General features: G+C 62.1%; 200 protein-coding genes and 3 pseudogenes (2 of these 203 only partly in view). 92 read left to right on the top strand and 111 right to left on the bottom strand.

All coding sequences use genetic code 11. The annotated features are described in order from the left end of the window. Window positions 1-6,472, top strand: partial view of a DUF4082 domain-containing protein gene (locus tag ACU8HS_RS25925; protein WP_447016005.1) — the 3' portion only. The gene continues 566 nt to the left of window position 1, outside the view; only the last 6,472 of its 7,038 coding nucleotides appear in the window; its start codon lies off the left edge, out of view; it ends in the stop codon at window positions 6,470-6,472. Window positions 6,473-6,525: 53 nt separating this feature from the next. After that, window positions 6,526-7,749, top strand: a complete 1,224-nt coding sequence (locus ACU8HS_RS25930; protein ID WP_447016465.1) for a GTP-binding protein — start codon at window positions 6,526-6,528, stop codon at window positions 7,747-7,749. Window positions 7,750-7,824: 75 nt separating this feature from the next. On the opposite strand, the gene ACU8HS_RS25935 is transcribed toward ACU8HS_RS25930, so the two are convergent. From ACU8HS_RS25935 to ACU8HS_RS25955, 5 genes are all read right to left on the bottom strand, one after another. Further along, on the bottom strand, window positions 7,825-9,006 hold the full coding sequence (locus ACU8HS_RS25935) for a M20 aminoacylase family protein (RefSeq protein WP_447016006.1): 1,182 nt from the start codon (window positions 9,004-9,006) through the stop codon (window positions 7,825-7,827). Between the two features lie 86 nt (window positions 9,007-9,092). After that, window positions 9,093-9,872: an amino acid ABC transporter ATP-binding protein gene (locus tag ACU8HS_RS25940; protein WP_112705128.1), complete on the bottom strand. Its 780-nt coding sequence runs from the start codon at window positions 9,870-9,872 to the stop codon at window positions 9,093-9,095. Next, a complete protein-coding gene (locus tag ACU8HS_RS25945; RefSeq protein ID WP_112757596.1) occupies window positions 9,869-10,810 on the bottom strand; it encodes an amino acid ABC transporter permease in 942 nt (313 codons plus the stop codon). The genes ACU8HS_RS25940 and ACU8HS_RS25945 overlap by 4 nt, the downstream gene beginning before the upstream one ends. Continuing rightward, window positions 10,807-11,697 carry an ABC transporter substrate-binding protein gene (locus tag ACU8HS_RS25950; protein WP_112569810.1) on the bottom strand — a complete coding sequence of 297 codons (891 nt, stop codon included), beginning with the start codon at window positions 11,695-11,697 and terminating at the stop codon, window positions 10,807-10,809. The genes ACU8HS_RS25945 and ACU8HS_RS25950 overlap by 4 nt, the downstream gene beginning before the upstream one ends. A 46-nt stretch (window positions 11,698-11,743) precedes the next feature. Beyond that, complete coding sequence (locus tag ACU8HS_RS25955) at window positions 11,744-12,715, bottom strand: nitrate ABC transporter substrate-binding protein (protein ID WP_112754991.1); 972 nt, start codon at window positions 12,713-12,715, stop codon at window positions 11,744-11,746. 100 nt (window positions 12,716-12,815) lie between these two features. Here ACU8HS_RS25955 and ACU8HS_RS25960 point away from each other — a divergent pair, with 100 nt between their 5' ends. Next, a complete protein-coding gene (locus ACU8HS_RS25960; protein WP_447016007.1) occupies window positions 12,816-14,144 on the top strand; it encodes an aminotransferase-like domain-containing protein in 1,329 nt (442 codons plus the stop codon). 70 nt (window positions 14,145-14,214) lie between these two features. Here the strand turns inward: ACU8HS_RS25960 and ACU8HS_RS25965 are convergent, their stop codons facing one another. The 6 genes from ACU8HS_RS25965 to ACU8HS_RS25990 form a co-directional block, all read right to left on the bottom strand. Further along, a complete protein-coding gene (locus tag ACU8HS_RS25965) occupies window positions 14,215-14,466 on the bottom strand; it encodes a hypothetical protein (RefSeq protein WP_112705130.1) in 252 nt (83 codons plus the stop codon). 93 nt (window positions 14,467-14,559) lie between these two features. Then, window positions 14,560-15,279 carry a TfuA-like protein gene (locus ACU8HS_RS25970; RefSeq protein WP_447016008.1) on the bottom strand — a complete coding sequence of 240 codons (720 nt, stop codon included), beginning with the start codon at window positions 15,277-15,279 and terminating at the stop codon, window positions 14,560-14,562. Beyond that, the gene (locus ACU8HS_RS25975) at window positions 15,276-16,469 is read right to left on the bottom strand and encodes a YcaO-like family protein (protein WP_447016466.1); all 1,194 of its coding nucleotides are present in this window, start codon (window positions 16,467-16,469) and stop codon (window positions 15,276-15,278) included. The genes ACU8HS_RS25970 and ACU8HS_RS25975 overlap by 4 nt, the downstream gene beginning before the upstream one ends. 12 nt (window positions 16,470-16,481) lie before the next feature. Beyond that, window positions 16,482-16,700, bottom strand: coding sequence for a hypothetical protein (locus tag ACU8HS_RS25980; protein WP_112569926.1), 219 nt, complete (start codon window positions 16,698-16,700; stop codon window positions 16,482-16,484). Window positions 16,701-16,711: 11 nt separating this feature from the next. Further along, window positions 16,712-18,553: a peptide antibiotic resistance protein gene (locus tag ACU8HS_RS25985; protein ID WP_113414385.1), complete on the bottom strand. Its 1,842-nt coding sequence runs from the start codon at window positions 18,551-18,553 to the stop codon at window positions 16,712-16,714. 8 nt (window positions 18,554-18,561) lie between these two features. Then, window positions 18,562-18,996, bottom strand: a complete 435-nt coding sequence (locus ACU8HS_RS25990) for a helix-turn-helix domain-containing protein (RefSeq protein WP_112754925.1) — start codon at window positions 18,994-18,996, stop codon at window positions 18,562-18,564. A gap of 341 nt (window positions 18,997-19,337) precedes the next feature. Between ACU8HS_RS25990 and ACU8HS_RS25995 the strand changes: the two genes are divergently transcribed. The 4 genes from ACU8HS_RS25995 to ACU8HS_RS26010 all read left to right on the top strand — a co-directional run bounded on the left by ACU8HS_RS25995 (window position 19,338) and on the right by ACU8HS_RS26010 (window position 24,315). Next, window positions 19,338-20,024, top strand: coding sequence for a dimethylsulfonioproprionate lyase family protein (locus ACU8HS_RS25995; protein ID WP_447016009.1), 687 nt, complete (start codon window positions 19,338-19,340; stop codon window positions 20,022-20,024). Between the two features lie 208 nt (window positions 20,025-20,232). Further along, entirely contained in the window at window positions 20,233-21,516 is a 1,284-nt protein-coding gene (locus tag ACU8HS_RS26000; RefSeq protein WP_447016010.1) for a cystathionine gamma-synthase family protein, read from the top strand. Window positions 21,517-21,664: 148 nt separating this feature from the next. Then, window positions 21,665-21,952 carry a DUF2934 domain-containing protein gene (locus tag ACU8HS_RS26005; RefSeq protein ID WP_112569838.1) on the top strand — a complete coding sequence of 96 codons (288 nt, stop codon included), beginning with the start codon at window positions 21,665-21,667 and terminating at the stop codon, window positions 21,950-21,952. Window positions 21,953-22,146: 194 nt separating this feature from the next. After that, the gene (locus tag ACU8HS_RS26010; RefSeq protein WP_447016011.1) at window positions 22,147-24,315 is read left to right on the top strand and encodes a methyl-accepting chemotaxis protein; all 2,169 of its coding nucleotides are present in this window, start codon (window positions 22,147-22,149) and stop codon (window positions 24,313-24,315) included. A 109-nt stretch (window positions 24,316-24,424) separates the two neighbouring features. On the opposite strand, the gene ACU8HS_RS26015 is transcribed toward ACU8HS_RS26010, so the two are convergent. Further along, complete coding sequence (locus ACU8HS_RS26015; protein WP_447016012.1) at window positions 24,425-25,153, bottom strand: cyclic nucleotide-binding domain-containing protein; 729 nt, start codon at window positions 25,151-25,153, stop codon at window positions 24,425-24,427. Window positions 25,154-25,393: 240 nt separating this feature from the next. On the opposite strand from ACU8HS_RS26015, the gene ACU8HS_RS26020 reads away from it, so the two are divergent. Genes ACU8HS_RS26020 through mog form a run of 11 tightly spaced genes read left to right on the top strand, consistent with a single transcriptional unit; the run spans window position 25,394 to window position 38,998 of the window. Beyond that, a complete protein-coding gene (locus tag ACU8HS_RS26020; protein ID WP_447016013.1) occupies window positions 25,394-28,144 on the top strand; it encodes a nitrate/nitrite transporter in 2,751 nt (916 codons plus the stop codon). A 15-nt stretch (window positions 28,145-28,159) separates the two neighbouring features. Continuing rightward, complete coding sequence (locus ACU8HS_RS26025) at window positions 28,160-31,903, top strand: nitrate reductase subunit alpha (protein WP_447016014.1); 3,744 nt, start codon at window positions 28,160-28,162, stop codon at window positions 31,901-31,903. Beyond that, window positions 31,900-33,426, top strand: a complete 1,527-nt coding sequence (gene narH, locus ACU8HS_RS26030; RefSeq protein WP_447016015.1) for a nitrate reductase subunit beta — start codon at window positions 31,900-31,902, stop codon at window positions 33,424-33,426. Before ACU8HS_RS26025 ends, narH begins: the two co-directional genes overlap by 4 nt. Next, on the top strand, window positions 33,426-34,136 hold the full coding sequence (gene narJ / locus ACU8HS_RS26035) for a nitrate reductase molybdenum cofactor assembly chaperone (protein ID WP_447016016.1): 711 nt from the start codon (window positions 33,426-33,428) through the stop codon (window positions 34,134-34,136). Before narH ends, narJ begins: the two co-directional genes overlap by 1 nt. Window positions 34,137-34,149: 13 nt before the next feature. Further along, window positions 34,150-34,881, top strand: coding sequence for a respiratory nitrate reductase subunit gamma (narI, locus tag ACU8HS_RS26040; RefSeq protein ID WP_112757570.1), 732 nt, complete (start codon window positions 34,150-34,152; stop codon window positions 34,879-34,881). A gap of 5 nt (window positions 34,882-34,886) precedes the next feature. Further along, on the top strand, window positions 34,887-35,777 hold the full coding sequence (locus ACU8HS_RS26045; protein ID WP_447016017.1) for a peptidylprolyl isomerase: 891 nt from the start codon (window positions 34,887-34,889) through the stop codon (window positions 35,775-35,777). A 9-nt stretch (window positions 35,778-35,786) separates the two neighbouring features. Continuing rightward, entirely contained in the window at window positions 35,787-36,071 is a 285-nt protein-coding gene (locus tag ACU8HS_RS26050; RefSeq protein ID WP_112569854.1) for a hypothetical protein, read from the top strand. 2 nt (window positions 36,072-36,073) lie between these two features. Further along, window positions 36,074-37,333 (top strand): molybdopterin molybdotransferase MoeA, encoded by a 1,260-nt coding sequence (locus tag ACU8HS_RS26055; RefSeq protein WP_447016467.1) that lies wholly within the window; start codon window positions 36,074-36,076, stop codon window positions 37,331-37,333. Beyond that, window positions 37,321-37,950: a DUF2478 domain-containing protein gene (locus ACU8HS_RS26060; protein WP_447016018.1), complete on the top strand. Its 630-nt coding sequence runs from the start codon at window positions 37,321-37,323 to the stop codon at window positions 37,948-37,950. Before ACU8HS_RS26055 ends, ACU8HS_RS26060 begins: the two co-directional genes overlap by 13 nt. A gap of 7 nt (window positions 37,951-37,957) precedes the next feature. After that, window positions 37,958-38,434, top strand: coding sequence for a hypothetical protein (locus ACU8HS_RS26065; protein WP_377311903.1), 477 nt, complete (start codon window positions 37,958-37,960; stop codon window positions 38,432-38,434). 42 nt (window positions 38,435-38,476) lie between these two features. Further along, window positions 38,477-38,998 carry a molybdopterin adenylyltransferase gene (gene mog, locus ACU8HS_RS26070; RefSeq protein WP_112705144.1) on the top strand — a complete coding sequence of 174 codons (522 nt, stop codon included), beginning with the start codon at window positions 38,477-38,479 and terminating at the stop codon, window positions 38,996-38,998. Between the two features lie 71 nt (window positions 38,999-39,069). Here mog and ACU8HS_RS26075 read toward each other — a convergent pair whose 3' ends face one another. The 18 genes and pseudogenes from ACU8HS_RS26075 to ACU8HS_RS26160 form a co-directional block, all read right to left on the bottom strand. Then, a complete protein-coding gene (locus ACU8HS_RS26075) occupies window positions 39,070-39,387 on the bottom strand; it encodes a hypothetical protein (protein WP_162719001.1) in 318 nt (105 codons plus the stop codon). Window positions 39,388-39,671: 284 nt separating this feature from the next. Continuing rightward, the gene (locus tag ACU8HS_RS26080; protein WP_447016019.1) at window positions 39,672-40,922 is read right to left on the bottom strand and encodes a Na+/H+ antiporter NhaA; all 1,251 of its coding nucleotides are present in this window, start codon (window positions 40,920-40,922) and stop codon (window positions 39,672-39,674) included. 79 nt (window positions 40,923-41,001) lie between these two features. After that, window positions 41,002-42,117, bottom strand: coding sequence for a TRAP transporter substrate-binding protein (locus tag ACU8HS_RS26085; RefSeq protein WP_112569866.1), 1,116 nt, complete (start codon window positions 42,115-42,117; stop codon window positions 41,002-41,004). A 59-nt stretch (window positions 42,118-42,176) separates the two neighbouring features. Further along, complete coding sequence (locus tag ACU8HS_RS26090; RefSeq protein WP_112569868.1) at window positions 42,177-43,757, bottom strand: TRAP transporter large permease subunit; 1,581 nt, start codon at window positions 43,755-43,757, stop codon at window positions 42,177-42,179. A 16-nt stretch (window positions 43,758-43,773) separates the two neighbouring features. Continuing rightward, window positions 43,774-44,322, bottom strand: a complete 549-nt coding sequence (locus ACU8HS_RS26095) for a TRAP transporter small permease subunit (protein WP_112569870.1) — start codon at window positions 44,320-44,322, stop codon at window positions 43,774-43,776. A 118-nt stretch (window positions 44,323-44,440) separates the two neighbouring features. Then, window positions 44,441-45,088, bottom strand: coding sequence for a two-component system response regulator MctR (locus tag ACU8HS_RS26100; RefSeq protein ID WP_112569872.1), 648 nt, complete (start codon window positions 45,086-45,088; stop codon window positions 44,441-44,443). Then, a complete protein-coding gene (gene mctS / locus ACU8HS_RS26105; protein WP_447016020.1) occupies window positions 45,085-46,470 on the bottom strand; it encodes a two-component system sensor histidine kinase MctS in 1,386 nt (461 codons plus the stop codon). The genes ACU8HS_RS26100 and mctS overlap by 4 nt, the downstream gene beginning before the upstream one ends. Before the next feature lie 130 nt (window positions 46,471-46,600). Continuing rightward, on the bottom strand, window positions 46,601-47,377 hold the full coding sequence (locus tag ACU8HS_RS26110) for a MetQ/NlpA family ABC transporter substrate-binding protein (RefSeq protein ID WP_112757551.1): 777 nt from the start codon (window positions 47,375-47,377) through the stop codon (window positions 46,601-46,603). Window positions 47,378-47,420: 43 nt separating this feature from the next. Beyond that, window positions 47,421-48,089, bottom strand: coding sequence for a methionine ABC transporter permease (locus tag ACU8HS_RS26115; protein WP_112569878.1), 669 nt, complete (start codon window positions 48,087-48,089; stop codon window positions 47,421-47,423). After that, the gene (locus ACU8HS_RS26120) at window positions 48,079-49,110 is read right to left on the bottom strand and encodes a methionine ABC transporter ATP-binding protein (RefSeq protein WP_112754995.1); all 1,032 of its coding nucleotides are present in this window, start codon (window positions 49,108-49,110) and stop codon (window positions 48,079-48,081) included. The genes ACU8HS_RS26115 and ACU8HS_RS26120 overlap by 11 nt, the downstream gene beginning before the upstream one ends. Before the next feature lie 284 nt (window positions 49,111-49,394). Then, on the bottom strand, window positions 49,395-50,207 hold the full coding sequence (locus tag ACU8HS_RS26125) for an ABC transporter ATP-binding protein (protein WP_447016021.1): 813 nt from the start codon (window positions 50,205-50,207) through the stop codon (window positions 49,395-49,397). Then, on the bottom strand, window positions 50,204-51,193 hold the full coding sequence (locus tag ACU8HS_RS26130; protein ID WP_112705151.1) for an ABC transporter ATP-binding protein: 990 nt from the start codon (window positions 51,191-51,193) through the stop codon (window positions 50,204-50,206). Before ACU8HS_RS26130 ends, ACU8HS_RS26125 begins: the two co-directional genes overlap by 4 nt. Before the next feature lie 2 nt (window positions 51,194-51,195). Continuing rightward, complete coding sequence (locus ACU8HS_RS26135; RefSeq protein ID WP_112705152.1) at window positions 51,196-52,053, bottom strand: ABC transporter permease; 858 nt, start codon at window positions 52,051-52,053, stop codon at window positions 51,196-51,198. 3 nt (window positions 52,054-52,056) lie between these two features. Further along, window positions 52,057-53,061 carry an ABC transporter permease gene (locus ACU8HS_RS26140; RefSeq protein WP_112754997.1) on the bottom strand — a complete coding sequence of 335 codons (1,005 nt, stop codon included), beginning with the start codon at window positions 53,059-53,061 and terminating at the stop codon, window positions 52,057-52,059. A gap of 106 nt (window positions 53,062-53,167) precedes the next feature. Next, window positions 53,168-55,069: an ABC transporter substrate-binding protein gene (locus ACU8HS_RS26145; RefSeq protein WP_112754958.1), complete on the bottom strand. Its 1,902-nt coding sequence runs from the start codon at window positions 55,067-55,069 to the stop codon at window positions 53,168-53,170. 193 nt (window positions 55,070-55,262) lie between these two features. Further along, window positions 55,263-56,772 (bottom strand): annotated as a pseudogene (gene arfA, locus ACU8HS_RS26150) (arabinosylfuranosidase ArfA). A gap of 206 nt (window positions 56,773-56,978) precedes the next feature. Further along, window positions 56,979-57,902, bottom strand: a complete 924-nt coding sequence (locus tag ACU8HS_RS26155; RefSeq protein WP_112569890.1) for an ArsR/SmtB family transcription factor — start codon at window positions 57,900-57,902, stop codon at window positions 56,979-56,981. Between the two features lie 173 nt (window positions 57,903-58,075). Further along, a complete protein-coding gene (locus tag ACU8HS_RS26160; RefSeq protein WP_447016468.1) occupies window positions 58,076-59,014 on the bottom strand; it encodes a LacI family DNA-binding transcriptional regulator in 939 nt (312 codons plus the stop codon). A 210-nt stretch (window positions 59,015-59,224) separates the two neighbouring features. Here ACU8HS_RS26160 and ltnD point away from each other — a divergent pair, with 210 nt between their 5' ends. The 7 genes from ltnD to ACU8HS_RS26195 all read left to right on the top strand — a co-directional run bounded on the left by ltnD (window position 59,225) and on the right by ACU8HS_RS26195 (window position 66,705). Next, window positions 59,225-60,151, top strand: a complete 927-nt coding sequence (gene ltnD / locus ACU8HS_RS26165) for an L-threonate dehydrogenase (RefSeq protein WP_447016022.1) — start codon at window positions 59,225-59,227, stop codon at window positions 60,149-60,151. A gap of 269 nt (window positions 60,152-60,420) precedes the next feature. Next, the gene (gene denD, locus ACU8HS_RS26170) at window positions 60,421-61,407 is read left to right on the top strand and encodes a D-erythronate dehydrogenase (protein ID WP_112754966.1); all 987 of its coding nucleotides are present in this window, start codon (window positions 60,421-60,423) and stop codon (window positions 61,405-61,407) included. Next, a complete protein-coding gene (locus ACU8HS_RS26175; protein WP_447016023.1) occupies window positions 61,404-62,177 on the top strand; it encodes an SDR family oxidoreductase in 774 nt (257 codons plus the stop codon). The genes denD and ACU8HS_RS26175 overlap by 4 nt, the downstream gene beginning before the upstream one ends. 77 nt (window positions 62,178-62,254) lie before the next feature. Then, window positions 62,255-63,322 (top strand): ABC transporter ATP-binding protein, encoded by a 1,068-nt coding sequence (locus tag ACU8HS_RS26180; RefSeq protein WP_447016024.1) that lies wholly within the window; start codon window positions 62,255-62,257, stop codon window positions 63,320-63,322. Between the two features lie 152 nt (window positions 63,323-63,474). Then, window positions 63,475-64,779: an ABC transporter substrate-binding protein gene (locus tag ACU8HS_RS26185; RefSeq protein WP_112569902.1), complete on the top strand. Its 1,305-nt coding sequence runs from the start codon at window positions 63,475-63,477 to the stop codon at window positions 64,777-64,779. A gap of 82 nt (window positions 64,780-64,861) precedes the next feature. Next, the gene (locus ACU8HS_RS26190) at window positions 64,862-65,794 is read left to right on the top strand and encodes a carbohydrate ABC transporter permease (RefSeq protein ID WP_112754971.1); all 933 of its coding nucleotides are present in this window, start codon (window positions 64,862-64,864) and stop codon (window positions 65,792-65,794) included. A gap of 11 nt (window positions 65,795-65,805) precedes the next feature. Then, entirely contained in the window at window positions 65,806-66,705 is a 900-nt protein-coding gene (locus ACU8HS_RS26195; protein WP_112705160.1) for a carbohydrate ABC transporter permease, read from the top strand. Between the two features lie 28 nt (window positions 66,706-66,733). Here the strand turns inward: ACU8HS_RS26195 and ACU8HS_RS26200 are convergent, their stop codons facing one another. Further along, window positions 66,734-67,456 (bottom strand): ribonuclease activity regulator RraA, encoded by a 723-nt coding sequence (locus tag ACU8HS_RS26200; RefSeq protein WP_447016025.1) that lies wholly within the window; start codon window positions 67,454-67,456, stop codon window positions 66,734-66,736. A 17-nt stretch (window positions 67,457-67,473) separates the two neighbouring features. Further along, window positions 67,474-69,210, bottom strand: a complete 1,737-nt coding sequence (araD, locus tag ACU8HS_RS26205; protein WP_447016026.1) for an L-arabinonate dehydratase — start codon at window positions 69,208-69,210, stop codon at window positions 67,474-67,476. A gap of 156 nt (window positions 69,211-69,366) precedes the next feature. Between araD and ACU8HS_RS26210 the strand changes: the two genes are divergently transcribed. Then, entirely contained in the window at window positions 69,367-70,059 is a 693-nt protein-coding gene (locus tag ACU8HS_RS26210; protein WP_112705162.1) for a GntR family transcriptional regulator, read from the top strand. Here the strand turns inward: ACU8HS_RS26210 and ACU8HS_RS26215 are convergent. The 3 genes and pseudogenes from ACU8HS_RS26215 to ACU8HS_RS26225 all read right to left on the bottom strand — a co-directional run bounded on the left by ACU8HS_RS26215 (window position 70,056) and on the right by ACU8HS_RS26225 (window position 72,255). After that, window positions 70,056-70,400: an SMP-30/gluconolactonase/LRE family protein gene (locus ACU8HS_RS26215; RefSeq protein ID WP_447016027.1), complete on the bottom strand. Its 345-nt coding sequence runs from the start codon at window positions 70,398-70,400 to the stop codon at window positions 70,056-70,058. The genes ACU8HS_RS26210 and ACU8HS_RS26215 overlap by 4 nt on opposite strands. A 35-nt stretch (window positions 70,401-70,435) precedes the next feature. Further along, a pseudogene (locus ACU8HS_RS26220) lies at window positions 70,436-70,891 on the bottom strand (SMP-30/gluconolactonase/LRE family protein); the annotation flags it as partial. Beyond that, window positions 70,888-72,255 carry an MFS transporter gene (locus ACU8HS_RS26225; protein ID WP_377311923.1) on the bottom strand — a complete coding sequence of 456 codons (1,368 nt, stop codon included), beginning with the start codon at window positions 72,253-72,255 and terminating at the stop codon, window positions 70,888-70,890. The pseudogene ACU8HS_RS26220 and the gene ACU8HS_RS26225, both read right to left, overlap by 4 nt. Before the next feature lie 488 nt (window positions 72,256-72,743). On the opposite strand from ACU8HS_RS26225, the gene ACU8HS_RS26230 reads away from it, so the two are divergent. After that, window positions 72,744-74,828: a carboxy terminal-processing peptidase gene (locus ACU8HS_RS26230; RefSeq protein ID WP_447016028.1), complete on the top strand. Its 2,085-nt coding sequence runs from the start codon at window positions 72,744-72,746 to the stop codon at window positions 74,826-74,828. A 24-nt stretch (window positions 74,829-74,852) separates the two neighbouring features. Here the strand turns inward: ACU8HS_RS26230 and uxuA are convergent, their stop codons facing one another. The 5 genes from uxuA to ACU8HS_RS26255 are packed head-to-tail and all read right to left on the bottom strand — an operon-like array spanning window position 74,853 to window position 80,588. Continuing rightward, window positions 74,853-76,076, bottom strand: a complete 1,224-nt coding sequence (uxuA, locus tag ACU8HS_RS26235) for a mannonate dehydratase (protein WP_447016029.1) — start codon at window positions 76,074-76,076, stop codon at window positions 74,853-74,855. Window positions 76,077-76,117: 41 nt separating this feature from the next. Continuing rightward, the gene (locus ACU8HS_RS26240; protein WP_112569918.1) at window positions 76,118-77,197 is read right to left on the bottom strand and encodes a sn-glycerol-3-phosphate ABC transporter ATP-binding protein UgpC; all 1,080 of its coding nucleotides are present in this window, start codon (window positions 77,195-77,197) and stop codon (window positions 76,118-76,120) included. 9 nt (window positions 77,198-77,206) lie between these two features. After that, a complete protein-coding gene (locus ACU8HS_RS26245) occupies window positions 77,207-78,295 on the bottom strand; it encodes a carbohydrate ABC transporter permease (protein ID WP_112569920.1) in 1,089 nt (362 codons plus the stop codon). Further along, complete coding sequence (locus ACU8HS_RS26250) at window positions 78,288-79,286, bottom strand: carbohydrate ABC transporter permease (RefSeq protein WP_447016030.1); 999 nt, start codon at window positions 79,284-79,286, stop codon at window positions 78,288-78,290. The genes ACU8HS_RS26245 and ACU8HS_RS26250 overlap by 8 nt, the downstream gene beginning before the upstream one ends. 21 nt (window positions 79,287-79,307) lie before the next feature. Beyond that, on the bottom strand, window positions 79,308-80,588 hold the full coding sequence (locus tag ACU8HS_RS26255; protein ID WP_377311928.1) for an ABC transporter substrate-binding protein: 1,281 nt from the start codon (window positions 80,586-80,588) through the stop codon (window positions 79,308-79,310). A 253-nt stretch (window positions 80,589-80,841) separates the two neighbouring features. On the opposite strand from ACU8HS_RS26255, the gene ACU8HS_RS26260 reads away from it, so the two are divergent. The 4 genes from ACU8HS_RS26260 to ACU8HS_RS26275 all read left to right on the top strand — a co-directional run bounded on the left by ACU8HS_RS26260 (window position 80,842) and on the right by ACU8HS_RS26275 (window position 84,192). After that, on the top strand, window positions 80,842-81,852 hold the full coding sequence (locus ACU8HS_RS26260) for a Gfo/Idh/MocA family protein (protein WP_447016031.1): 1,011 nt from the start codon (window positions 80,842-80,844) through the stop codon (window positions 81,850-81,852). A gap of 12 nt (window positions 81,853-81,864) precedes the next feature. Next, window positions 81,865-82,959, top strand: coding sequence for a Gfo/Idh/MocA family protein (locus ACU8HS_RS26265; protein ID WP_113413847.1), 1,095 nt, complete (start codon window positions 81,865-81,867; stop codon window positions 82,957-82,959). Window positions 82,960-83,020: 61 nt separating this feature from the next. Next, window positions 83,021-83,791, top strand: coding sequence for a FadR/GntR family transcriptional regulator (locus ACU8HS_RS26270; RefSeq protein ID WP_112704390.1), 771 nt, complete (start codon window positions 83,021-83,023; stop codon window positions 83,789-83,791). A 2-nt stretch (window positions 83,792-83,793) separates the two neighbouring features. After that, window positions 83,794-84,192, top strand: a complete 399-nt coding sequence (locus ACU8HS_RS26275; RefSeq protein WP_112569068.1) for a VOC family protein — start codon at window positions 83,794-83,796, stop codon at window positions 84,190-84,192. Between the two features lie 83 nt (window positions 84,193-84,275). Here ACU8HS_RS26275 and ACU8HS_RS26280 read toward each other — a convergent pair whose 3' ends face one another. From ACU8HS_RS26280 to ACU8HS_RS26310, 7 genes are all read right to left on the bottom strand, one after another. After that, the gene (locus tag ACU8HS_RS26280; protein WP_112704391.1) at window positions 84,276-84,569 is read right to left on the bottom strand and encodes a GCG_CRPN prefix-to-repeats domain-containing protein; all 294 of its coding nucleotides are present in this window, start codon (window positions 84,567-84,569) and stop codon (window positions 84,276-84,278) included. Window positions 84,570-84,730: 161 nt separating this feature from the next. Further along, complete coding sequence (locus tag ACU8HS_RS26285) at window positions 84,731-86,848, bottom strand: TonB-dependent receptor (protein ID WP_162758043.1); 2,118 nt, start codon at window positions 86,846-86,848, stop codon at window positions 84,731-84,733. 114 nt (window positions 86,849-86,962) lie between these two features. Continuing rightward, the gene (locus tag ACU8HS_RS26290) at window positions 86,963-87,325 is read right to left on the bottom strand and encodes a hypothetical protein (RefSeq protein ID WP_447016032.1); all 363 of its coding nucleotides are present in this window, start codon (window positions 87,323-87,325) and stop codon (window positions 86,963-86,965) included. Between the two features lie 27 nt (window positions 87,326-87,352). Then, window positions 87,353-88,027 (bottom strand): SDR family oxidoreductase, encoded by a 675-nt coding sequence (locus tag ACU8HS_RS26295; protein ID WP_447016033.1) that lies wholly within the window; start codon window positions 88,025-88,027, stop codon window positions 87,353-87,355. Window position 88,028: 1 nt separating this feature from the next. Further along, on the bottom strand, window positions 88,029-88,562 hold the full coding sequence (hutX, locus tag ACU8HS_RS26300; protein WP_112754236.1) for a heme utilization cystosolic carrier protein HutX: 534 nt from the start codon (window positions 88,560-88,562) through the stop codon (window positions 88,029-88,031). Window positions 88,563-88,593: 31 nt separating this feature from the next. After that, on the bottom strand, window positions 88,594-89,949 hold the full coding sequence (gene hutW, locus ACU8HS_RS26305) for a heme anaerobic degradation radical SAM methyltransferase ChuW/HutW (RefSeq protein ID WP_447016034.1): 1,356 nt from the start codon (window positions 89,947-89,949) through the stop codon (window positions 88,594-88,596). Window positions 89,950-90,157: 208 nt separating this feature from the next. After that, window positions 90,158-90,367: a hypothetical protein gene (locus ACU8HS_RS26310; protein ID WP_112569150.1), complete on the bottom strand. Its 210-nt coding sequence runs from the start codon at window positions 90,365-90,367 to the stop codon at window positions 90,158-90,160. Between the two features lie 282 nt (window positions 90,368-90,649). Between ACU8HS_RS26310 and ACU8HS_RS26315 the strand changes: the two genes are divergently transcribed. The 3 genes from ACU8HS_RS26315 to flgD all read left to right on the top strand — a co-directional run bounded on the left by ACU8HS_RS26315 (window position 90,650) and on the right by flgD (window position 95,414). After that, the gene (locus ACU8HS_RS26315; RefSeq protein ID WP_447016035.1) at window positions 90,650-92,185 is read left to right on the top strand and encodes a sensor histidine kinase; all 1,536 of its coding nucleotides are present in this window, start codon (window positions 90,650-90,652) and stop codon (window positions 92,183-92,185) included. A gap of 370 nt (window positions 92,186-92,555) precedes the next feature. Next, window positions 92,556-94,538 (top strand): ATP-binding protein, encoded by a 1,983-nt coding sequence (locus tag ACU8HS_RS26320; protein ID WP_447016036.1) that lies wholly within the window; start codon window positions 92,556-92,558, stop codon window positions 94,536-94,538. A 441-nt stretch (window positions 94,539-94,979) separates the two neighbouring features. Further along, a complete protein-coding gene (gene flgD, locus ACU8HS_RS26325) occupies window positions 94,980-95,414 on the top strand; it encodes a flagellar hook assembly protein FlgD (RefSeq protein WP_112569087.1) in 435 nt (144 codons plus the stop codon). 68 nt (window positions 95,415-95,482) lie between these two features. Here flgD and ACU8HS_RS26330 read toward each other — a convergent pair whose 3' ends face one another. From ACU8HS_RS26330 to ACU8HS_RS26350, 5 genes are all read right to left on the bottom strand, one after another. Next, window positions 95,483-95,986 carry a GNAT family N-acetyltransferase gene (locus tag ACU8HS_RS26330; RefSeq protein WP_112569089.1) on the bottom strand — a complete coding sequence of 168 codons (504 nt, stop codon included), beginning with the start codon at window positions 95,984-95,986 and terminating at the stop codon, window positions 95,483-95,485. A 14-nt stretch (window positions 95,987-96,000) separates the two neighbouring features. Further along, on the bottom strand, window positions 96,001-96,879 hold the full coding sequence (locus ACU8HS_RS26335) for a carbohydrate ABC transporter permease (protein WP_447016037.1): 879 nt from the start codon (window positions 96,877-96,879) through the stop codon (window positions 96,001-96,003). A 4-nt stretch (window positions 96,880-96,883) separates the two neighbouring features. Continuing rightward, window positions 96,884-97,774 (bottom strand): carbohydrate ABC transporter permease, encoded by an 891-nt coding sequence (locus ACU8HS_RS26340; protein ID WP_447016038.1) that lies wholly within the window; start codon window positions 97,772-97,774, stop codon window positions 96,884-96,886. Further along, a complete protein-coding gene (locus tag ACU8HS_RS26345) occupies window positions 97,771-98,865 on the bottom strand; it encodes an ABC transporter ATP-binding protein (protein ID WP_113413857.1) in 1,095 nt (364 codons plus the stop codon). The genes ACU8HS_RS26340 and ACU8HS_RS26345 overlap by 4 nt, the downstream gene beginning before the upstream one ends. A gap of 109 nt (window positions 98,866-98,974) precedes the next feature. Next, complete coding sequence (locus ACU8HS_RS26350; protein ID WP_112569096.1) at window positions 98,975-100,231, bottom strand: ABC transporter substrate-binding protein; 1,257 nt, start codon at window positions 100,229-100,231, stop codon at window positions 98,975-98,977. A 165-nt stretch (window positions 100,232-100,396) separates the two neighbouring features. On the opposite strand from ACU8HS_RS26350, the gene ACU8HS_RS26355 reads away from it, so the two are divergent. After that, window positions 100,397-101,188 (top strand): GntR family transcriptional regulator, encoded by a 792-nt coding sequence (locus ACU8HS_RS26355; protein WP_447016039.1) that lies wholly within the window; start codon window positions 100,397-100,399, stop codon window positions 101,186-101,188. Between the two features lie 61 nt (window positions 101,189-101,249). Here the strand turns inward: ACU8HS_RS26355 and ACU8HS_RS26360 are convergent, their stop codons facing one another. From ACU8HS_RS26360 to ACU8HS_RS26380, 5 genes are all read right to left on the bottom strand, one after another. Beyond that, window positions 101,250-102,464 (bottom strand): MFS transporter, encoded by a 1,215-nt coding sequence (locus ACU8HS_RS26360; protein ID WP_447016469.1) that lies wholly within the window; start codon window positions 102,462-102,464, stop codon window positions 101,250-101,252. A 201-nt stretch (window positions 102,465-102,665) separates the two neighbouring features. Next, the gene (locus ACU8HS_RS26365; RefSeq protein WP_113413859.1) at window positions 102,666-104,582 is read right to left on the bottom strand and encodes a beta-N-acetylhexosaminidase; all 1,917 of its coding nucleotides are present in this window, start codon (window positions 104,580-104,582) and stop codon (window positions 102,666-102,668) included. Between the two features lie 28 nt (window positions 104,583-104,610). Further along, window positions 104,611-105,387, bottom strand: coding sequence for an SDR family oxidoreductase (locus ACU8HS_RS26370; RefSeq protein WP_113413860.1), 777 nt, complete (start codon window positions 105,385-105,387; stop codon window positions 104,611-104,613). A 19-nt stretch (window positions 105,388-105,406) separates the two neighbouring features. Continuing rightward, complete coding sequence (locus tag ACU8HS_RS26375; protein ID WP_112569104.1) at window positions 105,407-106,273, bottom strand: MurR/RpiR family transcriptional regulator; 867 nt, start codon at window positions 106,271-106,273, stop codon at window positions 105,407-105,409. A gap of 25 nt (window positions 106,274-106,298) precedes the next feature. Beyond that, entirely contained in the window at window positions 106,299-106,685 is a 387-nt protein-coding gene (locus tag ACU8HS_RS26380) for a RidA family protein (protein ID WP_113413861.1), read from the bottom strand. Window positions 106,686-106,795: 110 nt separating this feature from the next. Between ACU8HS_RS26380 and ACU8HS_RS26385 the strand changes: the two genes are divergently transcribed. The 3 genes from ACU8HS_RS26385 to ACU8HS_RS26395 are packed head-to-tail and all read left to right on the top strand — an operon-like array spanning window position 106,796 to window position 109,889. Continuing rightward, entirely contained in the window at window positions 106,796-107,281 is a 486-nt protein-coding gene (locus ACU8HS_RS26385; protein ID WP_112704405.1) for a hypothetical protein, read from the top strand. 30 nt (window positions 107,282-107,311) lie between these two features. Then, window positions 107,312-108,787: a M81 family metallopeptidase gene (locus ACU8HS_RS26390; RefSeq protein WP_113413862.1), complete on the top strand. Its 1,476-nt coding sequence runs from the start codon at window positions 107,312-107,314 to the stop codon at window positions 108,785-108,787. A 1-nt stretch (window position 108,788) separates the two neighbouring features. Beyond that, the gene (locus ACU8HS_RS26395) at window positions 108,789-109,889 is read left to right on the top strand and encodes a D-TA family PLP-dependent enzyme (RefSeq protein ID WP_113413877.1); all 1,101 of its coding nucleotides are present in this window, start codon (window positions 108,789-108,791) and stop codon (window positions 109,887-109,889) included. A 22-nt stretch (window positions 109,890-109,911) separates the two neighbouring features. On the opposite strand, the gene ACU8HS_RS26400 is transcribed toward ACU8HS_RS26395, so the two are convergent. The 7 genes from ACU8HS_RS26400 to ACU8HS_RS26430 all read right to left on the bottom strand — a co-directional run bounded on the left by ACU8HS_RS26400 (window position 109,912) and on the right by ACU8HS_RS26430 (window position 117,186). Continuing rightward, complete coding sequence (locus tag ACU8HS_RS26400) at window positions 109,912-111,045, bottom strand: sn-glycerol-3-phosphate ABC transporter ATP-binding protein UgpC (RefSeq protein ID WP_113413863.1); 1,134 nt, start codon at window positions 111,043-111,045, stop codon at window positions 109,912-109,914. 85 nt (window positions 111,046-111,130) lie between these two features. Next, the gene (locus ACU8HS_RS26405; protein WP_112754217.1) at window positions 111,131-112,336 is read right to left on the bottom strand and encodes an extracellular solute-binding protein; all 1,206 of its coding nucleotides are present in this window, start codon (window positions 112,334-112,336) and stop codon (window positions 111,131-111,133) included. 76 nt (window positions 112,337-112,412) lie between these two features. Continuing rightward, window positions 112,413-113,270: a carbohydrate ABC transporter permease gene (locus tag ACU8HS_RS26410; RefSeq protein WP_112569118.1), complete on the bottom strand. Its 858-nt coding sequence runs from the start codon at window positions 113,268-113,270 to the stop codon at window positions 112,413-112,415. Next, window positions 113,267-114,151: a carbohydrate ABC transporter permease gene (locus tag ACU8HS_RS26415; RefSeq protein WP_112569120.1), complete on the bottom strand. Its 885-nt coding sequence runs from the start codon at window positions 114,149-114,151 to the stop codon at window positions 113,267-113,269. The genes ACU8HS_RS26410 and ACU8HS_RS26415 overlap by 4 nt, the downstream gene beginning before the upstream one ends. 13 nt (window positions 114,152-114,164) lie before the next feature. Next, complete coding sequence (locus ACU8HS_RS26420; protein WP_113413864.1) at window positions 114,165-115,322, bottom strand: Gfo/Idh/MocA family protein; 1,158 nt, start codon at window positions 115,320-115,322, stop codon at window positions 114,165-114,167. Window positions 115,323-115,634: 312 nt separating this feature from the next. Then, on the bottom strand, window positions 115,635-115,940 hold the full coding sequence (locus ACU8HS_RS26425; protein WP_112569124.1) for a hypothetical protein: 306 nt from the start codon (window positions 115,938-115,940) through the stop codon (window positions 115,635-115,637). A gap of 217 nt (window positions 115,941-116,157) precedes the next feature. Continuing rightward, the gene (locus ACU8HS_RS26430; protein ID WP_112704408.1) at window positions 116,158-117,186 is read right to left on the bottom strand and encodes a zinc transporter ZntB; all 1,029 of its coding nucleotides are present in this window, start codon (window positions 117,184-117,186) and stop codon (window positions 116,158-116,160) included. Between the two features lie 443 nt (window positions 117,187-117,629). Here ACU8HS_RS26430 and ACU8HS_RS26435 point away from each other — a divergent pair, with 443 nt between their 5' ends. The 3 genes from ACU8HS_RS26435 to panB all read left to right on the top strand — a co-directional run bounded on the left by ACU8HS_RS26435 (window position 117,630) and on the right by panB (window position 120,142). Further along, complete coding sequence (locus ACU8HS_RS26435; protein ID WP_113413865.1) at window positions 117,630-118,223, top strand: transglutaminase-like cysteine peptidase; 594 nt, start codon at window positions 117,630-117,632, stop codon at window positions 118,221-118,223. Window positions 118,224-118,448: 225 nt separating this feature from the next. Then, on the top strand, window positions 118,449-119,324 hold the full coding sequence (panC, locus tag ACU8HS_RS26440; protein ID WP_447016040.1) for a pantoate--beta-alanine ligase: 876 nt from the start codon (window positions 118,449-118,451) through the stop codon (window positions 119,322-119,324). Beyond that, window positions 119,321-120,142, top strand: a complete 822-nt coding sequence (gene panB, locus ACU8HS_RS26445; protein ID WP_447016041.1) for a 3-methyl-2-oxobutanoate hydroxymethyltransferase — start codon at window positions 119,321-119,323, stop codon at window positions 120,140-120,142. The genes panC and panB overlap by 4 nt, the downstream gene beginning before the upstream one ends. A gap of 52 nt (window positions 120,143-120,194) precedes the next feature. On the opposite strand, the gene pglB is transcribed toward panB, so the two are convergent. Continuing rightward, the gene (pglB, locus tag ACU8HS_RS26450) at window positions 120,195-121,496 is read right to left on the bottom strand and encodes a polygalacturonase PglB (RefSeq protein ID WP_113413866.1); all 1,302 of its coding nucleotides are present in this window, start codon (window positions 121,494-121,496) and stop codon (window positions 120,195-120,197) included. Window positions 121,497-121,729: 233 nt separating this feature from the next. Between pglB and ACU8HS_RS26455 the strand changes: the two genes are divergently transcribed. The 3 genes from ACU8HS_RS26455 to ACU8HS_RS26465 are packed head-to-tail and all read left to right on the top strand — an operon-like array spanning window position 121,730 to window position 124,712. Next, complete coding sequence (locus tag ACU8HS_RS26455) at window positions 121,730-122,947, top strand: ABC transporter substrate-binding protein (RefSeq protein WP_447016042.1); 1,218 nt, start codon at window positions 121,730-121,732, stop codon at window positions 122,945-122,947. Then, on the top strand, window positions 122,944-123,897 hold the full coding sequence (locus ACU8HS_RS26460) for a carbohydrate ABC transporter permease (protein ID WP_112569138.1): 954 nt from the start codon (window positions 122,944-122,946) through the stop codon (window positions 123,895-123,897). The genes ACU8HS_RS26455 and ACU8HS_RS26460 overlap by 4 nt, the downstream gene beginning before the upstream one ends. Beyond that, entirely contained in the window at window positions 123,894-124,712 is an 819-nt protein-coding gene (locus tag ACU8HS_RS26465) for a carbohydrate ABC transporter permease (RefSeq protein ID WP_447016043.1), read from the top strand. The genes ACU8HS_RS26460 and ACU8HS_RS26465 overlap by 4 nt, the downstream gene beginning before the upstream one ends. 91 nt (window positions 124,713-124,803) lie before the next feature. Here ACU8HS_RS26465 and ACU8HS_RS26470 read toward each other — a convergent pair whose 3' ends face one another. Together ACU8HS_RS26470 and ACU8HS_RS26475 are read right to left on the bottom strand one after the other, a co-directional pair. Continuing rightward, entirely contained in the window at window positions 124,804-126,546 is a 1,743-nt protein-coding gene (locus tag ACU8HS_RS26470; RefSeq protein ID WP_447016044.1) for a glycogen debranching protein, read from the bottom strand. Between the two features lie 16 nt (window positions 126,547-126,562). Then, on the bottom strand, window positions 126,563-127,534 hold the full coding sequence (locus ACU8HS_RS26475; protein ID WP_447016045.1) for an ROK family protein: 972 nt from the start codon (window positions 127,532-127,534) through the stop codon (window positions 126,563-126,565). Between the two features lie 161 nt (window positions 127,535-127,695). Between ACU8HS_RS26475 and ACU8HS_RS26480 the strand changes: the two genes are divergently transcribed. The 7 genes from ACU8HS_RS26480 (at window position 127,696) to ACU8HS_RS26510 (ending at window position 135,434) form a co-directional block, all read left to right on the top strand. Then, a complete protein-coding gene (locus ACU8HS_RS26480) occupies window positions 127,696-128,895 on the top strand; it encodes an ROK family transcriptional regulator (RefSeq protein WP_112569156.1) in 1,200 nt (399 codons plus the stop codon). Window positions 128,896-129,100: 205 nt separating this feature from the next. Further along, window positions 129,101-130,234: an ABC transporter ATP-binding protein gene (locus ACU8HS_RS26485; protein WP_447016046.1), complete on the top strand. Its 1,134-nt coding sequence runs from the start codon at window positions 129,101-129,103 to the stop codon at window positions 130,232-130,234. 347 nt (window positions 130,235-130,581) lie between these two features. Further along, complete coding sequence (locus ACU8HS_RS26490) at window positions 130,582-131,784, top strand: MFS transporter (RefSeq protein ID WP_112569146.1); 1,203 nt, start codon at window positions 130,582-130,584, stop codon at window positions 131,782-131,784. 212 nt (window positions 131,785-131,996) lie between these two features. After that, the gene (msuE, locus tag ACU8HS_RS26495) at window positions 131,997-132,557 is read left to right on the top strand and encodes an FMN reductase (protein ID WP_112704417.1); all 561 of its coding nucleotides are present in this window, start codon (window positions 131,997-131,999) and stop codon (window positions 132,555-132,557) included. 240 nt (window positions 132,558-132,797) lie between these two features. Continuing rightward, on the top strand, window positions 132,798-133,634 hold the full coding sequence (locus tag ACU8HS_RS26500) for a MetQ/NlpA family lipoprotein (RefSeq protein WP_447016047.1): 837 nt from the start codon (window positions 132,798-132,800) through the stop codon (window positions 133,632-133,634). A gap of 83 nt (window positions 133,635-133,717) precedes the next feature. Beyond that, complete coding sequence (locus ACU8HS_RS26505; protein ID WP_447016048.1) at window positions 133,718-134,800, top strand: methionine ABC transporter ATP-binding protein; 1,083 nt, start codon at window positions 133,718-133,720, stop codon at window positions 134,798-134,800. Then, the gene (locus ACU8HS_RS26510) at window positions 134,781-135,434 is read left to right on the top strand and encodes a methionine ABC transporter permease (protein WP_112704419.1); all 654 of its coding nucleotides are present in this window, start codon (window positions 134,781-134,783) and stop codon (window positions 135,432-135,434) included. Before ACU8HS_RS26505 ends, ACU8HS_RS26510 begins: the two co-directional genes overlap by 20 nt. 3 nt (window positions 135,435-135,437) lie before the next feature. On the opposite strand, the gene ACU8HS_RS26515 is transcribed toward ACU8HS_RS26510, so the two are convergent. Beyond that, window positions 135,438-136,793: an LLM class flavin-dependent oxidoreductase gene (locus ACU8HS_RS26515; protein WP_447016049.1), complete on the bottom strand. Its 1,356-nt coding sequence runs from the start codon at window positions 136,791-136,793 to the stop codon at window positions 135,438-135,440. A gap of 205 nt (window positions 136,794-136,998) precedes the next feature. Between ACU8HS_RS26515 and tauA the strand changes: the two genes are divergently transcribed. From tauA to scpA, 4 genes are all read left to right on the top strand, one after another. Further along, entirely contained in the window at window positions 136,999-138,003 is a 1,005-nt protein-coding gene (tauA, locus tag ACU8HS_RS26520; RefSeq protein ID WP_447016050.1) for a taurine ABC transporter substrate-binding protein, read from the top strand. 62 nt (window positions 138,004-138,065) lie between these two features. Beyond that, on the top strand, window positions 138,066-138,860 hold the full coding sequence (locus ACU8HS_RS26525; RefSeq protein ID WP_447016051.1) for a taurine ABC transporter ATP-binding protein: 795 nt from the start codon (window positions 138,066-138,068) through the stop codon (window positions 138,858-138,860). Next, entirely contained in the window at window positions 138,857-139,687 is an 831-nt protein-coding gene (locus ACU8HS_RS26530; protein WP_113413874.1) for an ABC transporter permease subunit, read from the top strand. The genes ACU8HS_RS26525 and ACU8HS_RS26530 overlap by 4 nt, the downstream gene beginning before the upstream one ends. 100 nt (window positions 139,688-139,787) lie before the next feature. Then, complete coding sequence (gene scpA / locus ACU8HS_RS26535; protein ID WP_447016052.1) at window positions 139,788-141,923, top strand: methylmalonyl-CoA mutase; 2,136 nt, start codon at window positions 139,788-139,790, stop codon at window positions 141,921-141,923. A 1-nt stretch (window position 141,924) separates the two neighbouring features. Here the strand turns inward: scpA and ACU8HS_RS26540 are convergent, their stop codons facing one another. Beyond that, window positions 141,925-143,085 (bottom strand): fumarylacetoacetate hydrolase family protein, encoded by a 1,161-nt coding sequence (locus ACU8HS_RS26540; RefSeq protein ID WP_112704425.1) that lies wholly within the window; start codon window positions 143,083-143,085, stop codon window positions 141,925-141,927. Between the two features lie 368 nt (window positions 143,086-143,453). Here ACU8HS_RS26540 and ACU8HS_RS26545 point away from each other — a divergent pair, with 368 nt between their 5' ends. Beyond that, window positions 143,454-144,497, top strand: coding sequence for a Gfo/Idh/MocA family protein (locus ACU8HS_RS26545; RefSeq protein ID WP_447016053.1), 1,044 nt, complete (start codon window positions 143,454-143,456; stop codon window positions 144,495-144,497). A gap of 11 nt (window positions 144,498-144,508) precedes the next feature. Continuing rightward, complete coding sequence (locus ACU8HS_RS26550; protein ID WP_447016054.1) at window positions 144,509-144,919, top strand: VOC family protein; 411 nt, start codon at window positions 144,509-144,511, stop codon at window positions 144,917-144,919. Window positions 144,920-144,980: 61 nt separating this feature from the next. On the opposite strand, the gene cydX is transcribed toward ACU8HS_RS26550, so the two are convergent. The 6 genes from cydX to ACU8HS_RS26580 all read right to left on the bottom strand — a co-directional run bounded on the left by cydX (window position 144,981) and on the right by ACU8HS_RS26580 (window position 151,909). Continuing rightward, on the bottom strand, window positions 144,981-145,103 hold the full coding sequence (gene cydX / locus ACU8HS_RS26555) for a cytochrome bd-I oxidase subunit CydX (RefSeq protein ID WP_112572495.1): 123 nt from the start codon (window positions 145,101-145,103) through the stop codon (window positions 144,981-144,983). Window positions 145,104-145,115: 12 nt separating this feature from the next. Further along, window positions 145,116-146,270, bottom strand: coding sequence for a cytochrome d ubiquinol oxidase subunit II (gene cydB / locus ACU8HS_RS26560; RefSeq protein WP_113412255.1), 1,155 nt, complete (start codon window positions 146,268-146,270; stop codon window positions 145,116-145,118). A gap of 6 nt (window positions 146,271-146,276) precedes the next feature. After that, a complete protein-coding gene (locus tag ACU8HS_RS26565; protein WP_377312286.1) occupies window positions 146,277-147,857 on the bottom strand; it encodes a cytochrome ubiquinol oxidase subunit I in 1,581 nt (526 codons plus the stop codon). Window positions 147,858-147,934: 77 nt separating this feature from the next. Beyond that, window positions 147,935-149,626 (bottom strand): amino acid ABC transporter ATP-binding/permease protein, encoded by a 1,692-nt coding sequence (locus ACU8HS_RS26570; RefSeq protein ID WP_447016055.1) that lies wholly within the window; start codon window positions 149,624-149,626, stop codon window positions 147,935-147,937. Continuing rightward, complete coding sequence (cydD, locus tag ACU8HS_RS26575; RefSeq protein ID WP_447016056.1) at window positions 149,623-151,329, bottom strand: thiol reductant ABC exporter subunit CydD; 1,707 nt, start codon at window positions 151,327-151,329, stop codon at window positions 149,623-149,625. Before cydD ends, ACU8HS_RS26570 begins: the two co-directional genes overlap by 4 nt. 4 nt (window positions 151,330-151,333) lie before the next feature. Beyond that, a complete protein-coding gene (locus ACU8HS_RS26580) occupies window positions 151,334-151,909 on the bottom strand; it encodes a GbsR/MarR family transcriptional regulator (RefSeq protein WP_112756057.1) in 576 nt (191 codons plus the stop codon). A 581-nt stretch (window positions 151,910-152,490) separates the two neighbouring features. On the opposite strand from ACU8HS_RS26580, the gene ACU8HS_RS26585 reads away from it, so the two are divergent. Further along, the gene (locus ACU8HS_RS26585) at window positions 152,491-153,522 is read left to right on the top strand and encodes a hydroxyacid dehydrogenase (protein WP_447016057.1); all 1,032 of its coding nucleotides are present in this window, start codon (window positions 152,491-152,493) and stop codon (window positions 153,520-153,522) included. Here the strand turns inward: ACU8HS_RS26585 and ACU8HS_RS26590 are convergent. Together ACU8HS_RS26590 and ACU8HS_RS26595 are read right to left on the bottom strand one after the other, a co-directional pair. Continuing rightward, window positions 153,519-154,529 carry a Tim44 domain-containing protein gene (locus ACU8HS_RS26590; RefSeq protein WP_447016058.1) on the bottom strand — a complete coding sequence of 337 codons (1,011 nt, stop codon included), beginning with the start codon at window positions 154,527-154,529 and terminating at the stop codon, window positions 153,519-153,521. The two genes, ACU8HS_RS26585 and ACU8HS_RS26590, sit on opposite strands and share 4 nt — an antisense overlap. A gap of 81 nt (window positions 154,530-154,610) precedes the next feature. Continuing rightward, complete coding sequence (locus ACU8HS_RS26595) at window positions 154,611-155,069, bottom strand: YbaK/EbsC family protein (protein ID WP_112572476.1); 459 nt, start codon at window positions 155,067-155,069, stop codon at window positions 154,611-154,613. A gap of 235 nt (window positions 155,070-155,304) precedes the next feature. On the opposite strand from ACU8HS_RS26595, the gene ACU8HS_RS26600 reads away from it, so the two are divergent. The 6 genes from ACU8HS_RS26600 (at window position 155,305) to ACU8HS_RS26625 (ending at window position 160,921) form a co-directional block, all read left to right on the top strand. Then, window positions 155,305-156,306, top strand: a complete 1,002-nt coding sequence (locus tag ACU8HS_RS26600) for a LacI family DNA-binding transcriptional regulator (RefSeq protein WP_112704438.1) — start codon at window positions 155,305-155,307, stop codon at window positions 156,304-156,306. 162 nt (window positions 156,307-156,468) lie between these two features. Then, entirely contained in the window at window positions 156,469-157,503 is a 1,035-nt protein-coding gene (locus tag ACU8HS_RS26605; protein WP_447016059.1) for a sterol desaturase family protein, read from the top strand. Continuing rightward, window positions 157,500-157,811 (top strand): MocE family 2Fe-2S type ferredoxin, encoded by a 312-nt coding sequence (locus tag ACU8HS_RS26610; RefSeq protein WP_447016060.1) that lies wholly within the window; start codon window positions 157,500-157,502, stop codon window positions 157,809-157,811. The genes ACU8HS_RS26605 and ACU8HS_RS26610 overlap by 4 nt, the downstream gene beginning before the upstream one ends. Before the next feature lie 72 nt (window positions 157,812-157,883). After that, complete coding sequence (locus ACU8HS_RS26615) at window positions 157,884-158,828, top strand: substrate-binding domain-containing protein (RefSeq protein WP_112757635.1); 945 nt, start codon at window positions 157,884-157,886, stop codon at window positions 158,826-158,828. A gap of 60 nt (window positions 158,829-158,888) precedes the next feature. After that, complete coding sequence (locus ACU8HS_RS26620) at window positions 158,889-160,094, top strand: NAD(P)/FAD-dependent oxidoreductase (RefSeq protein ID WP_447016061.1); 1,206 nt, start codon at window positions 158,889-158,891, stop codon at window positions 160,092-160,094. Beyond that, window positions 160,091-160,921, top strand: a complete 831-nt coding sequence (locus ACU8HS_RS26625) for a sugar phosphate isomerase/epimerase (protein WP_162757982.1) — start codon at window positions 160,091-160,093, stop codon at window positions 160,919-160,921. Before ACU8HS_RS26620 ends, ACU8HS_RS26625 begins: the two co-directional genes overlap by 4 nt. A gap of 91 nt (window positions 160,922-161,012) precedes the next feature. On the opposite strand, the gene ACU8HS_RS26630 is transcribed toward ACU8HS_RS26625, so the two are convergent. Then, complete coding sequence (locus ACU8HS_RS26630; RefSeq protein ID WP_162757981.1) at window positions 161,013-161,195, bottom strand: hypothetical protein; 183 nt, start codon at window positions 161,193-161,195, stop codon at window positions 161,013-161,015. 219 nt (window positions 161,196-161,414) lie between these two features. On the opposite strand from ACU8HS_RS26630, the gene ACU8HS_RS26635 reads away from it, so the two are divergent. From ACU8HS_RS26635 to ACU8HS_RS26670, 8 genes are all read left to right on the top strand, one after another. Further along, complete coding sequence (locus ACU8HS_RS26635; RefSeq protein ID WP_162757980.1) at window positions 161,415-161,609, top strand: hypothetical protein; 195 nt, start codon at window positions 161,415-161,417, stop codon at window positions 161,607-161,609. A gap of 156 nt (window positions 161,610-161,765) precedes the next feature. Then, window positions 161,766-163,112 carry an extracellular solute-binding protein gene (locus ACU8HS_RS26640; RefSeq protein WP_112572458.1) on the top strand — a complete coding sequence of 449 codons (1,347 nt, stop codon included), beginning with the start codon at window positions 161,766-161,768 and terminating at the stop codon, window positions 163,110-163,112. A 69-nt stretch (window positions 163,113-163,181) separates the two neighbouring features. Continuing rightward, on the top strand, window positions 163,182-164,483 hold the full coding sequence (locus ACU8HS_RS26645) for a carbohydrate ABC transporter permease (RefSeq protein WP_112572456.1): 1,302 nt from the start codon (window positions 163,182-163,184) through the stop codon (window positions 164,481-164,483). Window positions 164,484-164,485: 2 nt separating this feature from the next. Further along, window positions 164,486-165,328 (top strand): carbohydrate ABC transporter permease, encoded by an 843-nt coding sequence (locus ACU8HS_RS26650; protein ID WP_112756075.1) that lies wholly within the window; start codon window positions 164,486-164,488, stop codon window positions 165,326-165,328. Further along, complete coding sequence (locus ACU8HS_RS26655) at window positions 165,328-166,377, top strand: ABC transporter ATP-binding protein (RefSeq protein WP_112572452.1); 1,050 nt, start codon at window positions 165,328-165,330, stop codon at window positions 166,375-166,377. The genes ACU8HS_RS26650 and ACU8HS_RS26655 overlap by 1 nt, the downstream gene beginning before the upstream one ends. 3 nt (window positions 166,378-166,380) lie before the next feature. Then, window positions 166,381-167,148 carry a glycerophosphodiester phosphodiesterase gene (locus tag ACU8HS_RS26660; protein ID WP_447016062.1) on the top strand — a complete coding sequence of 256 codons (768 nt, stop codon included), beginning with the start codon at window positions 166,381-166,383 and terminating at the stop codon, window positions 167,146-167,148. Then, window positions 167,138-168,145 (top strand): LacI family DNA-binding transcriptional regulator, encoded by a 1,008-nt coding sequence (locus ACU8HS_RS26665; protein ID WP_112572448.1) that lies wholly within the window; start codon window positions 167,138-167,140, stop codon window positions 168,143-168,145. The genes ACU8HS_RS26660 and ACU8HS_RS26665 overlap by 11 nt, the downstream gene beginning before the upstream one ends. Continuing rightward, window positions 168,145-168,960 carry an inositol monophosphatase family protein gene (locus ACU8HS_RS26670; RefSeq protein ID WP_447016063.1) on the top strand — a complete coding sequence of 272 codons (816 nt, stop codon included), beginning with the start codon at window positions 168,145-168,147 and terminating at the stop codon, window positions 168,958-168,960. The genes ACU8HS_RS26665 and ACU8HS_RS26670 overlap by 1 nt, the downstream gene beginning before the upstream one ends. On the opposite strand, the gene ACU8HS_RS26675 is transcribed toward ACU8HS_RS26670, so the two are convergent. Further along, on the bottom strand, window positions 168,961-169,815 hold the full coding sequence (locus ACU8HS_RS26675; RefSeq protein WP_447016064.1) for a glycerophosphodiester phosphodiesterase: 855 nt from the start codon (window positions 169,813-169,815) through the stop codon (window positions 168,961-168,963). Window positions 169,816-170,071: 256 nt separating this feature from the next. On the opposite strand from ACU8HS_RS26675, the gene ACU8HS_RS26680 reads away from it, so the two are divergent. Further along, complete coding sequence (locus tag ACU8HS_RS26680) at window positions 170,072-170,239, top strand: hypothetical protein (RefSeq protein ID WP_162702933.1); 168 nt, start codon at window positions 170,072-170,074, stop codon at window positions 170,237-170,239. Between the two features lie 4 nt (window positions 170,240-170,243). On the opposite strand, the gene ACU8HS_RS26685 is transcribed toward ACU8HS_RS26680, so the two are convergent. From ACU8HS_RS26685 to ACU8HS_RS26745, 13 genes are all read right to left on the bottom strand, one after another. Further along, a complete protein-coding gene (locus ACU8HS_RS26685) occupies window positions 170,244-171,335 on the bottom strand; it encodes a pyridoxal-phosphate-dependent aminotransferase family protein (protein ID WP_447016065.1) in 1,092 nt (363 codons plus the stop codon). A gap of 11 nt (window positions 171,336-171,346) precedes the next feature. Then, a complete protein-coding gene (locus tag ACU8HS_RS26690; RefSeq protein WP_447016066.1) occupies window positions 171,347-172,126 on the bottom strand; it encodes an ABC transporter ATP-binding protein in 780 nt (259 codons plus the stop codon). Then, a complete protein-coding gene (locus ACU8HS_RS26695) occupies window positions 172,123-172,908 on the bottom strand; it encodes an ABC transporter ATP-binding protein (RefSeq protein ID WP_447016067.1) in 786 nt (261 codons plus the stop codon). Before ACU8HS_RS26695 ends, ACU8HS_RS26690 begins: the two co-directional genes overlap by 4 nt. Next, window positions 172,905-173,732 (bottom strand): ABC transporter permease, encoded by an 828-nt coding sequence (locus ACU8HS_RS26700; protein ID WP_112572438.1) that lies wholly within the window; start codon window positions 173,730-173,732, stop codon window positions 172,905-172,907. The genes ACU8HS_RS26695 and ACU8HS_RS26700 overlap by 4 nt, the downstream gene beginning before the upstream one ends. Next, on the bottom strand, window positions 173,729-174,718 hold the full coding sequence (locus tag ACU8HS_RS26705) for an ABC transporter permease (RefSeq protein WP_447016068.1): 990 nt from the start codon (window positions 174,716-174,718) through the stop codon (window positions 173,729-173,731). The genes ACU8HS_RS26700 and ACU8HS_RS26705 overlap by 4 nt, the downstream gene beginning before the upstream one ends. A 40-nt stretch (window positions 174,719-174,758) precedes the next feature. After that, window positions 174,759-176,369 (bottom strand): ABC transporter substrate-binding protein, encoded by a 1,611-nt coding sequence (locus ACU8HS_RS26710; protein ID WP_447016069.1) that lies wholly within the window; start codon window positions 176,367-176,369, stop codon window positions 174,759-174,761. 123 nt (window positions 176,370-176,492) lie between these two features. Next, complete coding sequence (locus ACU8HS_RS26715) at window positions 176,493-177,893, bottom strand: LLM class flavin-dependent oxidoreductase (protein WP_112572432.1); 1,401 nt, start codon at window positions 177,891-177,893, stop codon at window positions 176,493-176,495. Window positions 177,894-177,926: 33 nt separating this feature from the next. Further along, window positions 177,927-178,904 (bottom strand): ABC transporter permease, encoded by a 978-nt coding sequence (locus tag ACU8HS_RS26720; RefSeq protein WP_112757618.1) that lies wholly within the window; start codon window positions 178,902-178,904, stop codon window positions 177,927-177,929. A 1-nt stretch (window position 178,905) separates the two neighbouring features. Next, window positions 178,906-179,925, bottom strand: a complete 1,020-nt coding sequence (locus tag ACU8HS_RS26725) for an ABC transporter permease (protein WP_447016070.1) — start codon at window positions 179,923-179,925, stop codon at window positions 178,906-178,908. After that, window positions 179,915-181,465, bottom strand: coding sequence for a sugar ABC transporter ATP-binding protein (locus ACU8HS_RS26730; RefSeq protein ID WP_112757616.1), 1,551 nt, complete (start codon window positions 181,463-181,465; stop codon window positions 179,915-179,917). Before ACU8HS_RS26730 ends, ACU8HS_RS26725 begins: the two co-directional genes overlap by 11 nt. Window positions 181,466-181,525: 60 nt before the next feature. Beyond that, window positions 181,526-182,533 (bottom strand): sugar ABC transporter substrate-binding protein, encoded by a 1,008-nt coding sequence (locus tag ACU8HS_RS26735; protein ID WP_112757614.1) that lies wholly within the window; start codon window positions 182,531-182,533, stop codon window positions 181,526-181,528. Between the two features lie 115 nt (window positions 182,534-182,648). Further along, window positions 182,649-183,707: an ABC transporter permease gene (locus ACU8HS_RS26740; protein ID WP_112757612.1), complete on the bottom strand. Its 1,059-nt coding sequence runs from the start codon at window positions 183,705-183,707 to the stop codon at window positions 182,649-182,651. Then, entirely contained in the window at window positions 183,704-185,188 is a 1,485-nt protein-coding gene (locus ACU8HS_RS26745) for a sugar ABC transporter ATP-binding protein (protein WP_112572420.1), read from the bottom strand. The genes ACU8HS_RS26740 and ACU8HS_RS26745 overlap by 4 nt, the downstream gene beginning before the upstream one ends. A 234-nt stretch (window positions 185,189-185,422) precedes the next feature. On the opposite strand from ACU8HS_RS26745, the gene ACU8HS_RS26750 reads away from it, so the two are divergent. After that, the gene (locus tag ACU8HS_RS26750) at window positions 185,423-186,469 is read left to right on the top strand and encodes a substrate-binding domain-containing protein (RefSeq protein WP_112757610.1); all 1,047 of its coding nucleotides are present in this window, start codon (window positions 185,423-185,425) and stop codon (window positions 186,467-186,469) included. Between the two features lie 76 nt (window positions 186,470-186,545). Continuing rightward, window positions 186,546-187,754, top strand: a complete 1,209-nt coding sequence (locus ACU8HS_RS26755) for an acyl-CoA dehydrogenase family protein (protein ID WP_447016071.1) — start codon at window positions 186,546-186,548, stop codon at window positions 187,752-187,754. A gap of 73 nt (window positions 187,755-187,827) precedes the next feature. Here the strand turns inward: ACU8HS_RS26755 and ACU8HS_RS26760 are convergent, their stop codons facing one another. Beyond that, a complete protein-coding gene (locus ACU8HS_RS26760; protein WP_447016072.1) occupies window positions 187,828-189,045 on the bottom strand; it encodes an SfnB family sulfur acquisition oxidoreductase in 1,218 nt (405 codons plus the stop codon). Window positions 189,046-189,355: 310 nt separating this feature from the next. Here ACU8HS_RS26760 and ACU8HS_RS26765 point away from each other — a divergent pair, with 310 nt between their 5' ends. Next, entirely contained in the window at window positions 189,356-190,684 is a 1,329-nt protein-coding gene (locus ACU8HS_RS26765) for an LLM class flavin-dependent oxidoreductase (RefSeq protein ID WP_447016073.1), read from the top strand. On the opposite strand, the gene ACU8HS_RS26770 is transcribed toward ACU8HS_RS26765, so the two are convergent. After that, on the bottom strand, window positions 190,681-191,499 hold the full coding sequence (locus ACU8HS_RS26770) for a class I SAM-dependent methyltransferase (RefSeq protein ID WP_447016074.1): 819 nt from the start codon (window positions 191,497-191,499) through the stop codon (window positions 190,681-190,683). The genes ACU8HS_RS26765 and ACU8HS_RS26770 overlap by 4 nt on opposite strands. Before the next feature lie 132 nt (window positions 191,500-191,631). Between ACU8HS_RS26770 and ACU8HS_RS26775 the strand changes: the two genes are divergently transcribed. Then, complete coding sequence (locus tag ACU8HS_RS26775; protein WP_112757603.1) at window positions 191,632-192,549, top strand: LysR family transcriptional regulator; 918 nt, start codon at window positions 191,632-191,634, stop codon at window positions 192,547-192,549. On the opposite strand, the gene ACU8HS_RS26780 is transcribed toward ACU8HS_RS26775, so the two are convergent. The 5 genes from ACU8HS_RS26780 to ACU8HS_RS26800 form a co-directional block, all read right to left on the bottom strand. Next, on the bottom strand, window positions 192,536-192,865 hold the full coding sequence (locus ACU8HS_RS26780) for a DUF6665 family protein (RefSeq protein WP_447016075.1): 330 nt from the start codon (window positions 192,863-192,865) through the stop codon (window positions 192,536-192,538). The two genes, ACU8HS_RS26775 and ACU8HS_RS26780, sit on opposite strands and share 14 nt — an antisense overlap. A gap of 19 nt (window positions 192,866-192,884) precedes the next feature. After that, window positions 192,885-193,037, bottom strand: coding sequence for a hypothetical protein (locus ACU8HS_RS26785; RefSeq protein ID WP_447016076.1), 153 nt, complete (start codon window positions 193,035-193,037; stop codon window positions 192,885-192,887). A 135-nt stretch (window positions 193,038-193,172) separates the two neighbouring features. Continuing rightward, entirely contained in the window at window positions 193,173-193,814 is a 642-nt protein-coding gene (locus tag ACU8HS_RS26790) for a ThuA domain-containing protein (protein WP_112572404.1), read from the bottom strand. 18 nt (window positions 193,815-193,832) lie between these two features. Further along, a complete protein-coding gene (locus tag ACU8HS_RS26795; protein WP_112757601.1) occupies window positions 193,833-194,936 on the bottom strand; it encodes a Gfo/Idh/MocA family protein in 1,104 nt (367 codons plus the stop codon). A gap of 31 nt (window positions 194,937-194,967) precedes the next feature. After that, window positions 194,968-196,167: an ROK family protein gene (locus tag ACU8HS_RS26800; RefSeq protein ID WP_112572400.1), complete on the bottom strand. Its 1,200-nt coding sequence runs from the start codon at window positions 196,165-196,167 to the stop codon at window positions 194,968-194,970. A gap of 262 nt (window positions 196,168-196,429) precedes the next feature. On the opposite strand from ACU8HS_RS26800, the gene ACU8HS_RS26805 reads away from it, so the two are divergent. From ACU8HS_RS26805 to ACU8HS_RS26820, 4 genes are all read left to right on the top strand, one after another. After that, window positions 196,430-197,698 (top strand): extracellular solute-binding protein, encoded by a 1,269-nt coding sequence (locus ACU8HS_RS26805; protein ID WP_447016470.1) that lies wholly within the window; start codon window positions 196,430-196,432, stop codon window positions 197,696-197,698. 99 nt (window positions 197,699-197,797) lie between these two features. Then, window positions 197,798-198,721, top strand: a complete 924-nt coding sequence (locus ACU8HS_RS26810; protein ID WP_112572503.1) for a carbohydrate ABC transporter permease — start codon at window positions 197,798-197,800, stop codon at window positions 198,719-198,721. Window positions 198,722-198,800: 79 nt separating this feature from the next. Further along, a complete protein-coding gene (locus ACU8HS_RS26815) occupies window positions 198,801-199,598 on the top strand; it encodes a carbohydrate ABC transporter permease (protein ID WP_447016471.1) in 798 nt (265 codons plus the stop codon). A 22-nt stretch (window positions 199,599-199,620) separates the two neighbouring features. Further along, window positions 199,621-200,694: an ABC transporter ATP-binding protein gene (locus ACU8HS_RS26820; protein ID WP_112704469.1), complete on the top strand. Its 1,074-nt coding sequence runs from the start codon at window positions 199,621-199,623 to the stop codon at window positions 200,692-200,694. 101 nt (window positions 200,695-200,795) lie between these two features. Here ACU8HS_RS26820 and ACU8HS_RS26825 read toward each other — a convergent pair whose 3' ends face one another. Then, window positions 200,796-202,130, bottom strand: a complete 1,335-nt coding sequence (locus ACU8HS_RS26825) for a dicarboxylate/amino acid:cation symporter (RefSeq protein ID WP_112572394.1) — start codon at window positions 202,128-202,130, stop codon at window positions 200,796-200,798. Between the two features lie 207 nt (window positions 202,131-202,337). Here ACU8HS_RS26825 and ACU8HS_RS26830 point away from each other — a divergent pair, with 207 nt between their 5' ends. The 9 genes and pseudogenes from ACU8HS_RS26830 (at window position 202,338) to ACU8HS_RS26870 (ending at window position 215,575) form a co-directional block, all read left to right on the top strand. After that, window positions 202,338-204,215: a sensor histidine kinase gene (locus ACU8HS_RS26830; RefSeq protein WP_447016077.1), complete on the top strand. Its 1,878-nt coding sequence runs from the start codon at window positions 202,338-202,340 to the stop codon at window positions 204,213-204,215. Continuing rightward, window positions 204,212-205,585 (top strand): sigma-54-dependent transcriptional regulator, encoded by a 1,374-nt coding sequence (locus tag ACU8HS_RS26835; RefSeq protein ID WP_447016078.1) that lies wholly within the window; start codon window positions 204,212-204,214, stop codon window positions 205,583-205,585. The genes ACU8HS_RS26830 and ACU8HS_RS26835 overlap by 4 nt, the downstream gene beginning before the upstream one ends. A gap of 554 nt (window positions 205,586-206,139) precedes the next feature. Continuing rightward, complete coding sequence (locus ACU8HS_RS26840) at window positions 206,140-208,083, top strand: PrkA family serine protein kinase (RefSeq protein WP_112572388.1); 1,944 nt, start codon at window positions 206,140-206,142, stop codon at window positions 208,081-208,083. Window positions 208,084-208,120: 37 nt separating this feature from the next. Further along, a complete protein-coding gene (locus ACU8HS_RS26845; protein WP_447016079.1) occupies window positions 208,121-209,398 on the top strand; it encodes a YeaH/YhbH family protein in 1,278 nt (425 codons plus the stop codon). Next, complete coding sequence (locus ACU8HS_RS26850; protein WP_112572383.1) at window positions 209,395-210,960, top strand: SpoVR family protein; 1,566 nt, start codon at window positions 209,395-209,397, stop codon at window positions 210,958-210,960. The genes ACU8HS_RS26845 and ACU8HS_RS26850 overlap by 4 nt, the downstream gene beginning before the upstream one ends. 121 nt (window positions 210,961-211,081) lie before the next feature. Continuing rightward, the gene (locus ACU8HS_RS26855; protein ID WP_112572381.1) at window positions 211,082-211,513 is read left to right on the top strand and encodes a hypothetical protein; all 432 of its coding nucleotides are present in this window, start codon (window positions 211,082-211,084) and stop codon (window positions 211,511-211,513) included. A gap of 85 nt (window positions 211,514-211,598) precedes the next feature. Further along, window positions 211,599-212,705 (top strand): annotated as a pseudogene (locus ACU8HS_RS26860) (LLM class flavin-dependent oxidoreductase); the annotation flags it as partial. 24 nt (window positions 212,706-212,729) lie between these two features. Continuing rightward, window positions 212,730-214,559, top strand: coding sequence for a TRAP transporter large permease (locus ACU8HS_RS26865; RefSeq protein WP_447016080.1), 1,830 nt, complete (start codon window positions 212,730-212,732; stop codon window positions 214,557-214,559). 17 nt (window positions 214,560-214,576) lie between these two features. Beyond that, window positions 214,577-215,575, top strand: coding sequence for a TRAP transporter substrate-binding protein (locus tag ACU8HS_RS26870; protein WP_447016081.1), 999 nt, complete (start codon window positions 214,577-214,579; stop codon window positions 215,573-215,575). A 74-nt stretch (window positions 215,576-215,649) separates the two neighbouring features. Here ACU8HS_RS26870 and ACU8HS_RS26875 read toward each other — a convergent pair whose 3' ends face one another. From ACU8HS_RS26875 to ACU8HS_RS26910, 8 genes are read right to left on the bottom strand one after another with little or no spacing between them, the layout of a single operon-like run. Further along, window positions 215,650-216,003 carry a cupin domain-containing protein gene (locus tag ACU8HS_RS26875; protein WP_112572375.1) on the bottom strand — a complete coding sequence of 118 codons (354 nt, stop codon included), beginning with the start codon at window positions 216,001-216,003 and terminating at the stop codon, window positions 215,650-215,652. Next, window positions 215,996-216,664, bottom strand: coding sequence for a cysteine hydrolase (locus ACU8HS_RS26880; RefSeq protein ID WP_112572372.1), 669 nt, complete (start codon window positions 216,662-216,664; stop codon window positions 215,996-215,998). The genes ACU8HS_RS26875 and ACU8HS_RS26880 overlap by 8 nt, the downstream gene beginning before the upstream one ends. Then, window positions 216,664-218,214, bottom strand: coding sequence for an ABC transporter ATP-binding protein (locus tag ACU8HS_RS26885; protein ID WP_112572370.1), 1,551 nt, complete (start codon window positions 218,212-218,214; stop codon window positions 216,664-216,666). The genes ACU8HS_RS26880 and ACU8HS_RS26885 overlap by 1 nt, the downstream gene beginning before the upstream one ends. After that, complete coding sequence (biuH, locus tag ACU8HS_RS26890) at window positions 218,211-218,912, bottom strand: biuret amidohydrolase (RefSeq protein WP_112572368.1); 702 nt, start codon at window positions 218,910-218,912, stop codon at window positions 218,211-218,213. The genes ACU8HS_RS26885 and biuH overlap by 4 nt, the downstream gene beginning before the upstream one ends. Before the next feature lie 11 nt (window positions 218,913-218,923). Then, the gene (locus tag ACU8HS_RS26895) at window positions 218,924-219,940 is read right to left on the bottom strand and encodes a formamidase (RefSeq protein ID WP_112572366.1); all 1,017 of its coding nucleotides are present in this window, start codon (window positions 219,938-219,940) and stop codon (window positions 218,924-218,926) included. 19 nt (window positions 219,941-219,959) lie between these two features. Continuing rightward, window positions 219,960-220,886 (bottom strand): ABC transporter permease, encoded by a 927-nt coding sequence (locus ACU8HS_RS26900; protein WP_112572364.1) that lies wholly within the window; start codon window positions 220,884-220,886, stop codon window positions 219,960-219,962. Continuing rightward, window positions 220,886-222,016 carry an ABC transporter permease gene (locus ACU8HS_RS26905; protein WP_447016082.1) on the bottom strand — a complete coding sequence of 377 codons (1,131 nt, stop codon included), beginning with the start codon at window positions 222,014-222,016 and terminating at the stop codon, window positions 220,886-220,888. The genes ACU8HS_RS26900 and ACU8HS_RS26905 overlap by 1 nt, the downstream gene beginning before the upstream one ends. A gap of 20 nt (window positions 222,017-222,036) precedes the next feature. Continuing rightward, entirely contained in the window at window positions 222,037-223,164 is a 1,128-nt protein-coding gene (locus ACU8HS_RS26910; protein WP_447016083.1) for a BMP family ABC transporter substrate-binding protein, read from the bottom strand. Window positions 223,165-223,554: 390 nt separating this feature from the next. On the opposite strand from ACU8HS_RS26910, the gene ACU8HS_RS26915 reads away from it, so the two are divergent. Together ACU8HS_RS26915 and ACU8HS_RS26920 are read left to right on the top strand one after the other, a co-directional pair. After that, the gene (locus ACU8HS_RS26915; RefSeq protein ID WP_447016472.1) at window positions 223,555-224,178 is read left to right on the top strand and encodes a GntR family transcriptional regulator; all 624 of its coding nucleotides are present in this window, start codon (window positions 223,555-223,557) and stop codon (window positions 224,176-224,178) included. Between the two features lie 161 nt (window positions 224,179-224,339). Then, on the top strand, window positions 224,340-224,714 hold the full coding sequence (locus tag ACU8HS_RS26920; RefSeq protein WP_447016084.1) for a DoxX family protein: 375 nt from the start codon (window positions 224,340-224,342) through the stop codon (window positions 224,712-224,714). A 389-nt stretch (window positions 224,715-225,103) separates the two neighbouring features. On the opposite strand, the gene ACU8HS_RS26925 is transcribed toward ACU8HS_RS26920, so the two are convergent. From ACU8HS_RS26925 to ACU8HS_RS26935, 3 genes are all read right to left on the bottom strand, one after another. Continuing rightward, window positions 225,104-226,165, bottom strand: a complete 1,062-nt coding sequence (locus ACU8HS_RS26925; protein ID WP_447016085.1) for a porin — start codon at window positions 226,163-226,165, stop codon at window positions 225,104-225,106. A 498-nt stretch (window positions 226,166-226,663) separates the two neighbouring features. Further along, entirely contained in the window at window positions 226,664-228,343 is a 1,680-nt protein-coding gene (locus tag ACU8HS_RS26930) for an ABC transporter ATP-binding protein (protein ID WP_447016086.1), read from the bottom strand. Beyond that, window positions 228,340-229,142: the 3' portion of an acetamidase/formamidase family protein gene (locus tag ACU8HS_RS26935; RefSeq protein ID WP_447016087.1), read on the bottom strand. 142 nt of this gene lie beyond the right edge of the window; 803 of the gene's 945 nt are visible here — the last part of the coding sequence; its start codon lies beyond the right edge, outside the window; it ends in the stop codon at window positions 228,340-228,342. The genes ACU8HS_RS26930 and ACU8HS_RS26935 overlap by 4 nt, the downstream gene beginning before the upstream one ends.

Raw genomic sequence — 229,142 nt, forward strand, 5'->3', positions numbered from 1 at the left:
CGGCAAGGTGGTCATTCTCGAATCGAGCCCGTCGGCAGAGGCTGCTGCACAGCACACCGGACCGAATGCGTTGGCGTTCGGCATGCCTTTTGGCGTCTGCGGGTGCGGCTACTTTACGTCCCCCACACGGATTCTCGATTGGGCGCATGGCGGCGCCCTGCTCCAGCAGGACGGCCAGTTGCCGGGGACGAGGCTGACCGAAGGGCCGGACTATGTGGCAACGATCAAGCGGGCCATCGGCGCGTCGGTCAGCGACCCGCTGCTCGATCGCGACCTGTCCCCGCTTTCGGGATGGCGTGGCACCGCGACGTGGACGGGTTCGGCGAACGTGAACGGATCGCTGCCCGCCGGCGGAGAGATGGGAACGGCAACCGGCACGAAGGGCGTCGGCATCCTGTCCGGCTCGGTCACCGCGCCGCCGGTCACGCAGCGGTCGCTGACGACACAGAACCTGGCCGCCGCAGCGGCGGCCACCAACGCGATCGTGCTGGAAAACCAGAAGCAGGGCAATCCGGAGAGCGAGTGGGGCATCGATGGCGCCGGCAGCTCCAACATCGAGGGGTTTGCGACCGATATCAGCGTCGATAACGGCAAGACGATCAGCTTCAAGATCGATACGGATTCCACCAATTACCGGATCGATATCTACCGGCTCGGTTATTACGGCGGCATGGGCGCGCGCAAGGTGGCGACCCTGCAGCATACCGGATTGCAGAACCAGCCCAATCCGTTGCGCAATGCCACGACCGGAACGGTCGATGCCGGCAACTGGGCCGTCTCGGCCTCGTGGACCGTGCCTGAGGATGCCGTTTCAGGTGTCTATATCGCCAAGCTCGTGCGGCAGGACGGCACGTTCGGCGAAAACCATATTCCGTTCATCGTGCGCGACGACGACAGTCACAGCGACATCGTCTTCCAGACCGCGGACCAGACATGGCAGGCCTATAATGGCTGGGGCGGCGCGAACTTCTATGGCGGCAACGGTCCGGCGACGGGGCAGGGCGCCGGCCGCGCCTATGCGGTGAGCTACAACAGGCCGATTGCAACCCGGGGCGGGGTCGGCACCTTTGCCGGCCCGCAGGACTATCTGTTCGGCGCCGAATATGCCGGCATCTACTGGCTGGAACAGAACGGCTACGACGTCTCCTACCTGTCGGGTGTCGATGTCGATCGTTATGGCAGCCTGCTGCTCAATCACAAAACCTATATCGATGCCGGGCACGACGAATACTGGTCGGGACAGCAGCGCACCAATGTCGAGGCTGCGCGCGATGCCGGCGTCAACCTGATGTTCTGGAGCGGCAACGAGGTCTATTGGCGTACCCGCTGGGGCAATGCCTACAGCAGCGACGGTACGCCCTACCGCACCCTTATCTCCTACAAGGAGACATGGTCGCCCGGCGCCAGCATCGACCCTTCGAACGAATGGACGGGCACGTTCCGCGACCCGCGCCTCAGCCCGCCGGCCGTCGGCGGCGGAAACCCGGAAAACTCGCTGACCGGGCAGCTGTTCAAGGTCGACGATGTCGGCGACAATCTCAGCGCGATCACGGTCGGATATGACGACGCCAACCTGCGTTTCTGGCGCAATACCAGCGTTGCCAATCTTCAGCCGGGCCAGACGGCGACGCTCACCAGGAACTATCTTGGCTACGAATGGGACGAAGCCGTCGACAACGGGTTTGACCCGGCGGGCCTCGTGAAGCTGTCGTCGACGACGCTTCCGGTCAGCACCTACCTGCTCGATTACGGAAACACGACCGGCAACGCGACCGCAACCCACAATCTGACGCTTTATCGCGCGCCGAGCGGTGCGCTCGTGTTCGGCGCCGGTACCGTCTATTGGACATGGGGCCTAAGCGACAATCACGACAATCAGGCGACCCCGACCGATCCCCGCGTGCAGCAGGCGATGGTCAATCTGCTGGCCGACATGGGCATTCAGCCCGGCACGCTGCAATCCGGCCTCGTCGCTGCAACCGGCTCCACGGATCACGTCGCACCGACGTCGATCATCACGGCGCCGTCGACGGCAACCGTTGGCTCCAGTGTCACGATCACCGGCACGGCGGCCGACACGGGCGGCGGCGTCATTGCCGGCGTCGAAGTCTCGACCGACAACGGGGCAAGCTGGCATCCGGCAACGGGTGACGAGAACTGGACTTATACCTGGTCGCCGCAAGTCGCGGGCAGTTACACGATCCTGTCGCGCGCGGTCGACGACAGCATCAACCTTGAATCACCTTCGGCAGGACGCACTGTCACCGTAACCGGAGCAAGCTTTGCCTCCCTCTTCGGCGCGGCGACGCCGGCGGTCGTCAACACCGACGATACGTCACCTGTCGAACTCGGTGTCCGCTTCCAGACGTCGGTGGCAGGGACCGTCACCGGTATTCGGTTTTACAAGGGCAGTCAGGATACCGGCACGCATACCGGCTCGCTGTGGTCGAGCACGGGTACGCGGATCGCGACCCTCACCTTCACGAACGAGACCGCCAGCGGCTGGCAGACCGCCTATTTCTCCAGCCCGGTGAGCCTGACGCCCGGGCAGACCTACACGGCGTCCTACCATACGGACAGCGGCCACTACTCGACGACCGCCAACTATTTCGTCTCCAATGTCACGAGCGGTCCGCTGACGGCGCCGGCCAATGGCAACGGCGTATACGCCTATGGCAGTGCCAGTCTGTTTCCGACGAGCACTTTCGAATCGACGAACTACTGGGTCGATGTGATGTTCACGACGCCGAGTTCGAACACGACACCGACGGCGGTTGCCGATGCGGGTGACGCGACGGAGAAGGGCGGGGTGGCCAACGGTTCGGGCGGCGTGGTCGCGAGCGGCAACGTCCTGACCAACGACACCGATGCGGATGCCGGCGACACCAAGACGGTGACGGCAGTCCGCTTCGGTTCGACATCAGGCACGCTCGGCACGGCACTGAACGGCACCTATGGCAGTCTCGTGCTCAACGCATCGGGTGCCTACACCTATGCCGTCAACGAGAGCAATGCCGCCGTTCAGGCACTGCGCCAGTCGACCAACACGCTGAGCGACGTCTTCAGCTACACGATGCGTGACACTGCCGGTGCCACGGCCACGGCCAATATCACCATTACCATCCACGGCGCCAACGATGCGCCGGTGCTGGCCGTGCAGACCGGCACGCAGAATGCCACCACCAGTTCCGCCTTCTCCTTCGTGCTGCCGAGCACGACCTTCACCGATGTCGACAGCAGCGAGACGCTGACCTACACGGCAACGTCCGCCGATGGCACGGCGCTGCCTGCCTGGCTGAGCTTCAATGCCACGACGCGGACGTTCTCCGGCACGCCGACGACATCGGGCACCTATGGCGTCAGGGTAGCGGCAACCGACCTTGGTGGCCTGTCGGCCAGCGAGACCTTCAATATCGCCGTATCGACACCCGGCAATGCGACACCGACGGCGGTTGCCGATGCGGGTGACGCGACGGAGAAGGGCGGGGTGGCCAACGGTTCGGGCGGCGTGGTCGCGAGCGGCAACGTCCTGACCAACGACACCGATGCGGATGCCGGCGACACCAAGACGGTGACGGCAGTCCGCTTCGGTTCGACATCAGGCACGCTCGGCACGGCACTGAACGGCACCTATGGCAGTCTCGTGCTGAACGCATCGGGTGCCTACACCTATGCCGTCAACGAGAGCAATGCCGCCGTCCAGGCACTGCGCCAATCGACCAACACGCTGAGCGAGGTCTTCAGCTACACGATGCGTGACACTGCCGGCGCCACGGCCACGGCCAATATCACCATCACCATCCACGGCGCCAACGATGCGCCGGTGCTGGCCGTGCAGACCGGCACGCAGAATGCCACCACCGGCTCCGCCTTCTCCTTCGTGCTGCCGAGCACGACCTTCACTGATGTCGACAGCAGCGAGACGCTGACCTACACGGCAACGTCCGCCGACGGCACGGCGCTGCCTGCCTGGCTGAGCTTCAATGCCACGACGCGGACGTTCTCCGGCACGCCGACGACATCGGGCACCTATGGCGTCAGGGTAACGGCGACCGATCTTGGCGGCCTCTCGGCCAGCGAGACTTTCAACGTTGCGGTATCGACGGCACCTGCGACCTACAGCCTGTTTTCCGCCTCCAGCACGCCGGCCCAGACGAACCTCAACGACGGTCAGCAGCTTGAGGTCGGGGTCAAGTTCCAGTCGAACGTCGCCGGCGAAATCACCGGCATCAAGTTCTACCGCAGCGCCAACGACAACGGGCAGAACGTCGTCGACCTGTGGACCACCACGGGCACCAAGCTTGCAAGCGCCACCTTCACCAATACCACGGCGAGCGGCTGGCAGACGGTGAACTTCGCAACGCCCGTCGCGATCGCCGCCAACACCAACTATATCGCCTCCTACCACACCACCGGTGCATACGTGGCGACCAACAATTTCTTCACGACAACCATCACCAATGGCCCGCTGACCGCCCAGTCAAGCGCTGTCGCTGGCGGCAACGGCGTTTACCGTTATGGCGGGTCGGCCACGACAGGCATTTTCCCGAACGCCACCTATAACGCCGCCAATTATTGGGCCGATGTGGTCTTCCGCCCCTCGAGCACGAGCAACACGACACCGACGGCGGTTGCCGATGCGGGTGACGCGACGGAGAAGGGCGGGGTGGCCAACGGTTCGGGCGGCGTGGTCGCGAGCGGCAACGTCCTGACCAACGACACCGATGCGGATGCCGGCGACACCAAGACGGTGACGGCAGTCCGCTTCGGTTCGACATCAGGCACGCTCGGCACGGCACTGAACGGCACCTATGGCAGTCTCGTGCTCAACGCATCGGGTGCCTACACCTATGCCGTCAACGAGAGCAATGCCGCCGTTCAGGCACTGCGCCAGTCGACCAACACGCTGAGCGACGTCTTCAGCTACACGATGCGTGACACTGCCGGTGCCACGGCCACGGCCAATATCACCATTACCATCCACGGCGCCAACGATGCGCCGGTGCTGGCCGTGCAGACCGGCACGCAGAATGCCACCACCAGTTCCGCCTTCTCCTTCGTGCTGCCGAGCACGACCTTCACCGATGTCGACAGCAGCGAGACGCTGACCTACACGGCAACGTCCGCCGATGGCACGGCGCTGCCTGCCTGGCTGAGCTTCAATGCCACGACGCGGACGTTCTCCGGCACGCCGACGACATCGGGCACCTATGGCGTCAGGGTAGCGGCAACCGACCTTGGTGGCCTGTCGGCCAGCGAGACCTTCAATATCGCCGTATCGACACCCGGCAATGCGACACCGACGGCGGTTGCCGATGCGGGTGACGCGACGGAGAAGGGCGGGGTGGCCAACGGTTCGGGCGGCGTGGTCGCGAGCGGCAACGTCCTGACCAACGACACCGATGCGGATGCCGGCGACACCAAGACGGTGACGGCAGTCCGCTTCGGTTCGACATCAGGCACGCTCGGCACGGCACTGAACGGCACCTATGGCAGTCTCGTGCTCAACGCATCGGGTGCCTACACCTATGCCGTCAACGAGAGCAATGCCGCCGTTCAGGCACTGCGCCAGTCGACCAACACGCTGAGCGACGTCTTCAGCTACACGATGCGTGACACTGCCGGTGCCACGGCCACGGCCAATATCACCATTACCATCCACGGCGCCAACGATGCGCCGGTGCTGGCCGTGCAGACCGGCACGCAGAATGCCACCACCAGTTCCGCCTTCTCCTTCGTGCTGCCGAGCACGACCTTCACCGATGTCGACAGCAGCGAGACGCTGACCTACACGGCAACGTCCGCCGACGGCACGGCGCTGCCTGCCTGGCTGAGCTTCAATGCCACGACGCGGACGTTCTCCGGCACGCCGACGACATCGGGCACCTATGGCGTCAGGGTAACGGCGACCGATCTTGGCGGCCTCTCGGCCAGCGAGACTTTCAACGTTGCGGTATCGACGGCACCTGCGACCTACAGCCTGTTTTCCGCCTCCAGCACGCCGGCCCAGACGAACCTCAACGACGGTCAGCAGCTTGAGGTCGGGGTCAAGTTCCAGTCGAACGTCGCCGGCGAAATCACCGGCATCAAGTTCTACCGCAGCGCCAACGACAACGGGCAGAACGTCGTCGACCTGTGGACCACCACGGGCACCAAGCTTGCAAGCGCCACCTTCACCAATACGACGGCGAGCGGCTGGCAGACGGTGAACTTCGCAACGCCCGTCGCGATCGCCGCCAACACCAACTATATCGCCTCCTACCACACCACCGGTGCATACGTGGCGACGGACGGCTTCTTCAACAATGCTGTGACGAACGGTCCGCTGACCGCCCAGTCAAGCGCTGTCGCCGGCGGTAACGGCGTTTACGCCTATGGCGGATCCGCCACCACGGGGCTCTTCCCGAACAACACCTACGATTCAGCGAATTACTACGCCGATGTGGTCTTCCGCCCGCAACTTGCCGCGTGAGACATCGCAAGGAGGTTACGAACGGGATTCGAATGAAGGCTCATATGACGCAAATGCCGACCGCTCCGAGCGCCCGCATTCAAGGCATGCCGACAACAGCAATCGAGCGGCTTCCCGTTACCGTGCTCGCCGGCTTTCTCGGCGCCGGCAAGACGACGCTTCTCAGCCATATCCTGAACAATCGTGAGGGTCTGCGAGTCGCCGTCATCGTCAACGACATGAGCGAAGTGAACATCGATGCGGACCTCATTCGAGACAGTGGCTGCAACCTCTCCCATACGACGGAGGCCCTGGTCGAGCTCAGCAATGGCTGCATATGCTGCACCCTGCGCAACGACCTGCTGACGGAAGTGCGGCGACTGGCCGAAGAAGGACGATACGACTATCTGCTGATTGAAGGCACCGGGATTGCCGAGCCGCGACCGATCGCGGCAACCTTTTCCTTTCGCGACGAAAACGGCATTTCGCTTTCCGATTTTGCCAGGCTCGACACGATGGTCACGGTCGTCGACGCTGCGAACCTGTTGGCCGACTACAGCAGCGCCGACCTGCTTGCCGACCGCGGCCTGCAGCGCGACGGTGAGGACCGGCGCACGCTCATAGACCTGCTGGTCGACCAGATCGAGTTCGCCGATGTCGTCGTGATCAACAAGATCTCGGACGTGAGCGAAGAGGTCCGCGCGGAGATCCGCAGGACAGTTGCGTCGCTCAATCCGGATGCGCGTCAGGTGGAGACGGATCTCGGCAAGGTTCCCCTGGCAGCCCTCCTCGATACCGGCCTTTTCGATGAAGAAAAGGCCGCCGCGCATCCCTTGTGGCACAAGGAATTGTACAGTCCGGGCGAGCATGTTCCGGAGACGGAAGAATACGGGGTATCGAGCTTCGTCTACCGCACGAGGCGCCCCTTCGACCCGAAGCGGTTTCGCGCATTTCTGGACGAGCCCTGGCCGGGAGTGCTGCGCGCCAAGGGGCATTTCTGGCTCGCCACGCGCCCGCGTCATGTGGGTCTGATGTCGGCGGCCGGGGCGCAACGACGCTGCGAACCCATGGGGCTCTGGTGGGCGGCCGTTCCGCGGCAGGATTGGCCGAACCATCAGCAATTTCATCAACAGCTGCAGAGCCGGTGGCACAGCGCCTGGGGCGACCGCCGGCAGGAGCTGGTGTTCATCGGGGTCGGCATGGACGAGACGGGTGTTCGCACCGCCTTGGACGGTTGCCTCGCCAGCGCGGATCCGCGCGACTGGGCGGATCTCGAAGATCCGTTTCCGGCTTGGTAGTTCAGGGGCAGTGCTGCGATATCTGCACTGCGCCCGCACGGACGCAGGCGGTCATGGCCTGCTGCCCGGCCGGGCTCAGCCGTCGAGATAGCGTTCGGTCAAGCGTGCCCACATAGCCGCACCCACCGTCAGGGATTTGTCGGCAAAGTCGTATTTGGCGCTGTGCAGGATCGCGGATTCCACACCATTGCCAAGCCGCAGGAAGCTGCCGGGCTTGTGCTCGAGGAAATGCGAGAAATCCTCACTGCCGGGAATGAGGTTGCAGAGGGCTACATTGCCCGAACCGACAAGCTCTTCCGCGACAGTGCGGGCGAATTCGGTCTCCGCTTCCGAATTGACGACCACGGGGTGCCCCCGCGTGTATTCGATTTCCGCGGTTGCACCGTAACCTTCGGCAATCGTCTCAGTGAGCTTGCGGATCCTGACCTCCAGCGTGTCACGCACCTTCGGATCGAAGGAGCGGATGCTGAGCAGCAGTTTCGCGCTTTCGGGGATGACGTTTGCGGCCTCGCCGGCATGGATCGCGCCGACCGTCACGACGGCGGTCTGTGTCGGATCGATGCTGCGCGAGACGACCGATTGCAGGCTGACGACGAGGTTGCAGGCAATGACCACCGGATCGACGGTCAGATGCGGCCGCGAGGCGTGGCCGCCCTTGCCCTTGATGACGATCTCGGCGCTGTCGGCAGCCGCCATCAGCGGGCCTGATCGCATCAGCCAGGTTCCCTCGGGCGCGCCGGGGTGGTTGTGCAGGCCGAAGATGACGTCGAAGGGAAAGCGCTCGAACAGGCCGTCTGCGATCATTGCCGGGGCGCCGCTCAGGGCGCCGGCCTCCTCGGCCGGCTGGAAAATCAGATTGACGGTGCCGTTGAAGCGGCGCGTGCGCGCCAGATATTCGGCCGCGCCGAGAAGGATTGTCGTGTGGCCGTCATGTCCGCAGGCATGCATCTTGCCGGCAACCGTGCTGGCATAGGGGCGACCGGTTTCTTCGGTGATCGGTAGCGCATCCATGTCGGCGCGGATGGCGATGCTCTTCGTTCCGGCACCGACCGTCATGCGCGCAACCACGCCATGGCCGCCGACATTGCGGGTCACGTCATAACCCCAGGATTCGAGCTTGTCGGCAACGAAACGCGCGGTTTCGGCCTCCTCGAAGGAGAGCTCGGGATGGGCATGGAGATGCCGGCGGATGGCCGTCAATTCGGCTTCCATCGGTTCAAAATCGGAGAGGCGGGCAAAATCATTGTCGAGGGACATGGCAGTTCCAGTTTCATGGGGCGCGGTATCGCCTGCCGGCTGACGTTGAAGCCAGCCTGCAGGGCAAGGCAGGAGGAGCCGCCGCGCTAGATGAAGCGCGACAGGAAGCTTCTGGTGCGGGGGTGCTGCGGGTTTCCGATCACGTCTTCCGGCTTGCCCTGTTCCACGACCTTGCCGCCATCCATGAAGACGACGCGGTCGGCCGCCTCCCGGGCGAAGCCGATCTCATGGGTGACGACGATCATCGTCAGGCCCTGGTTTGCGAGATCCCGCATTGTGGCGAGAACCTCGCCGACCAGTTCGGGGTCGAGCGCGGAGGTCGGCTCGTCGAAGAGCATCAGTTTCGGCTTGATGGCCAGCGCGCGGGCGATCGCCACGCGCTGCTGCTGGCCGCCGGAAAGCTGGCGCGGATAGCTGTCGGCCTTGGCCGAAAGCCCCACCCGGTCGAGGAGCCTCAGCGCATTTTCGGTGGCGACCTTGCGGCTCTCGCCGTGGATGCCGACCGGCGCCTCGATAATGTTCTGCAGCGCCGTCATATGCGGGTAGAGATTGAATTGCTGGAACACCATGCCGATCTTGCGGCGCTGCAGGGCGATCGCATGGTTCGACAGCTGCAGCAGCCGGTCCTTGTGCAGGCGGTAGCCGATCTGTTCGCCATCCACCTCGATCGAACCCCGGTTGATGGATTCGAGGTGGTTGATGCAGCGCAGGAACGTCGACTTGCCGGAACCGGACGGGCCAAGGACGACGACGACCTCGCCGGGCGCGACATCGAGATCGATCCCCTTCAGCACTTCCAGATCCGCGAAGGATTTGTGGACGTTGCGTGCCCTGACGAGCGGCTCGACGGTGGAGATCTCGTTCATGCGCCTGCCTCCGTTGCCTGTGCCATGACGGCCGCTTCCTTTACGGGTCTGGCGGCACCGGTACGGCGATCGCTGCGGCTGTAATAGCGCTCGATATAGGCCTGGCCGACATTCAGGACCGATGTGATCAGCAGATACCAGAGAACGGCGACGAGCAGCATCGGCACGATTTCGAAAGTGCGGTTGTAGATCGACTGCACCGAATAAAGGAGATCGGCCATGGCGATGACGCTGACGAGCGAGGTTGCCTTGATCATGCTGATCAGCTGGTTGCCGGTCGGCGGAACGATCGAGCGCATGGCTTGCGGAATGATGATGCGGCGAAGCGCGCGGATGCGCGTCATGCCGAAGGCTTCGGCCGTTTCGAATTGACCCTTGTCTACCGAAAGCAACCCGCCGCGGATGATTTCCGCCATATAGGCGGATTCGTTAAGGGCGAGCCCCGCAATCGCGGCCGTCATCGGGCTGATCACCGAATTGGTATCCCAGCTCATGAAGGTTGGGCCGAAGGGAATGCCGATCGACAGGGTCGGAAACAATGTCGAGAGATTGTACCAGAAGATCAGCTGCACCAGCAGCGGGGTTCCGCGGAAGAACCAGATGAACAGGGAGGCGAGCGAACTTGCCAGCCGGTCCCGGGACATTCGCGCGACGGCCAGAACGAGGCCGAGCGCGATGCCGATGGCCATCGCCACCACAGTCAGGCCGAGCGAGACGTAGAGGCCTTTGACGACGGTCGGGTCGAAGAAATATCGGGCGACGACCGGCCAGCCGAAATTCTCGTTATTTGCAACCGACCAGGCCCAGTAGGCGGCGATTGCAAGCGTGACCACCCAGGCCGTCACGCGGCCCTTGGGAAAGGGCTTGTGGGCATGGGCCACATCCCGGCTTCTCGCATCGCCGGAGGGCGATGCGAGCATTTGCGTCTGTGTGCTCATTTCGGAAGCGTCCCACCGAGGTTGATGCCTGGCTCCTTGATCATGTTGTTCTCAAGGCCCCACTTCTTCATGATCGCGGCATAGGCGCCATTGTCCATCAGCACCTTGATCGCATCGCGCAGGACCGGGCCGAGCGGCGAGCCCTTTGCGACAACCGCGCCCTGATAGAGGTTCTCGAAGCCGTTCTTCTGTCCGACGCCGGTCAGTTCCAGCTGGCCGTTGGCCTGCGACACGAAATAGGTGAGCGGCGCCTGGGAGGAGAAGAAGGCATCCGACCGCTTGGAGCGAACGGCAAGGATCGAACTCGGCTGGTCGGTAAAGGACTGCACCTCGATCGCGGCCTTGCCATCGGTCTTGCATTTTTCGGCCTGCACCTGGATGACCTTTTCGGCCGAGCCGCCGGCCATGACGGCGATGCGGTTGCCGCAGGCGGTATCGAGCGAGGTGATACCCTTCGGATTGCCCTTCTGCACCGAGAAAACCACGAATTCCTGCACCCAGTCGACGAAGTCGTTGGATTCTTCACGGCTCTTGAAATCGCCGACGGGGCCGAAGGCAAACTGGTAACGGCCCGAATTGACGCCGGCGAGCAGTGCCGGCAGGCCGCCGACCGTTTCATGTTCGATCTTGACGCCGAGAATCTGGCCGAGCGCGTCGGTCAGGTCGGCGCTGGCGCCGGTCATTTCGGTACCCGTGACGATTTCATAGGGCGGAAACGAGCCGTTGTTGACCGAGATCATCTTGCCGGACGTGCGGATCGCTTCGGGCAGCTGCGCATGAAGCGCGTCGTTGACCGAGAGCTTGGGCAGGGCTGCATCTTCAGCGAAGGCCGTTCCCGAGATCACTACGCTCGTCAGAGCAAGGCATGCAATTTTCCTGATCGACATTATTCATTCCCCTGTTTGGTTCGAATTTATGCGTTCCGTCTTGCGCTCACCCGATGCGGCTACCGTCCACATCGAAGGAGAATAGGTCTTCCGGGGTCATCAGCCGCGGCAGGATGCCCTGGATGTGAAGTTCGTTGGCGAAGTCGGCGATCATCTTGCGGTTGACCGCAAAACCGCTGGCGTCCCAGCCGACCGGAAGCTCGGCCGCAGACTTCAAAAGCTCGTCCATCATGAAGGGCGAGGTGTCGGCATATTTGCGGCGCTTGCTCAACCACATCCGCTGCGATTCATCGATCAGCTTGCTGAGCTCTTCGATCACCCACGGGTTCTGCGCGACGATGCCCGCTTTGATGCCGATCAGATGCATGCCTGGAACATAGCCCACATCATCGAAATATCGACGCTCGGCACGTCTGAAATCGGAAACGACCTGCCGGAACGGCGATCCGCCGCCGAAATAGCCGTCGGGCATGAAAGGCGTGAAGATCGCATCGAGGAAGCCTTCCTTGAGCAGGTCGACCATGGGGCGCTCGCCGGGTGCGGCTTCGATGCGGCCGGGCCGGCCGAACCCGTCAAGGCGATCGACGATCGGATGGGCTTCCGTCAGGCGGCCCGCATACCACAGGGCATCTTCGACGCCGACGCCCTCGCGGCGCAGCGCCGCTCTTGTCCAGGTGTTTCCGGAGTCGCGCCATCCGGTGACGCCGATGCGCTTTCCGGCGAGCTGGCCGAGTTCCGTGACGGGGCTGTCCTTGCGGGTGATGATGCAGCGATGGCGGAAGCCGCGCATGATGAAGTTCGGAATGCCGACAATGCTCTTGTCGCCATCGATGCAAAGCTGCGTATAGCGGCTGAAGGACATCTCCGCGACGTCGTAGTCTTCGCTTTTGCCGAGATGCGAGAGCAAGGTGCCGACGCGGTCGACCTTGATGTCAAGCTTGGGGGAGGAGACGTCGCCGAGGACCAGGGGCGTCATGTAGTCCCAGTCACGAAGGGCAAGTCGCAGGCTAAGGGGCATCGGCATTCACTCGCAATGATCTTGTTTTCGGAACAATTAAATGTTCAAATTTTTCCGATCAAATGTTATTACGTTATTGAACATTAAAAATGGCGATTAAATGAGCGATACTGTCGATGCAGCCTGGTTTGCCCAAAAATTGACCGATCGGACAATTCGGGGAATTGCGATCGAAACCAGCGCCCTGATCCGGGCCGGGGCGCTTCCCGTCGGAACGAAGCTGCCGCCGATCCGCGATCTCGCCTTTGCGCTCGGCATAAGCCCGGCGACGATCTCGGAGGCCTGGAGCGAGCTGAGGCGCCAGAAGATCATTACCGGCAGGGGGCGCAACGGCACCTGGGTGAGCGGTGACCGTTTCGTGGCCAAGCCCGAACGGCTCGGCAGTGCCGGCCATTATGGAGCCGGCGTTCTAGACCTGAGCGCGGCTGTGCCGGATATCAGGCTTTTACCCAAGCTTGCGCAAGCCATGGCTTACGGAGCGTCGGCGGAAAATCTCAACAGTTACGAGCGAAGCCGTATCCTTCCGGAACTCGAAGAGGTTGTCAGAAAGACCTGGCCATACGAACCGGAGGCATTTCTGGCGACGAACGGGGGCTATAACGCCGTCTACACGCTCATCCAGGCGCTCGTCATGCCCGGTGCGTCCGTCGCGATCGAGGATCCGACCGCCATGCGGCTTCTTGACATTCTCGAAGACCGCGGCGTGCGCATCCTTCCTGTCCAGTGCGATCGGGAAGGGCCGCTGCCTGCCTCGCTCGAAGCCGCCATGAAGCTGCGACCCGTCGCCTTCATTTTCCAGCCGCGGCTTCATTCGGTGACGGGTCAGAGCGTCAGCAGCGCGCGACTGCAGCGGCTTGGAGACATTCTCGACGGTACGGACACCTTGATCGTCGAAGATGACGGCGTCGCCGACATTTCCACGGCCCCGCGCCATTCGCTCGGCAGCCGCTTTGCCGACCGGACAATTCACATTCTTTCCTATTCAAAGACGCATGGTCCGGATCTGAGACTTGCCGTGCTCTCAAGCTCGCGGGCGATCGTCGAACAGATACAGTCTTATCGCAGCTTCAGCGCCGGCTGGACAAGCCGCATCCTGCAGGCTGCGACCGCATGGCTTCTGCGCGACCCCGTGACACAAGACACCCTGCAACATTCCCGTGACATCTACTGCCGGCGTCGAGCCGATCTGGTCGATGCCCTGCGGGAGCGTGGCATGGAAGTGGAGCACGGCGGCGGTTTGTGCGCCTGGGTTCCGGTCGTATCCGAACCCTTTGCGATGGTCACGCTGGCGGCAAGAGGCATCGCGGTTCACCCCGGCGCCAAGTTCTCCATCCTTCCCAGCGCGCATCTTCGCGTCGCGACCGCCATACTGTCCGGCAGGGTAAACGACGTGGCCGACTCGATCGCACTCGCTGCCGGCCCCGTCTAGCCTGTGAGACCGCTGCAGCTGTCCCGAGGGCGCCGGCCTGTCTCAAAACACCGCGAGCTGCGGGATACGGTCAGTGCAGCTCGATATTTATGTCCGCCAGCAGCGGCTCCAGACCAGGAAGATCTTCGTCCGTGGCCCTGCGAAGCTCCCGTGTGACCGCCGTCAACGCCAGATCAAGAGACTGGGCGCCCAGGTCGATCTTCAAATCTTCCGCGACCGCCTTTGCGTAGGTAATCATCCGAGCCAGAGCCATCAGCTCTTCAAGATTGTCCGTGGCCGCTGCCGATGCGTACTGGCGCTTTCCCGACCCTATGACCGACATATCGACTCTCCAAATTGTGCGGATAAGCATAAGGACAGTTCAGTACTAAAGTGCGTGAAAAACGCGTGAAACACCTTATAGGTGTAAAGGTGCCTAAGCCTTTGAGCGGGCCAGTTGTTCTGACCAGAGCGTGGTTTCTCTGAACTCCCAATGGCGGTTTGTCGGCTTGCGCCGATCGTCCGCGTCGCCAACGGCATCGAGAAGCGCCAGGGCGTCGATCCGTTTCTGATCGATGGCGTGCGTCTTCAACATGTTCAGCCAGTATTGCCTTTGCGATTCCGGTATTGCGGCACATGCGTGCACGATGAGAGACCAGCTTCTCTTCTTGAAGAAGAGGCCTGCGGCGGTTTGTTCGAGGGCCAGGCGAAGGGTTTTGTCGAAGAGCTGCAGCCTTTCCATCTCGTCCAGCGTGCTTCTTACATTGACCATCGGCACGGTCAGCGGCCTGCCGCCCATTTCGATTGGTTCGTGCAGAAGCGCTACGTCGGCGTCGTTGTCGATGGCCCCGCTGACATAGTCGTTGAAAATCCGTCCGACGCCGATCATTCCGAAAGCGCGACATTCGGCGGCGCGCAGGGCGCCCATGCTGGCGGCGCCGAAGACCGTGACATTAAGGGAGAGAGCGAAGAGAATTTCCTTGTGCCAGACCGGCGCGGTATTTTCGAACCCGCCATCGACCAGGCCTATGACGTCGGCGCCATCTTCGACCGCCCTCAAAACATCTCCCTGGACAGCCGGCGGCCGCAGAACGATGCCTGCCCTGGCGTGGCTTGCCGCGTCGGGCAAGCTCGGGCCGATGAAGACGACCTTCACGCGCTTATCGCTCTGGCAAGGGCACGCTTGCCGAAACGGTGGAGCCTGTTGCCTTCCGGGTTCTCAAGATCGGGTATGAATATCTTCACCACCGCAAACGGCAGGTTTGCAGGTGTCAGGGGGAGGGCAATCACCGAGCCGATTCCGCTGCTGCGAAGCCTCGCCAGCAGTTCCCGCAAAAGGACGGATATGTTGCCGGCCGGCCTTGCGACCGCGGCCGTAGATACGGAAGCGGGGGCGGCAAGAAAGGCGTGGCGGGTCTGTGCAGGAAGAGGTGTCGTGAACAATTCGGGCCAGACATCGTCGCGGGCGCCGCCAATATAGGTCAATCTCGACTGCAGCGCTTCCGTCACGGCGCGGATTGCCGCCCGCACGCCCCAGGGATGGGCGCCGCTTCCTCCCGTGACCTCAACGAACCGGAGCGGCACTTTGCCGGTGACGGCTGATGGGGCGACGAGTGCGGTATAGCAGGGGATGGCAATATCGCTCGTGATATCGAAGAGCTTCAAGACGAGCCCGGCAGCCTCGATCCTGCCAACAAGGCCGGAGAGCGCGGTATCGGAAAAACTTCTCGGATCGACGCAGCATGCATGGCGCTTGTCATCGCCGACGATCTGCCACAGGACATGGGCATCGCGCTCGATCCGTTCCAGGATGCCATGAAACATTGCCTCCTCGAGCGTATTGCCCGAGGCGAGCCCGTCCGACGACATCCAGAACCGGTTCCGCCGCGTCCGGTCGAGGAGGGCGGCATCCCGCGGAACGTGGATCGGCCGGTCGCAAAGCAACTCGGTTGCCAGGCTCCAGACCAGGACCTCGTCTTCGCTCAAAACTCGCTCGCCGCTTGCGACCAGACAATCGAGCGGTTCGGCATGGTCGCCCTGGCGCCGCAGCTCTCGTGCCGACGAAACCGTGGTGACGGTGACGGGTTCGCCCGCCACGGCGCGTTCCAGGGCTTCCATCGCCGCCGAGGCCTTGGCGTCGATATCTTCCAATCCCTTGCCCTGCGCAATGACCAGGGACCGGGAGTTCGGCGTGAAGGCGCACCAGACCGGAAGACCGACACAATCGAGATCGGTCTGTCGTGACAGGCGCGTGATGCCCATGGCCTCCAGATAGGGAGCGACACGGGACAATGTGTCCCGCGGCGCAATCGTCCGGTCGGAATAAGGATCGGGATGACCGCTCAGCGGCGCGCGCCTTCAGCCGTCCACGTGACCGGAGAAGACAGTCTGCGCCGACGAAACGGCGACAGCGAAATCGACATTCTTGATCAATGTGCCGCCGCCTTCTCGCTGCTTGACGGCTGCCGCCAGATCGCCGCTGGCAGGCACCTGCAGCGGCGTCACGGTCCCCGCGCCGATATCCACCAGCCAAAGCCCCTTGTCGCCCGACACACCCAATACAACCACTTTCGCCATAAAATCCTCCTTCAGCTTTTTGAAAATCCGGCCTTGAAAAGACCGTCCCGGTAAAGCTCTTTCTGCCACTGCTCTTTGAATGGCACCAAGGCGAGCCATTTCTCGACTTCGAAAGCGGGATTGAGAAGCTCGGCGCGCTGCCGATAGAACTGTGCCCGTTTTCGGTCGCCGATCATTGCGCAGCTGGCGGCTGCGATGCGATAGGCCGGTGCCTTGTCTTTCATCCGATCGACATAGGCGAGCGCCTCTTCGTAACGTTCGAGGAAGTAGCTCGCCCCGGCCGCGCACCAGAGGTAGGCGTCGGGTGCGATCGGATTGAGCGAGATCGCCTTCCTGATTTTCTCCAGCGCATCCTGGGGCCGCGACGCATGGACCAGCGTGTCGGCATGGCTGTAGATCACATCGGCATAGTGCGGGCTGAGGCTTTCGGCGAGGTCGAGAGCTGCAACGCTGTCGTCGACGGCGCCCTGGTAGAGCTTTGTCACGCCCAGTTCCCGATGCCCGGCCGCCGATTCCGAATCTCTCTCTATCGCCCGCAGCGCCTGATCTTCCGCGAGCTGCAGCAGGTCGGGATCGCCCTGCGCAGTCAGCAGCCACTCGCTGGTAAACGTCCGCGACAGGCCCGTGAACGCAGGCGCATAGTCCGGAGAGAAATGCAGGGCGCGCTTGAAGGACTTGCGCGCACGCCGGATGTCCGGCAAGCTCAGCTTGGTAAGCAGGCCGGCACCGACGAGATAGGAATGGTAGGCTTGAGGCTCCGCCTCGTTGCGAAGGCGAATGCTTTCGTTCCGCTTCAATTGCCCCGAAACGGCGTCCGCAAGTCTCTGCGCGATCAATCGTCTCTGCGTCGGCAGGGTTTCGACCGCCATGTCGAACCGGGCGGCCCACAAAATCTCGTCGGTCGGGAAATAGATGAGTTGCGCATAGAGCCCCTCTCCGGAAAGCCGCGTGTCCAGGAGGTAGGAAATGGAATGTCGCTGAACGACGGTCGCCTTGTCGGAATCGCGGCGGATCTGCTCGGCCGTATGGGGTGCGACAACGGATATGTTGCGCAGGGCGCAGAGCTCGATCGTGACATCCTCGATAAGGGCGTCGGCAATTGCAGCCTCTCGTGTCAGGGCCGCGGCGCCAGGGGGCAGCAGCACAAGGCGTGGCGCTGCTGTCGCAGTTATGGTTTGCGGCGGGCCGGCGTCTTGCCGCTCGATGACGCGACTGCCCGCCATTTCCACGGCTCTCGCCATCGGCGGCTGGCGTTGCGAATGATCTTCTGCCGTGCCGCGCAGGATCGAGCGAATCTGTTCGTCACCCGGAAAGGCTTCGAGAAGCTGAAGCCCCGAGCGGCGCAGAAGGCGGCGCTGTTCGTCATCGCGAATATGGTCCGCAGCCCTGACAAAGACGTCTCGAAGGGTGAGAAGATGCAGCTGCCGTTCGCGCTCGATCCAAGCATCGATTGCCCTGGTCGATGCACTGAGACCGGGAATGAAGCCGCGTTGCACAAGGTCGCTGATGGCCGCCAGCTGAGCCACCGGCTCGTCTTCCTTCCGCAATAGGTCGAGATCGACCGAAATGGCATTCCGGTTCAGGGTGACGAAAGGTGGCCCGAAGTCCAATATCTGTTCGTCGGATGTCGCCGGCGTTTCGCGAATGCGCGAAATCAGCTTGCGCAAATTGAGATCGGCAAGATGATCTCCCGTTTCGTTCCAGAGGAACCGCGCAAGCTCCTGCCGGCTGCGCTGCTGATCCGGCGACGAATGCAGATAGGCGAGCATCACCAGAGCCTTGACCGGATAGCGGATCGCCACGCCCAGGCCGTCTGTCAGTCGCAATTCGCCAAAGGTCTGGAGGTGAAGCACGAAAGCCCTCAGGCGCCGGTTTCGGGATGGATGATGTCGTCGATATCGGGATGTGTGTTTCTGGCCAGGCTCTTGGCAAGGGCGACGAGCTTCTGGCGGATCGTCGGGCTCTCGATTGCCATGAAGGCGCGATTGAGGGCCTGAGCATCCTTCGATGCCAAAAACGCATTCAGATCGTCCCTGCCATTGCCGACAAGGTTGTAGTCGCTCGGTTCGGTGTCGTTTTCGAAGAAGAACTGTACCGGTACGCCCAATGTCTCGGCGATCGTCTGCAGCCGGCCCGCACCGATGCGGTTCGTGCCCTTCTCATATTTCTGGATCTGCTGAAAGGTGACGCCGATCCGTTCGGCAAGTCCAACCTGCGATATGCGCAGCAGCTTGCGGCGTGCCCGCACTCTGCCGCCGACATAGGCATCGATCGAAGTGGGCGACTTGGCCTTCATGGCTGGAACCTCCGGTCAGGGCATAATCATTGCGAGGTTTGAGTCAAAATGCAACCGAAAGTAATATAATAATTTCCGTGATAGGCGCTGCGGCGCCAGTAACATTTCGCTGATATCCAGCTTTTCTGTATCGGAATCATTCGGTTGACCGTTCCGGAATGAGGCGGGAGAAGAAAAGGACCGGGCTTGAACCCTGCTAGATCTGGAGAAATTCTTGAAGGCCGATGCGATGACGGCGAGGCTCCCCTTCGGATTGCCGATTGCGGCGCGGCGACAGATCGATCAGAGTCCTTGCCGGATCCGGGCGGGGCGCTGTAGGGAAGGTCTGCACGGAGAGCGTCATGCGCAGGACAATCAAACGAGAAGCAGATCTACTCATCACGGATGAGAAAGAGCCGGTGAAACGCAGGCTGCGCGAACGGGGCGCGGCCGAACGCCCGGTCGAACTCGACAATTTTCTGAATTTGCTGGCCCGCGCGATGCTGCATCCATCGGCTTCGACGATGGCGAGTTTTGTCGCGGGCAAAGTCTTTCAAAAGCTTGAGCGCACGGGAACGCTGCGCGACAAGCAGCCCCACGATACCGGAATCCCCTCCGGCCTCGAGGCCGCTCTTCAAAATGCAATCGCCGCCCGAGATATTTATGCCGAGGTTGCGCAGAGCGTTCGGCGCCTCGCCGGATCGCTCGTATGGATCAGGGGCAGAAGCGGGCCATTTGCCAGCCTGAATTTTGAGAAGGCCCACGCCCACAGCGTGATTGTCGGCCCGGGCGGCCTTGAAGACCGGGCCGATATCCGGGTCGGCCTCACATATATGGAACCCTACAGCCGGTTTCCCGACCATGTGCAGCGGTTTTCCCGCGCCTTCCTGCTCTTGTCCCCCTGCGAGCTTTCAATTGCCGGAGCGAGCTGGATTTCGACCGGAATCGGCGGCGTCTTTGCTGCCGAAGCGGGACAGTCATTCGCCATGCGTTGCACCACCACCCCGCTTCTTGCGGTCTGGTGTCACGTTGAGGAGACCGGAAGATAAACGGCAGGATGCTGACACCTTCCGTCGTGGGGTACCTTCAGTGATGCCGGCAGGTGCGCCGTATCGCAACAGGTGATCGCAGCCGTCAATCCGGCAAATTTTCGTAGCCAGCTGCCAAGGGGTGTTTCTCTGTGGCTGCAGCGCTCCAGATATTAGCGAGGCGCAGGCACGTCGATGCCGGCAGGCCGCCAATCGAGGGAGACGTTCCATGACTGCACCGCATCCTCCAAGAACCCATATCGGCAATCATCCCCTGCATCCGGAAACCCAGATGCTGAACTATGGTTACGACCCGGAACTCTCCGAAGGCGCCGTCAAGCCGCCGGTCTTCCTGACGTCCACGTTCGTTTTCAACTCCGCCGAAGACGGCCGCGATTTCTTCGACTACGTCTCTGGCCGGAAAGAGCCGCCGGAGGGCAAGGGAGCAGGCCTCGTCTATTCGCGCTTCAATCATCCGAACAGCGAGATCGTCGAGGACCGCCTGGCGGTCTACGAGCGGGCCGAGAGCGGCGCGGTGTTTTCGTCGGGAATGTCGGCCATCGCGACGGTCCTGCTCGCCTTCGTGCGTCCGGGAGATGCCATCCTCCACTCGCAGCCGCTTTATGGCGGGACGGAAACGTTGCTTGCGAAGACCTTCCTCAATTTTGGCGTTTCCGCCGTCGGTTTCGCCGATGGCGTCAGCGAGGCCTCGGCAGGGGCCGCAGCCGAGGAGGCAATGGTGAAGGGTCGCGTTTCGGTCATCCTCATCGAGACGCCGGCAAACCCAACGAACAGCCTTGTCGATGTCGCGATGATCCGACGTGTTGCCGATGCGATCGGTCAGAGGCAGGGACACACGCCCATTGTCGCCTGCGACAACACATTGCTCGGCCCGGTCTTCCAGCGTCCGATCGAACATGGCGCAGATATCTCTCTCTATTCCCTCACCAAATATGTCGGCGGCCATTCGGATCTGATTGCCGGCGCGGCGCTCGGCAGCCGGGCGCTCATCAGACAGGTGAAGGCGCTTCGCGGCGCCATCGGCACGCAGCTCGACCCGCATTCGTGCTGGATGCTCGGGCGTTCGCTCGAAACGCTGCAGATCCGCATGGAGCGGGCCGACAGCAATGCCAGGGCGGTTGCGGACTTCCTTACGCAGCATCCCAAGGTCGAGACGATCCATTACCTGCCTTACAGCGATCCCGGCTCTGCCGTCGGCAGGACCTTTGCGGCCCAGTGCAGCGGCGCCGGTTCGACATTCTCTTTCGATATCCAGGGCGGCCAGCCAGCCTCGTTCCGGTTTCTGAACGCGCTGAAAATCTTCAAGCTTGCCGTCAGCCTCGGCGGAACGGAATCGCTGGCATCGCATCCGGCAACCATGACGCATTCGGGCGTGCCGGCCGAGGTGCGTCAGCGCATCGGCGTCCTCGATGCGACGATCAGGTTATCGATCGGCATCGAACATCCAGACGACCTGATCGCCGATCTCACGCTGGCGCTCGATGCGGCGTAAGCCTCGCAAATTCGAGCCCTATCGGCCGCATCGGCGGCGGGGATAGCGTTTCCGCCCGCTGGCGGCCAGAAATGCGTGCGCAGCCATTGTCCTCGGCGCGCTACGCGCCATGTGATTGCTCTTGGCAACAGCTTCACAGGAGGGACAGATGGCATCGAACGAGGATCGCATCAGGCAGCGTGCCTACGAAATCTGGGAGCGGGAAGGCCGGCCCCACGGTGAGGACCTGAAACATTGGCTGCAGGCGTTTCAGGAAATCGTCGCTAGCGTAGAGACGGATGGCCAGGCTGCCAGGAAACCTCGCTCCGCAAAGGCAGCGGGCGCTCCGGCAAAGCCGAAAAGTGCAGCGAAGGCGAAGGGCGGTGCCCAAAGCGTTCCGACGACATCCCCGCCACCAAAGCCGGCCAAGACAACCGGGAGCGTGACGCGACACTGAACCGAGCGGGATGTCGGGTTATCGGCGGCGAAGAGGCGGCAATCGAACGGTTGGCGAGAGGTCGCGGGACCTGAAAGTCCAGTCCTGTTTGCGGTGCAGCAAAGACGAGGGACACGCGGGCTCGTAGGGCAGGGCGGCCGAAAATGAATTGCGGTATCTCGGCATGAGGCCGGCCTCATGCGGAGCTATCGTTCATGCGTTTGTCTGACGTCGCGATTACAAAGAGAATTCTGCTCTCCGTCTGCCTTCCGCTGCTCGTCGTGGCTGGTCTTTCCTATGACAGGCTCGACGGAAGCCTGCGCGCCTACCAGGAAGCCAGGACCCTGGTCAGCGTCACCGAGCAGGTTTCGGACATTGCCAATGCCATTCATCAGCTGCAGACCGAGCGTGGGCAGTCCGCGACCCTGCTTGGCCGGGGTGTTCCGGACAAAGCGGGTCAGCTCAGGAATACGCGGCTGGAGGCAGACCGGCTGGTATCGGCCGCGCTGCAGGCGTGGCCCGCAAGCCGGAAGCTTCAATCCGGTGTCGGACCGGAGGAATTGTCGGCACTGACCGCGTTTCGCAGGCAGGTCGATGAAGGCGCTGTGACATCGGATGAGAGCAGTCTGTTCTACACGCACCTCATCGGCCGTTTCCTTGCCATGTCTCATGCGCTGGCCTCTCCGGCCACGGCGAGCGGAATGATGTCGCAGATTGCCGGCTACAACCAACTTTCTCTCGCAAAGGAATTTGCCGGCCAGGAACGGGCTCTCGGCAATGCGACGATTTCCTCGGGCCATATGGATGCCGGGAAAATCCTGAAGCTTTCCTCGCTCTACGGCGCACAGGCCGTGCTGCTCGATGAATTCAGGCAGATCCATCCCGCGCTTGCGCAGGAGATCGACGCCGTCTCTCCCGACAGGCCGTCGGCGCTTGCAACGATGCGCCAAAACCTGATCAGCGGCGGGGCGAGCATCGATCTCAGCGGCTGGGATGCGGCGCAATGGCATAAGGCCGCGTCCGAGCGCATCGATGCCATGCATGTCATGGAAGGCAAGGTACTCTCCTCCCTGCGGGCAGATGCCGAAGGCCGGGAGCGGCTGCAATTGCGAGCCCTGGTGATCATCGGTCTGGTATTGGGCCTAGCGACCGGCCTCGCCTTGTTCCTGTCGATCTCCATCGGGCTTGGCGTCGCGCGTCCGCTGAAGCAGCTCACCGGGGCGGTTGAGCGGCTGGCCGATGGGCAGGCGGACGAGGCCGCGGTCGCCATCACCAGCAAGGATGAGATCGGCACGCTGGCGCAGGCCGTCCGTCACGCCACCGAGGCGGCAAGAAGCCGGGCCGTTTTCGAGCACGAGCAGGAAATGCTTCGCCTTGCAGAAGGTCAGGCAGAGACCGAGAGACGGGAACGGGAGCGGGCGATCCGCGCCGGCGAACTGGAAAGCGCCGTGCACGAGTTGAACCGCGGTCTCCGGGAACTGGCCGCCGGCAACCTTCGCTATCGGATCGAGCGGCCGCTGGCGGCAGACCTGGAGATGCTGCGCCTTGGATATAATCAATCCGTTGAAGCGCTCGAGAGCGTCGTGTCCCTTGCCGGAAACAATGCCCGGTCGATCGACGAAGCCTGCGGCGATCTCCATGCCGCCGCCGATGATCTTGCCCGGCGCACCGCTGGCCAGGCGACCGCCATCGAGGAGGCCTCCGCGGCGCTGGAGGAGGTTGCCGCGGCGGTCAAGATGCTGGCTGGCGGCGCGGAGGAAGCAAAGATATCCGTCGGCATCGCCAATGCCGATACGGCCGAGGCAAGCAAGATCGCTGCCGATACCTTTGCCGCCATGCAGGCGATAAACAGATCGTCCGACCAGATAGGACAGATCATCGGCGTCATTGACGAGATCGCCTTCCAGACCAACCTGCTGGCGCTCAATGCCGGCGTAGAGGCCGCCAGAGCGGGAGAGGCAGGCAAGGGATTTGCCGTCGTCGCCCAGGAAGTGCGTGAACTCGCGCAGCGTTCGGCTCTTGCCGCACGCGAGATCAAGAAGCTCGTCGAGCAGGTGTCGAAGGATGTGTCGGGCGGTGTAACCCTGGTCGGCAAGGCCGGCGAAGCGCTGACCGGCATCGACAAGCATGTCGAAGTCATCAGCCGGCAGATCACCACGATCGTGCAGTCCTCGGTCGAACAATCCGTCGCGCTCGCGCAGATCACGACGACGGTCGGCCAGCTCGACCAGATCACGCAACAGAATGCGTCCATGGTCGAGCTGACGAATGCCGCCAGCGGTTCTCTTGCGGCCCAGGCCGAGGATCTGAGGATACAGCTCGAGACGTTTCAAGCCGGCCACGGGCCGGTGAGCGATCTGCCGCGAGCGTCCGAAGCGGCCTGACCGTGCAGCATGTCCATGAGGGGCGTCTCCGTTCGCTTGCTGCGGCGCGCATGCCGGTGCGAAAAGGAAAGCCGGACGGAGACGGCGCAGCCTTCGGCTGCCCCGGCAGTCAGCGCCCGGGCCGGCCGGCCGGCGGGGAAACTTCCGGATCGTCGACGAGCGGGTCCGGCGCTGCGAATGCGATCAGCGCGTCGGGCCTGACGATCTCTACCCTCGATCCGTCGATCTCGATGCCATGCGGGCGCAAGGTCGAGAAGGCTCGCGACAGGTTCTCCGGCGTCATGCCGAGGCGCGAGGCCAGGGTACGTTTTTCTATGCGAATATCGATCTCGCCAGTGCCCCCTTGCTCCTTGTCGGCCCGCAGCAGCCAGTTTGCCAGCCGCTCGGCGCCGGTGCGCAACTTCATGCCTTTGAGATCCTTGATGGTGCGGCGGTAGCTTCTGGCGAGCTCCATCACGATCGCGCGTGCAAAGCCGGGATCGGCGTCCATCGCGGCACGCACTTTCTCGGCGGGTATCATCAGGATGTCAGACGGCTCGAGCGTTCGGGCGGACTGAAGATAGACCTCGTCGTTCAGGACTGCAGCGAGAATGAAGACGCCGACCGGACGGACGATGTCCAGCGTTGTCTCGCGCTTGTCCGCTCCCGCAAACAGTTCGACGGTTCCGCCGAGTACGACATGGAGAAAATCGGCCGGTTCGTTCTCCCGAAAGAGGACCATGCCGCGGGGAAACCGTTGCACGAAACCTGTTTCGGTGAATGACAGGAACGTTGTCTCGCTTCCTGTCGCAAATAATTCGAGCTGTCGAACCTTGGCGGCATTTTCCGGTCTTATCATATATTTCTCCGCGTCCCATCCGGGAGTGTCCGGCGTGTGCTTGATTATTATCAAGCGTATAAAATACTAAGATCAACTGTCGGGTTTATGTTTGTTATCCTGATCCTATACATTGTTGTTCTTCCATATTTACTGCATTTCCCGATTTCTATTTGACTGAAATCAAAGTCGCTCAATGCGATCGCCGTTACCCATGTCGAGACTGAAGACGGTTCATCTTGCCACGGACGGAATACGGCCATGCTTGCCTTCCAGGAAGTCGATAGCAAACAACAACGCAACGCTCTTGCCGCAAGCACGATTGCCTTCACGGTCTGTTTTGCGGCCTGGACGATCTTCGCCATCATCGGCATCAAGATTCGCCAGGAACTTGGGCTCACGGAAACAGAATTCGGCCTTCTGGTCGGAACGCCCATACTGACCGGGTCCCTTATCCGGGTCGTGCTTGGCATCTGGAGCGACATCTATGGCGGACGTCTCGTTTTCGTGACGACCATGCTGGCGGCCGCGCTTGCGACCTTCCTGCTGACCTTTGCGCAAACCTACCCTCAGATGCTGCTCGCCGCACTCGGTGTCGGCATTGCCGGCGGTTCGTTTGCCGTCGGTGTCGCCTATGTATCGCGCTGGTATCCGCCGGGCAAGCAAGGCACGGCTCTCGGCATATTCGGCGCCGGCAATGTCGGTTCGGCCGTCACCAAGTTGCTGGCGCCCCTCGTTCTGGTCGCCTGGGGCTGGCACGCCGTCGCCGAGATCTGGGCGGCAGCGCTGGTGATTACGGCGCTGCTCTTCTGGTTCATCACCAAGGACGATCCCGTTCATGCCGAACGCCGCCGCACCGGTCAGAAGGCAAAGAGCGCCTGGCTTGAGCTTGAGCCGCTGAAGAACATCCAGGTCTGGCGTTTCGCACTCTACTATTTCTTTGTCTTCGGTGCCTTTGTCGCGCTGTCTCTCTGGCTGCCGGAATATCTGATCGGCGTCTACGGCCTCGATATCCGCACCGCCGGCATCATCGCAGCCTTCTTCTCCGTGCCGGCGAGCCTGCTGCGCGCCTATGGCGGTCGCCTGTCCGATATCTACGGTGCGCGCCGTGTGCTGTATTGGACGTTCCTGGTCTCGATCGTGGCGACCTTCATCCTCGCCTATCCGCCGGCGGACTATGTCGTTCGCACGCTCCATGGCCCCGTTTCCTTCCATATCGAAATGGGGCTGGTGAGCTTCACGACCGTTCTCTTCATCCTGGGCTTCTTCATGGCGCTCGGCAAGGCGGCGGTCTACAAGCATATCCCCGTCTACTATCCGGAACATGTCGGCGCGGTCGGCGGCCTGGTCGGCATGATCGGCGGCCTCGGGGGCTTCGTGCTGCCGATCCTCTTCGGGCTCCTGCTTGACCTGACGGGGCTCTGGACCAGCTGCTTCATGGCACTGTTCCTGCTGGTCGCGGTCGCGCTCGTGTGGATGCATGTCTCCATCCGCCAGATGGAGCGCGGCGCGGCGCAGAAGACGCTCGATGCCCTGCCGCCTTTCCCGGAAATGCAGGGCATGCCGACGCCGGCGATCGAGCCGCGTGCGAGCGAAGCCGTGCTCACAGACTGGCGTCCCGAGGATGCGACCTTCTGGGCGCAAAAGGGCAGCCGGATCGCCCGCCGCAACCTCTGGCTTTCCATTCCGGCCCTGCTGCTCTCCTTTGCGGTCTGGCAGGTCTGGTCTGTGGTGGTTGCAAAGCTGCCGCTCGTCGGCTTCACCTTCACCACCGACCAGCTCTTCTGGCTGGCGGCGCTTCCCGGCATATCGGGTGCGACCTTCCGGATTTTCTATTCCTTCATGGTGCCGATCTTCGGCGGCCGGCTGTGGACGACGCTGACGACCTGGTCGCTGATCATTCCCGCGCTCGGCATCGGCTTTGCCGTGCAGAATCCGCAGACGCCTTATGTCGTCCTGCTTCTGCTCGCCCTGCTCTGCGGCTTCGGCGGCGGCAACTTCGCCTCTTCCATGGCCAATATCTCCTTCTTCTTCCCGAAGTCGGAGAAGGGCAACGCGCTGGCGCTCAATGCCGGGCTCGGCAATCTCGGCGTCAGCGTGGTCCAGTTCGTGGTTCCGCTCGTCATCACCGCCGGCATCTTCGGCTGGCTGGGCGGCGACCCGGCGATGACCAAGACTGCGGCGGGCGATGCTCCGCTGTGGCTGCAGAATGCCGGCTTCTTCTTCGTGCCCTTCATTGCCGTCTCCGCCTTTGCCTGCTGGTTCGGCATGAACGACATCGCCTCGGCCAAGGCGTCCTTCGCCGAACAGGCCGTCATCTTCCGGCGTCGGCACAACTGGATCATGTGCTGGCTCTATACCGGCACTTTCGGCTCCTTTATCGGCTATTCGGCCGGCTTCCCGCTGCTCGCCAAGACGCTGTTTCCCGATGTCAACGCCTTGCAATTCGCCTTCCTCGGGCCGCTCGTCGGAGCGATTTCCCGCTCGGGGACCGGCTGGCTGGCCGACCGTTATGGCGGCGCAAGGGTCACGTTCTGGGTCTTCGTGCTGATGATGGCGGGTGCCGGCAGCGTGCTCTGGTTCATCGCCGCCAAGGACCAGCCGGGTGCTTTCTGGGGCTTCTTCATCTCCTTCCTGGTGCTCTTCTTCGCAACCGGCGTCGGCAATGCTTCGACCTTCCAGATGATCCCGGCGATCATGGGCAAGGAGATGGCACGGCTGATGCCCGATGCGAGCGCCGAGACCCGTCGCCTGCAGGCGGAGAAGGAGGCGGCTGCAATCACCGGCTTCACGTCGGCGATCGCCGCCTTCGGCGCCTTCTTCATCCCCATGGGCTACGGCCTGTCGATCAGCTTCACCGGCGGCGCAGAAGCCGCGCTGTGGGCCTTCCTCATCTTCTATGTGAGCTGCCTCGCCCTCACCTGGGTCGCCTACACCCGCAGGGGTGGCCTCCTTCACGATATCGAACGCGGCAGGCGCCGCGCCGCCGGCAACGCGGCTGCCGCCGAATAAGACCAGGAGAAATACATGTCTCATTTCCTCGACCGGCTAACCTTCTTCCGAAAGAATGTCGGTCAGTTCTCGAACGGCCACGGCGTCGTCACCAGCGAGGATCGCTCCTGGGAGGATGGCTATCGCAAGCGCTGGCAACACGACAAGATCGTCCGCTCCACGCACGGCGTGAACTGCACGGGGTCGTGCTCGTGGAAGATCTACGTCAAGGGCGGCATCGTTACCTGGGAGACCCAGCAGACAGACTATCCGCGCACGCGGCCGGACCTGCCGAACCATGAGCCGCGCGGCTGCGCGCGCGGCGCTTCGTACAGCTGGTATCTCTATTCCGGCGCGCGGGTGAAATATCCGATGATCCGCGGCCGCCTCCTGAAGCTGTGGCGCAAGGCGAGGGCGACGATGTCGCCGGTCGCCGCCTGGGCCTCGATCGTGGAGGATGCCGAGAAGCGCAAATCCTACATTTCCATCCGCGGTCACGGCGGCTTCGTCCGGGCCAGCTGGGACGAAGTGACGGAGATTATTGCCGCCGCCAACGCCTATACGATCAAGGCGCACGGCCCGGACCGCATCATCGGCTTCTCGCCGATCCCGGCCATGTCGATGGTCTCCTATGCGGCAGGGGCGCGCTACCTGTCGCTGCTCGGCGGCGTCTGCATGTCCTTCTACGACTGGTACTGCGACCTGCCGCCGGCAAGCCCGCAGACCTGGGGCGAGCAGACCGACGTGCCCGAAAGCGCCGACTGGTACAATGCCGGTTTCATCATCGTCTGGGGTTCCAACGTACCGCAGACGCGCACGCCCGATGCCCATTTCTATACCGAGGTCCGCTACAAGGGCACCAAGAGCGCCGTCGTCAGCCCCGATTATGCCGAGGCGACGAAATTCGCCGATATCTGGCTCAATCCGAAGCAGGGGACCGATGCGGCGCTTGCGCTCGCCATGGGCCACGTCATCCTGCGGGAATATCATCTCGATCGGTCCGTTCCCTATTTCGACGACTATACACGTCGTTATACCGACATGCCGTTCCTGGTCCGGCTCGCCGAGCGGGACGGTCGTCTGGTTCCCGAACGCATGCTGCGGGCATCCGAACTGAAAGGCGCTCTCGGCGAAACCAACAACCCGGAATGGAAGGCCGTCGCGATCGACGAGGCGACGGACGAGCTGGTTTCTCCGCTGGGCTCGGTCGGCTACCGCTGGGGCGAACAGGCGAAATGGAACCTCGAGCAGAAGGACGGCCACGGCCGCGACATCTGTCTCAAGCTCTCGCTTGCGGGTGAAAACGTCGCGATCGAGGGCGTCGACTTCCCTTATTTCGGCGGCCGCGCCACCGAGCATTTCGTCTCGACCGCGCATGACGAGATCCTGACCCGCAACGTCCCCGTCCGCACCATCACCGATGCAGACGGCAAGCCGGTCAAGGTCGCCACCGTCTACGACCTGATGATGGCGAATTACGGCCTCGATCGCCGTTTCGGCGGCGCGAATGTCGCCCGCGATTATAACGACGACGTGCCGTTCACGCCGGCCTGGGCCGAGCGCATTACCGGCGTAAAGCGCGATGCGATCATCACGGTTGCCCGCGAGTTCGCCACCAATGCCGAAAAGACCAATGGCCGCTCGATGATCATCATCGGCGCCGGCATGAACCATTGGTACAACATGGACATGAACTACCGCGGCGTGATCAATCTCCTCGTCTTCTGCGGGGCGATCGGCCAGTCGGGCGGCGGTTGGTCCCACTATGTCGGCCAGGAGAAGCTCAGGCCACAAACCGGCTGGACGCCGCTTGCCTTCGCGCTCGACTGGGCGCGCCCGCCGCGCCACATGAATTCGACATCCTTCTTCTATGCCCATACCGATCAATGGCGCTACGAGACGCTGACCGCGGCCGAAATCCTGTCGCCGACCGCGCCGGAGGGCGATTGGGAAAACAGCTTCATCGATTACAACGTTCGCGCCGAACGCATGGGCTGGCTGCCCTCGGCACCGCAACTGAAGGCCAATCCGCTCTCGATCGCCGCCAAGGCGAAGGCAGCCGGCCTCGAGCCGAAGGATTATGTGGCCAAGGGGCTGAAGTCCGGCGAACTCGAGCTTTCCTGCGACGACCCCGACGATCCGGCAAACTGGCCGCGCAACATGTTCGTCTGGCGGTCGAACCTGCTTGGCTCCTCGGGCAAGGGGCACGAATATTTCCTCAAGCACCTGCTCGGCACCGAAAACGGCGTCATCGGCAAGGATCTCGGGGCAGAGGGTGCGGTTCGCAACAAGGAGGTCGCCTGGCATGACGAGGCGCCGCGCGGCAAGCTCGACCTGCTTGTGACGCTCGATTTCCGCATGTCGACCACCTGCGTCTATTCCGACATCGTCCTGCCGACCGCCACCTGGTACGAGAAGAACGATCTCAATACCTCCGACATGCACCCCTTCATCCATCCGCTGTCGGCAGCCGTCGATCCGGCCTGGGAGGCGCGTTCCGACTGGGAAATCTACAAGGGCATCGCCAAGGCCTTTTCGCGCATCGCACCGGAAGTGCTTGGCGTCGAGCAGGATGTCGTCCTCACGCCGATCCAGCATGATAGCCCCGGCGAGATGGCCCAGGCCTTCGACGTCAAGGATTGGAAGAAAGGTGAGATCGAGCCGATCCCCGGCCGCACCATGCCCTCGGTTGCGGTCATCGAGCGCGATTATCCGAATATCCATGCCCGCTACACCGCACTCGGGCCGTTGATGACCTCGGTCGGCAACGGCGGAAAGGGCATCAGCTGGAAGACCGAGCATGAGGTCGAAGCGCTCGGTGCCCTCAACGGCGTCCATTCGCAAGGCGCGGCAAAAGGCCTGCCGAAGATCGACACGGATATCGATGCGGCGGAGGTCATTCTGATGCTCGCCCCCGAGACCAACGGCGAAGTGGCGGTGAAGGCGTGGGATGCCCTGTCGAAGGCGACCGGCCGCGATCACACCCATCTCGCCATTCCCAAGGAAGACGAGAAGATCCGTTATCGCGACATCCAGGCGCAGCCGCGCAAGATCATCTCCTCGCCCACATGGTCGGGCATCGAGAGCGAGAAAGTCTGCTACAACGCCGGCTATACGAATGTCCACGAACTGATCCCCTGGCGCACGCTCACCGGCCGCCAGCAGCTCTATCAGGACCATCTTTGGATGCGGGCCTTCGGCGAAGGTTTCGTCACCTGGAAGCCGCCGGTCGATCTGAAGACGATCGGCGTCGTCAAGGACCGCCGCCCGAACGGCAACAAGGAAATCGTCCTCAACTTCCTGACGCCGCATCAGAAATGGGGCATTCACTCGACCTATACCGACAACCTGTTGATGCTGACCCTCAATCGCGGCGGTCCGGTCGTCTGGATCTCCGAGGTGGACGCCAAGTCGGCCGGCATCGTCGATAACGACTGGGTCGAGGTCTTCAACGCCAATGGCGCGCTCACGGCCCGCGCCGTCGTTTCCCAGCGCATCAAGCAGGGCATGATGCTGATGTATCACGCCCAGGAGAAGATCATAAACACGCCGGGCTCCGAGCTCACCGGCAACCGCGGCGGCATCCACAATTCGGTGACGCGCACCGTCCTGAAACCAACGCACATGATCGGCGGCTACGCCCAGCTCGCCTACGGCTTCAACTATTACGGAACCGTGGGGTCGAACCGCGACGAGTTCATCGTCGTGCGCAAAATGTCCAAGGTCGATTGGCTTGAGGAGCCGCTTTCAACCGATGCACCGAAGGAGGCTGCAGAATGAAGATCCGTGCCCAGATCGCAATGGTGCTGAACCTTGACAAGTGCATCGGCTGTCACACCTGCTCGGTGACCTGCAAGAACGTCTGGACCAGCCGCGAAGGCGTCGAATATGCCTGGTTCAACAATGTCGAAACCAAGCCCGGCGTCGGTTATCCCCGCGAATGGGAAAACCAGGAAAAGTGGAACGGCGGCTGGCGGCGCAGGCGCAACGGCACGATCGAGCCGAAGATCGGCGCAAAGTGGCGCGTCCTCGCCAATATCTTCGCCAATCCGGATCTGCCGGAAATCGACGATTATTACGAGCCTTTCACCTTCGACTACCAGCATCTGCATACGGCGGGCGAATCGAAGGCATTTCCGACCGCCCGGCCGCGCTCTGCTATTTCGGGCGAGCGTATCGAGAAGATCGAATGGGGTCCGAACTGGGAGGAGATCCTCGGCGGCGAATTCGAAAAGCGCTCGAAGGACGTGAATTTCGAGGGCGTCCAGAAGGACATCTACGGCCAGTTCGAAAACACCTTCATGATGTATCTGCCGCGGCTGTGCGAGCATTGCCTCAACCCGGCCTGCGTCGCCGTCTGTCCGTCGGGTGCCATCTACAAGCGCGAGGAGGACGGTATCGTTCTCATCGACCAGGACAAGTGCCGCGGCTGGCGCATGTGCGTTTCCGGCTGCCCCTACAAGAAAATCTACTACAACTGGTCGTCCGGCAAGTCGGAGAAGTGCATCTTCTGCTACCCGCGCATCGAGGTCGGCCAGCCGACCGTCTGCTCGGAAACCTGCGTCGGGCGCATCCGCTATCTCGGGGTTCTGCTCTACGATGCGGACCGTATCGAGGCTGCGGCCAGCGCGCCCGACGAGAAGGACCTCTACCAGGCGCAGCTCGATCTCTTCCTCGACCCGAAGGATCCCAAGGTGATCGCCCAGGCGCGCGCCGACGGTGTGCCGGAAGCCTGGATCGAGGCGGCAAAGACATCGCCGATCTGGAAGATGGCCATGGACTGGAAGGTCGCCTTCCCCCTCCATCCGGAATATCGCACCCTGCCGATGGTCTGGTACGTGCCGCCGCTTTCGCCGATCCAGTCGGCGGCCGCCGCCGGCAAGATGGGCCTCGACGGCGACATGCCGGACGTCCGCTCGCTGCGCATCCCGCTGCAATATCTTGCCAACCTGCTGACGGCGGGCAACGAGGAGCCGGTGGCCCTGGCGCTGGAGCGCATGCTTGCCATGCGCGGCTATATGCGCGCCAAGTCGATCGATGGCCGCATCGACGAAAGGATCGCCGAGAAGGTGGGGCTCACCGGCGCCGATATCGAGGACATGTACCGGGTCATGGCGATCGCCAACTACGAGGACCGTTTCGTCATCCCGACGGCACACCGCGAGTGGAGCGAGGACGCCTTTGACCTGCGCGGCTCCTGCGGCTTCTCTTTCGGCAATGGCTGCTCCGGCGGCACGAGCGAGACCAACCTCTTCGGCACGAAACAGGTCAAGAAGGCCTCCAATCCGATGGAGATCGCGTGATGGCCGAAAGCCGGGGAATTCTCACCTTCCGGGCGCTCTCGGCGCTTCTGACCTATCCGTCAGCCGAGCTCTGCGCCGGGGCGCCGGAGATTGCGGAGGCGATCGCTGCGGAGCGGCTGGTGCCGGCAGCCTCCGCAGCGGCGCTTCAGCCGCTGCTTGACGATCTCGGCTCGCGCGATCTCTTCGAGCTGCAGGAGCGTTATGTCGAGCTCTTCGACAGGACGCGGCGCCTCTCGCTGCATCTCTTCGAGCATGTGCATGGCGAGAGCCGCGATCGCGGCCAGGCGATGGTCGATCTTGCCGCGCTCTACGAGAGCGGCGGGCTGGTGCTGGCCGCCAACGAACTGCCGGATTATCTGCCGCTTTTCCTGGAATATCTGTCGACGCGACCGCTGGAGGAGGCTCTGAACCTCCTGTCCGAGACTGTCCACATCCTGGGGGCGCTGGAAGAGCGTCTTGCCGCACGCAATTCTCCCTATGCCGCCGTCCTGGCGGCAATCCGCGGCATGGCCGGTGTCTCGCTCACGGCGTCCGGCGACGACGACCTTCTCGATCCGGTGAGCGGCGACCTCGCCGCGCTCGATGCGGAATGGGAAGAAACGGCCGTCACCTTCGGCCCGGGAAGCGGCGCGATGGACGGATGTTCCACCGAGAGGCTTCAGACCCGCCTGCGCGCGGCCCATCGCGATGCACGCAGCAACCCGCTTTGAAAGGAGGACGACGATGTCTCAGATTATCAATTCCGCGCTCTTCGGCTGGTATCCCTATTTCTGCCTCACCGTCTTCCTGCTCGGCAGCCTGATCCGCTTCGATCGTGAGCAATATACCTGGAAGACCGGCTCCTCGCAGCTGCTCCGGCGAAAGCAGCTGCGCTGGGGTTCCAACCTCTTTCACATCGGCATCCTGGTGATCTTCATCGGCCATGCCGGTGGCCTGCTGACGCCGATCGTGATCTTCGATGCGCTCGGCATTCCGCACAGTTTCAAGCAGGGGCTGGCGATCGTCGTCGGCGGCCTGGCCGGTATCGCCTGCTTCATCGGCATATCGCTGCTTGCCCATCGCCGCTTCTTCGATCCGCGCATCCGCGCCACCTCGAGCTTCGGCGACATGGCGATCCTGCTCGTTCTCTGGGTGCAGCTGACGCTCGGCCTCTCCACCATCTTCGTCTCGCTCCACCATATGGACGGCCACGAGATGGTGAAGTTCATGAACTGGGCGCAGGGCATCCTGACCTTGCAGCCGGCCGCCGCCGCCTATGTCTCGGACGTCAACCCGATCTTCAAGCTGCATCTGCTGCTCGGCATGACGATCTTCCTGCTGTTTCCCTTCACGCGTCTGGTCCATGTCTGGAGCGCCCCGGTCTGGTATATCGGTCGCCCCGGCTATCAGGTCGTGCGCAGCCGCTTCAGCAGGCAACAGCTGGCCGCCCGTTCCTACCGGCATCCGGCGGAGTGACGGCCATGGTCTCGATCGTCATCGACCGCACCGGTACGCACGCCCGGACGGATCACGATCACCGGCATCAGCACGCGCCGGCTCGCTCTTCCGACCCGGTCATATTGCCGCCGGTGAGCGTCAACGGCGTGCCGATCTCCCGCAAGGAAATTGCCGCCGAGACGCAGAATTTTCCGGCGGTCAATCCGGGGGCGGCCTGGCACGCCGCAACACGGGCGCTCGTCATTCGCCACCTGCTTCTGGAGGAGGCGCGCCGACTTGGCATTGTCGCCGAGCCGCGGGCCGATGCGGACGGGCGGATCGAGACCGACGAGGATTCCTTGTTGCGTCTGCTCCTGGAGCGGGAAGTACAAACGCCGAAAGCGGACGAGGAAACGCTGCGGCGCTTCTACGAAAACAACCGCAAGCGCTTCCTGACCCCGCCGCTGTTCGAGGCGGACCATATCCTGATCGCCGGAAGGCGGGAGGATGTGGCCGCTTTCGCACAAGCGCGGGAGCGGGCGGCTTCGCTTGCGGCCGTCCTGATGCGGCAGCCCGAGCGGTTTGCGGATCTCGCCAGGGATTGTTCCGATTGCCCTTCGCGGGAAGTCGGCGGCAGCCTCGGCCAGATCAGCATCGGGGACACGACGCCGGAATTCGAGACGGCGCTGTCCGGCCTCGCCGAGGGTGAAATATCCGGCCCTGTCGAAACCCGCTACGGCGTCCACCTCATCCGGCTGGCGCGGAAGATCGAAGGCTCGCTTTTGCCGTTCGAGGCGGTCAGGGGCCGGATCGCCAGCTATCTGGAGGAGCATGTCCGCCGGCAGGCGACGGCTCAGTATATTTCGCTGCTGATCGGCCGTGCCGATATACGGGGCATCGTGCTTGACGGTGCCGCAACCCCTCTGGTGCAATAGGGAGATGTCATGTTCGGAGCTCTCATAGCCTCGCTCGACAATCCGCAGGCCATGGCCGCACTGATCGGTGTGCTCGGCATGGAAGGCCTGGACGAACGGCTCGAAAAGGCTGCGGCCGCCGAAGCCATGGAACCGGCCGACTATCTCGCCGCCGTCGTCCGCTCCTTCCTCGAAACGGCGTCGGACGACGATTTCGTCCAGCTGGTCGGCATCATGAATCGGGCCGAAGATCCGGGGCTTGCCGCCGTTCGTTCCATCCTGCGCAAGACCGTGATGGAGCAGGGAACGTTGTGACGATGCCTGCCCGCTTCTCTTCCTCCTGCTTCGATCCCCGACCGGCGACCGTATCATTCGAGGCGGCACGCCGTGCCGCCGCCGCACTCGCCCGCCCGCTCGACCTGCTGGAAGAGGTGCCGCTGGCTCGGGCGACCGGGCGAATCCTGGCTGCGCCGATCGCGGCGCCGTTGTCCCTCCCGCCCTTCGACCAGGCGGCGATGGACGGATATGCCCTCTGCCTGGCAGGCAAGGACGCCATACCCGCGGTCCTGCCGGTATCGGGTCGCACGCAGGCCGGCGATCGGCCGGGCGTGCTTGTCGCGGGCACGGCCCGACGCATCATGACGGGTGCGCCACTCCCAACCGGCGCCGACACCGTCGCGACGCAGGAACAGGTGGCGCGCAGAGGCGACCTTGCCCAGTTCGGGCCGGGTCTCAAGCGGGGCGCCAATGTCCGAAGGGCAGGGGAAGACGTCACGCAGGGAGCGGTCGTTCTCGAAAAGGGCGACGCTCTCGGCTGGAAGGAAATTGCCCTTCTCGCCGCCCTCGGGATCGCTGCCGTCCCCGTTGTTCGTCCGCTCAGGGTTGCCATTATCACCACCGGTTCCGAGCTTCACGCGGCCGGCCGGTCGCTGCCGCCCGGCGCGATCTACGACTGCAACGGTCCGATGCTTGCGGCACTCCTGGCCGGGCCGAACACGCATATCATATCGCGGTCGGTTCCAGACGATCCGGTAGCGATCACCCGCGCGCTCGAGGAGGCCCGCCGGACGGCCGACATGGTAATCACGACCGCCGGCATGTCGGTCGGCGAGGAAGACCATGTGCGCGATGCCGTCGAGCGGGCCGGCGGGCGGCTCGAGGTGATGAAAGTGGCGATGAAGCCGGGCAAGCCGCTGGCTTTCGGCATGCTTGCAGGGGCGCTCTTCGTCGGCCTGCCGGGCAATCCGCAGGCTGCCGCCTTCGCAGCGCTTGCCTTCGTCCGCCCCATGACGAGGGCTCTGCTCGGTCAGGCGCCTGCCCGGCAGATGATGGCGGAGACAGGCTTTGCCCTTGCCGGCAAGCCGGATCGGACGGAGCTGCTGCCGGTGCGCCTGAGCGTCGAGCACGGCCGCCTGATCGCACATCGCAGCGGACCGGAGGGCTCGCACCGGATGATGACGATGGCATGCGCCGATGCGGTCGTCGTTGCGCCCGCTGCTCCGGCCCCTCTGCCGGCAGGCACGATCCTTGAGGTCCTGCCATTCGATCAAGGCTCTTTCGGCCGGTGCGCGACGTGACGCCCACCCGCTCGACAGGCGCCGATTTCTGTTTGAAGGAGACGTGCATGCACACCGCTCACCCGGAACACCCGATCACCGCGATCGTCTATCCGAAGGGCTCGGATTTCGAAGCCTTTCTTCAGGAGGTCACGGTCAAGCTGGCCGCACAGGGCCTGCGGCTCGCCGGGCTCGTTCAGCACAGCCGGCCGAAGCCCGGCCGGACGAAATGCGACATGTACCTGCGCGATCTTTCAAGCGGCGAAACCAGGGCGATCTCCGATGATCGCGGTCCCCATGCCAGCGGATGCGTGCTGAACACCGGCCGGCTGCTGGATGCGTGCGAGGCCGCGGAAGCCGGCCTGTCCGGCCAGACGGATCTGCTCGTCCTTTGCAAGTTCGGGAAGACAGAAGCGGAGGGCGGTGGTTTCCGGTCGCTGATCGCCCGGGCGCTGGAGCTTTCGGTTCCGGTCCTGATCGGGGTTCCGGAGATCAACCTGGTGCCGTTTCGGGAATTCGCGACAGGGCTTTTCCGGGAGATCGAATTATCTGACCTCGTCTGCGACCTGTCGGCCGCTACAGAAAGACTGCGTCCCGCGCCCCGGCCGTCGGCCGAGGCGGTCGCGGCCGTTGCATGAAAGGTGGATGATGGACGATGTGGCGATCGCTCGTGCCCTGCATGTCCTTGCCGTCATCCACTGGATCGGCGGCCTGAGCTTCGTGACCCTGGTCATTTTGCCGCTCGTCCGATCGGGGCGGACCGGCGAAGAGGCGCAGTTGCTGTTTGAAAGGGTCGAGCGGCATTTTTCCGCACAGGTTCGCGTCTCCGTTCCGCTTGCCGGCGCAACGGGTCTCTGGATGGCCTACAGGATGGAGCTCTGGGATCGTTTCGCCGATCCTGACTTCTGGTGGATGCCGGCGATGTTCGGCACATGGCTCATCTTCATGCTCATGCTGTTTGTGATCGAGCCGCTCTTCCATGGGAAATTCGCAAAGAGAGCGCGTCAGGACGCCGGAGCCGTTTTCCGCCGCGTCAGCCGCCTGCACGAATTCCTGCTGTTGCTTGCGGCCATCACCGCCTTCGGTGCTGTTGCCGGATCGCATGGCTTCAGTTTTTTCTGACGCCGAATTGCGTCACGAATTCCAACCGGAGGTTTGATACAGATGGTCCGCATCGGGATCCTCACAATATCCGACCGCGCGAGCCGCGGTGAATATGCCGACCTTTCGGGACCGGCAATTCGTGCCTGGCTTGAACGGGCGATCGTCTCGCCCTGGTCGGCCGTTGCGAAAACCATACCCGACGGCTTCGAGAGCGTGCGCGGCACGCTGGTCGATTTCTGCGATCGCGACCGGCTCGACCTCGTTCTGACAACAGGCGGCACCGGTCCTGCGCCCCGCGACGAGACGCCGGAAGCGATGCGCAGCGTCATCGACAAGGAACTGCCGGGATTCGGGGAGGCCATGCGCCGGGCAAGCTTCGAGGCCGTGCCGACGGCAATCCTGTCGCGACAGTCGGCCGGCACGCGTGGCAGCACCCTGATCATCAACCTGCCCGGAAAGCCTTCATCGATCGATCTCTGCCTGAATACCGTGTTCGGCGCCGTTCCCTATTGCCTTGATCTGATCGGGGCCGGTCGCATCGAGACCGATCCGGCGTTCATCGGCGCTTTTCGGCCGCAGTGAAGCCGACCGCTTGCCCGGCTGGATGCCGTGGCCATCGGCCAGCGCGACATCTTGGCGTTGAAATGCCGCTCTTATCCGCTCATCGTTCCGAGATAGGCAAGCAGGCAGACTGCAGACAGGCAGGTCATCGGCGGCCTTGCCAAGCGACAGATCCCGATGAGCGCGCCGGCGAGAAGGCCCGATGCCAGGATCGCGCTTGCAATGGCCGGGCTGTGATGCTGGTAGGCGAGCCCCGCGCCCGAGATGACGATGGTCGATGCAACGCTAGTCGCGACGGAGAACTGAACCGCGATGGAAGTGCCGCGGGCGAAGATCAGAATGAACTGGTTCCAGCTGAAAGCGATGGAGAGGGCGAGAGCGGCGCCCCTGACGAGAGCAAGCATCGTCATGTTCGCGGTCGGGCAGCGCAGGCCGCCCTCCGGTTCATGCCGCATCGATAAATGGTCGTTCCAAGCCGCATTTCGTTGCCCGCCATAGTGTCCGTCGCAACTTATGTGCCAGAGGATGGACGGCCGGAACGTGCTGCAGCGCAAATCCCGCGCAGATTGATCTGGTCTGGACGCTGCGCCGGGCGAAGGTCGGGGCCGCGTTCCGGTCGTGCTATTGACGTGCCGGAAGCCGTTGATGGCGGATGCCGGCAAGATGGCAGCCGGCCCCGGGGAAATCTGGCGGATCAGATCCGTGTCACGGATAGGGCTCGGCCGGCCATTATCGCGATAATGGCGGCGGCGAAGGAAAAGACGGCACCCATCTTCGCCGCATCCTGGATGTTGCCGGCAGGAAAGGCGACGCCAGCGACGAACAGCGAAACCGTGAAGCCGATTGCCGCGACGCAGCCGAGGACGACGAGATCTCTAAAATTCATGCCCGCCGGCAGCCCGAAGCCCAGGACCCTTGCCGCGATCCAGCCCAGGCATGCGATCCCAAGCGGTTTTCCGATGATAAGCCCGGCGGCCACGAGTAAGGTCGGCTCCCCGATGGCGGAGAACTCGACGCCGGCATTTACCAGGCCGAAGAGGAAAAGCACGATTTGAACGGGACCTTTGAGCGCATGTTCGATCACGTTCAAGAGATCGGTCTGCCTTGTCTCGTCTTCCGCGAACATGCCGAACTCGATGTCTGAATGCGGTATGGCGGGGATGACTGGCAACAGGCCGAGCGCCGGATGGATGCCTGCCTGATGAAAACCGTACCAGCTGATCGCGCCGGCAAGCGCGAAGGGCCAGAACGAGAGGTGCTTGCGCCACGCGGTCGTGACCGGCCTTTCCGGCCGGCCGGCGTCAAGCATCCGCGGCATGCGGTTGGCCACGAGATAGGCGCAGAGCGCCGCGCCGGCCGACAGCAGAAGCCATGCGGGCGCCAGATCGCCCTGAGGATAGAAGACGGCAAGGATGATCAGCCCTGCAGCGTCGTCGGCAATTGCAAGCAGCAGGAGGAAGGTGACGGCGGGATGCCGGCCTCCGAAGATGAACCGGCCGACGAGATAGGAAAAGGCGATATCGGTCGCGGTCGGAATTGCCCAGCCGCTGGCGAACACGGCGATCTTTCCGAGCATTGCTGCTCCCGACAGATAGATCACGACCGGGCCGAGCATGCCGCCGGCCGTCGCGATCAACGGCGTCAACGCCTTCTTGCCCCGAAGCGCGCCGTTTCTGAGTGCGACCGCTTCCCAGACCTCCTTGCCGGCCAAGGCAAAGAAGAGGGCCATGAGGATGTCGTTGACGAAGAAATGGATGCTGACGACCCGCGAAGACGTACCGGCGGGCGTGGTGACGACCTCTCCGACCGGCGCCCCCTGCCACAAAGGATGGTCTACGAGCGCATGGTAGCTGGAGGGGAGAATATTTGCCCAGATGAGAGCGCAGACGGCGCCGGCGATAAGGAGGAAGGAATATTCCTCCAGCTGCTTCCAGACGCGATACATGGATTGTCCCGTTTCAAGGTTCCGCTGCCGCAAAGCAGCCGACAACGAGGGAGCCGGGCGAACCCGGCTCCATGGCAGATCACTTCTTGGCCGCCTGAGCGGCATACATGTAGCTGTCGTAGCTGTATTCGGCGACGCGGAACCATTCGAAGCTTTCGTCGCGGAATTTCTTCCAGGCCGGATAGATCTTCGCCCAGGCCGGGTGTTTCTGGCTGTATTCGCCATAGAGTTCGAACGAGGCCTTGTAGGCCGCATCCATCACGTCGCGGGGGAGCGGACGCAGCTTGACGCCCTTTCCGACGAGCGAACGGATGGCAGCCGTGTTCTTGACGTCGTAGAGCGCCTGCATGTTGACGTTCGCCGCCTTGCAGGCGGTGTCGAGCGCTGCCTTGTACGTGTCCGGCAGGCCCTCGTACTGTGCCTTGTTGATGAAGAAGTGGATCGTCAGACCGCCTTCCCAATAGGCCGGGTAGTAGTAGTTCGGGGCAATCTGGTAGAAGCCGAGCTTCTCGTCGTCGTAAGGACCGATCCACTCGGCCGCGTCGATGGTGCCGCGTTCAAGCGCGGGATAGATATCGCCGCCCGGAAGCTGCTGCGGCACGACGCCGAGGCGCGACATAACCTCGCCGGCGACACCCGCGATGCGCATCTTGACGCCCTTCAGGTCTGCGACGGACTTGATCTCCTTGCGGAACCAGCCGCCCATCTGGGCGCCTGTCGCCCCACCGGGAATGCCGACGACGCCATAGTCTGCGAGGAATTCATTGTAGGCTTCGTTTCCGCCGCCGTGATAGAGCCAGGCATTCTGCTGGCGGCCATTGAGGCCGAAGGGAATGGTGGAGCCGATGGCGAATGTCGGATCCTTGCCGGTGAAATAATAGCCGCAGGTATGGGCAAGCTCGACGGTGTTCGACTTGACGGCGTCGATCGCCTGCGCGCCCGGTACAAGCTCGCCTGCCTGGAAGACCTGGATCTGGAACCTGCCCTCGGTGATCTTGTTCAGCGCATCGGCCATGACCACGGCACCGCCGTAGATCGTGTCGAGGTTGTTCGGGAAGCCCGATGTCAGGCGCCAGCGCAGCGTCGGCGCGCTCTGGGCAATGGCCGGGGCGGCAAGCGAAGCGCCGGCGACGGTGGCAGCGCCTGCCAGCGCGCCTTTGGTCAGAAAGCCTCTGCGGCCGATCTCTTTCGTCATGGTTTTCCTCCTCTGTGGATTGGTACTGCCGCGCGATGCGGCAGCGATCTGGGTGAAAGTCAGGGATTTGATCCGTTCTGTTCCGGGGAGCCGAAGCTTGGCGTCGGCGATCCGAAATCGGGTGCCGGGGCGTCGAAGGCCGGCGGGGAGGCCTCGCCTTCCGAGGGCTCCGCTCCGAAGGGAGCGGCGGGTGTGCCGAAGGGATTGGCTCCATCCTCGCCCGGCATGGGCACGTTCAGCTCGATCGTCGACGGATCGACGGCAACCCGGCCTGACTTGTAGTGCGTCACGAGCTGCGGGAAGGCGATGACGATGATGACCATGGCGAGCTGGATGCCGAGATAGGGCAGGGAACCCATATAGATCTGGCCGGAAGTGACAGGCTGGATCGTCTCGCCGGTCACGCGGTCCTTATAGGCCCTGCTCGGGGCGACCGACCGCAGGTAAAACAGCGAGAAGCCGAAGGGCGGATGCATGAACGAGGTCTGCATGTTGATCGCCAGCATCACGCCGAACCAGATCAGATCGATGCCGAGGCTGTCGGCGACCGGTGCCAGCAGCGGAATGATGATGAAGGCCAGCTCGAAATAGTCGAGGAAGAAGGCCAGGAAGAACACCAGCAGGTTGGCGACGATGAGGAAGCCGACCTCGCCGCCGGGGATCGAGGTCATCAGATGCTCGACCCAGACGTGGCCGTTGACGCCATAGAAGGTGAGCGAGAAGACGCGCGCGCCGAGCAGGATGAAGATCACGAACGAGGACAGCTTTGCCGTCGCATAGAGGGCCGACTTGATCATCGCCAGATCGAGACGGCGGTTGATGGCAGCGAGCACGAGGGCGCCGACCGCGCCCATGGCGCCGCCCTCCGTCGGCGTCGCAAGACCGATGAAGATGGTGCCGAGAACGAGAAAGATCAGAACCAGCGGCGGGACGAGCGAGATGACGACTCGCTGCAGCAGCTTCCAGCCCTTCAGCGTACGTGCTGCGGCAGGCAGCGCCGGCACGCTCGGCGGGCGAATGATCGACATCGTGATGATGTAAAGCGCGTAGGCGGCCACGAGCAGGAGGCCCGGAACCAGGGCGCCCTTGTACATGTCGCCGACGGACCGGCCGAGCTGGTCGGCGAGGATGATGAGGACGAGGCTTGGCGGAATGATCTGCGCCAGAGTGCCGGAAGCCGCGATCGTGCCGGCGGCGACGCTACGGTCGTAGCCGTAGCGCAGCATGATCGGCAGCGAGATCAGCCCCATCGAGATGACCGACGCAGCCACGACGCCGGTGGTTGCTGCAAGGATCGCGCCGACGAAGATGACTGCGAAGGCGAGGCCGCCGCGAACCGGGCCGAAGAGCTGTCCGATCGTATCGAGCAGGTCCTCGGCCATGCCGCTTCGTTCCAGTATCAGCCCCATGAAGGTGAAGAACGGGATCGCAAGCAGCGTTTCGTTCGACATCTGCCCGAAGATGCGGTCCGGGATCGCGCCGAACAGATTGACAGGCAGAAGGCCCATTTCGATGCCGATGAAGCCGAAGATGAAGCCGACGAAGGCGAGTGCGAAGGCTACCGGGTAGCCGAGCAGCAGCACGACGATCAGCGACAGGAACATGATCGGCGCGAGGTTTTCCGCGAAGAATGCAAACATGATGGTGATCCCGGCCTTAGAGGGTCTGTGCTTCGGCGTCGGCGATCGCGATCGCGTCGGGCAAGTCGCCACGAAGGATGGCGATCCGCTTGATGAGTTCAGAGACGCCCTGGAGGGTAAGGAGCCCGAAGCCGAGCGGGATCATCGCCCAGACCGGCCAGAGGATGAGCCCGCCGGTGTTGTTGGATATTTCCCCGGTCGAAAACTTCTCGAGCACCGTCGGCCAGGAGAGGTAGATGGTGATGAGGCAGAACGGGAACAGGAAGAAGATCGTGCCGAGGACTTCGATCCACAGCTGGGCGCGGCGCGAGAGCCGGCCATAGACCAGATCCACCTTGACATGTTCGTTGCTCATCAGGGTCCATGCCGCCGCGACCAGGAAGGCGGCGGAGAACAGGTACCATTGCGCTTCCAGCCACGCGTTCGAACTCAGATTGAAGAGCTTGCGTGTCGTCGCGTTGACGGCGCTGATCAGCACTGCCAGCAGAAGAAGCCAGGAAACAGCTTTCCCGAAAAAGGTATTGATCGCGTCTATCGCCCGCGAAAGCGCCAGAAGTCCGGCCATGAAAGTCCTCCCGAGACCGCTTGGAGCGGCCGCCATGGAGACCTACGGATTGCGGTTTGGGCGCGCAATACGAGAAAAACGCAATCGTCCGAGCCCTACCCAGTAGTGGGTAGGGTGATCAATCCATGCGCACGAGCCCGTGTTCGATGGCAATCCGCGTCAGTTCGGCGGTCGTGGACAGGCCGAGCTTTCGCTTGATCGTCTTGCGATGCGTCTCGATGGTGGCGACCGACAGATCGAGCAGCCCGGCAATATCCCTGTTGCTGCGGCCGGCGGCAAGCAGAGCCAGGATCTCGCGCTCCCGTGGCGTCAGCGGCAACGGCTCGCTCGTCTCCTTTTGCTTTCGCTGCAGGAGAACGTCCGATACGCCGGTCGAAAAGAAGGTGCCGCCGGCGGCGACAGTCTCGATCGCTGCGACGATTTCCTCATTGGGAACGTCCTTGAGGATGTAGCCGGATGCGCCTCTGAGGACAGAGGCCGAGATATATTCGCGGCTGTCATGCATGGACAGCATCAGCACCCTGGTCGACGGGACCGTGCTTTTGAACAGTTCGATCGCATCGATGCCGTTGATCTGGGGCATGTTGATATCCAGCAAGACGATATCAGGCCTTTCGGCCGCCGCAATCTCCAGACCCTGCGCCACCGCCGCGGCCGTGCCGACGACCCTTATGTGCTCGTAGGTTTCCAGAATCGCCCGCAGACCTTCCAGCACCAACGGATGGTTATCGATGAGAATGACTGATATCGGCGGATCGTTGCTCATGCTGCCTTCGGAGCCGACATTGCCGCGTTTGCCGACTTCGGGAACATCGCCGTGAGCGTCGTGCCTTTGTCGTTGCTCTGTATGAGCAATATTCCCCGGAAATGCGCCATTCGTTCCTGCATGTTCCTGAGACCCAACCCACCGGAATAGCCGGCACTTCCCGCTCTCGCATCCTTGACGAAGCCGTTTCCATTGTCGGAGATCGACATTCGAACGCGTCCCTTCGTGCTCCACATCCTGATTGCGACCTGCGAGGCGCCGGCATGCCGCTCGATATTGGCGAGCGCCTCCTGGGCGATGCGGTAAAGGGCGGTATTGGCTTCCGGCCTGAGCGTGTCGGGGCTGGATGATTCGACCGAAACCGGGATCCCGGTTCTCTCCTCAAAGTGACTGCCGAGCGAAGTCAGCGCGGCCGTCAGCCCAAGATCGTCGAGAACGCGCGGCCGCAATTCGTGCGAAAGTTCCCGGACTTCCTTGATGGCACCGTTCAGCGCATCGATCCCGCGGTCGATGGCCGCAGAGGCGTCGGCGGCGCTCGCCTTGACTTTTCGGGCGGCCAGATCGAACGCGTAGCGCACGCCAACCAGGTTTTGCGAGACGCCATCATGCAGTTCCCGGGCAAGCCTTGTGCGTTCCTCCTCCTGCGTATCGATGATCCGTTGCGTCAGCAGTTTCAGCTTCCCGTCCGCCATGCGCCGTTCGTGAAGGGTGATCCACATGCAGGTGGCGAAGACAAGGAGAACCGAAGGGACGGCAATCAGGGTGACGATGACGAACGTGCGCCGGATGCTGTTCCTCAAGCCGGCCTTGGCCGTTTCCGTCTGCGCAAAGACATCGTCGAGATAGACCCCCGTGCCGATCATCCAGCGCCACTTGTCGAGCCCGGCGGCGAAAGACAGCTTGTCCGCCATCGCTCCCGAAGACGGCTTTTCCCATTTGTACTGGTGCAGTCCGCCGCCTTCCTTGGCCTTCGCAATCAGGTTGGCAATTACCTGGTCGCCGTCCGGATCGACCAGGTCGAGCCAGTTGCGGCCCGGACGAAACGACTGGCGGGGGTGGACGATGCTGTTGCCGTCATAGTCGTAGACGAAGAAATATCCGTCCTGCCCATAGTCGAGCGAGGTGAGGATCTGCCTTACCCGCTCTTTCGCGCCCTCGTCGTCGGCGTCCGCATTGTCATAGACATCCTTGATCGCCGAGAGAGCGAGATTTGTAAGATTGAGCAGCTCGGTTTCCTTGGCGTCCAGCATGTTGCGTTCAAACGTGGCGATGCTGCTCTGCGCCAATGTCGATGACTGCCACGTCGTGAAGGCCGTTATCAGGGTGATCGCGACGACAAGTGGCAGGACGGCAAGCGCCAGGATCTGGTGACGAAGTTGCAAGATTACACCCTTTCGTGAAGGGGCAAGCTTAGTCCGATGTAACGGCGCACCTCAAGAGGCGCGATTCGTGGCCACGAAATACGGCCCGGCAGAGCCGGACCGTTTGCAGTCTTTCCGGGCAAGACAGGCCTTACCAGGACGGGATCAGGGCGCCCTTGAACTCCTCGTTGATGAACTTGCGGATGCTCTCATCATGGTAGGATTCGACCAGCGTCTTGGCCCAGGGCGCGTCCTTGTCGGCAGCGCGGACGACGATGACGTTGGCGTAGGGCGATTTTTCGCCTTCGATGGCGATGGCGTCGGTCTTCGGATGCAGGCCGGCTTCCATGGCGTAGTTGGTGTTGATGACGGCGGCATCGACGTCTTCAAGCGAGCGCGGCAGCTGGGCCGCATCGATTTCGGCGAACTCGATATTCTTCGGATTGTCGATAATATCGGCCACGGTCACCTTGATGCCGGGGTTTTCCTTGAACTTGATCAGGCCCTTGCTGGCGAGAACCAGAAGCGCGCGGCCGCCGTTGGTCGGGTCGTTCGGGATGGCGACGGTCGCGCCGTCCTTCAGCTCGTCCAGGCTCTTCACCTTCTTGGAATAGACGCCCATCGGCGTGGTGATGGTCGTGCCGATGCTGACGAGGTCGAACTTGCGGTCGGCGATCTGGTTGTCGAGATAGGGCTGGTGCTGGAAGGAGTTGGCCTGGATGTCGCCATCGGCCAGCGCCTGGTTCGGCACGACATAGTCGGAAAATTCGACGATCTCGATGTTGAGCCCCTTGGTCTTGGCGATTTCAGCAACCTTTTCCATGATCTGAGCGTGCTCGCCCGGCGTGACGCCGACCTTGATATCCTCGGCGAAAGCCGATCCGGCGGCAAAGGCCGCAATCGCGGCTGCAATGATGAACTTCTTCATGGGTATCTCCTTGGTATGTCTGCTGGATTATGCGTGTAACAGATCAGTTCTTCCGGTTGCGCTTGTCGAAGCGTCGCGCAAGCCCGTCGCCGGCGCTTTGCACAACTTGCACCAGCACGATCAGCACCAGGACGACAAGCACCATCATTTCGGGATTGAAGCGCTGATAGCCGAAGCGGATGCCGAGGTCGCCCAAACCGCCGCCGCCGACAGCCCCGACCATCGCCGAATAGCCGATCAGGCTGACAATGGTCATCGTCAGGGCCATCAGGATGCTCGGTCGCGCCTCGGCGAGAAGCACCTTGAAGACGATCTGGAACGGCGTCGCGCCCATGGCACGGGCGGCTTCGATCAGGCCCTTGTCGACCTCGCGGATCGCGGATTCCACCAGACGCGCGAAGAACGGAATGGTGGCGATGGTGAGCGGAACGATCGCCGCCCAGGTGCCGATCGACGTGCCGGTCAAGAACCGCGTCAGCGGCACGATGGCAACGACGAGGATGATGAACGGTGTCGAGCGCGCCGCGTTGACGATAAGGCCGAGCAAACGATTGGTCTTCGGCGCGGGAAAGAGTTCGCCCTTGCCGCTGGTTGCCAGAAACACGCCGATCGGCAGGCCGATGACCGAGCCGACGAAGCCGGCGACGAAGACCATCTGCAAAGTCTGCAGCAGCGCTTTGGAAATGAGGTTGAAGATCATATCAGGCGACATAACCAAGTACCTCCGTGACAAGGCCCGTCTCGGTGTAGAAGCGATCGGCGCGCGCGACGACGTCCGGCTCCGCCGAATAGGAAACGACAAGCGAACCGAAGGGCTCGCCCGATATTTCCTCGATCGCGCCCGCAAGGATATTGACGTCCGAGCCGAGTTCGGCAACCAGCCGACCGGTCAGGGGTCTGAAGGCCGTGTCCCCGAAGAAGACCAGCCGGACCAGCACCTTGTCGCCGGCTGACGGCTGCGGCTTGACGACCGGGCGCAGCCACTGGGGCAGTTTCAGGGCCGAAGCAAGCAGCGTGCGCGTCGTCTCGTGCCGGGGGTTGGTATAGACGTCGAAGGTACGGCCGGATTCGACGATGCGGCCGGCGTCGATGACGGCGACGTGGCTGGCGATGGTTTTCACGACGTCCATCTCATGGGTAATCAGGAGAATGGTCAGGCCGAGCTCGGCGTTGATCCGCTTCAGAAGCTCGAGGATCGACTGTGTCGTCTCGGGGTCGAGCGCAGAGGTCGCCTCGTCGGAGAGCAGCAGTTTCGGATCGGTCGCCAGTGCGCGGGCAATGCCGATACGCTGCTTCTGGCCGCCGGAAAGCTCCGAAGGATAGCTGCCGGCCTTGTCGCCGAGGCCGACGAGATCGAGCAGCGGCCCGACCTTGTCGCGGATCGCCTTTTTCTCGACGCCGGCGATTTCCAGCGGCAGCGCCACATTGTCGAAGGCGGTGCGCGACGACAGAAGATTGAAATGCTGGAAGATCATGCCGATCTGGCGGCGCAGGCTGCGCAACGCGGCTTCGCCGAGCCCGCCGACATCGACGCCATCGACGAGTACCTTGCCCGACGTTACGGTCTCAAGCCCGTTGACCATGCGGATCAGCGTCGACTTGCCGGCGCCGGAACGGCCGATAATGCCGGTAATGGCGCCACGTCCGACGATGAGATCGACGCTGTCGACGGCGGTAAAGCCACCTTCCCCGGTGGGGCCGTAGCGCTTTCCGGCGCGCTCGAAAGCCACCATCGGCACGGGATGTGTCGCGTTTGCCGGATCGCTTCCGACCTGACCTTTCGAGGCGGCGCCGGTGGCCGCCTGCTGGTCCGCGTGTTGCGTAGTCATGCTGTGCTCTCGGTTTGGTCTTCACAAACTGGCGGCTCTATAGCCGCATTTGCGCAGATTAGCCAACCAGGCTGCACGTTCGGCGGCGAACACGGGGCCGGTGCGAGGGAAAGCGTTGGCTCCCGCTCGTGGCGACACATGCGCCTTGCCCGCCGCTTCCCGCCCGTGGAGGCACGTTCGTCCAGCCGCTACGACGCCGGAGCGAAATCGGCGGTGAGCACGGCGTCCTTGAGTGCCCGGGAATAGGGGTGCTGGGGATTGTCGAGCACCATGCGTGCCTCCCCCTGCTCGACGATCTCGCCCTTGCGCATGATGATGATCCGGTCGCTTATATAATAGGCGGTGGCAAGATCATGGGTGATGTAGACGATCGAAAGCCCGAGTTCGCTTTTCAGCTGTTCGAACAGGTTGACGATTGCCATGCGCAGCGACGCATCGACCATGGAGACCGGTTCGTCGGCGATGAGCAGGCGGGGCTGCGGGATCAGGGCGCGCGCAATTGCGGCACGTTGCAGCTGGCCGCCGGAGAGTTCGTGCGGAAACCGGCCCTTCACTTCCGCAAGGCTGAGGCCCACATGCGCAAGTGCCGCGTCCGCCAGTCCTTCGATCTGCTGCCGGTCCGGACTGCCCGCGCCGGCCGAGAAGTTCCGGGCCGTTTCGAAGAGGTAGCGATCCACGCGCTTGAGCGGGTTGAAAGCTTCGAACGGGTTCTGCAGGACTGGCTGCACTTCTTGCATGAAGGCGCGGCGTTCGGCCTTGCCGTGCAGGGCCACCGCCTTCTGGCGAAATCGGAGTTCGCCTTGCGTCGGGGCCGTCTGGCCGAGGATCATGGCTGCGATCGTTGATTTGCCGGACCCGGATTCTCCGACGATGGAAAGAATTTCCGGCTCGTTGCCGATCTCGAAGCTGACATCCTTGACCGCGACGATCTGTCGCCGGCCGAGCATGCCGCCCTGACGGTAGATCTTCGTGACATGGGTAAGTGTGAGAAGCGCGCTCAAGCCTGATCCCCCGTAACCGCAAAACAGGCCACTCGCTGATCCGGTCCGACCGTCACCATCGGCGGGACCTTCTGCGAACAGATCTCCATCCGCTTCGGACAGCGCGGATGGAACCGGCAGCCCTCCGGCGGCATGGCAAGGTTCGGCGGGCGGCCCTCGAGCGAAGGCCGGGCCTTTGCATCGCCGATGCGCGGCAGGCTGCCGACAAGATGCTGCGTGTAGGGGTGGAGCGGCATGTTGAAGATCTTGCGGGTTGGCGCCTCCTCGACGAGGCGACCGGCGTAGACGATGCCGACACGGTCGGAGACCGTCGCATGCACACCCATATCGTGCGTGACGAACAGGAAGGAAGAGCCGATCTCGCGCTGGATTTCGCGGATCATCGACAGCACGTCGCGCTGGACGATGACGTCGAGCGCCGTTGTCGGTTCGTCGGCAATGATGAATTCGGGTGTCAGGATCGTCGCGAGCGCGATCGTCATGCGCTGGCGCATGCCGCCGGAGAGTTCGTGCGGATAGGCCTCAAGCAGATGCGGATCGAGCTTCAGCCTCTCAAGATGCGAGCCGACTTTTGCAAAGAACTCGCTCTTGCCGATTTTCATGTGGCGGAAGGCGAAATCGGTGAAGGAGTGATGGATGCGCCGGACCGGGTTCAGCACGTTCATCGACCCCTGCATGATGTAGGACAGGTGCAGCCAGCGGAGCGCCATACGCTCGTCCGGCGTCATGGCGTAAATATCCTGCGTGCCGCCGGCGAAGTGGAAGACGACCCTGCCCGATACGACCTTGAGCGGCGGCCGGATGGCGCCGGCGATCGTCTTGATCAAGGTCGTCTTGCCGCTGCTGGATTCGCCCGCGACCCCGTAAATTTCGCCGCGCGCGATCGTCAGGCTAATGTCGTCGACGGCGCGCACCTCCCGGTCGACGCCGTAAAGGAAGGCGCGGTAATAGGCTTTCAGATTCTGAACCTCGACCAGGGCATCCATGGCTAACCTCCCATCCGGTTCAGCCGGCTGCGCGGATCGTTGTATTCGTTCATCGACATGGAAAGCAGGAACAGCGCCAGGAAGAGAACGACGATGACGGCGACGGGCGCGGCCACCCACCACCAGGTGCCGGCGATCAGCGCCGAGTGGGCGTTTGCCCAATAGATCATCATGCCCATGGTCGGGGTTTCGATGTCCGTGAAGCCGAGCACGGACAAGGTGATCTCCATGCCGATTGACCAGATCATGTTGTTCATTGTCGTGGCGAAGACGATCGGCAAGACATAGGGCAGGTGTTCCTCGACGAGGATCTTGCGCATGCTCATGCCGGAATAGACGCTCTGGGTGGTGAAGGGCCGCGTCTTGAGGCTGATCGCCACCGAGCGGATGAGCCTTGCGTCGTAAGACCAGCCGAGTGCGGCCATGATGACGATGAGCGCCGTCCAGGTCATGCTGTCCTTCAGCACGAAATAGAACAGGATCAGCAGAGGGAACTGCGGGATGACCATGACGCTGTCGTTGATCGCCATCAGTACCCGGTCGACCGCGCCGCCGGCGTAACCGGCGACCAGGCCGACGACCAGCGAAATGATGCGGGACAGGAAGGCGACGCCGATGCCGAAATAGAGCGTGTTGCGCAGGGCCGTCGTCAGTTGCCAGAAGACGTCCTGGCCGCGCGAGGTGGTGCCCAGCCAATAGTCTCCGTCCGGCGGCATGTCAGGCGGCAGAAGGTAGATGTCCGTCGCGCCGTAGGGCGAGAAATAGGACAGGACAATCAATCCGACGATGATGGCAAAAAGCACCAGGCCGCACAGGAATTCCATGTTGTGGCGCGTCAGGTCGCGGAGGATCGTGAACATGGGCTACTCCACCTTGATGCGCGGATCGATGAGCGGGCTCAGGATGTCGATGATGAAGACGGCGGCCGCAACGCCGACGATCGACAGGGCGCTGAGGCCGAGCACGAGGCTGTAGTCGCCGGCATGGACGGCCGATATCAGCAGGTTTCCGATGCCGGGATAACCGAAGACGATCTCGGTGATGACCGTGCCGTTGAAGATCGCGCCGAGCGACATTGCGAGGCCGGTAAACTGCGGCACCATGGCGTTGCGGGCGATATAGGAGCGCAGGATGCGCCGCTTCGGCACGCCGCCGAGCTCGGCAAAGACCACGTAATCCTCCGTGATGATGTTGGAAACCAGAGCACGCATGCCGATCAGCCAGCTGCCGGTGCCGACGAGGATCAGCGAGAATGCCGGCAGGATGGAATGTTCGATGATATCGATGACGAGGGAGAGCGACAGGTCGAGATTGGTGTTCATCTCATAGCCGCCGTTGATCGGCAGGATCGGCCAGACATAGCCGAAGAGGATGAGCAGCACGAAGGCCAGGATGTAGTAGGGGATCGGCAGCATCGCGATGAAGACGAGGCTGACGCCTTTCAGGACCATGTTCTTTCTGTAATAGCCGGCAAGCGCGCCGATCGCGTTGCCCAGCACGAATGTGATCAGCGTGGAAACCGTCATCAGCCCGATCGTCCAGGGCAGGGAGCGCAGGATGATCGTCGAGACCGGTGTGGGGAAGGCCGACAGCGAAGGCCCGAGATCGCCGACGGCGAGCCGCTCCCAGAAATGCAGATATTGCTGCCAGATCGATCCCTCGAGCCCATAGAGTTCACGCAGCGACTGGCGCATCAATTCGACGGCGCGCGGATCGGATTGGCCCATCTGCTGGATGGATCCGATGCTTTCCTCGACCGGATCGATAGGCGTCAGATGGGTGATGAAGAAGGTCGTCGTTACGCCGAGAAAAACCACGAGCAGAAACTGGCCGAACCGCTTCAGGACAAAAGTAGGGTAGGACGCCATCAGGCCGTTCACCTCGCTGGTTTCCCCACATGGCTAAAAGGTTCGCCGAACGTTCGAGGTCCGGCGACAGTTGGCCGGCGCGGATAAGCGCGCCGGCCCTGGGAGGTCACTTTTGGGCAGGCTTCAGCTTCACCATCATCAGGCGTGAATTGGCCCAGTTGGGAACCGGATCCGTATAGGGATCGGCAATCGTCGGGTAGCCCGTCCAATAGGTCGTATCCATCGTCGTGAAGACGTTATAGGACATCAGCGGGATGGTCGGCATTTCACGGGCCACCAGCTTCAGATAGTCCTTGCCGAGTTCGACGCCCTTGGGGTCGTCGGCACTGATGCCGCGGATGCTCTCGATAATCTTGTCGAGCTCGGGATTCGACCATCGCTGCCAATTGCGCGGCGGCTGGTTCTCGCCCTTCTTGGCAACGAATTGCGAATGCCAGCTGTCCAGGAAGAACGAGAGATCGGGATCGCCGCCCCAGGTCTCGACGCTCCAGGCGATCGCCACCTGATAGTCGCCAGGCTGCAGCGAGGTCTGCCACAGGCTTGTCGATGGCACCGCCTTCGAATCGATGCCGAACGCTGCCCATTGCTGTGCGATCAGCGTGCCGGCGCGGGTGAAGACCGAACGTGTATCGCCTTCGACGCTCATGCGGATCTTGAATGGCTGCCCGTCTGGCATCATCCACTTGCCGGCGGATTTCTTGAAGCCTGCCTTTTCCAGAAGTTCGGCCGCAGCCTGAGGATCCGGCTTCCACCAGCCGTAGCCGAAGGCCATGTTGATGCCGGCCGCATCCGCCGGGATCTGGTCCTTGTATTTGGGCTGCTTGCGCAGGATATCGGCAATCTGCTGGCCGATCGTCGGATCGTAGGGCTTGATCTTGCGCTTGCCGGTATCGATCTCGAAGTCCTTCAGCCAGTCCTGCAGGGGCGCCTGGTAGTCGGTCATGGCAATGGCGGTCGGCGGCACGCCGAGTGCCGATAGCGTAGCCGCGCCGCGATAGCTCGCCATGTCCACGGCCTTGATATCGATCAGCAGCGCCAGCGCCCAGCGGACGTCCGGGTTCTGGAACGTCGGGTCCTGCGTATTGAAGATCACTGCCGGGAGCGTCGGGTCCGGATGGGCGTAGGGGAAGCCCGGGAACCAGCTGTCGATGCTCTTCGACTTTTCCTTGAGCGTGAACATGCCTTCGGGCGTGTTGTCGTGGATGATATCGAGATTGTGCTCGAGCTGGGCGATGGTGCGCTTATCCGGCGGACCCGGATCGACATAGGTGACATATTTCGGAGCGGGCTCGCCGAAGCGCCCAAGCGAGGTGCGCTGCCAGTCGTCGCGCTTCTCCCAGGTGTACCATTTACCCTGCGGATCATAGGCCTTCAGCTTGTAGGCGCCGAGTGAGACGGGATTGGCGAAATCATAGCGAACAGGATCGGCGACCTTCTCGAAGACATGTTTCGGCATGATCCAGGCGCCGTTCCAACGCACGGTGAAGATGGCATGGAAACGGGAATTGGGCTTCTTCAACTTGAAGACGACCGTATAGCGATCGGTCGCTTCAACGCTTGCCACCTGCACCGAGAAGGCGGCACTCCAGACCATGCCGGGATGGTCCATCTGCGTCTTGACCGTATAGACGAGATCGTCGGCGGTGAATTCCACGCCGTCGCTCCAGTAGAGCCCCTGGCGCAGTTTCACCGTCATCTCGGTGAAGTCGGCATTATATTGCGGTTTGTCGGCGGCAAGGGAATTGTCCCAGGTCGAGCCGCCGAGACCTTTTTCCGGATCGATGTACCAGAGCGTGTCCATGGTCAACTGCTGCAGGCCGGTCGAAACGCCGCCGCCGCCGTTGACCCAAATATTGAACCAGCCGGGATTCTTGATGGTGCCTTCCGGATTTTCGACGATGAGCGTGTCCTTGCGAGGCAAGGACTTGTAGTCATCCGCCTTAGCCGCGGCCATCAGGCCGAGCGTCGCCAAGGCGACGCCGAATGCAAGCTTCTTCCAGTGCTGCATTATCTCCTCCCTTTGAATGCGACGAGAAAGCGGCCGCCATGGACGCGTGGCACGTCGCGGTTCCGGGTTCGCAACTGCGTTCGGACCTGCATGTGTCGAGGTCCGATGCTCCTGCGAACCATTCCTCCAGCCCGGCTGCCTCCTCGCAGCGAGCGGATATGTTGCGGCCGGCCGCGCAGCCGGCCGGAAAGCGTCAGACGGACAGACGGATGACGCTGTAGGACTGCGGCTTCAGGCTTGCACGCAATCTGCCCTCTTCGATCTTTGCGGTTTCGACCCTGACGGGAACGACAGTCTCCGGCTGTCGCGCCGTATTGACGGCCCGCAGGTCGGGATGCGTCATCTCCAGCTGTTCGAGCACGCGGGCATTGCCAAAGCCGTCCAACCGGGCGTCGAAATCAAGCGCGGTCTGCGGATGACGGTTGACGACGAAAAACGTCAGTTCCCTGCCGTCGTCGGAAAGGACCGCCGACGCATCGAGATAAGGCACGTCGTCAGCCTCGTCGCAGTCATAGGTCGGCGCGTCCGTGACCAGCTGCAGCGCCGATCCGCGACCGTATTTCGATGCGAAATAGAAGGGGTAATAGATCGTCTGGCGCCATGCGGGGCCGCCATTTTCGGTCATGATCGGGGCGATGACATTGACAAGCTGGGCGATGCAGGCGATGCGCACGCGATCCGAGCGGCGAATGAAGGTGTTGAGAATGCCGCCGACCTGCAGCACGTCCTCGAAATTGTAGACGTCTTCCAGCAGATGCGGCGCATCCGGCCATTCGTTCCTCGCCAGGATATCCTTGTCCTGCTGGTTGGAATGATACCAGACGTTCCATTCGTCGAAGGAAATGCCGATCGTCTTCTTCGAGCGCTTCTTGGCCCTGATATAGTCGATCACGCCGCCGATGGTGGTGATATAGCGGTCGAGCCTGGTCGTGCGGGCAAGGTAATTGAGCGTGTTGTTCTCGCGGTTGGCGAAATACATGTGCAGGGAAATATAGTCGGCGCTGTCGTAGCACTCGTTGAGGACCTGCGCTTCCCAGTCCGGATAGGTCTGCATGTCGGGATTGGACGAGCCGCAGACCACGAGTTCCAGCGACCGGTCAAAATTCCGCATGGCTTTCGCCGTCTCGTCGGCGAGCCGGCCATATTCGTGCGCCGACTTGTGTCCGACCTGCCAGGGGCCGTCCATCTCGTTGCCGAGGCACCATAATTTGACATTGTGGGGCTTTTCCCAGCCATGTTTGCGACGCAGGTCCGACCAGTAGGTGCCGCCGGGATGATTGCAATATTCGAGGAAATTGCGGGCCGAATCCAATCCGCGCGAGCCGAGGTTGACGGCCAGCATCGGCTCGGTCTTCGCCTTCCTGCACCAGTCGACGAATTCATTGACGCCAATCTGGTTGCTTTCGCGGGTGCGCCAGGCAAGGTGCGAGGCGCACAGGGCGCTCCGAGCGCGGGCCGATGCCGTCCTGCCAGTCGTAGGCGGAAACGAAATTGCCGCCGGGATATCGACAGTAGGGCGTGTCGAGCTGCCGGACGAGGTCGATGACATCCTGCCTGAACCCATCGGAATCGGCCGTCGGATGGCCAGGCTCGTAAATGCCGCCGTAAACGGCTCTCCCGAGATGCTCGAGGAACGAACTGTAAAGTCTGGGATCAATGTTCGCGACCTGGAAATCGCGATGAACAACAACGTTCGCCTTCAACGAACCCTCCCTTAAGTATCAAATTATTCGTTCTTATACGGCTATCTTGATAGCGCGACCGGAGGGAGTCAATTGAACAATGCCCAGGATGCCCGTGAATCGGTTGTCTAGAAAAAAGATTATATTACAGCAATTTAATCAGATAGTGGCCCGGTTTGGCCGGAAAATAATCGCGCTATTAAAATCAGAATTTTCGATATTTTCCGTCAAATGTAGAGCCGCATGACGATATCGCGGCCGTAGTTGCCAAATCCGCGACCGAATATGTTCACGCCACCGGTATGGCTGGCATTCTCGGCAATGCCGACGCGCAAGCGGATCGAGGAATGCTGCGCAAGGGCGAGGTCTCCAACCGTGACGTTGGAGGTGGAGACGCCGTCGATGAACGTGCCGCGCGTGGAGATCCGCCAGGTTTTCAGCTTGCCGTATTGGGAGCCTTCAAGCTTCCACCAGCCGGGCGTATAGGCACCGCGCTTGTCGCCATAGTCGCCCGGAGACGTCCAGGTGCCGATCGGCATTCCGTTGACCCAGAGCGTGATGTCGGAGGGCCAGTCTGGATTGGTCCCGGGAACCTCCGAAGACAGTTCCATCGCAAATTCGATGGCGCGCACGTCCTTGTTCAGAACCTTGGCGTTGTTCGGGAACTTGTATTCGACATACCCCCTTCCGAACCATACGAGACCGGCCTGCATGCGCTGCGGATCAAGGAAATAGTCGGGAACGTCGAGCAGGCCGATGACGCTGTCGCTCGAGCAGAGGCCGCAAGGGGCGTGGATGTCGCAGCTCGTATAGAGCCCGACCGGCATCTCGACCTCGATGACGTCGTCCGCCTTGTTGACGGACTTGTCCTCAAAGCTGATGAGGATTTCATCGTAGACTGCCGAGCAGATCTTCTGATTGCCCTTCCGGCCCTTGGCGAGGCGGGATTCGACCAGCCCCACCTCTTCCAGAATCTGAATGCCGGTGGCGACGGTCGACTGCGGCAGCGACAAGGCGCGGGCCATGTCGTTGACGTTCATGGGGCCTTTCGAGCACAGGAGTTTGAGGAGTTGCAGGCGTCCCGGCGCAGAGAGGGCTTTGATAACGGCGTCATTGACCCCGGCATCGACCGTCAAAAACGAGCGTTCCATGATTTCCCCGTGCTGTGTCACACAGTGATTATATCGACAATCCTGATACAGCAAGCGGCGAGAAGCCGATATGGATCGATTTCTCTGATTTAAACTTCAGCGATTCCGGAAGGGTCGAATTCTGGACCTCGCTTCCCGGCCGAAGGATGGAAGCGGGTCGAACGCGACGCAGGCTATGCGACGCCTGTAATCTCTGGAACGAAGGCGGTGATCTTGCCGCTCGATGGATTGTCCGTGGTGCCGGAGCCGCGCGCCAGGCGGGCCGCGACTTCACCGATCATGCGGCGCGGCGACCTGGATGTGGCGATCCGTACGGGAAGAGCGGCGGCGAGCTCCAGTCCGTTGAAGCCTGCAATCAGAATGTCGTCGGTGCGGGACGCTTCCATGGTGGCGAATGCGCCCCCGGCAGCCATGTCGTCGTTGGAGTAGTAGATGCAGTCGAGCTTCGGCTCGGCATCCAGGAGCTGATGCGTCAGGTATTTTCCGAGGCCGACGGAGGAAAGAGTGTCGCCGAACCTTTGCCCGACGAAGGCGAGACGGTGTTCGTGCAGGACGCGTTCGAAGCCGGCCCTGCGTTTTCCGGCGCGCAGGTCCCGGTCCAGCGCACTGCCGACATAGCCAAAACGCTTCCGGCCGGCGGCAATCAATGCCCTCGCCATCTCCTCGCCCGCCCTTTCGTGCGAGAGCCCGACATTGAAATCGATCGGCGTGCCGTCGAGGTCCATGATCTGAATGACGGGAATGGCCGCATTCCTCAGCATTCTCACGGTCTCGTCCGGCTGATCCAGGCCCGTGACGATGATCGCGGACGGCCGCCAGGACAGCATGTCCCGGATGATGTTGTGCTCCTTGGCCACATCGTAGTCGGAAATGCCGAACACGGCCTGCATGCCGGAGCCTTCAAGCCCGTTCGAGATTCCGGCCATGACCTCGGGAAAGACGATGTTGGACATGCTCGGCACCACGACGGCGACGAGGTCCGTTCGCTGCGAAGACAGCGACAGGGCCAGCCGGTTGCCGATATAGTTCAGCCGCTCGGCCGCCTGCAGGACCCTGTCGCGCGTTGCCCTGGAAACATCAGGCGCGCCGCGCAGGGCGCGCGATACGGTCATCTTGCTGACGCCGGCTGCCGCAGCGACCTCTTCCAGAGTGGACTTGTGCGTATCCAAGGGATCTCCCGAGCGCAGCCTATCTGCCGCATCATTATTCATAGGCGCGTTTTGGGGAAAGGGGAACTGGCAGCGCTTGACATTCCCGGCAATTTTGGGGTTTGTTACCGATACCGGTATCGATAACACAGAACCTATCGACGGATCGGCACTATGGAGGAAACCTTGCAGAACGTCAGCAAGGCTGCGGTCATCGGCCTCGGGTCGATGGGGTGGGGTGCCGCCCTGTCCCTCTTGCGGGCGGGATTTGCGGTCAATGGATGCGATGTGCGCCAGGACGTCCTTCAGCGCTTTTCGCAGGCCGGCGGCAAGTCGTGTAAAACCCCGTCCGAAGCCGCCGATGCGGCCGATGCAGTTTTCGTGTTTGTCGTCAACAGCGGCCAGGCCGAAACCGTATTGTTCGGGCCTGGCAGCGCGCTGGAAACGGCTGGCGCCGGCACCGTCTTCCTGCTTTGCACCACCATGGCGCCGAGCGCCACGATGGCGATTGCCGAACGGCTGGAGGCCGCCGGCATGCTCGTCATCGACGCGCCGGTTTCCGGCGGTCACGTCAAGGCGCTTTCGGGAGAGATGGTCGTCATGGGATCCGGTTCGCCCGAAGCCTTCGCGCGGGCCGAAAAGGCGCTCGATGCCGTCTCCGCCAAGGTGTTCCGTCTGGGGGACAGGCCCGGGGCCGGTTCTCAGGTGAAAATGATCAACCAGCTTCTCGCCGGCGTGCATATCGCCGTGACGGCGGAGGCGATGACGCTGGCCGCCAAGACGCGGATCGACCTGAAGACGCTCTACGATGTTCTGCGCGTATCGGCCGGCTCTTCCTGGATGTTCGAGAACCGCGGCGAGCACATCGTCTCGGGCGATTATACGCCGCGCTCGGCCGTCGACATCTTCGTCAAGGATCTCGGCATCGTCGCCTCCGAAGCCGAGCGTGTCGGTGCCGTCACGCCGCTCACAGCGACCGCGCTTGCGCTTTTCCGGCAGGCGTCCGAAGCGGGCCTCGGCAAGGAAGACGATGCCGCGGTGGCAAAACTCCTTGCCGAAAGGAGCGGAGTCGTCCTGCCGGGCATGGGAGCCGGCAGCTGAAGATCCGCTGGGCAAGGAAGGCATGAGACTTATGTTCGATTGCTACCACTCGCGGATCATGCAAGGTAAGTTGATTTGCAAGCTGCGGTTTGTTTGATTTCGTTTGATCGCCGATGGCCCGAATGGGGGCCGAGGCGGTGGGGGCTTGAAAGACGGGTTGGCGGCGCGCCTGGCGTGACGCGTGAGGAGTTCGACGGGGGAGCGGATTCCGATCTGATATCGAGGCCGTCATCGAAAATGACGCCGGCGGCGCTGGGAGGTAAGCCGACATGCATGTGATGATTTTGGGTGCGGCAGGCATGATCGGCCGCAAGCTGGTCGAAAGAATTGCCCGCGCGCCTGATGTGCTCGGCACCACGATCAGCAAGTTGACGCTGGTCGATGCGTTTCAACCGCCGGTGCCCGAGGCGCTTCGGTCGCTGTCGACTGCCCTGACGATCGACCTCGCAAAGGTCGGCGTCGCCGACAAGCTGGTCGAGGCCCGGCCCGATCTGATCTTTCATCTGGCGGCGATCGTTTCCGGCGAGGCGGAGGCGGATTTCGACAAGGGCTATGCCGTCAATCTCGACGGGACACGCGCGCTGTTCGACGCGATCCGCCATGAGGGGCTGAAGTCCGCCTATGTGCCGCGCGTCGTCTTCGCCTCCTCGATCGCCGTGTTCGGTACGCCTTTTCCAGAGGTCATTCCGGACGAGTTCTTTTCCACGCCGCTGACAAGTTACGGCACCCAGAAGGCCATTGCCGAGCTGCTGCTTGCCGACTATTCGCGCCGCGGCATTTTCGACGGTATCGGCATTCGCCTGCCGACGATCTGCGTGCGGCCGGGCGCGCCGAACAAGGCGGCCTCCGGCTTCTTCTCCAATATTCTGCGTGAACCGCTCGCCGGCAAGCCGGCGGTGCTGCCCGTCAGCGACAGCGTCCGGCACTGGTTTGCAAGCCCGCGTGCGGCGGTCGGTTTCTTCGTTCATGCCGCAAGGATCGATACGGCCGAGGTCGGGCCGCGGCGCAATCTGACCATGCCGGGGCTTTCGGCGCTGGTTTCGGAAGAGATCGAGGCCCTGCGCCGGGTTGCGGGCGACAAGGCCGTTGCGCTGATCAAGCGCGAGAGCGACCCGGTGATCGAGCGCATCGTTGCCGGCTGGCCGACGCAGTTCGATGCGAGGAGAGCGTCGGCATTGGGCTTCAAGGCGGAGACGAGTTTCGACGAAATCCTGCAGGTGCATATCGAGGATGAACTCGGCGGGAGGATTGCATGAGTGAAACTATCGGCAGGCCGTCGAAGATTGCCCTTGTGACCGGTGGGGGCACGGGTGTCGGCCGCGCGATCGCGAGAGGCCTCGGCGCCGCCGGCTATACGGTCGTCATCTCGGGACGACGTCCCGAAATACTTGAAAAGGCGGCCGCCGAACTTGGCAGCGAGACCGGTGCGGATGTTACCGCGATCCGTGCGGATGTCGGCGATCCGGCCTCGGTCAGAGCATTGTTCGATGCGATCGCAAATCGCTATGGCCGGCTCGACCTGCTGGTCAACAATGCCGGTGTCTCGGTGCCGGGCGTGCCGCTGGAGGACGTGTCTTTCGAAGACTGGAGCGCCATCGTATCGGCCAATCTGACGGGCGCTTTCCTGTGCACCCAGCAGGCGTTCAGGCTGATGAAGAGCCAGACGCCGCGAGGGGGGCGCATCATCAACAACGGGTCGGTTTCGGCAACGACGCCGCGCCCGAATTCTGCGCCCTATACGGCGACCAAACATGCCATCACCGGTCTGACGAAATCCACCGCGCTCGACGGGCGCGAATTCGATATCGCCTGCGGCCAGATCGATATCGGCAATGCTGCAAGCGACATGACGAAGAAGATCGCTGCCGGTGTTCTGCAGGCCAATGGCACCACTGCCGCGGAGGCGACGATCGATCCTGTCCATATTGCCGATGCGGTCGTCTACATGGCTGGCCTGCCGCTCGGCGCCAACGTGCTGACCATGACCGTGATGGCGACCAGGATGCCCTTTGTCGGGCGCGGATGACCGGCGTCCTGCGCTGGTCGAGGCCATGAGAAGACGCATACATAGCGTGTAATGCTCGATATCTGGGAGGAGGGAGTATGGCAGGCGTTCAATTCGCGGATGTGCGGAAATCGTTCGGTGCGTTTCCGGTCATCAAGGGTGTGAACATCGACATTGCGGACGGAGAGTTCGTGATCCTGGTCGGCCCTTCGGGCTGCGGCAAGTCCACGCTTTTGCGCATGTTGGCCGGGCTCGAAAACATCTCCGCCGGCGAAATCAGGATCGGCGGGCGAGTGGTCAACACGCTGCCGCCAAAGGATCGCGACATCGCCATGGTGTTCCAGAACTATGCGCTCTACCCGCATATGACTGTGCAGCAGAACATGGGTTTTTCGCTGATGCTCAACAAGGCGCCGAAGGCGGAGGCCGAAAAGCGCGTGAAATACGCTGCCGGCATCCTCGGCCTTGACGCCCTGCTCGATCGCTATCCGCGCCAGCTGTCCGGCGGCCAGCGCCAGCGCGTTGCCATGGGCCGCGCCATCGTGCGCGATCCGGAAGTCTTCCTTTTCGACGAGCCGCTTTCCAATCTCGACGCGAAGCTGCGCGTCGCCATGCGCGCCGAGATCAAGGAACTGCACCAGCGGCTGAAGACCACCACCGTCTACGTCACCCACGACCAGATCGAAGCGATGACCATGGCCGACAAGATCGTCGTCATGCATGACGGCATCGTCGAGCAGGTGGGCTCGCCGCTGGAGCTCTACGACAAGCCGGCCAATCTCTTCGTCGGCGGCTTCATCGGCTCGCCGGCCATGAACATGATCAAGGGCAGGCTCGATCCCGAGAATGCGGGGCGTTTCATCACGGCCGACGGCACGGCGCTGCCGGTCGTCAATGCGCCGGAGAGCGCAAGGGGGCGAGACCTCATCTACGGGCTTCGGCCGGAATATATCCTGCTCGATAGTGGCGGCCTGTCCGGCGAGATCGTGGTGATCGAGCCGACCGGCTACGAGACGCATCTGACCCTGAAACTTGGCGGTAACGACCTCAACTGCGTCTTCCGCGAGCGCGTCAATGCGCGGCCGGGTGAAAGGCTCAACGTGGCGATCGATGCCGCGCATGTTCACCTCTTCGACGCCGAAGGCGGCCGGAGACTGAGTAACTGACGCTGTCGGGCAGGACGCGGGAGAGGAGGAGTCTTCCCGTCCGTTCGCGAGATGGCGGCATCCGCTTTTTGCGGATGCAGGTACCGTCGTTCATCAAGCGGGAGATGAATGCCGGAGAATTCGCTCCCGCTTTTTCAAGGAGGAGGAATATCATGACGATCAAGAGACGTGAATTTCTTGCCGCTTCGGCAGCTGCAGCCGGCGTTGCCGGCCTCGGCATCAGGCCTTCGTTCGCACAGGCCGAGCCGACCTATACGCCCGAAAGCGGTGCGAGCCTGCGCCTGCTGCGCTGGACACCCTTCGTGAAAGGCGATGAGGAGGCCTGGCTTGCCAATACCAAGAAATTCACCGAGGCGACGGGTGTCGAAGTCCGTATCGACAAGGAGAGCTGGGAAGACATTCGCCCGAAAGCTGCGGTGGCGGCCAATGTCGGTTCCGGTCCCGACCTTATCATGTGCTGGTTCGACGATGCCCACCAGTACCCCGACAAGCTGGTCGACCTGACCGAACTGGCCAATTACCTCGGCAACAAATACGGCGGCTGGTATGACGGCGTCAAAGGCTACGCCTCGCGCGGAGACACGTTCATCGCCATGCCGCTGACGGCGATCGGCAATGCGGTGGTCTATCGCGACAGCCATGTGAAGGCGGCCGGCTTCAGCGAGTTCCCGAAGGATACGGCCGGCTTCCTCGAACTTTGCAAGGCGATGAAGGCCAAGGGCACGCCGGCGGGCTTCCCGCACGGAAAGGCCGTCGGCGACGGCAACAACTATGCGCATTGGCTGCTCTGGAGCCACGGCGGCAAGATGGTCGACGAGGGCGGCAAGGTGACGATCAACAGCCCGGAAACGCTGGCCTCGATCAACTATGCCAAGGAACTCTATGCGACCTTCATTCCGGGCACGGAGAGCTGGCAGGACGTCAACAACAACCGCGCCTTCCTTGCCGGCCAGGTTTCGCTGATCGCCAACGGCGTATCGGTCTACTACACGGCCAAGGGCGATCCGAAGCTCGCAGATATCGCCAAGGACATTCGCACGACGAATTTCCCGATCGGCCCGGTCGGCCAGAGCGTCGAGCTGTGCCAGACGAGTTCGCTGCTGCTCTTCAAGCACAGCAAATATCCGGAAGCCGCAAAGGCCTACATCAAGTTCATGATGGAAGCCGATCAGATGAATGCCTGGATCCAGGGCTCCAGCGCCTATTGCTGCCAGCCGCTCAAGGAATTCGCCAAGAACCCGATCTGGACCGCCGATCCGATCCACGCGCCCTATGCACGCGCCTCTGAAAAGCTGCGCCCGAACGGCTATGCCGGCCCGCTCGGTTATGCCTCGGCGGCCACCATGGCCGATTATGTGCTGGTCGACATGTATGCCGCGGCCGTCACCGGCCAGATGTCGCCGGAAGACGCGATGAAGGAGGCAGAGCGCCGGGCAAACCGCTACTATCGCGTCTGACGGCGCTTTTCCAAGACGAGCGGCATGCCGGAAACCGGCATGTCGCAAGCCCCGAGGGCATATGGCAATCTGGAGATAAGCAATGTCGACGGTGAATTCCGGGGATACGCGGGCAGCGGCCCCCTCGCTCCTGCAGAACAACAATGTGCTCGGCTTCCTGTTCATGCTGCCGGCAGCGGTCTTCCTCGTCTGCTTCCTGACCTATCCGCTCGGCCTCGGCGTCTGGCTCGGCTTCACGGACACGCGCATCGGCCGCGACGGCATTTTCATCGGGCTGGAAAACTACCAGTACCTGATGGACGACAACGTGTTCTGGCTGTCGGTCTTCAACACCGTCCTCTACACGTTCGTTGCCTCGGTGCTGAAGTTTGCGCTCGGCCTGTGGCTCGCACTTCTCTTGAACCAGCATCTGCCGTTCAAAAGCTTCTTCCGGGCGATTGTGCTTCTGCCCTGGGTCGTGCCGACCGTGCTGTCGGGCCTGGCTTTCTGGTGGATCTACGATTCCCAGTTCTCCATCATCTCCTGGTCGCTGATGCAGCTTGGCCTGATCGATGCACCGATCAACTTCCTCGGCGATCCCACCAACGCGCGCATTTCCGTCATCGTCGCCAATGTCTGGCGCGGCATTCCTTTCGTGGCGATTTCGCTGCTCGCCGGCCTGCAGACCATTCCGGCCTCGCTGCAGGAGGCCGCATCGCTGGACGGCGCCACCAGCTGGCAGCGTTTCCGTTATGTGACGCTGCCGATGCTGACGCCGATCATCGCCGTCGTCATGACGTTCTCGGTGCTCTTCACCTTCACGGATTTCCAGCTCATCTACGTGCTGACCAAGGGCGGCCCGGTCAACGCCACGCATCTGATGGCGACCTTGTCCTTCCAGCGCGGCATCCCCGGCGGCCAGCTCGGCGAGGGCGCGGCGATCGCGGTCGCCATGATCCCCTTCCTGCTTGGCGCGATCATGTTCAGCTTCTTCGGCCTGCAACGCCGCAAATGGCAGCAGGGCGGACAGGACTAGGGAGAAAGACGATGTCGACCAATTCCAACACCGCCAATGCCGTCCTGACCGACAATGCCGAAGGCATGAGCTATCTCAACCGCCTGCCGCGGCGGGTGGTGATGCTCTATCTGCCGATGGCAGTCTTCGTCTTCGTGCTGCTCTTCCCGTTCTACTGGATGGCGATCACCGCCGTGAAGCCGGATGAGCAGCTGACCGACTACAGCAATTACAGCCCGTTCTGGGTGGTCGGGCCGACGCTTGCGCATATCAAATACCTGTTTTTCGAAACGTCCTATCCCGGCTGGATGTGGAACACGATGCTGGTCGCAGTCTGCTCGACCTTCCTCTCGCTCGTGGCGTCGGTCTTCGGCGCCTATGCGATCGAGCGCGTGCGCTTTACCGGTTCCAGGTCCATCGGCCTCGTCATCTTCCTTGCCTATCTCGTGCCGCCGTCGATCCTGTTCATTCCACTTGCCTTCATCGTCTTCAAACTCGGAATCTACGACTCGCGGCTCGCGCTGATCTTCACCTACCCGACCTTCCTCATTCCCTTCTGCACCTGGCTGCTGATGGGCTACTTCCGCTCGATCCCGTTTGAACTGGAGGAAAGCGCGCTGGTGGATGGCGCCAACCGATGGCAGATCCTGACGAAGATCATCCTGCCCCTGGCGGTGCCCGGACTGATCTCGGCCGGCATCTTTGCCTTCACGCTGTCCTGGAACGAATTCATCTACGCCCTGACCTTCATCCAGTCGTCGGAGAACAAGACGATTCCCGTCGGCGTCCTGACAGAACTGGTGCGCGGCGACGTGTTCGAATGGGGATCGCTGATGGCTGGCGCGCTCTTCGGCTCATTGCCGGTCGTCATTCTCTATTCGTTCTTCGTGGACTATTACGTCTCGTCGATGACCGGGGCGGTCAAGGAATGAAAGGGGCAGACGACGCCCCTTTGTCTGTCTAGCGGTTCTTCTTCTTCCGCCATTCCGCGAATTTCTCACGCGGCGCTTCGCTTGTCGCAGGATAAAGGCCGATGATGGTCGCCCCGCCCAGCACTTCCTCGGTGACGAAATCCTCGTAGGCCGTCATCTCGACGGCCTCGTCGGCGATCTCTTCGGCAAGGTGCAGCGGGATGACAACGACGCCCTCGTTGTCGCCAACCATGACATCGCCGGGGAAAACGGCAACATCACCGCAGCCGATCGGAACGTCGATCTCGATCGCCTGATGCAGGGTCAGGTTGGTTGGAGCCGAAGGCCGGTGGTGATAGGCGGGAATGTCGAGGCCGGCGATTTCCGGGCTGTCGCGAAAGCCGCCGTCGGTGACGACACCGGCAACGCCGCGCACCTGCAGGCGCGAGATGAGGATCGAGCCGGCGGAGGCCGCGCGGGCATCGCGCCGGCTGTCCATGACCAGCACGGCGCCCGGCGGGCAGCGCTCGACGGCGGCGCGCTGGGGATGTTCCGGATTGCGGAAGACATCGAGCGTGTTCAGGTCTTCACGCGCCGGGATATAGCGCAGCGTGAAAGCCTGGCCGACCATATTGGTCCTCTTCGGCGACAGCGGGCGCACGTCCTGAATGAACTGGTTGCGAAGGCCGCGCTTGAAAAGAGCGGTGCAGAGTGTGGCGGTCGAGACGCCTTTCAGCTTCTCGCGCGTTTGTTCGCTCAACGTGGTGGTCATATCCTATCCTCCTGAAATCAATAGATATCCGGCTCGTCGGGAGTGGGGCCGAAGCCGGTTTCCAGAAAATCGAAATCGCAGCCGGTATCGGCCTGAGCGATGTGGCGGGCAAACATCCAGCCGTAGCCGCGGCCAAATTTCTCCGCCGGCTTGACCCAGGCGGCGCGACGGCGGGCCAGTTCCTCGTCATCGACAAGCATGTCGATGCGGCGGGCTTCGAGGTCGAGGCGCACGATGTCCCCCGTCTTCAGGAGGGCGAGCGGGCCGCCGACGTGCGATTCCGGCGAAATGTGCAGCACGCAGGCACCGTAGCTCGTGCCGCTCATGCGTGCGTCCGAAAGGCGCAGCATGTCGCGGTAGCCTTTTTTCAGAAGCGCTTTCGGCATCGGCAGCATGCCCCATTCCGGCATGCCGGGGCCGCCTTGCGGGCCGGCGCCGCGCAGCACCATCACATGGTCCGGGGTGATGTCGAGGTTCTCGTCGTCGACCGCTTTCTTCATGTCCGGATAGCTGTCGAAGACGATGGCAGGGCCTTCGTGCTTGTGGAAGCGCGGATCGCAGGCCGCCGGCTTGATGACGGCGCCGGTCGGCGCGAGATTGCCTTTCAGAACCGCGAGCGATCCCTCGTGATAGAGCGGGTTGTCGAGCGAGCGGATCACATCGTCATTGTAGCATCTGGCGCCTTCGAGCGTTTCGCCGAGCGTCGCGCCGGCAACCGTCATCGCCGAGAGATCGAGTTTGGAGGCAAGCTTCGCCATCAGCGCCCGCAGCCCCCCGGCATAGTAGAAGTCCTCCATCAGATAGGTCTTGCCGGTCGGGCGGATATTGGCAAGCACAGGCGTCGTGCGGCCGGCATGATCGAGATCGTCGAGCGTCAGCGGGACGCCCGCGCGCCGCGCCATAGCAACCAGATGCACGATCGCGTTGGTGGAACAGCCTGTCGCCATGGCGACGGTCACGGCATTGGCGACTGCCGCCTGCGTGACGATTTTCGAAGGGACGAGGTCCTCCCAGACCATCTCCACGATGCGGCGTCCGACGGCCGACGACATGCGGATATGGTTGGAATCGGCCGCGGGAATGGAGCTTGCGCCCGGCAGCGTCAGCCCGAGTGCCTCGGCGATTGCCGTCATCGTGCTTGCGGTACCCATGGTCATGCAATGGCCGTAGGAGCGGGCGATGCCGGCCTCCACCTCGACCCATTCGGCCTCGGAGATCGTGCCGGCGCGGCGCTCGTCCCAGAATTTCCACGCATCCGAACCGGAGCCCAGATATTCACCGCGATAATTGCCGCGCAGCATCGGGCCGGCCGGCAGAAAGATCATCGGCAGGCCCATGCTGAGTGCACCCATGACGAGACCGGGCGTGGTCTTGTCGCAGCCGCCCATCAACACGGCGCCATCGACCGGATGGGAGCGCAGCAGCTCTTCCGCCTCCATGGCGAGCATGTTGCGATAGAGCATGGTCGTCGGCTTGACGTAGCTCTCTGAGAGCGACAGCGCCGGCAGTTCGAGCGGGAAGCCGCCGGCCTGGAAGATGCCGCGCTTCACATCCTCCACACGATGCTTGAAATGCGCATGGCAGGGATTGGCATCCGACCAGGTGTTGAGAATGGCGATGACAGGCTTGCCCGCCCATTCTTCCGGTCCGTAGCCCATCTGCATGGTGCGGGAGCGGTGCCCCGAACTTCTGAGGTCGTCCGGCGCGAACCATCTGGCACTGCGTAGCGTGGAAGGCGTCTTCCTGGCATTCATCGTTTTTGAAGTCCTGTCTCGCACTGAAGAAGATGCCGCCCGTTTCTGTCTCGGCGGCATTGCACGGGCCTGACTAAAGCACTAATGTATCAGTGCATCAAGCCACAAAATATGTTTAAACGGTCGGCAGTGCTTCGACAGGATGGGATGACAGGCGTGAAAGTAAACCGAACCGAATTTGCCCTTGACCGAACGCGCCAGGTCGCGCCGCAAATTCTTGAAATCCTTCGCTCCCGCATTCTCTCGATGGATCTGACGCCGACCACGGTCCTGTCGCGTATGTCGCTGCAGAGCGAGTTCAATGTCAGCCAGACGCCGGTGCGCGATGCCTTGATCCGGTTGGAAGAGGAGGGACTGGTCGAGGTCTATCCGCAATATGCCACTGTCGTCGCCAAGATCGATATCGACCACGCCACCCAGGCGCATTTCCTGCGGCTGTCGATCGAACTCGAGGCGGTTCGCCGGCTGACGCTTGAAAGCCCCGCCGAGACGGCGCAGGCGCTTGAACGACTGCTTCGGCAGCAGGAGGCGGTGGCTTCGCCGGATCAGTTTGACCAGTTCGATGCGCTCGACAAGGATTTCCATCGGACGTTGTTTGAACGCAGCGGCATTCTCGGCCTCTGGGCAACCGTTCGGCGCCAAAGCGTGCATCTCGACCGGCTGCGCCGCCTCAACCTGCCAATGCCGGGCAAGCTGGAAACGGTGCTGGCCGACCATCGGGCCATCATCGAGGCGGTTCGCTCCGGCGATCCTGAAAAGGCGGTCGCGGCCATGCGCAAGCACCTGTCCGGCACGCTGTCGATCATCGATCTCATCTGCGACCAATATCCCGATTTCGTCCAGCGTTAGGAGTCTGCGGGAAGCAGGCCGCGCAGGAGATGGCCGGAAGCATCGTTCCGGTCCGGATCGGCCATGCGGCGCGTGGTGACGAAGAGCGTGCGCGGCATCGTCCGGTTCATCACGAGCTTGGTCGGATGGGTTATCGCAAGCTCGACCGGCTCAAGCGGTTCGCCCGTTGGTGCAAAGCGCAGCAATTGCGAGCCGCCGACCCCGGCGATCCAGTAGACGCCGTCCTCATCGACGAACGCGCCGTCGGGGCGTCCGGCAAAGGCATGTGTCGTCGCAAAGACCCGCCGATGGGACGGCGTGCCCGTGGCAAGGTCATAGTCGCAGGCCCAGATCGTCTGCACCGACGGATGGGAATCGGAATCCTTCGCCGCGCCGGATCGAAGGCGAGACCGTTCGGCGTCCAGAAATTTTCGAAGACCCGGCGGTGGCTGAAATCGGGCTCGATACAGAAAATCGCGCCGGCCGGTGAGGCCATCTCCCGCTGCATCGTGCCCGCCCAGAGCCGGCCGGCTGGATCGAGGGTGCCGTCGTTGAAGCGAACGTCAGGGCGGCTTTCCGGTGCGCAGACGCGGCTGAACCGGCCCGCCTGCCGGTCAAAGAGGAAGATGCCGGTCGCAAGGCCTGCGAGCAGCGTTCCATCCGCTCGCAGGACAATGCAGCCGACCGCTTCGGGTGCATCCCATGCAGAGGTCCTGCCGGTTGCCGCATCGGTGCGCAGCAGTTTCCGGCCATCGGTATCCACCCACCAGATGCAATTTTCCGCCTCCGACCAGACCGGGCTCTCGCCAAGAGACGCCCAGCGGTCGGAGAAGACTTCGAATGCAGCAGTCATTTTGCTCCCAGGCTCGCCTCGCCGCCCACCCGTTCACCGGAAAGGCCGCTGACGAGGTCCTTCCAGCGGCCGAGCCGCGGTGCCGTTTCCGGCAAGGCTGCCGTGCAGGCGATGGTGATGATGCAGCCGAGGCCAATATAGCCTGCCAGTGCCCAGGGCGCACCATTGGCGATCTCCAGCAACCAGCCGGCGGCAAGCGTGCCGACCGAGCCGATCAGCGCACCGATCTGCTGGATGAAGGAAACGCCACTCGCCCGGATCGGTGTCGGGAAGAATTCCGAATAGAACGCGGCCTGTGGTGCGTACATGGCGGCATGGCCAAGGGCGAGAGCCGCGGCAAGGCCGACCCAGATATAGCTGTCCATGCGGTAATAGATCAGCGCAAAAGCCGGGAAGGCAGCAAGCAGGACGCAGGCGGCGCCGAACATGTAGACCGGCTTGCGGCCGATACGATCCGACAATGCGCCGAACATCGGCATGCTGATCAGTTCCAGCACGATCGCGACCAGCGAGGCCGAAGTCATGACGGGACGCGAGACGCCGCGGCTGGTGGCATAAGCGGTCACGAGCACCGCAAAGCTGGTGAAGGCGACGCTTTCGGCGAACTTGCTGCCGCAGCCGAGGATGAGGAAACGCGGATATTTGCGCAGGATTTCCACCAGCGGATGAGGATCCTCGGCGCGGCGCTTGCGCATTTCCAGAAAGAGCGGCGATTCGGTCAGCGACAGCCGGATATACATGCCGATCCCTACCAGGACGAGGCTGAGCAGGAATGGAATGCGCCAGCCCCAGCTGATGAAGGCGTCCTCGGACAGAAGCGTCGTGAGTGCGGCGAAAATGCCGAGCGGCAGGATGAAACCTGCCGGTGCGCCCATCTGCACCCAGGAGCCGAAGAAGCCGCGCTGGCGCGCCGGCGCGTGCTCGCACATGATCAGGATGGCGTTGCCCTGTTCACCGCCGATGCCGAAGCCGTGCAGCATGCGGATAAACAGCAGGACCAGCGGTGCGGCAATGCCGATCTCGTTATAGGTCGGCATCAGGCCGATGACGAAAGTGGCGATGCCGACGATGAGCAGCGTCGTCACCAGAGCGCTCTTGCGGCCGTAGCGGTCGCCGAGATAACCGAACAGCAGTCCGCCGATCGGGCGCACGAAAAAGCCGGCCGCATAGGTCGCCAGCGCCACCAGGGATCCGACGAGCGGATCGAAGCTCGGGAAAAAGAGCTTGTTGAAGACGAGCGCCGAAGCGGTCGCGTAAATGAAGAAGTCATACCACTCCACCGTGGTGCCGATGCAGGAGGCGATCGCCACCCTGCGCATCATCCCGGGCGACGGTTCGGTCGCCGGATTTCGATTCTGTTCCATGAAAGCCTCCCAACGCCACAACTCGCAGCGAGAAATGCACTAAAGCACTAATGCATCAATATATCAATACGGCATTCGACAGCGTTCCACAGCAGTCCCTCTGGAGATCCGTCTGCCGATGCGGCCACTTGCGGAGCCAGCGTCGGGGCAGGAGAAGCGGGGAGTGCTGGCGCACTGCATTCGTGGGGCTCGCGGCCTGCGACAAGCGCGGCCCGAATGCGAAAGAGGGGGCCGGTCACTCGCCGCAGGTCTGCCTGTCACGGGCATGCTGAAGCTGCGGCGGCTGCCCCTGTCACGATCTCGTGTGGCATGTTTTGCGCCCTTCGCGTGGCGCTATCCTGAAAGCTCGGCTATGCTTGATTGTGTTCCGGGCGAGTTTTTTGCGGCTTTACAAACCGCGCCGCTTACCCTCTGGTTGCCAAAAAACCACAATTGCCTCACCTAGATCGCACACAGACCAGGGGCATTAAGAATTGGATCAACGCTGAATGCGCTTACCATACGTTTTTCTTGCGGCATGTCTTGTCATCGTACCGGCCGCTTATGCTGAAGTTGCTTCTCCGCCGGATTTGGCGCCGCTGAAGCGGCAGGCGCAAGCCGCTCAGTTGAGCGCACAGCTGTTGACGCGCTTCAGCTACAAACCCGTTCCCCTGGACGATGCCCTGTCGGAAAAGATCATGGATCGGTTCATCGAATCGCTTGATCCGGACCGCATGCTTTTCCTGCAGGCCGACATCGACAAATTCATGTCCGACCGCAGCAAGATCGATGATGCCATCGAACGGCAAAATCTGAAGATCCCGTTTGCGGTCTTCAACACCTATGAACGGCGCGTCGTCGACCGCATGAACTACGCGCGCAATTTGCTCAAGCAGGATTTCGATTTCGGCACGCAGGAAAACTATTCTGTGTTGCGCGATAAAGCGCCGTGGCCGCAGTCTGAAGCCGAGAGCAACGAACTTTGGCGCAAACGTGTCAAGAGCGACTGGCTGCGCCTGAAGCTGGGCGGCCAAAGCGATGCGGCTATTCGTGAGACGCTCGACAAACGTTATGCCAATACGCTCGAGCGCGTCTACAAGTACAAGAGTGACGACGTATTCCAGTCGTTCATGGATGCCTATGCGACGTCGATCGACCCGCATACCGATTATTTCGGTGCGACCGCTTCGGCCGACTTCGACATTGCGATGAAGCTTTCGCTGGTTGGTATCGGCGCGGTACTGCAGGAGCGGGACGACTATACGACGATCCGGGAACTCGTGCCTGGCGGGCCGGCGCAGTTGTCCGGCAAGCTTTCGGTCGGAGACCGTATCACCGGCGTTGGTCAGGGCAAGGACGGGGCGATCAAAGATGTCGTGGGCACGCGGCTTGACGAAGTCGTGCAAATGATACGCGGGAAAAAGGGCTCCGTCGTGCGCCTGGACATCCTGCCGGCCGATGCCGGCGCAGACGGCGCGCATCGCGTGATCAGCCTTGTGCGCGACAAGATCAGCCTGGAAAAACAGGCCGCCCGAAAGTCCGTACTTTCCGTGAAGGTGGGCGACGTCACGCGCAAGATCGGGGTGATCACCCTGCCGACATTCTACGAGGATTTCGAGGCCCGGCACAAAGGCGACAAGGACTACAAAAGTGCAAGCCGCGATGTCGCCAAGCTTCTTGACGAGCTGAAGCAGGAAAAGGTCGATAGCGTCCTCATCGACGTGCGCAACAACGGCGGCGGTTCCCTGGACGAGGCGATTGATCTGACCGGCCTGTTCATCGGCAATGGCCCGGTCGTGCAGCAGCGCAGCAGCGACGGCAAGGTCGCCGTCAGAAGCGCCGAGTTTGCAGCCCCTGCCTGGACAGGTCCGATGGGTGTCCTGATCAATCGCGGCTCGGCGTCGGCCTCTGAGATTTTTGCGGCGGCGATCCAGGATTACGGTCGCGGCGTGATCATCGGCGAGCCCAGCTTCGGCAAGGGCACGGTTCAGACTGTGGTCGATCTTGACCAGATGGTTCGCAACAGCAGACCCGAATTCGGGGAGCTGAAAGTGACGATCGCACAGTTTTTCCGGGTGAACGGCGGTACGACGCAGCTGCGCGGCGTGACGCCCGATATCAGCTTGCCGGGACTTTCCGATCCGAAGAGCTTCGGCGAGACCAGTTATGACAACGCCTTGCCGTGGGCCGAGATCAAGCCCGCGAACTACACGCCTGCCGACACGGTCGCGAAGTCGCTGCCGATATTGCAGAGCCGGCATGATGCGCGGGTCGGGAGCGATCCGGACTTCCAGAGTCTGGTGAAGGACATTGCCGACCTGAAGGCGCAGCGGGAGAAAGGTATTGTCTCCCTCAACGAAGCCGAACGTCGCAAGGAAGCGGCGGCTCGAGAAAGCCGACGCAAGTCTCAGGCGCAGCTGAGCGACGGCGAGGCTTCTGCCGGAGATGACGGATTGCAGGCCGACGAGCGCAGCTTGAGCGCCGATCTCGCCATCGAGAATGCCCGCAAGAAGGCAAAAGACGTCCTGCTCGACGAGGCGGCCGCCATTCTTGCCGACGAGGTGGACCTCCAGGAGGGCGCAGCCACGAAATAGTCGGCGAACGCGGCCGGAAAGCAGTCAGACCAGAGCGCCGTGCGATCGATAGGCGCCAGTAAGCGCTCTTTCGACGCCTCGTAATTCGGCAAGCCCTTTCATCCGTCCGATCAGCGGATAGCCGGGCTGCCCGCCGCGGCCGATGTCATCAAGGATTTCCTGGCCGTGATCCGGCCGCATCGGGATCTGATGGTCGGCCCGGCCCTGTTTGCGCCGGCTGGCTTCCTCGCGCACGATCGCGCCGATCAGGGCGACCATGTCGACGCTGCCGTCCAGATGCTCGCTCTCATGGAAGGAGCCGCCGGCAATGTCGCTCTCGCGCAGGACGTTTCGCAGATGCAGGAAATGTACGCGATGACCGAGGCGTTCCATCATGCCCGGCAGATCGTTGTCGCAACGAGCGCCGAGCGCGCCCGAGCATAGCGTGATGCCGTTTGCTGGATCGTCGACGGCTTCGATGATCCGGCGATAGTCGTCCTCTGTCGACATGATCCGCGGCAGGCCCATCAGCGGGAATGGCGGATCGTCCGGATGGCAGCAGAGGCGCAGGCCAAGCCGGCTTGCCACAGGTATCACCTCGGACAGGAAATCGATGAGGTTGGCGCGCAGGCGATCCGGTGGGATCGCGCCATATTCGGCCAGATGCTGGCGCACCTTGTCGAGCGAAAGATGGTCCGCCGCGCCAGGCAGGCCGGCCATGACGGCCGCGGCGATGGAAGCCTTGCGCGCCTCGTCCATGCCCGCAATGCGTCGCTCGGCCGCCTCGACGATTTCCTCGGCGAAATCGCCTCTGGCGGCGGGGCGCTGCAGCAGGAAGATATCGAAGACGGCAAAATCGGCGGCATCGTAACGCATCGTGGTGCCGCCATGGGGCACGCGCCAGCGCAAATCCGTCCGCGTCCAGTCGATCACCGGCATGAAATTGTAGCAGATGGTCGAGATTCCGGCGGCGGCCAGGTTTTCGAGGCTCTGCCTGTAGTTGGCGATATGTGTGCGCCATTCGCCTTTCTGCTTCTTGATCGCCTCGGAAACCGGGAGGCTTTCGACCACCTCCCAGGCGAGCCCGGATGGCGTCCCGTCGCTGCGCCGGGTGATCTGCTCCTGGCGCCGGGCGATCTCTTCCGGCGTCCAGAGATTGCCGTCCGGCACATGGTGAAGCGCCGATACGATGCCTGTCGCCCCGGTCTGAACGATATCGTCGATACGGGTCGTGTCATGGGGGCCGAACCAGCGCCATGTATGTTTCATGGGTTTCCTCTCGACTGCCGCCGGCCCGCCGGCCGTTTCTGTCAGGTGTCGATCCGCAGGCCGTCCGCATCGAAAAGATGCCAATGGTCCGGGCGGGGGACAATCGTCAGTGTGTCGCCGCGCTCGACCTGACTTTGACCCTGCTGGTGCAGCAGAAGCGGTTCTCCGTTCGACAGCGTGGAATGCAGGTAGCTGTTGGCGCCATGCTGCTCGGCGACATTGATCGTTACCGGCCAGCCGCTGCCCTGTTCGTTGACCAGGAAATCCTCCGGCCGTACGCCGAGCGTCACCTTCGCGCCGGCGGGCAGCCTGATGCCCGTGGGCAGCGGAAGGGGCGGCAGGCCCTCGGCCACGAAGGTCAGGCTGTTCCCGTCGCAGGCGTCGGCCACGCCGTCGATCAGGTTCATGCGCGGCGAGCCGATGAAGCCGGCAACGAATGTATTGCGGGGCCGGTTGTAAAGCTCGAGCGGGGCGCCGACCTGCTCGATCACGCCGCGACGCAGGACGACGATCTTGTCGGCCATGGTCATGGCCTCGACCTGGTCGTGCGTGACGTAGATCATGGTGTTGCCGAGCCGCTCGTGCAGCTTGGTGATCTCGACGCGCATCAGCACGCGCAATTCGGCGTCGAGGTTGGAAAGCGGCTCGTCGAAAAGGAATATCTTCGGGTCGCGGGTGATGGCGCGGCCGATGGCGACACGCTGACGCTGGCCGCCCGAAAGTTGGCGGGGCCGGCGTTCGAGCAGGGTGTCGATCTGCAGCATCTTGCCGGCCGCATCGACGCGCCGGGCAATCTCGTCCTTCGGCATGCCGATATTTTCCAGTCCGAAACTCAGGTTCTGGCGCACCGTCATGTGCGGGTAGAGCGCATAGGACTGGAACACCATGGCCACGCCGCGGTCGGCGGCAGGCGTATCGACGACGCTCTCGCCGTCGATACGGATATCGCCGCGGCTTGTTTCTTCAAGGCCGGCGATCATGCGCAGCAATGTCGACTTGCCGCAGCCGGAAGGGCCGACGAAGACGACGAATTCGCCGTCCTCGATGTCGAGGTTGATATTGGGGATCACCTCTAGAGCGCCGAAGGACTTGTTGATGTTTTCAAGCACGAGATTGGCCATGGATGAAGCTCACTTGATGCCTGTGGATGCAATGCCTGTTGTGATGTAGCGCTGCAGGAAGATGAAGGCGCAGGCCAGCGGCAGCGCCGTCAGCGTCGTCATGGCCAGCAGCAGGTCGTAACGGACCTCGAATTCGCTCTGGAAGGAGCTCAGCGCGAGCTGCAGCGTGTAGACCTCGCGCCGGTTGAGCACGATCAGCGGCAGCAGGAAGTCGTTCCAGCGCGACAGGATCGAGAAGATCGCCACGACGGCGAGCGCCGGCGAGGAAAGCGGCAGGACGATGCGCCAGAAGATGCGCCATTCGCTGGCATGGTCCATGCGTGCCGCCTCGATCAGTTCGTCCGGAATCGTCAGCATGTACTGCCGCAGCAGGAAGACACCGGTCGGGGTGGCGACCGTGGGCAGGATCACGCCCCAGAGATTACCGACAAGACCAAGTTCCGCGACGATCAGATAGGTCGGTACCAGAACGACGGTTGCCGGGATCATGATCGTCGACAGGATGGAAATCAGCGCGATGTTGCTGCCCTTGAAGCGATATTTCGACAGCGCGAAGGCCGCCATCGAATTCATGACGAGCGTTATGATTGTCGCGACGACGGTAATGAAAAGGCTGTTATACACATAGCCGCCGATTGCCCCGCCGGAATTGGCAACCAGCCCCGTATAGTTTTCGATTGCCAGCCGGACCTTGCGCACGGCCACCGCGTCGGTCACGGAAACGGTGACGCGGCCGGCCCCAGGATTGGCGGGATCGATCATCTGCGCATTGCGGCCGACGCGGCGGATCTGGGCAAGCCGGTGCTGCGAGCCATCCTTCAGCGTCACGTCGTAAAGCGGCAGCGGCTGGTCGAAACCCTCGACGACGGCGGTCTCGTTGGAGTAGGGCAGGATACTTGGCGGAAATTCCTGCAGGTTCGCCTGGGTCTTGAACGACGAGAGCACCAGCCAGGCGACCGGCGTGAACATGATCAGCAATCCCAGCACCAGGAAGCCATAGGTCAGCACATCGCTGAAATCCATTCTCCGGCGCCCGCGCCGCGCCGTCAGCAGGCCGCGCACGGATGTTTCGGGTTTGTTGAGCGCAACATCAGCCATTCTGCGAATTCCTCGACAAACGAAGCTGGAGAGCGGTGAATATGAGGAGAACGATGCCGAGAAGGATCGACGCCGCGGCGGCAAGGCCGAAATTGCGCGGCTGAACGGCAAAGCCGACCTCATAGATATACTGGACAATCAGCATGGTGGCCGAGCCGGGTCCGCCACCGGTCAGCACGTAGAGCTCGTCGAACGTCTGCACCGAACGGATGACACAGAGCACGAAGACGACGAGCAGGACGGGTTTCAGCAGCGGCAGCGTAATGCGGGTGAAGACGCGCCAGTTGGTGGCGGAATCCATCTTCGCCGCCTCGTAGACATCCTTGGGAATGGACTGCAGTCCGGCAAGCAGGATGATCGTGTAGAAGCCCATATGCGCCCAGACGGTCACGAACACGGACCAGAAGAAGGCCGTATTCGGAAATACCAGCCAGTTGACCGGCTCGATTCCAATTGCCGTCAGGATGCCGTTCAGCGCGCCGTTGCGCTGCAGGATCCATTGCCAGGTCAGCGCGACCACGACAGGCGAGAGCATGACCGGAAAGAAGAAGACCGCCCGGAAGAAGCCGCGGCCCTTGATCTCGCGGTTAAGGCAGACGGCGGCAAGCAGCGCCACGCCGATCATGCAGATGACCTGTACCGGCACGAAGACGAGGCTGTTTCCGACAGCACGCCAGAACAGGTCGCTGGCGCAGCTCGATGCGTCGAAATAATTGCGGCAGTCGAAGAGTGTGGCGTAGTTGCCGGTGCCGACGAAAGGCCGTTCGGAAGGATAGAGCCGGTCGCTTCCTGTAAACGAATAGAAGACGTTGACGACGACCGGGAGGAGCGAGAACAGAAGCACGGCCAGAAGGTTGGGCAGGAGGAACACCCACGGCATTCGCCTGATGCCCAAAACCTTCTGCAATCCCGTCATGACCGGCTCGACGATGCGCGCCGGCAGCACGACGATACTGGCTGCAATCTCAGCCGTCTGGCTTTTCAAGCCCATGTCCTCGTCCTCCCGCTGCTCTTACTTGCCGCCGGCAGCGTTGATGGCGAGCTCGACATCCTGCTTGATCCTCGCAAGCGCGGTATCGACGTCGAGTTCACCGTTCAGAACCTGGCTGATGCGCGTCGTCATCGCGTTCATCATGGCGCGCTGATAGCGCCAGCCCTGGAAGCGGTAAGCGGCCGGTGACATCTTCGGGATCTGGGCGATGAAGGTCGACAGCGACTGCTGCGTGCGCTCGGACGCGCCGGGATAGGTCACGCCTCCTTCGATCAGCGATTTGCTCGAGGGGATTTCCACGGCCGCAGCGATGATCTCGGCATTGTTCTTCGGCTGGGCGACATAGTCGATGAACTTGCCGACAAGCTCCGGGTTCTTCGTATGCTTGAAGCCGACGAGCGCACCGCCGCCCGGCATGACCGTGCAGGAAGCGGGGCCGCAGGGGGCGGGCACGACTTCCCAGTCGAAGAGATCGCCGACCTCCTTGTCCATCTGGCTCAAGGTCCAGGAACCGCCGAAATAGAACACCGTCTTGGCGTTCAGGAAGTCGGAAAAGAGTTCGCGATGCGTTGCGCCGCCGACCGCGCCCCACAGGTCCATCGGCATCGTGCCGTCCTTGTGCCAGGCGACGAACTGTTCGATGGCATCCTTCAGGCCCTTGTCGATCACCGGCTGGCCCTTGTCGTCGACGAGTTCGGCGCCGTAGCTGATGGCAAGGCTGGCAAAACGGTGGCCGGACCGGTCCATTTCCATCGAAAAATCCGTGCCGGTGGCCTTGGCGACCTTACGTGTCGCATCCGCCCATTCGGCCCAGGTCGCACCCTCCTTCGGAACCGGAACGCCAGCCTGTTCGAAGAGCGTGAGGTTCACATAGGCGCCGTTGACCGTCAGCGAGGTCGGCATGCCGTTGATCGCCTTGCTGCTCGGGTTGGCGCCGCGCAGCCATTGCAGCACCTGTCCGTATTCCTTCTCGAAAGAGGCGACGTTCACATAAGGCGTAAGATCGAGATAGTAGCGGCTGAGGCCGCCGAGGTCGGTGATGATCGCCGCATCAGGCCCTTCGCCGGATTCAAGCTGCACCGGCAGGCTCTCGACGATCGTCTGATAGCTTACGGTTTCCAGCTTGACTGTCGTGCCTGGATTGTCGGCCTCGAAGCGTTTGGCAATCGGCGCCATCGTCAGGCAGCCGAAACCAATATCGTCACAATAGACCGTAATTTCCTGCGCCTGGGCAATACCCGTCAGCGCCGTGACTGCGAGCAGCGCCGATGCCGCCCGCAAGCCAATGCGAGTGAGTGTCATATCTTGCTCCTCCAGAGATCCGGCCAAGGGCCTCCCGCCCATCCTGCAATCTCGCTAAAAGCTTGTCTGGTCTTACCAGATTGTCAACCAGCTTTCTGAAACAAATTTTTTATTCCTTTTATATCAATAGGATGGATTGATGGATGGTGAAATTCACCCCGAAACCCAGCTTGACATGACGTTTTTTTGGATATCTGGTCTAACCAGTTTGGGCGGCTGGGAGTGCTGTCAAAACCAGGAGGATACAATTGCGATGCTGAGATTTGCCGTCGTCGGGATCGACCATGGGCATACGTTCGATCATGTGAAGGGCTTGCTGGCGGCGGGTGGCGAATTCGTCGGCTATTGCCCGCAGACGAGCGTGCCCGCGATCCGGGAGAATTTCGAGAAGACCTATCCGGATGTCCCGCAGATCGACCGGGAAAGGATCTTTGCCGATGCCTCGATCGACGTGATCTGCATTGCCGCCATCCCGCGCGACCGCGCCGGCCTTGCCATCCGTGCCATGAGGGCGGGCAAGGATGTGATGACCGACAAGCCGGGTGTGACCACCTTCGCCCAGCTCGACGAGGTCAGGCGCACGGTTGCCGAGACCGGCAGGATCTTTTCCATCTGCTTTTCCGAGCGCCATTGCGTGCGCTCCGCCGTCAAGGCCGGCAAGCTGGTGAAGGAAGGGGCGATCGGCAAGGTGATCCAGACGCTCGGCATGGGGCCGCACCGGCTGCAGCTGCCGACGCGGCCGGACTGGTTCTTCGACCCGGAGGCCTTCGGCGGCATCATCGTCGATATCGCCTCGCATCAGGTCGACCAGTTCCTGTTTTATACCGGCTCGACGACGGGCGAGGTGGTCGCAAGCTCGGTCGGCAATTTCGGCATGCCGCAAAAGCCGGATTTCCAGGATTTCGGGGAAGTGCTGCTGCGCTCCGACAAGGGCACGGGTTATATCCGCGTCGACTGGTTCACGCCCGAAGCCTTGCCGACCTGGGGCGACGGCCGCCTGACCATCCTCGGGACCGAGGGATATATCGAGCTGCGCAAATATATCGATATTGCCGGCCGGCCGGGCAAGGATCATCTCTTCCTCGTCAACGGCAAGGAGATGACGCATATCGACTGCAGCGATGAGAAGCTCGACTATTTCGAGGCGTTCGCCGCCGACGTGCGCGACCGCTCCGAAACCGCAATGACGCAGAACCATGTCTATGAGGTCTGCCGCCTCTCGCTCGAGGCACAGACGAAGGCCGCCAGGCTCGGCGGACGGTAAGGAGGAGAATATATGACGAAGAAATTGCGTGTCGGCGTCGTCGGTGCGGGCATCGCCGCCCGTCACCTGATCGGCTACGACTGGAACAAAGACCTTTTCGAAGTCCCCGTACTTTGCTCTCTGGACGAAGATCGCGGCCGCGAACTCTGCGCCAAGCACGGCATTGCGCAATATACCCAGAATGTCGAAGAGCTTTTCGCGCGTGACGATCTCGACATCATCGACGTGTCGACGCCGCCGGATTCGCATTTTGCCCTGTGCAGGAAGGCGATCGAAAGCGGCAAGCATGTGATCTGCGAAAAGCCGCTCTTCGGCTCCATCGCCGACGTCGACGAGATGAGCCGCATCGTCGCCCGCTCCGGCAAGAAGCTGATGCCGATCTTCCAGTACCGCTATGGAAGCGGCCTGCAGAAACTGAAACTGCTTATCGAGCGGGGCCTCACCGGCCGGCCGTTCATGACGACGATCGAGACCCATTGGTGGCGCGGCCCCGCCTATTACGAGGTTCCGTGGCGCGGCAAATGGGCGACGGAGCTTGGCGGTGGCCTGCTCGGCCATGCGATCCACGCGCATGATATGCTGAATTACGTCCACGGCGCCTGCGCCGAGGTCTTTGCCTATGGCGCCACGCTCCTGAACAGGATCGAGGTCGAGGATACGATGGCGCTTGCCGTGAAAATGCAGAACGGCTCGCTCGCCACGCTGTCGATGACGCTCGGCTCGCGCAAGGAAATCTCAAGGCTGCGTTTCTGCTTCAGCGATCTCGTCGCCGAAAGCATTCTGGAGCCCTACACGATGGGCCGCGACCCCTGGACCTTCACCGCCGGTACGGAGGAACATCAGAAGGCGGTGGATGACGTGCTTGCCGGCTACCAGCCGAAGGAAGATGGCTATACGCGCCAGTTCGAGCTGTTCCATCAAGCGCTTATGGAAGACAGGGATCCGCCGGTCACGCTGCAGGACGCACGCAACTCGCTCGAACTGGTGACGGCCGCTTACTATTCGCAGCGCACCGGCCGGCCGACGCCGATGCCCATTGCGGCGGACCATCCGCTGTATCGTTCCTGGCTGCCTGAAGAGGAGCAGCGCCTGGCCGCCAACGCCTGATAGAATAGGCCATCGCAAAGTCGCGTCGCTCGAGCGGGCGGCGCAGACAAGGAGAGAGTGAATGGAGTTCGCCGCACAAGGCTTCCGAATTCAGGGTGAACAGCGTCTGTACCAGATCGTTGCCCGACGCATCGCCCGCATGATCGAGGCGAACGCCGCAAATCCGGAGTGGCGCATGCCCTCCGAGCGGGAGTTGGCCGAGGAGCTCCAGGTCAGCCGGCCCGTCGTGCGCGAGGCCGTTATTGCGCTTGAGATGCGCGGTATCGTCGAGGTCAAGGGCCGGGCGGGCATCGTGGTGCTGCCGGCAAGAAACGTCCCGAGCAATTTCGACAAGATCAGCGCCGATATCGGCCCAGGTCCGTTCGAGCTGCTGGAGGCGCGGCTCGCGGTCGAGTCGAGCGCGGCCGCCATGGCTGCGGAACGGGCGACGAATTACGATATCCTCGTGCTCGAAGAATGCATTGCCCAGATGGAGCAGGAGACCAATGTCATGCTGCTCAAGGAAAAGGGCGACCGCGACTTCCACATGACGATCGCGCGCATGACCGGCAATGCCATCATCGTCTCGATTGTCGAGGCTCTCTGGGCGCAGAGGGACGAATCCGTGATGTGGCGCAAGCTGCACGAACATATTCACGCACCGAGCGTGCGCCCGCTGTGGATCGGCGACCATCACGCCGTCCTGACTGCTCTTCGCCTGCGCAACCCGGACGCCGCCTACAAGGCCATGGCCCGACATATACGCAATGTGAGCAACGAGTTGATGGACGCATACGAGCGCGGCCGGTTTTCTCCGGACATTATGCAGCTCGACGAAAAGAAGGGCCTCTGAAAATGCTGAAAGCCTTCGAGCACATTGGCATGACGGTCAGCGATATGGACCGTGCCATCGAATTCTACTGCACGCTTCTCGGCCTGCGCCTGCACTTGCGCAAGACCGGGTCCGATGGCTCCGATATCGCCTTCCTCGATGCCGGTGGCGCGATGCTGGAAATCTTCGCGCCCGTCGGCGGTGCCGCGCGGGCCGTCGACGTCCCGGAAGGTGCTGCCGGGCTCAGGCACCTGACGTTCCTGTTCGAGAATATCGACGAGACCTTCGCAAAGCTGAAGAGGGCCGGCGTCGAGCTCAAGGAGCCGCCGCGCCTCGCCATCAATCGCGAGATACTGCACAAGGTAGCGTTCGTACGCGACCCCGACGGCATCCTCATCGAACTTGCCGAGCGAGCGAACTGAAGCTCTCATCACCGGCAGAAAAGAGGAAGGCGTGCCGCCCGCCGGGGCGGCCTTGCCAATCTCGGCTGTCCGCTGAAGGGTGCCTACCGCCAGTCGCGATTCCAGCGATCGTGGCGTCTGTATTCGCGCCAGCCGTAATGCGGACGGTCCCAGCCGTAGCCGCGATGCCAACCGTAATAGCGCGGTGGCGGGGGTGCCCACCGATTGGGCCGGCAGAAGCCGCGGGGGCTCAGGTGATAACCGCGGCCACATGCAAAATCGACCGTTACGACGTTCGAGGCTGCCGGCACCGCAATGTTGCCGACGGGTGCTGCATTCGCGGCTCCAGCGGTTATTCCGGCTGCGAGGAGGGCCGCGGTGACTAGAAGTTTTCGCATGTTCGTTTCTCCGATTGCCGGGGGATTTAGCACCTGCCCCGGTGAACCGGCGCTGAAAACGCCGTTCACCTGAGATACAGCTTCATCTGCTAGTCGCGCGCTTTCTGCCGAACAAATCAAACCGGACGGCTCCGGCGCGCGCCTTGGCCCGGGCGGAGGCGTCAGAACGTCATGCGTGCGCTAAGCTCGATGCTTCGCCCGACAGCCGGCAGTTCCCCGAATGTCGGCCTGTAATCCTTGTCCAGGATATTGTTGACCTGCACGGAGAAACTGAGCCGCTCATCTTCGCCATGACTGCCGCCAAAGGCAAAATTCAGCGTGCCCCAACCCGGCAGTTCGTCGGTAACGATGCCGCTGCCGCTCAGATAGGTTTGTTTTGTGGCAACAGATCCGCGCATGAACAGATCGGCCCAGAACGGCATATCCTGCCACTCGCCTTCATATTTGACGCCAATGCGGCCGGACAGGGCAGGCGTGTCGCTGTCGTAGGTGGAGAAACTCGAATATTCCAGCTTTCGGCGAATCCAGGTGCCGCTCACATAGGGCGAGAAACCCGTTCCGGCCAGATCGTATTCCGCCAGGAACTCCAGTCCGAACGTGGAGGCGCTGTCGGCATTGACGTAGATGGATGACGGCGAAGACGACGTGCCGGTTGTCAGGCAATAGGTTGTGACGGTTACGCACCGCGTCGTGGTGATATAGTCCTTCGCCCGGGAGTAGAAAGCAGCGGCATCGAAGGTCAAACCACCGTCCTCATAGCGGGCGCCGACTTCGAAGTTGCGGGCAAATTCCGGACCGAGATCGGGGTTGCCATATGTCGTTCCCTGCCCGCCGGCGGTCGTGGAACTGAACAGCTGCAACAGGGTTGGCGTTATGTAACCTTCCGAATAGCTGGCGCGCAGTGTGGTCGTCTCAAGGGCCGCCCAGCTCAGCCCCAGGGAGGAGAGCAGCTGGGTATCGTTCGTCCCCTTGAAATCTGCCCGGTCCGCCACCGTCGTCTCATCCAGTCCTGTCCGGGTGTGATAGAGCCTCAGGCCGGACGTCAGCTTGAGGTCGTCTGTCAGGTCCCACTCGTCCTGCCCATAGAGGGAAAAAGTATCGATATGCGCCTTGTCTCGTGAGAAAGAGGAGGTCGTGACAGGGAAGGGTGCAAAGCCCGTCATCGTTGTTCTTGTGGTTTTTCGGGTCGTGAGATTGTCGGACAGATATTGAGCGCCGACGATCGTGCGATGCCCGTCCCAAAGATCGAGATCGATTTGCGCATTCGCGCCATAGTCGATGATACGATCGTCGGATGTCGACACAACCCCGACGGTTCGATTGGGGCCAGCCGTCGTCAGAACGTCATTTTCAAACAGCCGGTCGATGGTCTGGTAGTAGAGATCGACGTGAATCTTGCGCACGGTTTCGTTGATGTCGTCGCCGTCGTAGAAGAGGCCAACCTTGCGTCTGTCGCGTTTGGGAAGGTCGATTCTGAATTTCTGAATGGAGTCAGACAGTTCCCCCGGCCAGCCTTCACTTTCCAGCTGATATTGCTCGAGTTTCAGCGCAAGATAATGGTTGTCGTCTTCACCGAACCGGTAGCCAAGATGCGCGTAAAGGTTCCGGTCGTTGAAGGATGTATCATCCAATTCGCCGGTCGATGAATATGTGCCCTTCGGCACGACGCGGTTGCCGTGGCGATCCACGGTGCCCGAGAGCCGGTAGTCGAAGCCGGCCTTGCTGCCGGAAATTGCCGCCCAGCTCTGCCATCCCTTCGAGCCGGAATAGTAGCTGCCGCCGGTCTCGAGCTGCACCGGTTTGTTCGCTCCCTTCTTGGTAATGATATTGACGACGCCGCCAATGGCCTTGGCGCCATACAATACCGAGGAGGGGCCGCGCACGATCTCGATGCGTTCGACGGTTGCCGGGTCGACAAGCAAAGGCGTCCCGTAGGTGCTGTGGTCGGTAATCTCCTGGCCATCGACAAGTATCGTCACTCGCCGGGAGCTTTCGCCGCGAATACGCAGCCGCTTCATGCCGGCAACGGAATCGTCGGCAATTTCCACGCCCGGCACGTCGCGGAGCATTTCGGCAAGGCCCTCCGGGGCCTGGCGCTCGATATCCTCGCTGTCGATAACCGTTACCGACCGGGGATTGTCGCGAACGGCAAGTTCCGTGCGCGTGCCTGCGATTGTGATCGTATCCAGCCAGGTCGTCGTCCCTTCCTGCGCGAAGGCGGAACGCGGGCTTGCCGGAGCAACCGACACCAGCAATGCGGCAGCCAGAAAACGGCGCAAACCAGCGCCCGCGGGGAGTGATCCCCGCGCCCCCAAGACTCTCATCAATATCTCTCCGTTCTAGATTGTGTCTGCGGCCCGCGACGGTTTTCCCCTCTCGGCGCGGCGACGTGGTCAGTTGCCGGTCGTTTTCGGACCTTGAGTTGAAATCGTGCAATAGTGCCGGAGGCCGTGCTGGGGCGATTGCCGGGGCAACGCGTCACGGCAGGCCCCGGGGCTTTCCATTTCCCTCACATCGGCCCGGTCAGCCTGGAGGCTGACCAGATAGCTGAAACGAGGCGCATCCTCTGGCGGAGCGTGGTCGAAGTCGTCGAACCGCGCCTCGCCGCGGAAACACCCTGCCTCCTTCACTTCGATCTTGCCGTTGCGAAGGATCGGTTCGATGCGCTGAAGGCGTGTCTGGCACTCGTCCCGCGTATCGATAGTGACGAAACTCGAGGAAATATCGCCGCCGGGGAGCACGGTCAGGATGATCATGACAATGGCTGTCTGCATGCTGTTTCCTCAGGCCAGAATCGGGAAGGGCCGCACGGCACGCACGCAGGTCATGCGCCCGGCATCGACCGCCGCCAATGCCTGCCCGATCGTGGCTGGATCGCGCAGCGCGCGGAAAACCAGATCGGCGACGTCCTGCCGGTGAATGAAACCATGGATTTCGGGATCGTCGGAAAGTATGCCCCTGCCGGTCGCCGGTTCGGACAACAGCCCGCCTGGTCGGATGATCGTCCATGGCATGCCGGATGTGCGCAGCCTCTCCTCTGCCCTGGTCTTGGCATCGACCGCCGCTCCGAAGGCGGCAATCGCCCGGTCGGAGCGGAATGGCGCCATCTCTCCGCAGCCGATGGACGTGACAAGGACAAACCGGCTGACGCGACCTGTCCTTTCCGCTTCGGCAATGACATTGACATTGCCCTCGTCATCGGCGCGTCGGCCATCTGCCGACTGTCCGCCGAGGGTCGAGACGACATCGCATTCTTCCCGCACATGTTCAAACACACGTGCAATATCGGCAGCTGTCAGCGCATCGCCGCGCAAGACGATCGCCCCTGCCGTTCCTATCCTTCCGGCATCGGATTGCTCGCGAACCAGGGCGAAAACCGTCCTGCCGCAGGAGCGCTCTTGTCGCGCAAGTTCCAGTCCGACGCCCTTGCTCGCGCCAAAAATCAGCAACGGCCGCATGTCAGGCATTTCCGGCGGCGTTTGCAGACAGGGCGGCCAGTCTTTCGAAACGTTCCACCTGGTCGCTCTTGAGCGCGCGCTTTTCGTCGCGCCCGACGTAGATCTTGAAAATGGTCTCGCCATCCGCGTTGAAGAACTGCACCGAAAGCGTCTTCATGCCCATGAACGGACGGCGGACAAGAAAGATGGCCTTGCAGTTTTCCGGGCGCAGGTGCCCTGAAAGGCCCGACCTTCCTCCCTGAAGATTGTACATGCCATGCCCGATCTTGCCTTCCGGCAGCGGGCCGCAGAATTCCACGATGGCATCCTTCGAATGGCAAATGAAGGTAATATCGCCCCATTGCGCAATATCGGTCAGAACTGCGACGAAATGCTGCCCGTCAATGCGCGTGAGACCGTCGGCGGGCAGGCATTCGACAACGGTTTGCACCGGCACGTGATATTCGGTCGCCAGGGCTTCGAGAATTCCATCCGGCTTGGCCGCGATGGCTTGCCGGATGAGTTCGACTTTCTCGGAAATTGGGAGCTGCTGCATCAGAGTTGTTTCCTTTCACACGGGGTGCCGCTCATGCCGCGTCCTGCGACGGATGCAGCCTGTCGTTCAAAATGCTCTGGAAAGCGGAGATAAGGTTGCCGTACCAGAAGCGTCCGGCCACGGTGAGTTCGACGATGCCGTCCGCTACGGTGAGAAGCCCGGCCTTCTGCCATTGACCGAGAAGGGGGCTGAATATGAGGCTGATCTCCTGGCCCGTGATCGCATCCAGGGACCGCAGATCCAGGCGGCCGACTTCAAAACCTGCCGTGACCGCGTCGCGGGCCTGCTGCAGCGAATCCGATACGGTCAGGATGGCTATCGGCTTGCCGCCGGCGCGGACCTGTTCGCCATATCGCTCCAATTCGCCGGTCAGCCCGTAGCTGTAGGCGCCCAGGGTGCCTCCGGCGCCGGCGCCATAGGCCAGGCAGTCCGCGCCCTCCTTGATCAGCAGATTATAGAGGTTCCTCTCACGCGTGGTTCGGCCCCAATGGTTGTTGGAGAGGCGACGCCAGTTCTTTCGCTGCATCAGCCTGTCACCGGCAAGATAGAAATCTCCGAGCTGCCGCAGCTCGGAGGCATCGGAAAACTTGCCCGCTGCCAGCGCCGTAAAAAGCGGCGTGCCCGGAATGACGTTCAACCCGTAGAGATCGATGCCGTCGGCACCGAGGGCCGTGGCCGTTTCCAGATCCTGCTGCCATATATCAAGCGTTTGGCCGGGCAGGCCGTAAATCAGGTCGATCACCACGGCCGCACGGTCGCGACCGCCCAGATTTTCCAGAAATGTTATGGCTTCCTGTCGTGAGGAGCGCCGCCCCTGACGGCGGCGCACATCGGTGTCGAAACTCTGGACGCCGATGGAGAACCGGTTTGCCCCTGCCTCCAGGCAGGCGTCGATCTTTTCAGGATCGAAATGGATGATGCGGCCTTCTACGGTGATCTCGCAATCGGCAGCGAGCGGCAGCCTCGTCTTTATGGCGTATAGGAGGCGGAACAGTTCGTCGGCGCGGAGCGCCGTCGGAGTGCCGCCGCCGATATAGACGGCATGAACCGGCCGTTCACGGACCGCTGCGGCCGAGGCTTCCTTCTCAATCTCTCCGATGATGAGATCGACATAGCTGGCGCCCGCATCGGGCACATAAGCATTGCGATAGAACCCGCAAAAGAGGCAATGGTTGGCGCAGAACGGCACATGTACATAGACCAGCCGCTTTTTGGGCAGGGCATCCTGAGTGAGCAACAGCGACCAGCGTGACTGTATTTCGTCATCCGGCACGCGTTGTCTGCCCCGAAACGGCATGACGGCGCTGCGACGCGAAAAGGCGTCACGCAGGGAAGACTGACTGTTTTCGTTCGCGAAGTAACGCGCAATTTCCGTCTGCAATGCCATCCGAAATCGGCACTCCCATGCCTGTTCCCTGTGGCTGCGGACGCTAGAACAAACAAAACATGACTTATTTGCTCCACATCAAACATAACTTGATTCTTGTAGTCATGTTTTAAATCGAGAAGGCAAGGGGATGCAATCACTGATTGCGGTTATCAATGGTCAGGAGAAGGGTCGGCTCAGGGGAGCAGGCTTCGCGTCCGATCGATTCTCAATGAAGGCCTTGCAGCCGGTTCCGCCGCTCGCTCAGCAGTTCATGCTGAACCAGGTCTCGCGCTTCGCGCGAGAGGCCGTCCGGCCCGGACAGCCCGAGTTCGACCAACCTCGCTTCGATTGCCTTGGGAACGCTATCCGCTTCGTGCTGGCACAGCCGCACAAGCCACTTCCATTCGTCGCTTGTCATATCCCTTCGCGCGACCATCAACTGCCTCCCACCCAAGGACAACAATATTTCCAAGACTACCACAATTCTTGCCGAAAGGCAGCAATGTCAGCCATGCTCTTCCAACCGGGAACGACATGTCCCGCGGAACCGCGCCTGATCCGGATCATGGCGGATTCCCTGGCAAACCGCTCGGCAAGCGTGTGCCGAGGTCCTGAATCCGGGCGGCGGAGGGGGCAGGCGATGAGGCGGCTGCAACCTATCCTTGACTCTGATAGCCTGCTATCCGACAGTGCTACCTGTTAAATTCATGGGGATTCGATGGGCCTCACGAAAGGCTTCACGATTGTCGGCAGGGCTGCCATTGCCGCTATCGTGGCAATGTTCCTTGCGCTCTCGCTCGTCTTGGGCTTCTGGCTGCATTCGAGCTACATATCCGCCGCCAGGCGTGGAGAGGATCAGGTCACGGCCACCGCCAAGATCGTTGCCGCCAACGCGATCTGGATCAATTCCCTGGCGCGCCAGACCCTGCACCGCATGGACGATGCCTTCGGAACGGCGGAGACCTTGCCGAGCGGGGAGCGCATTCGAAGGTTCAACGCCGCGACAGCGGAACTGCCGACCACGGCGACCGCTTATGTGGTCGCGGCGGACGGTACGCTGCTCTATTCGACCGACCGAGAAAGCAGCCCCGCCGACATTGTCGACCAGACCTATTTTCGTCGCCTGGCCAATGGCGCAGAGGACCATACGTCGGCAATGACCGTCATGCGCAACACGGATCGTCATGTCTTCCTCTCGGCTGCGCGCATCGAGCGGAACGACAGGTTCGAAGCGGTCGCGATCCTGGCGTTCGACGTCGGGATGCTGCGGTCGATCTGGGACGCTGCCTCGCTCGGGCCGGGCTCGACGGTGAGTTTCCTGAGACGTGACGGAAAGCTGATCGCCGCATATCCCGAGCCGAAGGAGGTCGTCGATCTCGGCAACAATGTCCTGTTTACCGACTATATGCGCAAGGCGACATCGGGTTCCTATATGTCTGCCTCCCCGCTCGACCATGTCGAGCGACTGGTCGCATATCGCATCGTCGAGCGGACGCCGTTCGTCGCTCTCGCATCGGCCGACACCGCGGCCATCCTGGAGCCCTTCTGGACCGATGTGTCGATTGCCGCGCTGATCGTTCTTCTGGCGCTTTGCGCGGCCGTGTTCGGCGGCTTGAAGATATTGAGACTTGCGCGTGCGGACGCGCGCCATACCGCTGAACTCGCGGAGGCGCTGCGAACCAATCAGGTGCTGATGCGGGAAATTCATCACCGGGTGAAAAACAATCTGCAGACCGTGATGGCGCTCATCCGGCTGCAGGGCCTGCGGCCGGAAACGGTCCAGAGGGTGAACGAGCGGATCGTCGCCATGTCGGCGGTGCATGAACAGATGTACGGCTTCGATCAGTTCAGCAGCGTGACCGCACGACAGTTCGTGCCAAGCCTGGTCCGCACGCTGGTCGGACTGCATGACCGCGAGATCGGGCTGACTTTCGAGATCGACGATATCAGGATCGATGCGGACAAGGCCACGCCATTCGCGTTGCTGTTGAACGAGCTTCTGACCAACAGCATGAAATACGCCTTTGTCGACCGCGCCGACGGACATATCCGTATCAGGCTGCTCAAGCATCCCGGCGGCAAGGTGCTGCTCGAAGTGGCCGATGACGGTGTCGGATATGAGCCGGTTGCAACAGAAACCGGCATGGGAAGCAGGCTGATCAAATCCTTCGTCGGCCAGATGGATGGAACCTATGGTACCGCGCGGGCGCAGGGCACCGTCTTCACCGCCCTGTTGTCCGTTGCTGCACGATGATGCCCTTGTCTCGGCGCGCGGGCTCGGTGCGGCGCATCGGCAGCGGCGGTCAACGCGCCTGATCTGCGACTCACGTCCACGGATCGCAGGTCTACGGTGACCCGGAGGACGGTGGCGCGGTTCCTGCCGGGGCGGCCGGACGGTCGAAACATATCCATTCGCAATTCGACTTGCGATACCGGCGCTGCGGCCGCCGCTTATCTTTAGGGGGAAAGCTCCGTCTCTTCGCAGCTTGGCATTGCAAGTTTCCTGCTCTGGATTATTTGATAGGGCTCGAAGAACACACCCGGAGTGTCCGTTGAATAAAACCCGGCCAGCGCTCCTTCTCATCACGGCGTCGCTTATTCCGGTCATCATACTGGCGGCGCTGATGGGAAGGTTCTTTATCAAGGAGCAGCAAGCCGCTCTCGACGACGATATTCGCGGGCGGGCGGCGACACTGGCGGCCACTCTTCAGCGCGAACTCAACAGCCAGATCCAGCTGCTCTCGGTGGTCGCCGATTCGCCCCGCCTCGACCCGCCGATTCCACGCGCCTCCTTTGCCGAAACTGCGCGGCGTCTGCGCGACCGGGTGCCTGAATGGGAACAGATCCGGATTTCGAACGAGAAGGGCGAAGTCGTCCTGTCGTTTCCGCCGCTCGATCCGTCGGCCGGCACGCGCGTTGTAGACATTGAAAGCCATGACGATCTGGTGCGCACAGGTACCGCCGTGGTCGGCAATATCACCATCGGACCGAAAGGCCAGGCTGCCTTTGCGTTGCGTGCTCCGATCCAGAGGAGCGATCGCTTGAGAGCCGTCCTGTCCGCGGTGATCCGTCCGACGATCGTGACCAAGCTGCTTTATGCCAACGGACTTCCGGGATCCTGGTCGGCCTGGGTCGTCGATGGGCGCGACCGTCTGGTGGCATCGACCGGCGCGCCGGCGCTCGCCGGCAATCCGGCCAGCGAATTCGCAAGTTTTTCCGGCCAGGATTTCGGGGCGGCCACCCTCAAGGACGGAATGGAGCTTCGCGTGGCCGAAGTCGCGCTTGCCGATACGCCCTGGCGGGTGAGGGTTGGCCTGCCGGTCTCCGACTATGAACAACTGGCGCGCAAGGCCACGATGCTGCTTGTGGCGGCGAGCTGTTTCACGCTCCTGCTGTCCGGCTCGGCCGTGTTTCTCTTTTACAGGGAGGTGCGTGCGCGAAACCGGGAATGGGAGAGCATGGCCAACTGGCAGCGCATGGATGCGCTTGGAAAGCTGACGGGGCAGGCGGCGCACGATTTCAACAATCTCCTGATGGTCTTCCAGTCCGGGGTAGAGGGCATCAGGAGGCGACGGAACGACGAGCAGCGGGTGACGCAGCTTCTGGCGCATATGAGCGATGGCGTGGCGCGGGGAAAGGCGATCACGCAGCGGCTGCTGTCCTTTTCCAGACGCTCCAATCAGGGCGCCTCCCAGGTCGAGCTGGACGTCAAGCTGGCCGAATTGTCGCCGCTGCTGCGGCAGGCCGTCAACGATACGATCCTGACGGAGATCAGGGTGCCGGAAGATATCTGGCCGGTTCACGTCGATCCCGCAGGGCTTGAAATTGCCTTGATCAACATTCTGACGAATGCGCGCGAAGCCATGACGGGAGGCGGAAAAGTGACCATTTCCGCCCGCAACGTGCTCGATGCCGCAACCGAGGATTCGGCGCTGAAGGGGCCGTTCGTTGCGCTGACGATTTCCGACACCGGGAGCGGTGTTGCTCCGGAAAATCTCGCGCGGGTGTTCGAGCCGTTCTTTTCCACCAAGAAGAATGGCGGTGCAGGCCTCGGTCTGACGCAGGTCCACAGTTTCGCCACCGGCAGCGGCGGCGCAGTCAAGGTCGCAAGTCTGGCCGGCCATGGCAGCGCCTTCACCCTGCTTCTGCCGCGATCGAACGAACCGCGGGCGGTGCGTGCGGATCCAGCCCCTTCGGCAAACCTTCCCCGCGTGATCATGATCGTCGACGACACGCCGGCATCGCTGGAATCGGTGCGGCTGGCGCTCGACGGCGTCGTGCCGACGATCTTCATGGCCGCAGGAGGATCCGAGGCGATCGATATCCTGGACCGTCATCCCGAGATCGAGGCGGTCGTCAGCGACATCATGATGCCGGGCATGTCCGGCATCGAGCTTGCCGAGGAAATTCGCCGCAGAAACGCGTCTCTGCCCGTCGTGTTGATGACCGGTTACAGCGACAGGCTGGAAGCCGGTACGGAGGTCGGTCGTCCGGTCGTCCCGAAGCCCTTCAAGATCGAGGATCTGGCCGCTTGCCTTGAGAAGGCGAAAAGCTCGATTGCCCAATCGGCAAATGTCGTGCGTCTGGAAATTCCAGGCAAAGGCTGATGCGCGGCAACATCCGGCCCAAAGCCATATCCACAGCGATCCGCTTTCGTCCACTGGCCGTCACGTCTTAAGGAAACCGCCGCCAAGCTTCGCCTTTTGCTCGTGGCCGGGATGACAAGAAGCTGGTGACCGCCGGAGCAGGCGCCAGGTGAGTTGAGGCGCTCCGCACAGAACCCTTGAGCGACCCGCTGTCCGTCCGGCATTTGGTCGCTGCGCAGTCGGCACAGCCCGCCATTCTATTGACGGAGAACCTACTAGAAGGTAGGTTCGCTGTGAACTGTAGTTCTTTCGCTGTATCCCAATTCCGGGGGCGCCGTCGGTATCGGCCGACAAACAGCGTCTTCTAATGCCAAAGACACATCTGTTGCCTACCAACTAGTAAGTAAGGATTGCAAGCTTGCAAACCTGTTTCCCTTCCCACCCAGACAATCGAGATCGACTATGACGACAAATCCTCTCACCGGCCTTGGCTCATCGGCGGCAGGTAGCCCGGCGGCCGCGCAGCAGAAGGCGATGGTGAACTATGACGACTTCCTGCAACTCCTCATCGCGCAACTGAAGAACCAGGATCCGACCGATCCGGTGGATGCCAGTGAACAATTGGCGCAGCTTGCCAGTTTCTCGCAGGTCGAACAGACCATCCAGACCAATCAGAAGCTGGATGCCCTGCTGGCGGGTTCGAGCCTTTCTCAGGCCGGCAGCTATATCGGCCGATACATCGAAAGTGCGGATGGCACGGTCAAGGGTACGATTGCTTCCGTTAAAATCTATAGCGACGGAATTATCGCCACGACGACGGAGGGCGGGAAGATCCTCGTCCAGCCGGGTGTCAGCTTCTCGCAGCCAGGCGGCAGCGGGCCGGCGGCCAGCGGCTGATCCGGGCCGCCGCCGACTGATCTCTGAGGCTGGAAGCGATGTTGCGCAGCCCTTCCGTCTCAACAAGGCTAATGGTTTGATTGTGAAATGCCGCTCGGCTGGGCAAGCGGCAGCATGCCGCGATAGATGCCCGGTTCCGAGCCTTCGATCGGAATTGCCCCGACGCTTCGACGGTAGAACTCCATCGGACCGGCGCCCCCGATGACCCCGTAGGCATATCCCTGCGCGTACATATCGAGAAGCGTGGTCAAGAGCAGGGCGTGACCAACGCCTTTGCCGCGGGCGGCCGCATCGACGCCGGTCGGCCCGAAGAAGCCCTTGGCGGTTGCGTCGTGGCAGGCAAAGCCGATGAGCTCTCCTTTCTGGATTGCGATGAAGCAGGAGGGGGGCTGGCGCATCGTGGCAACCGTCGCTTCTGCGGCCCAGCCGGATCCGAAGCGCGGCTCGATCCAGGCCGTCAGCGCGTTCAGCTCCGGCGCAAGGACGCGTCGGATCGTGATGTCCTGTTCGGCGATGCGTGCCTCGAGCGCCGGATCGGCCTTCAGCTCGTAGAGTTTTACCAGCATGTCCATGGTGTTTTCCTTTGTCAGCCTTTTATGGCGCCTGCCGTCAGGCCGGCGACGATACGTCTCTGGAAGATCAATACGATGATGATCAGCGGCAGCGTCACGGTAACGGAGGCAGCCATGATCTGACCGAACGGATATTCGTACCGGCTGTTGCCCGCGATCAGGCCGATCGCAACCGGCACGGTCCGGTTTTCGTCCGTCAGTGTAAAAGTCAGCGCGAAGAGAAACTCGTTCCACGCCAGAATGAAGGCGAGAATGCCCGTACTGGCAAGCGAAGGTCCCATGAGCGGCAGCAGGATCTTCGTCAGAATTCGGAAATGCGAGCAGCCGTCGATGATCGCAGCCTCTTCCAGCTCCCTCGGAAACTCGCGGATGAAGGTAGTCAGGATCCAGGTCGTGAACGGCACGGTCGATAGAAGATAGGTGATGACGAGCGCGCTTGGCCGATTGAAAAGACCCATCCAGTTGACCAGCTCGAACATGCCGGAAAGGACGACGACCTGCGGGAAGATCGAGATCATCAGCACGATCATCAGGATGGTGCGCCGTTGCGGAAAGTCGATACGGCCCAGCGCATAAGCGGCGCTGAGCCCGATGACGAGCGACAGGAACGTCGTTGAAACCGCGACATAGGCCGAGTTCACAAGCGAGCCCATGAAAACCGGGTTGTCGATCAGCTGGCGATAATAGGTGAAGTCGAACGCCGGCATCAGCGCGGATTGATAGAGCGCCGAACCCTGTTTCGTCGAGGAAACGAAGGCCCAGTAATAAGGAAAGAGCGTGTAGAACAGGACGAGCAGAAGCGCCAGGACCTGCAGGCTTCGCACGGCGCGCCGGCGCATCCGGAAGTAGGAGGCAGGTTTGCGGATGGTCTTCGGGATGATTGCATCGGCCATGTCGTCAGGTCCCCGCGGCTCTGTCGAGGCGAAGGACCCCGATGATGATAATGGCGACAAGCGCGACGAGCAGGAAGACCCAGGTCGATGCCGCCGAGCCGACGCCGAGTTCCTGGAAGCTGATCAGCCGGTCGCGGGCGTAGATGGAGACGGTCATGACGCTTTCGTTGCTCGCCGCCATCACATAGGCAAGGTCGAACATCCTGAGCGCATCGAGGGCGCGGAAAAGGACCGCGACCCCGATCGCCGGGCGCAGCATCGGCAGGGTGATCGACCAGAAGCGTTTCCATGCCGGAATGCCGTCGACCTCCGCCGCCTCGAATATTTCCGAGGAGATCAGTTGCAGGCCCGCCAGGATGAGCAGAACCATGAACGGGGTCGTCATCCACACGTCGACGAAGATCACGACGCCCATCAGCAGCGATCCGCTCGCCGTCCAGGGAACGCCGTGATCGATGAGGCCGAGCCCGATGAGAAGCTTGTTGATGACGCCGAACTGGTCGTTCAGCATCCATTCCCAGATCTTCGTCGAGACGACGACCGGGATCGCCCAGGGCACGAGGATGGCGGCGCGCGCCAGCCCACGGCCAGGAATGGCTTCATTGACGAGGAGGGCGATCGCCAGGCCGAGAACCGTCTCGATCGCGACCGAGATGACGGTGAAGATCAGCGTGTTCTTGACGGCAATCCACCAGCTGCGGTCGTTGATGACCTCCAGGAAGTTGTCGAGCCCGGTCATTGAATAGACGGAGGGATCGTCAAGATAGGCGTCGGTGAAGGCGAAGAAGAAGGTGCGGCTGAGCGGCCAGAGGGCGACGACCAGCATGACGACGATGACCGGCAGCAGAAACAGCCAGGCCGCACGATGGTCGCGGCGGGCGAGCCGGGCACTCATTGCCGCGCTCCCTCGATCACGCCGGCCTGCCGGTCGAGCATGAGCCGTCTTCCGTCCTCGGCGAAGGCAAAGATCGCGGCATCCCGAAAACTGAGGCCGACCTCCTTGCCGATCAGTTCCCTCGGCGGCTCGACATTGACGCGGACGACCCAGATGACGTCGCCGTTGATGCGGCAATAGGCGAAATGCTCATGGCCAAGATCCTCGACACGTTCGAGCACGCAGGTCATCCGGCCGTCGCCTGCCGTCACCAGCTGGATCGCTTCCGACCGTATGCCGATTTCGGCGATGACCTGACCCTCGGCGCCGGCTTTGATGACGAGGCCGCCGGGTCCGCTCACGCCGGCTGATGTTGTCTGCACCGGCAGGAAGTTCATGCGGGGGCTGCCGATGAAGCCTGCGACGAACCGGTTGTCGGGGCTGTGGTAGAGTTCCTTCGGCGTGCCGACCTGCTCAATGCGTCCATGATTGAGGACGACGATCCGGTCGGCAAGCGTCATCGCTTCCGATTGGTCATGGGTCACGTAGATCATCGTCGTTTTCAGGTCGTCGTGGAGCCTGGCGATCTCCATGCGCATCTCCATTCGCAGATCCGAGTCGAGATTGGAGAGCGGCTCGTCGAAGAGGAAGATTTCGGGTTGGCGCACCAGGGCGCGGCCGATCGCCACGCGCTGGCGCTGTCCGCCGGAGAGTTCGCGGGGCCGGCGTTCGAGCAGATGATCGACCTTCAGCATCCGTGCGACCGAGCGCACTTTCTCGCTGATAGCGGCCCTGTTCATGCCGAGGGTCTCAAGCGCGAAGCCGATATTGCGCGCGACGTTCATATGCGGATAGAGCGCGTAGGACTGGAAAACGAAGGCGACGCCTCTCTGGGAGGCGGGCACGTCGGTCACGTCGTCGCCGCCGATCCTCACGACGCCTTTCGAGGCGGAGATCAGGCCGGCGACGATGCGCAAAAGCGTTGACTTGCCGCAACCGGAGGGACCGACGAAGACGACAAACTCGCCGTCGATGATCTGCAGGTCGACATTCTGGATAACCGTATGCGTACCAAAATTCTTCGAGACGGATTCGAGCGAAACCGATGCCATTGTTCACCTGAGTGTATGAGACGGCAGAGGGCTCGCCACCGTGTTCGGTGGCGAGGCAGCGACGCGTTCCGGCAGCGGAGCGTTGCCGCCGCCGGACATCCGCAGAGCGTCAGCGGCTTTCCTTCAGTTTCTCTAGCCGACCGGCCAGCGACGTCAGGCTGGACTTGACCTCGGCGCCGCCGGAAAGCATGTCGTGAACCGAACGGTAGAAAGCCTGCGAAACGCGGTTGTAGCTGGTGCCGGTGTAGCCGGACGGGCGCACGGCGCTGTCGGCAAAGGCCTGCTGGTTATCCTTGAGAAAGGGTATCTTCTCAAGAACTTCCGGATCGCTGTAGAGCGCCTGGATCGACGGGTTGAGAGCGGCCTTCAGCGCGCGCATCTTCTGCATGTCGGGGCCGGTGATGAAGTTCACGAAGTCGGCCGCCACTTCGGGCTTGGCGCTGTATTTATTGACACCGTAATACATCGGGCCAAGGCAACCGCTCGACTTTTCGCCTTCCTTGCCGACCGGCAGGGGCATCACCCCGACCTTGTCGACGATGTTGCTTCCCTTTTCATGCGAGGTGCCCCAGACATAGGGCCAGTTGCGGTGGAAGACCGCGTTGCCGGATTCGAAGACGGCGCGCGACTGCTCCTCATCATAATTGAGGACGCCCTCGGGGCTGATCGAGCCGATCCAGCCCTTCGCCTTTTCGAGCGCCTCGGCCGCCTGCGGATTGTCGATTGTCACCTTTCCGTCGTCGGAAATGATGGTGCCGCCGCCGTTGGAAGCAACAAGCTCGATCGCGTCGCAGGTCAGGCCTTCATAGCTCTTGGCCTGCCAGGCGTAACCCCACATGTCGGGCGAGCCGGCAGCCCGTTCCTTGTCCTGAATTTCCTTGGCGGTGGCAGCCAGCTCGTCCCAGGTCTTGGGTGCCGGCTTGCCGTATTTTTCGAGCAGGTCCTTGCGGTAGAACATCAGCCCGACATCCATATAGGCGGGCATGGCAATGAGATTGCCGTCGAGCTTGGCCGCATTGAGTGTCGAGGCGAAATGTTTGTCCTGGTCGGCCTGCGGAATCATCGTCTTCAGGTCGAGCAGGTTGCTCTTGAACATGCCGAGCCAGATCACATCGAGGAAGAGGACATCGATATCCTTGGATTTGGCGGCGAGCAGCTGCTGATAGATCGGGATCGCGTCGTCCAGAAGCGCGGGCATCTTGTTGATCTTGGCCTCGTTGCCCGTCTTTTCCTTCCAGGCATTGGCAACGTTTGTGCAGAGCTCGAATTCCGTCGGCGAGCAGAACACGGAAATGGTTTCGGCATGCGCGCTGCCGCCCCAGAGGGCTGCAGATATCGCCAATGCGGCAAGGCTTTTCTTCAACATTGATCGTTCCCTTCGTTGATAACGCTTCGGCATTACACGGAGCTCTCTGTCCCCTTAACTCCAATAGGACTGGTTATGACCAGTCATGTCAACATGGACTTTGCAGGCATTTGCGTCGAAGATACAAAACGGCAAGTGTGTCCCGCGCAGAATCGGATTTCAAAGATGCAGCAAGCTCCGGCATCGTTCATCGCGCCACAGGGCGGCATTGACCGGAACGACCCTCGGCCCCTGCACAAACAGGTCTACGAGGCCCTGCTGGCGTCTATCCGGGACGGCAAGCTGCCGTTGCGCGGCAAGCTCCCGTCAGAGCGGGAACTCGTCGATCTCTACAATGTCAGCCGGATCACCGTGCGCCATGCCGTGCGTGAATTGATCCAGCAGGGCGTCATCCACAGCCAGCCCGGAAAGGGACTTTACGTTGCCGAGCGTGGCGGCGGCTTCGAGCTACAGGTTCTCAAGAGCTTCACCAGCATCGCCGTGGCAAGCGGGCGAAGTCCCGGCCAGAGGCTGGTTGAGGCCAGTATCGTGCCTGCCCCCCTCGAGGTGAGCCGCCCGCTTTTCCTTGCGCCCGGCGCAGAGGTGATTCTCCTGTCGAGGCTGCGTCTCCTCGACAACATTCCAGCCGTCGTCCAGACCGACTGGATACCGGCGGCACGCGCTGCCGATCTGCTCAATCTCGACTGGACCGTTGCCAACCGATCGCTCTATGCCGAACTCCGCGAGCGCTATCGCATTCACCCCAAACGCGGACAGACGACGCTGAGCGCGCGGCTTGCGACGGATAAGGAGGCTGAGATGCTCGAGCTGCCGACGCCAGCTGCCGTTCTCACGGTCGATCAGATCGCCTTCGACGATCGCAACCGGCCGATCAACCTGACGGCGCTTGTCCATCATCCCGCGCGTTATCCGCTGACCCTGCTTCAGTCGGCATCGGGCGATTTTACGCAATATTGAGCCGCTCTGTCCTGTCCATCCGGCGATTGCGGTTCCGGAGGCGTTGCTCACGTGCGGAGCGTCAGGTCAAGCCGCGGCTCCGGTCGAGGAGCAATAGCCAGGCCATTCCGGCAAGCCCCGAGAAAGCGCCGACTACCGCCGTGCCGGAATAGCTGGTGATTGCGGTACCTGCGGCAAACAGCAATGCGCTCAAGCCGGCGCTGAGAAAGATGTTGACCGAAATCAGCGCGCTGCCGAGACCGGGGCGCTCGGCAATCAGATCCTGGAGATAGGTGATCGGGATGGAGATCAGCGACGCGGCGCCGATGCCGCTCACGAGCGTGAGCGCGTAGACATGCCAGGGCTGGTCGGCAGAAGCCAGAAGCAAGAGGTAGATGCCATAGAGCAATGCCCCGAGGGCAAGGGCGGCGAGCTGGCCGATGAAGCGCAGAAGGCGTGACCAGACGATGATGAAGACCACTTCCAAGAGAGCGACGATCCCCACCAGAATGCCGATATCGGCGACCGTGCCGCGGGCTGCGCCGGTGACCACGAGCGGAAATATCGCGTCATTGATATGCAGCATGCTGCTGATCAGTGCCACCGCCATTACCCGGCTGAAGATCGTCGGCGAGATCACCTGGCCGAGGGCTGCAAGATAGGAGAGATGATGCGTGGCGGCGCTGTCCGTGCCGTTTTGTCGTGGCAGCAGGAAGCCAACGAGCCCGACGCAGAGCAGGCAGGACAGGCAGGCGAAGAGATAGGCCGGCAGCATCGAGGGCGAGGAGGAGAGCAGAACGCCGGTCAGGCCGGGAACGAGCACCCAGGACAGCGAAATCATTGCCCGTGTGCCGGAATTGACGGTCGCCACCTCATCAGGCGCCATTTCGCGGGCTGCGGCGCGCACATTGGCAAAGAGCAGCGAGTTCAGCGAGCCATAGACCGGCAGCAGCAGGAGGGCGCTGAGAACAAAGATTTCCCGGGTTGGAAAAAAGTAGACCGCGCCATAGCCGGCAATGCCGAAGGTCGCGGCGACGAGCATCATCGTTCGGTATTCGCCGAGCCGGTCGGCAAGATTGCCGAGGAGGATGCTGACGATCACGTTGACGGCCGCGGCGGCGAAAATCAGTGCGGAGTAGACCGCGTTCGACAGGCCGAGTTCGACGATTCCGACCACGGATCGATAGGGGCTCGTCGTCGCGCCGGCAAACCCGAAGGTGAAGATGGCAATCATGCTCACCCGGATAGCAGGATTGCGGAAGACATCAGGGATCAGGCGGTTCATCGTCATCGTCAGCAATGGTTTGGAGCGCACCGGTGCGGACGAGAAGAATTCCCGTCCTTGCAAGGATCGCTGCGGATCAATATCAGGCGCGCCAGCGGGGAAGGGCGCGCATCGGTCGTTTAGCCGAATTCCCTATCGAACGGAAAGGCCGGGTTGTTCGCGCCACCCTTGCCGGGGACAGCGCCGTCAGCTTTTGGCATCGATGATGCCGTATTACAGCGTTGGGCTCAGCGCCACGATCGCTGCGAACCGGTCCCAATCCTTCGAAGCCTTGGGCGTCCAGGCAGCTTCGGCAATAGCCGGCAGGCGCGGGAAGACCAGCCGGTTGAAATAGCCGCGCGACAGGAAGTGCTCCGACCAGATGCAGGCCTGGACACCTTTCAGCTTGTGCTTCAGTTCCTCCGGGAATTCGCCTGCAGCTTCATAGGCATAGGTATGAGCCGGCGGCACGGTGCCCGCCCAGCTTGCGCCCGGCTCCTGGAAGGCTTCAGCCTGGACCATGTCGAGATAATAGGCCTGGCCCGGCGTCATGACGACGTCATAACCCTGTTCGGCGAGTTCGATGCCAACCTGCGGATTTTCCCAGGCCATCAAAAGCGTGTCTTGCGCTCCTACCCCGCCGCCATGGGCAACCTCGTTCCAGCCCGCAAGCCTGCGCCCGCGCTTGTCGAGCATCGTCTTGATCTGCTTGAGGAAATAGGACTGCAATCCGAACGTGCCGGAAATGCCTTGTTCGGCCATCAGTTTCCTCGCAAGCGGCGAGGCGAGCCAGGAACCGTTCGCCACTTCGTCGCCGCCGATATGAATGTACGGTGAGGGAAATAGCTCGACCATCTCGTCGAAGACCTTTTCCAGGAATTCGTAGGTCAGCGGCACGGCCGGGTTGAGCGCATTGTTCGGATAACCCTGGACGGAATGGTAGCTCTCCGGGGCTTCCTGGCCGTCCGTCAGGTCGGGCAGGGCAACCAGCGTTGCCGCATTGTGGCCGGGAATATCGATCTCCGGCACGACTTCGACATGAAGGGAGGCCGCATGCGCAACGATGTCTCGGACATCGTGCTGTGAATAGAAACCGCCGACCGGCTCCGCGCCATTGCCGAGCTGCGGCAGCAGCGGTTCGTCCGGGCCGCGCAACGCACCCGTTGTCGTCAGCTGCGGATAGGCCTTGATCTCCAGGCGCCAGGCCTCGTCATCGGTCAGATGCCAATGGAAGATGTTGAGCTTGAACCAGGCCAGGATGTCGATCAGCCGCTTGACGTCGTCAACCCGATAGAACTGCCTGGAAACGTCGAGATGGCAGCCACGCCAGTTGTAGCGCGGCCGGTCGAAAATCGTTCCGGAAACCGGGAAGCGGAATTTGCCCTTGCTGGCCCGTGCGCCGTTCAGCATCTGCGCGAGCGAGGTCAGGCCATACTGGCGCCCAGCGGCAGCCGAATAGGAAAGCGTCACGCGATCGGCCGCAAACGTCAGCCGGTAGGCCTCGGCTTCGAGCGAGGCGTCCTTCGTAAAGGTGAGGGCGCGGCCCTGCGGCGAGGCGACCAGATTGAAAACCGAATGGTCGCTTTCGAAAAGGCGGCGCGTCAGCGAAATACAGGTGGATATTGCCGACAGTTCCTCGGCGCTGGCGCCTTCCGGATAGAGGATGACCGGGAAGCCGTCACCCGGCCTCGCATCGATTTCGGCCGGCCAGGGCTGTAGCGCAAAGGGCAGGTCGAGCCTGCCCTCAGGCAGAAGGGTGGGCGGAGGCTCGCTTGCGCGGCCTTCGAGCAGCAGATCGGAGACGGCGACCGGCACATGTTCTCCGGATGACAGCGTCAGATAGGCGGATTTGGCGCCGTCGGTGCAATGCCTTGCCGGGCGGTGCAGGCCGGCGACCGTAAAGGTCCAGCTGCCGCCGGCTGCAAGGGCGAACCCGACCGGCGGTTCGAATTCATGAAAATTGGCGTTGCGTCTGAGAAAGGTGGCGTTGTCACATGCGGCGGCATCGATGACCCGGGTGAGCGAAGTATAGACAAGCTTGAAACCGGAAAGCACGTCACCGGAGAGATTGAAAAGCGTGAAGGTGAACGCTCCATTCGGCCCGCCACCAGGGTTCCAGCTGCTCTCCAGGCGATAGTCGGCCGGTTTCATGTCTCGTTCCTCTTGTTGTGCTTATGATTCAATAGTGTTCGGACTGGGAAAAAGTTCGGGCAAGCTCGGCCTGGCCGGCCGTCAGGCCGCAATCCACCGGCAGGCAGATGCCGGTGATGGCCGCAGCCTGCGGCCCCGCCAGGAAGGCAACGGCATGGGCGACGTCCTTCGGATCGACGACGCGCTGCAGCGGATACCAGCGACGGGCATCCTCGAAGACATTGGGATTGGCGGCCGCGCGAACTTCCCAGGCTTGCGTCTTCACCGTTCCCGGGGCGACGGCATTGGCGCGGATGCCGAATTTTCCGTATTCGACGGCGACCAGCCGGGTAAAGTGCAGAAGTCCGGCCTTGGCGGCACTATAGGCCGGATGGCCGAACACGTTCATGCCGTTGACCGAGGCGATGTTGACCATCGAACCCCGCGACGCCTTCAGCTGGTCTTCGACGGCCCGAAAGCAGAGAAAGGCCGCTTCGAGGTTGAGCGCGTTGTCGGCCCGCCAGATCTCAGGCGTCGTATCATGCAGGCTGACGGCGCGGGCCGCACCTGCATTGTTGACGAGTGTGCGCAGGCCGCCGAGCGCGGCCGCGCGTCCGGCGAGCGCCGCGACGCTCGTCTCGCTGGTCACGTCGCATTCGATGGCAACGAAGCGGCCGGACGGGCCGAGTTTGCCGGCAGCGGCCGCTGCGGCGTCGGGATTGATGTCCGCGAGCAGGATGATGTCATGATCGTCGGCCAGACGACCGGCGATCGCCGCCCCGATATCGCCTGCTGCTCCGGTGACGATCGCCACTGATTGCGTCATTGCCGCTTCCTTCTTTTGATCAATCGCCGAGCAGCTGCTTGTCGTCGTCGCCGTCGCGGTGGGTGATGAGCTGCTGCTTGATGCGCCTTAGCGTGACTGTCGCCTTCGGCTGGATGGCGTAGGCGACAAGGCTCGCCAGGATATCGACGGTGGCGATATAGGCGATACGCGTCGATGTCGGGCGATAGATGTTCGTGCCTTCGGGAATATCGATCGGCACGACGATCTCGGCCGCCTTGGCGACGGCGCTGCCGGTCTGTGTGAGCGCAATTGTCTTGACCTTCGCTTCGCGCGCCAGCGCAAAGGCCCGCACAAGCTCGGCATTGCGACCGGAAAAGGACGAGCCGATGATCACGTCGCCGGCCTTCGCTGCCGCCGTCATCATCAGCTGCATGCTGTGGTCGGAACTGGAGGTGATGCGCAGGCCAAGCCGAAAGAGCCGGTTCTGCAGCTCATCGGCGATCATCGAGGAGTTGCCGCCCGATCCGAAGGCGTAGATCATCTCCGCCCTGGCGATCTGGGCGACCGCAGCTTCGATGGCGGCGAGGTCCAGCGATCGGTGCAGCAGGAAAAGGGCGTTCTGCGCCTTGGTGATGATATCCTGAGCGACGTCGGCCGGATCGCTGCTCTTTGATTCCGGCTTCAGGTAGCGCACGCCCACATGGGCGGTACGGGCAAGCTGCACCTTGAAATCGGAAAAGCTGTCGCAGCCAAGGCGGCGGCAGAAGCGTGTGACCGTCGGCGGCGAGACTTCCGCGCGTTCGGCAAGCTCGATGATCGAGGCGTTCACCGCGAATTCGAAATCATTGACGATAATGTCGGCGATGCGGCTCTCGGAGGCGGAAAGCCGGCTCTTGTCTTCCTGCAATGTGGAAAAGATATCCAAGCCGGTCCTCCCACCGATCCGTCAATCAATTCTTCTTCTTATAAGCAACGCAATCGATCTCGACCTTGCAATCCACCATCATCGACGACTGGACGCAGGCGCGGGCCGGCGGATGCGCACCGAAATAGTCCTGGTAGATCTTGTTGAAGGTCCAGAAGTCACGCGGATCGTCCAGCCAGACGCCGACGCGCACGACGTCCTCCACGCCGTAGCCGGCTTCATCGAGAATGGCGAGCACATTGGTGATCGCCTTATGCGTCTGCGCAACGATGTTGCCGTCGATGATCTCGCCGTTTTCCATCGCCACCTGGCCGGAAACATAGAGCCAGCCATCGGCCTCGACCGCGCGTGCGAAAGGCAGCGGCTTGCCGCCGGCGCCGGTCTGAACAGTGCCATATCGCTTGATGGACATGTCGAGGTTCCTGCAAATTATTTTCTTGATAAGTTGACAAGGGACCATAGAAAGCAGATTTTGACCAGTGAAAAACGCCATTTATGAAAAGAATTTAAATCGGGGCGAAGATGCGCGATCCTTTCAAGAACCCATTCCCGTCCTCCGATACTGCACGGCATGCCATCTGGGAGATGCTGGTGCCTCGCGACATCGACGCGTTCCTGGCGGCGGACTGGTCGATGGTCGCGGGCGATTTCGTCGAGGAAGGCTTCATCGGCATCGACGGCCGCAAGCAGGTCAGCCCCGACAAGTGGCGCCTGGCATTTCCCACGCTTGCGGCCTATCGCGATGAGTGGTTGAGGCAGGCAAGGGATTTTGCGACACAGAGCTTCGCCGAGGATACCCGCACGGCGATCTTCACCACCACGACGCTCGAGGACATCGAGATCGAAGGCGACATGGCGCTTGTCCGCAAGAAGTTCGACGGGGGCCTGACGAAGAGCGACGGCAGCCGCGATATCATGCAGTGGCAGACGCTCTATTATTGCAGGCTCCACGAAGGACGGTGGAAGATCTGCGGATTTACCGGCTACCTGCCGAACCCGATGGGTTGAGGCGGGGCCGACACAACAAGGCCAACTCACTTGCGCATTTTCACGGCAGCACTTGCGACCGAAACCAATACGTTTTCTCCGATCTGCGTGGATCGCCGCGCTTTCGAAGCCTCTCTTTATGCGCCGCCCGGCCAACATCCGGAAACGCCCACACTCTGCACCGCCCCGATCACTGTCGGCCGCCGTGTTGCCGCCGAAAAGGGCTGGGAGCTGATCGAAGGCACCGCAGCCTGGGCGGACCCGGCCGGTCTCGTCAACCGCCAGGCCTATGAAGGGCTGCGTGATGAAATCCTCGGCCAACTCAGGGCCGCAATGCCGGTCGATGCCGTGGTGATGGGCCTGCACGGGGCAATGGTCGCAGCGGGATATGAAGACACGGAAGGCGACCTCCTGACGCGCATGCGCGAGATCGTCGGGCCTGATGTGCTGATCTGCGCCGAGCTCGACCCGCACAGCCATTTGACCCGAAAGCGTATCGAGGCGCTGAATTTCGCCGTCTATTTCAAGGAATTCCCGCATACGGATTTCGTCGATCGCGCCGAGGATCTCTGGCGCATCGCCGTCGATACGCTTGAGCGCAGGGTCAAGCCGGTCAATTCCGTGTTCGACTGCCGGATGATCGATGTCTTCCCGACTTCGCGCGATCCGATGCGCTCCTTCGTCGACAAGATCATGCGGATCGAAAAGGAAGATCCGGATATCCTGTCGATCTCCGTCGTTCATGGCTTCATGGTCGGCGACGTGCCCGAGATGGGGACCAAGCTGCTTGTTGTCACTGACAACAAGCCGCAAAAGGGCGCGGCGCTGGCGCGCGAACTCGGCATGGAGCTGTTCTCCAGGCGCGGCACTTTCATGGTGCCGCAGATCGACGAGAAGGAAGCCGTATCGCGAGCCATGGCTGCCAAAGCCTGGCCGGTCGTCATTGCCGATGTCTGGGATAATCCGGGTGGTGGAACCGCTGGCGACGCCACCGTCATTCTCGAGGAGCTTCTGGCCCGCGGTGTGGCAAGTGCTGCGGTTGGCACGATCTGGGATCCGGTTGCCGTCCAGATCTGTTTTGCCGCAGGAGAGGGGGCAGAAATTCCGCTGCGCTTCGGCGCAAAATCGGCACCCGGAACCGGCAATCCCGTCGATGGCATGGTGAAGGTCGTCAAGCTGGTGAAGAATGCCGAGATGCAGTTCGGCGAAAGCCTCGCACCTTTCGGCGATGCGGCGCATATCGTCCTTGATGGTATCGACATCATTCTGAACTCGACCCGGGCGCAGAGCTTTGATCCGAGCCTGTTTTCGGTCATGGGCATCGATCCGGCCAGGCAGAAGATCCTGGTGATCAAATCGACCAACCATTTCTTCGCCTCCTTCTCGAAGATCGCCGCCGAGATCCTCTACTGTTCGGCGGGAACTCCCTATCCCAACAACCCGGCGACGACCAACTATCGCCGGGCGCCGAAGACCATCTGGCCGATCGTGGCCGATCCTCATGGAACCGAACGCGGAGCTGCCTGAGATGCATGACAACCGGTTTGCCGTCGTCGCCAGGGCTGGAGACAGGATCGAGGATCTTTCCACACCCCGCCCGATCATCGACGAAGACAGGCTGGCCGCCAACATTTCAAGGGTTCAGTCCTACATGGACGCGCATGGGCTGAATTTCCGCCCGCATATCAAGACGCACAAGATACCGGCACTGGCCGCCGCCCAGGTCGCCGCCGGCGCCAAGGGCATCAATTGCCAGAAGGTGACGGAAGCCGAAGTCTTCGCCGAAGCCGGCTTTGAGGACATCCTGATCACCTTCAACATCATCGGAGCCCCGAAGCTCGAGCGGCTCGCTGCCTTGAACGATCGCATTTCCGGTCTCAAGGTCGTTGCCGACAGCGCGGTGACGGTCGATGGCCTGTCGTCACATTTCTCCGGCCGCAAACCGCTTGCCGTCCTCGTCGAATGCGACACCGGCGGCGCGCGCTGCGGCGTGCAGACGCCCGAGCAGGCGGCATCGCTCGGCAAGCGCATCGCTGCGGCCGACGGACTGACATTCGCCGGTATCCTGACCTACCCGAAGCCGCAATCGGCCGAAGCTGTGGAAGCTTTCATCCAGGCGACATTGAAGCAATTGTCGGCGGCGGGTCTCGCCTGCCCGATCGTCAGCAATGGCGGCACGCCCAGTCTCTTTCAGGCGCATCTGGTCAAATCGGCGACGGAGCACCGGGCCGGAACCTATATCTATAATGACCGTCAGATGATCCGGATGGGGCATTGCACGCAGGACGATTGCGCAATGCATGTCCTGGCGACCGTCGTGTCGCGGCCGAATGCCGACCGCGCCGTTATCGACGCGGGCTCCAAGGCGCTGACCTCCGATCTTCAGGGTTTTGCCGATTTCGGCCTTGTCGTCGGTTATCCCGAGGCCAAGATAACCAGTCTCTCCGAAGAGCATGGCGTCATCGACCTCTCGGCCTGCACCGGTCAACGGCCCGAGATCGGTGAAAAGCTCTTCATCATCCCGAACCATACATGCGTGGTTTCGAACCTCTTCGATACGATGGTCTTCCATCGCAACGGCATCGTCACGCGCGTCGAGGACGTCGCCGCGCGCGGGCTCGTCTGGTAATTGTCTCCCGGTGGACGGCCGTTCAGGCCGTTGCCGGAGCCAGAAGGTTCATGTCGATATCGGTGAGCTCGACACGGCGTTCGAAGGCGACGCCTTCCTCATCGAAAAGATGGCAATCGGCAGCGTTGATGCCGACGGCGACCGGCGCGTCCGCGCGGATGCCGACACTGCCGGGAAGCATGGCGCAGAAATTTTCCGTCTCGCTGCCGAGCGCGGCATAGGCCACCGTGTTGGCGCCAAGCCGCTCGATGACGCTCGGCGTGACCGTCAGCGAAATATCGCCGGAGCCCAGCTGGATATGCTCCGGACGGATGCCCAGCGTCAGCGCCTTGCCGATCATGCCATCGCGCGGAGCGACCGGTAGGGTTGCCTGCTGGCCGCGATAGTCCACGGTCACGCCTGCCTCGCTTGCGGATGTGCAGGTCACAGGCAGGAAATTCATTTTGGGGTTGCCGATGAAGCCGGCTACGAATTGGTTGGCGGGCTTGTGGTAGAGTTCGAGCGGCGCGCCGGTCTGTGAAATATTGCCTGCGTCCAGCACGACGATGCGGTCGGCCATCGTCATGGCCTCTACCTGGTCATGGGTGACGTAGATCATCGTCGCCTTCAGCTGCCGGTGCAGCTTGGCAAGTTCGATGCGCATGTCGGCGCGAAGCGCGGCGTCAAGATTGGAGAGCGGTTCGTCGAACAGGAAGATCTTCGGCTCGCGAACGATGGCGCGGCCGATTGCGACACGCTGGCGCTGCCCGCCCGAGAGCATGCCCGGCTTCTGCTGCAGCCGCGTGTCGAGATGCAGGATGCGCGCGGCATTCTCGACCTTGGCCCGGAGCTTTTCTTCCTCCATCTTCTCGACGCGCAACGGGAAGGCGATATTCTCGAAAACCGTCATGTGCGGATAAAGCGCGTAGGACTGGAACACCATGGCAATGCCGCGTTTGACGGGCGGCAGGTCGTTGACCCTGACACCATTGATGATGATGTCGCCCTTGCTCGTCGCGTCGAGGCCCGCGATCATGCGCAGGAGCGTGGACTTGCCGCATCCCGAAGGCCCGACGAAGACGACGAACTCGCCGTTCCTGACATCGAGGTCGATGCCTTTGAGAACTTCGTAGTCGCCATAGAATTTTTGAACCTTGTTGAGCTGAAGCTGTCCCAAAAATCTGTCTCCGGTCCCGGCCTGAATATGCAAAGTTTGGTCGGTGAGGATCGCAGATCAACGACCTGCGATCCTCGACGGCGGATTACTTGAAGGCTTCGATCTCGCCGGCAGCCTTTTTCAGGGCGGCTTCAGGCTCTGCCTTGCCGGTGACGACGGACTGGACCATCTCGATCATCGAGTTCTGGAAGCCCTTGTAGTCCGTGAAGAGCGGCTCGGGGCCACCATAGCTGATCCCCTCGATGAACGGCTTCCAGAAGGGATCCTTGGCAACGAATTCGTCCACCTTCGCGGAGGGACGCAGCGGGGTGAGGCCTGCGCCGCCCTGCAGTTCGTATTCACCCTGGATGTCGGGCGAGGTGATGTACTTGGCGAATTCGATTGCCTTGTCCTCGACGCCCGAGCCCTTGAAGATCGCAAGGCTGTCGGTGATGAGCAGCGTGCCCGGACCCTTGGCGTCCGGACCGAGCGGAAGGGTGGTGACGCCCCAGTTGATCTTCGTATCCTTCAGGCGATAGGCGGCACCGGAGCCTGCCTGGATCATCGCGACCTTGCCATCGAGGAAGATGGCGCGGACTTCGTTCTGCTCATAGGCGGTCGGGCCTTCCTCGGCATAGGCCGATATATCCTTGTATGCCTTCAGCGCTGCGAGGATCTGCGGACTGTCGAGCGTGATCTTGCCTTCGGCATCGGTTACGGCGCCATTGTTGGTGTAGACCCAATGCATGAACTGATGCATCGTGTTGTCGAAGGTCTTGGCAGAGAGACCGAAGCCCGGAATGCCGGTCTTTTCCTTGACGGTCTTTGCCATCTGGATTTCTTCAGCCCAGGTCTTCGGCGGCGTCTCGGGGTCAAGGCCGGCCTGCTTGAAGAGATCCTTGTTCCAGTAGAGTGCCTTGGTGGAGAAGGCGATCGGGACGCCCCACTGGTTGCCGTCGAAGGTGACCGTATCGACGATGTGCGGGTAATAGCCCTTCTTCTCGTCATCGGTCATCGGAACGGGAACGATAAGGTCGTTCTGGGCAAATTCCTTCAGCGTGCGCGAGCCGACATAGGCCATGGCGACCGGCGTGCCGGCGGCAGCCAGCGTCGTTGCCTTGTCCTGGCACTGTGCCCAGCCGACGACTTCCGGTGCGATCTTCCAGCCGGCGTTCTTGGATTCCCATTCCTTGATATATTTGGTGTGGATCGGGTCGATCGTGTCGCCGCAATAGATCCAGCTGATTTCCTTGTCGGCTGCCTGGGCCGTGACGGCGGTCAAGGCCGTCGAACCAAGCAGGGCGAGCGCCATAAGGCCTGTCTTGATGGTAATGCTCACGTCGTAACTCCCATTCTCGTTGTTAGCTGTTCACTCTTTATTGTTGGTCTTATTGTTTCACCGCACCGGCGGTCAGGCCGCCGACGAGATAGCGCTGAAGGAAGAAGATGACGATCATCGCCGGCGCGATGCCGACGAAGGAGGCCGCCATCAGTTCGTTCCAGATGACCTCCTGCTTGCCGAAGTAAGCGAAGAGTCCCACCGGCAGGGGCATGTATTCAGTCTTCGAGTTGAAGGTCAGCGCGAAGATGAACTGCTGGGCATAGGCACCGATGAACGTGGTGATCGCGACGACGATAATCCCCGGCATCGCAATGGGCAGAATGACGCGGCGCAGCGTGTAGAAGTGGCTGGCGCCATCCATATAGGCCGCTTCGTTGAGTTCCTGCGGAATGCGGATCATGTAGGTGCGCAGCAGCCAGATCGCCGAAGGGATCAGGAAGGCGACGCCCGGCACGATCATCGCAAGATAGGTGTTCAGGACACCCATGCTGCGCATCAGGCGGAAGAGCGGGATGAGCAGCACGGCGCCGGAGAACATGTTCACCGTCAGGAAGGCGCCGAGCAGGATGCCCATGCCCTTGAACTCGAATTTCGCAAACGCATAAGCCGCTGGAATGACGAGGCAGAGCACGATGACGGTGACGATGATCGAGATGAAGAACGAGTTGAAGATATAGCGAGCAAAGCCCGGCACGCTGATCCACATCGTCCGGTAGGCTTCGAACGAGCCGTTTTCCGGCCAGAAGCGGTAGGGCGAGGAGAAGAGCTGGCTGAGCGGCTTCAGCGACACCAGAAAGCCTTCGACAAAGGGCGCCAGCACGAAGAAGAGAAAGAGCGCTATGCCGCAGTAGATGAGGATGATTTCCCACCAGCTGTAGCGATCGATCATGGGACGGCTGCTCATGCGCGCTTCTCCGGATTGAGGCGGCGGGTGACACGGAAATAGGCGAAGCAGAAGAGCGACAGGAAGATGCAGATCAGCACTGCGCGCGCTGCCCCTTCGCCATATTTCTTCGAGCCGATCGCCGTCTGATAGGTATCGATAATCATCGTCGTCGTTTCGCCGCTCGGGCCGCCCTGCGTCAGGATCCAGATAATGTCGAAGGAATTGAAGGTCGCGATCAGCGACAGCATCGACATCGTGATGATGGCCGGAACCATCAGCGGCAGCGTGATGCGGCGGAAACGGTACCAGCGACCGGCGCCGTCGGTCCATGCGGCTTCGTAGAGATCCTTCGGGATCGACTGGATCGCGGCGAGGAAATAGATCGTCACCAGCGGCACGCCGATCCACACGTCCGTGACGATCGTCGCCCAGAAGGCGGTGCTGCCATAGGCGAGAAAGGCGACCGGACCGTCGACGAGGCCGAAGCGCTGCAGCAACCCGGAAATCATCCCGAACTGGCCGTTATACATCCAGCCCCACATGAAGATGCCGATGGCCATCGGCACGATCCACGGCGGCATGGTGAGCAGCCGAAACAGCGAACGGCCTGGCACGGCCGCATTCAGCATGGCGGCGCCGAACGTGCCGATAATCATCTTCAGGGCGACCGAAAAGAAGGTCCAGATGAAAGTTCGGACAATGACTTCCACGAAGGTGGGATTGAAGATCTTCTCGTAATTGACCCAGCCGACCCAGTTCGTCACCTTGCGCAGCGATGCGTCCGTAAAGGACAGGATGAACGTATCGACCAGCGGATAGGCAACGATCGCGAGCACATAGAGGACAGCAGGGAGGAGAAGGATCCAGGCGAAGATGACGGCACTTTTCTGAGCACTCATCTTGCCGTTCTCCTCAGGCCGCTCTGGCGTGCAGCGCCTCGTCGAACCGGTCCCAGACGGGACGAAGGTCGATTACGGCCTTCTTCATGCGGGCCTCATCCATGGCGAGCGCCAGGATGCCCGCCTCCAATGCGTTGAGCGTGGAGACCGGCAGTTCCGAACCGGTGCGCACACTCTGCAGAATATCGGCCGCCATCTGCTCGTCGGCACCGTAGTGCTGCGACAGCTCGGTCGCGGCATATTCGTTTGCGACGATCTTGTTGCCGGTCAGCTGCTCGTGAACATCGAGATAACCGCGGACGAAATCGCCCTCTGCCATGCCGCGCGAGCCCATGATGGCAAAGCGGCGGAACTGGTCGGGGACGTTCAGATTGGTGTGGAAGTTCATGCCGACGCCATTGGCGTATTCGACGATTGCCACCTGGTAGTCGATGATGTCGGCGTCGCTGTCGAACACCTTGTCCGAGCCCATCCAGCCGCTCGGCTTGCGGTGGAAGAGTTCCAGATCGTTGATGCCTTCGCGCGCCGGGTCGTTGGCGGGAATGAAGCTCTTGCGGCCGCCGAAGCTCGCAACGCGTTCGGGGCGGGCGCCGACCACGCCATTGTAAAGGTCGAGGTCGTGGCAGCATTTTTCCAGCATGAAACTGCCGGAATAGCGCTCGTAGCGGCGCCAGTCGCGCATGAAGAAGGCGCCGTGATAGGGCTCGATATGTTCGGAGGCTTCGATCGAAACGATATGGCCGAGCTTGCCTTCCGCCTGGACGGCGCGCAGGTCCTTGTAGAGGGGAGAGTAGCGCAGCACGAGACCGACCATCAGCCGCTCATGGCCGAACTTCGCCATCAGATGGGCAAGTTCGATGCTCTCGGCGATCGTGGTGACGATCGGCTTTTCGCAGAAAACCTTCAGACCGGCCTCAAGGCCGAGGCGAATATGATCGAGATGCATGTGGTTGGGCGAGCCGATCATCAAGAGATCGAGCTTTTCGGAGGCGAGAAGTTCTTGCGGCGAACCATAGGCCTTGCCGACGGAGATGCCCTTTTCCGTCAGTCCGGGAAGCCCGGCGGGGTCCGGATCGACGTAGCCTACGATCTCGAAACTGCTGTCGATTGCCTTGAAGACATAGCCAAGATAGCCGAGCCGGAATCCCAGCCCTATGATTCCCACTTTCATGCTAAATTCGTTCCCGATTTCGTAATTTATTTTCTTCAAGTTGGGGCAAAAATCAGAGGTCGTCAACCAAAAACGGTGTTGAGAGCGCGTTGATGAAATTGATTTTCATCGGACCCGCTCTGAGCCTCTGCAGCCTCCAGGCCGGACGGTCTGGGTCGCGGCGGCAGAGGTCCGCATGCCGCCGCGCTTGACGGCCGCCGCCACCCGGCTGTCCGCACCGGCACCGCAAATGCTCATGCCTTCCGAGATCACGGCGGCGATCGTGTCCAGTCCACCAGCCGTGCAAGACCGCATGGCTGGCGCGACAGCGTCTCAAATCCCCGATCCGTCCAGTTGCTGGGCGTCGTCGCCTTCCCAGGGCGAGGGCATGGAACCGCTGTTGAGATTGGCTGACGGCATTGGCATCCAACACTTCAATTCCGGCTCGGCATATTCGATGAGGCGGCCAGGCGAGGAATCGGACGCGCGCCAGCCCGCCGTGCCGAACTGATCGCCATTCGACCAATAGGCGAGGTCAACTTCCGCCGGCCCCTGTTCGGACGGGCGGATCGTAACGAGGATCCGGCTGCCGTCCTTCGGGGCGGTTGTCATATGTCGCCAACGGTCTGGTTCAACCATCGTTCTTCCTCCTGCATTGCTGAGGATTGCAAGTCTCATATCAGTCCGGGAAACGGTCAATTCAAACTTGGTGCTGTGCGACCCCGGCCGCTGATTTGCTGTTCCGGCGAGACGGAGGGCTGGCGAGCGGCAATGTCAGCTCACAGGTTGGCATTCCCGCGCCGGGCCTTTCAACCTGGATAGAAGACGGGCTGAGGTCGCCTTGCGTTGCAGCCGTTCAAAGCCAGTTGATCCGCTTGAGCACCATCAGCGTTGCAACGGACGTGACCGCGACGAAGGCAACGATGATGACGAAAGCCCAGGTGTCGTTGACGCCAGGGATGCCGCCGACATTCATGCCGAACAGGCCGGCCACGACGCTCGGCGGCAGCAGCAGGGCGGCGAGTGCGGCGAGGCGATTGGAATTGCGGGCGATCCGCTCGCTGATGACGGTGGACAGGTCGTCGTGAAGGATGCTGGTCCGGTCGCGGATGGCGTCGAGATATTCGATGAAGCGCATCAGCTTGTCGATGACCTCGCGGAAGCGCAGCTTGTCACGCTCCTTCAGCCACGGGGCGTCGTCATGCTCGATCCGGTTCAAGGCGTCGCGCTGGGGTGCGAGATAGCGGCGAAGCTGTACGGAACGGCGGCGAAGCTGCTTCAGCCGCTCGCGCACTTCGCCGGCATCACCGTGAAAAACCAGCTCGTCCAGTTCGTCCACCTCCTCGTCCATCGCATCGAGTACGGGTTCGAGGTCGCGCACCAGCTTTTCGCTGACGAGAGCGAGCAATTCCCCCGTCTGTTTTGGGCCTTTGCTCTTGTCCAGGGCAAGGCGGATGTCGCGCAGGGCGGTTATATAGTGGCCGCTGTCGCGCAATGTCACCAGCCTGCGCTGGTCGGCCCATATATGAAGGGGAACAAGATCGACCTCGGCGGAGCCGTTTTTCACTTCGTCCGGCGGCGTAGCGCAGACGCCGCGAAGAATGATCAGCAACCCGTCGTCAATGCCTTCGACGCGCGGGCGCGTTTCTTCCTCCAGCAAGGCTTCGGCGACCAGCGGATCGAAGCCGCCTCTCGATGTCACCCATTCCGCCGCGGCCGGATGGTCGCGCTCGAAATGCAGCCAGACGACGCCATCAGCCGGCGTCCACCGACGCACCGCTTCCATGTCAAGCGTACGGCACCCGCCGTTGCCGTCAAGAAGCACGGCGAAACGCAAACCCGGCTCGGCGCCGTAACTTGCAACATTCGTGACCTGTTCGTGCATGAAAAACCTCCACCCGCTGCGGTCCGCCTCCCCGAAGCGCGATGCGATAGCTTAGCGAGTCGCTGTCGGGCGGCAAGACGATCGAATGCTCAGTTGTTTTGAACAAGGCCGCCACGTCGGCGACGGCATACGATCCGGGACGGGCATTGCCCTTACTCCGAGCCGCAGGCGTAGCCGTTCGAAATTAGAATCTATCGCGTCAATTGAAAGACCTGATCGCTGCGCTAGTTTAAATTGTCATGGCGTTGGCGTCGATGTGTCTGGTCGCGATGCGCATGCCGCCAGCGCCGTTGCGAATGAAGGACGATCGTCTCCGGAAAGACCACGGAACAAGGGATCGCGACCATGCGCCCAGCCGATCGAATGACGCAGCCCTGAACGGGCTTCATGGCCGCTGGGCGGACCTCATCATCCTTGGATAAGCCACCACACGGAGGGGGAAGATGTGTAGGCATGAACTGCTTGTCCTGGCAACGCTTGCATCTCTGTTTGCGGCCCAGACTGCGCTTGCGGACGGTCCTGGCGGTCCGGCCCGCGGACTGAAGACGGCGCCTGTCTTCAGCTATCTTTCGGAAAAGCGCCGGACAGCCGCGCCGTTCGCGCATGTGATGTTTTGCGCGCGCAATCCCAACGAATGCACGGCAGGCGACGGTGCCTCGCAAATCCTGTTGGACCCCGCAGCCGACAAGCAGCTTCGCGCCGTCAACGCCTCGGTCAACGGCTCGATCCGTCCGCTCAACGAAAGCCCTGAAGAGGGCGATGTCTGGCAGGTGAACGTCAAGGCGGGCGATTGCGAGGATTTCGCGCTGACCAAGCGCGATCATCTCATCGCCATGGGCTGGTCGGTAAAGGCGCTGCGGATCGCAGTGGCAAAGACACCCACCGGCAAAGGCCACGCGGTTCTGGTCGTCAAGACCGATCGGGGCGATCTGGTGCTCGACAACCGTACCAATGCGATCAAGGGCTGGCGGGATACGGATCTTCGCTGGCTGATGATCCAGTCGGGGGACGATCCGCGCATATGGTTCGAACTTTAGATGCGAAACACATGTGCGGCGTGCGGATCTTTTGAGGCCGGTATCCTGTCCTTGCTGCCAGCCGCCCGGTGATACGTCCGGCGTTTCGGTTGCTGCCTGCCGTGTTTGAACACGTCCTGATAGAACCGTCTTCATCCGATCGGTTTTATCGAAGGCATCCATTGACCTGAGGCCCTGCTTGCATTTTCTATCCGCCCCCAAACATAAGCCGGCCAGGGAGGGCATATGCAGGTCCTATCGAGCATTCAGGCAGTGCGCGCAGCGCTTGCCGCCGCAAGGGCGAATGGTGGAAGCGTCGGCTTTGTGCCGACGATGGGTTATCTTCACGCCGGGCATATGGAGCTTGTCGCGCGGGCGCGCGCCGAAAACGAAATCGTCGTTGCCTCGATCTTCGTCAATCCGCTCCAGTTCGGCCCGGCAGAGGACCTGGCCCGATACCCGCGTGACCTGGAACGCGACAGAACGATGCTGGAAAGGGCCGGTGTCGACATCCTCTTTGCCCCCGGTGTCGAGGATATGTACCCGCATCCGATGAAGACCGTGGTCGATGTGCCGGAGCTTGGCGGCGAGCTCGAAGGTGCGGTTCGGCCGGGGCATTTCGCGGGCGTTGCCACTGTCGTCACCAAGCTCTTCAACATCGTGCAGCCGAAGAACGCCTATTTCGGCGAGAAGGATTACCAGCAGGTCGTCATCATCAAACGCATGGTCGACGATCTCGCCCAGCCGGTGCGCATCGTCTCGGTGCCGACGGTCCGCGACGCCGACGGTCTGGCTCTGTCGTCCCGCAACGTTTATCTTAGCGCGGAGGAACGCCGCGCTGCGGTCATCGTGCCTCGCGCCCTGGACGAGGCGGAGCGCCTCGTCGCCGGTGGGCTCAGCGATCCGCAGGTCCTTGAGGCGAAACTGGCCGAATTCATCGGACGCGAAGCCTTGGCAAAACCGGAAGTCGTCGCGGTCAGGGACGCCTCGACGTTGAAACATGTCGCGAAGATCGAGGATCCGGTCGTTGTCGCACTGTTCGTGCGGATCGGCGCGACCAAACTTCTCGACAACCGGGTGATTGCGGGCAAAGATTCATCTGGAAGGGGAGAGGCATCATGAGTGCCGTGAGCTCCGCAAAACGTCTGACGCCATCACGGATCCGGGCCATGAAGGGCCGCACGCCGATCGTGTGTCTGACGGCCTACACGACACCGATGGCGCGGCTTCTCGATGAACATTGCGATCTCCTGCTCGTCGGGGATTCGCTCGGCATGGTTCTCTACGGCATGGAGAGCACCGTGGCGGTGACGCTCGACATGATGATCGCCCATGGCAGGGCGGTCATGCGCGGCGTCGCCCGATCCTGCGTAGTGGTCGACATGCCCTTCGGCAGCTATCAGGAGTCCAAAGAGCTGGCCTATCGCAACGCCGTGCGCATCCTGCGGGAAACCGGGTGCGACGCGGTCAAGCTGGAAGGCGGCGAGGAGATGGCCGAGACGATTTCCTTCCTCACGGCGCGCGGTATTCCGGTCCTCGGACATATCGGTCTCATGCCTCAACAGGTCCATACCGCAGGCGGCTACCGATCTGTCGGACATTCCGAGGAGGAGGTCGCCAAGATCAGGCGTGATGCCGCCGCGATCGGCAGCTCGGGAGCCTTTGGGGTCGTCGTCGAAGGAACGGTCGAGACATTTGCCCGCGAGGTGACGGGAGCAATTCCTGTTCCGACGATCGGGATCGGCGCCTCGGCAGCCTGCGACGGCCAGATCCTGGTTTCGGACGATATGCTCGGACTGTTCAACGATTTCACGCCGCGCTTCGTCAAACGCTACGACGAACTTGGCAAGAGGGTGGGCGCTGCCGCCGCCGCCTATGCCGGCGACGTTCGCTCGCGCACGTTCCCCGCAGAGGAGCATACGTTCAAGCGCCGGTCCTGACGGTGCGGGCGACGACCGGACGGAGCGCGAGTGCGCAGCAGCGGCTCCGCACTCAGGGGACCAGCGTGATGGTCGCGGAGTTCCATCCTGCGGGCAGCGGTCGGGGCCGGTCGATCGTCACGTTTTCGATTTCGAGGCCGGTGACATTCTGCGCAAAGACGCCCGGCAATCCGCCTGGATAGGCGAAAAGGCCGACAATGTTGCCGTCCTCGGCCCGCACCCAGGCATTGCCGCGCCCCTCGGTGCCTTTGGGCGGTGCCAGATCGGCGTTGGTCGGCCGCAAGTCATACTGCCTGGCAGTGCCGAGCGGTCCTTCCTCCATCCTAAGCGTGCTCGCGCGCAAAACAACATTGTCGATGCCGCCCGGTTCCTCTGCAAAGAGATTGACCGCCCCCTGGCATCGCCCACTGATATTTTCGACAAGTACCTTGCAAACCGTTCCTGCCGGGCGCTCGGGGCGTCGCGTGAGCTTGGTAATCGTGAACGGTTCGCCGGAGCCCCAGAATCCGTCCGGCGTCTCGCTGCAATCGACTTCGATATCGCGGAAGACAACATTCTCGACCTTGCCGCCATCGCGCGAAAAGATGCCGAGACCGCGGTTGGAATTCTCGATCCTGCAGCGCAGGAAGCTGACCTCGGTTATGTCGCCAAAGCTTTCCGTGCCGATCTTGAGGGCGCAGCTCTTGCTCTCGATCACGCTGTCGGAGACCGTGATCCGCTCGCAGCGGCCGATTTCTTTCTCGCTGAAGCTGGTCTTGAGGCATATGCCGTCATCGGCGGTTCGAATGACGGCGCCGGCGATCGTCACGTCGCTGCAGCTGTCGATGACGATCCCGTCGGTATTGGGCAGTTGGCGGTTGTTGGAGACGCGAACGCCGTGAACAGCGATATTGCGGCAGCGCACCAGATGGATCGTCCACATGGGTGAATCGGTTATCTGGACGTCTTCCAAACGAACGTCCTGACAATCCTCCAGGACCAGGACTCGCGGACGTTCGGCGAACGGAGTGAATGTGCCCACACTCGCGTCGAAGCCGGTGTGGAAGGCATCGCCGCCGCCGTCGATCGTCCCCTTGCCGACGAGCGCAATATTCCTGGCGTTCTGCGCCACGATGTAAGCGCGGTTGGATGCTTCGGCGAGTACGCTGACCGTGTTGGAGCCATATTGTTTGTAATCGGGGGCGAAAGCGAGGACTGCGTTTTCCTCGATATGCAGCGTCACATTATCGCTCAACCGGATCGGCCCTGCGTGATGGCGACCGGGCCGGAGAAAGACCGTCCCGCCGCCGGCCGCCGCTACAGTGTCGAGCGCTGCCTGGAGATCGCCACCCACCACCTCAACGAATATCTCCATCCGATACCTCCGCCTGTCCTGCGGATTTCATAGCCCTGGCTAATTTATTCGTCAACAGGACGAACTAAATCTTGCCGAACTGGATGTGTTGTGTTGACAGCCCGCAAAACTCGTATTTAATTCGTCATGGTTACGAACAAAGGACTGTGGGAGTGCAGTGCAGGCCGTTCGTTTCGGATGTCAGGATGACAAGCCAGAGAGGGAGCCCTATGAAAACGCTAAAGACAATCCTAATGACCGCCAGCGCCCTGGCGATGACAATGTCGGTCGCCGCAGCCTCCGAACTCAAGCTCGTGTGGTATGTCGACAGTGATCAGGAGGAGGCGGATACGCGCGCTCTGCTCGATCAGTACACGAAGCTGCATCCCGAAACGACCTTCGATCTGGAAATCACGCCCTATGACGGGATGATCCAGAAATTCCAGCAATATGCCGCATCGGGCATCATGCCGGATCTGTCGCTGACCTCCTCGATGGAGCCGGTCATCCGGCCGTTCCTGGCAGACCTCGGCAAGGAGATCGGGCCGGAATGGATCAACGACTTCGTCAAGGGGTGGGCCGATGGGGCCAAGCTCGGCGACAAGGTCATTGCCGCGCCGCTGCGCGTTACCTCGACCGGCATCTTCCTGAACGCTGACGCCTTCAAAAAGGCAGGCGTCGCCATCCCGGATCAGGCAACGGGCTGGACCTGGGACGAGTTCATTCCGAAGGTCAAGGAAGTCGCGGAGAAATCCGGCACCCGCTATCCGCTCGTCTGGGATGTTTCGGCGAGCCGCTGGATCGTCCACGAATATCAATATGGCAACCACATCTACACCGAGAAGGAGCCGGTCAAGGTCGTGATGGACGAGGCGGCCTGGACGGGCACGCTCGACAAGTTCATCGACATCACCAAGGCAGCCATGCCGCCCGGCCTGTGGAGCGGAGCAAGCTCGGACAATCCGAAGGAACTTTTCACCGCCGGTCAGGCCGCCGCCTACATGTCCGGCAGCTGGCAGATCGCCGGGCTGGCAACCAATGCGCAATTTGCCTGGCAGGCCGGACCGACGCCGCGCGGGACGGTTGCCTCCTCGATCTACGGGGGCGATTACATCGTCGCCTTCAATACGAGCCAGCACCTGCCGGAAGCAGTCGAGTTCATAAAGTGGATCACGTCGCCGGAGATCCAGGCGCAATATGCCAAGACCTTCGGCATGATCCCCGCCAACCTCAAGGCGCCGCCGGTCAAGTATGACAATCCGGCTGCGACGGCTGCAATCACCGCAATGCAGAGCGAGCTGAACGCGAGCCCGGCCTATGCGGCAACGGACCAGGCCTGGCCTCAGATGCAGTCGGTCTGGGGCACGGTTAAGACAGCCGTCACCCAGGCTGTTGCCGGCCAGATTTCGTCGGCCGAGGCGATCGCGCAGATCAAGAAGGCTGCCGACGACTCGCTCGAGGCGAGCAAGTGACGGCGGTGATTGCGCAACAAGGCAGTTCGGCACTGGGTCCTCACCCGGTGCCGAAAGGCAGCCGCAACAGCCTCTTCAATATCGGTTGGCCGTATCTGCTGATGCTGCCGACGATCGCATTGCTTGTCACCTTTACGCTCTATCCGCTGGTTCAGGGCCTCCTGATGGCGTTCTTCAAGCGGGGCGTCGTGGTTGTCCCACAGGTGCCGAGCACCCTGCCGCAATATGTGGGCTTCGATAACTTTCTCGGGCTCTTGAGCAATGCCGACTTTCAGACGTCTCTCGTCAAGACGGTGCTCTTCGTCATTGTCGCTGTGCCACTGAACATCGTCGCCTCGCTGGCGCTGGCGCTGCTTCTTTCGCCTCAGACCCGGTTCTTCGCGGTTGTCCGTACGATCGTCTTCTTCCCCTCGATGATCAGCCTGCTGATCATCGGCGTTTCCTGGCGCTGGCTTTTCGGCCTGAACAACGGTCTCGTCAACTATCTGCTGTCACTTGTGGGAATTGCCCCCGTTCCGTGGCTCGAACAGGACACGCTGGCGCAGATTGCGATGATCATCGCCTGGGTCTGGGCTCAGGCCGGCTTCAACATGATGATCTTTATCGCCGGCCTGACTGCGATCTCGGCGGATTATTATGAAGCCGCGTCGATCGACGGTACCAGCAAATGGCGTCAGTTCACGCATATCACATTGCCGCTTCTCAAGCCGACGATGGCGGTGGTTCTGGTGCTTTCGTCGATCGAAGCCTTCAAGGTCTACGAACTCGTCGTGTCGTTGACCGGAGGAGGGCCGGGCAAGGCGACCGTCTATCTGATCCAGACGATCTACGACACGGCGTTTCAAAAGCCGATGCAGGCTGGCGTTGCCGCTGCGCAGTCGATGGTTCTCTTTGCAATTCTCTTGCTGCTGACGATCGTCCAGTTGCGCGTGTCGAGGAGTGAGAAATGACACGGATCTATTCGCCCTGGCGGCTCGCCTTCGTGGCCCTGACACTCTTCGTCTTTCTGATGCCGCCGGTGTGGCTCTTCCTGTCGTCGCTGAAATCGCAACAGGAAGTATTCCAGTGGCCGCCGACCATTTTCCCGGCTCATGTGACGTTGCAGAATTTCATCGATACCGTATCGCGAGCAAAATTTCTCGTCTTCTTCCGCAATTCGGCAATCGTTTCGGTGCTTTCGGCACTGCTGTCCGTCACCATCAGCGTCATGGCGGGTTATGCGCTTGCCAAATTCAGGTTCAAAGGCGATACCCTGTTTTTCCTGCTGATCATGTCGTCCCTGATGGTGCCGCTGCAGATCGTCATGATCCCGGTATTTCTTGTTCTGCGCGATCTTCACCTTCTTGATACGCTCGCGGGCATCATCATCGCCCCGGCCGCCACGCCCACGGGCGTGTTCCTGATGCGGCAATATATCACCAACATTCCCGACAGCCTTCTGGAGGCTGCCCGGATCGACGGGACGCCGGAGTGGCGCATCCTGCTGAGAATCATCGTGCCTCTCTCCATCCCGGCGATCGGCACACTTCTGGCTTTCAATCTGGTCTGGCGCTGGAACGACTACCTGTGGCCGTTCCTGGTCATCACGGACCAGGACAAGTGGACCGTCCAGGTCGCGCTCGCCAATACGGTTGGGCGGTTCGGCATCAACTGGCCGCGACTGCTATCGATGTCCGTACTCTCGGTCCTGCCGGTGCTCGTCATGTTCACGGCCCTGCAGCGCATGCTGATGAGCGGGCTGATGGCCGGCGCGACCAAGGAATAGCGAACCGTCCCGACCGAATGCAAAAGCCGCCTGCGGGCGGCTTTTGCCTTGTGTTTTATCTTCCAAAGATTGCGACCAGGGAGCGGACGCTTCAGCTCATCGCCGAGCGCAGCTTCTCCTTGTGGGCGAGGGCGGCCATGGCCGGCATGCTGCTCCATCCCTGAAGCAGCGAGCCGCGGCCCCATGGCGGCGCGAAATATTCGACGGCCCCCATCCACCCTTCTTCCAGGCAGGTTTCCCACCAGCGCAGCAGCGGATATTCGGCACCCGCAAGGCCATGCAGCAGGCGCTGTTCGGCATAGAGGCCGGAGAGGTACGGCCAATCCGATCCGTTATGGTAGCGATAGGCGAAGGCCGACTTCGAGCGGGTGTCCTTGGGCCGCTTGAAGGGCGGGAAGGCGCACATCACGCCCCAGTCGCCATAGGGCTGATCACCGTTGTTGCGGCTTTCCAGCAGGGCTTCCACTTTGCCAAGAACAGTTCGCGCGCGTTCAGGCGAAACGGCGCGGTAGCGGAGCAGGGTCAGGCTGTCAAGCGTCAGGTGGTCCTCGACGAAGTCATCCTTCATGCCGTAATCCGCATAGGTTCCGCCCGGCTGGAGGAGGGCTTCGTCGATTGCCGCTCGCGCTGTCGCAGCGATCGCTGCCGCTTTCGCGGTAATTTCGCCGTCGATTGCAGCGCCATATTCGACGATGACGTCGAGCGCGCCGATCCAAAGGCCGATATCGTAGGAGACGTAACCGTGCCGATAGACGTTGTCGGCCCAATCGCGGTCGTGGTTCGGTTTGACCGGAAGCCCGCTTCCGTTGACGTCCAGGGCGCAATAGCGGTTGAAGATTGCGACGACCTTGTCCCAATGGACCGCCATCGGCGCACTGTCTCCAGTCGCGCGGATGTAATCGCCGATCGTCAGAATGAAGAAGAGGGGGCTGTCGAAATGGTCGCTCCACCAGTCGCCGGGCCGAAGATGCTCCTCCTTGATGCGCGGATCCGTTCGGCGGACCTTTTCCCATTCCTCGGCCTGGCCCGGACCGGTGAGGATGACACCGCTCGGGGCCTCTCCATCCGGCTGAATGCCGCGCGCCAGCAGTTCGATCTGCGAGCGCACGGCCGCCGGCGCCCGGTCGAGCAAGGCCTGAAGCGTCCAGTAGCCGTCGCGATAATAGGTTCGTGCCGGCGCGCTATAGGCCTGGCCGGCGGCAAGGCCGCCAAAGGCGCCTTGCGCGTCCTGCCGAATGCTTGAAAGGGCGGCATGAAGGCTTTGCGAGATCATGCTGCGCATCAGCGGCGCGGCTTCGGGCATCTCGTCGCAGCGCGCCACATAGGCGTTCGCTTCAGCAATCACGTCCTCCGGAGTGAGGTCGAAAGCCCTGGTGGCTTCTTCGATCGACGCGCCGGCGCTGAGGAACAAGCCGTCCGGCCGCTGCTCGGCGATCACCACACCCCATCCGGTTCTGGCAATCCGTCGTTCTCCCAGCCGCTCGACCGGCTCACGCTTCGTCGTGCTTCCCCACCATGCGCAGCGTTGCGAGGGGACGAGCGTGCGCAGCCTCGCTCCCTTCAAAAACAGTGCGGGCGCCGATTGCGCCACATAAAGGCCGCCGCCGCTGGCCTCGACGCGGTTCGGGGCATAGGTGAAAGGCCCGCGCCAGCCGCTGAAGGTGAGGCTTGCGATCTTTCCGCAGCCCCAGACGGAGATTTCGATCTTGCCGTCGGGCCAGCAATCGCCCTGCAGGCGCGGAGCCATGAACGGCAGCAGTACCGGCTTGTCCGAAACGAGTTGGCCGTCGGCAAGCGGGGTAAGGATACGCGGCTTTTCACGCGGCGTCGTCATGGGCGAGCTCCTGATTTCATCGGGCTGTCTGGATGGAAAGTTCGTGCAAGCCAAGCATCAGGGCGCCGCGCATTCCCGCTTCCGGACCGAGGGATGCGGGTTCAATCCGCACCGCAAACGGCAGCAGGGACGACATGTGCTGCGAGACGAGGTCGACGAACTCGCGGCGCGAGCCGATGCCGCCTCCGAGCACCATCAATGCCGGATCGAACACCGCCTGAACGGCCGCCAGGCCGACCGATGCGGATTTTGCAAGCGTTGTTATGGCAGCGGAGGCTTCGGGATCGCCTGAACCTGCCCTGCGGAAAATCTCGCTGACCGGTACGGTCCCGTCCCGGTAAAGAGCCCGCACGGCCGGTGAATCGACCTGGTCCTCGAAGAGACCGGCCCTTGCTTTCGGCGCGGCGTCGTGCGGATCCGTGCCGAGCGGCAGAAGACCGAGTTCCCCGGCGCGGCCGTGATGACCGCGAAAAAGCCTGCCGTCGATGACAAGCCCCATGCCGACCCCGGTGCCAAAGGCAATGAAGGCCAGGGAAGCGCAATCCCGCGCCTTTCCGAGGGTCGCCTCTGCAAGTGCTGCCAGATTGACATCATTCTCGACAATCACGCCACAGGGCAATCCGGCCTCAAGGAGGCGGGCAAGCGGCCGGTCGACAGGAATTGCGAGGTGCGGCGACAACGAGGCAAGACCGGTCGAAGGCGAAACGGCGCTCGGTACGCCAACGATCGCCTTGAGCAGGGGGCCGCGATCGGAGTGCCGCTGCACAAGGCTTAGGATCATGCGGGCGATCTGCTTGAGAACGGGGGCACCCTCGCCGTGGACGGTCGGCTCCTCCATCGTCGCCAACAGGTTGCCGTCATGATCGGACAGTCCCGCGAGCACCTTGGTGCCGCCGAGATCAACACCGGCAACGAGACCGAAAGCTTTCGTGCGGCGATTGCCAACCGCCGGCCGCAGATCTGGCGCGATAGTTGAAATATTTGACAAGCGCAGCTCTCTTCATATATTTGTTCGGCAGGTTGACGAATTTATTATTGCCGAGCCCCTGGTCTGTCAACAACCAGTTTGAAATTGACGGACGTTCGTGGAAAAAGCAGAAGCAGAAGCAGACGAAAGCGGAACCTTATATCGACCGGAATATTTGGCCCATGGCATTGACTGAGAACGCACCTCCCGTGCTGCGACAGATTTCGGTTCGCGCCGTCATGGACGTATTGCTGCATACCGGCCCGACATCGCGGGCGGACCTGTCGAAAATCACGGGGCTCTCCAAGCAGACGATGTCAGAGGTCATCCGGGCTCTGGAAGAGGCCGGCTGGGTCCGCGAAAAGGGCATTACGACCGGCCGTATCGGCCGCAGTGCCATTACCTACGAGGTGAACGGTGCCGCCGGGTATGCCGTCGGCGTCGATATGGGTGCAACCACAACGCGGGTCGTGCTCGGCAATATCGTGGGGCACATCGTCGGCGAGATCGAGTATCCCTCCGACCGTCGCGGGGGCTATCACCAGCTGGAACAGGTTGAGGCAGCGCTCGCTCGAATCCTTGCCGATAGCGGCGTCGCGCGCGAGCATGTCCTTGTCGCGGCGATCGCTACCCCCGGCGTGGTCGAACCCACGACCGGTGCGCTGTCGATGGCCCCGAACCTTGTCGACCTCGACGGCATCGACATTGTCAGGACGCTCGCAGATCGGCTCGCCTGTCCCGTGGTCCTGGAGAACGACGTCAACGCGGCCGCGATAGGCGAATCCTGGCAGGGCCACGCCGTCGCAGTCGATACGGTCGCATTCATCTCACTCGGTACCGGCATCGGCCTTGGCGTGCTTCAGGACGGCAAACTGATGCGTGGGGCAAGCGGCGCGGCCGGCGAGATCTCCTACCTGCCGTTCGGGGCCGATCCCTATGCCGAGGACAGCCTGGAACGCGGCGCGTTGGAATGCGCCATTGCAGCGCAGGGAATCAGCGATTTCTACCACCGATCCGGCGGGGCAAAGGATACGTCCGTTCGAGACATTCTGAGGCTTGCCGAAGAGGACGATCCGATTGCGACCAAAGTCATCCGGAAAGTCGGGGAGATCGCGGCGCTGCTGATCGTATCCGTGAACGCTATCGTCGATCCGACTATCATTATCATTGGCGGCAGCATCGGCCGCCATCCGCTGATGGTCCAGCGCATTCGCGAAGGCATCGCCAAGGCCAGCCGACGCAAGATAACCGTCGAAGCAAGCGCCCTTGGAAGCCGCGCCACACTGATCGGGGCGCTCGCCATCGGTCTCAATCACCTGCACAACCTTCTCTTTTCTCCACAGGCGCTTCCCGAACAACGCCGCCTTCCCCCGCCGGTCTAGGCGCGGCCTGCAGCCGGGGAGCGGCGCGTCCGCCCATCTTTCGGACGGTGAATCCGGACGCTCGCGCGCCGGATCGAAAACGGCTGTCAGCGTAAAATTCATGTTCGTCATCTTGACGAACTAATTCGATCCCCGCAAAGTAAAGGCTGGATCATACGCCGATCAGCGACCTTCGCTCGAATAGCTTACTGGAGGAACAGTGGACATGGCCGGTTTGAGATTGAACGATGTCAGAAAAAGCTTTGGTCACCTCGGTATTCTGCATGGCATCGATCTGGATGTGAACGAGGGCGAATTTGTCGTCCTGGTCGGCCCGTCCGGCTGCGGGAAATCGACCCTTCTGCGATTGATCGCGGGGCTCGAGAGCGTAACGGGCGGACGCGTTCTGATCGGCGACAAGGATGTTACGCAGGCAGCCCCCGGCGAGCGGGAGATTGCGATGGTGTTTCAATCCTACGCTCTTTATCCGCACATGACCGTCGCGAAAAACCTGTCGTTCGGCCTCGAGAACCTGAAAATGACGCGGGCCGAAATTGATGCGCGCGTCATGGAAGCGGCCCGGATGCTGGCCATCGAACCCCTTCTCGAGCGCCGGCCAAAACAACTGTCCGGCGGCCAGCGGCAACGTGTTGCGATTGGCCGGGCCATTGTCCGAAACCCGAAGCTGTTCCTGTTCGACGAACCCCTGTCCAACCTGGACGCGGCACTTCGCGTACAGACCAGGGGCGAGATCAGCCGACTGCACAAGCGCCTGGGCGCGACCATGATCTATGTCACGCACGATCAGATCGAGGCGATGACGATGGCGGATCGTATCGTCGTGCTCAATGCCGGTCGTGTCGAACAGATCGGCACGCCCCTGGAGCTCTTCGAGACGCCTGCAAACCGGTTCGTGGCAGGGTTCATCGGCTCTCCGCAGATGAATTTCTTCGAAGGCGATCTGCTGTCTTGCGGCCCCGGCGGGGTGGCCCTGCAGGTGCCGGGCTTCGGGGCGCTCAACTTGCCGCTGGAGGCGCCGGACCCCAGGATTGGCGAACCCGTCACACTCGGCGTCCGGCCCAGTCATTTCAGGCTGGCGCGCGAGTCGGACCGCGACGGTCTTCGCGTTCGTTTTCACGTAGACTATGCCGAGAGCATCGGAACGGAAACTTACGTCTATGGAACGGTCGAATCCAGCGACACCGCCGCGATTGTGCATCTTCCCGATCATGTGGCGATTGCGGACCGGTCAATTCTCGAACTTGCCGTCGAGCCGTATCGCGTGCATGTGTTCGACGGGCATTCGGGCACGGCATTTTCGAGATTGAAAGCCGATGCTCCGGTCGCCGCGCCGGCGTAGCGCCTCTCCTTCGTTCCCGTTCAGGATTGCTTCTCATCCAGCCGGCGATTGACACCCGGCTTTCGGGACTGCCCGAGGCGACGGTCGTCTGCGGCATGCTCGGACCGGTCGCCGCTGCGGCGGGACCGGCACGGAAGGTGGAATAATTTCAGGATCGGTAGCAAAAATCTTAATACTGCGTACCGATCCGTGTAAAACTGGGCTGTAATCGTCTCTCTTCATGGGATAGATGCTTTCTCAGCGACCGCCGCTGACAATTGTTTCCCAAGCCCCGGTCGCCTTAACGACAGCCCGCATGAAAACCGACGACGGCTAGGCATGGTTCCGGCCGCGCAGGAGGAAGATCCATGGCATCCGTTGCCGAGAGCGCCCCCCGCTTTGAAAAGACCGCAATGTCCATCCTGGTGGCAGTCAGCTTCTGCCACATGCTCAACGACATCATGCAGTCGCTGCTAGCCTCGCTCTATCCGCTCTTCAAGGCCAATTATAATCTCGATTTCGTGCAGATCGGCCTCCTGACCATGACCTTCCAGGTCACGGCATCGCTGCTCCAGCCGCTTGTCGGCATCGTCACCGACCGCTGGCCGATGCCCTATTCGCTGCCGGTCGGCATGGCGAGCACCTTCTGCGGCCTGATCCTGCTCGGCAATGCCGGCAGTTTCGAGCTGCTTCTGGTTGCCGCCAGCCTGATCGGTTTCGGCTCGGCCGTCTTCCATCCGGAATCCTCGCGTGTCGCGCGTCTCGCCTCCGGCGGCCGCCACGGCTTTGCCCAGTCCTTCTTCCAGGTGGGCGGCAATGCCGGCCAGGCGATCGGTCCGCTGCTGGCTGCCTTCATCGTGCTGCCGAACGGCCAGCACAGCGTATCCTGGCTGTCCGGCATCGCCATGGTCGGCATGGTGGTGCTGAGCTGGGTCGGCAATTGGTACATGAGCCACCGCCGCCAGAATGCCAGCAAGCCGGCGCCAAGCCGTACGCTGCCCCTGCCGCAGAGCAAGGTGGTCTGGGCGCTGCTGATCCTCGTCCTGCTGACGGCGACGAAGAACGTCTATATGGCGAGCGTCTCGAGCTATTTCACCTTCTATGTCATCGACCGCTTCCAGCTCGACGTGCAGCAGGCGCAGCTCATGCTCTTCCTGTTCCTGGGTTCGGTCGCCGCCGGCACTTTCCTCGGCGGACCGATCGGCGACCGTTTCGGTGCCCGCTTCGTTATCTGGTTCTCCATCCTCGGCGTCATCCCCTTCGCGCTGCTCTTGCCCTATGCGAACCTGTTCTGGACGGGTGTGCTCAGCGTCGTCATCGGCCTGGTCTTTGCGTCGGCCTTCTCGGCCATCGTCGTCTTCGCGCAGGAGCTGGTACCGGGGCGCGTCGGTCTGATTGCCGGCGTCTTCTTCGGCTTCGCCTTCGGCGCGGGCGGTCTCGGAGCTGCTTTCCTCGGCGATTTTGCCGACTCGCACGGCATTGCCTTCGTCTACCGCATCTGCTCCTACCTGCCGTTGCTCGGCCTGCTCACCATTTTCCTGCCGCGCATCCCGAAACATCGCGCAGCCTGAACATCGCGCTTCGCGAGACGGCAAGGGCACCGGACGGTCCTCCGGTGCCCTTGCCGTTGCGAGCAAGCGCCGCGGACGGCCTCGGTCCGGACGAACATATTTTTCGCGGTGTTTCGCGAAGACGGATAGTCATTCCTTTAATCTACTATTTTGATGGATAATATCCGTTTCAGGATGTTGCCCTCGACGGCGCGATAGCGGAAGGAAATGATATGTCTGCACCCAAACTGGTCGGTCTTGCCGGCAGCTTCAATCGTCCCTCGAAGACCTTTGCGCTTGTGGAAAATATCGCCGGCCTTGCCGCCGAGGCATATGGCTTCAACAATACGATCTATGACCTGACCGATGTCGGCCCGTCGCTTGGCCAGGCGCTGCGTCGTGACGATCTCGACAATCGCGCCAGGGAAATCATCGCCGATATCGTCGCTGCGGATGCGATCGTCATCGGCGCGCCGACCTTCAAGGGCAGCTATCCGGGCCTCTTCAAGCACCTGATCGATCTCATCGATCCGCATGAACTGCGTGCCAAGCCGATCGTCATTACCGCGACCGGCGGCGGCGATCGGCACGCGCTGATGGTCGAACATCAGCTTCGCCCGCTTTTCGGCTTCTTCATGGCCCACACCTTGCCGACGGCGATCTATGCGTCCGATCGCGACTTCACAGACTATCGCGTCTCCTCCGAGCAGTTGTCCAAGCGCATCGGGGAAGTCATCGGCGAACTTGCCGCTTTCTTTCCGGCCAAAGGCTCGACGTTGATCGCAGCGGAATGACTGCAATCCCGAGACTGATCTTCAGCGGCGCCTGCGGGGCGCCGCTTTCGTTTGAGCATCGCTAAATGCCGATTCTATCCATAAATTTGATAGAATATTATCCTGCCGACTTTGACGGGGCGGCAAGAGTTTTTCCGGCGACGGGAAGACATCGGACGTTCGTGCTTCGCTCGCAAGGAACGCATTTGCAATGATCCGCCTGCTCGGGGCTCTGCCTCATTCAGTCAGACGGGACAAAAAATGACCAAGAACAAGAATATCAGCGCTATTTCGATTTCGCGCCGCGCGGCTCTCGCTGTTGCCGCTTCTGCGGCCACGCTCATCGCCTTTGCTGCGCCTGCGCCTTCCTTTGCCGAAGACAAGTCGATCAAGGTCGGCATCATGAGCGGCGAGGATGAGGATGTCTGGCGGGTCGTCACCAGCGAAGCTGCCAAGAAGGGGCTCAAGATCGAGACCATCACCTTCAATGACTATACCCAGCCGAACGAAGCGCTGGAGCGGGGCGAAATCGACGCGAACGCCTTCCAGCATCAGCCTTACCTCGACAACCAGATCAAGCAGAACGGCTATCATATCGTCCGTGTCGGCTATACCGGCGTCTGGCCGATCGGTCTCTACAGCAAGAAGCATAAGTCCGTTGCCGAACTGCCCGAGGGCGCTGTGATCGGCGTGCCGAACGATCCGTCGAACGAAGGTCGTGCACTGCGCGTCCTACAGAACGAAGGCGTGATCAAGCTGAAGGAGGGCACCGGCATCCTGGCCACGATCGCCGATGTGGCCGAGAACCCGAAGAATATCGAGATCAGGGAACTGGATGCCGGTATCGTCGGACGCTCGATCGACGACCTCGACGCCGGCGTCGTCAATACCGACTGGGCGCTGAAAAGCGGTCTTTCGCCGGCAGAGCGTATCGCGCAGGAGCCGATCGCCGACAATCCCTATCGCAACTTCATCGCCGTCAAGGAAGAGAACAAGGATGCTGATTGGGTGAAGACCCTCGTTTCCTCCTATCAGAACGACATCGTGAAGGCCGAGTTCGAGAAGGTCTACAAGGGTACCGGTCTTAGCGCCTATTGAAGGAGACGCCCCTGAGGGCGCCGACAACCGAGGCGGCCCGGGCCTTTGCCGGGGCCGCCTTCAGCGTTTGTGAAGGAACGAGCATGAATTCAATAGTCTCCGCTTCAAGAATCGGGACGCCGGCGGCTGACGCAGAGGAGGTCGTTCGACTGACCGATATCCGGCGCAGATTCGGCGCAACACCGGCCCTCGACGGCATTTCGCTGAGTGTCAGGAAGGGCGAAATCCTCGGCATTATCGGACGCAGCGGCGCCGGAAAGTCGACACTGATCCGCTGCCTCAATGGTCTGGAGCGTGCCGACAGCGGCGAGATCATCATCGAGGGCCGCAACATTGCAGGCCTTGCGGAAAAGGACCTTCAGCCCTTGCGGCGGCGCATCGGCATGATCTTCCAGCATTTCAACCTGCTCTCGGCCAAGACCGTCGAGGAGAATGTCGCGCTGCCGTTGAAGATCGAAGGGATCGCCAAGGCCGAGCGGCTGAAACGGGCTCATGAACTGCTGGATCTGGTCGGTCTCTCGGACAAGGCCAGCGCCTATCCGTCGTCGCTGTCCGGTGGCCAGAAGCAGCGTGTCGGCATAGCCCGCGCGCTCGCCGCCCGCCCGGCTCTCCTGCTCTCCGACGAGGCGACTTCGGCGCTCGACCCGGAAACGACGCGCTCGATCCTCGCTCTGCTGAAGGATATCAATCGTAAGCTTGGGCTTACGATCCTTTTGATAACGCATGAGATGGAAGTGGTGCGCGGCATTGCCGATCGCGTTGCCGTCATCGATGCCGGGCGCATCGTCGAAGAGGGCCAGGTCTGGTCGGTCTTCGGCGATCCGCAGGCGGCGATCACCAGGAGCCTGCTCGGCGGTATCCGCCCGCAATTGCCGGAACATATCCTCGCGCGCCTCTCGCAGACAGGCGGTTCCGAGGCGATCCTGAGCGTCGATCTGGCCGGGCCGGAGGCGCAGGGGGCGCTCTTTGCCGATCTGTCGGCGGCGCTGCCGCATTCCTTCCGCCTCGTGCATGGCGGTATCGATCACATCCAGAACCAGCCCGTGGCGCGGTTCTTCATCGCCGTTCCCGCGCGCGATCCGGCACTTGCCGGAAAGGTCGAACAGTTTCTGACAGCCCGGTCCGCCCGGGTGGAGGTGCTTGGTTATGTCGCCGATCATGATTAATCTGCTGCTGCGCTCGCTCTGGGAGACGGTGTTGATGACGGCCGCATCCGGCCTCATCTCGCTGGTGGCCGGCCTGCCGCTCGGTCTGGCGCTGGTGCTGACGAACCGCGGCGGCATTGCCGAAAATCTCTGGATCAACCGCATGCTCGGGGCCGTTATCAACGGGTTCCGCTCCGTGCCTTTCATCATCCTGCTGGTGGCGCTGATCCCGCTGACGCGGCTGATCGTCGGCACGGCGATCGGCACCTGGGCGGCAATCGTTCCGCTCGCCATTGCCGCGACACCCTACTATGCCCGAATTGCCGAGGTCTCGCTGCGCGAGGTGGACCGTGGCCTGATCGATGCCGTGCGCGCCATGGGCGGCAATCGCTGGACGATCATCCGCGAGGTCCTGGTGCCGGAAGCGCTGCCCGGCATCGTTGCCGGATTCACCGTCACGCTGGTGACGTTGATCGGGGCATCGGCGATGGCCGGCGCCATCGGTGCCGGCGGCCTTGGCGACCTCGCCATCCGCTATGGCTATCAGCGTTTCGAGACCAATGTGATGATCGCGGTCGTGGTCGTGCTCATCGTTCTCGTCTGCGGCATCCAGTGGCTAGGCGACCGGCTCGTCGCCCGCCTGGATCATCGCTAGGAATCACCGCCTGAACTGTGCGGCGGGATGGCTGGCGGATAGCCGCCCATTGCCGCCGAACAGTTTCTGCCGCAGCGGTCCCTCCGCGTAGTCCGCCTTGAACAGGCCGCGCTCCTGCAGCACCGGCACAACGAGATCGACGAAGTCGTTGAGGCTTTCGGGCGCCACCGTGCGGGCGAGGTTGAAGCCGTCGATGTCACCCTCCTCGATCCAGCGCTGCAGCGTGTCGGCGATCTGTTCCGGCGAGCCGACGATCGGCTTCATGCGGCTGCCGAGCACCATCTGGTCGATGATCTGTCGCTTCGTCACCGGTTTCGCCGCCTGTTTGGTGATTGCCGCCAGCGCCGACTGGTTGGCGTTGGTCGAGTTCTGGTCGATCACGTCATCCAGCCCGTATCTGGAGAAATCGACGCCGACGGAAGCGGAATAATGAGCGAGCGAGGCCTCGACGCTCGCATGCCGGCGATAGTCTTCAAGCTTTTCCTGCGCCTGGGCCCCGGTCTTGCCGACGACGACCGTGATTAGGCTCAGGATCTTGACCGCATCCGCGCCGCGGCCGTTCGCCTGCGTCTTGGCGCGCAGGGCATCGACCGTCGGGCGTGCCGACTGCGGGGTCGGCCCGGCGATGAAAACGCACTCGGCGTGACGGGCGGCGAAATCCTGTCCGCGCGCGGATGCGCCGGCCTGGAAGAGCAGAGGTGTCCGCTGTGGCGAGGGTTCTGCCAGATGGATGCCCTCCATCCTGTAATACTGGCCCTGGTGGCTGACCACGCGCACCTTGGAGGCGTCGGCGAAGACGCCGTGTTCCCGGTCACGCAGCACCGCATCGTCATCCCAGCTTCCCTCCCAGAGCTTGTAAAGGATTTCCAGATATTCTTCCGCCGCATCATATCGCGCGTCATGTTCCGGCAGCTTGTCGAACCCCATGCTGCGGGCGGCACTGTCGAGATAACCTGTCACGATATTCCAGCCGATGCGTCCCCTGGTCAGGTGGTCGAGCGTCGACATGCGCCGCGCCAGCAGGAAGGGCGGCTCATAGGTGGTGTTGACGGTGACGCCGAAGCCGAGATGCTTCGTGACGTAAGCCATGGCCGAAATCGGCATCAGCGGATCGTTGACCGGGATCTGTGCGCCGGTCTCGATGACCGGGGCCGGGCTGGCCTTGTAGACATCGTAGACGCCGACGATATCGGCCAGAAATATGCCGTCGAGCTTGCCGCGCTCGGCCGTGCGCGCAAAATCCGCCCAGTAGTCGAGATCGGTATAATTGACGGAGCGATCGCGCGGATGCGTCCACATGCCGTGGTTTATGTGCCCGACGCAGTTCATGTCGAAGGCGTAGATCTGCATTTTCTTCATCAAATACCGTCCTGAGATTTTCCACGGCCACTTTGCAGGATTGTCGGGCGGATCGGGAAACCACCGTTTCTTTCATGGAAATTAGAAGCAAATTATCCCTCGCGCCCGAATCCAGGAATTTTCTATCTCTATAAAATCTATGAATTTTACAATGATCTATCCACATTCCCGGGTGGAATGCGTTTGAACATTGCGGGAGAGGGATATGAAAATCAACCGACGCAACCTGCTGGGCACGGCCGCTGCTGCCGTGCTCACCTTGACCAGCCATGCGGCCCATGCCGCCGACGTCACGCTCAATATCGGCTATCAGCCGATCGTCGAGCCGTCGCGTGTGCCGCAGGCGGACGGCACTTATGAGAAGGAGACCGGGGCCAGGATCAACTGGCAAAAGTTCGACAGCGGCGCCGATGTCATCACCGCGATTGCCTCCGGCTCCATCGATATCGGTTATGTCGGCTCCTCGCCGCTTGCTGCTGCCGCCAGCCGCGAATTGCCGATCGAGACGATCTATATCGTCGGCCTCATCAGCGATGCCGAGGCGCTTGCCGTCAAGAACATTGCCAAGCCCGAAGATCTGAAGGGCAAGAAGATCGCCACGCCCTTCGTTTCGACCGCGCATTACAGTCTGCTGACGGCACTGAAACACTGGAAGGTCGATCCGAAATCGGTGCAGATCCTCAACCTGCGTCCGCCGGAAATCGCCGCTGCCTGGGAGCGCGGTGATATCGACGGCGCCTATGTCTGGGATCCGGTCCTGGCGCAGCTGAAGAAGAGCGGCAGCGTGCTCGCCACCTCCGCGGATGTCGCCAGGTGGGGCGGCCCGACCTTCGATGCCTGGATCGTCAGCAAGAAATTTGCCGAGGCCCATCCCGAAGTCGTTACCGGTTTCGTGAAGGTCACGGGTGCGGCTTACGCATCCTATCTCGCCAATCCGGATAGCTGGAACGCGAGCTCGCCGGAAGCCGAAAAGATCGCCAGGCTGACCGGCGCCAGGACCGATGAAGTGCCGGCTCTCCTGAAGGGCTATACGTTCCCGAGCCTGAAAGAGCAGGCCGGTGCCGATCTTCTTGGCGGCGGCACGGTCAAGGCAGTGGCCGAAACCTCGGCCTTCCTCCTGGAGCAAGGCAAGATCCCCGGCGTCCTGAAGGACTATAGCCCCTATGTTTCCGACCGCTGGGTCAAGGAAGCCGCCAAGGCAGGTCTCTGATCCTCCCAAGGGTCCCGGCGCGGCTTCGGCTGCGCCGGTTTTTTTGTCAACAGGTGATACCGATGAGCATACTTTCACTGCAATCCCTGTCGCTCGACTATGCCGAGGCCGGCAGCCGTCGAAAGAGGCGTGTGCTCGACGGCATCAACCTGCATATTGCCTCCGACGAGTTCGTGGTCGTTATCGGCCGTTCCGGCTCCGGCAAAACCAGCCTTCTCAATCTTGCGGCCGGCTTCACTCAGCCGAGCGAAGGTCGCGTGCTCGTGGACGGCAAAGAGATCGACGGGCCGGGCGCGGACCGGGCCGTGGTGTTTCAGGACGACGCGCTTTATCCGTGGCTGACCGCCGCCGGCAACGTCGCCTTTCCGCTGAAGCTCCAGGGCATCCCGAAAGGCGAGAGGCAGCGCCGCGCCGAAGGCCTGCTCGTCAAGGTCGGCCTCGATGGCGCGGGCAACAGGAATATCTGGGAGCTCTCCGGCGGCATGCGCCAGCGCGTCGGAATTGCCCGTGCACTTGCCTCCGGCCCGCGCTTTCTGCTGCTCGACGAGCCGCTTGGCGCGTTGGATGCGCTGACGCGCAGCCGCATGCAGAAGTTCCTGCTCGATGTCTGGGCCGAGAGCAGGGCCGGCGCCCTGCTGATCACGCACAGCATCGATGAAGCCCTGTTGCTTGCCACGCGCGTCATCGTGCTCGCGCCTAATCCCGGCCGCATCGTGGCCGATATCCGGACCGAGTTCGGCAAGGCGCTGCTTGAGGGCCAAAACGTCAAGGAGATCAAGGCGCTCCCGGCGTTCAGGGACCTGCATGACAAGCTGACCGCACTTATCCATGGCGATGAAGAGGAGATTGCAGCATGAGTGTCGAGGCTGAAACACTCACAACTGCGGCGTCCGAGCAGCATGTCGAAGCGCGACCGAAACGCCACGGCACGTTGCCGATCTCGTTTGCGACGATCGCCGCACTCATCGCCGGCTGGAGCCTTGCCTCGGCCTATGGCGCAGTTTCGCCGGTTTTCCTGCCCTCACCGCTGGTCGTTGCCAGGTCGCTCGTTAATGTCGCGGTCAACGGCTTCGTCGATTCGACACTTGCCGAGCATACGCTGGCAAGCCTGCTGCGCATTTTTGCAGCACTTTCCGTTTCGCTCCTCGTCGGCGTGCCGGCAGGCCTTGCCATCGCCACGAGCCGCATCGGCAAGGGTATCCTCGATCCGATCGTCGAATTCCTGCGTCCCCTGCCGCCGCTTGCCTATCTGCCTCTGATCATCATCTGGGTCGGCATTGGCGAGGCTTCGAAGGTCACGGTCATCTCGCTTGCCATGCTGCCGCCGATCATTCTGTCGACGGCATCGGGCGTCAGATCGGCCCCCGACGATTTCGTCAATGCCGCCCGCTCCTTCGGGGCGGGTCCGCTGCAGGTGCTGCTGCATGTCATTCTCCCAGGCGCCGTTCCGTCGATCCTGACAGGCACGCGCATTGCGCTTGGCGCCGGCTGGTCGACGCTTGTCGCGGCCGAACTGGTGGCGGCAAATCAGGGCCTCGGTTTCATGATCCAGTCGGCGGCGCAGTTCCTCGTGACCGATATCGTTATCGGCGGCATCATCGTCATTGCCGCGATCGCCTTCCTTCTGGAGATCCTGGCGCGGCTGATCGAACGGTCCCTCGTTCCATGGGCCGGCCATCGCTGAAGGTCTATCATCGCCTTGCCGATCAAATTATCCTAAGGCCGTATCGCGCCGCGTAACCGCAAAGTGATAGCGTGGCGCGCAGACAATGCCGGAGGATGAAATGACGAAGAAGACGCTGTCGGATTGGGAGGCGCTGGCGGAGAAGGAACTGCGGGCTGCAGCGGAAACGCTGACCTGGCATACGCCCGAAGGCATCGACGTCAAACCGCTCTACACGGCCGCCGATCTCGATGGCGCGGACGCCGACAGCCTGCCTGGCTTTGCGCCCTTCACCCGCGGCCCGCGCGCCACCATGTATGCCGGCCGGCCGTGGACGATCCGGCAATATGCCGGCTTTTCGACCGCCGAGGAATCCAACGCCTTCTACCGCCGCAATCTTGCCGCCGGCCAGAAGGGTCTCTCCGTCGCCTTCGACCTTGCCACCCATCGCGGCTACGACAGCGATCATCCGCGCGTCGTCGGCGACGTCGGCAAGGCGGGTGTCGCGATCGACAGCGTCGAGGACATGAAGATCCTGTTCGACGGCATTCCGCTGCAGGATATGTCCGTTTCCATGACCATGAACGGCGCCGTCATCCCGATTCTGGCGAATTTCATTGTCGCCGGCGAGGAACAGGGCGTTTCGAAGGCCGAGCTTTCGGGGACGATCCAGAACGACATCCTCAAGGAGTTCATGGTCCGCAACACCTATATCTACCCGCCGGAACCCTCGATGCGCATCGTCGCCGATATCATCGAATATACGGCAAAGGAGATGCCGAAATTCAATTCGATCTCGATCTCCGGCTATCACATGCAGGAGGCCGGCGCGACGCTGGTGCAGGAGCTTGCCTTCACGCTTGCCGACGGGCGCGAATATGTGCGCGCGGCAATCGCCAAAGGGCTTGACGTCGATGAGTTCGCCGGCCGGCTCTCGTTCTTCTTCGCGATCGGCATGAATTTCTTCATGGAGGCGGCCAAGCTTCGCGCCGCCCGTCTGCTCTGGACCCGCATCATGGAAGAGTTCCAGCCGAAGAAGGCGGCTTCGCTGATGCTGCGCACCCATTGCCAGACCTCGGGCGTCTCGCTGCAGGAGCAGGATCCCTATAACAATATCATCCGCACCGCCTTCGAAGCCATGTCGGCCGTGCTCGGAGGCACGCAGTCGCTGCACACCAATTCCTTCGACGAGGCGATCGCCCTGCCGACGGAGTTTTCCGCCCGCATCGCCCGCAACACGCAGCTTATCCTGCAGCACGAGACGGGCGTCACCAAGGTCGTCGATCCGCTTGCGGGCTCCTATTATGTCGAGAGCCTGACGAAGGAACTGGCCGACAAGGCCTGGGCGCTGATCGAGGAGGTCGAGGCGCTTGGCGGCATGACGAAGGCAGTCAACGAAGGCCTGCCGAAGCGGCTGATCGAGGAGGCTGCCGCCCGCCGCCAGGCCGCTGTCGACAAGGGTGACGAGGTCATCGTCGGCGTCAACAAGTATCGGCTGGAAGCTGAGCAGCCGATCGACATTCTCGAAATCGACAATAGCGCGGTGCGCGCCGCGCAGATCCGCCGTATCGAGGAAACCAAGCGCCGTCGCGACGGCGTGAAGGTCAAGGAGGCGCTGGCGGCGCTTTCCGAGGTTGCCCGCACTGGTGATGGCAACCTGCTGGCAGCCGCCGTCGAAGCGGCGCGTGCGCGGGCCACCGTTGGCGAAATCTCCGATGCGATGCGCGAAGTCTTCGGCGATCATTTCGCCACCCCCAAGGTCATCAGCGGCGTCTATGGCTCCGCCTATCGCGACGAACCCGAACTGGGCGTGCTGAAGGCGCGCATGGCCGATGTCACCGAGGCGATGGGCCGCAAGCCGAAGATCATGGTCGCCAAGCTTGGCCAGGACGGGCATGATCGCGGCGCCAAGGTGATTGCCTCCGCATTCGGCGATGTCGGCTTCGACGTGCTCGCTGGCCCGTTGTTCCAGACACCGGAAGAGGCGGCCGGCATGGCGCTCGGCGAGAAGGTCAACGTCGTCGGCGTGTCGTCGCTGGCGGCCGGCCACAGGACGCTCTTGCCGCAGCTGATCGACCGGCTGAAAGATCAGGGCGGCGGCGATATCATCGTCGTCTGCGGCGGCGTCATCCCGCGGCAGGACTATGAATTCCTGCACGAACACGGCGTTGCCGCCGTGTTCGGCCCGGGTACCAATGTGCTGGAGGCCGCGAACTCCGTTCTCGACCTTCTGCAGGGTATCAGGCGCAACCAGTAATTCAGAGCAGCCCGCGCTTTGCGAGATTGCCCATCAGCGCCGAGATGCCGAAGGTCCAGGGCGGGCATTCGGTCGACAGCCTGACGGTGTTGACCAGTGCGCCGAGACCGGCCGACGAGATTTCCACGATATCGCCGACCTTGTGGGTGAAGCCCTGGTTCTTTGCGTCGCGGTCCTGCGTCGGCGCAAAGAGCGTGCCGAGGAACAGCATGAAGCCGTCGGGATATTGATGGTGGGCGCCGACCGTCTGCTTGACGAGATCGGTCGGGTCGCGGCTGATCTGCGACATCGAGCTCTTGCCGTGCAGGACAAAGCCGTCCTTGCCGGTGACCTTGAGATCGAGTTCGGCCTTGCGCACGTCGTCGAGGCTGTAGCTCGCGTCGAACAGACGGATGAAGGGGCCGATGGAGCAGGAGGCGTTGTTATCCTTCGCCTTGCCGAGCAGCAGCGCCGAGCGGCCCTCGACGTCGCGCAGGTTCACGTCGTTGCCGAGCGTGGCGCCCTTGATCTCGCCGCGGCTATTGACCGCCAGGACGATTTCCGGCTCCGGATTGTTCCAGGTGGAGATCGGGTGAAGGCCCACATCCGCGCCCCAGCCGACGGAGGAGAGAACCGGCGACTTGGTGAAGACTTCCGCATCCGGGCCGATGCCCACTTCGAGATATTGCGACCAGATGCCTTCCTCGATCAGCGCCTGTTTGACCTTGGCCGCTTCCGGCGAGCCGGCCTTGATATTGGTCAGGCTGCCACCGATCAGGGTGCTCACACGCTCGCGGATCGAGGCGGCGCGATCCGGATTGCCGGCGGCCTTCTCCTCGATAACACGCTCGATCATCGACTGGGCGAAGGTCACGCCGCAGGCCTTGACGGCCTGCAGGTCGGCCGGTGCCAGGAGATGGGCCTTGCTCGCGTCCGGCTTGCCGGTGCTGTTGGCGGCAATCGCCTCCAGCGTGCCGAGGGCCTTGCCGCTGGCCGCGCGGACGAAATCTGCCGCATCGGCTCGTTCCAGCAGCGCACTCAGCGTCGGCGCATCCGTGGAAGTGATATCGACGAGCGCGCCGTCGCGCAGCGTGACGATGCTCGGCCCGGCGACATCCGGGTTCCAGACGCGGCCGACAAACAGGCCGCCCGAAGCGGCAGCATCGAGGGGGGATTGGGACATGGTGATCTTCCGTCACAGGCGGGGCGGGGAGCGCTCCTGCAGAATGGGATAGCTGCCGTCCTCCTACCCGACGGCTGCCGAAAATCGAGCATATTCATCGGCCGAGAGCAAGTCTGAACAGGCGAAAAGCGGTTCGCACCTGCTGCCCGTCTTCCGCGACCGCAGGCGCGCGCCAGCGGCATTTCGTCATAACTTATAACTATTTAGATACAAAATAACCTTTCTATTTCAGATATTTACAAAAGAGGCAAAAGAGTTTTGCCGCCGATCACGCCTTGACAGGGCCGCTCTTTCGCTATCTGTTTTACCCCGGAGGAGGGTCGGCGCAGGCCGACCTGGAACATTTCCCCCAGGAGGATACAATTGCGATGCTGAGATTTGCCGTCGTCGGGATCGACCATGGGCACACGTTCGATCATGTGAAGGGCTTGCTGGCGGCGGGTGGCGAATTCGTCGGCTATTGCCCGCAGACGAGCGTGCCCGCGATCCGGGAGAATTTCGAGAAGACCTATCCGGATGTCCCGCAGATCGACCGGGAAAGGATCTTTGCCGATGCCTCGATCGACGTGATCTGCATTGCCGCCATCCCGCGCGACCGCGCCGGCCTTGCCATCCGTGCCATGAGGGCGGGCAAGGATGTGATGACCGACAAGCCGGGTGTGACCACCTTCGCCCAGCTCGACGAGGTCAGGCGCACGGTTGCCGAGACCGGCAGGATCTTTTCCATCTGCTTTTCCGAGCGCCATTGCGTGCGCTCCGCCGTCAAGGCCGGCAAGCTGGTGAAGGAAGGGGCGATCGGCAAGGTGATCCAGACGCTCGGCATGGGGCCGCACCGGCTGCAGCTGCCGACGCGGCCGGACTGGTTCTTCGACCCGGAGGCCTTCGGCGGCATCATCGTCGATATCGCCTCGCATCAGGTCGACCAGTTCCTGTTTTATACCGGCTCGACGACGGGCGAGGTGGTCGCAAGCTCGGTCGGCAATTTCGGCATGCCGCAAAAGCCGGATTTCCAGGATTTCGGGGAAGTGCTGCTGCGCTCCGACAAGGGCACGGGTTATATCCGCGTCGACTGGTTCACGCCCGAAGCCTTGCCGACCTGGGGCGACGGCCGCCTGACCATCCTCGGGACCGAGGGATATATCGAGCTGCGCAAATATATCGATATTGCCGGCCGGCCGGGCAAGGATCATCTCTTCCTCGTCAACGGCAAGGAGATGACGCATATCGACTGCAGCGATGAGAAGCTCGACTATTTCGAGGCGTTCGCCGCCGACGTGCGCGACCGCTCCGAAACCGCAATGACGCAGAACCATGTCTATGAGGTCTGCCGCCTCTCGCTCGAGGCACAGACGAAGGCCGTCCGCATCAGTGCCGGCCCTGCCGCAGGCGCCGGCCCTGCCGCAGGCGGTTGAGTGGAAAGACGATGCTGAAATCGTTCGAGCATATCGGTATGACGGTCTGCAATATGGACCGTGCCATCGCCTTCTATTGCGACTTGCTGGGGCTGAAGCTGCATTTGCGCAAGCAGATGCCGGACGGCATGCAGGTCGCCTTCCTCGATGCGGGCGGCGGCATGCTGGAAGTTTTCGCGCCGCCCGGCGGTGCTTCAAGGGCCGTCGATCTTGCGGAGGGAACGGCCGGCGTCAAGCACATCACCTTCCATTTCGAGAATGTCGAGGAAACCTTCGCCCGGCTGGAAGCGGCAGGCGTCGAAATCAAGGAACGGCCGCGCTTTGCCGTCCATTCCGAGATGCTGAACAGGATCAGCTTCGTGTGCGACCCCGATGGTATCATCGTTGAACTCGCAGAGCGGTCTCAAAGCCGGCTTGGCTGACGGCCTCACAGCGCCGGACTGAAAGGAAGAGGGCGCGGCGCGAACCGCGCCCCTTCCGCTTCTATCGGCGTTCGCCCGAAGCCTTCTTCCTGGCTTCGTCATCCATCAACTCATACCACATGGCGTTGAGGACGGCGAAGGCGGCTGCCAGCGGCAGGCCGAGTACCCATGCGAAATACCACATCGTTTCGTCTCCTCAGTAGGCGTGGCTGTTCTTGTCGGTGACGTTCTTCTCATCGACCTTGCCCCACAGAACCTTGTAGACCCAGGCCGTGTAGGCAAAGATGATCGGCAGGAAGATGACCGTGACCACCAGCATGATGAAGAGCGTCTGGTGGCTCGACGACGCATCCCAGACCGTCAGGCTCGATTTCGGATCGAGCGAGGAGGGCAGGATGAACGGGAACATCGACAGGCCGACAGTCGAGATGATGCCCAGGATCGAGAGCTGGCTGAAGAGCAGCGTCACGACCTCGCGCCGCGCCCGCATGGCGATGAAGGCAGCCGCCGCACCCAGGAAGCCGAGGACGGGAGCGGCGATCGTCCAGGGATGGGTGCCGTAATTGTCAAGCCATGCCCCGCCTTCCAGCGACACCGTCTTCAGAAGCGGGTTCGACGGGCCGATCGGACTGATATCACTGGTGATGCGATAACCGCTGACGCCGGCCCAGAGCCAGAGGCCGCCGAGCGCGAAGAGCAGGATGACGACAAGCGCTGCGACGCTGCCGAAGCGGCGGGCGCGATCGGCAACCGGCCCGGTCGCCTTCAGCACCAGCCAGGCGCTGCCATGCATGATGAGCATGGCGACGGACAGGACGCCGCAGAGAAGGGCGTATGGGTTCAGGAGCGCAAAGAACGAGCCTTCATAGAAGATGCGCATGTCGTCGGCGAAGCGGAAGGGAACGCCCTGCAGCACGTTGCCGACGGCAACGCCGAAGATCAGCGACGGCACGAAGCCGCCGACGAAAAGCGCCCAGTCCCAGCCGTTGCGCCAGCGTGCGCTGTCCCGCCTGGAGCGGTACTTGAATCCGACCGGGCGCAGGATGAGCGCAAAGAGGATCGCAAACATCGCCAGATAAAAGCCCGAGAAGGAGACCGCATAGAGCGGCGGCCAGGCGGCGAAAATGGCGCCCCCGCCGAGGATGAGCCAGACCTGGTTGCCTTCCCAGGTCGCGCCGATCGTGTTGATCGCAACCCGGCGCTCCGTATCGGTTTTGGCGACGAAAGGCAGCAGCGTGCCGACGCCGAGGTCGAAACCGTCGGTCGCTGCGAATGCGATCAGGAGCACGCCGAGCAGCACCCACCAGATGATGCGCAGGGTTTCATAGTCGATGAGTTGGTAAAGGATCATGACAGGTCACTCCGCGGCTGGAACGAGGGTTTCGGAGATCAGCTTGGCTTCCGGCTCGTGGTCCGGTTCCGGCCCCTGGCGGATCGCCTTGAGCATCAGGCTCATCTCGATGACGATCAGCGTCGTATAGAGCGCGGCAAAGCCGATGATGGTGAGCAGCACTGCCCAGGCGCCGTGATTGGAGACGGCGACCGCCGTCGGCAGCACGCCTTCGATCACCCAGGGCTGACGGCCGATTTCGGCCACGACCCAGCCGGCCTCGATGGCGATCCAGGGGAGCGGGATGGCGAAGACCGCGATACGCAGCAAGAGCGGATATTTGTCCAGATGCCGGCGGGCCGACAGCCAGAAGAAGGTTGCCGTCAGCACGATGAAGAACATGCCGAGGCCGACCATGATGCGGAACGACCAGAAGAGTGTCGGCACATGCGGGACGGTGTCGCGCGCGGCCTTTGCGATCTGTTCGTCGGTTGCCTGACGCGGGTCGTCGACATAGCGCTTCAGGAGCAGGGCATAACCGAGGTCATGGCCGAGATCCTCGAAGGACGAGCGCACTTCCTGGGCGACCTGGTCCTGGACGGGTGCGGCGCGGATCTGCATCAGCGCGTCATAGGCCTTGATACCGTCGCGGATACGGGTTTCGGCCTGCTGTTCCAGCTTGTCGATGCCCGGGATTTCCGTCGTCAGCGATCGGGTGCCGATAAGGCCCATGACCCAGGGGATATGCACGGCGAAATGCGTTTCGCGCGCTTGCTGGTCCGGGAAGCCGAAGGCGGTGAAGGCGGCCGGCGCCGGCTCCGTCTTCCACATGGCTTCGATCGCGGCGAGTTTCATCTTCTGGTTTTCGGTTGCGAGATAACCGCTTTCGTCACCGAGCACGACGACCGACAGCGCCGAGGCGAGGCCGAAGGAGGCGGCAACCGTCATCGAGCGCTTGGCAAGCTCAATATGCCGGCTCTTGAGCATGTACCAGGCCGAAACGCCGAGCACGAAGATCGAGGCACAGACGTAGCCGGCCGAGACCGTGTGGACGAATTTCGCCTGGGCGACGGGGTTGAAGACCACGTCGAAGAAACTGACGATTTCCATGCGCATGGTCTGCGGGTTCAGCGCGGAACCGACCGGGTTCTGCATCCAGCCATTGGCGATGAGAATCCAGAGCGCGGAAAAATTCGAACCGAGCGCCACCGCCCAGGTGGCGACGAGATGGCCGACTTTCGACAGCTTCTCCCAGCCGAAGAAGAAAAGGCCGACGAAGGTCGCTTCGAGGAAGAAGGCCATCAGGCCCTCGATCGCCAGCGGCGCGCCGAAAATGTCGCCGACATAGTAGCTGTAATAGCTCCAGTTCATGCCGAACTGGAATTCCATGACGATGCCGGTTGCGACGCCGAGCACGAAATTGATGCCGAACAGCGTGCCCCAGAATTTCGTCATCTGCCGCCAGATCTGGCGCCCGGTCATGACATAGGTCGTCTCCATGATGGCAAGCAGCACGGAAAGGCCGAGCGTCAAGGGCACGAACAGGAAGTGATAAAGCGCGGTCAGCGCAAATTGGAAGCGCGATAGCGCAACGATGTCTAGTTCCATTGTCTTTCTCCCACGGTCCCACGCGGTATCAAGAGTTTCCGCATGGCCGGTTGGTCACGCGGGTCAGGCCTGTTCGCTCAATCCGGCCGAAGCCGGTTGAGCGCCTTTTCGAACGCCGCCTCTCCACGGCGCGAAAATTCTGTGATGCGGCCGCCGTCGAGGACGACGATGCGGTCTGCGAGTGCTGCCTCGCGGCGGATATGCGTGGCGATCACCAGCGTCCGGCCTTCTGCTTTCAGCGCGAGGCGATGCAACACGTCGCGGGCGGTGCGGCCATCCAGACCTTCGGTCGGCTCGTCCAGCAGCCAGAGCGGGGTGTCGCGCAGGAAAAGACGCGCGAGCGCCAGCCGGCGCGACTGACCGCCGGAAAGCCCCATGCCGCCTTCGCCGAGCGTCGTGTCGAGGCCCGACGGCAGCGCTTCGACATCGGCGAGCAGCCCGGCGGCGGCAAGCGCATCGCGCAGTTGATCGTCGCCCGCATCGGGGGCGGCAAGCAGCAGGTTGCCGCGCAACGTGTCCTGGAAAAGCTCGGTCCGCTGGGTGAGCAAGGTTGCATCGAGTGCCGCCGCGATGCCGGCTGCCGGCGGCAATTCACCGGCAAGCAGCGAAAGCAGCGTCGATTTGCCGGCGCCGCTCGAACCGACCACGGCAATATGCTCGCCACGGCGCAGTTCGAGCGTCACGTCCAGCAATGCCGGCCTTGCCGCCCGCTCATGCGCAACGGTGATGTTCCGGAGTGCGAAGGCGAGTTCATGCGCCGGAGCCCCTGGTGCGAAATCGGCTTCAGTGGCGGAAAGTCGTGGTGCGATGCGTTTGGCCGCCAGGATCGTCCTGCCGAATTCCATCGCGCCGCGGCGCAAGGCGGCAAAGGGTTCGGTGGCGGCGAAAGCGACGAGCACGCCGAGCGCGGCAACGGGCGCGGTGATCGCGCCTGCCTGCATCAGCACGGCAACGCTCAGCAGCGCCGCAGCCAGAAGCGCGGTGGAGAAAAGGCCGAAGCCGAAGGTCACGCCGGTCTCGATGCGGTTCAGCCGGTCGTCGGCGTTTGCCGCATAGGCATCGGCGGCAACGATCGCCTGCTGTTGTGCGGCAAGACGATCTGCCATGAGAAGATCGGTCTGTCCGGCGACGAGATCGATGGTCCGCGACCGGATGGTTTCGATCCCGTAAGCGCGGCGTCGCGCCGGCTTCAAAGCCGGCCGGCCGGCAGCGAGCGGCAGGCCGAGCCCCGCCAGAACAAGGCAGAACCCGAAGAACAGGCCAAACAGCGGATGCATGAGGCCGAGCGTCACGCTGGCGACAAGTGCCGAGCCGATCGCCACGGCTGCCGGCACGAGAATGCGAAGGTAAAGCGAGTCCAGCGCGTCGATATCCGCGGTCAGCCGGAAGAGCAGCCGGGCAGGCCGGTTGAGAAGCGTACGTGCCGCGCCAGGGGAGGCCCAGCCGCGGAACAGGCGCTCGCGAAGGGCGGCAAGCACGGCGAGCGTCGCATTGTGGGTCGTCAGTCTTTCGCCATAACGCGCAGCCGTGCGCAGGATGGCAAGAAAACGGATGCCGGCCGATGGCGCAAAGACATCGAAGGTCGCGGCGACAGTTGTCGTAAGGCCTGCAAGGGCAGTTGCGGTGATGAACCAGCCCGACAGGCCGAGCAGGGCGATGCCGGTCGTGACGGTTGCGGCCGATAGCGCTGCGCCAAGCAATAGTTCCCTGCGATGCGTCTGCAGGAACAGGCGCAGGACCGGCTTGATATCCTTGAGGAAGGTGGTCATTCGGCAGCCTCCGGAAGGCTTTCGCCATCAAGGCGGATGGCATGGTGCATGCGGGCGGCCAGCAGCGGGTCGTGGGTGGCGACAATCAGCGTGCGGCCCTGCGCGAGGGCGAGCAGGCTCTCGGTGATCTCGGCAGCCGTATCGGCGTCGAGATGCGCGGTCGGCTCGTCGGCGAGGATGATGCGGATATCGGGATCGCAGGCGGCCCGCGCGATCGCAAGGCGCAAAGTCTCGCCGCCGGAGAGGCCGATGCCGCTCTCGCCAAGCGGCCGGTGCCCGTAGGCCCGTGCGACACGGCCAAGCCTTGCAAGATCGAGTGCGCCCGAGATTTCCGTCGCCGTGATGCCGGGCCGTCCCAGCGCAATATTGCCGGCGACGGTCCCCGCGAAAATATGCGGCTTCTGGCCGATCCAGGCCATCTTGCAGCGACCTGTCGCGCTACCGCCGATCAGGATGCGGCCCTCATCGCAGGGCGCCAGGCCGGCGATCAGCGACAGCAAGGTCGATTTGCCGGTACCGCTGGCGCCAAGCAGTGCGGCATGTTCGCCGGCGGCAATTTCGAGATTGAAGCCGGAGAGGATGGGCTGATGATCCGGGCTGTAGCGAAAGCAGACGTTTTCCAGGCGGATATCGAAGGGCTTGTTTGCGGTGGAGGCCCCGGCCGGCTCGCGGTCGGGAAGCGTCATGCCGTCGACAGCAAGCCTTTCCAGCGCCTTCAGCGCGGCCTCGCCCGAAGCGCGGTCATGCCAGACGGCGGAGAGTTCACGCAACGGTTCGAAAAAGGCTGGTGCCAGCAGCAGGACGAACAGGCCCCGCGAAAGGTCAAGCCCACCCGACCAGGCGCCAAAGCGGATTTCGCCAAGCAGGCTGAAGCCGACATAGACGGCGGTCATCGCGACGCCAAGGGCTGAGAAGAGCTCGAGCACGGCGGAAGACAGGAAGGCAATCTTGAGCACCGCCATGGTGCGCATGCGGAGCGACTCCGCCTCGCCGCGCAACCGAAGTGCTGTGGCGTCGACCGCATCGAGCGAACGGATCGTTGCAAGGCCGCGCAGCCGGTCGAGCAGGAAGGCGTTGAGGCCGCCTGTTGCGACAAGCTGCCTTTCGCTCGCAGCCTGGGCACGCCAGCCGATCAGTGCCATGAAGACCGGAATGAGTGGCGCGGCGATCAGCAACACGAGCGCAGCGATCCAGGATATCGGAAAGATGCAGGCGAGGATGACGAGCGGCACGAGGCTCGCCTTCATTCGAGCCGGCTGGAAACGGGAGAGATAGGGCACGATCAGCTCGGCCTGTTCGCCAAGCACGCTGGCAGCTTCACCGGATGCAGGCCGGCCGGCATCGACAGGAGAAAGGCGGGCGAGCAGACGGAGGGCGGTTGCGCGTTTCTGGCTGAGCGCGGCGCGCGCGGCACGAAAGGCAAGGCGGCCGCCAGCCGCATCGAGACAGCTTTTGACGATGCCGAGCAGGAGAATGAAGATCGCCGGCCAGAGAACATCGGCAGGGCCGCCGCCATCGGCCAGCCGCCCGACGGACCATGCGAGCAGACCTGCCTGCGGAATCCAGAGGACCGCCGCAAACGCCTGCAGCATGGCAGCACCGCGCAGGCGGCTTTTCGTGCTGGCCGGCTTGCATGCCTCGTCCCTGTCAGCAGGCGCTTCCGCCTCTTGCCGGTCTCTTGCGTCGAAGAAAGCACTGCCCATGGCGCTAACTCTTGTTCGCAGAATTGGGACGGCGGCGGCCAAGCGAAACGACCCTGTCCTTGGCCTCCAGCAGCTTGGTCACTTTCGCGCCCAGCGAGAGCAGCGTCGCAAGCCTTTCTGTTTCAAGTTGTTTTACGTCTTCATACCAGTGCGTCAGCTGCTCGATGAGCGTGTGCATCTCGCTCATGCGTTCCTGCGCGTGGCGCTCGGCCTCGCTTGCCGGGCGCTGCATGAGGATTTCGCGCAGCATCGAAAGCGTGGGGTCGACCTCGCGCTTCTTGCGCTCCTCGGCAAGCGTTCTGAGGATCAGCCAGACATCGTCTGGCGTCGTGAAGAAGTCGCGCCGGTCATCCGGCTTGTGCCGCAGAAGCACCAGGTTCCAGGCCTGCAACTCGCGAAGGCTCATGGAAACGTTCGAGCGCGATATGCCAAGCGCATCGACGATCTCCTCGGCGCAGAGCGGCGAGGGCGATACGAAAAGAAGAGCGTAGATCTGGCCGACCGTGCGGTTGATGCCCCAGCGGGACCCCATTTCGCCGAAATGCAGGACGAAGGACTGAACGAGAGGCGGAAGGTTCATTATCGTTTCCGTTACGTCTGTGATTTCAGAAATTTCTGAAATCACTATACAGACTTTCGCGTTGACGCGGCAATTGCCCGGCTTGACCTGCGTCAATTTGGATAGGTGTTTCGGCAGTCTGTCTCTTCATAGACCGACGCCGCGTGCCTGGAATTGACTTAAGTCAAATCTCGCAAACAAAAACGCCCGGCGGGTCCGTCGGGCGTTGCGGTTGCAGGGGCGCGGGTCTCAGATGGGGCCGCTCAGGATGCTGGCGCCGGCACCGGCAGCAAGACCGGCTGGGGCGGTCAGGAGTGCGGCAAGCCCAGGCATGCCGCTCTTCAAGACTGGTTTCATTGTGGAATTCCCTCCGTTTTTTCTGGTGCCGCGGCTGCGGGCCCGTCAGTCACGGTTAAAAATCGCGCCACCGTGCCAGTGCGGCGAAATTTCACCGTCGACGAAAAGGGTAGGAATATATAGGAGTTTCAAGCGTTTGCATCATGGGCATATGCCCGGTTGAATGGCGTCTTCACAAGCGCCGTTCAACCGGATTATCAATCGTATTGCGGAGGCGAAAGCTGATGCGTCTCGAGGAGGAGCCTATGACGAATATCGAAAGACCGCTGGCGATCAGCGCGCCGGAACCGCGCACGCTCGATCTGATCTTCAGCGACAAGGCGCGTGCCGAACTCAATGCGAGATACGACATTGTCGAGGCCGATCCTGAAAATATTGCCGGCCTCGGCGACGCTGTTCTCGGCAGCGCGCGCTATATCATCGGTCAGCCGCCGCCTTCGGCGGAAACGCTCGACCGCATGCGGCAACTTCGCGCGATCCTCAATGTGGAGAGCAACCTCCTCAACAACATGCCCTACGAGATCCTCTTCCAGCGCGGCATTCATGTGGTGACGACCGGGCAGGTTTTTGCCGAGCCGGTGGCAGAGATCGGACTGGGCTTCGCACTCAGCCTTGCCCGCGGCATCGTCGATGCCGACGTGGCTTTCCGCGAGGGCCGCGAGCTCTGGGGTGGCGAGGGCAACGCAAGTGCCCGGCTGATAGCGGGTTCCGAGATCGGCATTATCGGTTTCGGTGATCTCGGCAAGGCGCTGCGGCGGGTTCTGTCGGGGTTCCGTGCCAGGATCAGGGTTTTCGATCCCTGGATGCCGCGCTCGATCCTGGAGGAAAACGGTGTGGAGGCCGCGAGCCTCAACGAGGTCTTGGGACAGAGCGATTTCGTCTTCGTCGTTGCCTCCGTCACCAGCGAGAACAGAGGCTTCCTCGGCGCGGACGCGTTCGCCAGCATGCGCAAGGGGGCGGCCTTCATCCTGCTGAGCCGCGCCGATGTCGTGGATTTCGATGCCCTGATGACCGCCGTCGCGTCAGGCCATATCGTCGCGGCAAGCGATGTCTACCCGCAGGAACCGCTGCCCTCGGACCACCCGGTGCGCAGCCTCAAGGGTTTCATCCGTTCGGCCCATCGCGCCGGCGCTCTCGATGTCGCCTTCAAGAAAATGGGCGACATGGTGCTTGAGGATATGGATCTGATGGACCGCGGCCTGCCGCCGATGCGCTGCAAGCGGGCGGAGCGCGAAACGGTGTCCCGCATGCGCTCCAAACCCGTTTCAGTCAATTAAGCGGCGCGCTGGCCGGTGCCCTGGATGGCGGCAAGCTTCCAGTCGGCGCCGGGCCTGCGCACGAAAGTCCAGATCTCCGTGCTTTCGCTCGGGCGACGGTCGTCGCCGGAGACGAGGCGGCCGCTGCTGCGCTCGACCATCGCGTCGATCGAGGAATAGCGCATTGCAAGCGTTGCGTATTCCTGCCCGTTCTCACGCCAGGCTTCGGCAATATCACCCTGCAGCAGCTTGACGTCGGAAACCTGGTTGCGCACGCCGTTGGTGGCGTTCTCGCCGAGTTCTTCGGCAAGATAGGACATGGCTTCCGGCGTCGTCAGGCGGCGCAGCGCGCCGTAATCTTCCGCGCCGTAGGCGGTCTGAACCTTGGTCAGCAATTCCTCGAACTGGTCGAGGTCGGCCTGGGCAAGGCCGATCTCGTCGCTCGGGCGTGCATTGCGCTGCTGGCTGCCGGAGCCCGAACCGATTGCCGGAATGTGGAAAGACGAACCGCCACTGGCCGGCGACATGTTGTAGGATTGCGCTCCGCCATAGCTTTGCGTACCCGTCCCGTAGGACGGCTGGCGCCGATTGGCGAAGAAGCGCATGGCGAGCATGACCGCTCCGAAGATCAGCGCGATCTGCAGCAGCATGCCGAGGAAGCCGAAGCCGCCGCCGAAACCGTGGCCGAGCAGCATGCCGAGCAGACCGCCGGCAAGCAGGCCGCCGATCATCGAACGGCCGAAACCGCCGAAGAGGCCGGGACGCTGCTGGGCATAGCCGGGCTGCTGAGTGTTATAGGGCGCCGTCGTCTGCGGGCGCGGCGTCATCGAGCGTTCGATGGGGGCTGCCGGGGCAGGCGCAGTCTGCGTGACCGGAGGCGCGCTGAAGGTGCGCGTGCCGCGGCTTCCGAAACCGCCAAAGCCGCCGGCGCGGCGCGCATCGGCGTCCCCGATCGAAGCAAAGACGGTAGCGCTCGCAAGAACGGCGATTGCCGCGATCCTGGCAAAACGCGAAACAGCACTGGGCATTCTTTCATCTCCTATCATGCGCTGAACGGCATGTTCGCAGATAATATAGGTATTCTTTCTGCCCTGTGAAGTTGTGCGCCGTTACTGGCAGACATCGACCCATTCGGCCCCGGTGATTTCCGCCAGCCTTTCGGTCGGAATGCGCACCGCGGAATTGGTCGAGCCGGCAGCCGGAACGACCTCGTCGAACTGTTTCAGCGACAAGTCGCAATAGATCGGCAGCGGGGCCGGCAGGCCAAAGGGGCAGACCCCGCCGACCGGGTGGCTCGTCACCGCCAGCACCTCCTCGGCATCCAGCATGCGCCCCTTGCCGCCGAAGCTGTCCTTGAATTTCCTGTTATCGAGACGTGCCGTGCCGCTCGCCACGACCAGCATGGTGCGCTCGCCGACACGGAGGCAGATCGTCTTGGCGATCTGCGCGGGCTCCACGCCATGCGCTTCGGCGGCAAGCGCAACGGTGGAAGAACTGCCGGGTGTTTCGATGATGGTGATGTCGGGGGCATTGGCGGCGAAGAAGGCGCGGACGGATTCGAGGCTCATGAGACAGGATACTTCTGAATGGACAATCGATTTGACGCCGCCTGAGGCGGCGGCGCGGAACTCACGCGTTCGCCGCCCAACTTAATATTTAGATCCAAGAAAATTCAATCGCTTAGTTCGTCGGAAAAAACTTCTGGCCGCCGCGGAAGGCGATCTGGATTGCTCCTGGATTCTAACTCATGGATATTGCTTGAAAAATTGAAGACGCAGCGCCTTCGCCCATGGAGGATAGCCAGTGAGCAAGCCAAACTATCGGGATATCGCCCGCCTGGCAGGCGTGGGAACCGCAACCGTCGAGCGGGTCTTGAACGGTCGCGGCGGCGTTCGTCCCGCACTGGCCGAAAAGGTGATCATCGCCGCGCGCAGGCTCGATTATCCGCGCATACTTCCGGATACGCATCGCGGCCTGCTGCGCATCGAAGTGTTGATGGTCCGTCCCGAGACGACCTTCTACCAGCGGCTTTCCAAAGCGTTCGAACGGATTGCCGCAACCCTGGATCCGCTGGTCGTCGTCCACCGCAGCTTCACCGAAGAAATGAAGCCGGAGGAGATCGCCCGGCGCATCCTGTCGACGGATTTGCCACGCGCCGGTCTCATTCTTGCCGTGCCCAGCAGTCCGGTGATCCGGGCAGCCGTCGAAAAGGTGATCGCTCGAGGCTTGCCGGTCGTTCACGTCGTCACCCGCGCCTCGGATCGTTCAGGAGAGTTTGTCGGCATCGACAATTATGCGGCCGGGCGCACGGCTGCGCTGTTCATCAGCCGTATGGCGCGCCGGCAAGGGCCTGTCGTTGCGATCTGCCATCCGATCTATCAGGTGCATCGCGACCGTATTCGTGGATTTTCCGATTATTTTCTCGAGCATCCAGGCCCCGCCAGCTTCCAATGGCTGGGTTTCGGCCACGATGAGGAGCATATCAGCGCCGAACTCCTGCTCTCGGCTCTGAAAAACTATCCGGATCTCGCCGGCCTCTACAATGCCGGAGGCGCCAATTCCGCATTGATCGACGTGCTGCGGCGTCATGCCCACGATCGCGGTATCTTTTTCGTCGGCCACGAATTGACGGACTATACCCGCAAGGCTCTGCAGGACGGCGTCATGGATGTGGTGCTCGACCAGGCGCCGGAAGCACAGGCCAGGCGATCGCTCGATCTTGTCCTGCGCCGCATCGGTCTGACCGATATCGAGCCGGACCGCGCGCCCATTCGCTTCATCACCATCACCAAGGAAGCCGTTTGATCTGATTTGATCAAGAATGGTTTCGGCGCCACGATGCTCTCCTGCTAGTTTTGAAACATGGAGGAGAGACGGAGCGTGACGCCGGATCGAGCATGCCGGCGCTCTCTTTCAAAAGAACTTGTGCGGAGGGGAGGATAACCGCTTCGCCCGGAGGAGAGTGAAATGGACGACCTGAAATTCGGCACGCGCAACAAGCGCGGCGACTGGGCGCCGAACAGACCTGTCGAAACCGCGCCGCTATTTGCCTTTCCGCCACGGCTGACGGCCGTCCTGAAATGGCTGCCGCATTATTTCTTTCCGTGGAATGCGATTTTTGCCGCATCCGCCGTCGCCTATTGGGCCTGGGTCGTTCCGCCGATGGAGACGATGAGAACCCCAGGTTTCGGCTGGCTTGCCTGGCTCTATGCCGTCAACGCAATCTGCGTCCTGCTCTTCTACGGCGCCTTCGAAGTGCATCTCTACGTGCTGAAGCGGCAGGAGAACCGCTTTAAATATAACGGGAAATTCCCTGCCGAGCAGAAGAACAAGGCCTTCTGGTTCGAAAGCCAGAACGTCGACAATATATTGCGTACCTTCCTTTCGGGTGTGACGATCTGGACGGCAATCGAGGGCGGCATGTTGTGGGCCTATGCCAATGGCTATGCGCCGTGGCTGAGCTTTGCCGAACGTCCCTGGACGCTTGCGATCGTCGCGCTGATCGTGCCGCTCATTCACGAATTCCACTTCTTCTGCATTCACCGGCTCATCCACACGCCGTTCCTCTACAGGTGGGTGCATTCCGTCCACCACAACTCGGTCAACCCGTCGCCCTGGTCGTCGCTCTCGATGCATCCGGTCGAACATCTGCTCTATCTCGGAACCGCCTTCTATCACCTGGTCCTGCCGTCCAACCCGATCCTCATGCTCTATCAGCTTCACTATGCAGGCTTTGGCGCCATTCCCGGTCATGTCGGCTTCGACAAGATCGAGGTCGGCGAAGACAGGCTGGTGGATAGCCACGCCTACGCGCATTACCTGCATCACAAATATTTCGAGGTGAACTACGGCGATGCGCTGATCCCGCTCGATAAGTGGTTCGGAACCTGGCACGACGGCTCGCCCGAAGGGGAGGCCCGCATGCAGGCGCGCTACCGCCGCCGCAAGGAAAGGCTTGCGGCCCGCAAGGCCGGCCGGGAGATCAAGGAGGCGGCCGAATGAGCTGGATCACCGCCTGCAAACTCGACGATATCGAACAGGAGGGCGCCATTCGTTTCGACCACGGCAGCCGCACCTATGCCATCTACCGCGGTCCCGACGACAGCGTCTATTGCACCGCCGGCCTCTGTACCCATGAGGCGATCCACCTCGCCGAAGGTCTGGTCATGGATTTCGAAGTGGAATGTCCCAAACATTCCGGCGCCTTCGACTATCGCACCGGCGAAACCCTCAGACTTCCGGCCTGCGAGAATCTGAAGACCTATCCCGCCGAAGTCATCGACGGGGAAGTCCGCGTGGCTCTCGCCTGAGCCTGCACAAGCTGCGGGCCCTGGTGGCCTCCGGAATGCTTCGGGTGGCCCGGCACCCAATGGGAGGAAATCATGAAGTCATTCTGCGTGGCGGCCATCCTGGCCGCCCTGACGGCGAGTGCTGCCTCGGCCGAAACGATCGGCGTGTCGATGCAGAGCTTCGACAACAATTTCCAGACGCTGCTGCGTGAGGGCCTGAGTGCAAGAGCATCCAAGGCGGGGGGCGTTACGCTGCAGATCGAGGATGCTCAGACCGACGTCTCCAGGCAGCTCAATCAGGTGAATAATTTCATCGCCGCAGGTGTGGATGCCATCATCGTGACGCTTGCCGATACATCGGCCGCACCAGGTATCAGCGAGGCGGCGGAGAAGGCCGGCATTCCGCTCGTCTATCTCAACCTGCAGCCCGACAATATCGACAGATTGCCCGCCAAGCAGGCCTATGTCGGCTCGAAGGAAACCGACTCCGGACGGCTGGGGGCCGAAGCCGCCTGCGAAATCCTGAAGAGGAACGGAAAGGCCGGCGATGCGCAGGCCTATATCCTGATGGGTGATCTTGCGCATCAGGCTTCACGCGACCGCACCTCTTCCGTCAAGGAAACGCTTGCCGCAGGCGATTGCAAGGGTGTCACGATCGCCGACGAGCAATCGGCCGCCTGGACACGTACCAATGCCATGGACCTGACCACCAACTGGATTACCGCCGGCCGTCCGATCGATGCGATCTTTGCCAACAATGACGAAATGGCGATCGGCGCGATCCAGGCGCTGAAGGCGGCGGGTGTTTCGATGGACAGCGTCGTGGTCGTCGGTATCGACGCGACGCAGGACGGCCTGGCGGCTATGGCGAATGGCGATCTGGATGTCACCGTGTTCCAGAACGCAAGGGGACAGTCCGCAAGCGCACTGGATGCGGCGGTGGCCCTGGTCCGCGGTCATAGTGTCGACAAGCAGGTCATGGTGCCCTTCGAACTCGTGACGCCGGCCAATATGGCAGATTACGCCCACCAGAACTGATCCTCCCCCGGCCGGCGTCTCCTCCTCACGAGCGCCGGCCCCTTTTTCATGGAGAGTTTTATGAGCGGCATTGTCATCATCGGCGCCGGAGAATGCGGTACACGTGCGGCATTCGCCTTGCGGGAGGCCGGATATTCCGGAACGATAGTCCTGGTCGGCGCAGAACCGCATCTGCCATACGAACGACCGCCCTTGTCGAAGCCGATGGATGGCACGGTGCAGATGAAGCTGATCTGTACCGACGATGCGCTGGCCGCCGCCGGTATCGACTATCGCAGGGGAGTGTCGGCCGCGACGCTGGATGTCGACGCCGCTACCGTCATCTTGAGCGACGGTCGGCCCCTGACCTATGAGAAGCTGTTGCTGGCCACCGGTGCGCGCCCGAGGAAGCTTGCCTGTCCGGGCGCCGAGCGCACGCTCGACTTTCGCACTCATGCCGATGCCGAGACAATCTTCGCCAATGTCCGGGCAGGCGGAAGTGCCGCCATTATCGGCGCTGGTCTGATCGGTATGGAACTCGCGTCCGTCCTTCGCGGCAGGGATGTTGCGGTCAGCATCATTGAAGCTGCCCCCAAACCGCTGGGGCGTGCCGTTCCGCCGCGCTTTGCAGAGGGATTGCATGCCAGACACGTCTCTGAGGGCGTGAGCTTCCATCTGGATCGCGGTGTCGTCGCTATTGATGACGACGGCGTCCTTCTGCATGACGGCAGCAGGGTCCAGGCACAACTCGTCGTCAGCGCCATTGGTGTCGTGCCCGAGATCGCGCTGGCGCAGCAAGCCGGGCTGGCGACGGGCAATGGTATCCTGACGGATGCCTGTCTTCGCACCAGCGCAGCCGATATCTTCGCGGCAGGCGATTGCGCGGCTGTAAGCCAACCGGGCGGAGGCCATGTCCGCTTTGAAAGCTGGAGGAATGCAAGAGATCAGGCAGCGACTGCCGCGCGGAACATGCTCGGCGCGGCCGAGCCCTTCGCCGCCATTCCCTGGTTCTGGTCCGATCAATATGATCTCGGCCTGCAGGTGGTCGGGCTGCCGCAACCGTTCCATCGCAGTATCGTCCGTTCGTCCGGCGACAAGGAGATCGCGTTCTATCTGGAGGACGGGCGCCTTGTGGCGGCCGCCGGCCTTGGTGTGGGCAGCGCCGTGGCCAAGGATATCAAGCTTGCGGAAATGCTGGTTGCCGCCGGGGTCACTCCCGATCTTGCCGCTCTTGCCGATCCTGACGCAAACCTCAAGGTGCTGCTGAAGAGCGTGCGGGCGGCATGATGCAGAAGCTCCTGATATTTCAGTCGCTTTGGGCCATGGAGCGCCGACAGGCCGACGGATATGAGCGCAGCCTCGACGAGAATATCGCGATGATTTCGGAAGCTGGCTTCGATGGCGTCAGTGCCCACTATACGAACCGGGCCGACGTCGTGAGGCTCAACGACGCTCTCCGCGGTACTGGGTTGAAGATCGAAGGCATATGTTTTCCCCGCGGCATCGAAGATCTGCGGCTGCCCCTGGAGCTTGCCGCGGAATTTCCGGTCAGCCATATCGGCCTGCAGCCGGATATCCGTCTGCGCCGCGTCGAGGATTGTCTGCCGATCCTGGATGGCTGGATGCAGCTTGCCGATGATGCCGGCGTACCCGTCTTCATCGAAACCCATCGCGGCAGGATGACGACGGACCTCTTCTTCACCCTGGACCTGCTGGACCGACGGCCGGACCTGCCGCTGCTGGCCGATCTCTCGCATTTTACGGTCGCACGCGAGTTTGCCTGTCCTGCCGATCCCGTAACGGATGCCCTGATCCGTCGCATCCTGCACAATGCCCATGCCTTCCATGGCAGGGTCGCGTCGAGCGAACAGGTGCAAATCGAAATCTCGTTTCCGCACCATCGGCCCTGGGTCGATCTCTTCCTGCAATGGTGGGACTGCGGCATGCGCGACTGGCGCAGTCGCGCGACTTCGAATGCCGAACTGGTCTTCACCTGCGAACTTGGGCCGCAGCCCTACGCGATCACCGGGCGAGACGGCAACGACACGACCGATCGATGGGCCGAGGCACTATCGCTTCGGCAGATGCTCCGCGATCTCTGGGACGGGATATGACCGTCATGGCCGCCTCGGCTGCAAACCGGCAGGAGTGATCTCATTCTGACATTTAAATCACCCCTGCCTGGCAAGTTGCAGGCGGCTGGACCTACTCATCGGACAAAGCGAGATCACGGCGCAGCCACGAGGGGAAAGCGTCAATATTGTTCACCGCGCGACGACGTTTCCACCGGGCAACAATGGTTGCGACGAGGATCTGTCGAAAGCTGAAGCGTGAGCAAAGTTCGCTCATGGATGCCGCCAGGCTCTCGCCGGCGTATTGATTGTTCATGATCGTCTGCGGCCAGGATCCTGAACCGCCCTTCTTTCAAGCTGAGACTGCGCAACGCGACGGCGCGGACGTTACGCGCCCGGACGCTGCGTGCGAAACGGGTGCCATCTTCGGATGGTGAAGCCTGAAAGGTCTCGGATCTAATCGAGAGGAAGGAGCTTCGAAAGCCTATGCCAAAGAGGCGTTGGATGAAGAAATATCTGTCATTGCACGCCTCCATTGTTGAAAACTCTGGCGCAATTATTAGCCGATTGCGAAAATGCAGGCAAGAGCGCGGATTTCTGGTTCTTCGACAAGTTCGATGGCCAAGCCGTGGTGCCGGACGTTGCGCCAGCAGCTTTGGATGTCGATTCCGACCGGCAGTTGGCACTGCATTTCCATCGGCAATTGACCGCGCCGCGAACATCGTCATAATAATTTTGCACACGTGCTCAATTTTGTCATTCGGTCGTTACGTTCGCCCCCTAGAGCGGGACACGCCACGTTTTCGTGGGGCTTTCGAAACGGCCGTCAACACCAGTGATGACCCGTCAAGAGGCCTCACACTGCTCTTCTGGGGAGATGAAGAAAATGACTCTTTTGCCGACACTGAAGTCCCTTACCGTCGCAGCCGCCATCCTGGCTTCGACCTCTGTTTTTGCGCTTGCCAAGGACGTCCACATCAGCGTCTGGGCCGGCGGTACCGGTCCGAACGACGTCTATCGCCTCGATGCCATCGACATCGCTGCCCGTCAGCTCGAGCGCGAAGCGGCGCTGAAGGGCGAAGATTTGAAGATCATCGTTGAAAAGACCCCTTACTCGGGCTGGGACGATTTCAAGCAGGCGCTCACGCTTGCTGCCGAAGCCAAGAAGGCTCCGAACATCGTCGTCAGCGGCCATGAAGATATCGCTCCGTGGTCGCAGGCCGGCCTCATCGTTCCGGTCGAAGATTATGTCGACCTCGACTCCTGGCCGCTCAACGACATCTACGAAAACCTGATGCAGATCGCCTCCTACAATGGCTCGGTCTACGGCATCCCGCAGGACGCGGAATCCCGCCCGATGCTGTTCTGGAAGCCGCACATGAAGGCGATCGGCTACAGCGATGCTGATCTCGACGCCCTGCCGCAGAGCGTCAAGGACGGCAAGTACACGATGAAGAACCTGCTCGAAGACGCCAAGAAGATGCAGGACAAGGGCCTCGTGCAGCCCGGCTACGGCTTTTATCCGCGCGCCAGCAACGGTCCGGATTACTGGCAGTTCTACACGTCCTTCGGCGGTGTGATGGAAGAAAACGGCAAGCTCGTTTTCGACAAGGCTGCGATGAAGCGCACCTATCAGTTCTTCGCCGATGCCGTCGCTTCGGGCGTTACCAAGAAGAACCACATCGGCATGCCGGGCGACCAGTGGTGGAAGGAAATCTCCAGCGGCAAGGCCGGCATCTGGGACGCCGGCACCTGGCATTATGCCCGCATGGTCAACCAGGAGGGCCTGAAGGACTTCTTCGGCAACATCGTCTTCACGCTGATCCCGGCCGGGGAAGGCGGCAAGGCCAACACGCTGACGCATCCGCTCGTCTATCTGCTGACGGCCGGCCACAGCGATGAAGATACGCAGGTCGCCGCCCAGCTGATCACGATCGCTTCCGAGCCGCGCATCAATGCGCTGCATGCGGTCAAGTCGGCTCACCTTGGTGTCTCCAAGTCCGAAGCAGCCGTCGATTTCTACGCCGCCGACCGCTGGACGCGCGAAGCCACCGAGCGCCTGCTGCCCTACGCCAATGCGATGCCGAACAATTCCGATTTCGGCACCTATTGGAACATCATGTGGAAGAACCTTGAAGCATCCTGGACCGGCGCCAAGGCGGTCGATGCTGCTGTCAACGATGCCGAGAGCGAGCTGAAGAGCACGCTCGGCGACAAGATCGTCATCCGCTAAGATCGACGCACCCTGCCGGGAGGCGGCCCCTATGCCGCCTCCCGGTCCGTCGTCCAAGAGGGGACTTCCATGAAATCGTCCAGAACGCTCGGGCTGGTGATGATTGCGCCCGCGGCGATCATGATCATCCTGTTCTTCCTTCTGCCGGTCGTTCTGACGGCCGTCTTCTCGATGACGAACATGACGACCGCCACCGGCATTTCCGGCGGCGTCTATCAGGTCGCGCCGAATTCGCTGATTACGCTCGAATCCTCCATGCCCGATATTGCCGATCAGCTCGGCGAGCCGCGCTACACGATCGACGAAGACGGCCTGAAAGCCGTCGAGGCCCTCAATCTTTCCTCCGGCATCGTCTCGGAACTGCGCGAAAAGCATCTGAAAGAGGTTTTTCCGTCGCGCCGTGAAATCGAGCGCATGATCAAGGACCTGAAGGACCGTCCCTCGACGCGCGAGGTCAAGCAGATCTCCGACCAGTTCAACCGCTCGGTCGTCAACGCACGCTTCGACAGCAAGGAGCAGCTCTTTTCCGCGCTCGATACGCTTGGCTTCAAGCTCACGCAGGAGCAGAAGGAGGCCGTCGCAACGGCGACCTATACCGGCTGGGTCTGGACATCGGACAATTTCTCGCGCATGGCCTCTTCGCCGGATATGGCCCGCGTTCTCCTCAATACCGTGCTTTATGTCGCGCTGGTGCTGATGATCTTCAATGTCAGTTATGCGTTGCTGCTTGCCATCTGGACACATTACATGCCGGCGGCACCCGCTTCCTTCTTCCGCGGCGTCTGGCTGCTGCCGCGCATCACGCCCGTCGTCATCTACGTGATGCTGTGGAAATGGCTTGCCTGGGACACCGGCTTCATTTCCACGCTGATGGGCAAGTTCGGCTACCCGCCGAAAAATTACCTTCTCGATAACGCCTACAACGCCTGGGTCTTCGTCGTGATGATCAACGGCTTCATCGGTGCCTCGATGGGAATGCTGGTGTTCTCCTCGGCAATGAAGGCCATTCCGAAGAGCCAGTTCTATGCGAGCGAGGTCGATGGCGCGTCGCGCTGGCAGCAGATCCGCTACATCATCCTGCCGCAGATGCGCTGGCCGATCCTTTTCGTCACCTGCTACCAGACACTTTCGCTGCTTGCTTCCTTCAACGAAACCCTGCTTTCGACCAACGGCGGCCCCGGAAAGGCAACGGAGATCTGGGCGCTCGCCGCCTATCATACGGCGCTCAACAACTACGCCGGCAATCTCGAATATGGGCTGGGTGCCGCCATGGCCCTCGTGCTGGTGGTCATCGGCGTGACACTGTCGCTGATCTATCTGCGCATTTTCAACTACGGCACGCTTGTTTCCAAGCCGCTGATCGAGGACTGACCATGGCCGAAAAAGCGCAACCTTCCGCGAATTTCAGCAGCTGGCCGGTCGTTGCCGCGCTGATGGTCGTCAGCCTGCCGCTGCTTCTGATGTACGCTTACTTCTTCCTCGACACGGTGACGGTGAAGGAAGCCGGCTCACTCATCCCTTCCGGCTTCACCCTCCAGCCATGGCGCTTCCTGTGGCAGACAACGGAAGGCAAGCCGAATATCTGGGTCGTTACGATCAATACCTTGGTCTTTGCCGCCTGCACGACGAGCGTCGTCGTCATCGTCTCGTCGATGGCCGGTTATGTGCTGTCGCGGCTCAACGTGCCGGCGCGCGGCTTTTTCCTGGCCGGCGTCATGGTGCTGCACGCGTTTCCGTCGGTGACGCTGATCATCGCCATCTTCATCGTGCTGCAGATGATCGGCCTCTATAATTCGCTGATCGGCGTGATCCTGGTGAAGGCGGCCATCGACCTGCCGCTCGGCATCTGGCTGATGAAGGGCTTTTACGACACGGTGCCGTGGGAAATCGAGATGGCCGGCGTCGTCGACGGTGCCTCGCGCTTTCGCGTCTGGCGCAGCCTCGTGCTGCCGCAGGTCGGGCCGGGCATCATGGCGCTCGCGCTCTTCTCGTTCCTGTCCGGCTGGGGCGAATATATCCTGCCGCAGGTGCTGGCGCCCGGCAATCAGGTGCAGGTGCTCTCGGTCTATCTCGCCGGCTTCCTTGGCGACGACAACAACTATGATTTCAATATGTTCAAGGCGGTCGGCGTGTTCTACGTCATCCCGGTCATGATCGTCTACGCACTCTTCCACAAATATCTCATGAACATCTATGGCGGCGGGAGCAAAGGCTGATGCGCATCCTCCTCGACAATTTTTCGAAGAGCTTCGGTTCCACCAAGGTCATCGAGAACATGAAGCTCGAAGTCGGCAGCGGCGAAATGCTGGCGCTGCTCGGCCCCTCCGGTTGCGGCAAGTCGACGACGCTGTTTGCCATCTGCGGCATCCATCGCCCGACGGGCGGGCGCATTCTCTTCGGCGATCGCGACGTGACCGACCTGCCGAGCCAGATGCGCAATGTCGGCGTCGTCTTCCAGTCCTACGCGCTTTATCCGCACATGACGGTTGCGGAAAACATCGGCTTTCCGCTGAAGGTGAAGGGCGTCGGTGCAACCGAGATCCGCAAGGAGGTCGAGCGTATTTCCGGCCTTGTGCAGATCGGCAACCTGATGGAGCGCCGGCCGGCACAGCTTTCGGGCGGCCAGCAGCAGCGCGTGGCGCTTGCTCGGGCGCTCATTCGCAAGCCGGATGTGCTGCTGCTCGACGAGCCGCTCGCCAATCTCGACGCCAAGCTTCGTCTCGAAATGCGATCGGAAATCCGCCGCATCCAGCGCGAGACCGGTATCACTGCTGTTCTCGTGACCCACGATCAGGTGGAGGCGATGAGCATGTGCGACCGCATTGCCATTATGAAGGAAGGCGAGATCGTGCAGGTCGCCACGCCGGCGGAAATGTACAACGACCCGCGCACCTCCTTCGTCGCCGGCTTCCTCGGCAATCCGCCGATCACTTTTTTGCGCGGCGTGATGAAGGACGGCGCCTTTGCGATGCCGGAAAGCGAAATCCGCGTGCCGGTCTCGGTCAAGGCTGCGGAAGGCACCAGGCTCACGCTCGGCGTGCGCCCCGAACATTTCAACCCGGCCGGCGATATCACTGTTTGCGGCAAGGTCACGTTCGCCGAAACGCAGGGCCGAGAGAACCTTTACGACGTGCAGCTCGCCGGTGGGTCGCTGCTGCGCTCCATCCAGCCGGTTCGCAACGACATCACCGTCGGCGATGAGGTGAAGTGGGCAATCGACAGCAAGGGTGTGTTCGTCTTCGACGAGGAAGGCCGGAGGCTTTGAGCGATGCGTGATTTCTCATCCTTCTTCGAACGTTACGGCTGGCCTTCCGACAAGGGAAGCCTGCCGTTCTGCATCGGCCATCGCGGCGCCAGCGGCCATGAGCGCGAAAACACGCTGGAAGCCTTCCAGCGCGCGGCCGAACTCGGTGCGGAAATGTGGGAGCTCGATACGCAACTGACCAGAGATGGCGTGGTCGTCGTTTCCCATGACGATCATCTCGAACGCGTCTTCGGCGTCAACAGGCGCATTTCCGAGATGACGGCAGCCGAGCTTGCTGCCCTCGACGGCGTGAACGTTCCCACGTTCGAGGCGGTTGCAGCCCTCGGGCGGCGCACCAATACCGGTCTCTACATCGAACTCAAGGCGCCGGGCACCGGGCTTCTGTGCTGGAAGCATCTTGCCGAGAAAAACCAACGCTTTGCCTGCCTCGGCTCCTTCGATACCGCGCAGGTGCGCGAACTTCGCGAGGCGGGCTGCGACTACCCGCTCTCCGTCCTGATCCGTGTCGGCCACGATCCGCATGCGGCAGGCGACGAAGCCGGCGCCGACATCCTGCACCTTTGCTGGGAGCGGGCCGGCGAACGGCCGCAGGATCTGGTCAGCCAGGCGCTGATGCAGCGGGCCTTTGGCGAAGGGCGTGAGATCGTGCTGTGGCACGAGGAGCGGCCGGCCATTCTTTCCGACATCATGAAGCTTCCGGTGCTCGGCATCTGTACGGACCTGCCCGATCTGATGCGCCCGGCCGCCAGGGACGAGAGACATGGCAGATAGGGATAACAAGGGACCGAGAAAGGTCACGTCCTTCGACGTGGCGCGCGTGGCGGGCGTTTCGCGCGCGGCCGTGTCTCGTGCCTTCACGCCCGATGCCAGCGTCTCGCCGAAGACGCGCGAAAAGGTCTATCAGGCGGCCAAGGAGCTCGGCTACCGGGTGAACTATCTGGCCCGCAGCCTCACCAACAAGCGCTCCGACCTCGTCGGGCTTGTCGCGGCCGGCCTCGATAACCCGTTCCGCACGTTGCAGATCGAGAACCTGGCACGGGTGCTGATTGCCCGCAATTTCCGCCCCATTCTGCTGCCGACCTCGAAGGAGGCGGACACCTCGACCGTCATCGGCCAGCTCCTGCACTATGCCGTCTCCGGCGTCATCGTCACATCGGATGCGCCGCCGACGGAGATCTGCGAGCAGTGTGCTGCCGAAGGTGTGCCGATCGTGCTGATCAACAAGGGCGACGATATTCCCTTTGTCGACCGCATCATTTCCGACGATCGCATGGCGGGTCACCTTGCCGCCACGCATCTGATCGAAAGCGGCGTGACGGCGCCGGCGGTCATGGCAGCGCCCTCCATTTCCTACACGGCAAGGCGGCGCAGCGAGGCCTTCATGGCGGCCTGTCGTCAGTTCGGCCTCGAACCGCGGATGATCGAGGTAAGGGTCAACGACTACCGGAACGGCTATGACGCAGCCGCCGGTCTTGCCACGCTCGACATCGACGGTCTGTTTTGCGCCAACGACTACATGGCTTGCGGCGTGATCGACCGCATCATGAAAGGGCTTGGCCGTGAGGATCAGCCGCCGCTGCGCGTCATCGGCCATGACGACATCCCCCAGGCCAGCTGGGCGGCCTACGACCTTACGACCATCCGCCAGCCTTGCGATTTGCAGGCCGAGCAGACGGTCGATCTGCTGATGACCAGGATGGCCGAACCGGATATGACGGCCCGCGTCGAATTTACCCCCGTGACGCTGATTAGAAGAAGGACTGCCTGATGAATTCCGCATTTGATGCCTCTGCTCTGACCGCGCGGACGGAGGTCGCAATCGACGTGGCCCGCAAGGTAGGACGCGAGGCCGCGCGCTTCAGGCGCGAAGGAAAGCCGGGAGCGCTGAACGTCGAGAACAAGGGATTGCAGGATTTCGTCACCGTCGCAGACAGGCGGGCGGAGCAGACGATCCGCGAGGGGCTGCTGGCGCGCTTTCCCGAAGATACATTCATGGGCGAGGAAACCGGCGGACAGTCCGGTTCGGCCGGTACCTGGGTCGTCGATCCCATCGACGGCACGACCAACTATATCCGCGGATTCCGCCATTGGGGCGTTTCCATCGCCTTTGTTGTCGATGGCAAGGTGGAGGTCGGCGTGGTCTATGATGCGGCCAATGATCAGGTCTTTTCCGCGATCCGCGGCCAAGGCGCCTTCAAGGAAGGTGAGCCGATCCATGCGGCCCTGACGACCGATCCCGCCAACGCGATCGTCGTCCTCGGCCATTCGCGCAAGACGAGCTTTGACGACTATGCGGCGCTTTCCAAGCGGCTTTATGAGCGCGGTATGGATTATCGCCGCATGGGGGCAGCGGCAGTCGATCTCGTGCGCGTGGCGGAAGGCGTCTCCGACCTCTTTTACGAACGGCATCTCAATGCCTGGGACATGCTTGCCGGGGCGCTGATTGCCTCGGAGGCCGGTGCGAAGGTCGCCATTCCACCGGTCGACACGCTGCTGGAGGATGGCGGCCCTGTCATTGCCCATTCACCCGGCCTGGCGGAAGAATTCGCTTTTCTCGTCGAGTTCGAAGGCCTGGCGGGCTAATCAGCCCGCCATTCGCCTCAGCCACGCGCGCTCGGTCGCAGGCGCTTCGTCCGTCGTGATCTGATCGGGCTTCAGCGCCATCAGCGCCGAGAAATTCGCCCATTCGGTATCGTTGAAGCCGCCATCGGGATCCTTCAGCGTGAAGGTCCAGGCATCGACCCGCTTGCCCTCGCTGTGGCAGAGCGCGATCATATCGAGGCCGGCCTTTGCGGCATCGAGCAGCATCGGCCAGTAAAGGTAGATTGTTTCCGGCTCCGTCGGGCCGTGAAGATCGGCGAGCAATTCCTTTTCGACTGCATTCCAGCCTCCTGCCTTGCAGATATTGCCCAGCTTGTCGCTCGGGTCGATACCGCGGCGCAGATGCGGCAGCTTTTCCTTGACGGCCAGGATCAACTCCTGACTTCCGGCGCTGACGATGACGGAGGCGGAAATCCGTTGCAGGTGTTCAGCAAGATGGGCGATCCCCTTTTCGCCGATCGCTTCGTAATCGTCCTTCATGTCGAACTGCAGCAACGCGTCCGGATGGGCCGATTGCAGCATGGCGGCCAGATCCTCGCTGGTGAGAAGCGGACGATCGCCGTCCTTCATGCGCAGATCGCGCAGTTCCGCCAGGCTCTTTTGAGCAATGATGCCGTGCCCGGACGTCTCGCCTTCCAGATCCTTGTCATGCAGCACGACGAAGCCGCCATCGGCGCGCACACGCAGGTCGAGTTCCATCGATGCGCCGGCTTTGAAGCCTTCCGCCATCACCTCCGCCGAAAACAGCGGATCGGCCCTGCGCCGGCGCAGCCGGTGCCATTTCAGCAAGGTCGTATGGTTCTCGAACATTATCTGAAGTCCGCGCGCATCGCTCATTCCGTCGTCCTCGATCTCTTCCTGTCGATCTCTTCGTGCATCGGAAAGGTTCGATTCTCAAGGGCGAGCGTCGGACTGGCCCTGATCTCCCGCGGCGGCTTCTCCTTGACCGTGCAATGCCTTTTTAGGAGCCGGTCCTCCGGTAGTATCTGAACGCGGCACGCTGGCGTAAATTAGAATAGTAATTTTGTAGACAATATTTCCTGACCCGGAAATCCGTGCGAAGATCATGGCCCGGTTTTCCAGGAGGTGACGTATGTTTGCGGCATTCAGAACTTTCTTTGCGAAGCTTCTCCGAAGCCGTGGCCAGCCGCTGTTCGAAACTGCCGACGGCGCGCCGAAAGAGGATTCCGAAAGCCGTTTGCGCAGCCTGCGCGAGGAGGAATTGTTCTTCTGGCAGCCGGTGCCGAACTCCTGGTACTGAGCAGTTAGCTGCTGTAGATCCTCACGACAGCTTCCGACGCGGCGCCGATATTCGCAGGCAGGCCGGCCCGGCCAAGCGCGGCGCCGTAGGCCGCGACATTTGCGAGCACGCTCTGGAAGTTTGCCCGCGGCCCCGTGTGGTTGAGACGCACAAGGTGAGACGAGCCCGTCCCGACACCGGGCGACAGGTCGATGCCCAGTGCCGCCGCAAAACCGGTTATGGAGCTGGCCTCAATTCCTGACGGCGGGGAAACTGCCGTCACGAGGTTCGATGCGTGTTCGCCCGGCACCCAAAGGCTGGCGCCCAGCGCGGCAAGGCCGGCCCGGCTTGCCGAGGCGGCTCGCTCATGACGGGCGACGATCTGCCCGAGACCCTCCGCCTCGACCCGGTCGAGGGCAGCTTCCAGCGCAAAGAATTCAAGCGGCGCCGGTGTCCCCGGCAGCGCGCCGCCGGCATCCGCCCAGGCCTTCAGGTCGGCCAGCGACAGGATGGAATCATGCGGCGCCTCGTCGTGGAGGATGAGTTCCCAGGCCCGCCGGCTGACCGACAGAGCAGAAATGCCTGCCGGCCCGCCAAGCGCCTTCTGCGGACCGATGACGGCGATGTCGATGTCCAGCGCATCGACATCGAGCGCGTGGCCGCCGACGGAAGCGACGGCATCGACTATCGTCAGGATGCCCCGTGCCGCTGCGAGAGCGACGATCTGAGGCAGTGGATTGAGGATTCCGCTTGCCGATTCCGCGTGGACGAGCACCAGCACGCTGACTGCAGGGTTGGCGTCCAGCGCAACGGCGATTGCCCCGGCCTCGATGGGTCGGCCGGGCTGGGCGACGAGATCAATGACGTCGGCCCCGCCGCGCCGCAGCCATTGCCCGAACCAGCTGCCATAGGGGCTGGTGACGACGTTCAGCGCGGAAAGGCCCGGTCTGGCAAGGCTGGTCGCAACGGCCTCGAGCGCCACCACGGCCTCGGCCTGCACCAGCAGAACGTCGTTATCCGTCTTCAGGATCGCACCGATGCGGCGGGCGAGAGCGGCGTAACGTTCGGCCGGATAGACCGGCGCACCATAGAGCGGGTTCCAGGCGACTTCGGTCATGGGAAGCTCCTTCAGACGGATTCGGTTACAAGACGCGGCACGGCCGCGACGAGCCGGCGCGCCGCATCGGATTGCGGCGCATTGACGACATCTGCCGCCGGCCCTTCCTCGACGATACGGCCGGCATCCATGACCGCGATGCGGTGCGAGATTGCGCGCACGACCGCGAGGTCGTGGGATATGAAGAGATAGGCGAGGCCGCGCTCGCGCTGCAACTCGACCAGCAATTCCAGAATGCGGCCGCGAACGGTCACGTCGAGCGCCGAGACGGCTTCGTCCAGCACCAGCAGTGACGGCCGCGTCGCAATGGCACGGGCAATGGCGACGCGCTGGCGTTGCCCGCCCGACAGCGTACGGACCGGGCGGGAGGCGAAGGCCGGGGGCAGGCCGACGCGCTCCAGCAGCGTGGCAATTTCCGCCGGCCGCCGGTCCCTGTCAGCAATGGCGTGAATCCGCAACGGGTTGTCGAGAACCGAGGCGACCGATGCCAGCGGATTGAAGGCGCCGAGCGGATCCTGAAAGACCATTTGCATACGCGCACGGCTGCGCCGGAGTGCGGCTCCGCGAAGTGCACGCCAATCTTGTCCTGCAAAGCGGATGGAGCCGGAATCGGGTTCCAGCAGGCGCAGAAGCACGCGTGACAACGTCGATTTTCCGCTGCCCGAGGCGCCGACCAATCCCAAGGTTTCACCGGAACCTATCGCCAAGGAGACATTGTCGAGGGCGGCGATCTGCCGGCCGGCGCTGGAATAGGCCTTTGTAAGCGCATCGACGCTCAGAAGCACGGTCACGGCGCCACCTTCGCAATCAGCGGCGGTGTGGAGAGATCGCGATGGCTGGAGATCAGCGCCGCGGTATAGGCGTCGGCTGGCGAGGATAGCACCGACCGAACGGGACCGGCCTCCAGCAGTTCTCCGGCGCGGAAGACGGCAACACGATCGACGAAGCCGGAGGCGAGCGCGATATCATGGGTAATGAAGAGCAGCGTCATGCCTTCTTCGCGCACCAGCCCGTTGAGAAGTTTGACGATCTCCGCCTGGACCACGACATCGAGCGCGCTGGTTGCCTCATCGGCGATCAGCAGGGCGGGTTTGGCTGCAATCGCCGCCGCGATCGCCACGCGCTGCCGCTGGCCGCCCGAGAGTTGGTGCGGGAAGGCGCGCATGGCGTTCGTCGGCTGCGGCAGGCGTACCCGTTCCAGAAGCTCTTCGGCGTGGGCGAGGGCCTGCCGCCAGTTCAGGCCGAGATGCTGTCGGGCGCTCTCGGCGATCTGCTCGCCGATCGTCAGCACCGGATTGAGACTGGTGCCGGGATCCTGAAGAACAAGACCGAAATCGCGGCCGGGCAGCGGAGCGTGGCCGAGCGCTGGCCAGCTGATGCTGCCCTCGACCCTGGCCCTGTCCGGCAGAAGGCCGGCGAGCGTCCGTCCGAGTGTCGTCTTGCCGGACCCGCTTTCGCCGATGATTGCCAGCCTCTCGCCTTCAATGAGGTCCAGATTGACGGAATTCAGCGCCGCTTCCTGTCCATAGCGGACGGAAAGTCCTCTCACGCTGCAGAAGGGAACAGCCGTCATGGGCCTTCGCCTCCGTCGAGTGCCCGGGTCAGGCCCTCGCTGAAAAGATGAACACCAAGCACCGTGATTGCCAATGCCATCCCCGGCAGCACGGAAAGATAGGCGGCCGAGCGCAGCACGCTTCGGCCCTCCGCGATCATCGATCCCCAGGTGGCGAGGTTGGGATTGCCGAGACCGAGGAAGGAAAGCGCCGCTTCCGTGAGGATCGCGCCGGCAACGATCGTCGCCGACAGCGCCAGGACCGGCGGAAGGGCGTTTGGAAGGATTTCCCTGAAGGCGATCTCGGCCGGATGCATGCCGATCACGCGCGCGGCGGCCACATAGTCCCGTTCGCGGATGGACAGCACCTGCGCCCGCGTCAACCGCGCCGGATCGGCCCAGGTCCCGAGCGCGATAGCGAAGACGACAACCGGTGTTGACACGCCGACGGTGCTGACGAAGGCAAGGGCCAGCAGAAAGCCCGGAACGATCTGGAAAGCATCGACGACACGCATCAGTGCTTCGTCGATAATACCGCCGGCAAAGCCGGCGGCCATGCCGACAAGAAGCCCGAGAACCATGGCGGAAAGAGCTGCGGCAATACCGACGACCAGCGAGGTCCGCGCACCATGGAGCAGGCCGGCAAGCACATCGCGCCCCAGCCTGTCAGTACCGAGCGGCAGGTGCGCATCGGCGAAGGGCGTGAGCATCGCCCGGCCGGCAATCCGCAGGGGGTCTCCTGGCGACAGGACTGGCGCCAGCAGGCCGGCGGCCAGGAGAGCTAGAAGGATGGCAAGCCCGATCGCGCCTTCCGGAGTTTGCAGGAGACGGCGCAGCAGGCTCATCCGCGGCTCTCCGACGCGCCGATGCGCGGATCGAGGGCGGCATATACGAGATCAACGATGAAATTGACGCAGATGACGAGAACGGCACTGGTGAGGATGATGCCCATCAGGAGCGGCGCATCGCGGCCGTTGACCGCCTCCTGCGCCAGCCTGCCGAAGCCCGGAATGGCAAAGACGCTCTCGATCACCACGCTGCCGCCAAGCATGGCAGCGGACTGCAGGCCGAGCATGGTGACGAGGGGCAAGAGGGCATTGCGCGCCACATGGCGCAGGACGATGCGGCCGCGCGACAAACCCTTCGCCCTGGCAAACAGCACGAAATCGAGTTTCCAGGCCTCCGCCATGCCGGAGCGCATGACGCGCAGAAACAGTGCCAGATAGATGAGGGCGAGCGCTCCGACCGGCAGGGCCAGATGCTGTGCGATATCGAGCGCACGCGAAAAGCCCGTCTTGCCGGAGGCGATGGTCTCGATGCCGGCAATCGGCAGCCAGCGCAGCTTGACGGAAAAGAGGATGCTGAGCACCAGTCCCAGCCAGAAGCTCGGTATGGCGTAGACGATCAGCGAACCGATCGAGAGAAAACGGTCACGAAAGCTGCCGGGCTTCGCACCCGCCAGAATGCCGAGCGTTGAACCGAGGCCGAAGGAAAGTGCTGTTGCGCTTCCCATCAGGAGCAGCGTGTTCGGCAGCCGTTCGGCAATCAGATCCCGCACCGGGCGGTTGAAAGCCACCGACCAGCCGAGATCGAGCCGGGCAAGCGAGGAAAGATAGAGCCAGAGGCGGGCAAGGACGGATTGGTCGAGGCCGTAACTCTCCCGCAGCGACTTGATGAGTGCGGCATCGCCGCCGCCGATCGACCCGAGATAGGCATCGACCGCATCACCGGAGGCAGACTCCAGCAGGAAGAAACTGAAGATCACGACGATCATCAGCACCGGAATGCTGCTGATGATCCTGCGTCTCAGGAGGATGAGTGCACGTTTCACGCCGGACGAGGCCTCTGAGGGAAATCCGCCTTCGACCCTATCACGATTGCAGCGCGGTATCGCCCCAGTTCGAGACCGCCCAGCGCGGATTGTCGGAGACGTTCAGCACCGTGTCGCGAGCGACCGTGATAAAACCCCATTCGGCGACATTGATCAGCGGCAGTTCGGCCACCACAAGCTGCTGGAACTTGTAGTAGAGGTCGGTACGGGCAGCCGTATCCACCGTCACGGCTGCCTGGGCGATGATCTTGTCGAGTTCCGCGCTGACATAACCGCCCTGGTTGGAGAAGGGCACGCCGTCGGGTGTTCCCGACTGGACGAGGATGGTGGTTGAGATCGCCGGATCGCCACGGAAGACCGGGGGGCCGACGGCGATATCGAAATCATGGTCGGTATAGACGGCCTTCTGATGGGCGGCCGCATCAGCATTGACGATGACGGCATCGATGCCGACCGCAGCCAGCGCCTGGCGCAGATAATCGCCGAACTGGCGCGTTTCGTTGAAATAGGGGGCGGGGCGCAGCTTGAGCTGGAACCGATTGCCGTCGGGTCCCCTCGTGTAGCCGCCCTGGTCCAGCAGGTCGTTTGCCGCCTGCACGTCGAAATTATAGTTCGCGACGTCGGCCGTGTAGAATTCCTTGGAGTTCTTCGGAATCGGGCCGGTTGCTTCGGTCGCGTAGCCGAGGAAGATCGTATCGACGACGAATTTCTTGTCTATCGCATGGGCAATCGCCTGGCGAACCCGCAGATCCGAAAGCTCCTTGCGGCGATGGTTGATCTCGATGACGAGCTGATAGGTCAGCGCCTCATAACCCTTGGAGATCACCTTGATACCGTTGACCTTCGAGATGCGGTCGAGATCGGCAAGAGGCACGGCCGAGAAGGCGGCGAGATGGATTTCCTCGGCTTCGAGCGCGGCTCCGGCCGATTCACGGTCCGGCAGCACGCGGTAGACGATCTCGTTGAGCTTCGGCTCGCCCTTCTGCCAGTAATTTTCGTTGCGCGTCAGCCGGTAATATTCGCCGGGTTTGTACTCGGCGAATTTGAAGGGGCCGGTACCGATGAGCGTATTGTTGGCCGAATTGGTGGCGATATCGGTGCCTTCGAAAACATGCTTTGGAACGACGCTGGTGACGGCCGGCAGCGCATTGCGGATGAGCTGGAACGGCGTCGGCTTCGAGAAGCGGAAGATCGCCGTGTGGTCGTCGGGCGTATCGACAGCCTGCAGATTGGCAAAGACCAGTCGGCCAAGGTTCTGAAGCGGTTTCCACACATTGAGCGCCGAGAAGGCGACGTCGGCCGAGGTGAACGGCTTGCCGTCATGCCAGGTGGCGTTTTCGCGCAGCTTGAAGGTGACGGAGAGCCCGTCCGGCGAACCTTCCCAGGACGTGGCAAGACGTGGTGCCAAACCGTCTGTGCCTTCATAGGAGGCTTCGGCCAGTGGTTCGATGACCTTGCTTGCAATGAAGAAGACGCCGTTCGAGGCGACGATGGCGGGATTGAGGTTCTTCGGTTCGGAATCGGCCGCAACGATCAGGCGCCCGCCGGCCGGCACGTCCTGTGCCGACGCAATGCGTGGCAGCGCCGTCGTTGCGAGCAGCAGCGCCGTGCCCTTCAGCAGGCTGCGCCGAGAGATATCCGCCATGGTCATGCCCCCTCCTGATACCCAGAAAATTCAACGATCTATAATCGAGCTGAAACCGTAATTGTGACAGGAATTAGATTCGAACAGGACGGCCAGGCGAGATATTTTTTGTCACCCAGCCATTATTTTTCAGCGGCCGCCGACGGCGAGCCGCGGCGCTTCGATGCCGAGGTTGCGGTAGGATGCTCCCGGATGCGGGGCGACCAGCCGCGGCCCTGCAGCACCGAGCTTTTCGCGCAGCGTACCCTGCCGGTATTCGGTCTTGTAGACGCCGCGCTTCTGTAGCTCCGGCACGAGCAGATCGACGGTGTCCTCGAAGCTTTCCGGCGTCACCGCGTAGGCAAGGTTGAAACCGTCGACATCGGTATCCTCCACCCATTCCTGCATGAGATCGGCGACGGTTGACGGCGAGCCGACGAAGACCGGGCCGAAGCCGCCGACGCCGACCCAATCGGCCATTTCGCGCACCGTCCATTCCTTGCTGGGATCGATGGTCGTGAAGGTTTCGACGGCCGATTGCACCGCATTCGTATAGCGGTGGCGAAGCACCTCGTCCGGGCCGAACTGGCCGAAATCGATTCCCGTCCAGCCTGATATCAGCGTCAGGGCGCCTTCGAACGAGGCGTATTGGCGGTATTCGTTGAATTTGCGCTGCGCTTCGGCATCCGTTTCGCCGAGCACGACGGTCTGCAGGTTGAAGGCGAGAATTTCGCGCGGGTTGCGGCCAAGCCGTTCGGCGGCCTGGCGGACATTGGCGACATAGCGCTTCAACACCGCCTTGGAGGGCGCCGCAACGAAGATGCATTCGGCATGCGCGCCGGCAAAATCCTTGCCGCGGCTGGAAGCGCCGGCCTGATAGAGCACGGGCGTGCGCTGCGGCGAGGGCTCGCTCAGGTGAATGCCGGGAACGGTGAAATACTTGCCGGAATGGTTGATCGGATGGACCTTTTCCGGATGCGTGAAGATGCCGGTTTCGCGGTCGCGCACGACGGCATCGTCCTCCCAGCTTCCTTCCCAGAGCTTGTAGCAGACCTCGAGATATTCGTCGGCGAGATCATAGCGGTCGTCGTGGTTGGTTTGCGCGGCCTGGCCGATATTGAGTGCGCCGCTGTTCAGATAGGAGGTGACGATGTTCCAGCCAACACGACCCCTGGTCAGATGATCGAGCGTCGAGATGCGCCTTGCGAACGTATAGGGGTGCTCGAAGGAGAGCGAGGCCGTCAGCCCGAAACCGAGATGTTCGGTCTCATAGGCCATGGTCGGGATGAGCTGCAGCGGATCGTTGACCGGCACCTGCGCCGAATGGCGGAGTGCTGCCTCGACATTGCCGTTCAGCACGTCATAGACCCCGAGCACGTCGGCGATGAAGAGACCGTCGAACTTACCACGCTCCAGCGTCTTGGCGAGATGCACCCAGTAATCGAGATCCTTGTAGGTCCAGGACTTGTCGCGCGGATGGCGCCAGAGGCCCGGCGACTGGTGTCCGACGCAATTCATGTCGAAGGCGTTGAGCCTGATTTCACGGGTCATGTCATTCTTCCTGCGTTGTCGGCGAGGCGCGGTTCAAGCGCCGACGGTTTTCCTGTTGATGAAGCTGAAGGCGAGAACGGCGAAGATGAGCGTGCCAGTGCCGACCTGCTGCCAGTAGAAATTGAGGCCTGTCAGCAAGAGGCCGTTGGCGACGATGCTGAGCAGCAGGACGCCAAGAACGGTGCCGAGGATATTGGGTCGGCCGAGCGGCGACAGCGTCGTGCCGATGAAGGTGGCGCCGATGGCGTTGAGCAGGAACGCATTGCCGGAAGAGGGGATGTAGACGGTCACAGTCGCCGTCAGAATCAGGCCGGCAACGGCGGCAATCAGTCCGGCGAGAATGAAGGTGGCGGCAACAGGGGCGCCGAGGCCGATGCCGGAATAGCGCACGACGCTCGGCTGGATGCCGATCGAGATCACCATGCGGCCGAAACGGGTCCAGGTGAGCACGGCGGCGGCACCCGCAATGACGATGGCGGCGATCCCCAGAGGCACGGGGACATTGGCGATCGTGCCGTGGCCGAGGAACCGGAAGGCTTCCGGCACACCCGAGGGCGGCAGGTAGACCGGATTGCCGCCATTGGTCAGCAATTGCTGGACGCTGCGGCCGATAAACAAAGTGCCGAGCGTTGCGAGGAAGGGTGCGACGCCGATCACGGACACGAGAACGGCGTTAAACGCGCCGACCAGCGCGCCGGCTGCAAGGCCGGCAAGCAGTGCCAGCGGCACCGGCTGTCCGGCCAGAACGAGCGAGACGAAGGCAAAGCTTGCAAAATCGACGGCGGTGCCGACCGACAAATCGATGCCGCCCGCAGAGACTGCGAAAGTCATCGCAATCGAGACGATGGCAAGCAGCGTGAAATTGTTGACGAGAATGCTCTGCAGATTGCCCGGCGTCAGAAAGGTCGGCGTCAGGATCGAGAAGACGGAGAAGACCACGACGAGGGCCACGATCAGTCCAAAACGTGCGAAGCCGGTAAGCGAGCGTCCGGCTGAAATCGAGGCGGACATGTCAGATCTCCCGCTTGCGCAACAATGTCGTGGCCGACACGACGATCAGGATGAGAAGGCCCTGCACACCGCTGACGAGCGTGCTCGGCAGGTTCAGGAGCTGGAAGCCGTTGGTGAGGAAGCCGACGAACAGTGCCGATATCAGCGTTCCCGGAACGGTCGGCACCAGCCGGCGTGAAAAGACCGAGCCGAGCAGCGCGATGACGACGACCGGCAGCAGCGCCTCGCCCGAACCGGTCGTACTGCCGCTGAGATAGGAGACCGAGAGAATGCCGGCAAAACCGCCGCAGAGCCCGCTGGCAATGAAGGCGCCGGCAAGCAGCCGCTTGAGCGGCAGGCCGGCGGCGCGTGCCGCGTCCGGAAATTCGCCGACGGCATAGAGCCGGAGCCCGACCGGCGTATGCTGCACGATAGCTGTCGCAATCGCGGTAAAGCCGATCAGCACATAGGCGAGAACGGGAATGCCGAAACCGTCGGAGGTGGAAACCGCGGTGAGGAAATCGGTGGACGCGGGCACGACTGTATTCTGCGTCAGGACAAGTTCGAGCCCTGCAACGACATTCATGACCGCAAGCGTTGCAAGCAGCGGCACGATGCCCGCGAGCACGACGGCGACAGCGTTCACCGCCCCGATCGTTAGCCCCGTCAGCAAGGTGGCTGCCGCCGCTGTCGCGTCGCCGTAACCGAGCTGGATCAGCGTCGCATAGACTGCGGCACTCAGGCCCATATTGGCTGCCAGCGACAGGTCGATGCCACCGGTAACGACATTCGAGCCGCCGGCAATCAGCACCACCGTCAGGCCGATCGCCAATACGCCGGAGATGGCGGACTGGCCGAGAACGTTGCCGATATTGCCGACCGAGAGGAAATAGGGCGCCGTCAGGGAGAACACGACAAGGATGGCGGCAAAGGCCAGCAGCGAGCCGAAGCGGAGCACGGCAACCGCCGCCGCGCCCTTCGATTGCGATGCCGATTCCAAGGGAGCGGCGGGAAGAGGCGCGAAATGAACGTCAGCCGACATGGCGCAATCCTTCCGAAGCGCCTGTTGAGATCGACAGGACTTCATCCGTTGTGGTTTTCGAGGAATCGAGCTCGCGGATCAGCCGGCCGCGGAAGAACACGAGAATCCTGTCGGTAATGCCGACAAGTTCCGGCAGGTCGGAGGAGAGGACGATGACGCCGGCCCCGCGCGCGGCCAGTTCGCCGATCAGCGCATAGATCTCGACTTTCGAGCCGATATCGACACCGACGGTCGGCTCGTCCAGCAGATAGATTTCCGACTGGCGGCCCAGCCATTTGGCAATCGCCACCTTCTGCTGATTGCCGCCGGAGAGCGTGCGGACCAGCGCATCGCGTCCGGCCGTCTTGATCTGCAGCCGCTTGATCAGATCTTCGGTATCGGCACGTTCGCGCTTGCGATCGAGGAAGCCGAAACGGCTGTAGCGGGCAAGGCTCGGAAGGGTGACGTTCTCGGTCACGCTGAGATCGAGGCCGACGCCATGTCCGCGCCGGTCTTCGGGAACGAGGGCAAGCCGGCGATCGACGGCCCTTGCCGGGCTGCGCGGCTGTGCTGCCTGTCCTTCGATTTCGATCTCACCGCTTGCGGCCTGTTCCAGACCGAACAGCGCACGGATCAGGTCCTTGGCACCTGAGCCGAGGAGGCCGGTGATGCCGAGCACCTCGCCGCGGTGCAGGCTGAAACTGACATCGTCAAACCGGTTGGGTGCTGACAGCCGCCGGACGTTCAGGATCGCTTCGCCGCGGTCGACCTGACGCTTGGGAAACATCTCGGCGATGTCACGCTCGATCATCAGGCTGGCGATCGCCTTGGCCGAGGTTTCGGCAATCGGCAACGACGCGACATCCCGACCGTTGCGCAGCACGGTGACGTGATCGCACAGTTCCTCGATCTCGTTGAGATAGTGCGAGATGTAGATGATAGTCACGCCCTCGTCGCGCAGCCGGCGGATCAGGCGGAAGAGGATGTCAGCCTCGCGCCGCACGAGGGCAGCGGTCGGCTCGTCGAAGACGAGAACTTTCGGCTGGTGCAGCAAGGCGCGCGTGATCTGGACGATCTGCCTTTCGGCGGTCGATAGCTCACCGATGAGCGCGTTCTTTGGCAGATTGACCCCGAAGTAGTTGGTCAGCAGCTCGCCGGCGCGTTTCTGCATCGCCCGGCGGTCCAGGAAGGGTGTTCCCGCAAGCCGCGTCTCGCGACCGAGAAACAGGGCTTCGCCAACCGTGAATGTCGGAACCAGGAGCCTGTCCTGATGGATGAAATGGATGCCGAGCTCTTCGTTGAGGTGCGGTGTCAGCCGGTCATAGGCCTTGCCTTCGATTTCAATCGTACCCTCGCCTGCGACATGCAGCCCGGCAAGCAGTTTGATCAGCGTCGACTTGCCGGCGCCGTTCTGTCCGACGAGTCCGTGCACGGTGCCGCGGCGTATGGCAAGCGATGCGCCGGCGAGCGCCTGGGCGCCGCCGAAGCGCTTGACGATGCGCTCGAAGCGAATGACGACATCGCCATTGTCGGTCGCCTGCGTTGGTATGGGTGCAGTCATGATGCCGCTTTCCGGGGATATGCGGACCCTGCGGCACCAGCCGCAAGGCCCGCCTTGGTATCAGCCGATGCCGAGCTTCTTGATGATCTCGGAGACGTTTTCCTTGTTGGCGAGCAGCGCCGGCACGTAGGTCTCGCGTGGCAGCGTCTGGCCGGCGAGCAGCCTGGCGACGTTGCGGACCGCGACACGGCCGATCTCCGCCGGCTGCTGGGCGGCATCGGCGCCTGCCGGCGAGTTCTTGTCGGCGACAAGCTGAAGAACCTCCGGGCTGCCGTCGACGCCATAGGTGCGGATCTCGTTGCGGCCGGCGGCGGCGATCGCCTGCGTTGCGCCGAGCTGCGGAATATCCCAGGCGGACCAGACGGCCTTGATCGAGCCCTTGTCCGGATATTTGTTGAGGATCGCGGTGATCTGCGTGAAGGCGTCCTGCACCGTGTTCGGAATGACGTCACGCAGTTCCGGCTGGATGATTTTCACCTTCGGGAAATACTTGACGACGTTGACGAGCTGGTCGTAGCGGATGGCGCAGGGCGTGACGCCATAGAAGCCGTTGAAGACGACGATATTGCCTTCGCCGCCGATATCGGAAACGAGCTGCAGGGCGAGATCCTTGCCGATGCCCCAATTGTCCGATGTCGTATTGTTGATCGAGTTGGTCGAGCCGACATCGACGGTCAGAACCGGAATGCCGGCGTCGCGAGCCTTCTTCAGCCAGGGATCGATGACGCTGAGCGTGCCGAGGATCTGGACGAGCGCATCCGGCTTCTGGGCAACGAGCGTCTGAAGCTGGGCGATCAGCTTGCCGTCGTTGCGGCCGGCATCGACGGCGATCGGCTCGCCGCCGAGCCGCTTCACCTCTTCGATCTGGGCGTTATAGACCTGCAGATCGAAATAGTGGTCCGTGCCGGTGGCGCTGATGGCGATGCGCTTGCCCTTCAGCGAAAGCCCCTCGTCTTCGGCTCTTGCAGGTGCGGTCAGCATGCTTGCACCCGCGAAGGTCGCACCGGCAACAGCCGCAAGTTTCAAGATTTCACGGCGTCCGAAGCCGCCTTCAAGTCCGTCATTCATGGTGATACCCTCTCGATTTGATAATCTATAAACTATATAGATTTAAGGCGCATAAGAGGTACGTTTTTCCAAAAGCACGCGGTCGCAGGAAATTTTCAGAAGCCAAATCGCGCCGTCAGCGATCGCTGTTGCGGCCGAGCCCATAAGTCAGCGCCAGCGCTCCAACGAGCACTGCGCCCTTGACGAAGTCCTGCGTGTAATAGGGAGCGTTCAGCATCGTCAGGCCGTTCAGCAGCACGCCGACGAAGACAGCGCCGGCGACAGTGCCGAGCACGTTGGGGCGGCGCAGGTTGAGAACGGCAAAACCGATCAGGGCGGCGGCAACCGAGTCCATCAGCAGCGAGCCGCCGGAGGAGACGTCGCCGCGCCCGACGCGGGCGGCGATCACGATTCCGCCAAGGGCGGCGAGCGTTCCGGAGATGACATAGGCGAGCGCCTTCAGCCGCGTCGTGGACGCGCCGGCAAGCCGTGTCGCCACCTCATTGCCGCCGGTAGCAAAGAGCAGCCGGCCGATGCGGGTGCGCTCGGTCAGCACAAAAAGGGCAAGCGCGACGACCGCCATCAACATGACGGAAACGGGCAGGGTGGCAAACAGGCTGTAACGGCCGATGAGCAGGAAGGCCGGGTCATAGGCGCCGGTCGCCTTGGACCCGTCGGGCAGGACAAGGCCCGCTGAGATCGACCGCCCGGCTGTCGGAATGAGCTGCAGGCCCGACAGCAGGAACATCATGGCGAGTGTCGCCAGGAGATCCGGCACACGCAGGCGCACGATAAGCACGGCGTTGACGAGACCGACCGCGGCGCCGAAGGCAAGCACCAGCGGCACGGTCGCGAAAACATCGAGATGCCAGACGATCATCGCATAGCTCGCGGCCATGACGCTGGAGGCCGCCACCGCACCGATCGAGAGATCGAAGCCGCCGACGGCAAGCGTCACTGTCACCCCGGCGCCGAGGATCGCCACAACGGACACGGCCTGCAGGATGCTCATCAGGTTGCCGATATTGATGAAGGCCGGCTGGGCGATGGTAAAGCCGATCATCATCAGTCCAAGCAGGATGAACACCGCGCCGGCGCGCAGAAAGCTGCCGAGTGCTGGAATACGGGTACCCTGGCTACGGCGCTGCGGGGTGGAGCCTGCCTTTGGCCGAGCCTCCTCGTCGATTGTCGTCATGCGGAAAATTCCTGTCGGGGTAAGGCGGCGGCGGTTTCGATCACGTCAGGCAGCAAGCTGTGATGGTCGATCGTCAGGATGCGGTCGGCGACCTCATAGGCCTCTTCGGGATCGGATGTGGCGATCAGCGTCGCGCGGTCGGTGCGCGCCCGGATCGCCTGGATGATGTCGTGGCGGGCGCCGACATCGACGCCCTGGAATGGCTCGTCGAGCAGCAGCAGCCGACTTGGCTCCGCCTCCCACCGCGCGATCACCGTTTTCTGCTGGTTGCCGCCCGACAATGTCCAGATGGAGGCGGACGGACCGGCGGCCTTGATGCCGAGCCGGGATATCGCCTGTTCCGCCTCGCGTCGCTCGCGGCCGCCGAAAAGCAGACCGGTCGGATACCATTTGGCAAGATGCGGCAGGCTGATGGTGGCGGCGAGCGAATTGCCCGGCCATGCGGCCGGCATCAGCGAGGAGCGATGGCGATCTTCTGCGGCCATGGCGACGCCCGCGGCAATTGCCGCAGCCGGCGATCTCGGCCTGTGCGGTTTGCCATCGAGCCGCATCGTGCCTGCGGCAAGATCGCGAACGCCGAAGATTGCCGATAGCAGGCCGCTTTTGCCGGCGCCGAGTACGCCGGTGACGGCAACAACTTCGCCCTCGTGCAGTGTCAGATCGAAGGGTGCGCTCGACTGCAGAAGACGAATGCCGCGCATTTCGAAAACAGCCGAACCCGTCGTCCCGCGCGCGTCCGGTCGTGCCGCTTCGAGCCTGCGACCGATCATCGTCTGGATGGCGCTGGAAAAATCGATCGGCCGGTTGAAGCTGCCGACGATGCGGCCGCCGCGCATGACGAGCGCCCGATCGGCGATCGCTTCCAGGTCGGCGGTCCGGTGGGAAATATAGAGGATCGCAAGGCCCTGCGCCTTGAGGCCGAGCAGGATGTCGAACAGGCGGCGGCTCTCGTCTGCCGAAAGGCTTGCGGTCGGTTCGTCGAGAATCAGCAGCTCGGCCCTGTTGGCAAGCGCCCGGGCGATGGCGACGAGCTGCCGGTCGGCAGCGGTCAGATCGCCGAAATCCGCGTCAAGCGGCAGCGAAAAGCCGGCAGCTGCGAGCATGGCCTGCGCGTCGCGCCGCACGCTCGCCCGGGAGAGAAAGAAGGGCGTGCTGCCCTCGGCGAAGCGATGCAGTAGCAAGGTGTCGGCAACCGTCAGCCCCGCCGCCCCGACAAGGTCGGTGGACTGGTGCACGGTGACGACGCCGGCCTTTGCCGCCTCGGATGGCGTTTTGGGGGAGAAGGGCTGGCCGTTCAGGCTGATCGTGCCGCCATCAGCCGCAAGCACGCCCGAGACTATCTTCACCAGGGTCGATTTGCCGGCACCGTTGGCGCCCATCAGCGCGACGATCTCACCTCTCTCGATAGAGAAATGGGCGCCCGAAAGCGCATGCGTAGACCCGAAACTGCGGGTAACATTATCAACATGAAGGAGCGGCATCGGGCATATCCGGGTCGGCTTTCGAGCGGCAATATTGACCCGACGAATGCCCGAACTGCGAGGCAAGCCTTTGCCGCGGTCGCATGGCGATGGGAACAAAGAATCTCCTGAATCCGCAAAAATCGGATCATTAAATCTACTAAAAACATAGAGTTTATATCTAATAACTTCATGCGTCGCGGGGAGCTGCCAACCTGTCAGACGACGCTCCCGATTGACTGGAGGATCGCGACGATGAAATCCCTCGCACGCCTGGCGCTCTCTGCAGCCGCTATTTCTTTCACCCTCTATCAGACCTCCCTCGCGGGCGGCCTCAGCGGCGCTCCGGCCCCCTTCGACAAGGGCGGCGTCAAGGTGGCGCTGATCAGCTATATCTCGGCGGGCGACTTCTTCCAGGCCTATCAGGCTGGTGCGGAAGCACAGGCCAAGGCACTGGACATCGATCTGCGTGTCTTCCCCGGCCGACAAGATGCTGCCGAGCAGCGTGAGCAGATCCTGCAGGCGATCAATCTCGGCGTCGCCGGCATCGTCGTCGATCACGGCCTGCCGGAATCGCTCGGCGATGTCGTCCAGCAGGCGCTGGACAAGGGCATCAAGGTCGTCGCCTTCGACGTCAACCTCAACAATCCCAAGGTGCCGCAGGTGGAGCAGAGCGACCATGAACTTGCTCAGCTCGGTCTCGAACAGGTGGTGAAGGACAACGGCAAGAGCTTCAAGGCCGGTTATGTCTATGTCGCCGGCTTCGCGCCGCTCGACCGCCGCAACGAGGTCTGGGAGAAGTTCAAGTCGGAGAATTCCGGCGTCGTTGAAAAGGCTCGCTTCGGCAATGTCAGCGACACGACGGCAACTTCGACGGCCGATCAGGCCAAGGCTGCCCTGACCGCCAATCCCGATATCAGCGTCGTCTTCGCGCCCTATGACGAGTTTGCCCGCGGCGTAAAGCTTGCCGCCAACGATCTCGGGATTGCCGGCAAGCTGAAGATCTATTCGGCCGACGTCTCGACCGCCGACATTCAGGAGATCACGGAAGAGGGTAGCCCGTGGGTTGCCACCGTCGCCACCAACCCGGCCGTCGTCGGTGCGGTCTCCGTTCGCGCCGCCGCCCTGCAGATCGCCGGGCAGGACATTCCCCATCAGATCACAGTCAAGCCGACGTTGCTCACGCAGGAAAGCCTGCGCGCGGCCGGCGTCAAGACGATCGAGGACCTGGCGCAGAAGATCCCGGCCTTCAGCACAAGCGACGCGGCAACCGCGAGCTGGATTCCGGACAAGCTTTTCTAAGCTGCCTGCCTCGATCTTCCGGCGGGGGTTGTGCGGCCCCCGCCGGCCCCATTTCCAGAAACCGGAGTTTCGACCTATGAGCCAGTCCAATGTCGTCTTCGCGACCAATCGCAGCACGACGCGAAAGGACCTCTTTGCCCGTGCCGAGGAGATCGCGGCCGATCTTTCCAGCCGCGCCGCCGAACTCGACCGCGAGGGTCGCCCGCCGCTTGCCGAAATCGTCAAGCTGAAGAATGCCGGCCTGCTGAACGCCCTGCACGATCAGAAGATCGGCGGCGGCGGGCTCGACTGGGTGGACGGCCTGCGGCTCGTGCGCATCCTTGCACGCGGCGAAAGTTCGATCGGTCAGCTGCTCGGCTATCACTTCGTCAACAGCCAGTATGTCTACTGGGCGCTCGAGGAAACCCGCGCCCATACGCTGGGTTCCGAAACCGTTGCGAAAAACCTCTATTGGGGTGCCGCCGTCAATCCGCGTGATCCGGGCCTCGCGCTTACCCGTCGCGGTAACGGCTACGTGCTGAACGGACGCAAGTCCTTCTCCACCGCTGCCCATGTCTCGGACTACATCAACGCCAATGCGAGCCTTGGCGACAAGATCGTCGGCTTCGCCGTCCCGACCAACCGGCCCGGCTATCAGGCAAATGACGATTGGGACAATTTCGGCCAGCGGCTCTCCGACAGCGGCAGTGTCGAATTCCACGATTTCCCTGTCTATGAGGAGGATTTCGTAGGCGCGCCGGCTGCTCCCGATGCCGCCCCGCCGGTGCTTTCCACCTTCAACACGCCACTCATCCAGCTCGTCTTCGTCAATTTCTATCTCGGCAGCGCCGAAGGCGCGCTCCAGGCCGCGATCGATTATGTGCGCACGACGACCCGACCGTGGGTCACGTCCGGCGTCGAGCGGGCTGCAGACGATCCCTATATCCTCGAACGCGTCGGTGAATTCATCGCCGCGTTGAAAGCTTCCGTCGCCCTGGCGGATGCGGCAGCGGCTGCCGTTCAGGCAGGGCTTGCAAAGGGCCATGCCGTCACGGCGCGTGAACGCGGCGAGGCGGCGGCTGAAGCTTACGCGGCCAAGGTGCATGCCACCCACGTTTCGCTCGACATCACCTCCCGCGTCTTCGAACTGACCGGCGCACGCTCCACGGCGGAAAAATACCGCTTCGACCGGTTCTGGCGCAATGTGCGCACCCACACGCTGCACGACCCGGTCTTTTACAAAGCCAAGGAAGTCGGCGAATTCGTGCTGAACGACAAGATCCCCGAAGTCAGCCTCTACAGCTGACACCCTGGAGGATGGACGAAAAGGAACCCCATTTCCGGTGACGGAAATGGGGTTTTCAGTTTGAGGAGAAGGTTCAGAGCGCGCCGTTCTTCGGGGGGATGATGCCGTTCAGATGGTAATTGCCGACAACGTGGTACTTCCAGCGCACGGGATCGTGCAGCGTGTGGGTGCGTGCATTGCGCCAGTGCCGGTCGAGATTGAGCTCGGCCTTGACGGCGGAGGTTCCGGCAAGTTCGAAGAGCGTATTGGTCGCCTCGATGGCGATTTCGGTCGTCAGCACCTTGGCGGCAGCGACAGCAAGCGTGGCTTCGACGACGGTCTTTTCCGTCGTCTCTATCTGGGCCGCATCGACCTTGCGGCCGGCGCGTTCCAGCAGCGCCGTTGCAGCGTCCAGCCGGATGGCGATCTGCCCGATCTTCGAGACCGTCAGCGGATCGTCGGCGGCGCGTTCCACGCCGCTGTCCATCCACGGGCGCGATTTGGTCCGCACGAATTCGAGCGTTTCGGCAAACGCTGCCCGCGCGATGCCAAGATCGATGCCGGCATGGACGATCTGGCCGACGGAGCCGATCGTCGTCGGCCGCTCGAAGCCTTTGTGATGGCGGACGACGGAATCGGCGTGGACATAGACATTGTTGATGATCGTCGTGCCGCTGCCCGTCGTACGCTGGCCGAAGCCGTCCCAGTCATCGATGATCTCGACACCCTCGGTTCCCTTCGGCACGAAGGCCATGACTAGCCGGTCTTCCTCGTCAAGCGCGAAGACCGTGACCCAGTCGGCAAACAGGACGCCCGTCGAGTAATATTTCGTGCCGTTGATGCGGTAGCCGGGACCGTCCCTGACGATGCGGGTATTGTAGTGGCCGACGGTCTTGGTGCCGCGCTCCGAAAGAGCATTGCCGAAACGATCGCCGGCAAGTGCCCGGCCGAAGAAATAGCGCTTCTGCTCCTCGCTGCCGTCGGTGCGCAGAGCCTCCAGAATGTAGAAATGGTTTTGCGGGATCTGGCCGATCGAGCCGTCGGCTTCGGCCAGAATTGCGGTCACTTCAGCCAGTACGGCATTCGAGACATCGAGCCCGCCATATTGCGCGGGCACGGCAATTGCCAGCAGGCCGGATTGCGCCAGCGTGTCGAGTTCGGCGAAGGGCAGCCGGCGCTCCGCGTCCCGCGTGGCGGCCGTGGCGGCAAACTGCCTTGCAAGCCTGCGTGCGGTTTCAAGCGCTTCCTCATCGCTGGCAATGCGGGCGGCCACGGGCCGGATCTGGTCTTGTTGCCTGAGCACGGTCGTCATCGATCTCTCCAGTTCTGACCGTGATATGGGTGAAAGAAATCGACACGGGATGTAAGATTATAAATTCTATAGATGTGATGGAAAATGAAACGTGCTTGCTTATCGAATGCGCGGGCCGGCAGCTAACCTCTGCCCCTATCCATTTCACCGGGAATTGACCGTCCTGCCGATGAAATTGCCGCCGGAAAAAGCCAAGCCAATCTCGAATAGCGGCGTGCGAACGCCTAACTAACCCCAAGCATGCGTCATTCCGGCATCAGCGTTCAGCAGAGGGCAGGCGGCCGCTTCGCCCAGATCCATGAGGAAAAACATGACCCGTTCACGGCAGTTGCGCCTCGGCGCCTTCATGCGTCCCGTCAGCTTGCATACCGGCGCATGGCGCTATCCGGGTTCCTATCCGGATGCCAATTTCAATTTCGCGCATCTCAAGTCCTTCGCGCAGAAGCTTGAGGCCGCGAAGTTCGACGCCTTCTTCATGGCAGATCACCTGGCGGTGCTCAATATGCCGGTCGAGGCGCTGAAGCGCAGCCATACCGTAACCTCCTTCGAGCCCTTTACCCTGCTTTCGGCTCTGGCCGCCGTCACCGAGAGGATAGGGCTGGCAGCAACGGCGTCGACGACCTTCGACGAGCCCTACCACGTCGCCCGCCGCTTCGCTTCGCTCGATCACATCAGCAATGGTCGCGCAGCCTGGAACATCGTCACCACATCCAATCCTGACGCCGCCTTGAATTTCGGCCTCGACGAGCATGTGGAACATGGCGAGCGCTACAAGCGGGCGCGGGAATTCTACGATGTCGTCACCGGCCTGTGGGACAGTTTTGCCGATGACGCCTTCATCCGTGATCGCGAGACGGGAATTTATTTCGATCCCGAAAAAATGCACGTGTTGAACCACAAGGGTGAAGAACTGAGCGTGTGCGGGCCGTTGAACATTGCCCGGCCCGTTCAGGGCTGGCCCGTCATCGTGCAGGCCGGCCAGTCGGATCCCGGCCGCCAGCTGGCCGCCGAAACGGCGGAAGTGGTCTTCTGTTCGCCGCGCGATCTCGACGGCGGCAAGGCGCTTTATGCCGATATCAAGGGGCGGATGCAGGCTGTCGGCCGCAACCGCGACCATCTGAAACTGCTTCCCGCCGCTTTCGTCGTCATCGGCGACAGTATCGAGGAGGCGCGCGCCAAGCGCCTCGCGCTCGACAGCCTCGTTCACTATGACAGCGCCATCGCCTCGCTGTCGATCGCGCTCGGTCATGATGCCTCCGGCTTCGATCCGGATGCGCCGCTGCCCAAGGATATTCCCGACACCAATGCCAGCAAGACGGGCCGCGCCCAGGTCATCAAGCTGGCCCAGGAGGAAGGCCTCACCGTCCGCCAGCTCGCCCAGCGCTACGGCGGTTATTCCGGCCTTGCCTTTGTCGGCACGCCCGCAAGCATTGCCGACGAGATGGAGCGCTGGCTGGACGAAGAGGGCTCCGACGGTTTCAACGTCGTCTTCCCCTATCTGCCGCAAGGGCTCGACGACGTGACCGCGCGCCTGGTGCCCGAGTTGCAGCGCCGTGGCCTGTTCCGTAGGGAGTACGAGGGCACGACGCTGCGCGAACATCTCGGCCTGCCGCGGCCGGAGAACCGTTTCTTTCGCTAGGGCCTCGCGACGATCAGGCGCAGCGAGCCTTCGAAGAAGGGCTGTGTGCGCAGATGCCCGTAGCGTGCATCCCATGTGCCCTCCTTGAGATCGCGGCCGAGTTCGGCCGCGAAACGCTCGCCGACCGATGGATCGACAAAGCTCCAGGCCGAGTTGGCAAGCCGCGCGCCGGGATCAAGTATAAGTTCGGGCCGGCCGTAATAGGCCTCGCCGAACCCATCGACGCAGGTCAACGGGATCGGCACCGGCAATATTTCGACAGTGCCGCCGAGATGATAGGCAATGGTCTGCATGGCCGGATAGCGGCTCGCCTCGACCGCGATCATCTCGGGCGCATAGTCGAACAGCCAGGACCGTTTCAGTTCGTTGGGATCGCAACTCAGGACCAGCACAGGCCCGCGCGAAACGCGGCGCATTTCCGTGAGGCCGGCCTTGAGATCCGACCATTGATGCACGGTAAAGGTCGCCATGCTCGCATCGAAGGATTGGTCGGCGAACGGCAGTTTTTCTGCGGTCGCATCGATCGCTTCCGGCAGATGCGCCGGTCGCTGCGCACGCATCGAGGCCGAGGGTTCGACAGGCGTGACCTTCCGGTCGATCGGCTCGTAGGAGCCGGCGCCGGCGCCGACATTCAGCACGGTCTCGGCATTGCCAAGGGCGGCGCGGATGAACTCGGCGATATGCGGGTCGGGCTGGCGGTATCTGGTGTAGTTCCTGCCGATCACGCCGTAGTTGGCGTCACCTGCACTTCCGTCACTGTGTCTGCTATTCACGGTCAATCTCCATGATTCTTTCAAAAGGCAAAGTTTCTTCATTGCCGGAGCGCATTGCAGCCCGGCGTTTTTTGTTCCTGAAATGGCATTCGGTAATTCGATGGCTGCAAGAAACACTATGGAACGCAGCCTGAAAACCGATATGATCGAACAAAGATTGTTCGGAAAACGCACATGGCTCGCCGTATCCCATCGCTCAATGCTCTTCGCGCTTTCGAGGCGGCCGGTCGTCTCGGGCGCATGACGCTTGCTGCCGATGAGCTCAACGTCACCCATAGCGCCGTCAGCCGCCAGATCCAGCATCTCGAAGATGTACTCGGCGTTCCCCTGTTCGAAGGGCCGAAGAACAGGTTGCGTCTGACCGAGGCCGGCACGACGCTGCTGTCCGGCCTCAATGCCGCTTTCGATCAGATCGACACTTCCGTCCGCGCGGTCGCCGATACCGAGGACGGTGCGCTCGACGTGTCCTGCCCCGGAACGTTCACCATGCGCTGGCTCATTCCGCGGCTCTACCGGTTCCAGGCGGAATATCCCGATATCGAGGTGCGCCTGACCGCCTCCTCGCGCCCGGTGGATTTTGCCCGCGACAGTTTCGATGTCGCCATCCGCGTCGGAACCGCGCCCTGGCCAGCCGGGGCGGAGGTCATTCCGCTTTTTCCGGAGCAGACCGGTCCCGTCCTGTCCCCCTCGCTCGCCGAGACGGTCGGCCCGCGTTTCACCGGTGCGGCCCGGCTTCATACCCGCAGCCGTCTGCGCGCCTGGGGCGATTGGCTCGCGCGTTCAGGCGTTGCCGCCGAAGCGGGCGGCCGCGTGGAATATGAGCATTTCTATTTCATGCTGGAGGCAGCCAATGCCGGGCTCGGCGTCTGCGTCGTGCCCTGGCCCTATGTGACGGATGATATCCGCTTTGGCAGACTGGTGGCGCCGCACGGCTTTCTGGAAAGCGGTCATGAATATGTGGCGCTGCGCCGTGCAAGGCGAAACCGCAAATCCTCGCTCTTCTGCGAATGGCTGGAGAAGGAGGCACGCGCATTCGCCGTCTCGCATCCGGCGCCAGCCGCAGATCATCGGGCGGCCGTTATTTCCGGATGACGCCAACCCGCGCCAGCACCTCGCCGGGGATGCCGTAGCGCTGGATAATATCCTTGTTGTTGCGCAGCCCGCAGATCTCACGCTGAACGAACAGCCCCCAGACGGCGTCGGATGCTTCGTTGACCAGCGTCTCCCGCTGTTCGGCACTGTGGCGATCGGGGTTCCATGCCTTGAGAGCCGCGAGCGCCGCTTCGACCTTCAGCCCGTTTCGTCCCAGCGAACTCGCGCGCTCCGACATGAGCTCGTATTCGAGCACGTTCACCCCGCCTGCGGCCGAAAAGGACTGCCTGAAGGATTGCGGCGGGCGAAGGCTCATCGCAGGACCCCTTTGCGGCTTACCGCGCCGGGGCGCCGGTGACCTGGAAATAGGCCCAGGCGGCGGCAAAGACGAGGATCACCACGGCGATGATCACGAGCTTTCGGATCATCGGATTGGGGGCTTTCGGTGGAGGCTTCGGCTTGCGAAACTTGATAACGTTGTCGCTCATCGTCTTGCTGTCTGGTTCAATCCTCCGACAGCACTATCGCATATCGGCAGGGTTTGGCACCCGTGTTATGCGCAAATATGCACTTTTCGTTTGAGGCTGCCGGCCGAAAGCCGGCAGCGTCCGGATATCGGAGCGTCAGCGGGCCGCCCAGTTGGCGCCGCGGCGGAAGATCGTCTTCATCTGCGGAACTTCGAATTCCTTGGCGACATGGCCGAGCGAGGAATAGAAGACGCGGCCCTTGCCGTATTTGCGCTTCCAGACGACCGGCATGGTCACGCCGTCGATCCAGTAGGCATGTTCGCCGGTGAAGGTCGTCGTCGCCAGCACCTCGTTCGAGGGGTCGACATGCATGTAATATTGCTCGGAATTATAGGGGAAATCGGTGATCCCCTCCATTAGCGGATCGTCCGGGCGGGTGATGTTGACCGTGTAGTTGATGATATTGCCCGGATGGGCAACCCACTGGCCACCGATGATGAACTGGTAATCGGTCGATTCGCGGAAACTGTCGCCGGCGCCGCCGTGATAGCCGGCAATGCCGACGCCGCTTTCGATCGCCGCAGCAAGGTTCTTTACCTCTTCCTTCTCGATCTTCGACATGGTGATGACGGGAACGATCAGGCTCAGGTCGTGGATCGACGGATCGGCGAAGGCCTCCGTGCTGTGTTCCACATAGACCTTGAAACCGTCTTCTTCGAGCATGTCCTTGATGATTGCGGCACATTGCTCCGGTTCGTGGCCGGCCCAGCCGCCCCAGACGATCAGTGCTTCACGCATGTCTATTCCTCCTGAAAATTACTTGCCGAGCAGTCCGTCGACGAGGGATTGAGAAAGCGGAGCAGGGCGCTCCGTTGTCGTGGTGAGCGTTACCGTGCTGCCGGTGTCGGATGCCTTCTGGAAGGCTTCCATGACTTCGAGCACGTGCAGCGCCAGATCGCCATTTGCGCGATGCGGCCGGTTCGAGCGGATCGCGTGGGCGAGATCGGCCACGCCGAGCGAACGGTAGTTGCCGTCGGCATAGGGCAGGGTCACGGGCTGATCCTCGAACTGGCCGCCCTTTTTCAGATATTCGACCGGGCCGGCAAATCGGTTCGGATCCGGCACGATCAGCGTGCCTTCGGTACCGTAGACTTCGAGCGGCACATGCTTGTGGCCGGCGACATCGAAGCTCATGCCGATCTGCACGACAGCGCCATTGGCGAAAGCCATGACGCCGGCGACATGGGTCGGCACGTGTACGGGGATGCGCTCGCCGTTGCGCGGCTCGCTGGTGATGACGCGCTCGTTGCGCGGCGTAGCGGCAAAACCGGCAACCTTCGCGACCGGGCCGAGCAGGTTGACGAGGTCGGTGATGTAATAGGGCCCCATGTCGAGCATCGGGCCGCCGCCGACTTCATAGTAGAAGGCCGGATTGGGATGCCAGCGCTCGTGGCCGGGGCACATGAACGTGGCCGTGCCGCCGACCGGAATGCCGATAACACCCTCGTCGATCAGGGCGCGGGCGGTCTGGTGGCCACCGCCAAGGAACGTGTCGGGGGCCGCGCCGATGCGCAGACCCTTGGCCCTGGCGGCATCTGCCAATTTTTTCCCTTCCGCGAAATTAATCCCAAGCGGCTTTTCCGAATAGGTATGCTTGCCCGCCTCCAGCGCCTGCAGGCCGACGGCGACATGGGCCTTCGGGATGGTCAGGTTGACGATGATCTCCACCTTCGGATCGGCCAGGAGTTCATCGACTGTCCTGGCCTGAAGGTTGAATTCGCCGGCCTTTGCCTCGGCGAGTTCGCGGTTGAGGTCCGCCAGTCCGCGGATGTCGAGGATCGGAAATGCCGATGTCATCGCCTTGAGATAGGCGCCCGAAATATTGCCGCATCCAATGATGCCGATACCGACTTTTTCCATCATATCCTCCGATAATTGCAGGTTCCGCGCGTCAGAGCGCCGGCCCTGTGGTGCTCCAGGGCGATTCGTAGAGTTCGTAGAGGGCAACGGCGGCCGCGCCCTGTGCCCAGAAGTCGTCGCTCGAATCGTCGAAGACGAGTTCGCTGACGCCTTGCAGGGAAGGGGGAATGGCCAGCGCATAGGCATCCCGCAGGCTGTTGAGGAACGGCTCGCCCAGCGCAAGCGAGGAGCCGACCAGAATGACGCGCGGCGGGGCAAACAGCGTGACGATATTGGCGATCGTCAACCCGACCGCCTCGCCGGCACGCACGGCGGCTGCGATCAGCCGGTCGTCGTCGGCCTGAATCAGCGCCTGCACATGCGTCATGCCGCGACCGAGGCGCACCGCTTCGGCAAAGCGCCCGTCGGCCTGCTGTTCTCCGAGAATGGCGCTCTCGCCAGCCTGGCTGGAAAGCCTGACCACGCCCTGCTGGCCCATGCCGAGAACGAGGTCGCCGAGATTGTGGCTGAGGCCGCCGGCGCCGCGGAAAAGCTGGTTGTCGTGCAACACGCCAAGGCCGAGCGTCTGCTCCAGCGAGATCAGCACCATGTCTTCAAGGTCGCGGGCCTTGCCGAACCAGTGATGGCCGAGCGTGATGGCGTGCGCGTCGCTTTCGATGATTGTCGGCGTCGACAGTCGGGCTGACATTTCTGCGGCAAAATCAATGTTGACTTCGCGGAATATGGGGCTCGAGCGGATGTGGCCCGTGCGGTGCTCGATGACGCCGGGCAATGCCAGGCAGATACTGTCTATGTCGTCAAGCGACAGGCCGATATCGACGACGCAGCGCCGCACGCCATCCTCGATGAGGTCGGCAATCACGGCAATCGGCTGCCGATCGATGCGGATCGGCAGCACGAGCTTGGAGAGCACGTCACCGCGGAAATTGGTGACGACGAAGATCATGCGGCTGGCGGCGATCTTGGCTCCGACCACGCGTGCGGCATCCGGATTGACCTCCAGCATGACGCGCGGCCTGCCGCGCACCGCCTCGTTGCGGATATCCCCCTCGTGAATGGGCAAAATGAGCCCGTCATCGAGCAGCGAAGCGGTGATGGCCGAAACGGTCGTCGTGGACAATTCGGTGCGTTCGCTGATCTGGATACGGGAGATCGGGCCGTTGCGCCGGATCGTATCCAGCACGCTCAAGCGGTTGATGGCACGCATCAATTCAGGATCGGCAGTCTTCATCGTCTCGTGCGGGCACCCAAACCCTGTCATTCGGCCCGACGATTTTTTTCGTGAGGCAAATTAAATCGATCTTGTTGTAGAACTGATTTTCGCATCGCGCAACAGAAATTTCCATAATTGCATCATTTTGCGCAGCCTCTGCCGCTTTTTCGGGCAGGGTATTGACAGAAAGAGAAAGGCTGCGATTATTTAATCCGGATACAGAAATAAAGCGCCTCGGGAGGAGTGCCAAGTGCTGACCATCAAAACTCATCGCATCAATATGATTTCGGCGATCGCAATCGCTGTCGCCGGCTACTGCGCGTCGACGGTAACGGCTGCCGCCGACACGACCATTCGCTGGCTCCATCTGGAGCAGGTTCCGGGCACCCTCGCGGTGTGGAACCAACTCGCCAAGGACTTCGAGGCGAGCCACCCCGGCGTAAAGGTCGAACTGCAGTTCCTCGAAAACCAGGCCTTCAAGGCCAAGCTTCCGACGCTGCTGCAGTCGAACGAAGCGCCGAGCTTCTTCTATACCTGGGGCGGCGGGGTGCTGAAGGCGCAGGCCGAGACCGGCATGCTGCGGCCGATCGATGCCGCGCTTGACGCCGATGGCGGCGCATGGCGCAACGGCACGAGCGCCGCCACGATCGACGGCATGACCTTTGACGGCAAGGTCTGGGCAGCGCCCTACAAGACCGGCCTCGTCTCCTTCTTCTACAACAAGGAGCTGTTCAAGAAGGCCAATGTCGATGCGTCGCAGATCAAGACCTGGGGCGATTTCCTCAATGCCGTGAAGACGCTGAAGGCAGCCGGCATCGTGCCGATTGCCGGCGGCGGCGGCGACAAGTGGCCGATCCATTTTTACTGGGGCTACCTTGCCATGCGCGAAGCCGGCCATGACGGTTTCGAGAAGGCCAAGGCCGGCGAGGGCGACGGTTTTGCCGGTGAGGCCTTCGTCAGGGCTGGCGAGCATCTTGCCGAACTCGGCAAGCTCGAGCCCTTCCAGAACGGCTATCTCGGCGCCACCTGGAACGATGCGCTTGCTGCCTTCGGCGACGGACGCGCCGCCATGCTGCTCGGCTTCGAGAACACCAACGACACTTCGCGCGCCAGCTCGACCAGCGGCAAGGGCCAGCCGGACGACAATATCGGCCGCTTCCCGTTCCCGGTCGTCGAAGGCGCTCCGGGTCTGGCAACTGATTACCTCGGCCGCCTGAACGGCTGGGTCGTCACCAAGAATGCGCCTCCGGAAACCGAAGAATTCCTGAAATTCCTCGGCAATCCGGAAAACCAGAAGCTGCTGGCCCAGAAAACCGGCATCATTCCGGTCGCCAAGGGTGCGGCCGATGGTGTGCAGAACCCGCTTCTGAAGGACAGCGCCGTGGCGCTCGATCAGGAGACCTGGCACCAGAACTTCCTCGATCAGGATCTCGGCCCCAATGTCGGCGGCGTCGTCAACGACATGACGATGGAAATCGTCTCCGGCTCCACGTCGCCGGCCGATGCCGCCCAGCAGATCCAGGACGCCTACTCGCTCGAAGCGAAGTAAGCGACCCGCCGGCGCTCGCATGAGCGCCGGCTCCCTCTCACTCGCGGCGCAGTCGCGAATCCGCCCGAGGAGTCCCAGAGACCGATGAGCGATACTTTCATGTCAGCAAATGTTGCAGGGACGAGCGCCAAAGTGGCTCCGCGCCGGCACAAACGTTCGCTGGCCCACAGCAAATGGCCGGTGCTGATCCTATTCCTGCCGCCGGCATTGATGCTTTTCACCCTGCTCGTCATCGTGCCGATGGGCGAAGCCGCCTGGTATTCCTTCTACAACTGGAACGGTTACGGTGACCCGACGCAATGGGTCGGCTTCCGCAATTACCAGCTTATCTTCCGCAACGGCGCCTTTACCCAGGCGCTGATCAATAACGGCCTGATCGTCTTGATCTCGCTCTTGGTGCAGATTCCGCTGGCGCTATGGCTGGCGACCATGGTCTCCACCAAGATCAAGGGCGCGCTGTTCTTCCGCCTGATCTTCTTCCTGCCCTATGTTCTCGCCGACGTTGCCGCCGGCATGATCTGGCGCTTCGTCTATGACGGCGATTTCGGCCTCGTGGCCGGCATTTCGCACATGATCGGCATCGAGCCGCCCTTCTGGCTCGCCGATCGCAATGTCGCCATGTACGCCATTCTCGGCGTCATTGTCTGGAAGTATTTTGGCTTTCACATGATGCTTTTCATCGCCGGTCTTCAGGCGATCGACAAGAGCGTGCTGGAAGCCGCCGATATCGACGGGGCGACCGGCTGGCAGAAGTTCCGGCACGTCACATTGCCGCTTCTCGGCTCCACCGTTCGCCTCTCCGTCTTCTTCGGCGTCGTCGGCTCGCTGCAGCTCTTCGACATGATCATGCCGCTCACCGGCGGCGGTCCGTCGAACTCGACGCAGACGATGGTGACCTTCCTCTACAATTTCGGGGTGACCCGCATGCAGGTCGGTTTCGGCAGCGCCGTCGGCGTCGTGCTGTTCGTGATCTGCGTCACGCTCGCCTTCAGCTACAAGCGGATATTCATGCGCAATGACTGATATCTCGACCGCACCCCCCATCGACGCCGCGACGGCCAACAGTTCCGGCCGCAAGGTCCGTACCGGCACGCAGATCTATATGTATGTCTCGCTGCTGATCGTCGCCGGCCTCGTCGTCATCCCGCTGATCAGCACGGCGCTCGGCGGCTTCAAGACGCTCTCGGACCTGCGCGGCAATCCCTTCGGCCTGCCGACGGAATGGCAGTGGAGCAACTATATCGACATCATCGTCAGCCATCGCTACTGGCTGCAGATGGGCAATTCGCTGCTGATCGCCCTGCTCACCGTCTTCCTGACGCTGACGCTCGGCGCCATGGCCGCCTTCTGCTTTGCCCATATCCGCTTCTTCGGCTCCACCTATCTGGTCAACTATTTCCTGATCGGACTGATGTTCCCGGCAGCGACCGCGATCCTGCCGCTCTATATCCGCATCCGCGATCTCGGCCTTCTCAATACCTATTGGGGCGTCGTGCTGCCGCAGGTGGCCTTCGGGCTCGGCATGAGCATCATGCTGTTCCGCAACTATTTCCGGAACCTGCCGTCGGAACTCTTCGACGCGGCTTTCGTCGATGGCTGCGGTTACATGCGCTTCTTCTGGCACATCTCGCTGCCGCTCTCGCGCCCGATTGTCGCCACCGTCGGCATCATCTCCTTCGTCGGCAGTTGGAACAGCTATATCGTGCCGCTGATCATGCTCAATTCGGAAAGCCTTTATCCCTGGCCGCTCGGCATCATGGTCTATAGAGGGGAGTTCGCCACCGACTGGCATCTCATCCTCGCCTTCATCACGCTGACCATCCTGCCGACCATCATCGTCTTTTTCATTGCCCAGAAGCACATCATCGCCGGCCTGACTGCCGGTGCGGTGAAGTCCTGAGCCCGCATTCGGAGGCACGCACATGGCGTCTGTCGAACTGAAGAATATCCGCAAGGCCTACGGATCGCTCGATGTGATCCATAACATCTCGCTTTCGATCGAGGACGGCCAATTCGTCGCCCTCGTCGGGCCGTCCGGCTGCGGCAAGTCCACCCTTCTGCGCATGATCGCGGGCCTTGAGGAAATCAGCGGCGGCGAAGTGGTCATCGACGATGCCGTCGTCAACGAGCTCACCCCGCGCGAGCGCAACATCGCCATGGTCTTCCAGTCCTATGCGCTCTATCCGCATATGACGGTCGCCGAAAACATGGGCTTCAATCTGAAACTGTCCGGTCTTCCCAAGCCGCAGATCGAGCAGCGCGTGGCGGAAGCCGCACGCATGCTCGATCTGACGAAACTCATGGACCGCAAGCCCGCACAGCTTTCCGGCGGTCAGCGCCAGCGCGTTGCCATGGGGCGCGCCATCGTGCGCAACCCGGCCGTCTTCCTGTTCGACGAGCCGCTCTCGAACCTCGATGCCAAGCTGCGCGTGCAGATGCGCTCGGAAATCAAGACGCTGCACCAGAAGGTCAAGACGACCTCGATCTATGTCACGCATGACCAGATCGAGGCGATGACGCTCGCCGACCGCATCGTCGTGCTGAACCAGGGCAATATCGAGCAGGAGGGCACGCCGCTCGAACTCTACAAGAAGCCGGCCAATCTTTTTGTTGCTGCCTTCATCGGCTCACCGGCGATGAACCTGATCGAGGGTGTCGTTGAAGGTGAGGGCGGCGCACCGGCCGCCCGCCTTTCGGACGGCACGGCAATCCGTATCGCGCCTGACCGCAAGGTTCGCGCCGGCCAGGCTGTGACGGTCGGCCTTCGCCCCGAGCATCTGACGCCCGGCGGCAAGGACGGAAACGCGCTTGCCGGCCAGACCCTGCTTGTCGAGCCGACAGGCGCACAGACACACGTCGTCTTCGATCTCGCGGGTCAGCCGGTCACGGCCGTGGTGGATGGGGATTATGCGGCCCGTTATGGCGCGCGTTTCGAAGCCAACATCGCCAGCGAGCAGGTCCATATTTTCGACCGCGGCACGGGGCTGGCGCTCTGAGCCCAGGAGCTTGCCGCCGCCGTTGTTTGACCCGCGGCATCGTCATCACATGAAATCCGCCGCCAATCACCTGATCGGCGGCGGATTTTTTGTCTCAGCCTTTACTCGGCAGGCTGCGCCACCGGAGCAAGCAGGTCGCTATCCTCGCGCAGATCGCCGGCCATCGCTGCGGCAAAGCGGGTCTGGTCGAGCTCGTTTTCCCAGCGGGCGACGACGATGGTGGCAACGGCGTTGCCGACGAGGTTGGTCAGCGCGCGGCATTCCGACATGAAGCGGTCGATGCCGAGGATGAGCGCCATGCCGGCGATCGGAACCGAGGGAACGACCGAGAGTGTGGCCGCAAGCGTGATGAAGCCGGCGCCGGTGATGCCCGCCGCCCCCTTGGAGCTTAGCATCGCCACCAGCAGCAGCAGGATCTGGTCGCCGAAGCTCAGATGCGTATCCGTCGCCTGGGCGATGAAGAGCGCTGCCAGCGTCATATAGATGTTGGTGCCGTCAAGATTGAAGGAATAGCCGGTCGGGATGACGAGGCCGACGACCGAGCGTTTGCAGCCGGCGCGTTCCATCTTGTTCATCAGGCCGGGCAGGGCGGCTTCCGATGAGGAGGTGCCGAGCACCAGCAGCAGCTCTTCCTTGATGTAGCGGATCAGCGCCAGGATGGAAAAGCCGTTGTAGCGGGCGACCGCGCCGAGCACGATCAGCACGAAGAGCAGCGACGTCAGGTAGAAAGTGCCGATCAGGAATGCGAGGTTGGCGATCGCGCCGATACCATATTTGCCGATGGTAAAGGCCATGGCGCCGAAGGCCCCGATCGGCGCGAACTTCATCAGGATCGCGACGAGGCGGAAGACCGGAGCAGTCAGAACCTGGAAGAAATCCAGCACCGGCTTGCCGCGTTCGCCGACGGAGCCGAGCGCAATGCCGAAGACGACGGAGAAGAACAGAACCTGCAGGATGTCGCCCTTGGCAAAGGCGCCGACAATCGTGTCCGGGATGATGTTCATCAGGAAGCCGACGATCGTCGCGTCATGGGCCTGTGCGGCGTAATTGTTGACGGCCTTCGTATCGAGCGTCGCCGGATCGATATGCATGCCGGCGCCGGGCTGCAGCACGTTCGAAACGACGAGACCGACGACGAGCGCGAGCGTCGAGAAGACGAGGAAATAGCCGAGCGCCTTGCCGACCACGCGGCCGAACTTCTTGAGATCGGCCATGCCGGCAATGCCGGTCGTGACGGTCAGGAAGATGACGGGCGCGATCACCATGCGCACGAGCTTGATGAAAGCGTCTCCAAGCGGCTGCAGCGAAGCGCCGAGCGACGGATAGAAATGGCCGAGCAGGATGCCGGCGGCAATGGCTGCGAGAACCTGCACGTAGAGGTGCCGGTAAAGGGGAGTTTTGCCGCGCTCAGCGGCGGCGTTCATTGCAATATCCATGGTGTCCTCCACTGTGCCGGACGCCAGTGCGGCGGCGGGCAAGTCATGATGGTCAAACAGCCTCCCGACTGATGAGGACTCCGGTTTGCAATGCGCGTGCCAGTTTTTCGGGCGACCTAATTCATTGATATCTTTGAGTGTATCTGGTCGGGTCGGTCGCTTTGGTGCGGTTTTCCGCACAAAGTGATTTGCTGGGCGTGCGAAAATATGCACAATGTCGCCATGCTCCAGAAGACCGCAAACGAACGTCTCCTGACACCTGAACAGCTTGGCCGGCGCTCCCGATCAGTCTGGCTGATCTTTGCGGCGCTTGCCGCCGCACTCATCGCAGCCGCCCTTTACGGGGCCGGCATCTATGGCCGCCTGCAGGCAATTGCCGCGCTGGAAGATCAGGGGCAGACCGATGCCAATCTCAAGGTCGCGCTGCTGCGGGCTGTGCTTGAAGGGCCGCGGGCTCTCCCGCTTCTTCTTGCCGATGATCAGCAGGTGCGGGACGCCCTGGCCTCCGGGCAGGGCGAGGCCGTCATGGGGCTTGACCGCAAGCTCCAGAGCCTCGTTGCCGGCACGCGCGCCTCGGTTCTCTACGTTACCGGCAGCAACGGTATCGCGATCGCCTCCAGCAACTGGCAGGAGCCCCTGAGTTTTGTCGGTAACGATTATTCCTTCCGCGATTATTTCCGCCGCGCCATGGAAACGGGTACGGCGGAGCATTTCGCGCTCGGCAATGTCAGCAACCGGCCGGGTCTTTATATTTCCCGGCGGGTCGGGGATGCCGCGGCTCCGCTTGGTGTCGTTGTCGTCAAGATGGAGTTCGATCAGCTGGAGTCCGACTGGCGCGATGCGGCCCGGCCGGCCTATGTCACCGACGAGCACGGGGTCGTGCTGATCACCAGCCTGCCGTCCTGGCGTTTCATGACCGCCAAACCCCTGCCGCTGGAAAGCCTTTCCGCGATCAGAAGCAGCCTGCAATTCGGCGAGGCGCCACTTTCGCCTTTGCCGATCGACGAGCGGCAGGCGCTGAGACCCGGTGCCGCAATGGTCCATGCCGTCATGCCGGGCGGTGGTGAGGGGGAATTCCTGCGATTGCGGACAGAGGTGCCCTCGACCTCATGGCAACTCGAATATCTCGTGCCGACCGAAGCGCCGATCGCCTCATCCGTGCGCGAATGGCGCCTGCTGACATTGGCGGCGCTCATTCCGGTGCTCGCGATCATGACCTTCCTGCTGCGTCGCCGCCAGATCGCCACCATGCGCATCGCCACCGAGCGCGCCGCGCGTGAAGAGCTTGAACGCCGGGTGCTGGAGCGGACCGATGACCTGAGCCGTGCCCGCGACAGGCTCCAGGCGGAGATTTCAGATCACCGCGCGACCGAGGCGCGGCTGCAGGTGGTGCAGCAGGAACTGGTGCAGGCAAACCGCCTGGCGATCCTGGGGCAGGTGGCCGCCGGCGTGGCGCATGAGATCAACCAGCCGGTCGCGACCATCCGCGCCTATGCCGACAATGCCCGAACCTTCCTCAAGCGCCGGCAGCCGCAATCGGCCGACGACAATCTCGACGCGATTGCCGGCTTGACGGAGCGCATCGGTACGATCACCGAAGAGTTGAAGGCCTTTGCCCGCAAGGGCCGTACGGCGGCGGAGCCGGTGGAACTGCGCGCCGTCATCGAGGGCGCCGTCGTACTCTTGCGCAGCCGCTTTGCCGGCCGCCTGGATGCGCTCGATATCCGGCTGCCGCCAGCCGAACTCAAGGTCAGCGGCAATCGCATCCGGCTGGAGCAGGTGCTGATCAACCTTTTCCAGAATGCGCTGGAGGCGCTTGACGGCAGGGAGGGCGCGAAGGTGGAGATCTTCTGCGAGGAGGCGGGCGGCGAGGTTGTCGTAACCGTCGCCGATAACGGGCCAGGCATATCCGAGGAGATCCTTGGTTCGCTGTTTTCGCCCTTCAACACCTCGAAGGAAAAGGGGCTCGGGCTCGGGCTCGTCATCTCCAAGGATATCGTTTCCGATTACGGCGGCCGTATAGAGGTCGAAAGCAATGAGGGCGGCACCCGCTTTACCATCCATCTGCAGAAAGTACAGGCATGAGCGACACGATCCCGGTCTTCCTGATCGACGACGACAAGGATCTCCTGAAGGCGACCAAGCAGACGCTGGAACTGGCCGGCTTTGCCGTTTCGACATTTTCTGCCGCAATGGATGCATTGAAGGTGCTGAGGGCGGATTTTACCGGGGTCGTCGTTTCCGATATCCGCATGCCGCAGGTCGACGGGCTGCAGCTGTTCGACCGCATACGTCGCCTGGACGAAGACCTGCCGGTGATCCTGATGACCGGGCATGGCGATATTCCGATGGCCGTCAAGGCGATCCAGGACGGGGCTTATGATTTCATCACCAAGCCCTTTGCCGCCGACAGGCTGGTTCAGAGCGTCCACCGGGCGGCCGAGAAGCGGCGCCTGGTGCTCGACAATCGCTCGTTGCGCGAGGCCGCCGAGCAGGCACAGGGCGACCTGCCGCTGATCGGCCAGACGCCGGCCATGGAGCGCCTGCGGCGAACGCTCAGGCAGATCGCCGATACGGATGTCGACGTGCTGGTGACCGGTGAGACCGGCAGCGGCAAGGAAGTGGTGGCGAGCCTGCTGCATCGCTGGAGCCGCCGTTCCAAGGCAAACTTCGTGGCGCTGAATTGCGGCGCCTTGCCGGAAACGGTGATCGAAAGCGAACTCTTCGGCCATGAGGCGGGAGCCTTCACCGGCGCCCAGAAGAAGCGCATCGGTCGTATCGAACATTCGAGCGGCGGAACGCTTTTCCTCGACGAAATCGAAAGCATGCCGGCCTCCGCCCAGGTGCAGATGCTGCGGGTCCTGGAAATGCGGGAAGTCATGCCGCTTGGCACCAACGAGGTGCGGCCAGTCGATCTGCGGGTCGTTGCCGCCGCCAAGATCGATCTCGGCAATCCGCGCGAACGCGGCGATTTCCGCGAGGATCTCTATTATCGCCTCAATGTCGTGACGATCGGCATTCCGCCGCTGCGCGACCGGCGCGACGACATCCCGCTCCTCTTTGCCCACTTCACCGAACGGGCCGCCAACCGTTTCAAGCGCCCGGTTCCAGCGGCTTCGCCGGAGTTGCACCGCTACCTGAAAAGCCATGACTGGCCGGGCAATGTGCGCGAACTCTCACATTTCGCCGAGCGCTTCGTGCTCGGCCTTGAAATGACACCGTCCGAGCGGGCGCAGGACGGGATGGAGAGGATGGAGGCCGCGCTGCCTTTGCCGGCAAGGATCGACCGCTACGAGGCCGATATCATCCGGGAGACGCTGACCCGCAACGACGGCGACGTGCGCCGCACGATCGAAACACTCGGCATTCCGCGCAAGACCTTCTACGACAAGCTGCAGCGCCACGGTATCGAGCGGGCCGCTTTCAGCCCCTCGAAGACGGAGAACGAGGCATAGCGACCGTCGCGTTTCCCAAAGTGGCGAGCCGGTATTGCAGAAAGTATTTGTCAGCCGCCGCCGGTGTGCCGCCGTTCTTATGCAGCCGTGGTTTCGGATGTCTGTGAGGATCGCGGTCCTGATGCGCGAGGTGGGACTTTCGTCGCGTGATCGCATGAGTTGAGCGACCGGTCTGTTTTCGATCAGGCCTTACTTTTCGCTTGACGTTGCTTGAAGACGCGTCTCAGACACGGACCGCGAGAAATGCTCGCTCCAGCGAATCAGGCAGCCCTTCATCGGCACCAGCACATATTCGCGTCATCGGCGTGAAGGTGCACGGCGTTCTCTTTCATGCCGCGCGCGAATAATACTCCCCGCGCCGCTGCAAAGCTATAGAGACGGTCAATTTTCTAGGAGCAAATTGGCGAGTTACGCGCACTTTTTTGTGTAGCGCGGCTGGAATGCCAGCCATGTCTTATTTCCGTCTAGGAGGACCTTGATCTTTCAAAACATTGGCGCACCATCTTACTTAGCGAAGGCGAAAATCGCTGAGGCAGACCTTTATAGGAGGGCCTATGCTGAACAACTCCCTATTTGATGCGTTCACCCGTAACTACGAGTCTCGCCGCGAGACGGATATGTCTATCGCGGACTATCTGTCCTTATGCAAGAAGGATCCGATGGCCTATGCCAACGCCACCGAGCGGCTGCTGGCGGCGATCGGCGAACCTGAAATCATCGATACGGCCAAGGATTCGCGGCTCGGGCGCGTCTTCATGAACAGGACGATCCGGACCTATCCGGCCTTTACAGGGTTCTTCGGCATGGAAGAGACGATCGAGCGGATCGTGTCCTTCTTCCGGCACGCCGCCCAGGGCCTGGAGGAGCGCAAGCAGATCCTCTACCTGCTCGGCCCGGTCGGCGGCGGCAAGTCTTCGCTTGCGGAGCGCCTGAAGCAGCTGATGGAAGTCAATCCCATTTATGTGCTGAAGGCCGGCGACGAGTTGAGCCCGGTCTTTGAAAGCCCCCTCAACCTCTTCGACCCCCTGACCATGGGACCTTTGCTGCTGGAGGAATACGGTATTCCCACCCGTCGCCTCAGCGGCCTGATGAGCCCCTGGTGCCTCAAGCGGCTCGACGAATTCGACGGCGATATCTCGCGTTTTCGCGTGGTGAAAATCCAGCCCTCCCGGCTTCGCCAGATCGCAATCGCCAAGACCGAGCCGGGCGACGAAAACAACCAGGACGTCTCGTCGCTGGTCGGCAAGGTCGATATCCGCAAGCTCGAGCACTATTCGCAGAACGATTCCGATGCCTACAGCTATTCCGGCGGTCTGAACCGCGCCAATCAGGGCGTGCTGGAATTCGTCGAAATGTTCAAGGCGCCGATCAAGATGCTGCACCCGCTGCTGACGGCGACGCAGGAAAACAACTATATGGGCACCGAAAATATCGGCGCGATCCCGTTCTCCGGCATCATCCTTGCCCATTCGAACGAAGCGGAATGGCAGACCTTCAAGGCCAACAAGAACAACGAAGCCTTCATCGACCGCATCTGCGTCATCAAGGTTCCCTATTGCCTGCGGGTTACGGAGGAGCAGAAAATCTACCAGAAACTGATCGAAGGCTCGGAGCTTGCCGATGCGGCCTGTGCGCCGGCGACGCTGGAGATGCTGGCCCGCTTTTCCGTCCTGTCGCGGCTTCGCAAGCACGAGAATTCCAATCTCTTCTCGAAGATGCGCGCCTATGACGGCGAGAGCCTGAAGGAAACCGATCCGCGCGCCAGAAGCGTGCAGGAATATCGCGACGCCGCAGGCGTCGATGAGGGCATGGACGGAATATCGACACGTTTCGCCTTTAAGGTCCTTGCGTCGACGTTCAACCACGACCCAACGGATATCGGCGCCGATCCCGTTCATCTGATGTATGTCCTGGAACAGGCTATTCGCCGCGAGCAGTTTTCCGAGGAGACGGAAAAGCGCTATATGGAGTTCATCAAGGCAGAACTGGCGCCGCGTTATGCGGAATTCATCGGCAACGAAATCCAGAAGGCCTATCTGGAATCCTACTCCGATTACGGCCAGAATCTGTTCGACCGCTATGTCGACTATGCGGACGCCTGGATCGAGGACATCGATTTCAAGGACCCGGATACGGGGCAGTTGCTCGACCGCGAACTTCTGAACCAGGAGCTGACGAAGATCGAAAAACCGGCAGGCATCGCCAATCCCAAGGATTTTCGCAACGAGATCGTGAAGTTCTGCCTCAGGTCGCGCGCGGCCAACGGCGGCAAGAATCCCTCCTGGACCAGTTACGAAAAGATCCGGGAAGTCATCGAGAAGCGGATGTTTTCGCAGGTCGAGGATCTGCTGCCGGTCATATCCTTCGGATCGAAGAAGGATAGCGAGACCGAAAAGAAACACAGTGAGTTCGTCTCGCGCATGGTCGCGCGGGATTATACCGAACGGCAGGTTCGCCGGCTGGTGGAATGGTACATGCGCGTCAAGCAGGCGAGTTAGGTAGGCTGTCCGAGCGAGTACCCATGTAGGAGCAAACATGCACATCATTGACCGGCGGCTCAATCCGCGCGGTAAAAGTTTGGAAAATCGGCAACGGTTTCTACGGCGTGCCAAGGACGCCGTAGAACAAGCGGTTAAACGATCCTTGCAGAACCGCTCCATCCGCGATGTGCTGGATGGCGGCGAGGTTACTCTTCCGATCGGCGGCATGTCCGAACCGGGCCTTCACCGGGGCGGAGGGGGAATTCAGGATCGGATCCTTCCCGGCAACCAGAAATTCGTCGAGGGTGATTTCATCAAGCGCCCGCCGGCATCGGGCGGAGGTCGTTCGTCCGAGGCCGGGGAGGGCGACGGCGAAGACGGCTTCCGCTTCGTTCTGACCCGGGAGGAGTTTCTCAACATCTTCCTCGAAGATCTGGAATTGCCGGACCTCGCCAAGCGCCGGCTGAGCGAGACCGACGAGGTAACGCCGCAAAGAGCTGGTTTTTCCGTCTCCGGCTCCCCTTCCAACATCGCCGTCGGGCGCACGACGCGCCTTGCCATGATGCGGCGCCTGGCGCTTCATCGCCCGAAGCCGGAGGAAATCGAGGCGCTGCAGAAGCAGATCAACGAATGCGATGACGCGGAAGAGCGCCTGGTCCTTGAGGAGAGGCTGCGGACCCTGACCCTCAAGAGCAAGCGTATCCCCTATATCGACCCGCTCGATGTCCGCTACCGGCGCTTTGAAAACACGCCGAAACCGGTCGTCAAGGCGGTGATGTTCTGCCTCATGGACGTTTCCGGCTCGATGAGCGAGCATATGAAGGATCTCGCCAAGCGCTTCTACCTGCTGCTCTACCTCTTCCTGTCGCAGCGTTACGAGAAGGTGGAGATCGTCTTCATCCGGCACACGGAGAAGGCGGAGGAAGTCGATGAGGAGACGTTCTTCTACAGTCCGGCGACGGGCGGCACGCTGGTTTCCAGCGCGCTGGCCGTGATGCGCTCGATCGTTGCTGCGCGCTTCGACCCGACGGAGTGGAACATCTATGCGGCGCAGGCCTCCGATGGCGACAATTCCTATTCCGACGGTGCCCTGACCGGCCAGCTGCTGCAGCAGGAAATCCTGCCGGTCTGCCAGTATTTCGCCTATATCGAAGTCGGTGAGGAGGACGGCGATTCCTCGACGTCGAGATCGCCGCTCTGGACCCTTTATCAGGAGATCCGCTCTACGGCACTGCCGCTCGCCATGCGCAAGGTGTGCCGCAAGAACGAGATCTTCCCGGTTTTCCACGACCTGTTTCAGAAGAAGGCTGCCAAGGCAGGGGCGACGCCATGAGGACCAGCACGCGGCACAAAGAGAAGCTTCTGTTCGAAGGGGCCGACTGGGATTTCCCAACCCTGCAGCGCATTCACGACGCCTGTGAGGACATTGCGCTCGGGGAACTGGGGCTCGATGTCTATCCGAACCAGATCGAGGTCATCACATCGGAGCAGATGCTCGATGCCTATTCCTCGACAGGCATGCCGCTCTTCTATCGCCACTGGTCCTTCGGCAAGCATTTTGCCCATCACGAGGCCTTCTATCGCCGCGGTATGCGCGACCTCGCCTATGAGATCGTCATCAACAGTTCGCCCTGCATCTCCTATCTGATGGAGGAGAATACGGCGACCATGCAGACGCTGGTCATCGCGCATGCTGCCTTCGGCCACAACCACTTCTTCAAGAACAACTATCTGTTCAAGCTCTGGACCGATGCCGAAGGCATTCTCGATTATCTCGATTTCGCCAAGAGCTACATTTCCCGCTGCGAGGAACGCTATGGCGAGGTGGCCGTCGAGCGCACGCTGGATGCCGCCCATGCGCTGATGTCGCACGGCGTACACCGCTATGCCGGCAAGACCCAGGTCGATCTGCGGCAGGAGGAAAGGCGCCAGCAGGAGCGGCGGGCGCATGAGGAAAAGATCTTCAACGATCTCTGGCGCACCGTGCCTGTCGGGCTCAAGCGCAGCAAGTCCGACCAGGAATTCGAGCGCAGGCGCGCGGCACTCGGCCTGCCGCAGGACAATATCCTTTATTTCCTCGAAAAGTCCGCGCCGCGGCTGCATTCCTGGCAGCGCGAAATCCTGCGCATCGTCCGCCATGTCGCGCAATATTTCCATCCGCAGCGCCAGACGAAGGTGATGAACGAGGGCACCGCCACCTATGTCCATTACAACATCATGCGGCGGCTGCATGAGCGCGGGCAGATCAGCGACGGCAACTATTTCGAGTTCCTGAAATCGCACACCAACGTCGTGTTCCAGCCGATGTACGACGACCGGCGCTTCTCCGGCTTCAATCCCTACGCGCTCGGTTTTGCCATGATGCAGGACATCGAGCGCATCGTCACCGAGCCGACCGGTGAAGACCGCGAGTGGTTTCCCGAGATTGCCGGGCGCGGCGATCCCATGGCGGTGCTGCGCGATATCTGGGCCAATTATCGCGACGAGAGTTTTGTCAGCCAGTTCCTGAGCCCGAGCCTGATGCGCCGGTGGCGCATGTTCCAGCTTCACGACGATCCTGAGATCGAGGAGGGTATCCTGGTTTCGGCGATCCATGACGAGCGCGGATACAGGCGTATTCGCCGGCAGCTTTCCCGCGACTACGACATCGGCCATACCGACCCGGCAATCGAAATCGTCGATGTCGATCTTGCCGGCGACCGCAGATTGCTGTTGCAGCACCGGGCCAGCAACGACGAGTTCCTGGAAGAGGAGGATCTGAAGCTCGTCCTGCAGCATCTTGCCGATCTGTGGACCTACGACGTGCTTCTGGAGGAGCTCGACAGCAAGGACGCGATCGTCAAGAAACATGTCGCGCATCCGCGCACATTTGCCAGACAGAGCGAATTTGCCTGAATGGACGGGATCTGCCCGTTCAAGCGACACGATTCTTCAAACGTGATTGGACAGGCAGCGTCGTTGGGGTCAACCTTCCTGTTGGGGGCGTGCAGTCTATTTTTCCAAATAGGAGGCCGTCATGGAACAATACGCAGTCGATCAGCTCAAGGCTATAGCCAAGGTCAGCCGTACCACGCCACAACTGTCTCGGGCAGAGCGGTTGAACCGGTGGGCCGAGCTCCTGGAAAGCGATCCTGCGCGTTCGCTCGTTACCCTTCGGGAAACCGAATACCTGCCCCGCGACCAGCGGATATTGATGAGGATCACCGGGTCGCCCATATCGGTAGCCTATGCCGATCCGGTCTTGCGTGCCGCGGGTCTCGAGGGCGATACCTATGGGGATGCGCAGAGCTTCTTCGATCTTAACGATCGGCAGCTGCACGGGCTTGTCTGCTCCTGCCATTTTGGAGCACGGGTCGATGCGGGTGTCGTCGCCCGCCATCTGAGAGCCACAGCCATGCCGGGCATGAAGGGCGTTCTGGCACGCATGCGGCTGATGTTTACGCGATAGGCCGACTGCCGACCCGAAACCGACAATCAGACACCTGGTGGAAGCGGGACCGGGCCGGTGAAGTGCGGCACTTCGTAGCCGCGCTTCACCTGCGGGCGCCTATCCGTGGCAGCCGGAAGGCTCGCGTCAGGTCGATTACGGCTATTACAGACAGCTCGCCCAGGCCTATGATCATCTCGGCTATACCGGCGCGCTCTTTGCGACCGGCGCCCACGATGTCTGGGTGCTGGCAAGCGCGCTGCTCTCCTATACCGAACGGCTGCGGTTCCTCGTTGCAATCCATCCCGGTCTCGTCGCGCCGACGTTGCTTGCCAAGATGGCCGCAACCTTCCAGGAGTTTGCGCGCGGGCGCCTGCTGATCAACGTGGTGTCCGGCGATGCCAAGATGCTGGGCGCTTACGGCATGATGCTGCCGCATGACGAGCGCTACGACATGGCGGACGAATATCTGCACCTCTGGCATCGTCTCTTCGCCGGCGAGAGCGTCACCTATCAGGGCAAGTATTTCTCCACCGACGGCGCCAAGCTCGCCCTGCCGGTCGGCGAAAGCATCGCTCCGCCGTCGCTCTGGTTCGGCGGCTCTTCCGACAGGGCGCTGGATGTCGCGGCAAAACATGTCGATACCTATCTTTCCTGGGGCGAAACGCCGGAGCAGATCAAGGGCAAGGTCGAGGCGGTGAAGGCGCGGGCAGCCCGTTACGAACGCGAGCTCGAATATGGCATTCGCCTCTACGTGATCGTGCGCGATACGGACGAGAAGGCCTGGGAGGCTGCAGCCGATCTCTACGGGCGGATGGACGATGCGGCGATTGCGGCCAACCAGCGTTTCGTCGCCCGCAGTGATTCCGTCGGCCAGCAGCGCATGACAGCCCTGCATGGCGGCCTGAAGCCGGCCAATCTGCGCGATCTCGAAGTCGCGCCCAATCTCTGGGCGGGCATCGGGCTGGTGCGGCCCGGTCCCGGCACGGCAATCGTCGGCTCGCCCGATACGGTCTTGCGCACGCTGGAGGCCTATCAGAAGGCGGGCGTCGAAACCTTTATTCTTTCCGGCATGCCGCTGCTTGAGGAAGCCTATCGTTTCGGCGAAAAGGTTCTGCCGCGTCTCGATGTCAGCAGGGAAGTGTCGAAGGCGCGCAACTACACCTGGTCGACGCTCTTCGATCGCTACCTTTCCACCGTCAAGAGCGCCTGACCTACCGGCAAGAAAGCAAATTCCGTGGCAGCAAGCGAATTCCACCCAACCGAACAGGAGACGACAGGTGACGGGCTTGCCGCCCGCATCCTGAAGGCGATCGAAACCGTGCTCGGCTTGGGCGCGGCCCTTGTGCTTGCCGTGCTGCTCTTCATGGTGCTGGTCACGGTCTGCATGCGTTATTTCTTCGCGGCCGGCTTCATCGGTGCGGAAGATCTCGGCATCTGGCTGCATGTGCTGCTGATCGCGCTCGGCGCGCCGCTGAGCTTCAACAGCGCCCTTGCCATGCGTCTCGACGTCTTCGTCAAGATGATGCCGGAACGCCTGCATCCGGCAACGCAGGTGGCGGCCGATGTCTTCACCGTGTTGTCGGGGCTCATTCTCAGCTTCGGCGGCAGTGAGATCATGACCATGCTCGGCGGTGTTTCCCCGACGCTCGGCGTGCCGGAATGGATTCGCTTCGGTTTTCTCGGCGCCGGCGGCGCGTTGATCCTCATCGTTCTCCTGCTGCAGCGCATCGCCGAAGGAAAGCTTTGGCCGGTCCTGCTCTCCGTTGCCGTCGGTGCGGCGCTTTATGCCGGCATTCCCCTTGTCTCCATCGAGCTCGACTGGCCGCCCAGCATCTTCCTCGGCCTCATTGCGGCGGTGGGCCTCGTACTTGCCGCCCCGCTGCCGCATGCTTTTCTGGCCGCCGCCTATGTGGTGATTGCCTTCGGCAGCAGCCTGCCGGAACCGGCGATCGTCTCCTCGACCGTCACCGGCATCTCGAAATTCCTGCTGCTCGCCATCCCCTTCTTCCTGCTTGCCGGCGGCCTGCTGACGGCATCGGGTGTTGCCAATCAGCTCGTGCGTTTTGCTGCCGCGATGGTCGGCCATCGCCGTGCGGGTCTTGCCCAGACGACGCTGTTGACCAGCGTGCTGTTCTCCGGCGCCTCCGGTTCTTCGGTTGCCAATGCCGCCTTCGGCGCATCGACCTTCCAGCCGGAACTCGTCCGCCACGGTTATCCGCCAGCCAAGGCCGCGGCGATCATCGCGGCAACCTCCGTGCTCGACAATGTCATCCCACCGTCGATCGCGTTCCTGATCCTGGCGACTGCCACCAATCTTTCGGTCGGTTCGCTGTTGGTCGGCGGCTTCTTCGCCGGCGGGCTGATGGCAATCTGCCTTGCCGTTGCGATCCATCTGACGGTCCGCGATCAGGCGCCACTGCCGCGCGCCTCGGCAGCGCAGCGCTGGCAATCGGCCGTCCAGGCGATTCCGGCCTTCGGGCTCGGCGTCATCGTCGTCGTCGGCATCCGCATCGGCATCGTCACGACGACGGAGGCTGCGGCTCTTGCCGCCTTCTACACATTCCTGCTCGGCATCGGGGCGCGGCTGGGCGTTTTCTCGCTTTATGCCGCTTTCCGCCAGGCGGCAGTGGAAGCCGCAGCGATCGGCCTTCTGATCGGCACGGCAGGCCCCTTCGCCTTCCTGCTGGCTGTCGATGATGTCTCCGGTCTGATCTCGCACCTGACAATGGCACTCGGCGGCAGCGCCCTTGCCGTGATCCTGCTGTCGAACATCATTCTGCTGGTCGTCGGCCTCGTGCTCGATATCGGCGCGGCGATCCTGCTCTTCGGCCCGATCCTGCTGCCGGCCGCCGTCTCGGCAGGCATCGATCCCATCCATTTCGGCGTCATCATCGTCGTCAACCTGATGATCCACGGCCTGACGCCGCCGCTTGGCATGTTGATCTTCGTCGTCAGCGGTGTAACCCGCATCCCGGCCTCCGCCCTCTTCAGGGCGGTCGTTCCCTATTTGCTTGCCCTTCTCGTCTCGCTCGCAATCCTCTGCGCCTGGGCGCTCATCTTCTAACGGACAGGACCTTCTCCATGGACAATTTCAACCGACGCAATTTCCTGAAAACCGCCGCCTTCGCGGGCGCCGCCCTTGCCGCACCGGCCTTCGTTCGCACGGCTGCCGCCCGCACGACGACGATCACCATTGCCTCGCTGCTTGGTGACGACAAGCCGGAGACCAAGATCTGGGTGAAGATCGGCGAACTGGTCGAGGCCAGGCTGCCGGGGCAGTTCAAGTTCAACATCGTCAAGAACGGCGCGCTCGGCGGCGAAAAGGAAGTGGCGGAGGGCGTTCGCCTCGGTTCCATCCAGGCCAGCCTTTCAACCGTCTCGTCGCTCTCAGGCTGGGCGCCGGAACTGCAGATCCTTGATCTGCCTTTCCTGTTCCGCGACGCCGATCATGTGCGCCGTACCGTCAGCGGTGATGTCGGCGCCGACCTGAAGGGCAAGCTGCAGGCGCAGAATTTCGTTGTCGGCGATTTCATCAATTACGGCGCCCGTCATCTGCTGACCAAGGAGCCGGTGACGCGTCCCGAACAGCTCAAGGGCAAGCGCATCCGCGTCATCCAGAGCCCGTTGCATACCAGGCTCTGGGCCGCTTTCGGCACGACGCCGATCGGCATCCCGATTACCGAGACCTACAATTCTCTGGCAACCGGTGTCGCCGACGCCATGGACCTCACCAAATCCGCCTATGCCGGCTTCAAGCTCTATGAGGTCGTACCCTACATGACCGAGACCGGCCACATCTGGGCATCGGGCATCATCTACTATTCCTCGACCTTCTGGGCTGGCCTGAACGACGAGCAGAAGGCCGTCTTCCAGCAAGCCTCCACGGAAGGGGCTGCCTATTTCAATCAGTTGATCGTCGATGACGAGGCGGCGTCGGTCGAAGTCTCGTTGAAGAACGGCGGCAAGTTGCTGAAGCCGGAAGCCTTCGACGAATGGCAGAAGGGCGCCCAGGATGTCTGGGACGATTTTGCGCCTGTTGTAGGCGGCCTCGACCGCATCAAGGCCGTCCAGTCGGCCTGATGACGCCCGGACTGCAAGGCTGGTCCGTCAGCCAGCCTTGCCCACTCCTTGAGGGGACGCCGATCCTGTCGAATTCACGCCGCTTCCTCTTCCAGTATTTTCACCGGTCGGTCCCACTGGATGAGAACCACGCAGCCGGTATCACTCCAGACCGAATGTTCGGTGCCGGGCGCATTGACGATGTAGCTGCCGCGGCCATAGTCGCCGGCTTCGTCGGACTGGACGCCATCAAGCACGAGGATGGTCTCCAGCCCTTCATGGCGATGGCGGGGAACGCTGGCGCCGGCCTCGTATTTCAGAAGCGCGACGCCCGGCTGATCGCCGTCGAAAGGACGAATCCAGTGGATCGTCACCTCGTCGCGGAAGGGGCCGAATTCCAGCGCCTTCCAGCCGCCTGACGTGAGCAGTTCGCGGGTCGTTTCAGGCATGGGCGATGCTCTCCAGGATATCGTCGACATGGGCCGTCCAGCCGACGATCGCGCCTTGCGCGCGGATCATGGCGATGGCGGCGGCCTTGAATTCGGGGAAATAGCTTTCCGTCGCCTCCTCGGCGAGCAGGCATTCGTAACCGCGATCGTTGGCTTCGCGCATGGTCGTCTGCACGCAGACTTCGGTCGTCACGCCGGCGAAGACAAGTTGTCTTATGCCCTTCTCCTGCAGCACGTCGCCAAGTTCGGTGGCGTAGAAGGCGCCCTTGCCGGGCTTTTCGATCACCACTTCGCCCTTGAGCGGGGCAAGCTCGGGCAGGATCGCCGTACCGGGCTCGCCCGCGATCAGAATCCGCCCCATCGGCCCTTCGTCGCCGATGCGCAGGGTCGGGTTGCCGCGGTCGCGTTTTGCCGGCGGCAGGTCGGAGAGATCGGGCCTGTGACATTCCATCGTGTGGATGACCGGCAGGCCGGCATTGCGGAAACCCTGGATGAGCCGTTTGACATCCGGCACGATCCTCAAGATGCGGCTGACATCATTGCCGAGGCTGGCGCCGAAGCCGCCGGGCTCGGCGAAATCTCGCTGCATGTCGATGACGATAAGGGCGAGCCGGTCGTGCTTTGCCGGAAAGGCGAAAGGCTGTGCCTTGATCTCGGCCATCAGTGATGCCCCGCCATATGCGCGCCGATGACGCCGATATCGGCAGACCGCGCCGGCGTCTCGTAGACCAGTCTGCCTTCGGAAATGACCATGATGCGGTCGGACATTTCGAGCAGTTCATCGAGGTCTTCCGACAAGAGCAGCACGGCCGTACCGGAATTGCGGGCCTTCATGATGCGGGCGCGGATCTCGGCGACGGCCGAGAAATCAAGACCGAAACAGGGATTGGAGACGATCAGCAGGTCCACCTCGCCGGTCAGTTCGCGGGCCAGCACGGCGCGCTGCACGTTGCCGCCCGAAAGGGCCGCGATCGGCGAGGAAGAGGAGGCCGTTTTCACCTTGAAGTCGGAAATCAGCGCCGTGGCGCGCTTCTTCATCTTGCCTTTGTTCAGCCAGATCGCATCCTTGCCGTCGGCCTTCAGGTCGAAGGTGCGGAAAGCAAGATTCTCGCTGACCGTCATGCGCGGCGCGCAAGCGTTCTGCAGCGGCTCCTCGGGGATGAAACGGACGTTGTTCTTGCGGGTCTCGGGGCGTGTCGCACCATAGGCCTCGCCATTGACGCTGACCCGGCCGGCATCGGTCGGCCGCTGGCCGGCGAGGATTTCCGTCAGTTCTTTCTGGCCGTTTCCGGATATGCCGGCAATGCCGACGATCTCGCCGGAGCGGACCGTGAGATTGTCGATCTCGATCGTCTTCAGGCCGGTGCGATCCGGCGCCTTCACCTGCTCGACCGTGAGAACGGGCTTGGCGCTCTCGGAAATCGGAACACGGGTATCGAGTTCGGCGAGCTTGACGTCGCCGATCATCATCGCCGCCATGTCGGCGGTCGAAAGCTCGCCGACCTTGCCCGTGCCGACGAGCTTGCCACGCCGCAGGATCGAGACGGCATCGGCGAATTTCGTGACCTCGTGGAATTTGTGGGAGATCATCAGCACGGTCAGTTCGCCGCGTTCGGTCATGCCGCGCACGAGGCCGAGCATTTCATCGGCCTCGGCGGGTGTCAGAACCGAAGTCGGCTCGTCCAGCACCAAGAAGGAACGGCCGAGATAGAGCTGCTTGACGATCTCCAATTTCTGTTTCTCGCCGGCGGCAAGCTCGCTGACCGGCCGGTCGAGCGGGATCTTGAAGGGCATGCGTTCCATGAAAGCTGCGAGATCCTTCCGCTCTTTTGCCCAGTTGATGATCGCAGGCACTTCGGCGCGGCTGATGACGAGGTTCTCGGCACCCGTCAGCGAGGGAACCAGCGTGAAATGCTGGTAGACCATGCCGAGCCCATAGGTCGCGGCATCCTTCGGCGAAGCAATTGCCACTTCGCGTCCATCGACGGAAAGCGAGCCCGATGTCGCGTGATAAAAACCCATGATGCATTTGACGAGTGTCGATTTGCCGGCGCCGTTTTCACCGAGCAGCGCATGGAAGCTGCCCGCGGGTATCTTGACCGACACATGGTCGAGGGCCGTGAAGCTGCCGAAGCGCATCGTCATGTCGATCGTGTCGATGCCGACGGCCTTGCCGGCTTGCGGGAGGGGAGTATCGCGGATGGTGCTCATGGCAGCTGACTCACGAGGGTTTGCGAATTGGAGACGGAGCCGAACACGCCCCCCTGCATCTTCACCATCTTGATGGCGGCGAGGTGGTTGCCGTAGTCGGTCGCGCCGCAGCAGTCCTCCAGAAGCAGGCATTCATAGCCGCGGTCGTTCGCTTCGCGCATCGTGGTGGAGACGCAGACGTCGGTGGTGATGCCGGTCAGGATGATGTTCTCGATGCGCTTCTGGTTGAGGATCAGTTCCAGATCGGTGGCACAGAAAGAGCCTTTGCCCGGCTTGTCGATGATCGTCTCGCCTTCGATCGGGTAAAGTTGCGGAATGATGTCCCAGCCCGGTTCTCCGCGCGTGAGGATGCGTCCGCAAGGCCCCGGATCGCCGATGCCGGCGCCGATGCGCTGCGAGCGCCAGCGCTTGTTGGCCGGCAGGTCGGCGAGATCGGGCCGATGGCCCTCGCGGGTGTGGATGATGTGGTAGCCCTTGGCGCGCATGGCGGCCAAGACCTTCTTGATCGGCTCGATCGGTGCCTGGACCAGCGACAGATCGTAACCCATGTGATCGACATAACCGCCCTTGCCGCAGAAATCCGCCTGCATGTCGATGATGATGAGCGCGGTATTGTCGGGCCGCAGGGCACCGTTATAGGGCCAGGCATAGGGATCGGCGTCGATATAGTGTCCTTTGGTTTCGACCATGGCGTCCATCGTCTTTTCTCCTATTCACCCGCGAGTTTGAATGTTTTGCCGTAGCGGCGTGCCGGCTTGTCGAAGCCGCAGGGCGTGCCGTCCGTGACTTTCACCTGATCCTCCCAGGGAAGACGGTATTTGCCGGCGATCAGATCGTGCATGTAGGTATAGGGCGCATCATCAGCGCCGCCGGAAACGGCGACGTAGCCGCGGTGGCCGAACTGGTAGATGTTGTTTTCGACGCCCCAGCCAAGGCGGGCTTCACGCACGAGATCGGGACGCACTTCGGCGGTGATGATCTCGTTGACGCGGCCCGATGTCCCGTGAGCGATGATCGAGCCGTCGAAATTGCAGATCATGCCTTCGCCCATGCTGTCGAACGTGCCGTCCGAGCCGCACATGCAGACGCTTGCCGTGACCATGAGATTGCAGAAGGCGTTCGACTGATTGGTGAAGCGCCACGCTTCGCGGATCGGAGCGGTATAGCCGGCGGTGCGGATCATGATTTCCGCACCCTTATAGGCGCATTCGCGCGCCATCTCCGGGAACATGCCGTCGTGGCAGATGATAAGCGCAAGCTTGGCGCCCTTCGGCCCATCGATGACGGGAATGCCGAAATTGCCGGGTTCCCACGGCTCGACCGGCACCCAGGGATGCATCTTGCGGTAATAGAGCCTCAGCTCGCCCTTGTCGTCGATGACGATACCGGAATTGTAGGGCATGCCCTCCGGGTTAAGCTCCATGATCGAAAAGCAGCCCCAGATCACGTTGTCCCTGCAGGCCTTCTTGAAGGCTGCGACCTCCGGCCCGTCGAGCGTGCACATGATCTCGGGATTGATATCCATCGACAGGCCATGCAGGGCATATTCCGGGAAGACGACCAGATCCATTCCCGGCTGATTGCGCCGTGCCTTGGCGACGAGATCGACAATGACCTGTGTCTGGCGAGCAAGGTCTTCTCTCGTGACGGTGACGGGAAGCTGGAGCTGGACGAGGCCGATGCCGACGCCGTGGTCCGATTTGTTCAATCCGCCGAGGCCGTTCATCGCTTGGCTCCTTTCATGCTTATTTCGTCAGGGAAAGCGCGCCGGGCGCGCCGGCGAGCGAACGGGTGGGCGAGGAGGTCGCGATCATGATGACCAGCGTCAGCACGTAAGGGGCGGCGTAGAAGAGATAGTAGCCCTGTGTGACGCCGACGGATTGCAGCGCCGGGCCAAGTGCGCCGGCGCCGCCGAAGAGCAGGGCGGCGAGGAAACAGCCGATCGGGTTCCAGCGGGCGAAGATCACGAGCGCCACGGCCATCAGCCCCTGGCCGGAGGAAATGCCCTCGTTCCACGAGCCCGGATAATAGAGCGACAGATAGGCGCCGCCGATGGCCGCCAGCGAACCGCCGATGGCGGTTGCCAGCAGTCGCACGCGATCCGGATTGATGCCCATGGCGCGCGCGGCATCGGTGCTGTCGCCGACGACGCGCAGGATGAGGCCTACGCGGGTATTGCTGAAGGCCCACCAGAGAACGAAGGCGAGGGCAGCACCCAGCAGGAAGAGCACGTTGATGTTCAGCGCTGCCTGGATCTGCGGCATGTTCGACCAGAAACCGAGGGGGATGGCCGGCAGATGCGGCGCTGCCGGCTGGATAAAGGGTTTGCCGAGGAAGAAGGCAAGGCCGAGCCCGAACTGCATCATGGCGATGCCGATCGCGATATCGTTGACCTTCGGCCATTTGCAGATCCAGCCGTGGACGAGGCCGAAGACCGCGCCCGTTGCCATGGCCGCGAGCACACCGAGCCAGGGCGAATTGGTCATCACGGCGACGGCATAGGCCGTCATCGCGCCGAAGACCAGTGTCCCTTCAAGCCCGAGATTGATGCGGCCGGAGCGCTCGGTAATCGTCTCGCCGAGGCTGACGAAGATGAAGGGCGTGGAGACGCGGATGGCGCCTGCGAGGATGGCAAGGGGCACGCCCCATATGCCGATGCCGGTCTCTTCCATCAGAGGCTCCTTTTCCAGAGGTCGGGATTGAAGATCTTGAAGCGGCCGTAGAAGGTCTCGCAGAAGAGGATGACGATGAAGAGCGTGCCCTGCAGCACGAGCACGGTGGCATCCGGCAGACCCATGCGGCGCTGGATAAGGCCGCCAGAAGCATCGATGCCGCCGAGCAGGATCGCGACCGGAATGATCGCCAGCGGATTGTGCCGGGCAAGGAAGGCGACGAGGATGCCGGTATAGCCATAACCGGCGGCAAGCGAGGCATTGGCGCTGCCTTGCACGGCCGCGACCTCGATCATGCCGGCGAGGCCCGCAAAACTTCCGGCGATTGCGGTGAAGCCGGCAATCAGTTTGCCGACCGGCAGGCCCTGGATCTGGGCGGCACGTACGTTGCCGCCGGCGATGCGCGCGGCGAATCCGTAACTCGTCACCTCGATCAGGATCCAGGAGAGGATGCAGGCGACGATGCCGATGACGAGACCCCAGTGCACGTCCATGCCGGGAATGTTGCCGAGCATATAGTCTGCCGGCAGCGGCTTGGTCGAAGGCTTGTTGAGACTGGCGGGATCGCGCAGCGGTCCTTCGACAAACTGGTTCATCAGCGCGATCGCGATATAGGAGAGCAGCAGCGAGGAGATCGTCTCGTTGACGCCGCGATAGTGGCGCAGGAAACCGGCAAGGCCGATCCAGATGCCGCCGACCGCCATCGCCGCGACAGCCATGAGAATAAGGGTCGGGAGAACGGGTGCCGTGCCGGCAAGCGGCATGGCCATCGCCGCGGCGGCAACGCCGCCCAGCACGACCGCTCCTTCACCGCCGATGATAACGAGGCCGAGGCGGGCGGGCAGGGCGACGCAGAGTGCCGTCAGGAGAAGGGGTGCGGCACGACTTAAACAGTTCTGCACCGAAAACCAGCTGCCGAAGCCGCCGGTGTACATAAGCTGGAACAGCATCGCCGGCGACTTGCCGATCGCCAGGATGAAGAGAGAGAAGAGCCCAAGACCGATCAGGATGGCCGCAAGGCCGATCACCACAGGTTCGGCATGTCGCGCGATCCATTCGAGGATGGGGCGCAGCGATGCAGGTTGTTCGGAAGCGACTGATATTGCGGGATCATTGGCCTGAACAGTCATGGCGCTTCTCCCTCTGCGGTCTACGCCGTCGATCCGACGACGCCCTCGACGAGATAATTCATGCTTTCGAGCTCGATCGCGTCTTCGGCGTAGCTCTTGTCGGCGGTCACGACCGTATTGCCCTTGTTATCCTTGAGCGGCCCCTTGAAGACGGAGAAGCCGCCTTTCATCATCTCGGCATGGGTCCCCTCGAAGGCCTTGCGGCCTGCCTCGGAGACACCGGGGCCAAGGGCGCTCATCTTGACGAACCCGTCCTTCAGGCCGCCGCGCACAAAATTGCCGAGTTTCTCGCCGGCCTGCGCCTTCTTGACGAAATCGCTATAGACATTGCCCCAGGCCCATTCGGCGCCGGTGAGATATTTTTCAGGCGCAAGCGGGCTCTGATTGGCGTGATAGCCGCAGACGAAGGCGCCGCGGCCGGCGGCGGTTTCCACGACGACCTTCGGGCTGTCGACATGGCAGGTGATGACGTCGGCGCCCTGATCAACCAGCGCGTTCGTGGCTTCGGCCTCCTTGACGGCAAGCGACCATTCGCCGGTGAAAATCACCTGGCAGGTAATGGTCGGATCGACCGAGCGCGCACCGAGCAGGAAGGCGTTGATGTTCTGCAGAACCTGCGGGATCGGCTTGGCGGCCACGAAGCCGAGCTTCTTGCTCTTCGTTGCATGGCCGGCGGCAATACCGTTCAGATACTGGCCCTGGAAAATATAACCGAAATAGGAGCCGGTATTGGCCGGGTTCTTGCCTTCCTGCCAGAGGCCGCCGCAATGGCGGAACTGGATATCCGGATATTTGGCGGCCATGGCCAGCATATGCGGATCGAAGTAACCGAAGGATGTCGGGAAAAGCAGGGTCGCGCCATCGAGGTTGATCATCGATTCCATCGTCTTCTGGACATCGACCGTCTCCGGCACATTCTCTTCCTCGACGACGGTGATGCCCGGCAACGCCTTGACGACGGCAGCGCCTTCGGCGTGCGACTGGTTGTAACCGTAGTCATCCTTGGGACCGACATAGATGAAGCCGACAGTCAGGGCAGTTTGCGCAAACGCGGGCGCGGAGAGAAGGCCGGGGGCGGCGCCGACCAGCGCGGTGGCGGCGGATGCCTGGAGAAAATGGCGGCGGTTCATGGAAAGGAGTTTGGTCATCGGAATGCTCCCCTTGCGGCGGTTTTGCCGGTTCAATTGGCTACGGAAAAGTGTATGCAATGGCCGTGCCAAATTTTATTGCGTTGAATTTATTGGATATATTCTGATGGCTTCGGGGCGCGATAAAAAGTGTATGCAATTTTTAGCCACGCAAGATCAAAAACTATGCAGGGTCTATAAAATCAGCTGATTTCCACGCCAGATGTCTTTGTCTGCTGTGTTGTTGTAAGCAATTTCAGTTTTTATATAATTAAAACAACTGTTTACTGCGGTGTTTGACTTTGCGGTGCCAACGATGCATGTGTATGCATTCAAATTCACGGACAGAATCACTCCTTGAAGCAGGTCAGGCGCAGAGAGATTGTCAGGGCAGGAACGACCGTCGAGCAGATGGTGCGGGCGATTGCCGATATGATCGTGACCGGGCAGATGTTGCCGGGCGACAGGCTTGACGAGATCTCTCTGGCGGCCCGTTTCGACGTGTCGCGCACGCCGGTGCGCGAGGCGCTTCGCGAACTCGGCGCAATGGGGCTGGTCGACCGGGAGCCCAACCGCAGCGCCGTCGTCACTACCGTGACCGAGACCTATCTGCACTCGATGTTCGAGGCGATGGCGGAGCTCGAAGGTGTTTGCGCGCGTCTGTCCGCCGAGCGGATGACGGTTGACGAACGGCGTATCCTGGAAATCGAACATCGTGCTTCCGCGCGCCTCGTGCATCAGGGTGCGGAAGAGGACTACGCCGTTCACAACACCGAGTTCCACACGCGGCTTTATCGCGGTGCGCATAACGAGCATATCTATGAGCTGGTCACGCAGAGCCGGGCTCGGCTGGCGCCGTTCCGCCGGGCGCAGTTCCGTCTGCCGGGGCGGCTTGCGAAATCCTATGACGAGCACGACATGATCGTTACTGCGATCATGCGTGCAGATGGTGCAGCCGCCGCAAAGGCTGCCTATTCGCATGTGGAAATTGTCAGCGATGCCAGCGTTGTCTTTGCCTCGGCAAGAGAGAAGTAGCTGCCACGGACACATTGGCTGCACAAGGCGACAATCATGCGCTGCAACGCTTGGAATTGGCGGCGAGTCGGACCCTGGCGGCCAAAATCCCGATTGCGGGATTGCGCCTGAATTGACAGCATCCGGCCGGGCTGTGACCGGCAATTGAAGGGGCAGCGACAGTGTCGATCTGGATTGGGCGAATTCTGTCAGAGGTGGTCGTTGTCCTGCTTCTTGCCGATGCGGCCACAGACCTTTTTGCGCCTGACTTCATAAGGGCGGAAATGGACGCAACCGGTTTTCCCGTCAATCTCGCCCCGGCGCTCGGCATTATCATCGCGATCTGCGCGATCCTCTATGCCGTTCCGAAGACGGCCTTTCTCGGCGCCATATTGGTAACGGGTTTTCTCGGCGGCGCTATCTGCACGCATTTCCGCCTGGGCGAGTTCTTTACGCCGCCCCAGATCATCTGCCTGCTTCTCGGCATTGCCGCATGGGGTGGCTTCTATCTGCGCGACCCGAGATTGCGCCAGTTGATGCCGTTGAACATGGTCTGAGCGCCTGGTGATCTCGTCCGGGGTATGGAACGGCTGCCATCGTGGCCGCTCTTGTCTGGGATAGGCACAGGCAAGCGCTACGCCGCCAGGGCGACCATAGCGCTTGCCTGCTGCGATCTATTCAGAAGAAAACCGGCGGCCGAGTTCTTCAGACCCTCAGCCACCGGCAAGACCCCGTCTGTCGGATAATCCAATCTCGTCAGGTAAAAAGCTCGCCCTCGGATGAGGGCGAGCCAAAACCATCTACAGGAGTGGAATTCTGTATCGATGGGTGAGGCCGATCCGGCAGGGAACCGGATCGACCTCTTTCTTCTGAATTGGAGGTCACCAAACCAGAAGCTCGTGGTGAAAAACCCCGAGATGCGATCCCGGGGCTTTCAATATTCAGCTTAGAACGAGCGCTGCAGACGGAAGTAACCCGTCGTGGAGTCGTCGCCATCTTCCGGATCCAGGTACTGGACGGAAGCCTTGGCGTAGAAGTTGTCGACGATCTGGTAGTCAACCGTCAGACCAGCCTTCCAGGCATCGCCGGTACCCTCGAAGTCGTTGGGAACGGTGTCGAACGCGCTGGCGCCGCCGATGTAGTTGCCGTAGTACTGAACGCCGGGGGTGATCTTCAGCTTGTCCGTTGCCTTGATGGCGTATTCGGCAGCAACTGCCCATTCAGCCGTCGAGTAGTAGGAGTTCGGGCCGCTGGAGTAGACAACTGCGAGGCCGAGCGTGCCCGGGCCGAGTTCAGCCGTACCCATAGCGCGGATAGCGCCGTCTTCGTTGTCGAAGTCCCAGCCGCCGGTGATCTGGTAGCTGAAGGCGCCAGCCGTGCCGCCGATGCCGAAGGCAACGCCGACGTTGTTCGGGCCGTCGTCCGGGATCAGGTCGCCGTCGGCATCGAACGTATCGCCCTGGTAAACACCGTCTTCCAGTTCGTCGACGCTGAGGCCAGCGTAGAAGGAACCGGTTTCGTACTGATAACGGATGGAGTTATGCAGCGTTACGACGGAACCGATGTCATCCGTTTCGCCGGAGAGACCATCGTCCCACCAGGAGTAGAAGAGACCAGCGCGGAAGCCCGCGACGTCGAGGTAAGCCGAGTCGAGGATCGTTTCCTGGTCCGTTGCGTTGTCGGCATTGGCCTGGAGAACGATAACGCCGGTGAGCGGGCCGTATTCGGTGTCGCTCTTGGCAGTGAACTGAACCTGACCGCGGGTTTTAGCATCCCAGTCGGAGTCGCCGCTCTGGCCCGGGCCAACGTCAACCTGGAAACGGATGTAACCTTCGATCTTCAGGCAGGTTTCCGTGCCCGGGATATAGAAGTAGCCGGTACCGTAGGCGTCGCAGACGCGAACGTATTCAACCGGTTCCGGCTCGGCAGCGACGATAGCGTCTGCTGCGAATGCCGGTGCAGCGATGAGGGCAGCTGCAGAACCAAGCAACATCATACGAATGTTCATGGAAAGCCAATCTCCTAAGTTCGAGTGCGTTCCACGAAAGAACGTCCCCTCTGATAAAACCCGATCAATTCGGTAAGACCTAAAATAACCGAAAGGGGGGAGGGCTCAACAATGAATGCTCCCATTTTGTAGAGAATTCTAACTAAACCGTGGTGTGTGTGACAGAAGTACAACAGTCGTCAGACGGGTATTAACAAGTGGTAAAAAAGGAATTGCGAAATATCGCTATATTAGCGTGACTTAGCCGAAATCAACCGCCCGCGGACGGGCACATGGCCTGCCGCTCGATGTGGAAATATATCGAAGGCCTATCGTCGTGCGGGTATGTATTTACACATCCGGATGGCAAAGCAGCCGCAAAATGCGGCCCGCAGACAGGAGATAGACGGCAGGCACGGCCGAGGCTCGACCGTGCTGCGAACCGCTCTTAGCCATGATTCGACAGTAGTCGAGAGGGGGCTCGCAACTGCGCGGCGGCTCCAGGGACGCTTGTGCCCCTTATCCCAGCCCTGCGCGTCGTGCCTCCGGATCGGGGATCGGAACGGCGGCCATCAGGGCCTTTGTGTACTCCTCTTGCGGATGCTCGAAGATCTGGCGGCGGGTTCCCGTTTCGATGATCCTGCCGCCGCGCATGACCGCGACCTTATGCGACATGCGTTCGACGACCGCCATGTCATGTGAGATGAAGAGATAGGAAAGCCCCATGCTTTCCTGCAGTTCCAGCATCAGGTCGAGCACGCGGGCGCGTACGGATACATCGAGCGCGGCGACACTTTCGTCGGCGACGATCAGCTTCGGCTCGAGCGCCAGGGCACGCGCAATACAGATGCGCTGGCGCTGGCCGCCGGAGAATTCATGCGGATAGCGCGTGGCTGCGTCAGCGGTCAGGCCGACACGGCGCAGGAGGTCGGCCACCCTGTCCTGCCGCTCGGATCTGCCGGCAATGCCGTGGATGACCAATGGCTCGGCAATCGCCGCGCCGACCGCCATGCGCGGATCGAGCGAGGCATAGGGATCCTGAAAGATCATCTGTGCCGTGCGGCGTATCGGCTGCATCTCGCTGTGGCTCAGGCCGGCGATGTTGCGGCCATCGATGAGCACGTCGCCGGTAAAGGGAATAAGGCCAAGCACGGCCTTGCCGGTCGTCGATTTTCCCGATCCGCTCTCGCCGACGAGACCAAGTGTTTCGCCCGGCAGGATATCGAAGGAGACGTCGCTGACGGCCGCGGCCGGCGCCTTGCCCTTGAAGAGAAAACGCGCAGCGCCGCCATAGGTGACGTTGAGGTTGCGGACATTGAGGACCGGGATCCGGTCGGGATGAAGTGTTTCGACGCTGCGCGGCGTGATGCGCGGCGGACCGTCCGTGCCGGCAAAGGCGCCCAGGCGCGGTACGGCCGAGAGCAACTGTTGCGTATAGGTCTGACGCGGTGCGCGGAAAATGCCGATGGCAGGACCTTCTTCGACGATGCCGCCATTCTGCATGATGATGACGCGGTCGGCCATTTCGGCGACGACGCCCATGTCATGGGTGATCAGGATGATCGACGTGCCGAATTCCGACTTCAGTTCCCGCATCAGCTTGAGGATCTGTGCCTGCACCGTCACGTCGAGCGCGGTCGTCGGCTCGTCGGCGATCAGCACCTTGGGACGGCATGAGAGCGCCATGGCGATCATCACGCGCTGGCGCATGCCGCCGGAGAGTTCATGCGGATATTGCTTGAGGCGTCTTGCCGGATCGGTGATCTGCACGGCATCGAGCATCTGCAGCGCGATCGCCTCGGCATTTTCGCTGCCCTGATGCTCGCGGATCGCCTCCGTCAGCTGCGCCCCGATCGACATGACCGGGTTGAGCGATGTCATCGGCTCCTGGAAGACCATGGCGATATCGCCGCCGCGCACGCTGTGCATGGCCCGGTCGGAAAGCTTCAGCAGGTCACGTTCGCCGAGCATGATGCTGCCGGAGGCGACCGTAAGCGAGGCCTTCGGCAACAGGCCCATGATCGACAGCGACGTTACCGACTTGCCGGACCCGGATTCCCCGGCGAGGCAAAGCGTTTCGCCGCTGGCGAGATCAAAGCCGATATCCTTCAGAACCGGTTTGCGTCCGTCAGGTGTTCTCGCATCGACATTGAGATTGCGAACGCTGAGGATAGGCGCGGCGGGCTTGGCTTCCATCACGCGAATACGATCCTCGGGAAGTAGAAGGAGACGACCCAGTTCGGCATGTCGACGATTTCGCTGATGCGCAGATCGCCGCAGACCGAGCAGAGCAGATAGGCATCGACGGCGCTCATGCCGTGCTCGGCCGTCAGCAGATCGATCATGCGCATGACGCTTTCGCGTGCGCCGGTCATCAGGTCGGGACCGATGCCGGTGGTGACTTCGTAGCCGGCACCATCGAGATGGCGGCTGACGGGCTCGGTGGTGGTGAAGCGTGGCGTCTGCAGGCGCGCATCCTTGACGAGTTCGATCGTCGCCTCGACATTCATCTGGCTTTCGATCGCCGTGCCGCAGACTTCGCCGTCACCCTGGGCGGCATGCGTGTCGCCGATGGAGAAGAGCGCGCCCTCGACCTCGATCGGCAGATAGAGCGTGACACCGGCAGTCAGGTCGCGAATATCCATGTTGCCGCCGACGCGGCGCGGCGGCACGACGGAATGCGTGCCCGGCTCGGCCGGGGCAACGCCGATCGTGCCGGCGAAGGGCTTCAGCGGCACGCGGCCGCCGGGACCGTAGAGGGCCGGCGTCATGCTGCTGGCGTCATAGGACCACACATGCAGCGCCGGTTCCTTGAACTGGTCGGCAAGCAGGCCGAAGCCCGGAATGTTGGCGGTCCAGCCGGTGCCCGAGGGGATGAACTTGCGCAGCGTCACCTTCAGCGCGTCACCGGGCTTGGCGCCCTCCACATAGATCGGGCCGGAGACCGGGTTGATCTTGCCGAAATCCAGATTGTTCAGCGTCTCCAGCGTCGCATCGG

It is taken from the genome of Rhizobium sp. KDH_Rht_773_N (assembly GCF_052946295.1).

What these genes read in the sequence shown, in the direction of transcription:
- ACU8HS_RS25930 (WP_447016465.1), top strand. Translation starts at nt 6,526, where the DNA reads ATGCCGACCGCTCCGAGCGCCCGCATTCAAGGCATGCCGACAACAGCA.
- ACU8HS_RS25935 (WP_447016006.1), bottom strand. Translation starts at nt 9,006, where the DNA reads ATGTCCCTCGACAATGATTTTGCCCGCCTCTCCGATTTTGAACCGATG.
- ACU8HS_RS25940 (WP_112705128.1), bottom strand. Translation starts at nt 9,872, where the DNA reads ATGAACGAGATCTCCACCGTCGAGCCGCTCGTCAGGGCACGCAACGTC.
- ACU8HS_RS25945 (WP_112757596.1), bottom strand. Translation starts at nt 10,810, where the DNA reads ATGAGCACACAGACGCAAATGCTCGCATCGCCCTCCGGCGATGCGAGA.
- ACU8HS_RS25950 (WP_112569810.1), bottom strand. Translation starts at nt 11,697, where the DNA reads ATGTCGATCAGGAAAATTGCATGCCTTGCTCTGACGAGCGTAGTGATC.
- ACU8HS_RS25955 (WP_112754991.1), bottom strand. Translation starts at nt 12,715, where the DNA reads ATGCCCCTTAGCCTGCGACTTGCCCTTCGTGACTGGGACTACATGACG.
- ACU8HS_RS25960 (WP_447016007.1), top strand. Translation starts at nt 12,816, where the DNA reads ATGAGCGATACTGTCGATGCAGCCTGGTTTGCCCAAAAATTGACCGAT.
- ACU8HS_RS25965 (WP_112705130.1), bottom strand. Translation starts at nt 14,466, where the DNA reads ATGTCGGTCATAGGGTCGGGAAAGCGCCAGTACGCATCGGCAGCGGCC.
- ACU8HS_RS25980 (WP_112569926.1), bottom strand. Translation starts at nt 16,700, where the DNA reads ATGGCGAAAGTGGTTGTATTGGGTGTGTCGGGCGACAAGGGGCTTTGG.
- ACU8HS_RS25990 (WP_112754925.1), bottom strand. Translation starts at nt 18,996, where the DNA reads ATGAAGGCCAAGTCGCCCACTTCGATCGATGCCTATGTCGGCGGCAGA.
- ACU8HS_RS25995 (WP_447016009.1), top strand. Translation starts at nt 19,338, where the DNA reads ATGCGCAGGACAATCAAACGAGAAGCAGATCTACTCATCACGGATGAG.
- ACU8HS_RS26000 (WP_447016010.1), top strand. Translation starts at nt 20,233, where the DNA reads ATGACTGCACCGCATCCTCCAAGAACCCATATCGGCAATCATCCCCTG.
- ACU8HS_RS26005 (WP_112569838.1), top strand. Translation starts at nt 21,665, where the DNA reads ATGGCATCGAACGAGGATCGCATCAGGCAGCGTGCCTACGAAATCTGG.
- ACU8HS_RS26010 (WP_447016011.1), top strand. Translation starts at nt 22,147, where the DNA reads ATGCGTTTGTCTGACGTCGCGATTACAAAGAGAATTCTGCTCTCCGTC.
- ACU8HS_RS26015 (WP_447016012.1), bottom strand. Translation starts at nt 25,153, where the DNA reads ATGATAAGACCGGAAAATGCCGCCAAGGTTCGACAGCTCGAATTATTT.
- ACU8HS_RS26020 (WP_447016013.1), top strand. Translation starts at nt 25,394, where the DNA reads ATGCTTGCCTTCCAGGAAGTCGATAGCAAACAACAACGCAACGCTCTT.
- ACU8HS_RS26025 (WP_447016014.1), top strand. Translation starts at nt 28,160, where the DNA reads ATGTCTCATTTCCTCGACCGGCTAACCTTCTTCCGAAAGAATGTCGGT.
- narH (WP_447016015.1), top strand. Translation starts at nt 31,900, where the DNA reads ATGAAGATCCGTGCCCAGATCGCAATGGTGCTGAACCTTGACAAGTGC.
- narJ (WP_447016016.1), top strand. Translation starts at nt 33,426, where the DNA reads ATGGCCGAAAGCCGGGGAATTCTCACCTTCCGGGCGCTCTCGGCGCTT.
- narI (WP_112757570.1), top strand. Translation starts at nt 34,150, where the DNA reads ATGTCTCAGATTATCAATTCCGCGCTCTTCGGCTGGTATCCCTATTTC.
- ACU8HS_RS26045 (WP_447016017.1), top strand. Translation starts at nt 34,887, where the DNA reads ATGGTCTCGATCGTCATCGACCGCACCGGTACGCACGCCCGGACGGAT.
- ACU8HS_RS26050 (WP_112569854.1), top strand. Translation starts at nt 35,787, where the DNA reads ATGTTCGGAGCTCTCATAGCCTCGCTCGACAATCCGCAGGCCATGGCC.
- ACU8HS_RS26055 (WP_447016467.1), top strand. Translation starts at nt 36,074, where the DNA reads ATGCCTGCCCGCTTCTCTTCCTCCTGCTTCGATCCCCGACCGGCGACC.
- ACU8HS_RS26065 (WP_377311903.1), top strand. Translation starts at nt 37,958, where the DNA reads ATGATGGACGATGTGGCGATCGCTCGTGCCCTGCATGTCCTTGCCGTC.
- mog (WP_112705144.1), top strand. Translation starts at nt 38,477, where the DNA reads ATGGTCCGCATCGGGATCCTCACAATATCCGACCGCGCGAGCCGCGGT.
- ACU8HS_RS26075 (WP_162719001.1), bottom strand. Translation starts at nt 39,387, where the DNA reads ATGACGATGCTTGCTCTCGTCAGGGGCGCCGCTCTCGCCCTCTCCATC.
- ACU8HS_RS26080 (WP_447016019.1), bottom strand. Translation starts at nt 40,922, where the DNA reads ATGTATCGCGTCTGGAAGCAGCTGGAGGAATATTCCTTCCTCCTTATC.
- ACU8HS_RS26085 (WP_112569866.1), bottom strand. Translation starts at nt 42,117, where the DNA reads ATGACGAAAGAGATCGGCCGCAGAGGCTTTCTGACCAAAGGCGCGCTG.
- ACU8HS_RS26090 (WP_112569868.1), bottom strand. Translation starts at nt 43,757, where the DNA reads ATGTTTGCATTCTTCGCGGAAAACCTCGCGCCGATCATGTTCCTGTCG.
- ACU8HS_RS26095 (WP_112569870.1), bottom strand. Translation starts at nt 44,322, where the DNA reads ATGGCCGGACTTCTGGCGCTTTCGCGGGCGATAGACGCGATCAATACC.
- ACU8HS_RS26100 (WP_112569872.1), bottom strand. Translation starts at nt 45,088, where the DNA reads ATGAGCAACGATCCGCCGATATCAGTCATTCTCATCGATAACCATCCG.
- ACU8HS_RS26110 (WP_112757551.1), bottom strand. Translation starts at nt 47,377, where the DNA reads ATGAAGAAGTTCATCATTGCAGCCGCGATTGCGGCCTTTGCCGCCGGA.
- ACU8HS_RS26115 (WP_112569878.1), bottom strand. Translation starts at nt 48,089, where the DNA reads ATGTCGCCTGATATGATCTTCAACCTCATTTCCAAAGCGCTGCTGCAG.
- ACU8HS_RS26120 (WP_112754995.1), bottom strand. Translation starts at nt 49,110, where the DNA reads ATGGTGGCTTTCGAGCGCGCCGGAAAGCGCTACGGCCCCACCGGGGAA.
- ACU8HS_RS26130 (WP_112705151.1), bottom strand. Translation starts at nt 51,193, where the DNA reads ATGGATGCCCTGGTCGAGGTTCAGAATCTGAAAGCCTATTACCGCGCC.
- ACU8HS_RS26135 (WP_112705152.1), bottom strand. Translation starts at nt 52,053, where the DNA reads ATGTTCACGATCCTCCGCGACCTGACGCGCCACAACATGGAATTCCTG.
- ACU8HS_RS26140 (WP_112754997.1), bottom strand. Translation starts at nt 53,061, where the DNA reads ATGGCGTCCTACCCTACTTTTGTCCTGAAGCGGTTCGGCCAGTTTCTG.
- ACU8HS_RS26145 (WP_112754958.1), bottom strand. Translation starts at nt 55,069, where the DNA reads ATGCAGCACTGGAAGAAGCTTGCATTCGGCGTCGCCTTGGCGACGCTC.
- ACU8HS_RS26155 (WP_112569890.1), bottom strand. Translation starts at nt 57,902, where the DNA reads ATGGAACGCTCGTTTTTGACGGTCGATGCCGGGGTCAATGACGCCGTT.
- ACU8HS_RS26160 (WP_447016468.1), bottom strand. Translation starts at nt 59,014, where the DNA reads ATGACCGTATCGCGCGCCCTGCGCGGCGCGCCTGATGTTTCCAGGGCA.
- ltnD (WP_447016022.1), top strand. Translation starts at nt 59,225, where the DNA reads ATGGAGGAAACCTTGCAGAACGTCAGCAAGGCTGCGGTCATCGGCCTC.
- denD (WP_112754966.1), top strand. Translation starts at nt 60,421, where the DNA reads ATGCATGTGATGATTTTGGGTGCGGCAGGCATGATCGGCCGCAAGCTG.
- ACU8HS_RS26175 (WP_447016023.1), top strand. Translation starts at nt 61,404, where the DNA reads ATGAGTGAAACTATCGGCAGGCCGTCGAAGATTGCCCTTGTGACCGGT.
- ACU8HS_RS26180 (WP_447016024.1), top strand. Translation starts at nt 62,255, where the DNA reads ATGGCAGGCGTTCAATTCGCGGATGTGCGGAAATCGTTCGGTGCGTTT.
- ACU8HS_RS26185 (WP_112569902.1), top strand. Translation starts at nt 63,475, where the DNA reads ATGACGATCAAGAGACGTGAATTTCTTGCCGCTTCGGCAGCTGCAGCC.
- ACU8HS_RS26190 (WP_112754971.1), top strand. Translation starts at nt 64,862, where the DNA reads ATGTCGACGGTGAATTCCGGGGATACGCGGGCAGCGGCCCCCTCGCTC.
- ACU8HS_RS26195 (WP_112705160.1), top strand. Translation starts at nt 65,806, where the DNA reads ATGTCGACCAATTCCAACACCGCCAATGCCGTCCTGACCGACAATGCC.
- ACU8HS_RS26200 (WP_447016025.1), bottom strand. Translation starts at nt 67,456, where the DNA reads ATGACCACCACGTTGAGCGAACAAACGCGCGAGAAGCTGAAAGGCGTC.
- araD (WP_447016026.1), bottom strand. Translation starts at nt 69,210, where the DNA reads ATGAATGCCAGGAAGACGCCTTCCACGCTACGCAGTGCCAGATGGTTC.
- ACU8HS_RS26225 (WP_377311923.1), bottom strand. Translation starts at nt 72,255, where the DNA reads ATGGAACAGAATCGAAATCCGGCGACCGAACCGTCGCCCGGGATGATG.
- ACU8HS_RS26230 (WP_447016028.1), top strand. Translation starts at nt 72,744, where the DNA reads ATGCGCTTACCATACGTTTTTCTTGCGGCATGTCTTGTCATCGTACCG.
- uxuA (WP_447016029.1), bottom strand. Translation starts at nt 76,076, where the DNA reads ATGAAACATACATGGCGCTGGTTCGGCCCCCATGACACGACCCGTATC.
- ACU8HS_RS26240 (WP_112569918.1), bottom strand. Translation starts at nt 77,197, where the DNA reads ATGGCCAATCTCGTGCTTGAAAACATCAACAAGTCCTTCGGCGCTCTA.
- ACU8HS_RS26245 (WP_112569920.1), bottom strand. Translation starts at nt 78,295, where the DNA reads ATGGCTGATGTTGCGCTCAACAAACCCGAAACATCCGTGCGCGGCCTG.
- ACU8HS_RS26250 (WP_447016030.1), bottom strand. Translation starts at nt 79,286, where the DNA reads ATGGGCTTGAAAAGCCAGACGGCTGAGATTGCAGCCAGTATCGTCGTG.
- ACU8HS_RS26255 (WP_377311928.1), bottom strand. Translation starts at nt 80,588, where the DNA reads ATGACACTCACTCGCATTGGCTTGCGGGCGGCATCGGCGCTGCTCGCA.
- ACU8HS_RS26260 (WP_447016031.1), top strand. Translation starts at nt 80,842, where the DNA reads ATGCTGAGATTTGCCGTCGTCGGGATCGACCATGGGCATACGTTCGAT.
- ACU8HS_RS26265 (WP_113413847.1), top strand. Translation starts at nt 81,865, where the DNA reads ATGACGAAGAAATTGCGTGTCGGCGTCGTCGGTGCGGGCATCGCCGCC.
- ACU8HS_RS26270 (WP_112704390.1), top strand. Translation starts at nt 83,021, where the DNA reads ATGGAGTTCGCCGCACAAGGCTTCCGAATTCAGGGTGAACAGCGTCTG.
- ACU8HS_RS26275 (WP_112569068.1), top strand. Translation starts at nt 83,794, where the DNA reads ATGCTGAAAGCCTTCGAGCACATTGGCATGACGGTCAGCGATATGGAC.
- ACU8HS_RS26280 (WP_112704391.1), bottom strand. Translation starts at nt 84,569, where the DNA reads ATGCGAAAACTTCTAGTCACCGCGGCCCTCCTCGCAGCCGGAATAACC.
- ACU8HS_RS26290 (WP_447016032.1), bottom strand. Translation starts at nt 87,325, where the DNA reads ATGATCATCCTGACCGTGCTCCCCGGCGGCGATATTTCCTCGAGTTTC.
- ACU8HS_RS26295 (WP_447016033.1), bottom strand. Translation starts at nt 88,027, where the DNA reads ATGCGGCCGTTGCTGATTTTTGGCGCGAGCAAGGGCGTCGGACTGGAA.
- hutX (WP_112754236.1), bottom strand. Translation starts at nt 88,562, where the DNA reads ATGCAGCAGCTCCCAATTTCCGAGAAAGTCGAACTCATCCGGCAAGCC.
- hutW (WP_447016034.1), bottom strand. Translation starts at nt 89,949, where the DNA reads ATGGCATTGCAGACGGAAATTGCGCGTTACTTCGCGAACGAAAACAGT.
- ACU8HS_RS26310 (WP_112569150.1), bottom strand. Translation starts at nt 90,367, where the DNA reads ATGGTCGCGCGAAGGGATATGACAAGCGACGAATGGAAGTGGCTTGTG.
- ACU8HS_RS26315 (WP_447016035.1), top strand. Translation starts at nt 90,650, where the DNA reads ATGGGCCTCACGAAAGGCTTCACGATTGTCGGCAGGGCTGCCATTGCC.
- ACU8HS_RS26320 (WP_447016036.1), top strand. Translation starts at nt 92,556, where the DNA reads ATGGGAAGGTTCTTTATCAAGGAGCAGCAAGCCGCTCTCGACGACGAT.
- flgD (WP_112569087.1), top strand. Translation starts at nt 94,980, where the DNA reads ATGACGACAAATCCTCTCACCGGCCTTGGCTCATCGGCGGCAGGTAGC.
- ACU8HS_RS26330 (WP_112569089.1), bottom strand. Translation starts at nt 95,986, where the DNA reads ATGGACATGCTGGTAAAACTCTACGAGCTGAAGGCCGATCCGGCGCTC.
- ACU8HS_RS26335 (WP_447016037.1), bottom strand. Translation starts at nt 96,879, where the DNA reads ATGGCCGATGCAATCATCCCGAAGACCATCCGCAAACCTGCCTCCTAC.
- ACU8HS_RS26340 (WP_447016038.1), bottom strand. Translation starts at nt 97,774, where the DNA reads ATGAGTGCCCGGCTCGCCCGCCGCGACCATCGTGCGGCCTGGCTGTTT.
- ACU8HS_RS26345 (WP_113413857.1), bottom strand. Translation starts at nt 98,865, where the DNA reads ATGGCATCGGTTTCGCTCGAATCCGTCTCGAAGAATTTTGGTACGCAT.
- ACU8HS_RS26350 (WP_112569096.1), bottom strand. Translation starts at nt 100,231, where the DNA reads ATGTTGAAGAAAAGCCTTGCCGCATTGGCGATATCTGCAGCCCTCTGG.
- ACU8HS_RS26355 (WP_447016039.1), top strand. Translation starts at nt 100,397, where the DNA reads ATGCAGCAAGCTCCGGCATCGTTCATCGCGCCACAGGGCGGCATTGAC.
- ACU8HS_RS26365 (WP_113413859.1), bottom strand. Translation starts at nt 104,582, where the DNA reads ATGAAACCGGCCGACTATCGCCTGGAGAGCAGCTGGAACCCTGGTGGC.
- ACU8HS_RS26370 (WP_113413860.1), bottom strand. Translation starts at nt 105,387, where the DNA reads ATGACGCAATCAGTGGCGATCGTCACCGGAGCAGCAGGCGATATCGGG.
- ACU8HS_RS26380 (WP_113413861.1), bottom strand. Translation starts at nt 106,685, where the DNA reads ATGTCCATCAAGCGATATGGCACTGTTCAGACCGGCGCCGGCGGCAAG.
- ACU8HS_RS26385 (WP_112704405.1), top strand. Translation starts at nt 106,796, where the DNA reads ATGCGCGATCCTTTCAAGAACCCATTCCCGTCCTCCGATACTGCACGG.
- ACU8HS_RS26395 (WP_113413877.1), top strand. Translation starts at nt 108,789, where the DNA reads ATGCATGACAACCGGTTTGCCGTCGTCGCCAGGGCTGGAGACAGGATC.
- ACU8HS_RS26405 (WP_112754217.1), bottom strand. Translation starts at nt 112,336, where the DNA reads ATGGCGCTCGCCCTGCTTGGTTCGACGGCCTTGACCGCCGTCACGGCC.
- ACU8HS_RS26410 (WP_112569118.1), bottom strand. Translation starts at nt 113,270, where the DNA reads ATGAGCAGCCGTCCCATGATCGATCGCTACAGCTGGTGGGAAATCATC.
- ACU8HS_RS26415 (WP_112569120.1), bottom strand. Translation starts at nt 114,151, where the DNA reads ATGAGTGCTCAGAAAAGTGCCGTCATCTTCGCCTGGATCCTTCTCCTC.
- ACU8HS_RS26420 (WP_113413864.1), bottom strand. Translation starts at nt 115,322, where the DNA reads ATGAAAGTGGGAATCATAGGGCTGGGATTCCGGCTCGGCTATCTTGGC.
- ACU8HS_RS26425 (WP_112569124.1), bottom strand. Translation starts at nt 115,940, where the DNA reads ATGGTTGAACCAGACCGTTGGCGACATATGACAACCGCCCCGAAGGAC.
- ACU8HS_RS26430 (WP_112704408.1), bottom strand. Translation starts at nt 117,186, where the DNA reads ATGCACGAACAGGTCACGAATGTTGCAAGTTACGGCGCCGAGCCGGGT.
- ACU8HS_RS26435 (WP_113413865.1), top strand. Translation starts at nt 117,630, where the DNA reads ATGTGTAGGCATGAACTGCTTGTCCTGGCAACGCTTGCATCTCTGTTT.
- panC (WP_447016040.1), top strand. Translation starts at nt 118,449, where the DNA reads ATGCAGGTCCTATCGAGCATTCAGGCAGTGCGCGCAGCGCTTGCCGCC.
- panB (WP_447016041.1), top strand. Translation starts at nt 119,321, where the DNA reads ATGAGTGCCGTGAGCTCCGCAAAACGTCTGACGCCATCACGGATCCGG.
- pglB (WP_113413866.1), bottom strand. Translation starts at nt 121,496, where the DNA reads ATGGAGATATTCGTTGAGGTGGTGGGTGGCGATCTCCAGGCAGCGCTC.
- ACU8HS_RS26455 (WP_447016042.1), top strand. Translation starts at nt 121,730, where the DNA reads ATGACCGCCAGCGCCCTGGCGATGACAATGTCGGTCGCCGCAGCCTCC.
- ACU8HS_RS26465 (WP_447016043.1), top strand. Translation starts at nt 123,894, where the DNA reads ATGACACGGATCTATTCGCCCTGGCGGCTCGCCTTCGTGGCCCTGACA.
- ACU8HS_RS26470 (WP_447016044.1), bottom strand. Translation starts at nt 126,546, where the DNA reads ATGACGACGCCGCGTGAAAAGCCGCGTATCCTTACCCCGCTTGCCGAC.
- ACU8HS_RS26480 (WP_112569156.1), top strand. Translation starts at nt 127,696, where the DNA reads ATGGCATTGACTGAGAACGCACCTCCCGTGCTGCGACAGATTTCGGTT.
- ACU8HS_RS26485 (WP_447016046.1), top strand. Translation starts at nt 129,101, where the DNA reads ATGGCCGGTTTGAGATTGAACGATGTCAGAAAAAGCTTTGGTCACCTC.
- ACU8HS_RS26490 (WP_112569146.1), top strand. Translation starts at nt 130,582, where the DNA reads ATGGCATCCGTTGCCGAGAGCGCCCCCCGCTTTGAAAAGACCGCAATG.
- msuE (WP_112704417.1), top strand. Translation starts at nt 131,997, where the DNA reads ATGTCTGCACCCAAACTGGTCGGTCTTGCCGGCAGCTTCAATCGTCCC.
- ACU8HS_RS26500 (WP_447016047.1), top strand. Translation starts at nt 132,798, where the DNA reads ATGACCAAGAACAAGAATATCAGCGCTATTTCGATTTCGCGCCGCGCG.
- ACU8HS_RS26505 (WP_447016048.1), top strand. Translation starts at nt 133,718, where the DNA reads ATGAATTCAATAGTCTCCGCTTCAAGAATCGGGACGCCGGCGGCTGAC.
- ACU8HS_RS26510 (WP_112704419.1), top strand. Translation starts at nt 134,781, where the DNA reads ATGTCGCCGATCATGATTAATCTGCTGCTGCGCTCGCTCTGGGAGACG.
- ACU8HS_RS26515 (WP_447016049.1), bottom strand. Translation starts at nt 136,793, where the DNA reads ATGAAGAAAATGCAGATCTACGCCTTCGACATGAACTGCGTCGGGCAC.
- tauA (WP_447016050.1), top strand. Translation starts at nt 136,999, where the DNA reads ATGAAAATCAACCGACGCAACCTGCTGGGCACGGCCGCTGCTGCCGTG.
- ACU8HS_RS26525 (WP_447016051.1), top strand. Translation starts at nt 138,066, where the DNA reads ATGAGCATACTTTCACTGCAATCCCTGTCGCTCGACTATGCCGAGGCC.
- ACU8HS_RS26530 (WP_113413874.1), top strand. Translation starts at nt 138,857, where the DNA reads ATGAGTGTCGAGGCTGAAACACTCACAACTGCGGCGTCCGAGCAGCAT.
- scpA (WP_447016052.1), top strand. Translation starts at nt 139,788, where the DNA reads ATGACGAAGAAGACGCTGTCGGATTGGGAGGCGCTGGCGGAGAAGGAA.
- ACU8HS_RS26540 (WP_112704425.1), bottom strand. Translation starts at nt 143,085, where the DNA reads ATGTCCCAATCCCCCCTCGATGCTGCCGCTTCGGGCGGCCTGTTTGTC.
- ACU8HS_RS26545 (WP_447016053.1), top strand. Translation starts at nt 143,454, where the DNA reads ATGCTGAGATTTGCCGTCGTCGGGATCGACCATGGGCACACGTTCGAT.
- ACU8HS_RS26550 (WP_447016054.1), top strand. Translation starts at nt 144,509, where the DNA reads ATGCTGAAATCGTTCGAGCATATCGGTATGACGGTCTGCAATATGGAC.
- cydX (WP_112572495.1), bottom strand. Translation starts at nt 145,103, where the DNA reads ATGTGGTATTTCGCATGGGTACTCGGCCTGCCGCTGGCAGCCGCCTTC.
- cydB (WP_113412255.1), bottom strand. Translation starts at nt 146,270, where the DNA reads ATGATCCTTTACCAACTCATCGACTATGAAACCCTGCGCATCATCTGG.
- ACU8HS_RS26565 (WP_377312286.1), bottom strand. Translation starts at nt 147,857, where the DNA reads ATGGAACTAGACATCGTTGCGCTATCGCGCTTCCAATTTGCGCTGACC.
- ACU8HS_RS26570 (WP_447016055.1), bottom strand. Translation starts at nt 149,626, where the DNA reads ATGACCACCTTCCTCAAGGATATCAAGCCGGTCCTGCGCCTGTTCCTG.
- cydD (WP_447016056.1), bottom strand. Translation starts at nt 151,329, where the DNA reads ATGGGCAGTGCTTTCTTCGACGCAAGAGACCGGCAAGAGGCGGAAGCG.
- ACU8HS_RS26580 (WP_112756057.1), bottom strand. Translation starts at nt 151,909, where the DNA reads ATGAACCTTCCGCCTCTCGTTCAGTCCTTCGTCCTGCATTTCGGCGAA.
- ACU8HS_RS26585 (WP_447016057.1), top strand. Translation starts at nt 152,491, where the DNA reads ATGACGAATATCGAAAGACCGCTGGCGATCAGCGCGCCGGAACCGCGC.
- ACU8HS_RS26590 (WP_447016058.1), bottom strand. Translation starts at nt 154,529, where the DNA reads ATGCCCAGTGCTGTTTCGCGTTTTGCCAGGATCGCGGCAATCGCCGTT.
- ACU8HS_RS26595 (WP_112572476.1), bottom strand. Translation starts at nt 155,069, where the DNA reads ATGAGCCTCGAATCCGTCCGCGCCTTCTTCGCCGCCAATGCCCCCGAC.
- ACU8HS_RS26605 (WP_447016059.1), top strand. Translation starts at nt 156,469, where the DNA reads ATGGACGACCTGAAATTCGGCACGCGCAACAAGCGCGGCGACTGGGCG.
- ACU8HS_RS26610 (WP_447016060.1), top strand. Translation starts at nt 157,500, where the DNA reads ATGAGCTGGATCACCGCCTGCAAACTCGACGATATCGAACAGGAGGGC.
- ACU8HS_RS26615 (WP_112757635.1), top strand. Translation starts at nt 157,884, where the DNA reads ATGAAGTCATTCTGCGTGGCGGCCATCCTGGCCGCCCTGACGGCGAGT.
- ACU8HS_RS26620 (WP_447016061.1), top strand. Translation starts at nt 158,889, where the DNA reads ATGAGCGGCATTGTCATCATCGGCGCCGGAGAATGCGGTACACGTGCG.
- ACU8HS_RS26625 (WP_162757982.1), top strand. Translation starts at nt 160,091, where the DNA reads ATGATGCAGAAGCTCCTGATATTTCAGTCGCTTTGGGCCATGGAGCGC.
- ACU8HS_RS26630 (WP_162757981.1), bottom strand. Translation starts at nt 161,195, where the DNA reads ATGAACAATCAATACGCCGGCGAGAGCCTGGCGGCATCCATGAGCGAA.
- ACU8HS_RS26640 (WP_112572458.1), top strand. Translation starts at nt 161,766, where the DNA reads ATGACTCTTTTGCCGACACTGAAGTCCCTTACCGTCGCAGCCGCCATC.
- ACU8HS_RS26645 (WP_112572456.1), top strand. Translation starts at nt 163,182, where the DNA reads ATGAAATCGTCCAGAACGCTCGGGCTGGTGATGATTGCGCCCGCGGCG.
- ACU8HS_RS26650 (WP_112756075.1), top strand. Translation starts at nt 164,486, where the DNA reads ATGGCCGAAAAAGCGCAACCTTCCGCGAATTTCAGCAGCTGGCCGGTC.
- ACU8HS_RS26655 (WP_112572452.1), top strand. Translation starts at nt 165,328, where the DNA reads ATGCGCATCCTCCTCGACAATTTTTCGAAGAGCTTCGGTTCCACCAAG.
- ACU8HS_RS26660 (WP_447016062.1), top strand. Translation starts at nt 166,381, where the DNA reads ATGCGTGATTTCTCATCCTTCTTCGAACGTTACGGCTGGCCTTCCGAC.
- ACU8HS_RS26665 (WP_112572448.1), top strand. Translation starts at nt 167,138, where the DNA reads ATGGCAGATAGGGATAACAAGGGACCGAGAAAGGTCACGTCCTTCGAC.
- ACU8HS_RS26670 (WP_447016063.1), top strand. Translation starts at nt 168,145, where the DNA reads ATGAATTCCGCATTTGATGCCTCTGCTCTGACCGCGCGGACGGAGGTC.
- ACU8HS_RS26675 (WP_447016064.1), bottom strand. Translation starts at nt 169,815, where the DNA reads ATGAGCGATGCGCGCGGACTTCAGATAATGTTCGAGAACCATACGACC.
- ACU8HS_RS26680 (WP_162702933.1), top strand. Translation starts at nt 170,072, where the DNA reads ATGTTTGCGGCATTCAGAACTTTCTTTGCGAAGCTTCTCCGAAGCCGT.
- ACU8HS_RS26685 (WP_447016065.1), bottom strand. Translation starts at nt 171,335, where the DNA reads ATGACCGAAGTCGCCTGGAACCCGCTCTATGGTGCGCCGGTCTATCCG.
- ACU8HS_RS26695 (WP_447016067.1), bottom strand. Translation starts at nt 172,908, where the DNA reads ATGACGGCTGTTCCCTTCTGCAGCGTGAGAGGACTTTCCGTCCGCTAT.
- ACU8HS_RS26700 (WP_112572438.1), bottom strand. Translation starts at nt 173,732, where the DNA reads ATGAGCCTGCTGCGCCGTCTCCTGCAAACTCCGGAAGGCGCGATCGGG.
- ACU8HS_RS26710 (WP_447016069.1), bottom strand. Translation starts at nt 176,369, where the DNA reads ATGACCATGGCGGATATCTCTCGGCGCAGCCTGCTGAAGGGCACGGCG.
- ACU8HS_RS26715 (WP_112572432.1), bottom strand. Translation starts at nt 177,893, where the DNA reads ATGACCCGTGAAATCAGGCTCAACGCCTTCGACATGAATTGCGTCGGA.
- ACU8HS_RS26720 (WP_112757618.1), bottom strand. Translation starts at nt 178,904, where the DNA reads ATGTCCGCCTCGATTTCAGCCGGACGCTCGCTTACCGGCTTCGCACGT.
- ACU8HS_RS26725 (WP_447016070.1), bottom strand. Translation starts at nt 179,925, where the DNA reads ATGTCGGCTGACGTTCATTTCGCGCCTCTTCCCGCCGCTCCCTTGGAA.
- ACU8HS_RS26730 (WP_112757616.1), bottom strand. Translation starts at nt 181,465, where the DNA reads ATGACTGCACCCATACCAACGCAGGCGACCGACAATGGCGATGTCGTC.
- ACU8HS_RS26735 (WP_112757614.1), bottom strand. Translation starts at nt 182,533, where the DNA reads ATGAATGACGGACTTGAAGGCGGCTTCGGACGCCGTGAAATCTTGAAA.
- ACU8HS_RS26740 (WP_112757612.1), bottom strand. Translation starts at nt 183,707, where the DNA reads ATGACGACAATCGACGAGGAGGCTCGGCCAAAGGCAGGCTCCACCCCG.
- ACU8HS_RS26745 (WP_112572420.1), bottom strand. Translation starts at nt 185,188, where the DNA reads ATGCCGCTCCTTCATGTTGATAATGTTACCCGCAGTTTCGGGTCTACG.
- ACU8HS_RS26750 (WP_112757610.1), top strand. Translation starts at nt 185,423, where the DNA reads ATGAAATCCCTCGCACGCCTGGCGCTCTCTGCAGCCGCTATTTCTTTC.
- ACU8HS_RS26755 (WP_447016071.1), top strand. Translation starts at nt 186,546, where the DNA reads ATGAGCCAGTCCAATGTCGTCTTCGCGACCAATCGCAGCACGACGCGA.
- ACU8HS_RS26760 (WP_447016072.1), bottom strand. Translation starts at nt 189,045, where the DNA reads ATGACGACCGTGCTCAGGCAACAAGACCAGATCCGGCCCGTGGCCGCC.
- ACU8HS_RS26765 (WP_447016073.1), top strand. Translation starts at nt 189,356, where the DNA reads ATGACCCGTTCACGGCAGTTGCGCCTCGGCGCCTTCATGCGTCCCGTC.
- ACU8HS_RS26770 (WP_447016074.1), bottom strand. Translation starts at nt 191,499, where the DNA reads ATGAAGAAACTTTGCCTTTTGAAAGAATCATGGAGATTGACCGTGAAT.
- ACU8HS_RS26775 (WP_112757603.1), top strand. Translation starts at nt 191,632, where the DNA reads ATGGCTCGCCGTATCCCATCGCTCAATGCTCTTCGCGCTTTCGAGGCG.
- ACU8HS_RS26780 (WP_447016075.1), bottom strand. Translation starts at nt 192,865, where the DNA reads ATGAGCCTTCGCCCGCCGCAATCCTTCAGGCAGTCCTTTTCGGCCGCA.
- ACU8HS_RS26785 (WP_447016076.1), bottom strand. Translation starts at nt 193,037, where the DNA reads ATGAGCGACAACGTTATCAAGTTTCGCAAGCCGAAGCCTCCACCGAAA.
- ACU8HS_RS26790 (WP_112572404.1), bottom strand. Translation starts at nt 193,814, where the DNA reads ATGCGTGAAGCACTGATCGTCTGGGGCGGCTGGGCCGGCCACGAACCG.
- ACU8HS_RS26795 (WP_112757601.1), bottom strand. Translation starts at nt 194,936, where the DNA reads ATGGAAAAAGTCGGTATCGGCATCATTGGATGCGGCAATATTTCGGGC.
- ACU8HS_RS26800 (WP_112572400.1), bottom strand. Translation starts at nt 196,167, where the DNA reads ATGAAGACTGCCGATCCTGAATTGATGCGTGCCATCAACCGCTTGAGC.
- ACU8HS_RS26805 (WP_447016470.1), top strand. Translation starts at nt 196,430, where the DNA reads ATGATTTCGGCGATCGCAATCGCTGTCGCCGGCTACTGCGCGTCGACG.
- ACU8HS_RS26810 (WP_112572503.1), top strand. Translation starts at nt 197,798, where the DNA reads ATGTCAGCAAATGTTGCAGGGACGAGCGCCAAAGTGGCTCCGCGCCGG.
- ACU8HS_RS26815 (WP_447016471.1), top strand. Translation starts at nt 198,801, where the DNA reads ATGTATGTCTCGCTGCTGATCGTCGCCGGCCTCGTCGTCATCCCGCTG.
- ACU8HS_RS26820 (WP_112704469.1), top strand. Translation starts at nt 199,621, where the DNA reads ATGGCGTCTGTCGAACTGAAGAATATCCGCAAGGCCTACGGATCGCTC.
- ACU8HS_RS26825 (WP_112572394.1), bottom strand. Translation starts at nt 202,130, where the DNA reads ATGGATATTGCAATGAACGCCGCCGCTGAGCGCGGCAAAACTCCCCTT.
- ACU8HS_RS26830 (WP_447016077.1), top strand. Translation starts at nt 202,338, where the DNA reads ATGCACAATGTCGCCATGCTCCAGAAGACCGCAAACGAACGTCTCCTG.
- ACU8HS_RS26835 (WP_447016078.1), top strand. Translation starts at nt 204,212, where the DNA reads ATGAGCGACACGATCCCGGTCTTCCTGATCGACGACGACAAGGATCTC.
- ACU8HS_RS26840 (WP_112572388.1), top strand. Translation starts at nt 206,140, where the DNA reads ATGCTGAACAACTCCCTATTTGATGCGTTCACCCGTAACTACGAGTCT.
- ACU8HS_RS26845 (WP_447016079.1), top strand. Translation starts at nt 208,121, where the DNA reads ATGCACATCATTGACCGGCGGCTCAATCCGCGCGGTAAAAGTTTGGAA.
- ACU8HS_RS26850 (WP_112572383.1), top strand. Translation starts at nt 209,395, where the DNA reads ATGAGGACCAGCACGCGGCACAAAGAGAAGCTTCTGTTCGAAGGGGCC.
- ACU8HS_RS26855 (WP_112572381.1), top strand. Translation starts at nt 211,082, where the DNA reads ATGGAACAATACGCAGTCGATCAGCTCAAGGCTATAGCCAAGGTCAGC.
- ACU8HS_RS26870 (WP_447016081.1), top strand. Translation starts at nt 214,577, where the DNA reads ATGGACAATTTCAACCGACGCAATTTCCTGAAAACCGCCGCCTTCGCG.
- ACU8HS_RS26875 (WP_112572375.1), bottom strand. Translation starts at nt 216,003, where the DNA reads ATGCCTGAAACGACCCGCGAACTGCTCACGTCAGGCGGCTGGAAGGCG.
- ACU8HS_RS26880 (WP_112572372.1), bottom strand. Translation starts at nt 216,664, where the DNA reads ATGGCCGAGATCAAGGCACAGCCTTTCGCCTTTCCGGCAAAGCACGAC.
- ACU8HS_RS26885 (WP_112572370.1), bottom strand. Translation starts at nt 218,214, where the DNA reads ATGAGCACCATCCGCGATACTCCCCTCCCGCAAGCCGGCAAGGCCGTC.
- biuH (WP_112572368.1), bottom strand. Translation starts at nt 218,912, where the DNA reads ATGGACGCCATGGTCGAAACCAAAGGACACTATATCGACGCCGATCCC.
- ACU8HS_RS26895 (WP_112572366.1), bottom strand. Translation starts at nt 219,940, where the DNA reads ATGAACGGCCTCGGCGGATTGAACAAATCGGACCACGGCGTCGGCATC.
- ACU8HS_RS26900 (WP_112572364.1), bottom strand. Translation starts at nt 220,886, where the DNA reads ATGGAAGAGACCGGCATCGGCATATGGGGCGTGCCCCTTGCCATCCTC.
- ACU8HS_RS26905 (WP_447016082.1), bottom strand. Translation starts at nt 222,016, where the DNA reads ATGACTGTTCAGGCCAATGATCCCGCAATATCAGTCGCTTCCGAACAA.
- ACU8HS_RS26910 (WP_447016083.1), bottom strand. Translation starts at nt 223,164, where the DNA reads ATGACCAAACTCCTTTCCATGAACCGCCGCCATTTTCTCCAGGCATCC.
- ACU8HS_RS26915 (WP_447016472.1), top strand. Translation starts at nt 223,555, where the DNA reads ATGGTGCGGGCGATTGCCGATATGATCGTGACCGGGCAGATGTTGCCG.
- ACU8HS_RS26925 (WP_447016085.1), bottom strand. Translation starts at nt 226,165, where the DNA reads ATGAACATTCGTATGATGTTGCTTGGTTCTGCAGCTGCCCTCATCGCT.